At 73.9% G+C, this 227,859-nt stretch carries 207 protein-coding genes (1 of these 207 only partly in view); 127 read left to right on the forward strand and 80 right to left on the reverse strand.

The annotated features are described in order from the left end of the window. Window positions 1–174: 174 nt before the first annotated feature. From AC5RWQ_RS00005 to AC5RWQ_RS00015, 3 genes are read left to right on the forward strand one after another with little or no spacing between them, the layout of a single operon-like run. Window positions 175–993, forward strand: coding sequence for an SAM-dependent methyltransferase (locus tag AC5RWQ_RS00005; RefSeq protein WP_494280684.1), 819 nt, complete (start codon window positions 175–177; stop codon window positions 991–993). Between the two features lie 6 nt (window positions 994–999). Next, window positions 1,000–3,165, forward strand: a complete 2,166-nt coding sequence (locus tag AC5RWQ_RS00010) for a putative bifunctional diguanylate cyclase/phosphodiesterase (protein WP_494280685.1) — start codon at window positions 1,000–1,002, stop codon at window positions 3,163–3,165. A 49-nt stretch (window positions 3,166–3,214) separates the two neighbouring features. Further along, on the forward strand, window positions 3,215–3,715 hold the full coding sequence (locus AC5RWQ_RS00015) for a DUF456 domain-containing protein (protein WP_494280686.1): 501 nt from the start codon (window positions 3,215–3,217) through the stop codon (window positions 3,713–3,715). On the opposite strand, the gene AC5RWQ_RS00020 is transcribed toward AC5RWQ_RS00015, so the two are convergent. Next, window positions 3,708–4,613, reverse strand: coding sequence for a sulfotransferase domain-containing protein (locus AC5RWQ_RS00020; RefSeq protein ID WP_494280687.1), 906 nt, complete (start codon window positions 4,611–4,613; stop codon window positions 3,708–3,710). The genes AC5RWQ_RS00015 and AC5RWQ_RS00020 overlap by 8 nt on opposite strands. 290 nt (window positions 4,614–4,903) lie before the next feature. Here AC5RWQ_RS00020 and AC5RWQ_RS00025 point away from each other — a divergent pair, with 290 nt between their 5' ends. From AC5RWQ_RS00025 to AC5RWQ_RS00055, 7 genes are all read left to right on the forward strand, one after another. After that, entirely contained in the window at window positions 4,904–6,493 is a 1,590-nt protein-coding gene (locus AC5RWQ_RS00025) for an amino acid permease (RefSeq protein ID WP_494280688.1), read from the forward strand. A gap of 95 nt (window positions 6,494–6,588) precedes the next feature. Beyond that, window positions 6,589–7,953: a glutamine synthetase family protein gene (locus AC5RWQ_RS00030; protein ID WP_494280689.1), complete on the forward strand. Its 1,365-nt coding sequence runs from the start codon at window positions 6,589–6,591 to the stop codon at window positions 7,951–7,953. 140 nt (window positions 7,954–8,093) lie between these two features. After that, a complete protein-coding gene (locus AC5RWQ_RS00035) occupies window positions 8,094–9,449 on the forward strand; it encodes an aldehyde dehydrogenase family protein (RefSeq protein WP_494280690.1) in 1,356 nt (451 codons plus the stop codon). Window positions 9,450–9,454: 5 nt separating this feature from the next. After that, a complete protein-coding gene (locus AC5RWQ_RS00040; RefSeq protein WP_494280691.1) occupies window positions 9,455–10,222 on the forward strand; it encodes a 3-oxoacyl-ACP reductase in 768 nt (255 codons plus the stop codon). A 55-nt stretch (window positions 10,223–10,277) separates the two neighbouring features. Beyond that, complete coding sequence (locus AC5RWQ_RS00045; protein WP_494280692.1) at window positions 10,278–10,985, forward strand: gamma-glutamyl-gamma-aminobutyrate hydrolase family protein; 708 nt, start codon at window positions 10,278–10,280, stop codon at window positions 10,983–10,985. A gap of 48 nt (window positions 10,986–11,033) precedes the next feature. After that, window positions 11,034–11,585, forward strand: a complete 552-nt coding sequence (locus tag AC5RWQ_RS00050; RefSeq protein WP_494280693.1) for a pyridoxamine 5'-phosphate oxidase family protein — start codon at window positions 11,034–11,036, stop codon at window positions 11,583–11,585. 188 nt (window positions 11,586–11,773) lie between these two features. Continuing rightward, the gene (locus AC5RWQ_RS00055; protein ID WP_494280694.1) at window positions 11,774–15,433 is read left to right on the forward strand and encodes a SpoIIE family protein phosphatase; all 3,660 of its coding nucleotides are present in this window, start codon (window positions 11,774–11,776) and stop codon (window positions 15,431–15,433) included. 36 nt (window positions 15,434–15,469) lie between these two features. Here AC5RWQ_RS00055 and AC5RWQ_RS00060 read toward each other — a convergent pair whose 3' ends face one another. Next, window positions 15,470–15,715 (reverse strand): STAS domain-containing protein, encoded by a 246-nt coding sequence (locus tag AC5RWQ_RS00060; RefSeq protein WP_494280695.1) that lies wholly within the window; start codon window positions 15,713–15,715, stop codon window positions 15,470–15,472. A 163-nt stretch (window positions 15,716–15,878) separates the two neighbouring features. On the opposite strand from AC5RWQ_RS00060, the gene map reads away from it, so the two are divergent. Both map and AC5RWQ_RS00070 read left to right on the forward strand, forming a co-directional pair. Continuing rightward, a complete protein-coding gene (map, locus tag AC5RWQ_RS00065) occupies window positions 15,879–16,736 on the forward strand; it encodes a type I methionyl aminopeptidase (RefSeq protein ID WP_494280696.1) in 858 nt (285 codons plus the stop codon). Beyond that, the gene (locus AC5RWQ_RS00070; RefSeq protein WP_334482656.1) at window positions 16,733–17,449 is read left to right on the forward strand and encodes a VIT1/CCC1 transporter family protein; all 717 of its coding nucleotides are present in this window, start codon (window positions 16,733–16,735) and stop codon (window positions 17,447–17,449) included. The genes map and AC5RWQ_RS00070 overlap by 4 nt, the downstream gene beginning before the upstream one ends. A gap of 98 nt (window positions 17,450–17,547) precedes the next feature. On the opposite strand, the gene AC5RWQ_RS00075 is transcribed toward AC5RWQ_RS00070, so the two are convergent. From AC5RWQ_RS00075 to AC5RWQ_RS00105, 7 genes are all read right to left on the reverse strand, one after another. Beyond that, a complete protein-coding gene (locus AC5RWQ_RS00075; protein WP_494280697.1) occupies window positions 17,548–18,285 on the reverse strand; it encodes a nucleotidyltransferase domain-containing protein in 738 nt (245 codons plus the stop codon). A gap of 146 nt (window positions 18,286–18,431) precedes the next feature. Continuing rightward, on the reverse strand, window positions 18,432–18,911 hold the full coding sequence (locus tag AC5RWQ_RS00080) for a nitroreductase family deazaflavin-dependent oxidoreductase (protein WP_494280698.1): 480 nt from the start codon (window positions 18,909–18,911) through the stop codon (window positions 18,432–18,434). A gap of 72 nt (window positions 18,912–18,983) precedes the next feature. Next, complete coding sequence (locus AC5RWQ_RS00085; RefSeq protein WP_494280699.1) at window positions 18,984–21,701, reverse strand: FtsX-like permease family protein; 2,718 nt, start codon at window positions 21,699–21,701, stop codon at window positions 18,984–18,986. Next, complete coding sequence (locus tag AC5RWQ_RS00090; RefSeq protein WP_494280700.1) at window positions 21,698–22,432, reverse strand: ABC transporter ATP-binding protein; 735 nt, start codon at window positions 22,430–22,432, stop codon at window positions 21,698–21,700. The genes AC5RWQ_RS00085 and AC5RWQ_RS00090 overlap by 4 nt, the downstream gene beginning before the upstream one ends. Then, window positions 22,429–23,031, reverse strand: a complete 603-nt coding sequence (locus AC5RWQ_RS00095) for a PadR family transcriptional regulator (RefSeq protein ID WP_494280701.1) — start codon at window positions 23,029–23,031, stop codon at window positions 22,429–22,431. The genes AC5RWQ_RS00090 and AC5RWQ_RS00095 overlap by 4 nt, the downstream gene beginning before the upstream one ends. A 58-nt stretch (window positions 23,032–23,089) precedes the next feature. Then, entirely contained in the window at window positions 23,090–23,530 is a 441-nt protein-coding gene (locus AC5RWQ_RS00100; RefSeq protein WP_494280702.1) for a ferritin-like domain-containing protein, read from the reverse strand. Then, entirely contained in the window at window positions 23,527–23,976 is a 450-nt protein-coding gene (locus tag AC5RWQ_RS00105) for a hypothetical protein (protein WP_494280703.1), read from the reverse strand. The genes AC5RWQ_RS00100 and AC5RWQ_RS00105 overlap by 4 nt, the downstream gene beginning before the upstream one ends. 229 nt (window positions 23,977–24,205) lie before the next feature. Here AC5RWQ_RS00105 and rimP point away from each other — a divergent pair, with 229 nt between their 5' ends. The 10 genes from rimP to AC5RWQ_RS00155 all read left to right on the forward strand — a co-directional run bounded on the left by rimP (window position 24,206) and on the right by AC5RWQ_RS00155 (window position 33,382). Further along, window positions 24,206–24,922, forward strand: a complete 717-nt coding sequence (gene rimP, locus AC5RWQ_RS00110) for a ribosome maturation factor RimP (RefSeq protein WP_494280704.1) — start codon at window positions 24,206–24,208, stop codon at window positions 24,920–24,922. Further along, a complete protein-coding gene (gene nusA / locus AC5RWQ_RS00115; RefSeq protein ID WP_494280705.1) occupies window positions 24,919–25,962 on the forward strand; it encodes a transcription termination factor NusA in 1,044 nt (347 codons plus the stop codon). The genes rimP and nusA overlap by 4 nt, the downstream gene beginning before the upstream one ends. 16 nt (window positions 25,963–25,978) lie before the next feature. Further along, a complete protein-coding gene (locus AC5RWQ_RS00120; RefSeq protein WP_494280706.1) occupies window positions 25,979–26,311 on the forward strand; it encodes a YlxR family protein in 333 nt (110 codons plus the stop codon). 93 nt (window positions 26,312–26,404) lie between these two features. Further along, window positions 26,405–29,419 carry a translation initiation factor IF-2 gene (infB, locus tag AC5RWQ_RS00125; protein ID WP_494280707.1) on the forward strand — a complete coding sequence of 1,005 codons (3,015 nt, stop codon included), beginning with the start codon at window positions 26,405–26,407 and terminating at the stop codon, window positions 29,417–29,419. Between the two features lie 88 nt (window positions 29,420–29,507). Further along, window positions 29,508–29,801 (forward strand): DUF503 domain-containing protein, encoded by a 294-nt coding sequence (locus AC5RWQ_RS00130; RefSeq protein WP_334482627.1) that lies wholly within the window; start codon window positions 29,508–29,510, stop codon window positions 29,799–29,801. 166 nt (window positions 29,802–29,967) lie between these two features. Continuing rightward, the gene (gene rbfA, locus AC5RWQ_RS00135) at window positions 29,968–30,459 is read left to right on the forward strand and encodes a 30S ribosome-binding factor RbfA (RefSeq protein ID WP_494280708.1); all 492 of its coding nucleotides are present in this window, start codon (window positions 29,968–29,970) and stop codon (window positions 30,457–30,459) included. A 26-nt stretch (window positions 30,460–30,485) separates the two neighbouring features. Beyond that, window positions 30,486–31,517 (forward strand): DHH family phosphoesterase, encoded by a 1,032-nt coding sequence (locus AC5RWQ_RS00140; protein ID WP_494281125.1) that lies wholly within the window; start codon window positions 30,486–30,488, stop codon window positions 31,515–31,517. 58 nt (window positions 31,518–31,575) lie between these two features. Beyond that, window positions 31,576–31,983, forward strand: a complete 408-nt coding sequence (locus tag AC5RWQ_RS00145) for a hypothetical protein (protein WP_494280709.1) — start codon at window positions 31,576–31,578, stop codon at window positions 31,981–31,983. Continuing rightward, the gene (locus tag AC5RWQ_RS00150; RefSeq protein ID WP_494281126.1) at window positions 31,983–32,192 is read left to right on the forward strand and encodes a DUF6186 family protein; all 210 of its coding nucleotides are present in this window, start codon (window positions 31,983–31,985) and stop codon (window positions 32,190–32,192) included. The genes AC5RWQ_RS00145 and AC5RWQ_RS00150 overlap by 1 nt, the downstream gene beginning before the upstream one ends. A gap of 677 nt (window positions 32,193–32,869) precedes the next feature. Then, window positions 32,870–33,382: an AAA family ATPase gene (locus AC5RWQ_RS00155; RefSeq protein WP_494280710.1), complete on the forward strand. Its 513-nt coding sequence runs from the start codon at window positions 32,870–32,872 to the stop codon at window positions 33,380–33,382. A 233-nt stretch (window positions 33,383–33,615) separates the two neighbouring features. On the opposite strand, the gene AC5RWQ_RS00160 is transcribed toward AC5RWQ_RS00155, so the two are convergent. Further along, window positions 33,616–34,230 (reverse strand): HAD family hydrolase, encoded by a 615-nt coding sequence (locus tag AC5RWQ_RS00160; RefSeq protein WP_494280711.1) that lies wholly within the window; start codon window positions 34,228–34,230, stop codon window positions 33,616–33,618. Between the two features lie 99 nt (window positions 34,231–34,329). On the opposite strand from AC5RWQ_RS00160, the gene AC5RWQ_RS00165 reads away from it, so the two are divergent. Next, window positions 34,330–35,658, forward strand: a complete 1,329-nt coding sequence (locus tag AC5RWQ_RS00165) for an MATE family efflux transporter (protein WP_494280712.1) — start codon at window positions 34,330–34,332, stop codon at window positions 35,656–35,658. Window position 35,659: 1 nt separating this feature from the next. Here the strand turns inward: AC5RWQ_RS00165 and AC5RWQ_RS00170 are convergent, their stop codons facing one another. Further along, on the reverse strand, window positions 35,660–36,589 hold the full coding sequence (locus AC5RWQ_RS00170) for a hypothetical protein (protein WP_494280713.1): 930 nt from the start codon (window positions 36,587–36,589) through the stop codon (window positions 35,660–35,662). An 83-nt stretch (window positions 36,590–36,672) separates the two neighbouring features. Beyond that, window positions 36,673–36,969, reverse strand: a complete 297-nt coding sequence (locus AC5RWQ_RS00175) for a hypothetical protein (RefSeq protein ID WP_494280714.1) — start codon at window positions 36,967–36,969, stop codon at window positions 36,673–36,675. Between the two features lie 87 nt (window positions 36,970–37,056). Between AC5RWQ_RS00175 and truB the strand changes: the two genes are divergently transcribed. The 8 genes from truB (at window position 37,057) to AC5RWQ_RS00215 (ending at window position 45,967) form a co-directional block, all read left to right on the forward strand. Beyond that, a complete protein-coding gene (truB, locus tag AC5RWQ_RS00180) occupies window positions 37,057–37,941 on the forward strand; it encodes a tRNA pseudouridine(55) synthase TruB (protein ID WP_494280715.1) in 885 nt (294 codons plus the stop codon). A 79-nt stretch (window positions 37,942–38,020) separates the two neighbouring features. Continuing rightward, a complete protein-coding gene (locus tag AC5RWQ_RS00185) occupies window positions 38,021–38,950 on the forward strand; it encodes a bifunctional riboflavin kinase/FAD synthetase (protein WP_494280716.1) in 930 nt (309 codons plus the stop codon). A 192-nt stretch (window positions 38,951–39,142) separates the two neighbouring features. Further along, window positions 39,143–39,412, forward strand: a complete 270-nt coding sequence (rpsO, locus tag AC5RWQ_RS00190; RefSeq protein ID WP_109804764.1) for a 30S ribosomal protein S15 — start codon at window positions 39,143–39,145, stop codon at window positions 39,410–39,412. A 221-nt stretch (window positions 39,413–39,633) separates the two neighbouring features. Continuing rightward, the gene (locus AC5RWQ_RS00195) at window positions 39,634–42,012 is read left to right on the forward strand and encodes a polyribonucleotide nucleotidyltransferase (RefSeq protein WP_494280717.1); all 2,379 of its coding nucleotides are present in this window, start codon (window positions 39,634–39,636) and stop codon (window positions 42,010–42,012) included. A gap of 129 nt (window positions 42,013–42,141) precedes the next feature. Beyond that, entirely contained in the window at window positions 42,142–43,509 is a 1,368-nt protein-coding gene (locus AC5RWQ_RS00200; protein WP_494280718.1) for a M16 family metallopeptidase, read from the forward strand. 74 nt (window positions 43,510–43,583) lie between these two features. Continuing rightward, a complete protein-coding gene (gene dapB, locus AC5RWQ_RS00205; RefSeq protein ID WP_494280719.1) occupies window positions 43,584–44,357 on the forward strand; it encodes a 4-hydroxy-tetrahydrodipicolinate reductase in 774 nt (257 codons plus the stop codon). Between the two features lie 91 nt (window positions 44,358–44,448). Then, window positions 44,449–45,372 carry a helix-turn-helix domain-containing protein gene (locus tag AC5RWQ_RS00210; RefSeq protein ID WP_494280720.1) on the forward strand — a complete coding sequence of 308 codons (924 nt, stop codon included), beginning with the start codon at window positions 44,449–44,451 and terminating at the stop codon, window positions 45,370–45,372. 124 nt (window positions 45,373–45,496) lie between these two features. Beyond that, entirely contained in the window at window positions 45,497–45,967 is a 471-nt protein-coding gene (locus AC5RWQ_RS00215) for a GNAT family N-acetyltransferase (protein ID WP_494280721.1), read from the forward strand. A 60-nt stretch (window positions 45,968–46,027) separates the two neighbouring features. Here the strand turns inward: AC5RWQ_RS00215 and AC5RWQ_RS00220 are convergent, their stop codons facing one another. Continuing rightward, window positions 46,028–48,145: an amylo-alpha-1,6-glucosidase gene (locus AC5RWQ_RS00220; protein WP_494280722.1), complete on the reverse strand. Its 2,118-nt coding sequence runs from the start codon at window positions 48,143–48,145 to the stop codon at window positions 46,028–46,030. 145 nt (window positions 48,146–48,290) lie between these two features. Here AC5RWQ_RS00220 and AC5RWQ_RS00225 point away from each other — a divergent pair, with 145 nt between their 5' ends. From AC5RWQ_RS00225 to AC5RWQ_RS00240, 4 genes are all read left to right on the forward strand, one after another. Next, complete coding sequence (locus AC5RWQ_RS00225) at window positions 48,291–49,283, forward strand: LacI family DNA-binding transcriptional regulator (protein ID WP_494280723.1); 993 nt, start codon at window positions 48,291–48,293, stop codon at window positions 49,281–49,283. Window positions 49,284–49,321: 38 nt separating this feature from the next. After that, window positions 49,322–50,569, forward strand: coding sequence for a sugar ABC transporter substrate-binding protein (locus AC5RWQ_RS00230; protein ID WP_334482580.1), 1,248 nt, complete (start codon window positions 49,322–49,324; stop codon window positions 50,567–50,569). A 69-nt stretch (window positions 50,570–50,638) separates the two neighbouring features. Next, a complete protein-coding gene (locus AC5RWQ_RS00235) occupies window positions 50,639–51,772 on the forward strand; it encodes a carbohydrate ABC transporter permease (protein ID WP_494280724.1) in 1,134 nt (377 codons plus the stop codon). Next, on the forward strand, window positions 51,769–52,662 hold the full coding sequence (locus tag AC5RWQ_RS00240; RefSeq protein ID WP_494280725.1) for a carbohydrate ABC transporter permease: 894 nt from the start codon (window positions 51,769–51,771) through the stop codon (window positions 52,660–52,662). Before AC5RWQ_RS00235 ends, AC5RWQ_RS00240 begins: the two co-directional genes overlap by 4 nt. 45 nt (window positions 52,663–52,707) lie before the next feature. Here the strand turns inward: AC5RWQ_RS00240 and AC5RWQ_RS00245 are convergent, their stop codons facing one another. The 3 genes from AC5RWQ_RS00245 to AC5RWQ_RS00255 are packed head-to-tail and all read right to left on the reverse strand — an operon-like array spanning window position 52,708 to window position 54,765. Further along, on the reverse strand, window positions 52,708–53,088 hold the full coding sequence (locus tag AC5RWQ_RS00245) for a VOC family protein (protein ID WP_494280726.1): 381 nt from the start codon (window positions 53,086–53,088) through the stop codon (window positions 52,708–52,710). A 28-nt stretch (window positions 53,089–53,116) separates the two neighbouring features. Then, entirely contained in the window at window positions 53,117–54,133 is a 1,017-nt protein-coding gene (locus AC5RWQ_RS00250; protein WP_494280727.1) for a sigma-70 family RNA polymerase sigma factor, read from the reverse strand. Window positions 54,134–54,183: 50 nt separating this feature from the next. Next, window positions 54,184–54,765, reverse strand: a complete 582-nt coding sequence (locus tag AC5RWQ_RS00255; protein WP_494280728.1) for a GNAT family N-acetyltransferase — start codon at window positions 54,763–54,765, stop codon at window positions 54,184–54,186. Between the two features lie 35 nt (window positions 54,766–54,800). Here AC5RWQ_RS00255 and AC5RWQ_RS00260 point away from each other — a divergent pair, with 35 nt between their 5' ends. Beyond that, on the forward strand, window positions 54,801–56,111 hold the full coding sequence (locus AC5RWQ_RS00260) for a glycosyltransferase family 87 protein (protein ID WP_494281127.1): 1,311 nt from the start codon (window positions 54,801–54,803) through the stop codon (window positions 56,109–56,111). Here the strand turns inward: AC5RWQ_RS00260 and AC5RWQ_RS00265 are convergent. Continuing rightward, window positions 56,010–56,561, reverse strand: a complete 552-nt coding sequence (locus AC5RWQ_RS00265) for a GNAT family N-acetyltransferase (protein ID WP_494280729.1) — start codon at window positions 56,559–56,561, stop codon at window positions 56,010–56,012. The two genes, AC5RWQ_RS00260 and AC5RWQ_RS00265, sit on opposite strands and share 102 nt — an antisense overlap. A 77-nt stretch (window positions 56,562–56,638) precedes the next feature. Between AC5RWQ_RS00265 and AC5RWQ_RS00270 the strand changes: the two genes are divergently transcribed. Both AC5RWQ_RS00270 and AC5RWQ_RS00275 read left to right on the forward strand, forming a co-directional pair. Beyond that, the gene (locus tag AC5RWQ_RS00270) at window positions 56,639–57,868 is read left to right on the forward strand and encodes a winged helix-turn-helix domain-containing protein (protein ID WP_494280730.1); all 1,230 of its coding nucleotides are present in this window, start codon (window positions 56,639–56,641) and stop codon (window positions 57,866–57,868) included. Window positions 57,869–57,914: 46 nt separating this feature from the next. Next, complete coding sequence (locus tag AC5RWQ_RS00275) at window positions 57,915–58,454, forward strand: DUF2752 domain-containing protein (protein ID WP_494281128.1); 540 nt, start codon at window positions 57,915–57,917, stop codon at window positions 58,452–58,454. Window positions 58,455–58,481: 27 nt separating this feature from the next. On the opposite strand, the gene AC5RWQ_RS00280 is transcribed toward AC5RWQ_RS00275, so the two are convergent. Together AC5RWQ_RS00280 and AC5RWQ_RS00285 are read right to left on the reverse strand one after the other, a co-directional pair. Continuing rightward, entirely contained in the window at window positions 58,482–58,751 is a 270-nt protein-coding gene (locus tag AC5RWQ_RS00280; RefSeq protein ID WP_494281129.1) for a Txe/YoeB family addiction module toxin, read from the reverse strand. Window positions 58,752–58,756: 5 nt separating this feature from the next. After that, on the reverse strand, window positions 58,757–59,008 hold the full coding sequence (locus AC5RWQ_RS00285) for a type II toxin-antitoxin system Phd/YefM family antitoxin (protein WP_494280731.1): 252 nt from the start codon (window positions 59,006–59,008) through the stop codon (window positions 58,757–58,759). A gap of 172 nt (window positions 59,009–59,180) precedes the next feature. Here AC5RWQ_RS00285 and thyX point away from each other — a divergent pair, with 172 nt between their 5' ends. The 4 genes from thyX to AC5RWQ_RS00305 all read left to right on the forward strand — a co-directional run bounded on the left by thyX (window position 59,181) and on the right by AC5RWQ_RS00305 (window position 64,407). Beyond that, on the forward strand, window positions 59,181–59,918 hold the full coding sequence (thyX, locus tag AC5RWQ_RS00290; RefSeq protein ID WP_494281130.1) for an FAD-dependent thymidylate synthase: 738 nt from the start codon (window positions 59,181–59,183) through the stop codon (window positions 59,916–59,918). 53 nt (window positions 59,919–59,971) lie between these two features. After that, a complete protein-coding gene (gene dapA, locus AC5RWQ_RS00295) occupies window positions 59,972–60,898 on the forward strand; it encodes a 4-hydroxy-tetrahydrodipicolinate synthase (protein ID WP_334482551.1) in 927 nt (308 codons plus the stop codon). Between the two features lie 52 nt (window positions 60,899–60,950). Continuing rightward, window positions 60,951–62,639 carry a ribonuclease J gene (locus AC5RWQ_RS00300; protein ID WP_334482548.1) on the forward strand — a complete coding sequence of 563 codons (1,689 nt, stop codon included), beginning with the start codon at window positions 60,951–60,953 and terminating at the stop codon, window positions 62,637–62,639. A gap of 190 nt (window positions 62,640–62,829) precedes the next feature. Continuing rightward, on the forward strand, window positions 62,830–64,407 hold the full coding sequence (locus tag AC5RWQ_RS00305) for a S1 family peptidase (RefSeq protein ID WP_494280732.1): 1,578 nt from the start codon (window positions 62,830–62,832) through the stop codon (window positions 64,405–64,407). 88 nt (window positions 64,408–64,495) lie between these two features. On the opposite strand, the gene AC5RWQ_RS00310 is transcribed toward AC5RWQ_RS00305, so the two are convergent. Continuing rightward, on the reverse strand, window positions 64,496–66,169 hold the full coding sequence (locus AC5RWQ_RS00310; RefSeq protein ID WP_494280733.1) for a YbjN domain-containing protein: 1,674 nt from the start codon (window positions 66,167–66,169) through the stop codon (window positions 64,496–64,498). Beyond that, window positions 66,166–66,642, reverse strand: coding sequence for a type III secretion system chaperone family protein (locus AC5RWQ_RS00315; protein WP_494280734.1), 477 nt, complete (start codon window positions 66,640–66,642; stop codon window positions 66,166–66,168). The genes AC5RWQ_RS00310 and AC5RWQ_RS00315 overlap by 4 nt, the downstream gene beginning before the upstream one ends. 114 nt (window positions 66,643–66,756) lie before the next feature. Here AC5RWQ_RS00315 and AC5RWQ_RS00320 point away from each other — a divergent pair, with 114 nt between their 5' ends. Next, entirely contained in the window at window positions 66,757–69,213 is a 2,457-nt protein-coding gene (locus tag AC5RWQ_RS00320) for a DNA translocase FtsK (protein WP_494280735.1), read from the forward strand. Between the two features lie 321 nt (window positions 69,214–69,534). Here the strand turns inward: AC5RWQ_RS00320 and AC5RWQ_RS00325 are convergent, their stop codons facing one another. Beyond that, entirely contained in the window at window positions 69,535–69,849 is a 315-nt protein-coding gene (locus AC5RWQ_RS00325) for a DMT family transporter (RefSeq protein ID WP_494280736.1), read from the reverse strand. A gap of 128 nt (window positions 69,850–69,977) precedes the next feature. On the opposite strand from AC5RWQ_RS00325, the gene AC5RWQ_RS00330 reads away from it, so the two are divergent. From AC5RWQ_RS00330 to pspM, 7 genes are all read left to right on the forward strand, one after another. Continuing rightward, window positions 69,978–70,901 (forward strand): ornithine cyclodeaminase family protein, encoded by a 924-nt coding sequence (locus tag AC5RWQ_RS00330; protein WP_494280737.1) that lies wholly within the window; start codon window positions 69,978–69,980, stop codon window positions 70,899–70,901. A gap of 109 nt (window positions 70,902–71,010) precedes the next feature. Next, window positions 71,011–72,510, forward strand: coding sequence for a 30S ribosomal protein S12 methylthiotransferase RimO (gene rimO / locus AC5RWQ_RS00335; RefSeq protein WP_494280738.1), 1,500 nt, complete (start codon window positions 71,011–71,013; stop codon window positions 72,508–72,510). Window positions 72,511–72,587: 77 nt separating this feature from the next. Beyond that, a complete protein-coding gene (pgsA, locus tag AC5RWQ_RS00340; protein ID WP_334482530.1) occupies window positions 72,588–73,175 on the forward strand; it encodes a CDP-diacylglycerol--glycerol-3-phosphate 3-phosphatidyltransferase in 588 nt (195 codons plus the stop codon). Between the two features lie 146 nt (window positions 73,176–73,321). Further along, a complete protein-coding gene (locus tag AC5RWQ_RS00345; RefSeq protein WP_494280739.1) occupies window positions 73,322–73,873 on the forward strand; it encodes a CinA family protein in 552 nt (183 codons plus the stop codon). Window positions 73,874–74,036: 163 nt separating this feature from the next. Continuing rightward, on the forward strand, window positions 74,037–74,489 hold the full coding sequence (locus AC5RWQ_RS00350; protein ID WP_494280740.1) for a helix-turn-helix domain-containing protein: 453 nt from the start codon (window positions 74,037–74,039) through the stop codon (window positions 74,487–74,489). A gap of 185 nt (window positions 74,490–74,674) precedes the next feature. Next, window positions 74,675–75,553, forward strand: a complete 879-nt coding sequence (locus AC5RWQ_RS00355) for a PspA/IM30 family protein (protein WP_494280741.1) — start codon at window positions 74,675–74,677, stop codon at window positions 75,551–75,553. Window positions 75,554–75,578: 25 nt separating this feature from the next. Next, window positions 75,579–76,364, forward strand: a complete 786-nt coding sequence (gene pspM, locus AC5RWQ_RS00360; protein WP_494280742.1) for a phage shock envelope stress response protein PspM — start codon at window positions 75,579–75,581, stop codon at window positions 76,362–76,364. A gap of 12 nt (window positions 76,365–76,376) precedes the next feature. Here pspM and AC5RWQ_RS00365 read toward each other — a convergent pair whose 3' ends face one another. The 4 genes from AC5RWQ_RS00365 to AC5RWQ_RS00380 all read right to left on the reverse strand — a co-directional run bounded on the left by AC5RWQ_RS00365 (window position 76,377) and on the right by AC5RWQ_RS00380 (window position 82,277). Then, window positions 76,377–79,973 carry a hypothetical protein gene (locus tag AC5RWQ_RS00365; RefSeq protein ID WP_494280743.1) on the reverse strand — a complete coding sequence of 1,199 codons (3,597 nt, stop codon included), beginning with the start codon at window positions 79,971–79,973 and terminating at the stop codon, window positions 76,377–76,379. A 172-nt stretch (window positions 79,974–80,145) separates the two neighbouring features. Next, window positions 80,146–80,970, reverse strand: a complete 825-nt coding sequence (locus tag AC5RWQ_RS00370; protein ID WP_494280744.1) for a DNA-formamidopyrimidine glycosylase family protein — start codon at window positions 80,968–80,970, stop codon at window positions 80,146–80,148. Window positions 80,971–81,204: 234 nt separating this feature from the next. Further along, window positions 81,205–81,447 (reverse strand): CPCC family cysteine-rich protein, encoded by a 243-nt coding sequence (locus AC5RWQ_RS00375; protein WP_494280745.1) that lies wholly within the window; start codon window positions 81,445–81,447, stop codon window positions 81,205–81,207. Window positions 81,448–81,491: 44 nt separating this feature from the next. Continuing rightward, window positions 81,492–82,277: an SAM hydrolase/SAM-dependent halogenase family protein gene (locus AC5RWQ_RS00380; protein ID WP_494280746.1), complete on the reverse strand. Its 786-nt coding sequence runs from the start codon at window positions 82,275–82,277 to the stop codon at window positions 81,492–81,494. A gap of 99 nt (window positions 82,278–82,376) precedes the next feature. Here AC5RWQ_RS00380 and AC5RWQ_RS00385 point away from each other — a divergent pair, with 99 nt between their 5' ends. Further along, on the forward strand, window positions 82,377–82,940 hold the full coding sequence (locus AC5RWQ_RS00385; RefSeq protein WP_494280747.1) for a hypothetical protein: 564 nt from the start codon (window positions 82,377–82,379) through the stop codon (window positions 82,938–82,940). Window positions 82,941–83,035: 95 nt separating this feature from the next. Here the strand turns inward: AC5RWQ_RS00385 and AC5RWQ_RS00390 are convergent, their stop codons facing one another. Then, on the reverse strand, window positions 83,036–87,628 hold the full coding sequence (locus tag AC5RWQ_RS00390; RefSeq protein WP_494281131.1) for an ATP-dependent helicase: 4,593 nt from the start codon (window positions 87,626–87,628) through the stop codon (window positions 83,036–83,038). Between the two features lie 220 nt (window positions 87,629–87,848). Here AC5RWQ_RS00390 and AC5RWQ_RS00395 point away from each other — a divergent pair, with 220 nt between their 5' ends. The 10 genes from AC5RWQ_RS00395 to AC5RWQ_RS00440 all read left to right on the forward strand — a co-directional run bounded on the left by AC5RWQ_RS00395 (window position 87,849) and on the right by AC5RWQ_RS00440 (window position 97,995). Continuing rightward, window positions 87,849–88,235: a hypothetical protein gene (locus tag AC5RWQ_RS00395; RefSeq protein WP_334482505.1), complete on the forward strand. Its 387-nt coding sequence runs from the start codon at window positions 87,849–87,851 to the stop codon at window positions 88,233–88,235. A 144-nt stretch (window positions 88,236–88,379) separates the two neighbouring features. Beyond that, window positions 88,380–91,214: a Na+/H+ antiporter subunit A gene (locus AC5RWQ_RS00400; RefSeq protein ID WP_494280748.1), complete on the forward strand. Its 2,835-nt coding sequence runs from the start codon at window positions 88,380–88,382 to the stop codon at window positions 91,212–91,214. Continuing rightward, window positions 91,211–91,693: a Na(+)/H(+) antiporter subunit C gene (locus AC5RWQ_RS00405; protein ID WP_494280749.1), complete on the forward strand. Its 483-nt coding sequence runs from the start codon at window positions 91,211–91,213 to the stop codon at window positions 91,691–91,693. Before AC5RWQ_RS00400 ends, AC5RWQ_RS00405 begins: the two co-directional genes overlap by 4 nt. Next, window positions 91,690–93,195, forward strand: a complete 1,506-nt coding sequence (locus AC5RWQ_RS00410; RefSeq protein ID WP_494280750.1) for a Na+/H+ antiporter subunit D — start codon at window positions 91,690–91,692, stop codon at window positions 93,193–93,195. The genes AC5RWQ_RS00405 and AC5RWQ_RS00410 overlap by 4 nt, the downstream gene beginning before the upstream one ends. Then, window positions 93,192–93,761, forward strand: a complete 570-nt coding sequence (locus tag AC5RWQ_RS00415) for a Na+/H+ antiporter subunit E (protein ID WP_494280751.1) — start codon at window positions 93,192–93,194, stop codon at window positions 93,759–93,761. Before AC5RWQ_RS00410 ends, AC5RWQ_RS00415 begins: the two co-directional genes overlap by 4 nt. After that, window positions 93,758–94,021, forward strand: a complete 264-nt coding sequence (locus tag AC5RWQ_RS00420) for an MrpF/PhaF family protein (protein ID WP_494280752.1) — start codon at window positions 93,758–93,760, stop codon at window positions 94,019–94,021. Before AC5RWQ_RS00415 ends, AC5RWQ_RS00420 begins: the two co-directional genes overlap by 4 nt. Then, window positions 94,018–94,359 carry a monovalent cation/H(+) antiporter subunit G gene (gene mnhG, locus AC5RWQ_RS00425; RefSeq protein WP_334482492.1) on the forward strand — a complete coding sequence of 114 codons (342 nt, stop codon included), beginning with the start codon at window positions 94,018–94,020 and terminating at the stop codon, window positions 94,357–94,359. The genes AC5RWQ_RS00420 and mnhG overlap by 4 nt, the downstream gene beginning before the upstream one ends. Before the next feature lie 160 nt (window positions 94,360–94,519). Next, window positions 94,520–95,878, forward strand: coding sequence for a hemolysin family protein (locus AC5RWQ_RS00430; RefSeq protein ID WP_494280753.1), 1,359 nt, complete (start codon window positions 94,520–94,522; stop codon window positions 95,876–95,878). Continuing rightward, window positions 95,875–96,939 (forward strand): hemolysin family protein, encoded by a 1,065-nt coding sequence (locus tag AC5RWQ_RS00435; protein ID WP_494280754.1) that lies wholly within the window; start codon window positions 95,875–95,877, stop codon window positions 96,937–96,939. The genes AC5RWQ_RS00430 and AC5RWQ_RS00435 overlap by 4 nt, the downstream gene beginning before the upstream one ends. A 132-nt stretch (window positions 96,940–97,071) precedes the next feature. Beyond that, window positions 97,072–97,995, forward strand: a complete 924-nt coding sequence (locus AC5RWQ_RS00440; protein ID WP_494280755.1) for a sporulation protein — start codon at window positions 97,072–97,074, stop codon at window positions 97,993–97,995. A gap of 8 nt (window positions 97,996–98,003) precedes the next feature. On the opposite strand, the gene leuE is transcribed toward AC5RWQ_RS00440, so the two are convergent. Together leuE and AC5RWQ_RS00450 are read right to left on the reverse strand one after the other, a co-directional pair. After that, complete coding sequence (leuE, locus tag AC5RWQ_RS00445; RefSeq protein ID WP_494280756.1) at window positions 98,004–98,669, reverse strand: leucine efflux protein LeuE; 666 nt, start codon at window positions 98,667–98,669, stop codon at window positions 98,004–98,006. Window positions 98,670–98,671: 2 nt separating this feature from the next. Then, a complete protein-coding gene (locus tag AC5RWQ_RS00450) occupies window positions 98,672–99,916 on the reverse strand; it encodes a bifunctional pyridoxamine 5'-phosphate oxidase family protein/GNAT family N-acetyltransferase (protein ID WP_494280757.1) in 1,245 nt (414 codons plus the stop codon). 39 nt (window positions 99,917–99,955) lie between these two features. Here AC5RWQ_RS00450 and AC5RWQ_RS00455 point away from each other — a divergent pair, with 39 nt between their 5' ends. The 9 genes from AC5RWQ_RS00455 to rny all read left to right on the forward strand — a co-directional run bounded on the left by AC5RWQ_RS00455 (window position 99,956) and on the right by rny (window position 110,468). Next, the gene (locus AC5RWQ_RS00455) at window positions 99,956–101,296 is read left to right on the forward strand and encodes an aminotransferase class I/II-fold pyridoxal phosphate-dependent enzyme (protein WP_494280758.1); all 1,341 of its coding nucleotides are present in this window, start codon (window positions 99,956–99,958) and stop codon (window positions 101,294–101,296) included. A gap of 264 nt (window positions 101,297–101,560) precedes the next feature. Then, complete coding sequence (locus AC5RWQ_RS00460; protein WP_494280759.1) at window positions 101,561–102,262, forward strand: UdgX family uracil-DNA binding protein; 702 nt, start codon at window positions 101,561–101,563, stop codon at window positions 102,260–102,262. A gap of 120 nt (window positions 102,263–102,382) precedes the next feature. Then, complete coding sequence (locus AC5RWQ_RS00465; RefSeq protein ID WP_494280760.1) at window positions 102,383–103,525, forward strand: acyl-CoA dehydrogenase family protein; 1,143 nt, start codon at window positions 102,383–102,385, stop codon at window positions 103,523–103,525. Between the two features lie 67 nt (window positions 103,526–103,592). Next, window positions 103,593–104,933, forward strand: coding sequence for an MFS transporter (locus AC5RWQ_RS00470; RefSeq protein WP_494280761.1), 1,341 nt, complete (start codon window positions 103,593–103,595; stop codon window positions 104,931–104,933). 4 nt (window positions 104,934–104,937) lie between these two features. Continuing rightward, window positions 104,938–105,138 carry a DUF3046 domain-containing protein gene (locus AC5RWQ_RS00475; protein WP_334493228.1) on the forward strand — a complete coding sequence of 67 codons (201 nt, stop codon included), beginning with the start codon at window positions 104,938–104,940 and terminating at the stop codon, window positions 105,136–105,138. 184 nt (window positions 105,139–105,322) lie between these two features. Beyond that, window positions 105,323–106,369, forward strand: coding sequence for a recombinase RecA (recA, locus tag AC5RWQ_RS00480; RefSeq protein WP_494280762.1), 1,047 nt, complete (start codon window positions 105,323–105,325; stop codon window positions 106,367–106,369). Window positions 106,370–106,383: 14 nt separating this feature from the next. After that, window positions 106,384–107,088 carry a regulatory protein RecX gene (locus AC5RWQ_RS00485; protein WP_494280763.1) on the forward strand — a complete coding sequence of 235 codons (705 nt, stop codon included), beginning with the start codon at window positions 106,384–106,386 and terminating at the stop codon, window positions 107,086–107,088. Window positions 107,089–107,097: 9 nt separating this feature from the next. After that, window positions 107,098–107,835 (forward strand): 3-keto-5-aminohexanoate cleavage protein, encoded by a 738-nt coding sequence (locus AC5RWQ_RS00490; RefSeq protein ID WP_494280764.1) that lies wholly within the window; start codon window positions 107,098–107,100, stop codon window positions 107,833–107,835. An 866-nt stretch (window positions 107,836–108,701) separates the two neighbouring features. Beyond that, on the forward strand, window positions 108,702–110,468 hold the full coding sequence (gene rny / locus AC5RWQ_RS00495; RefSeq protein ID WP_494280765.1) for a ribonuclease Y: 1,767 nt from the start codon (window positions 108,702–108,704) through the stop codon (window positions 110,466–110,468). A 60-nt stretch (window positions 110,469–110,528) separates the two neighbouring features. Here the strand turns inward: rny and AC5RWQ_RS00500 are convergent, their stop codons facing one another. From AC5RWQ_RS00500 to AC5RWQ_RS00515, 4 genes are read right to left on the reverse strand one after another with little or no spacing between them, the layout of a single operon-like run. Then, entirely contained in the window at window positions 110,529–111,497 is a 969-nt protein-coding gene (locus tag AC5RWQ_RS00500) for an amino acid ABC transporter permease (protein WP_494280766.1), read from the reverse strand. After that, on the reverse strand, window positions 111,494–112,201 hold the full coding sequence (locus tag AC5RWQ_RS00505; protein ID WP_494280767.1) for an amino acid ABC transporter permease: 708 nt from the start codon (window positions 112,199–112,201) through the stop codon (window positions 111,494–111,496). Before AC5RWQ_RS00505 ends, AC5RWQ_RS00500 begins: the two co-directional genes overlap by 4 nt. 39 nt (window positions 112,202–112,240) lie before the next feature. Next, on the reverse strand, window positions 112,241–113,119 hold the full coding sequence (locus tag AC5RWQ_RS00510; protein ID WP_494280768.1) for a glutamate ABC transporter substrate-binding protein: 879 nt from the start codon (window positions 113,117–113,119) through the stop codon (window positions 112,241–112,243). A 58-nt stretch (window positions 113,120–113,177) separates the two neighbouring features. Beyond that, a complete protein-coding gene (locus AC5RWQ_RS00515) occupies window positions 113,178–113,933 on the reverse strand; it encodes an amino acid ABC transporter ATP-binding protein (RefSeq protein ID WP_494280769.1) in 756 nt (251 codons plus the stop codon). Between the two features lie 197 nt (window positions 113,934–114,130). Between AC5RWQ_RS00515 and selD the strand changes: the two genes are divergently transcribed. Further along, complete coding sequence (gene selD / locus AC5RWQ_RS00520) at window positions 114,131–115,120, forward strand: selenide, water dikinase SelD (RefSeq protein WP_494280770.1); 990 nt, start codon at window positions 114,131–114,133, stop codon at window positions 115,118–115,120. A 210-nt stretch (window positions 115,121–115,330) separates the two neighbouring features. Continuing rightward, window positions 115,331–115,810 carry a hypothetical protein gene (locus AC5RWQ_RS00525; protein WP_334493255.1) on the forward strand — a complete coding sequence of 160 codons (480 nt, stop codon included), beginning with the start codon at window positions 115,331–115,333 and terminating at the stop codon, window positions 115,808–115,810. 107 nt (window positions 115,811–115,917) lie between these two features. Here the strand turns inward: AC5RWQ_RS00525 and AC5RWQ_RS00530 are convergent, their stop codons facing one another. Continuing rightward, window positions 115,918–116,160: a DUF2277 family protein gene (locus AC5RWQ_RS00530; RefSeq protein WP_334493258.1), complete on the reverse strand. Its 243-nt coding sequence runs from the start codon at window positions 116,158–116,160 to the stop codon at window positions 115,918–115,920. Between the two features lie 132 nt (window positions 116,161–116,292). On the opposite strand from AC5RWQ_RS00530, the gene miaB reads away from it, so the two are divergent. Next, window positions 116,293–117,771, forward strand: a complete 1,479-nt coding sequence (gene miaB, locus AC5RWQ_RS00535; RefSeq protein ID WP_494280771.1) for a tRNA (N6-isopentenyl adenosine(37)-C2)-methylthiotransferase MiaB — start codon at window positions 116,293–116,295, stop codon at window positions 117,769–117,771. A 77-nt stretch (window positions 117,772–117,848) separates the two neighbouring features. Here miaB and AC5RWQ_RS00540 read toward each other — a convergent pair whose 3' ends face one another. Next, window positions 117,849–119,489, reverse strand: coding sequence for a cellulase family glycosylhydrolase (locus tag AC5RWQ_RS00540; protein WP_494280772.1), 1,641 nt, complete (start codon window positions 119,487–119,489; stop codon window positions 117,849–117,851). Between the two features lie 325 nt (window positions 119,490–119,814). Further along, window positions 119,815–121,023 carry a DUF349 domain-containing protein gene (locus tag AC5RWQ_RS00545; protein ID WP_494280773.1) on the reverse strand — a complete coding sequence of 403 codons (1,209 nt, stop codon included), beginning with the start codon at window positions 121,021–121,023 and terminating at the stop codon, window positions 119,815–119,817. 152 nt (window positions 121,024–121,175) lie between these two features. On the opposite strand from AC5RWQ_RS00545, the gene AC5RWQ_RS00550 reads away from it, so the two are divergent. Genes AC5RWQ_RS00550 through dapF form a run of 3 tightly spaced genes read left to right on the forward strand, consistent with a single transcriptional unit; the run spans window position 121,176 to window position 123,713 of the window. Then, a complete protein-coding gene (locus AC5RWQ_RS00550) occupies window positions 121,176–121,952 on the forward strand; it encodes a class III extradiol ring-cleavage dioxygenase family protein (RefSeq protein WP_494280774.1) in 777 nt (258 codons plus the stop codon). Continuing rightward, complete coding sequence (gene miaA / locus AC5RWQ_RS00555) at window positions 121,949–122,860, forward strand: tRNA (adenosine(37)-N6)-dimethylallyltransferase MiaA (RefSeq protein WP_494280775.1); 912 nt, start codon at window positions 121,949–121,951, stop codon at window positions 122,858–122,860. Before AC5RWQ_RS00550 ends, miaA begins: the two co-directional genes overlap by 4 nt. 7 nt (window positions 122,861–122,867) lie before the next feature. Next, entirely contained in the window at window positions 122,868–123,713 is an 846-nt protein-coding gene (gene dapF / locus AC5RWQ_RS00560; RefSeq protein WP_494280776.1) for a diaminopimelate epimerase, read from the forward strand. A gap of 217 nt (window positions 123,714–123,930) precedes the next feature. On the opposite strand, the gene AC5RWQ_RS00565 is transcribed toward dapF, so the two are convergent. Then, complete coding sequence (locus tag AC5RWQ_RS00565) at window positions 123,931–125,403, reverse strand: NAD-dependent malic enzyme (protein ID WP_334493274.1); 1,473 nt, start codon at window positions 125,401–125,403, stop codon at window positions 123,931–123,933. A gap of 176 nt (window positions 125,404–125,579) precedes the next feature. Here AC5RWQ_RS00565 and hflX point away from each other — a divergent pair, with 176 nt between their 5' ends. Next, window positions 125,580–127,031, forward strand: coding sequence for a GTPase HflX (gene hflX / locus AC5RWQ_RS00570; RefSeq protein WP_494280777.1), 1,452 nt, complete (start codon window positions 125,580–125,582; stop codon window positions 127,029–127,031). A 50-nt stretch (window positions 127,032–127,081) separates the two neighbouring features. Next, window positions 127,082–128,791, forward strand: a complete 1,710-nt coding sequence (locus tag AC5RWQ_RS00575; RefSeq protein ID WP_494280778.1) for a hypothetical protein — start codon at window positions 127,082–127,084, stop codon at window positions 128,789–128,791. Window positions 128,792–128,848: 57 nt separating this feature from the next. On the opposite strand, the gene lexA is transcribed toward AC5RWQ_RS00575, so the two are convergent. Beyond that, window positions 128,849–129,634: a transcriptional repressor LexA gene (gene lexA, locus AC5RWQ_RS00580; RefSeq protein WP_334493404.1), complete on the reverse strand. Its 786-nt coding sequence runs from the start codon at window positions 129,632–129,634 to the stop codon at window positions 128,849–128,851. A 612-nt stretch (window positions 129,635–130,246) separates the two neighbouring features. Between lexA and nrdR the strand changes: the two genes are divergently transcribed. The 3 genes from nrdR to AC5RWQ_RS00595 all read left to right on the forward strand — a co-directional run bounded on the left by nrdR (window position 130,247) and on the right by AC5RWQ_RS00595 (window position 134,712). After that, window positions 130,247–130,732: a transcriptional regulator NrdR gene (gene nrdR, locus AC5RWQ_RS00585; protein ID WP_494280779.1), complete on the forward strand. Its 486-nt coding sequence runs from the start codon at window positions 130,247–130,249 to the stop codon at window positions 130,730–130,732. A gap of 65 nt (window positions 130,733–130,797) precedes the next feature. Then, window positions 130,798–133,683, forward strand: coding sequence for a vitamin B12-dependent ribonucleotide reductase (locus tag AC5RWQ_RS00590; RefSeq protein WP_494281132.1), 2,886 nt, complete (start codon window positions 130,798–130,800; stop codon window positions 133,681–133,683). Between the two features lie 93 nt (window positions 133,684–133,776). Next, on the forward strand, window positions 133,777–134,712 hold the full coding sequence (locus tag AC5RWQ_RS00595) for a DUF2332 domain-containing protein (RefSeq protein WP_494280780.1): 936 nt from the start codon (window positions 133,777–133,779) through the stop codon (window positions 134,710–134,712). Between the two features lie 223 nt (window positions 134,713–134,935). On the opposite strand, the gene AC5RWQ_RS00600 is transcribed toward AC5RWQ_RS00595, so the two are convergent. After that, window positions 134,936–135,940, reverse strand: coding sequence for a class I SAM-dependent methyltransferase (locus AC5RWQ_RS00600; RefSeq protein ID WP_494280781.1), 1,005 nt, complete (start codon window positions 135,938–135,940; stop codon window positions 134,936–134,938). A gap of 65 nt (window positions 135,941–136,005) precedes the next feature. On the opposite strand from AC5RWQ_RS00600, the gene AC5RWQ_RS00605 reads away from it, so the two are divergent. Beyond that, entirely contained in the window at window positions 136,006–136,248 is a 243-nt protein-coding gene (locus AC5RWQ_RS00605) for a DUF5522 domain-containing protein (RefSeq protein WP_494280782.1), read from the forward strand. 16 nt (window positions 136,249–136,264) lie between these two features. On the opposite strand, the gene AC5RWQ_RS00610 is transcribed toward AC5RWQ_RS00605, so the two are convergent. Further along, window positions 136,265–136,834: a TetR/AcrR family transcriptional regulator gene (locus AC5RWQ_RS00610; RefSeq protein ID WP_494281133.1), complete on the reverse strand. Its 570-nt coding sequence runs from the start codon at window positions 136,832–136,834 to the stop codon at window positions 136,265–136,267. A gap of 172 nt (window positions 136,835–137,006) precedes the next feature. Here AC5RWQ_RS00610 and AC5RWQ_RS00615 point away from each other — a divergent pair, with 172 nt between their 5' ends. From AC5RWQ_RS00615 to AC5RWQ_RS00625, 3 genes are all read left to right on the forward strand, one after another. Beyond that, the gene (locus tag AC5RWQ_RS00615) at window positions 137,007–138,026 is read left to right on the forward strand and encodes an aldo/keto reductase (protein WP_494280783.1); all 1,020 of its coding nucleotides are present in this window, start codon (window positions 137,007–137,009) and stop codon (window positions 138,024–138,026) included. Window positions 138,027–138,093: 67 nt separating this feature from the next. Next, entirely contained in the window at window positions 138,094–139,356 is a 1,263-nt protein-coding gene (locus tag AC5RWQ_RS00620) for an MFS transporter (RefSeq protein ID WP_494280784.1), read from the forward strand. 93 nt (window positions 139,357–139,449) lie between these two features. Further along, complete coding sequence (locus AC5RWQ_RS00625; RefSeq protein WP_494280785.1) at window positions 139,450–140,001, forward strand: hypothetical protein; 552 nt, start codon at window positions 139,450–139,452, stop codon at window positions 139,999–140,001. Window positions 140,002–140,040: 39 nt separating this feature from the next. On the opposite strand, the gene AC5RWQ_RS00630 is transcribed toward AC5RWQ_RS00625, so the two are convergent. Continuing rightward, on the reverse strand, window positions 140,041–140,727 hold the full coding sequence (locus tag AC5RWQ_RS00630; RefSeq protein WP_334493427.1) for an iron-dependent transcriptional repressor DtxR: 687 nt from the start codon (window positions 140,725–140,727) through the stop codon (window positions 140,041–140,043). A gap of 98 nt (window positions 140,728–140,825) precedes the next feature. Between AC5RWQ_RS00630 and AC5RWQ_RS00635 the strand changes: the two genes are divergently transcribed. The 3 genes from AC5RWQ_RS00635 to AC5RWQ_RS00645 are packed head-to-tail and all read left to right on the forward strand — an operon-like array spanning window position 140,826 to window position 145,497. After that, window positions 140,826–141,683, forward strand: coding sequence for a sulfurtransferase (locus tag AC5RWQ_RS00635; RefSeq protein ID WP_494280786.1), 858 nt, complete (start codon window positions 140,826–140,828; stop codon window positions 141,681–141,683). 48 nt (window positions 141,684–141,731) lie between these two features. Beyond that, on the forward strand, window positions 141,732–142,913 hold the full coding sequence (locus AC5RWQ_RS00640) for an acetoin utilization protein AcuC (protein WP_494280787.1): 1,182 nt from the start codon (window positions 141,732–141,734) through the stop codon (window positions 142,911–142,913). A gap of 28 nt (window positions 142,914–142,941) precedes the next feature. After that, on the forward strand, window positions 142,942–145,497 hold the full coding sequence (locus AC5RWQ_RS00645) for a bifunctional acetate--CoA ligase family protein/GNAT family N-acetyltransferase (protein ID WP_494280788.1): 2,556 nt from the start codon (window positions 142,942–142,944) through the stop codon (window positions 145,495–145,497). Between the two features lie 7 nt (window positions 145,498–145,504). Here AC5RWQ_RS00645 and AC5RWQ_RS00650 read toward each other — a convergent pair whose 3' ends face one another. Both AC5RWQ_RS00650 and sigB read right to left on the reverse strand, forming a co-directional pair. Then, the gene (locus tag AC5RWQ_RS00650) at window positions 145,505–145,912 is read right to left on the reverse strand and encodes a VOC family protein (protein WP_494280789.1); all 408 of its coding nucleotides are present in this window, start codon (window positions 145,910–145,912) and stop codon (window positions 145,505–145,507) included. An 89-nt stretch (window positions 145,913–146,001) separates the two neighbouring features. Then, window positions 146,002–147,018: an RNA polymerase sigma factor SigB gene (gene sigB / locus AC5RWQ_RS00655; protein ID WP_494280790.1), complete on the reverse strand. Its 1,017-nt coding sequence runs from the start codon at window positions 147,016–147,018 to the stop codon at window positions 146,002–146,004. A gap of 213 nt (window positions 147,019–147,231) precedes the next feature. On the opposite strand from sigB, the gene AC5RWQ_RS00660 reads away from it, so the two are divergent. Further along, window positions 147,232–148,020, forward strand: coding sequence for a sporulation protein (locus AC5RWQ_RS00660; RefSeq protein WP_494281134.1), 789 nt, complete (start codon window positions 147,232–147,234; stop codon window positions 148,018–148,020). A gap of 87 nt (window positions 148,021–148,107) precedes the next feature. Here the strand turns inward: AC5RWQ_RS00660 and dtd are convergent, their stop codons facing one another. Together dtd and AC5RWQ_RS00670 are read right to left on the reverse strand one after the other, a co-directional pair. Then, on the reverse strand, window positions 148,108–148,530 hold the full coding sequence (gene dtd, locus AC5RWQ_RS00665; protein WP_334493440.1) for a D-aminoacyl-tRNA deacylase: 423 nt from the start codon (window positions 148,528–148,530) through the stop codon (window positions 148,108–148,110). Window positions 148,531–148,633: 103 nt separating this feature from the next. Continuing rightward, complete coding sequence (locus AC5RWQ_RS00670; protein WP_494281135.1) at window positions 148,634–150,103, reverse strand: DUF7782 domain-containing protein; 1,470 nt, start codon at window positions 150,101–150,103, stop codon at window positions 148,634–148,636. A 198-nt stretch (window positions 150,104–150,301) separates the two neighbouring features. On the opposite strand from AC5RWQ_RS00670, the gene AC5RWQ_RS00675 reads away from it, so the two are divergent. Beyond that, a complete protein-coding gene (locus AC5RWQ_RS00675) occupies window positions 150,302–151,522 on the forward strand; it encodes a S8 family peptidase (RefSeq protein ID WP_494280791.1) in 1,221 nt (406 codons plus the stop codon). Window positions 151,523–151,596: 74 nt separating this feature from the next. Here the strand turns inward: AC5RWQ_RS00675 and AC5RWQ_RS00680 are convergent, their stop codons facing one another. From AC5RWQ_RS00680 to AC5RWQ_RS00690, 3 genes are all read right to left on the reverse strand, one after another. Beyond that, entirely contained in the window at window positions 151,597–152,685 is a 1,089-nt protein-coding gene (locus AC5RWQ_RS00680) for an ABC transporter ATP-binding protein (protein ID WP_494280792.1), read from the reverse strand. Beyond that, window positions 152,682–154,214, reverse strand: a complete 1,533-nt coding sequence (locus AC5RWQ_RS00685) for an ABC transporter permease (RefSeq protein ID WP_494281136.1) — start codon at window positions 154,212–154,214, stop codon at window positions 152,682–152,684. Before AC5RWQ_RS00685 ends, AC5RWQ_RS00680 begins: the two co-directional genes overlap by 4 nt. Before the next feature lie 71 nt (window positions 154,215–154,285). Further along, entirely contained in the window at window positions 154,286–155,344 is a 1,059-nt protein-coding gene (locus tag AC5RWQ_RS00690; protein ID WP_494280793.1) for an iron ABC transporter substrate-binding protein, read from the reverse strand. Window positions 155,345–155,482: 138 nt separating this feature from the next. Between AC5RWQ_RS00690 and AC5RWQ_RS00695 the strand changes: the two genes are divergently transcribed. Both AC5RWQ_RS00695 and AC5RWQ_RS00700 read left to right on the forward strand, forming a co-directional pair. Next, window positions 155,483–156,058: an HhH-GPD-type base excision DNA repair protein gene (locus AC5RWQ_RS00695; RefSeq protein WP_494280794.1), complete on the forward strand. Its 576-nt coding sequence runs from the start codon at window positions 155,483–155,485 to the stop codon at window positions 156,056–156,058. Between the two features lie 55 nt (window positions 156,059–156,113). Next, on the forward strand, window positions 156,114–157,316 hold the full coding sequence (locus AC5RWQ_RS00700; RefSeq protein WP_494280795.1) for a low temperature requirement protein A: 1,203 nt from the start codon (window positions 156,114–156,116) through the stop codon (window positions 157,314–157,316). A 7-nt stretch (window positions 157,317–157,323) separates the two neighbouring features. Here the strand turns inward: AC5RWQ_RS00700 and AC5RWQ_RS00705 are convergent, their stop codons facing one another. Then, entirely contained in the window at window positions 157,324–157,632 is a 309-nt protein-coding gene (locus AC5RWQ_RS00705; RefSeq protein WP_494280796.1) for a hypothetical protein, read from the reverse strand. A gap of 14 nt (window positions 157,633–157,646) precedes the next feature. Beyond that, the gene (locus AC5RWQ_RS00710; protein WP_494280797.1) at window positions 157,647–157,934 is read right to left on the reverse strand and encodes a hypothetical protein; all 288 of its coding nucleotides are present in this window, start codon (window positions 157,932–157,934) and stop codon (window positions 157,647–157,649) included. A 106-nt stretch (window positions 157,935–158,040) separates the two neighbouring features. On the opposite strand from AC5RWQ_RS00710, the gene AC5RWQ_RS00715 reads away from it, so the two are divergent. Further along, entirely contained in the window at window positions 158,041–158,397 is a 357-nt protein-coding gene (locus AC5RWQ_RS00715) for a DUF3099 domain-containing protein (RefSeq protein WP_494280798.1), read from the forward strand. Window positions 158,398–158,442: 45 nt separating this feature from the next. Here AC5RWQ_RS00715 and AC5RWQ_RS00720 read toward each other — a convergent pair whose 3' ends face one another. Both AC5RWQ_RS00720 and AC5RWQ_RS00725 read right to left on the reverse strand, forming a co-directional pair. Further along, window positions 158,443–159,342: a carbohydrate kinase family protein gene (locus AC5RWQ_RS00720; protein ID WP_494280799.1), complete on the reverse strand. Its 900-nt coding sequence runs from the start codon at window positions 159,340–159,342 to the stop codon at window positions 158,443–158,445. Continuing rightward, window positions 159,339–160,274, reverse strand: coding sequence for a pseudouridine-5'-phosphate glycosidase (locus AC5RWQ_RS00725; protein WP_494280800.1), 936 nt, complete (start codon window positions 160,272–160,274; stop codon window positions 159,339–159,341). Before AC5RWQ_RS00725 ends, AC5RWQ_RS00720 begins: the two co-directional genes overlap by 4 nt. A gap of 88 nt (window positions 160,275–160,362) precedes the next feature. On the opposite strand from AC5RWQ_RS00725, the gene AC5RWQ_RS00730 reads away from it, so the two are divergent. The 3 genes from AC5RWQ_RS00730 (at window position 160,363) to AC5RWQ_RS00740 (ending at window position 163,216) form a co-directional block, all read left to right on the forward strand. Next, the gene (locus AC5RWQ_RS00730) at window positions 160,363–160,581 is read left to right on the forward strand and encodes a DUF3039 domain-containing protein (RefSeq protein ID WP_322439187.1); all 219 of its coding nucleotides are present in this window, start codon (window positions 160,363–160,365) and stop codon (window positions 160,579–160,581) included. A 42-nt stretch (window positions 160,582–160,623) separates the two neighbouring features. Further along, window positions 160,624–161,274: a trimeric intracellular cation channel family protein gene (locus AC5RWQ_RS00735; protein ID WP_334485525.1), complete on the forward strand. Its 651-nt coding sequence runs from the start codon at window positions 160,624–160,626 to the stop codon at window positions 161,272–161,274. Between the two features lie 208 nt (window positions 161,275–161,482). Beyond that, complete coding sequence (locus AC5RWQ_RS00740; protein ID WP_494280801.1) at window positions 161,483–163,216, forward strand: DEAD/DEAH box helicase; 1,734 nt, start codon at window positions 161,483–161,485, stop codon at window positions 163,214–163,216. 131 nt (window positions 163,217–163,347) lie between these two features. Here the strand turns inward: AC5RWQ_RS00740 and AC5RWQ_RS00745 are convergent, their stop codons facing one another. The 3 genes from AC5RWQ_RS00745 to AC5RWQ_RS00755 form a co-directional block, all read right to left on the reverse strand. Then, window positions 163,348–163,581 carry a DUF7455 domain-containing protein gene (locus AC5RWQ_RS00745; RefSeq protein ID WP_036374862.1) on the reverse strand — a complete coding sequence of 78 codons (234 nt, stop codon included), beginning with the start codon at window positions 163,579–163,581 and terminating at the stop codon, window positions 163,348–163,350. Window positions 163,582–163,827: 246 nt separating this feature from the next. Continuing rightward, window positions 163,828–165,441, reverse strand: coding sequence for an RNA polymerase sigma factor (locus AC5RWQ_RS00750; RefSeq protein WP_494280802.1), 1,614 nt, complete (start codon window positions 165,439–165,441; stop codon window positions 163,828–163,830). 619 nt (window positions 165,442–166,060) lie between these two features. Continuing rightward, window positions 166,061–166,489, reverse strand: coding sequence for a hypothetical protein (locus tag AC5RWQ_RS00755; RefSeq protein ID WP_494280803.1), 429 nt, complete (start codon window positions 166,487–166,489; stop codon window positions 166,061–166,063). Window positions 166,490–166,953: 464 nt separating this feature from the next. Between AC5RWQ_RS00755 and AC5RWQ_RS00760 the strand changes: the two genes are divergently transcribed. Next, window positions 166,954–167,772: an inositol monophosphatase family protein gene (locus AC5RWQ_RS00760; protein ID WP_494280804.1), complete on the forward strand. Its 819-nt coding sequence runs from the start codon at window positions 166,954–166,956 to the stop codon at window positions 167,770–167,772. Window positions 167,773–167,862: 90 nt separating this feature from the next. Here the strand turns inward: AC5RWQ_RS00760 and AC5RWQ_RS00765 are convergent, their stop codons facing one another. Further along, window positions 167,863–168,372: a LytR C-terminal domain-containing protein gene (locus AC5RWQ_RS00765; protein WP_494281137.1), complete on the reverse strand. Its 510-nt coding sequence runs from the start codon at window positions 168,370–168,372 to the stop codon at window positions 167,863–167,865. A gap of 436 nt (window positions 168,373–168,808) precedes the next feature. On the opposite strand from AC5RWQ_RS00765, the gene AC5RWQ_RS00770 reads away from it, so the two are divergent. Then, window positions 168,809–169,105, forward strand: a complete 297-nt coding sequence (locus tag AC5RWQ_RS00770; RefSeq protein ID WP_067315205.1) for a DUF4193 domain-containing protein — start codon at window positions 168,809–168,811, stop codon at window positions 169,103–169,105. 130 nt (window positions 169,106–169,235) lie between these two features. Continuing rightward, window positions 169,236–170,201, forward strand: coding sequence for a hypothetical protein (locus tag AC5RWQ_RS00775; protein WP_494280805.1), 966 nt, complete (start codon window positions 169,236–169,238; stop codon window positions 170,199–170,201). 33 nt (window positions 170,202–170,234) lie between these two features. Here the strand turns inward: AC5RWQ_RS00775 and AC5RWQ_RS00780 are convergent, their stop codons facing one another. Continuing rightward, window positions 170,235–170,750, reverse strand: coding sequence for a DUF3093 domain-containing protein (locus AC5RWQ_RS00780; protein WP_494281138.1), 516 nt, complete (start codon window positions 170,748–170,750; stop codon window positions 170,235–170,237). Window positions 170,751–170,799: 49 nt separating this feature from the next. On the opposite strand from AC5RWQ_RS00780, the gene dut reads away from it, so the two are divergent. The 4 genes from dut to AC5RWQ_RS00800 all read left to right on the forward strand — a co-directional run bounded on the left by dut (window position 170,800) and on the right by AC5RWQ_RS00800 (window position 173,372). Further along, window positions 170,800–171,372 carry a dUTP diphosphatase gene (gene dut / locus AC5RWQ_RS00785; RefSeq protein ID WP_494280806.1) on the forward strand — a complete coding sequence of 191 codons (573 nt, stop codon included), beginning with the start codon at window positions 170,800–170,802 and terminating at the stop codon, window positions 171,370–171,372. A gap of 25 nt (window positions 171,373–171,397) precedes the next feature. Next, on the forward strand, window positions 171,398–172,075 hold the full coding sequence (locus tag AC5RWQ_RS00790; protein ID WP_494280807.1) for a DUF3710 domain-containing protein: 678 nt from the start codon (window positions 171,398–171,400) through the stop codon (window positions 172,073–172,075). 236 nt (window positions 172,076–172,311) lie between these two features. After that, window positions 172,312–172,692 carry an OB-fold nucleic acid binding domain-containing protein gene (locus AC5RWQ_RS00795; RefSeq protein WP_334485504.1) on the forward strand — a complete coding sequence of 127 codons (381 nt, stop codon included), beginning with the start codon at window positions 172,312–172,314 and terminating at the stop codon, window positions 172,690–172,692. Further along, window positions 172,689–173,372 carry a DUF3159 domain-containing protein gene (locus AC5RWQ_RS00800; RefSeq protein WP_494280808.1) on the forward strand — a complete coding sequence of 228 codons (684 nt, stop codon included), beginning with the start codon at window positions 172,689–172,691 and terminating at the stop codon, window positions 173,370–173,372. The genes AC5RWQ_RS00795 and AC5RWQ_RS00800 overlap by 4 nt, the downstream gene beginning before the upstream one ends. 52 nt (window positions 173,373–173,424) lie before the next feature. On the opposite strand, the gene AC5RWQ_RS00805 is transcribed toward AC5RWQ_RS00800, so the two are convergent. Then, on the reverse strand, window positions 173,425–174,114 hold the full coding sequence (locus tag AC5RWQ_RS00805) for a potassium channel family protein (protein ID WP_494280809.1): 690 nt from the start codon (window positions 174,112–174,114) through the stop codon (window positions 173,425–173,427). 3 nt (window positions 174,115–174,117) lie between these two features. Continuing rightward, window positions 174,118–174,783: a potassium channel family protein gene (locus AC5RWQ_RS00810; RefSeq protein WP_494280810.1), complete on the reverse strand. Its 666-nt coding sequence runs from the start codon at window positions 174,781–174,783 to the stop codon at window positions 174,118–174,120. Window positions 174,784–174,944: 161 nt separating this feature from the next. On the opposite strand from AC5RWQ_RS00810, the gene AC5RWQ_RS00815 reads away from it, so the two are divergent. From AC5RWQ_RS00815 to dxs, 4 genes are all read left to right on the forward strand, one after another. After that, on the forward strand, window positions 174,945–177,011 hold the full coding sequence (locus AC5RWQ_RS00815; RefSeq protein ID WP_494280811.1) for an APC family permease: 2,067 nt from the start codon (window positions 174,945–174,947) through the stop codon (window positions 177,009–177,011). Beyond that, on the forward strand, window positions 177,008–178,270 hold the full coding sequence (locus AC5RWQ_RS00820) for a class I SAM-dependent RNA methyltransferase (RefSeq protein WP_494280812.1): 1,263 nt from the start codon (window positions 177,008–177,010) through the stop codon (window positions 178,268–178,270). The genes AC5RWQ_RS00815 and AC5RWQ_RS00820 overlap by 4 nt, the downstream gene beginning before the upstream one ends. Window positions 178,271–178,501: 231 nt before the next feature. Then, a complete protein-coding gene (locus tag AC5RWQ_RS00825) occupies window positions 178,502–179,662 on the forward strand; it encodes an anhydro-N-acetylmuramic acid kinase (RefSeq protein ID WP_494280813.1) in 1,161 nt (386 codons plus the stop codon). A 48-nt stretch (window positions 179,663–179,710) separates the two neighbouring features. Continuing rightward, window positions 179,711–181,660, forward strand: a complete 1,950-nt coding sequence (gene dxs, locus AC5RWQ_RS00830; RefSeq protein ID WP_494280814.1) for a 1-deoxy-D-xylulose-5-phosphate synthase — start codon at window positions 179,711–179,713, stop codon at window positions 181,658–181,660. A 70-nt stretch (window positions 181,661–181,730) separates the two neighbouring features. On the opposite strand, the gene AC5RWQ_RS00835 is transcribed toward dxs, so the two are convergent. Then, window positions 181,731–182,969, reverse strand: a complete 1,239-nt coding sequence (locus AC5RWQ_RS00835; protein ID WP_494280815.1) for a hypothetical protein — start codon at window positions 182,967–182,969, stop codon at window positions 181,731–181,733. 106 nt (window positions 182,970–183,075) lie between these two features. Between AC5RWQ_RS00835 and AC5RWQ_RS00840 the strand changes: the two genes are divergently transcribed. Further along, window positions 183,076–185,019 carry a DUF6311 domain-containing protein gene (locus tag AC5RWQ_RS00840; protein ID WP_494280816.1) on the forward strand — a complete coding sequence of 648 codons (1,944 nt, stop codon included), beginning with the start codon at window positions 183,076–183,078 and terminating at the stop codon, window positions 185,017–185,019. 46 nt (window positions 185,020–185,065) lie between these two features. Here AC5RWQ_RS00840 and AC5RWQ_RS00845 read toward each other — a convergent pair whose 3' ends face one another. Beyond that, window positions 185,066–186,946, reverse strand: a complete 1,881-nt coding sequence (locus AC5RWQ_RS00845; RefSeq protein ID WP_494281139.1) for a DUF6311 domain-containing protein — start codon at window positions 186,944–186,946, stop codon at window positions 185,066–185,068. Window positions 186,947–187,056: 110 nt separating this feature from the next. On the opposite strand from AC5RWQ_RS00845, the gene AC5RWQ_RS00850 reads away from it, so the two are divergent. From AC5RWQ_RS00850 to AC5RWQ_RS00875, 6 genes are all read left to right on the forward strand, one after another. Then, complete coding sequence (locus AC5RWQ_RS00850; RefSeq protein ID WP_494280817.1) at window positions 187,057–188,346, forward strand: outer membrane protein assembly factor BamB family protein; 1,290 nt, start codon at window positions 187,057–187,059, stop codon at window positions 188,344–188,346. Further along, the gene (locus AC5RWQ_RS00855; RefSeq protein WP_494280818.1) at window positions 188,343–189,614 is read left to right on the forward strand and encodes an outer membrane protein assembly factor BamB family protein; all 1,272 of its coding nucleotides are present in this window, start codon (window positions 188,343–188,345) and stop codon (window positions 189,612–189,614) included. Before AC5RWQ_RS00850 ends, AC5RWQ_RS00855 begins: the two co-directional genes overlap by 4 nt. A gap of 137 nt (window positions 189,615–189,751) precedes the next feature. Then, on the forward strand, window positions 189,752–190,414 hold the full coding sequence (locus AC5RWQ_RS00860) for a response regulator transcription factor (protein ID WP_334485481.1): 663 nt from the start codon (window positions 189,752–189,754) through the stop codon (window positions 190,412–190,414). Further along, window positions 190,411–191,607: a sensor histidine kinase gene (locus AC5RWQ_RS00865; protein WP_494280819.1), complete on the forward strand. Its 1,197-nt coding sequence runs from the start codon at window positions 190,411–190,413 to the stop codon at window positions 191,605–191,607. The genes AC5RWQ_RS00860 and AC5RWQ_RS00865 overlap by 4 nt, the downstream gene beginning before the upstream one ends. A gap of 30 nt (window positions 191,608–191,637) precedes the next feature. Further along, a complete protein-coding gene (locus tag AC5RWQ_RS00870; protein WP_494280820.1) occupies window positions 191,638–192,537 on the forward strand; it encodes an AEC family transporter in 900 nt (299 codons plus the stop codon). A gap of 159 nt (window positions 192,538–192,696) precedes the next feature. Further along, entirely contained in the window at window positions 192,697–193,086 is a 390-nt protein-coding gene (locus AC5RWQ_RS00875) for a VOC family protein (protein ID WP_494280821.1), read from the forward strand. 53 nt (window positions 193,087–193,139) lie between these two features. On the opposite strand, the gene AC5RWQ_RS00880 is transcribed toward AC5RWQ_RS00875, so the two are convergent. The 6 genes from AC5RWQ_RS00880 to AC5RWQ_RS00905 form a co-directional block, all read right to left on the reverse strand. After that, on the reverse strand, window positions 193,140–193,865 hold the full coding sequence (locus AC5RWQ_RS00880) for a hypothetical protein (protein WP_494280822.1): 726 nt from the start codon (window positions 193,863–193,865) through the stop codon (window positions 193,140–193,142). A 152-nt stretch (window positions 193,866–194,017) separates the two neighbouring features. After that, complete coding sequence (locus AC5RWQ_RS00885; protein ID WP_494280823.1) at window positions 194,018–195,079, reverse strand: hypothetical protein; 1,062 nt, start codon at window positions 195,077–195,079, stop codon at window positions 194,018–194,020. 165 nt (window positions 195,080–195,244) lie between these two features. Beyond that, the gene (locus tag AC5RWQ_RS00890; protein WP_494280824.1) at window positions 195,245–197,314 is read right to left on the reverse strand and encodes a 3-hydroxyacyl-CoA dehydrogenase NAD-binding domain-containing protein; all 2,070 of its coding nucleotides are present in this window, start codon (window positions 197,312–197,314) and stop codon (window positions 195,245–195,247) included. Beyond that, window positions 197,311–198,507: a thiolase family protein gene (locus AC5RWQ_RS00895; protein ID WP_494280825.1), complete on the reverse strand. Its 1,197-nt coding sequence runs from the start codon at window positions 198,505–198,507 to the stop codon at window positions 197,311–197,313. The genes AC5RWQ_RS00890 and AC5RWQ_RS00895 overlap by 4 nt, the downstream gene beginning before the upstream one ends. A 135-nt stretch (window positions 198,508–198,642) precedes the next feature. After that, window positions 198,643–199,956 (reverse strand): ribonuclease D, encoded by a 1,314-nt coding sequence (locus AC5RWQ_RS00900; RefSeq protein ID WP_494280826.1) that lies wholly within the window; start codon window positions 199,954–199,956, stop codon window positions 198,643–198,645. A gap of 136 nt (window positions 199,957–200,092) precedes the next feature. Next, window positions 200,093–200,665, reverse strand: coding sequence for a DUF3000 domain-containing protein (locus AC5RWQ_RS00905; RefSeq protein ID WP_334485463.1), 573 nt, complete (start codon window positions 200,663–200,665; stop codon window positions 200,093–200,095). Window positions 200,666–200,819: 154 nt separating this feature from the next. Between AC5RWQ_RS00905 and hemE the strand changes: the two genes are divergently transcribed. From hemE to hemQ, 3 genes are read left to right on the forward strand one after another with little or no spacing between them, the layout of a single operon-like run. Continuing rightward, a complete protein-coding gene (hemE, locus tag AC5RWQ_RS00910; RefSeq protein WP_494280827.1) occupies window positions 200,820–201,911 on the forward strand; it encodes a uroporphyrinogen decarboxylase in 1,092 nt (363 codons plus the stop codon). An 11-nt stretch (window positions 201,912–201,922) separates the two neighbouring features. Further along, a complete protein-coding gene (hemG, locus tag AC5RWQ_RS00915; protein WP_494280828.1) occupies window positions 201,923–203,362 on the forward strand; it encodes a protoporphyrinogen oxidase in 1,440 nt (479 codons plus the stop codon). Next, window positions 203,359–204,060, forward strand: coding sequence for a hydrogen peroxide-dependent heme synthase (hemQ, locus tag AC5RWQ_RS00920; protein WP_334485457.1), 702 nt, complete (start codon window positions 203,359–203,361; stop codon window positions 204,058–204,060). The genes hemG and hemQ overlap by 4 nt, the downstream gene beginning before the upstream one ends. An 18-nt stretch (window positions 204,061–204,078) precedes the next feature. Here the strand turns inward: hemQ and AC5RWQ_RS00925 are convergent, their stop codons facing one another. Continuing rightward, entirely contained in the window at window positions 204,079–204,519 is a 441-nt protein-coding gene (locus AC5RWQ_RS00925; protein ID WP_494280829.1) for a GNAT family N-acetyltransferase, read from the reverse strand. Between the two features lie 32 nt (window positions 204,520–204,551). After that, a complete protein-coding gene (locus AC5RWQ_RS00930; protein WP_494280830.1) occupies window positions 204,552–204,809 on the reverse strand; it encodes a metallothionein in 258 nt (85 codons plus the stop codon). Window positions 204,810–204,965: 156 nt separating this feature from the next. Here AC5RWQ_RS00930 and AC5RWQ_RS00935 point away from each other — a divergent pair, with 156 nt between their 5' ends. Further along, the gene (locus tag AC5RWQ_RS00935; protein WP_494280831.1) at window positions 204,966–205,241 is read left to right on the forward strand and encodes an early set domain-containing protein; all 276 of its coding nucleotides are present in this window, start codon (window positions 204,966–204,968) and stop codon (window positions 205,239–205,241) included. Window positions 205,242–205,268: 27 nt separating this feature from the next. Here AC5RWQ_RS00935 and msrB read toward each other — a convergent pair whose 3' ends face one another. Then, on the reverse strand, window positions 205,269–205,673 hold the full coding sequence (msrB, locus tag AC5RWQ_RS00940; RefSeq protein WP_494280832.1) for a peptide-methionine (R)-S-oxide reductase MsrB: 405 nt from the start codon (window positions 205,671–205,673) through the stop codon (window positions 205,269–205,271). A gap of 47 nt (window positions 205,674–205,720) precedes the next feature. Between msrB and ligD the strand changes: the two genes are divergently transcribed. The 5 genes from ligD (at window position 205,721) to AC5RWQ_RS00965 (ending at window position 214,528) form a co-directional block, all read left to right on the forward strand. After that, window positions 205,721–206,749, forward strand: a complete 1,029-nt coding sequence (gene ligD / locus AC5RWQ_RS00945; protein ID WP_494280833.1) for a non-homologous end-joining DNA ligase — start codon at window positions 205,721–205,723, stop codon at window positions 206,747–206,749. Window positions 206,750–206,870: 121 nt separating this feature from the next. Beyond that, on the forward strand, window positions 206,871–210,071 hold the full coding sequence (locus tag AC5RWQ_RS00950; protein ID WP_494280834.1) for an ABC transporter permease: 3,201 nt from the start codon (window positions 206,871–206,873) through the stop codon (window positions 210,069–210,071). Then, on the forward strand, window positions 210,068–212,812 hold the full coding sequence (locus tag AC5RWQ_RS00955) for an FtsX-like permease family protein (RefSeq protein WP_494280835.1): 2,745 nt from the start codon (window positions 210,068–210,070) through the stop codon (window positions 212,810–212,812). Before AC5RWQ_RS00950 ends, AC5RWQ_RS00955 begins: the two co-directional genes overlap by 4 nt. A 1-nt stretch (window position 212,813) precedes the next feature. Next, on the forward strand, window positions 212,814–213,812 hold the full coding sequence (locus AC5RWQ_RS00960) for an ABC transporter ATP-binding protein (protein ID WP_494280836.1): 999 nt from the start codon (window positions 212,814–212,816) through the stop codon (window positions 213,810–213,812). Continuing rightward, entirely contained in the window at window positions 213,809–214,528 is a 720-nt protein-coding gene (locus AC5RWQ_RS00965) for an ABC transporter ATP-binding protein (protein WP_494280837.1), read from the forward strand. The genes AC5RWQ_RS00960 and AC5RWQ_RS00965 overlap by 4 nt, the downstream gene beginning before the upstream one ends. Window positions 214,529–214,705: 177 nt before the next feature. Here AC5RWQ_RS00965 and AC5RWQ_RS00970 read toward each other — a convergent pair whose 3' ends face one another. Then, complete coding sequence (locus AC5RWQ_RS00970; protein ID WP_494280838.1) at window positions 214,706–215,158, reverse strand: GNAT family N-acetyltransferase; 453 nt, start codon at window positions 215,156–215,158, stop codon at window positions 214,706–214,708. A gap of 74 nt (window positions 215,159–215,232) precedes the next feature. On the opposite strand from AC5RWQ_RS00970, the gene AC5RWQ_RS00975 reads away from it, so the two are divergent. Then, a complete protein-coding gene (locus AC5RWQ_RS00975; protein WP_494280839.1) occupies window positions 215,233–215,745 on the forward strand; it encodes a potassium channel family protein in 513 nt (170 codons plus the stop codon). Here AC5RWQ_RS00975 and AC5RWQ_RS00980 read toward each other — a convergent pair. Further along, window positions 215,672–217,240 (reverse strand): alpha/beta hydrolase, encoded by a 1,569-nt coding sequence (locus AC5RWQ_RS00980; RefSeq protein ID WP_494281140.1) that lies wholly within the window; start codon window positions 217,238–217,240, stop codon window positions 215,672–215,674. The genes AC5RWQ_RS00975 and AC5RWQ_RS00980 overlap by 74 nt on opposite strands. Before the next feature lie 54 nt (window positions 217,241–217,294). Continuing rightward, the gene (locus AC5RWQ_RS00985) at window positions 217,295–218,410 is read right to left on the reverse strand and encodes an ATP-dependent DNA ligase (protein ID WP_494280840.1); all 1,116 of its coding nucleotides are present in this window, start codon (window positions 218,408–218,410) and stop codon (window positions 217,295–217,297) included. Window positions 218,411–218,545: 135 nt separating this feature from the next. On the opposite strand from AC5RWQ_RS00985, the gene AC5RWQ_RS00990 reads away from it, so the two are divergent. The 3 genes from AC5RWQ_RS00990 to AC5RWQ_RS01000 all read left to right on the forward strand — a co-directional run bounded on the left by AC5RWQ_RS00990 (window position 218,546) and on the right by AC5RWQ_RS01000 (window position 219,910). Next, window positions 218,546–218,755: a hypothetical protein gene (locus AC5RWQ_RS00990; protein ID WP_334485431.1), complete on the forward strand. Its 210-nt coding sequence runs from the start codon at window positions 218,546–218,548 to the stop codon at window positions 218,753–218,755. Window positions 218,756–218,906: 151 nt separating this feature from the next. Beyond that, a complete protein-coding gene (locus AC5RWQ_RS00995) occupies window positions 218,907–219,329 on the forward strand; it encodes an SRPBCC family protein (protein WP_494280841.1) in 423 nt (140 codons plus the stop codon). Between the two features lie 80 nt (window positions 219,330–219,409). Further along, complete coding sequence (locus AC5RWQ_RS01000) at window positions 219,410–219,910, forward strand: DUF1990 domain-containing protein (RefSeq protein WP_494280842.1); 501 nt, start codon at window positions 219,410–219,412, stop codon at window positions 219,908–219,910. 49 nt (window positions 219,911–219,959) lie between these two features. On the opposite strand, the gene AC5RWQ_RS01005 is transcribed toward AC5RWQ_RS01000, so the two are convergent. From AC5RWQ_RS01005 to AC5RWQ_RS01035, 7 genes are all read right to left on the reverse strand, one after another. Further along, complete coding sequence (locus tag AC5RWQ_RS01005; protein ID WP_494280843.1) at window positions 219,960–220,877, reverse strand: DNA-3-methyladenine glycosylase family protein; 918 nt, start codon at window positions 220,875–220,877, stop codon at window positions 219,960–219,962. A gap of 350 nt (window positions 220,878–221,227) precedes the next feature. Then, window positions 221,228–221,878 (reverse strand): COG4315 family predicted lipoprotein, encoded by a 651-nt coding sequence (locus AC5RWQ_RS01010; protein WP_334485423.1) that lies wholly within the window; start codon window positions 221,876–221,878, stop codon window positions 221,228–221,230. A gap of 208 nt (window positions 221,879–222,086) precedes the next feature. After that, window positions 222,087–222,866: an anti-sigma factor family protein gene (locus tag AC5RWQ_RS01015; protein ID WP_494280844.1), complete on the reverse strand. Its 780-nt coding sequence runs from the start codon at window positions 222,864–222,866 to the stop codon at window positions 222,087–222,089. Then, window positions 222,863–223,561 (reverse strand): sigma-70 family RNA polymerase sigma factor, encoded by a 699-nt coding sequence (locus tag AC5RWQ_RS01020; RefSeq protein WP_494280845.1) that lies wholly within the window; start codon window positions 223,559–223,561, stop codon window positions 222,863–222,865. The genes AC5RWQ_RS01015 and AC5RWQ_RS01020 overlap by 4 nt, the downstream gene beginning before the upstream one ends. Window positions 223,562–223,642: 81 nt before the next feature. Then, window positions 223,643–224,500 (reverse strand): spermidine synthase, encoded by an 858-nt coding sequence (locus tag AC5RWQ_RS01025; protein WP_494280846.1) that lies wholly within the window; start codon window positions 224,498–224,500, stop codon window positions 223,643–223,645. Beyond that, window positions 224,500–225,468 (reverse strand): hypothetical protein, encoded by a 969-nt coding sequence (locus AC5RWQ_RS01030; protein WP_494280847.1) that lies wholly within the window; start codon window positions 225,466–225,468, stop codon window positions 224,500–224,502. Before AC5RWQ_RS01030 ends, AC5RWQ_RS01025 begins: the two co-directional genes overlap by 1 nt. A gap of 149 nt (window positions 225,469–225,617) precedes the next feature. Next, window positions 225,618–227,859, reverse strand: partial view of an AAA family ATPase gene (locus tag AC5RWQ_RS01035; RefSeq protein WP_494280848.1) — the 3' portion only. It continues 236 nt past the right edge of the window; 2,242 of the gene's 2,478 nt are visible here — the last part of the coding sequence; its start codon lies beyond the right edge, outside the window; its stop codon occupies window positions 225,618–225,620.

A 227,859-nucleotide genomic window follows, 5' to 3' on the forward strand; every position in this document is an offset into this window, starting at 1 on the left:
CCGCACCGGTTCGCCGGCCCGCGCTCGAAAAGCGGATCTCCCGTGCCCGGGCGGACGGGCCTAGAGTGGTCACCACCACACGATCCGCGGGTCGGCCGGTGCGGCTTCCGCGTGCCCGCGCGCGCCCGCCCGCCCACCGGTTCCCTCCCGGGGCGACGAACTGGGGCGAAGCAGATGCAGATGCCGGACGGAACTCCCGCCGAGATCGACCTGAGCCGGCCGAGCGCGGCCCGGGTCTACGACTACTTCCTCGGCGGTGCGCACAACTTCGAGATCGACCGGCAGCTCGCCGAGCAGATCGCCAGCATGACGCCGAACCTGGCGGCCACCATGCGCTCCGGGCGGGAGTTCCTGCGCCGGGCGGTCCGCGTGCTGCTCGACGCCGGCATCGACCAGTTCCTCGACATCGGCTCCGGCATCCCCACCGTCGGCAACGTGCACGAGGTGGCCCAGGGCGCCAACCCGCAGGCCCGGATCGTCTACGTCGACATCGACCCGGTGGCCGTGGCGCACAGCCGGGAACTGCTGGCCGGCAACGACCGGGCCATCGCCATCCGGGCGGACCTGCGCGAGCCGAAGCTGATCCTCGACGAGGCCCGGTCCAGCGGCCTGATCGACTTCGACCGCCCGGTGGGCATCCTGCTCGCCGGGGTGGTGCACTTCATTCCGGACGTCGACCGGCCGGGCGACATCCTGGCCGCCCTGCGGGCCGCCGCCGTGCCGGGCAGCTTCCTGGTCATCTCGCACTCCACCTTCGAGGACCAGCCGCAGGAGATGCTCGACGCGCAGCGGCTGTCGGCGCGTACCGCCACCGAGATCACGCTGCGCTCGCGCGCGGAGATCACCGGCTTCTTCGGCGACTGGACGGTCCTGGAGCCCGGGGTGGTGCACATGCCGCTGTGGCGGCCCGACTCGCCGTCCGACGTGGACGAGCACCCCGAGCGGTTCGGGGCGTTCGGCGGCGTCGCCCGGTACGACCAGCCCGCCGGCTGAGTCGACATGTCCGCCGTCCCGGATCCCGGTGGAGACGACTTCAGCCGTCCGGGCGCCCAGGGGTACGCCGCGGAGTGGGCCCGCGCGGTGCGCCAGCTCGGTTTCGTCCCGCTCAGCGCGGACGAGACCGAGCGGCTGCTGCTCGTGCACACCGTCCGGCTGGCCCAGGCCCTGCTGGCCGAGGAGTTCTCCGCCGAGCCGGGGGACGACGTGGGTCGGGCGCTGGTGCAGGCTCACCTGACCGAGCCCGGGGTGCTGGACTGGTCGGTCCGCGCCCTCGGTGAGCGGTTCCTGGCCCGGGTGCTGCCCGCCCGGGCCGACCTGCCCGAGGCCGTCGACCGGGTCGCCGCGTTGCAGGGCACCCTCGCGTCCGGATTCTCCCGCGCCCTGCGGGACCGGACGTTCACTCAGCAGGAGCGGATCGCCCGGTCCGCCTGGCAGGCCCGGGACGCCGTCGAGCAGGCGCTGCGGGACAGCGAGGCCCGGTTCCGGGCCGTCTTCACCGGCGCGGCCATCGGCATCGGCATCGCCGGCATCGACGGGCAGATCATCGACGTCAACCAGGCCTTCGCCGACATGCTCGGGTACACGATCGAGGAGCTGCGGCAGACCAACGTTCCGGCGCTGTTCCACGCCGACGACGCCGCCGGCATGTGGGAGCTCTACCAGGAGCTGATCGAGGGCAAGCACGACGCCGCCCGGGTGGAGAAGCGCTACCACCGCAAGGACGGCAGCATCGTCTGGACCGACCTGGCGGTGTCGCTGATCCGGCACGACGACGGCCGACCCCGGTTCACCGTCGCGATGATCGAGGACATCACCGAGCGGTACGAGCTCCAGCAACGGCTGCGGTTCCAGGCGCTGCACGACCCGCTCACCGGCCTGCCCAACCGCACCCTGTTCTTCGAGACGCTGGGGCAGCTCTTCGAGAGCGCCGGCCCCGAGCAACGGATCGGCGTCTGCTTCCTGGATCTGGACGGTTTCAAGGCGGTCAACGACAGCTTCGGCCACGACCTCGGTGACCGGCTGCTGGTCACCATCGCGCGCCGGCTCGCCGACTGCGTGGCCGGGCAGGGTCACCTGGTGGCGCGGATGGGCGGCGACGAGTTCGTCATCCTGGTCCGGGGCGGGGAGAGCATCGACGACGCGGTGGGGGTCGCCGAGCTGGCCCTCGCCGCGGTCTCCGCCCCGGTGCTCGTCGGCGACCAGCAGCTCGCCGTGTCCGCCAGCGTCGGGGTGGTCGAGTGCCCCGCGGTGGAGACCAACGTCTCCGAGCTCATGAAGGCCGCCGACACCACCCTCTACTGGGCGAAGGCGGAGGGCCGTGGCCGGTGGGCGGTGTACGACCCGGAGCGCAGCGCCGCCGACATCGCCCGCTCGGCGCTCGCCGCCGGCCTGCCGGCCGCCCTGGACCGGGGCGAGTTCGTGGTGCACTACCAGCCGATCGTGTCGCTGCTGGACGGCTCGATGCTGGCCGTGGAGGCGCTGGTCCGCTGGTGCCATCCGGAGCTGGGCCTGATCGGGCCGGACCAGTTCATCGGGCTGGCCGAGGAGACCGGCCTGATCGTCCGGCTCGGCGAGTGGGTGCTCGGGCAGGCCTGCCGGGACGCCCGGGCCTGGCACCGCGAGTTCCCCGAGGCGCGGCTGGTGGTGAGCGTCAACCTGGCCGCCCGGCAGGCCGACGACCCGGCCATCGTGGACACCGTCGCGTCGGTGCTGAGCCGTACCGGCCTGCCGGCCGAGCTGGTGCAGCTGGAGCTGACCGAGAGCGCGGTGATGGGCAGCGCCGGGGAACCGTTGCGGTCGCTGCGGCGCCTCGCCGGGCTGGGCGTACGGCTGGCCATCGACGACTTCGGCACCGGGTACTCGAACCTGGCGTATCTGCGCCGGTTGCCGATCCACTGCCTGAAGCTGGCCGGCCCGTTCGTGGAGGGAATCCGCGCCGACGACTCCGACGCCCCGGCCGACCACCGGGACGAGCGGATCGTGGACGCGCTGGTGCGGCTGGCGCACGCGCTGGAGCTCTGGGTGACCGCCGAGGCGGTGGAGACGCAGGCGCAGGCCGAGCGGCTGCGGGCGCTGCGCTGCGACACCGGTCAGGGCCGCTGGTTCGGCGCGCCCGTCCCGGCGGAGGAGATCACCGGTCGGCTGCGCGGGGAGGTGGCGGTGTGAACGGCTCCCGGCCCGCCCGGCTGCGCCGGCGGCGACGAAGGGTGGCGGTGTGAGCCTGACGGACTCTCAGGCGGCGGTCTCGGTGGTCGCCGCGCTGGCCATCCTGGCCGGGCTGGCCGGGGTGGTGGTGCCGGGCCTGCCGGCGCTGCCGCTGTGCTGGGGCGGGGTGCTGGTCTGGGCGCTCTTCGGCGGCGCCGGCCCGGGCCGCTGGGCGGTGCTCGCGCTGGCCACCGTGGTCGCGGCCGGCGGCACGGTGGTCAAGTATCTCTGGCCGGGGCGGCACCTGAAGCGGACCGGGGTGCCCACGTCGTCCCTGCTCGCCGGCGGGGTGCTGGGCCTGGTCGGGTTCTTCGTGATCCCGGTGGTGGGACTGGTGCTGGGCTTCATCGGCGGGGTGTGGGGCGCGGAACGGCTGCGGCTGGGCAGCAACCAGCTCGCCTGGCCGGCGACCGTGCAGGCGCTCAAGGCGGCCGGCCTGTCGATGCTGGTGGAGTTCCTCGCCGGCCTGACCGTGGCCGCCCTCTGGGTGGCCGGCCTGCTGCTCACCTGACCGCCGGCTCCGCCGCCCCGAGGCTGCCGTGGTGCAGCCAGTGCCGCAGGTCCGCCGGGGCCAGGGCGGCCAGCCGCCGCTGGTAGTGGGCCTCGTCGGCCGGGGTCAGGAGCCGGCGCCACTGCCCAGAGGAGCCGCTGCGGAAGAACCGCTCGCGGTCGGCGAAGAGGCCGAGCCGTTCGTCCGGGACGAGCTGGGCGGCCCGGTCGCGCATCCCGCCGAAGGTGGCCGCCCGGACCAGACCGGGCCAGCGCGCCTCCGGTACCTCGATGCCGAGCCGGGCGGCGACCAGCCGCATCCGGCCGGCCAGGTCGCGGGAGAGGTCGGCGTAGTGCAGCAGCAGGACCTGCTCCTCGTGGCGCCGCGCCCAGGCGTCGGCCAGGTGCCAGACCGTGCCGGGCAGGTCCTCGTCGATCCACTCCAGCAGCCGCAGCCTCGGGTCGGTCGGGCGCGGCTGCCGGGGCCCGTCCGGCTCCGGTCCGGCCGCGGCGAAGAGCCGGGCGAGCACCACGCCGTCCAGGTTGGCCCGGTGGTGGCTCATCGACACGGCGACGTCGCGCGGGTCGCGCCCCACCACGAGGTACGTCACGCCGGGCGCGGCGGGCAGGCCGTCGAGCGGGGTGTGGGTCTTGATGATCCGGCGGTGGGTCTGCCGATCAAGGGCCCCCCGCACCTCCCGGGCCGGGCGCAGCCGCATGTCCAGCCAGGGGGAGAGGGCGCTGAGCGGGGCGGGCAGCTCGGCGGTGCCGTGCACCAGCAGCGCGCAGATCATCTGGGCCCAGGTGGTGCCGCACTTGGACGGGGTGCTCACCACGATGTCGTCGGGCCGGAACGCGAAGCCGTCCCACCAGCTGCTGTCGGTGAGTCCCGTGCGGTACCGGCGCAGGGGAGCGGTCATCGCCGCACATTAGCGGAGAGGCGGCGGCGTGGGGCGTCCGTCGGGTACGGCGGAGCACGCCGTACGTGAGAGAGAGGTGGACGCCCCGCGCCGCCGCGGACCGGGCGTTGCCGAGCGCCCGGTGGAGACCCGTCGCGATCGGGCCTGGTCACGGGCCAAAGCATGCGCCCACGGCGGATTGTCCGGCAACGCAATTTGCGAGTTCGGCCGCCACGGTGGATTGACCGGCGTGATCGACGGGACGAGACTCGGGCGCACTCGTACCGGGGACCACCTCCAGGAGGTGTGCAGTGGCCACGACGCCCGCGCCGACCGCCGAGCAACCGATGGACGACGACGCCCGACGGCTCGCCGAACTCGGTTACCAGCAGGAGTTGCACCGCAAGTGGAGCGGCTTCTCCAACTTCGCCATCTCGTTCTCCATCATCTCGATCCTGGCCGGCTGCTTCACCACCTTCGGCCAGGCCTGGAACAACGGCGGCCCGGTCGCCATCAGCTGGGGCTGGCCGCTGATCTCGCTGTTCATCCTGATCATCGGCTTCTGCCTGGCGGAGCTGGTCTCGGCATACCCGACCGCGGGCGGCATCTACTGGTGGGCGGCGAAGATGGGCCGCCCGGTGCACGGCTGGTTCACCGGCTGGCTCAACCTGATCGGGCTGGTCGCGGTGACCGCGTCGGTCGACTACGGCTGCGCGACCTTCCTCAACCTCACCCTGTCGGCGCTCTTCGACGGCTGGGCCGGGACGCTGCGCCAGGCCTTCGGACTCTTCGTGATCATCCTGGCGCTGCACGGGCTGATCAACATCTTCGGGCACCGGATCATCGACGTACTCCAGAACGTCTCGGTCTGGTGGCACGTGGCCGGCGCGGCCGCCGTGGTGGCCATCCTGCTCCTCGTCCCCGACGACCACCAGAGCTTCCGGTTCGTCTTCACCGAGCGGTTCAACAACTCCGGGTTCGGCGACGGCGACACCGGCGGGCTCACCTTCTGGTTCTACGTACTGCCGCTGGGCTTCCTGCTCACCCAGTACACGATCACCGGCTTCGACGCCTGTGCCCACGTCTCCGAGGAGACCCGGGGCGCCTCGAAGGCCGCCGCCCAGGGGCTCTGGCGGTCGATCTTCTACTCGGCGGTCGGCGGCTGGATCCTGCTGCTGGCCTTCCTCTTCGCCGCCACCGACGTGGAGGCGATCAACTCCGCCAGCGGGTTCTCCGGGGCGATCTTCGAGCCGGCGCTCACCCCGTTCTTCTTCAAGACCGTCATCATCATCTCCACCATCGGCCAGTTCTTCTGCGGGATGAGCTGCGTGACGTCGATGTCGCGGATGACGTACGCGTTCAGCCGGGACCGGGCCGTGCCGGGCTGGCGACTCTGGTCGAAGGTCGACCGCAACGGCACCCCGGCCAACGCCATCATCGGCGCCACCGTGGCGGGTCTGGTGCTCACCCTCCCGGCCCTCTACGAGAGCCCCTCCGGCATCCCGGTCGCCTTCTACGCGGTGGTCTCGGTGGCGGTGATCGGGCTCTACCTGTCCTTCGTCATCCCGATCGCGCTGCGGCTGCGGATGGGGAACCGGTTCCAGCCCGGGCCGTGGACGCTCGGCCCGAAGTACAAGGTGCTCGGCTGGATCGCGGTCGTCGAGATCGCCGTGATCTCGGTCTACTTCGTGCTGCCGATCGTCCCCGCGGGGGTGCCCGGGCACGCCGACTTCAGCTGGTCGGCGGTGAACTACGCGCCGCTCGCCGTCGGCGGGCTGCTGCTCGGTGTCGCCGTCTGGTGGTACGCCTCGGCCCGGAAGTGGTTCACCGGTCCCCGCCGTACCGTCGACCTGCCGGCGCAGCGCACCACGGACGCCGCACCGGCCGACGAGCCGGCCTGACCACGGCCCGCTGGCCCCGGGTTTGCCGGGGCCCGTCCGGCGGGCATTGACGGTGATCGGATCGACGAGTAGACCTTGGTGATGGAGGCGAGCCGATGAGGAAAGCTCCGCTCACGCTGGAACAACTCCGGGTCGCCGTCGCCGAGGGCGAGATCGACACGGTGGTGCTGGCTCTGGTCGACATGCAGGGCCGGTTGCAGGGCAAACGGTTCCACGCCCCCTTCTTCCTCGACCAGGTGGTCGCCGGCGGCAGCGAGGGGTGCAACTACCTGCTCGCCGTGGACGTCGACATGAACACCGTCGACGGGTACGCCATGTCGAGCTGGGAACGCGGCTACGGGGACTTCGCCATGGTCCCCGACCTCGACACCCTGCGCCGGGTGCCCTGGCAGCCGGGCAGCGCCCTGCTCATCGCCGACCTGGCCTGGCTGGACGACTCCGGCCCGGTGGTCGCCTCGCCCCGGCAGATCCTCCGTCGCCAGCTCGACCGGCTGGCCGCCCACGGGCTCACCGCGTACGCCGGCACCGAGCTGGAGTTCGTGCTCTTCCGCGACTCGTACGAGGAGGCCTGGCGGCGCGGCTACCGCGACCTCACCCCGGCCAACCAGTACAACGTGGACTACTCGCTGCTCGGCACGGCCCGGGTGGAGCCGCTGCTGCGCCGGATCCGCACCGAGATGGCCGGCGCGGGGCTGACCCCGGAGAGCGCCAAGGGGGAGTGCAACCTCGGCCAGCACGAGATCGCCTTCCGCTACGACGAGGCGGTGGCCTGCGCCGACCACCACGTCATCTACAAGAACGGGGCGAAGGAGATCGCCGCCCAGGAGGGCATGTCGATCACCTTCATGGCCAAGCCGAACGCCCGGGAAGGCAACTCCTGCCACATCCACTTCTCGCTGCGCGGCGCCGACGGCCGCTCGGCCATGCTCGGTGACGGGCCGGCGCACCTGAGCGCGATCGGGCAGCAGGTGCTGGCCGGGCTGCTCGACACCATGCGGGAGCTGAGCCTCTTCTTCGCCCCGAACGTCAACTCCTACAAGCGCTACCAGCCCGGCTCGTTCGCCCCGACCGCGCTGCGCTGGGGCACCGACAACCGCACCTGCGCGCTGCGGCTGGTCGGGCACGGGCAGGGCATGCGGGTGGAGAATCGGGTGCCCGGCGCCGACGTGAATCCCTACCTGGCGATCGCCGCCCTGGTGGCGGGGGCGGTGCACGGCATCGAACGCAAGCTGGAGCTGGGCGAGGAGTGCACCGGCAACGCGTACGACGACCGGCGTGCCGCCCGGGTGCCGGCCACCCTGCGTGACGCCCTCACCCTCTGGGAGTCCTCGGAGGTCGCCCGCGAGGCCTTCGGCGACGAGGTGCGGGCCCACTACGCCAACCAGGCCCGGGTCGAACTCACCGCCTTCGACGCCGCGGTGACCGACTGGGAGCTCGTGCGTGGCTTCGAACGCCTCTGACCCTCCGCGCCCCCTCGTCGCCGATCTTGCACTTTGCGCCCCTGGTCCATGCCGATGAGCCGCTCTTGTCGGGGCAGCAACTGCAAGATCGACGGGGGCTGCGGGTGGGGCGAGGGCGGGATGGGAGGGAGGGTGTTGTCTTGGGTGAGGTGATCAATCCGGCCACCGGGGCGGTGGTGGCGGAGGTGGCGGCCACGTCGGCGGGGGAGGCCGACGCGGCGATCTCCCGGGCGGCTGCTGCCTTCGAGACGTGGCGCGACGTGGCGCCGGGGGACCGGGCGCGGCTGCTGCGGCGGTTCGCCGGCGTGGTGGACGCGCACCTGGAGGAGTTGGCGCGGCTGGAGGTGCGCAACTCCGGACACACGATCGGCAACGCGCGCTGGGAGGCGGGCAACGTCCGGGACGTGCTCGACTACTACGCGGGCGCGCCGGAACGGCTGACCGGACGGCAGATCCCGGTGCCCGGCGGGCTGGACGTGACCTTCCACGAGCCGCTGGGCGTGGTCGGGGTGATCGTGCCGTGGAACTTCCCGATGCCCATTGCCGGCTGGGGCTTCGCCCCCGCCCTCGCCGCCGGCAACACCGTGGTGCTCAAGCCCGCCGAGCTGACCCCGCTCACCGCGCTGCGCCTGGCCGAGCTGGCCCTGGTGGCCGGGCTGCCGGAGGGCGTGTTCACCGTCCTGCCCGGCGCCGGCAGCGTGGTCGGCGAGCGGTTCGTCGCCCACCCGGCCGTCCGGAAGGTCTGCTTCACCGGCTCCACCGAGGTCGGCACCCGGATCATGGCCGGCTGCGCCGCCCAGGTGAAGCGGGTCACCCTGGAACTCGGCGGCAAGTCCGCCAACCTGGTCTTCGCCGACGCCGACCTGGAGAAGGCGGCCGCCACCGCGCCGTACGCGGTGTTCGACAACGCCGGCCAGGACTGCTGCGCCCGGTCCCGGATCCTGGTCCAGCGCCCGGTGTACGACCGCTTCCTGGAGCTGCTCGAACCGGCCGTGCGCGCCTTCCGGGTCGAGGACCCGGTCCGGGACACCGCCGAGATGGGCCCGCTCATCTCCGCCGCCCACCGCGACCGGGTCGGCGGCTACGTCGACGGCGCGAAGGTGGCCTTCACCGGCTCCCGCCCCGACGGCCCCGGCTTCTGGTACGCCCCGACCGTGCTGCTCGCCGACTCGCCGGCCGACCGGCACTGGCGGGAGGAGATCTTCGGCCCGGTCGTCTCGGTGCTCCCGTTCGACGACGAGGCCGACGCGGTCCGGCTCGCCAACGACACCGAGTACGGCCTCTCCGGCTCGATCTGGACCCGGGACGTCGGCCGGGCGTTGCGGATGGCGCGGGCCGTGGAGTCGGGCAACCTCAGCGTCAACTCGCACTCCTCCGTGCGCTACTGGACCCCGTTCGGCGGCATGAAGCGCTCCGGGCTGGGTCGGGAGCTGGGCCCGGACGCCCTGCACGCCTTCACCGATGTCAAGAACGTCTTCATCAGCACCGAGGAGTGAGCACCGTGCAGGGACGACTGACGGACCGGGTCGCCGTGGTGACCGGGGCGGGCAGCGGGATCGGGCTGGCCACCGTGCGGCGGTTCGCCGCCGAGGGGGCCCGGGTGGTCTGCGTCGACATCGACACCGAGGCCGGCCGGCGGGCCGCCGAGGAGGTGGGCGGGGAGTTCGTCCTCGCCGACGTGGCCGACGAGGCGGCCGTCCGGGAACTCTTCGACGGGGTGGTCGCCCGGCACGGACGGGTCGACGTGGCGTTCAACAACGCCGGCATCTCACCGCCGGACGACGACTCGATCCTGGAGACCGGGCTGGACGCCTGGGAGCGGGTGCTGCGGGTCAACACCACCAGCGTCTATCTCTGCTGCAAGCACGTCATCCCGCACATGCGGCGACAGGGCAAGGGGTCGATCATCAACACCGCCTCGTTCGTGGCGTTGATGGGGGCGGCCACCTCGCAGATCGCGTACACCGCGAGCAAGGGCGGGGTGCTGGCGATGACCCGGGAGCTGGGCGTGCAGTTCGCCCGCGAGGGCATCCGGGTCAACGCGCTCTGCCCCGGCCCGGTCGCCACCCCGCTGCTGCTGGAGCTGTTCGCGAAGGATCCGGAGCGGGCCGCCCGCCGGCTGGTGCACGTGCCGATGGGCCGGTTCGGCGCACCCGAGGAGATCGCCGCCGCGGTGGCCTTCCTGGCCAGCGACGACTCGTCGTTCATGACCGCCGCGCAGTTCGTGGTGGACGGCGGCATCACCGGCGCGTACGTCACTCCACTGTGAGCGCGAGGAGTGAGCCGGGTCTGCAAGCCCCGCAGTCGCGAACGGTGCCGGCCCGGTGAGCGTCGGCCCGGTGGGTCGTCCGCTGATCGGGATCACCTCGTACGTCGAACCGGCCGGCTGGGCCGTGTGGCGGGACGTGCCGGCCGCGCTGGTGCCGCAGGCGTACGTCCGGGCGGTCGCCGCGGCCGGCGGGCGGGCGGTGGTGCTGCCCCCGGACGACGTGGACGCCGACGTGGTCCGGGTGCTCGACGGGCTGGTCCTGGCCGGCGGTGCCGACGTCGGCCCGGAGCGGTACGACCGGCCGCCCGACCCGCGGACCGAGCCCCGGCCGGACCGGGACGCGGGTGAGCTGGCCCTGCTCACCGGCGCGCTCGCCGCCGACCTGCCGGTGCTGGGGATCTGTCGGGGCATGCAGCTGATGGTGGTCGCCCACGGCGGGGTGCTGCACCAGCACCTGCCGGACGTGGTCGGTCACGACCGGCACCGCCCGGCGCCGGGAAGGTACGGCGCGCACCCGGTCCGGTTCGCGTCGGGCAGCCTGGCGGGCGCGGTGATGGCCGGGGTGGACCGGGTCAACTCCTACCACCACCAGGGAGTGGCCGACGCGGGGCGGCTCACGGTCACCGGTTGGGCGGACGACGGGGTGGTCGAGGCGGTCGAGGATCCGCGGCGGCGTTTCCTGCTCGGCGTGCAGTGGCATCCGGAGAACGAGGCCGACCCCCGCCCGGTGACCGCCCTGGTCCGCGCGGCCCGCTCCAGATGATGGGAAGGGGTGTCCCACTTTACGGCTACCGGTGCGAGGATGTCCGCCATGGGGAAGGTCCATCCGGCCATCGACGGGCGGCTGCGCGACTTCATTGAGGCGCAACCGGTCTTCTTCGTGGCCTCCGCTCCCTCCGGGCCGGACGGGCACGTCAACGTCTCGCCGAAGGGGATGCGCGGCACCTTCCTCGTCCGCGGCCCGCTGACGGTGGCCTGGCTGGATTACCACGGTAGCGGCGCGGAGACGATCGCCCACCTGCGGGAGAACGGGCGGATCACCATCATGTTCTGTGCCTTCGCCGGCCCGCCCAAGATCGTCCGGCTGCATGGCCGGGGCGTCGCCACCCCGCTCACCGACCCGGGCTTCCCGGCGCTGCTCGCCGACTTCCCCGACCCGCCGGACTCACACGCCGTCCGGGCGGTGGTCACGGTCGAGGTCGACCGGGTCAGCGACTCCTGCGGCTACGCGGTGCCGCTGATGGACTACCGCGGCGAACGCGACCTGCTGATCGAGTGGGGCTCCCGACGCACCCCGGCGGACCTGGCGGCCTACCGGAGCAGGAAGAACGCCGCCAGCATCGACGGCCTGCCGGTCTTCTGAGCACGGCGCCGGACCGGCGCTGCCCCCTCCCCGACGAGCGATGTCCGGCCGATGACGGCAGGATGAGACCCGGGTTACCAGCGCCCGATCCGCAACATGCGTTACGTTGCTGATCCGTCGGGGTAGAAGGCGGGTCGCGGCCGGCGATCGCCGAGGCGTCGTGGCAACGGCCGGAGCGGGGAGGATTCATGAGCTCGGCCCAGGTGGGCGAGGACGGACGGGGTCGGTCCTCGCGTGCTGCGGACCGCGCCCTTCCGCCGCTGCTCGCCGCCGCCTTCGCCGCCGGCCGTGAGATGGGCCGGCGGCTGCGCGAATTCGACTGGACCGCCTCCCCGATCGGCACTCCCGACACCTGGCCGCCGGCGCTCTGCCACGCGGTCAGCATGGTGCTCGCCTCGCGCTCCCAGATGGTGCTGTTCTGGGGCGAGGACCAGCTGGCCATCTACAACGACGCCTACCGACCCACGATCGGCGACAAGCACCCCGACGTGATCGGCCAGCCCGCCCGGGAGCACTGGGTAGAGACCTGGGACGTGCTCCGCCCGCTGCTCGACGCCGTCCGGCTGACCGGCGAGCCGTACCGGGGCGAGAACCACCCGTTCCTGATCGAGCGGCAGGGCTTCCTGGAACAGGTCTACTTCGACGTCTCCTACGACCCGGTCCGGGGCGCCGACGGCACGGTCCACGGCGTGCTCTGCCTCGTCAACGAGACCACCGGCCGGGTGGTCGGCGAGCGCCGCCTGCGGGCCCTGGCCGAGCTGGGCAGCCGGCTGGTCGACGCGGGCAGCACGGCGGAGCTGGGCCGTACCGCGGCCGCGGTGCTGGACGGGCACCACGCCGACGTGCCGTTCGCCCTGATCCACCTCTACGACGACGACGGCCGGCTCCACCTTGCCGGGGCAAGCGGCGTCGACCCGGCGACCGTGCGCGCCGAGGCGCCGGCCATCCTCGACCGGGTCGCCGCCGGCGGGGGCGCCGACGACGTCGAGGTGACCGAACTCCTCGGCACGGTGCCGCCGGAGGCCGGCGGGCGGGCCCTGCTGCTGCCCCTCACCGCGACCAACGAGCCCGCCGGGGTGCTGGTGGTCGGCGTCTCCCGGCTGCTGCCGCTCGGCGCCGACTACCGCGACTTCCTCCACCTCGTCGCCGCGCAGATCTCCCGCGCGGTCGGCCAGCAGCAGGTGTACGAGCAGGAACGGGCCCGCGCCGCCGAGCTGGCCGCGCTGGACCGGGCCAAGACCAACTTCTTCGCCAACGTCAGCCACGAGTTCCGCACCCCGCTGACGCTGGTCCTCGGCCCGCTGGAGGACATGCTCGCCGACCCCCAGTTGCCGCCGGCGTACATCGACCGGTTGACCGTGATGCACCGCAACGCGCTGCGCCTGCTGAAGCTGGTCAACACCGTGCTGGATTTCTCCCGGCTGGAGTCGGGCCGGCTCGCCGCCCACTACGAGCCCACCGACCTGGCCGACTACACCGCCCGGCTGACCAGCACCTTCCGCTCGGCCATGGCACGGGCCGGGCTGCGCCTGGTGGTGGACTGCCCGCCGCTGCCCGCGCCGGTCTTCGTCGACCGGGACATGTGGGAGAAGATCGTCCTCAACCTGGTGTCCAACGCGCTGAAGTTCACCTTCGACGGTGAGATCCGGGTCCGGATCCGCGCGGTGGACGGGATGGCCCGGCTGGAGGTCACCGACACCGGCGTCGGCATCGTCCCCGAGGAGCTGCCGCACGTCTTCGAGCGGTTCCACCGGGTGCCGGGGGTGCGCTCCCGCACCCACGAGGGCACTGGCATCGGATTGGCGCTGGTCCGCGAGCTGGCCGAGATGCACGGCGGACGGGTGGAGGCGCACAGCCGGGTCGACGAGGGCAGCCTCTTCGCGGTGACCGTCCCGTTCGGCTCCGCGCACCTGCCGTCCGACCGGGTGGCGTCCGCCGGTCCGGTGCCGCCCCGGCCGCGACAGGCGTCGCTCTACATGGCCGAGACCGCGCTCTGGACCTCCGGCGGCGACCCGGACACCGCGCCGCAGGTGGAGGGCGCGGTCGAGGGGGCGGGTCGGATCCTGCTCGCCGACGACAACGCCGACCTGCGCGAACACGTCACCCGGCTGCTCGGCCCGTCGTACGAGGTGGTGGCGGTGCCGGACGGCGTCGCCGCCCTGGAACAGGCCGTCGACGCCCCGTTCGACCTGGTGCTGACCGACGTGATGATGCCCCGGCTGGACGGCTTCGGCCTGGTCACCGCGCTGCGGGCGAACCCGCGCACCCGGCACGTGCCGATCGTGCTGCTCTCCGCGCGGGCCGGCTCCGCCGAGGCGGTCGCCGGGCTCTCGGTCGGCGCGGACGACTACCTCACCAAGCCCTTCTCCGGTCAGGAGCTGATCGCCCGGGTCCGGGCCAACGTCGAGCTGGGCCAGCTGCGCGGGCAGATCATCCGCCGGCTGCGGGCGCTGGCCGACGCGGCGGTGGCGGTCAACACCGCCCGGTCCACCGCCGACGTGGTGCAGGTCGCCGCCCAGCACGCGCTCAGCCTCGCCGAGGCGGCCCGGGTGGTGGTCAGCACCACTGGCGCCTGCTACGAGGCGGACGGCGGTGGGACGACCGGGCCCGAGCCGACGCACGTCCTGCCCCTGACCGGCACCACCGGCACGCAGCTCGGCGAGCTGCGGGTCTGGCGTCACGACGGCGACGGCACCGAGCAGGCCGCGCTCACCCAACTCGCCCGCCTGATCGGGGTACGGCTGGAGAACGCCCAGCTCTACGAGGCCGAACACCGGATCGCCACCACCCTCCAGCACAGCCTGCTGCCGCGCTCGCTGCCCCAGCTGCCCGGCGCGGTGGTGGCCAGCCGCTACCTGCCCGGCAGCACCGACGTCGAGGTCGGCGGCGACTGGTACGACGTGATCGGCGTGGCCGACGACGAGGTGGTGCTCGTCATCGGCGACGTGGTCGGCAAGGGCGTCGGGGCGGCGGCGGCCATGGGCCAGCTGCGCAACGCGCTGCGGGCGTACCTGCTGGAGGGCTTCGACCCCGGCCAGTCGCTGACCCGGCTGAACCGGCTGGTCGGCTCGACCGAGCGCCAGTCGTACGCCACGGTGGTGTGCCTGGCGTACTCCCCGCGCACCGGCCGGCTGCGATACGCCAGCGCCGGGCACCCGTCCCCCCTGCTGATCCGAGGAGACGACGTGGCGTTCCTGCACGAGCGGGCGCTCGGGCCGCCCATCGGTGCGCTCAGCGGCACCAACTACCGCATCGTCGAGGGCGAGATCGCCCTCGGCTCCCGGCTGCTGCTCTACACCGACGGGCTGATCGAGGACCGGCACTCCGGCATCGACGCGGCACTGGCGCAGCTGCGGGCCGACGCGGGCACCGGGGGCGAGCACGTGGCCGACCTGATCGACGCGGTGGTCGAGCGGGTCGCCGAGCGGACCCGGCACGACGACGTGGCGGTGCTGGCGCTGGAGGCCGCCGAGCTGAACCGGTTCGCGCTGCGGCTGCCCGCCGACCCGACCCGGCTCAGCGTGCTGCGCAAGCGGCTGGAGGACTTCCTCGGCGCGCACGGCGTCGACGAGAACGACCTGTTCGACCTCACCGTGGCGGTCTCCGAGGCCGCCGCGAACGCCATCGAGCACCCGGTGTCACCGACCGAGCCGACCATCGGCGTGGAGGTGGTCATCGAGGACGGCACGGTGGTGGTGACGGTGCGCGACAGCGGGCAGTGGCGCGAGTCCACCGGGGCCGGCTTCCGGGGCCGGGGACTGTCGCTGATCCGGGCGCTGGGCGAGCTGACGGTGACGCGTACCTCGTCGGGGACGGACGTGACGCTGCGCCGGCGGCTGCGCGACTGAGCCCGCGGGCCCGACGCCCGGGCGGGCGGGGCGTGGTCAGTCGCGGTGCAGCCAGTCCTGCTCGGCCAGGCCGGAGATCTCCAGCACCCGGCTCACCTGGCGGGAGGGGAGCACGGTCAGCGTGGTCGGGAAACGCTGGGCGAGCTGGACCACGGCGTGGATCGCGGCCGAGTCGAAGAAGCTGACCGCGCGCAGGTCGAGGGTGACCTGGTCGGCCGGTTCGCGCAGCGCGGTGCGGAGCATCGTGTCGGCGGTGGCCATGTCGACCTCACCGGTGACCACGACGCGGAGGTGGCCTCCGTCGAGCTCGGAGCTCGCGGAGAAGACGGGAGGTGCGCCCCCTTGATCCACCAGGTCACAATGGCACAGCCCACTTGCCACGGCAACAACCGGGACGGCCGGGCCGTGGCGGGGGTCACCAGGGCGTCGGCGATAGGCTGTCCGCATGAACGTCCGTGCGCCGCTGACCCCTGGCACGCTCTCCCCGTGGCGGGCGGTCCCCGCCCACATCGCCCGACCGGAGTACGTGGGCAAGAAGCGCCCACAGGAGTGGCGCGGCTCGCACGTGCAGACTCCCGAGACCATCGAGAAGATGCGGGTCGCCGGCCGGCTGGCCGCCCAGGCGACCCAGCTGGCGGGTGAGCACTGCAAGCCCGGCGTGACGACCGACGAGATCGACCGGGTGGTGCACGAGTTCCTGGTCGACCACGGCGCCTACCCGTCGACGCTGGGCTACAAGGGCTTCCCCAAGTCCTGCTGCACCAGCCTCAACGAGGTGATCTGCCACGGCATCCCGGACACGACCGTGCTCCAGGACGGCGACATCATCAACGTCGACGTCACGGCGTACCTCGACGGGGTGCACGGCGACACCGACGCCACCTTCTGCGTCGGCGAGGTGGACGAGGAGGCGCGGCTGCTGGTCGAGCGCACCCACGAGGCGATGATGCGGGGCATCAAGGCGGTCAAGCCCGGCCGGCAGATCAACGTGATCGGGCGGGTCATCGAGTCGTACGCCAAGCGCTTCGGCTACGGGGTGGTCCGCGACTTCACCGGCCACGGCATCGGCGAGGCGTTCCACAGCGGTCTCTACGTGCCGCACTACGACAACCCGCGGCCGACGGAGGTGATGGAACCGGGGATGACCTTCACCATCGAGCCGATGATCACCCTCGGCACCTACCAGTACGACATGTGGGACGACGGCTGGACCGTGGTCACCAAGGACCGGAAGTGGACGGCCCAGTTCGAGCACACCATCGTCGTGACCGACGACGGCTACGAGATCCTCACCCTGCCGTGACCGAGACCCCGGCAGCGCTTCGCGAGGCGCACCACGCGGACGTGTCCGGCGGCTGGCTGCGGCCCGCCGTCTTCGGCGCGATGGACGGCCTGGTCACCAACATCGCCCTGATCGCCGGGGTCGGCGGCGGCGGGGTGTCGCCGCGCAGCATCGTCCTCACCGGCACCGCCGGCCTGGTCGCCGGTGCCATCTCGATGGGGCTGGGGGAGTACACCAGCGTCCGCTCGGCCAACGAGCAGGTTGCCGCCGAGGTGGCCAAGGAGCGGCGGGAGCTGGAACGCCACCCTGAGGCGGAGGCCCGCGAGCTGGCCGACGCCTGGGTGGCCCGGGGCCTGCCCCGCGACCTCGCCACCCAGGTCGCCGAGGCGGTCCGTCGCAACCCGGAGGAGGCGCTGCGGGTGCACGTGCGGGAGGAGCTGGGCGTCGACCCCGACGAGCAGCCGAGCCCGTGGGCAGCGGCGATCTCTTCGTTCCTCTGCTTCTCCATCGGGGCCCTGGTGCCCCTGGTGACCTACCTGCTCGGCTTCACCAGCCTCTGGCTGGCGCTCGGCCTGGGCGGGGTGGGGCTCTTCGTGGCCGGCGCGGTGGTCGCCCGGTTCACCTACCGCCCCTGGTGGACCAGCGGCCTGCGGCAGCTCCTGCTCGGCGCGGCCGCCGCCGCCGCCACCTACCTGGTAGGCGCCCTGATCGGCATCCAAGGCGGCATCGGCTGACCCGCCCCCTGTCGCAGTTTCACGCAAAAGAGTGGCCATTCCGCCTCGGATGGCCACTCTTTCCGTGCACGAGGGCGGTCAGCGGGGGATGAGGGCGGTCAGTGGGTGAGGAGGTCGTCGACGGTGCCGTCGACGGGGCGGCCGCGGGCGGTCAGCTCGTCGGCCTGCCGGGCCAGCACGGCGCCCACCTCGGTCATGTCCGCCCCGGCCAGCCCGGTACGCCGGACCGCGTCGCCCGGGTCCCGGAAGTAGGTGCGGGTGAGCAACCCGGTGACCGTGGCCGCCGCCAGCCGGGCCTCGCCGAGCATCAGCAGCGCCTGGTCCGTCTCGTACCACTCGGCCAGCCGGGCGGCCCGGGCGTGCGCCGCGCAGCCCCGGTACCAGGCCTGCCGGGCCGCGGTGCTGAACTCCGCCGGCCGGGCCCGGGCCAGCCGGCCGAGGTGCGCGTCGCGCAGGGTGCGCAGCCAGCCGGTCGGGTCGTACAGGGCGGTGGTGGTGACGTACCGGTCGGCGGTCAACGGCCACAGCGCGGTGAGCGCGCGGGCCTGCCGCAGGTAGTCCTCGGCGCCGGCCACGGTGAGGTCGACCAGCACCCCGTCCACCCGCCGGGTCGACGGCGCCGGCCCGCCGCCAAGACGGTAGGTGACCAGCAGCAGCCCGACCTCACCGTCGCCGCCGCCGTCGTCGTCGCCGTGCGCCAGCGGGCCGTGCACCGCGACCGCCAGGATGTCCGCCGGGAAGCGTTGCCGGGCCGCCTCGGCGACCCGCTCCGCGACCCGCCACCGGGGATCGCCGAGGTGCGGGTCGGTGCTCAGGTCCGTGCCGCTCCCGTCCACCGGGTACCACCCCTGTCCCGCGATCGCGTCGCCCGCCGGGCCGGGCCGCCCGTGGACGTCACCGCCCGCCACGCGTCGGCCGGGTCGCCGCCTCCCACCCTAGCCACGCCGGCCCGTTGGCCCGTCCCGCCGCGCCCGGCCGCCGGTCAGGAGCGGTCGGCGCCGGTGGGGACCAACCGGAAGATGCGGATCTCCCGGCCGCCGGCCCGCTCGACGTACGTCCGGTACGCCGGCCACTCGGTGACCAGCAGCTGCCACAGCCGCTCCCGTTCGGCGTCGGAGGCGACCTCGGCGCGGACCGGGATCCGCCGCCCCTTGACGGCCACCTCCGCCTCCGGCTTGGCCAGTAGGTTCATCGCCCAGCCCGGCTGGTGCTGCTGGCCCCAGTTCGACCCGATCACCACGTAACCGTCACCGTCGGGGACGTAGAGCAGCGGGTTGCTGCGCGGCTGGCCGGACCGGCGGCCGGTGGTGGTGATGACCAGCGACGGCACCAGACCGAACGCCACCACCCGGCCGCGGGTGAGCCGGCCGACCGCCCGGTCGGCCGGGACCAGCAGGCGCATGGTGGCGCCGAACCAGCCGTGGTGGCCGAGTCGGCGGGTGAGGGATCCCAGAACGGACACGCCGACAGTCTGCCAATTCGTCGCCCCGAGGGGGACCCCCGATCGGCTCTGGTCGATCGGGGCGCGGTGTGCTCAGTCGAGCCGGCGTTCCACCGCCAGCCGGGAACGGGTGAGCAGGCCGGCGCCGAGCATCGCCACCAGCGGCACCACCACCAGCACGCCGAGCGTCGTCCAGGGCACCACCACCGGGTACGGCGGCTCGACCGGCCAGCTGTCGGCGTACTGGCGGTTGACCGAGGTCAGGATGATCAGCGCGGAGGCCAGGCCGGCCACGATGCCCAGCACGGAGCCGAGCACCGCGATCACCCCGGACTGGCAGAGCGACAGCATCCGACGCAACCGGGGGCTGGCGCCGACGGCGGCCAACGTGGAGAGGTCCCGCCGGCCCTCGGCCGCGGCGAGGCCGGTGGCCACCCCGGCCGCCCCGAGGGTGATCAGGCCGGAGCCGATGGCGAGCAGGAGCAGCAGCGGGCGCCGGTCGCCGTCCGGTCCGTCCGGTCCGACCTCGACCATGAGCGGGGCGAGCGGGCGCAGCGCGGCCGCCAGCCGGGTCCGCTGGACGGGTCCGGGCGCGGCGGCGGTGTCGACGACGTACCCGGCCGGGTCGGCGACCAGGCCGAGCCGCGCGGCGGCGGCGGGGGAGAGCACCAGCCGGTCGACGGTGAGTCCGCCATGCAGCACGTGACCGGGGACGGTGATCGTGGTCGGTACCGGCGCGGACGATTCGCCGGCCCGCTCGGCGGTCAGGGTGATCCGGCCGTCGACGACGTAGCGCGGGTCGGTCACCACCGCCCCGCCGCCGCGCAGCACCGCCGCGGCCGACGCCGTCTCCGCCGGGGGAGCGCCGGTGAGCCCGGACAGGGCGGACCCGTCGTCGACCGTCGTCGCCAGGTACAGCCCGTCGGGGCTCGGGGTGGGACGCCGGCAGCGCGGATCGGCCAGCGCCCGACGCCGGACGGCGGCCGAACCGAACCTGTCCGGCGGGTACGGGCAGGCCCGCTCGGGCGGCAGCACCGGGGTGACCGAGCAGACGTCCTCCTCCCGGCGGGGCGGTGCGCAGGCCGGTACGTCGTACCGGGCGACGGCGTCCGTGGACAGCTCGGCGCGCACCCGCTCGGCGACCGCCGCCAGCGGAGGCAGCGGGCCGTGCCCGGGATCCCCGCGCAGCAGCAGGACGTGACCGGGGGGCAGTGCGGGCTGCCACTGCGCCTGGTTCCGGGCCTCGTCGCTGGCCACGTAGACCCCGACGGCCACGCTGCCGGCCACCGCCGCCATCACCGCCGAGATGGCCGGGGCGGCGGAGGACCGGTTGCGGCTGGCGTCGCGGACGGCGATCCTCGGCGCGAGCGGCAGCATCCGCCCGGCCCGGGCCAGCAGCCCCACCAGCGTGGGGGTGGTGAACACCAGGCCCAGCTCGCCGAGGACCAGCCCGGCCAGGATCACCACCGATCCGGTCCGCTGCGCCCCCACCGCGGCGGTCGCCGTGCCCAGCAGGGTGAGGGCGACCCCGGCGACCAGCCACCGGCGGCGGTGCGGCGGGGTCGTGCGCCGGCCGGCGAGCCCGGCCACCACGTCCTGCCGGGCGGCCGTCCAGGCCGGGGCGAGCGCGGCGAGCAGCCCGGCCAGCACGGCGACCGCCACGATCGCCGCCAGCGCCGCCGGGAAGAACCGGTACCCGCCCATCCGCGCGCCGATCACGTACTGCTCGACCAGCGGGCGGCCGGCGACGGCGGTGCCCACGCCGAGCAGCACGCCGAGCGCCGCGCCGGCGCCGCCCAGCACCAGCCCGTCGGCGAGCACGATCCGGCGCAGGTGCCCGGCGTCGCCACCGGCCACCGCGACCAGCGCCAGGTCCCGGCGCCGCCGGCGTACGCCGACGGCGAAGGCGGGCCCGACCAGCAGCACCACCTCCAGCAGCCCCAGCCCGCCCACCAGCACCGCCGTGCCGGTCTGCTCCGCGTCGGGGAGGGCGGAGGTCGGGCCGAGGTCGGCCCCGAGGCGGCTCGCGCCGGGCACCGGGGCGCGGGCGCTCACCGTGACGCCGTGCGCGTTGAGCCGCCCGACCAGCGCCTCGTCGGGCGGGCCCGGCAGGTCCACCAGCCAGCTCCGGTCCGACTCGACGACGGTGCGGGGTGCGGCGTCCGGGTGCAGCGCGACGGCGCCGCGCAGGTCGTCCGGGAACTCGAGCTCCCCGGACACGTTGTAGGTGCGGGAGCCGTCGGCGGTGCTCACCGTGCCGCCGATCCGGGCACCCGTCAGGTCCAGGGCGTGCCGGCTGAGCCCGATCTCGGTCGGGCCGGCCGGCACCCGGCCGGCCCGCAGTCGTACCAGCGAGCGGGGCAGCGACGCGGTCAGGTCCAACACCCGGCCGCTGAAGGATTCCACCCGGTCACCGACCCGCAGCTCGACGGGGACCCACCAGAGCACCGGCTCGATCCGGCTGCCCGGCGGCAGCAGCGCGGTGAGCTCCGCCGCGGTCGCCGGCCGGACCCGCCCGGCGAGCGCACCCCGGCGGGGGACCGCGTTCTCCCCCCAGGCGTCCTGGACGACCGCGTCCTCGGCCACCCAGCGCAGCTCGGCGTCGGCGTCGCCGAGCCGCTGGCCGACGCGTTCCGCCCGGGTCAGGTCGGACATGTCGTAACTGACCGCGACGAAGGACAGCGCCAGCACCGGCAGGGCGATCATCGCCAGCACCAACGCGGTACGCCCGCGCGCCCGGCGCGCCTCCCGGCGGGCGATCCGCAGCGCGGCCCGCCACGAGCCGAGTGTGGCGGCGAGCCGTCGGTTCACCGGCCGCTGCCGGAGAGCAACTGTTCGACGCCGGCCAGCGGCGCCGTCGAGTCCACCATGACCCCGTCGCGGAGGAAGACCACCCGGTCGGCCCAGCCGGCGTGCCGCGCCTCGTGGGTGACCAGCACCCCGGCGGCGCCGGCGTCGACCCGGCGGCGCAGCAGGTGCAGCACCGCCTCGCCGGTCTGCGAGTCCAGCGCCCCGGTCGGCTCGTCGGCCAGCACCAGCCGCCGCTCGCCGACCAGCGCCCGGGCGATCGCCACCCGCTGCTGCTGGCCGCCGGACATCTGGTCGGGGAAGCGCCCGCCCAGCCCGGTCAGCCCCACCTCGTCCAGCGCGGCGAGTGCCGCCCGCCGGGCCGGTCGTACCCGGACGCCGTCGAGTTCCAGCGGCAGTGCGACGTTCTCCGCCGCGGTGAGGCTGCCCAGCAGGTTGAGGTCCTGGAAGACGTAGCCGATCCGGCGGCGGCGCAGCCGGGCCAGCCCACGCCGGTCGAGCGAGCCGAGGGGCTCCCCCTCGACCAGCACCTCGCCGGCGGTCGGCCGGTCCAGCCCGCCGGCGAGCGTGAGCAGGGTGGACTTCCCCGAGCCGGAGGGGCCCATCACGGCCACCAGCTCGCCGGGGTGGACGGTGAGGCTCACCCCGCGCAGGGCGTGCACGGCGGCCGGTCCGCTGCCGTGGGTGCGGTGGACGTCGCGCAGGTCGAGCACCGCGTCCCCCGCTCCGGTCACCGGCGCGCTTCCTGGTCGGTCCGGGCCGCCGGGTCCGGCACGGCCGTCGGGTCCGGTCCCGCCCCGGGCGCCGGCGGGTCGGCCGGCCGGTGCCGGACCAGGGTGGTCTCGCAGTGGTCCAGCCACCGGATCTCCGCCTCGGTCTGGAAGAGCATCGCGTCCAGCACCAGCCGCCAGGGGAGGTCCTCCGGCCGGTCGCTGGCGTACTTCAATCGAGTCAACTCCTGCAGCGTGCGCATGGTCGCGCTGCGCTGGGTCTGCACCACGGCCCGGACGTCGACGCCCGGGGTGGTCAGCGCCAGGGCCAGCTTGATCGACAGCTCGTCCCGGGGCCGGTCGTTGCGGCTGATCGGGGTGGCGAACCAGAGCGTCAACTCCGCCCGCCCGGCGTCGGTGATCTCGTACGGCCGCTGGCCGCCCTCGTGCTCCGGCAGCGGACGGACCAGTCCGTCGCGTTCCAGCCGGTTGAGGGTGGTGTACACCTGCCCGATGTTCAGCGGCCAGGTCGAGCCGGTCGACTCCTCGAACGCGGCCCGCAACTGGTAGCCGTACATCTGGCCACGCTCGAGCAGGGCGAGCAGGCCGTGACGGATGGACATGGCATCGGAGTATGCATACCTGGTATGCGTACCGCAACCGGAGCGGGCCGGCGGGCGCTCAGCCCGGTCGGCCCGGGAAGGCCACCGTGATCGGAGTGACCCCGGCCGTCCGCCGCCACCGGGTCGCCCGAACGGCGCAGTCGGTCAGCGCGTTGAGCGCCCTGGTCCGGTCGGCGCCGGTGGTGGCCGGCAGCGCCGCCCGCCAGTACGCCGCCGTCCGCTCCTCGACCTGTACGGCCAGCCGCAGCGCGCTGGCCCGGTCGGTGACCGGGAAGGGCAGCGCGTAGCCGGCCCGGTCGGCGGGCACCTGGCCGCCGCCGGCGCTGAGCTGGAGCACCAGCGCGTCCCGCCGGGCCCGGTGCGCGGCCTCGGCGGCCCGGGCGGCCCGCCGGTCGTCGTCGGTCAGGCGTACCCCGATCGGGCCGTAGGCGTAGATCGCCGCGTACTCGGCGGAGAGCGCGGCGGCGAGGGCGTCGCCGGGCGCGGAGCGGGCCGTCACTTCAACGCCTCCAGATGGGTCGCCCGGGCGGCCGCGATCGAGCCGAGCAGGGCGGCGCGCTCCCCGGGAGCGGTGGCGCAGGCCCGCACGGCGCTGTCCCGGCCGCGCTGCTCCGCCGCGCGGAGATCGGCGAGCAGGGTGTCTGGGTCGGCGGCGGTCGTGCTGGGGGCCGGCGCGGCGGAACCCGACGGCGCCGGCCGGCCGATCAGCCGCCGCAGCTCGTCGGCGTGCGCGGCGTGCGCGTCGGCGATCGGGGTGAGCCGGTCGGCGAGGCCCGGGTCGGCGGCGACCGCCGCGCGGTGCCGGGCGGCCAGCTCGCCGGACTCGCCGGCCAGCGGCTCCAGCGGGTCGGGTGGCGGGGCCGGCTCGTCGCCGTCGAAAAGATCACAGCCGGTCAGCGGTACGGCGGCGCCGCCCACCGCCAGCAGCGCCCCCGCGCGCAGCACCGAACGCCTGGATCGTCCCGATCCGTCGGGGTGCCTCGTCGTTCTGCCCGTCGCCACCGGACAAGTCAACACCATCCACCCCGGTACGTGGGTCACCGCGTCGGTGCGCCGCCCGGGCCGCTGCCCCTGCGGCGCGTTACGCTCTGCGCAGCCACCGGCGGGTCCGCCCCGGTGGCGTGCCGGCGTGCAGGCTTCCAAGCCGTCGCCGATCCAGGAGAAGGGTGCGCAGATGACGCAGCGTGGCCGTGCCACCAGGCCGACGGGGCCGGCGGGTCGACCCCGTCGTACCGACGGCCCGCGGGGCGGGGACCGTGCGGGCGCACCCCGGGGCGACCTCGCCGCGCGGCGGAACCGGCTGCGCGAGGTCATCGAACCGGTGATCACCCAGGCGGGCTACGACCTGGAGGACCTCTCCGTCTCCCGTGCCGGCCGGCGGCACGTCGTACGCGTGATCGTCGACGCCGACGGTGGGATCAACCTGGACGCCGTCGCGGACGTCTCCCGGGCGGTCTCCGCGGCGCTGGACGCGGCGGAGGAGGCCGGCGGCGACCTCGTGGCCGGCGAGTATCAGCTCGAGGTCAGCTCGCCGGGTGTGGACCGGCCGCTGACCCTGCCCCGGCACTGGCGGCGCAACGTCGGCCGGCTGGTCAAGGTGACCGTCCGGGGCGGCGCCGGCCTGCCGGCGCAGCGCGACGCGCAGCCGACGGGCGACCGCCAGGTCACCGGCCGGATCATCGAGGCCGACGACGAACGCGTGGTGCTGGAGACCGATTCCGGCCGCGCAGAGCTTTCCCACGCCGAACTGGGCCCCGGTCGGGTTCAGGTCGAGTTCAGCCGCCTCGACGAGATCGACGAGGCGGACGAGTTCGACGGCGCGGACGAGGCCGGCGAAGCCGGCGATGACACCGACGACGACGAAGATGATGTGGAGGACGAGGAGAGGTGAACATCGACCTCGCGGCGCTGCGCGCACTCGAGCGCGAGCGGGAGATCCCGTTCGACACGATCCTCGCGGCGATCGAGACCGCGTTGCTGACCGCCTACCGGCACACCGACGGTGCCGAGCCGCACGCCCGGGTGGAGATCGACCGCAAGACCGGGGCCGCCCTGGTCTACGCGCAGGAACTGGACGACGACGGCACCGTGGTGCGGGAGTGGGACGACACCCCGCACGACTTCGGCCGGATCGCGGCGATGACCGCCAAGCAGGTGATCCTCCAGCGGCTGCGGGAGGCCACCGACGAGGTGCACTTCGGCGAGTACGTCGGCCGCGAGGGTGACCTGGTCACCGGCGTGGTGCAGGCGCACGAGGCGCGGGTCGAGAAGGGCATCGTCAGCGTCGACCTCGGCAAGCTGGAGGGCGTCCTGCCGCAGTCCGAGCAGGTGCCCGGCGAGCGGTACGCGCACGGCGAGCGGATCCGCTGCGTCGTGGTGCACGTGGCCAAGGGCATGCGCGGCCCGCAGATCACCCTGTCCCGGTCCCACCCGGCGCTGGTCAAGAAGCTCTTCGCGCTGGAGGTGCCGGAGATCGCCGACGGCACGGTCGAGATCGGCGCGATCGCGCGTGAGGCAGGTCACCGTACGAAGATCGCGGTGCGCTCCACCACCCAGGGCGTGAACGCCAAGGGCGCCTGCATCGGCCCGATGGGCCAGCGGGTCCGCGCGGTGATGAGCGAGCTGCACGGCGAGAAGATCGACATCATCGACTGGTCGGACGACCCGGCGACCTTCGTCGGCAACGCCCTCTCCCCGGCCAAGGCGCTGCGGGTCGAGGTGGTCGACCTGGCCAGCCGGACGGCCCGGGTGACCGTTCCGGACTTCCAGCTCTCGCTCGCCATCGGTCGGGAGGGGCAGAACGCCCGACTTGCTGCCCGCTTGACCGGTTGGCGAATCGACATCCGGTCGGACGCGGAGCAGGCGAGCACGGCCGGCCGGGGCGGAGCTGATCACGTCCCGGAGCCGGGCGGCGCGATCTCGGGCAGCTAGGGGTAGACTTTCTCCAGTGGTACGACGCGCGCAGCCGGAGCGCACCTGTGTGGGTTGCCGGCGACGTGCGCCGGCCAGCGAATTGTTGCGGGTCGTCGCGGTCGGTGAAGAGGCTGGTCACAGCCTCCGCCCCGATCCGACCCGCAGCCTGCCGGGTCGGGGAGCGAACATGCACCCGGATCCGGCCTGCTTCGCGCTGGCGGTTCGGCGTCGCGCCTTCGGGCGTGCGCTGCGCATCACCGGGGTCCCCGACCACGGCGCCGTCGCGGAGTACGTCGACGCGCCAACCACTACGTCCGGTCAACCCGACCGGGCGAGGGTCGCTAGCAGGGTAGGACGACCGACATGAGCACACGATGAAGTCCCTGAAATGACCAGGCTTCAAGTGCAGGAGTGAGGTCGCTGCGGGTACTGCCCGCACGACCTCGGAGTGAGGAGTGCAGTGGCAGGTAAGGCCCGCGTACACGAGCTTGCGAAAGAGCTCGGGGTCGAGAGCAAGACAGTGCTCGCCAAGCTGAAGGAAATGGGCGAGTTCGTGAAGTCCGCGTCCAGCACCGTCGAGGCGCCCGTCGCCCGACGTCTGCGTGGCGCTTTCGTCGCGTCCGCCGGTGGTTCCTCGGCACCGACCGCCCCTCCGGCGGCCGCCCCGAGCCCGGCACCGATCCCGACGCCGTCCCCGACCCCGGGTGCCCCCCGGGTCTCGGCGAAGCCGATGCCGCCCCGGCGGCCGACCGCGCCGACCCCTGGACCGAAGCCCAAGGGCCCGGTCCCCGGCCCGCCGCAGCCGGCGACTCCGGTCGCCAAGCCGGCGAGCGCGCACGACATCGAGGTGGCGGCGGCCGAGGCCCGCGCCGCCGCGCTGAAGGCTGAGCAGGAGGCCGCGGTCAAGGCCGCGCAGGCCGCCCGCCAGCAGCAGCGCGAGAACGTCCGCCGGGAGCCCCCGACCGAGGGCGGTCCCCGCCCCGGTCCGGCTCCGCGTCCCGGCCCGAACGCCGCCCCGGCCCGTCCGGGCCCGGCCGCCGGTCGTCCCGGTGGCCCGACCCCGGGTCCGGGTGCCCGGCCGGGCGGTCGTCCGCCGGCGCGCGGCGCCGGCAACAACCCGTTCGGTATCCAGGGCGGCCAGCAGCAGCGGCCCCCGGCCGCCGGTGCGGGCGGTCCGCGGCCCAGCCCGGCGGGTATGCCGCCGCGGCCGAGCCCGGCCTCCATGCCGCCGCGTCCCAGCCCGGCGTCCATGCCGAGCCAGCGGCCGACCACGGGTCGCCCCGGCGGCCCCGGTGGCGGTCGTGGTGGTCCCGGTGGCGGCGCCGGTCGTCCCGGTGGCGGCGGCGGTGGTTTCCGCGGCGGTGCCGGTGGCGGTGCCGGCGGTGGCGGTGGCTACCGCGGCGGTCCCGGTGGCGGTGCCGGCGGTGGCGGTGGCTACCGCGGTGGCCCCGGTGGCGGCGGTGGTGCTCCGGGTGCCGGGTTCCGTCCGGGTGCCCCGGCCGGTGGCGGTGGTCGTCCCGGTGGCGGCGGTCGTGGCCGTGGCGGTGGCGCGGCGGGTGCCTTCGGGCGTCCGGGTGGCCGGCCGACGCGCGGTCGCAAGTCCAAGAAGCAGCGCAGACAGGAGTTCGACAACCTGTCGGCTCCGACCATGAGCTCGGGTGCTCCCCGGGGTCAGGGTCAGGTCGTCCGGCTCTCCCGTGGCGCCTCGCTGTCGGACTTCGCCGACAAGATCAACGCCAACCCGGGTTCGCTGGTCCAGGAGATGTTCAACCTGGGCGAGATGGTCACCGCGACCCAGTCCTGCTCTGACGAGACCCTGCAGCTGCTGGGTGAGCACCTCGGTTTCGACGTGCAGATCGTCAGCCCGGAGGACGAGGACCGCGAGCTGCTCGCGCAGTTCAACATCGACCTCGACGCGGAGGTGGCCGAGGAGCGTCTGGTCAGCCGTGCGCCGGTGGTGACCGTCATGGGTCACGTCGACCACGGTAAGACCAAGCTGCTCGACGCCATCCGTAAGGCGAACGTGGTGGCCGGCGAGGCGGGTGGCATCACCCAGCACATCGGCGCCTACCAGGTCCACGTCCCGCACGAGGGCGAGGACCGGGCGGTCACCTTCATCGACACTCCGGGTCACGAGGCGTTCACCGCCATGCGTGCCCGTGGTGCCCAGGTCACGGACATCGTGATCCTGGTCGTCGCGGCCGACGACGGTGTCATGCCGCAGACGATCGAGGCGTTGAACCACGCCAAGGCGGCCGACGTGCCGATCGTGGTCGCGGTCAACAAGGTCGACAAGCCGGAGGCGAACCCGGACAAGGTCCGCCAGCAGCTGACCGAGTACGGCCTGGTCGCCGAGGAGTACGGCGGCGAGACCATGTTCGTCAACGTGGCAGCCAAGCCGGGTATCGGTATCGAGGAGCTCCTCGAGGCCGTCCTGCTGACCGCCGACGCGTCGCTGGAGCTGACCGCTCCGATCGACGGGCCGGCGCAGGGTGTGGCCATCGAGGCGCACCTGGACAAGGGTCGCGGTGCGGTGGCGACGGTGCTGGTCCAGAAGGGCACCCTGCGGGCGGGCGACTCGATCGTCGCCGGTGGGGCGCACGGACGGGTCCGGGCCATGCTCGACGAGAACGGCAACCAGCTCAGCGAGGCCGGTCCGGCGCGTCCGGTCATGGTGCTGGGTCTGACCGCGCCGCCCGGCGCGGGTGACACGTTCCTCGCCGCGGCGGACGACCGTACGGTGCGGCAGATCGCCGAGCAGCGCCAGGCACGGCGGCGGGCGGCGTCCTTCGCCAACTCCCGCGGTCGGGCCACCCTCGAGACGCTCATGGAGCAGCTCAAGGAGGGCGAGAAGACGTCGCTCAACCTCATCCTCAAGGGCGATGTCTCCGGTTCGGTGGAGGCACTCGAGGACGCGCTGTTCAACCTTGACATCCCCGAGGAGGTCCAGCTCAAGGTCCTCGACCGGGGCGTCGGCGCGATCACCGAGAGCAACGTCATGCTCGCGAGCGCGTCGTCCGAGCCGGTCACGATCATCGGCTTCAACGTGCGGGCCTCCAACAAGGTCCGCGAGATGGCCGACCGCGAGGGCGTGGAGATCCGGTACTACACCGTCATCTACCAGGCCATCGAGGAGATCGAGGCGGCGCTCAAGGGCCTGCTCAAGCCGGAGTACGAGGAGGTCGAGCTCGGCACCGCGGAGATCCGCGACGTGTTCCGCTCGTCCAAGATCGGCAACATCTCCGGTTGTATCGTCCGCTCGGGCATCATCCGCCGCAACGCCAAGGCGCGGCTGCTGCGGGACGGGACGGTCGTGGCGGACAACCTCACGATCAGCTCGCTCAAGCGGTTCAAGGACGATGCCACGGAGGTCCGCGAGGGCTTCGAGTGTGGTCTGACCCTGGCTGGTTACAACAACGTCCAGGCCGGCGACATCATCGAGACCTTCGAGATGCGGGAGAAGACGCGCGCCTGATCCTGTGGTGACACGCTGATCAAGGGGTTTACGCCGTTCGGCGTAAACCCCTTGATCATGTCCGGGGTTGTCCGTAACGTCCGGGGTGATGTTCACCGGAACCGCGGTCTTCGACCTGCTGCTGCCGGGCGACTCCCGGTCGCTCAAGGCCAAGAGATCATATGTACGGCCGATCGTGGCGGCGCTGCGCCGCTTCGAGGTGTCGGCCGCCGAGGTGGGAGCTCTCGACCTGCATGGTCGGGCCGAGATCGGGGTGGCCGTGGTGGCCGCCGAGGCGGCCCACGTCCGCGAGGTGCTCGATGCCTGCGAGCGCCTGGTGGCCGCCCGCCCCGAGGCCGAGCTGTTGTCGGTCCGCCGCCGGCTCCATGGCGAGGACGACTGAGGGACGTCGGCGGACACCGGCGACGGGTGGTGTCGGCCGCCACCCGGCGGCGACGCGCGACCCGCCAGGGCGCCCGGGTAATGTTCGAGTTGTTGGGCGGTCGGACCCGGCGGCGCCCCGCGCCCGCCGTTCCGGCCGGGAGCAGGATGCCCTGGAGGTGGGGGAGATGGATCCGGCCAAGGTACGCCGGCACGCGGAACGCATCCGTGAACTGGTTGCGTCGGTGGTGCGGAGCCAGATCAAGGACCCCCGGCTCGGGATGATCACCATCACCGACGCCCGGATCACGGCCGATCTGCGCGACGCCACGGTGTTCTACACGGTGCTCGGTGACGCGACCGCGCAGGCCAGCACCGCCGCCGCGCTGGAGAGCGCCAAGGGCATGCTGCGCAGCACGGTCGGCAAGGCCCTCGGGCTGCGCCACTCGCCCTCGCTGACCTTCGTCCTCGACGACGTCCAGGACCAGGTCAAGCAGATCGACGACCTGCTCGCTCAGGCCCGGCACGCCGACGCGGAGGTGCAGCGGCTGGCCGCCCAGGCCAAGTACGCGGGCGAGGCCCAGCCGTACAAGCTGGACGAGGACACCGAGGACACCGAGGACACCGAGGACGACACCGACACCGGCGAGGACGTCCCGCCCGCGACGGACCGGCGGTGACCGGCGCCCCGGGCGTTACCGGCGGGCTGCTCGACGGGTCGGCCCCGGCCGGCCCCACCGAGGCCGACTGGGCCGCTGCGGTCGCGGCGGTACGCGGGCTGCCCGCCGACGCCCGGGTGCTGCTGATCTGCCATGTCAACCCGGACGGCGACGCCCTGGGCAGCATGCTCGGCTTCGGCCTCGGCCTGCGCCGGCTCGGGATGCGACAGCTGCACGCCACCTTCCCGGGGCCGCCGGAGCTCCCGGAGAGCCTGAGCTGGCTGCCGGGGCTCGACCTGCTGGTGCCGGCGACCGTGGCGCACCCGGATCCGGACCTGGTGGTCTGCTTCGACGCGGCCAGCGAGTCCCGGCTGGGTGAGCTGGTCGACCGGCTGGACGCCGGCGTGCCGGTGCTGGTGCTCGACCACCACGCCTCGAACACCGGCTTCGGCGGCGTCCACCTGGTCGACCCGGCGGCCGCCGCGACCTCGGTGGTCGCCGAGGAGCTCCTCTCCCGGCTCGACGTGCCGCTGGACGCGGAGATCGCCACCTGCCTCTACGTCGCGTTGACCACCGACACCGGCTCGTTCCGGTTCGAGGCCACCACCCCGGCGGTGCACCAGCTCGCGGCGCGGCTGCTGGCCACCGGCATCCGGCCGGGCGACATCTCCCGCCGGGTCTTCGACACCCGGCCGTTCGGCGCGGTCCGGCTCTTCGGCGAGGTGCTGGGCCGGGCCACCCTGGAACCGGCGGCCGCCGCCGGGCACGGCCTGGTCTGGACGTACGCGACGCTGGACGACCTGGCCCGGCACGACCAGCGGCCGTACGTGCTGGAGGCGCTGATCGACTCGGTCCGGTGCACCGCCGAGGCGGACGTCGCCTGCGTGCTGAAGCAGGTCGCCGCCGACGAGTGGGCGGTCTCCATGCGCAGCAAGGGCGCGGTCGACGTCAGCCGGGTGGCGATGGCGCTGGGCGGCGGCGGGCACCGCTTCGCCGCCGGCTTCACCGGTCGGGGCGGCCGGGACGAGGTGGCCGGGCAGATCCGGGACGAGCTCGACGGCGCGCTGATCCGGGGCTGAGCCGGGCCCGGCGGGTGTGGGTCTTCCCGCGCCGGGTGGGCGCGGGCAGAATCGGAGGATGGAGCAGCCGCACGAGCTCGTCGTCGAGGCCCCACGGGCGTGGGACCGGCCGATCGTCACCGTGCCGGTGCTGGCCTGCCTCTCCCTGGTCGGCGGGCAGTTGCCGTCGTTCTCGGCGCAGGCGAACCTCTGGACGCTGGGCACCGGCGGGGCGCTGATCTGGCTCGGCTCCGGCAATTGGGTGCCCCGGCGGCCGCCGCCACGCCGGTTGAGCACGGGCGCGATCTGGTGGGTGCTCCCGGTGGCGGTCTTCGGCGTCCTCGAGGGCGCCACGTTCGTGCTCTCGGCGGGTGACGAGTTCCCGACCTTCTCCCGGCTGGTCGATCCGATGCTGGAGGACGAGCTGGTCCGCTCGGCGGCCTGGTTGGGCTGGCTGACCGCGTTCTGGGGGCTGGTACGCCGATGATGCGGGTCCTCGCCGTCGGCGGCTTCCTCACCGCACTGGCGCTCTTCGCGGCGGTCGAGTCGGCGTCCCGCCGTCCCGGCTCCCGGGTCCCGTCGCTCGGTGACGTCTGCGCCTACGTCATGCGCTACGAGGTCGGCCCGGTGCCGGTGGGGCGGATCGGGCTGTTCGGCTTCTGGTGGTGGCTGGGCTGGCACTTCCTGGCCCGCTGAACGCTCGTTCGCCCATATTTCGGGAACAGTGGGCAGCATGTGGAAAGTGAACGTTAACTTGGGAATCGGCCCGCGACGCGACGCGACGCAGGTCGTGGGCGGTGGTGCCACACCCGGTGCCGCCTCCCTCCAGGGTCAGACCGACCCGGGCTCACGCTGCCAGGCGAGCCGCTCCGGTAATCCCGGACCGCACGCCGGGCGCACAGCAGGACCGCCCGTAGGGCCACCGCTGACGGTGGCTCGCACCCTGGAAGGGACCGAAGATGGCGACCAAGCCCAAGACCGAGAGCACCGACGAGGCGCGCGAGCAGATGCGGCGCGCCCTGCAGACCTCGATGGACACCCGCCAGTGACGCTGGCCGACCGGCGGTGACGCCGCCGTCGTCCGCGTCGACGACGTCACCGCCCCTCGGATCGCACGACGCCGTCACCGCCCGACGACATCACCGCCCGCCGTCACCGCACGACGACGTCACCGCCTGACGGATCGCACCGCCGACCGGCCGGCCTCCCGCCGGGCGATTGGTGCCGCCGCCGACCGCTGACGTGTCGGGCCCGGGCTGCGGAAGGCCGGAGGAGCCGTATGACGCAGCGTCATGTCGCTCTCGGGGACTTCGCCCTCCGGCCGCGACCGTCCGAGCACCCAGGCAGGCGGGCGTTCCCGGTACCGTCGCCCGGTGCGCAGGGTCCTGATCGTCGGTAGCTCCGGCGCCGGCAAGAGCACGCTGGCCCGCGCCGTCGCCCGCCGGCTCGACCTCCCGCTGATCCACCTCGACCGGCACTACTGGCGGCCGGGCTGGGTGGCCCCCGACGAGGCGGACTTCCGGGCCGAGGTGGCCGCGCTCGCCGCCCGCCCGAGCTGGGTGATGGACGGCAACTACGGCGCCACCCTCGACCTGCGGCTGCCCCGGGCCGACCTGCTGGTGCTGGTGGACCTGCCCTGGCCGCTCTGTTTCGCCCGGGTGCTGCGGCGCCGGTGGGATCCACGCGCCGCCGGCCGCGACGACCTCCCCGACGGCTGCCCCGAGCGCCTCGACCTGGACTTCCTCCGGTACGTGCGGCGCTATCCCCGGGACTCCCGCCCCCGGGTCCTCGCGGCCCGCGCCGCGCACGCGCCACACCTGCCGCTGGTCCGGCTGCGCAGCCGCGCCGACGTCCACCGGTGGCCGCGCACGCTGTCGGCGCATTGAGCGCCGCCCCAGCCGCGCACCGCGCAGCCGCGGCGGGCGCGCACCGCGCAGCCGCTCCAGCCGCGCACCGCGCAGCCGCTCCAGCCGCGCACCGCGCAGCCGCTCCAGCCGCGCACCGCGCAGCCGCTCCAGCCGCGCACCGCGCAGCCGCAGCGGGCGCACGCCAGGGAGAGTGCGCCCCGGCGCGGCCCCCATCTCGGGCCGGTGCGCCTGCCGGCCTGGCATGCCGTCCTCTATGCCGACCGGTTGCCGGTGGTCTGCCGTTGCCGCGGGGACGGGACGCGTACCGAGGCCATGCCGGCGGCGGTGGCGGCCTGGATGCCGAGGTCGGCGTCCTCGAAGACCAGGCAGGACCGCGCCGGCACGTCGAGGAGCCGGGCCGCGAGCAGAAACGCCTCCGGATGTGGCTTGGCGCGCGCGTAGTCCTCCGCACAGACCAGCACGTCGAACCGGTCGAGCAGGCCGAGGGCGGTCAGGCAGGCGGTGACCGACGCCCGGGCGCCGCCGGAGACCACCGCGAAGGGCAGCCGGCCGTGGGCGTCCTCGATGTGCGCCAGTACCTCCGGCACGGCGGTGACCTGCGGCAGGAACTCCTGGAACAGCTCCTCCCGGCGGCGGTCGACCGTCGCGACCGGCATGGTCAGCCCGTGCCGCTCGTTGAGGGTGGCGATGATCTCGGCGGGGGGCCGGCCGCCCCAGGCGTAGAAGAGCTCCTCGGGCAGCTCGCAGCCCCACTCGCCGAGGGCCTGCTGCCAGGCGACGTGGTGCAGGGGCATCGAGTCGGCGATGGTGCCGTCGCAGTCGAAGAGGTAGGCCTGGAACTCGCCGTCGGGCAGGGGGAGGGTCACCGGCCCAGGGTACGACCGGGCGGTGCCGCCTCGCTGCCCCGAAGGTAAGCGCCCAAGGGTATTGCGATCCTTACCGGCACCGTGCCAGGATCGGCGGCGATGAGCCAGCCCGCCACCGCCGAAGCCACCGCGATCGCGCCACCGCGTCGGATCGCCGCCCTAGCCCTGCCCGCCCTCGTGGTGCTGGCCGCCGAACCGCTCTACGTGCTGGTCGACACCGCCGTGGTCGGGCACCTCGGCCGGGTGCCGCTCGCCGCGCTGGCCGTCGGCGGCACCGTGATGACCCTGACCGCCTGGCTGGGCACCGTCCTCGCGTACGGCATCACCGGGCGGGCCGCCCGGCGCTTCGGCTCCGGCGACCGGGCCGCGGCGGTGGCCGAGGGCGTCCAGGCGTCCTGGCTCGCCCTCGGCGCCGGGGTGCTGGTGGCGGTCGGCATGCAGCTCGGCGGCGGGGTGTTGGCGCGTACCCTCGCCGGTGGTGGCGACGACGTGGCCGGCGCCGCCGCGCAGTGGCTGCGGATCGCGGCCCTCGGCGCTCCCGGTCTGCTACTGGCCGCGGCCGGCAACGGCTGGCTGCGCGGCATCCAGGACACCCGCCGGCCGCTGGTCTTTGTGCTCGCGCCCAACCTGCTCTCCGCGCTGCTCTGCCCGCTGCTGGTCTATCCCGCCGGGCTCGGCCTGGTCGGCTCGGCGGTCGCCAACGCGGTCGCGCAGACCCTCTCCGGCGGGCTCTTCGCCGCCGCGCTGGTCCGCGAACGGGTCTCCCTGCGGCCCCGGCCGCGGCTGATCCGCCAGCAGCTCGTGCTCAGCCGGGACCTGCTCGTGCGCGGCGTCGCCTTCCAGGCCAGCTTCCTCTCCGCCACCGCGGTCGCCGCCCGCTTCGGCGCCGCCGCCGTCGGCGCCCACCAGATCGCCCTGCAACTGTGGTTCTTCACCGCCCTGGTGCTCGACGCCCTGGCCATCGCCGCGCAGGCGCTCATCGGCGCGGCGCTCGGCGCGGGCGACGACGCCAGCGCCCGCGCCCTGGCCCGCCGGTTCGCGCTGCTCGGCGGCGTCTGCGGGGTGGGCTTCGCGGTGCTGATCGCCGCCGGTGCGGGCGTGGTGCCGTCCTGGTTCAGCTCCGACCCGCAGGTCCGCGACCAGGCGATGATCGCCTGGCCCTGGTTCGTGGCGATGCAGCCGCTGGCCGGGGTGGTGTTCGCCCTCGACGGGGTGCTGATCGGCGCCGGCGACGTGCGCTACCTGCGCAACCTCACCATCGTCGCGGCGCTCGGCGGCTTCCTGCCGGCGGTCTGGCTGGCGTACGGGCTGGGCCTCGGGCTCGGCGGGATCTGGGCCGGGCTCACCCTGTTCATCGTGATCCGGCTGGTCGCCCTGCTGCTGCGGCTGCGCTCCGGCGGGTGGGCGGTGGTCGGCGCGGTCCGCTGACTCAGCAGGGCTTGAACGACCCCGAGCCGCCCATCCATGGCGCGACGGTGAGGAAGCCCTCCTTCAGCCGCGAGCAGTCCACGTTGCTCGTCGACGCCTGTGCAGACACCAGCCAGAGCCCTCGCTCGGTGGGGCGTACGGCGCCCGCCTGCGGTACGTGCCACACCACCCGGTCCCGGATCGCCGCCAGACCGGCCCGGTCCGGCGTCGTGCTCGGGACGTCGAACGGATAGATCCAGACGTACTCGGTGGTGATCTCCAGGATCGGGACACCGTTGTCGTTCGTCGTCGCCCGGTAGATGATCGTGCCCTTCGCCCTTGGCTCACCAGCGCGGAAACCTCGGGAGTCGATCCGGGTGGCGTAGTTGAGGAAGACGTAGCCGTCGAAGTCCGTGGTCAGGTCCCTACGGGCGTCCGGAGCGAGCAGGGCGAGGAACGGCTCCTGGTCACCCGACCGCATCGGGCCGGCGATGCGGGCCGCCACCAGGGCCTTTCGAACGCTGGTGAGTGAGTCGCGTACCTCGGTTGGGCTGAACGGCCCCTGCGCGGTGACCGTGGGCAGCACGAGCGCCGCCTCGCCGACCGAGAAGTCGGCGGCCACGCTTCCGGCGAAGAGGTCCCGAGGTTCCCCGATGTTGCTGGTGGGCACGGGCATGGCAGTGGGGTCGGTGCCGGCGCGGACGCCGTCCACGACGTACCGGCCGACCACCGCCGTCGCGCCGAGGAGGGCCAGCAGGACCAGGGCAACGAAACCGACGAGGAGCCGCCCCCGGTGCCGGGCCCAGCTGAGCCGGGCACGCTCGCCGCGGGTCAGGGGCTCAACCGCGTCGTCGCCGGTCATCCACCCCGGAAGCCGGACCGGTTCACCCCGTGAGGCGACGGTGTGCGGAACCGGGGCGTCCGGCCGGGTGTCGGGCTGCTTGTCGGTCATCTGGCGTCCCGGGAGGTATGGCGGAGGGCGGGCGCACGATCTTTGCATCCGGCGCGCCGTGGTGCCGTCCCTTTCCGGCCGGCTCAGATTTCGCGGTGCGAGATCCGGTAGAACAGGTAGAGGGTGCCGACGACAAGAACGGTGGCCGTCACCGCGACGAACACGAAGGACAAGATCGAGGAGAGCGCGGGGTGCCGCTCGCTGAACCGGGTGTGCGCCCGCCACCGCCACACCGCGCGCCGTGCCTCGCGCAGCACCGGCGTGTGGTCGACCAGCTCGGAGAGCAGCCGGCCCGGAGTGCGGCGGGGCGGCTCCGGGTTGCGCATCCACTCCGGCAGGTCGACCCGGGCGCGGTGCTCGTGAGACGGCGGATTGCTCATCGGGACTCCAGAGTCAGTGGGGGACGCGAGGGGCATTGTGCCGTGCGGTGAAGGCGCGGGCGACCCCGTCTGGCAGGCTTGGCGCACGTGAGCACTGACGGTCTGATCGTGGTGGACAAGCCCGGCGGCATGACGTCGCACGACGTGGTGGCGCGGATCCGCCGGCTGGCGAAGACCCGCCGGGTCGGCCACGGCGGCACCCTCGACCCGATGGCGACCGGCGTGCTGGTCATCGGCGTCGGCCGGGCCACCCGGCTGTTGACGTACGTGATCGGCGCCGGCAAGAGCTACACCGCCACCGTCCGGCTCGGGCAGGCCACCGTCACCGACGACGCCGAGGGCGACGTGATCGCCACCACTGCGGCCGGCACGGTCACCGACGAGTCGATCCACCGGGCGTTCGCCGCGCTGACCGGCGAGATCGACCAGGTGCCGAGCGCGGTCAGTGCCATCAAGGTCAACGGTGAGCGGGCGTACAAGCGGGTCCGCGAGGGGGAGAGCGTCGAGCTGCCCGCCCGGCGGGTCACCGTCTCCCGCCTCGACGTGCTGGCGATCCGGCGGGACCAGCCCGACGTGGTCGACGTCGACGTCGACGTGACCTGCTCGTCCGGGACGTACATCCGGGCGCTCGCGCGGGACGCGGGCCTGGCGCTCGGGGTGGGCGGGCACCTGACCGCGCTGCGGCGGACCGCGGTGGGCAACTTCACCCTCGGTGAGGCGGCCACCCTCGACGAGCTGGAACAGCGCGCGCCCGAGGTGGTCAACCTGCCGCTCGACGCGGCCGCCGACCGGTACTTCCCGCGCCGGGACGCCACCGCCGACGAGGCGAAGGTGCTCTCCCACGGCGGCCCGCTCGACCCGGCCGGCATCGCCGGGCCGTACGCCGTCTTCGGTCCGACCGGCGGTGTGATCGCTATCGTCAGCGAGCGGGACGGCCGGGCCCGCGCCGAGATCGTGCTCGCCCCGGCCTGACGGCGGGGCGGGATTCCGCCGGCCGCGCGGCCGGGTGGAGGAGCCCGCGGGCGACGCGGGAGAGCAGGGGAGGAGCGGCATGCAGCGGTGGCGGGGCTACGACGCGGCGCCCGGTGGCTGGGGGCGGTCGGTCGTCACCATCGGCGTCTTCGACGGCGTGCACAAGGGGCATCAGGCGACCATCGGGCACGCCGTGTCCCGGGCCCGGGAGCTGGGCGTGAAGTCGGTGGTGGTCACCTTCGACCCGCACCCGGCCGAGGTGGTCCGCCCCGGTTCGCACCCGGCCGTGCTCACCGAGCCGGCCCGCAAGGCCGAGCTGATCGAGGCGCTCGGCGTGGACGTGCTCTGCGTGGTGCCGTTCACCCCGGAGTTCTCCCGGCTGCCCGCCGAGGCGTTCGTGCACGACATCCTGGTCGAGCACCTGCACGCCACCCTGGTCGTGGTGGGGGACAACTTCCGCTTCGGGCACCGGGCGGCCGGGGACGTGGCCCTGCTGGAGCGGCTCGGCCGCACCTTCGGCTTCGGGGTGGAGGGCGCGCCGCTGGTCGCCGAGTCCGGCACGGTCTTCTCCTCCACGTACATCCGGTCCTGCGTCGACGCCGGGGACGTGGGCGCCGCGGCCGGCGCGCTGGGCCGCCCGCACCGGGTCGAAGGTGTCGTGGTCCGGGGCGACCAGCGCGGCCGTGAGCTGGGCTATCCCACCGCCAACCTGCTCTGCCACCGGTACGCGGCGGTCCCGGCCGACGGGGTGTACGCGGCCCGGCTGATCCGGCGTGGCCACCCGGCGCCGCTGGCCGCCGCGGTGTCGATCGGCACCAACCCCACCTTCTCCGGGCGGGAGCGCCGGGTGGAGGCGTACGCGCTGGACTTCACCGGCGACCTGTACGGCGAGCGGCTGGCCCTGGACTTCGTCGCGCACCTGCGGGAGCAGCGTCGCTACGACGCGATCGAGCCGTTGGTGGCGCAGATCGCCGAGGACGTGGAGCGGACCCGGCGCGCGGTCGGCTGAGCGCGGCACGGGCCGTATCGCCGCCCTTGACCGGGCGTACCGGTGTGGGCTGGTAGTCTGGCGGGGACGTCGGCTGACCGACGTGGGGCCTCGCGTGCCTGCACGACGCCGCGGGTGCGAGGTGCCGGTCCGTTCCGGTCTCCTGACCGGTCCGACGGACACCAGTGATCAACCCACCGAAACAGGGAGAACATGGCGCTCGATCAGGAAGCCAAGGCCAAGATCCGCACGGAGTACGCGACCGCCGAGGGCGACACCGGTTCGCCGGAGGTCCAGGTCGCGGTCCTCACCAAGCGGATCGCGGAGCTCACCGAGCACCTGAAGGTGCACAAGCACGACCACCACAGCCGCCGTGGGCTGCTGCTGCTGGTCGGCCGTCGCCGCCGGCTGCTCAACTACGTCCAGAAGAAGGACATCAACCGCTACCGGTCGCTCATCGAGCGGCTCGGCCTGCGCCGATGACGTGACGGGGGAGTGGCCGACCGGCCGCTCCCCCGCTTCGGTACCACAGAAGAACAGGGCCGCGCGACCACCCGAGAGGGAGCCGGTCAGCGTACCGGTCTCCGGTAGTGGCCCCCGGGAATCCCGGCCTCGTGCCGGTCACCCGGGCGCTTCGATCGAAGACCGGCCGTCTGAGCAGCTCCGGTGTCGTGGGCCCACGACGCGAAGGAGCACCACCGCACATGACCGAGACCAACCTCGGCACCGAATCCCGTACCGCTGTGATCGACAACGGGTCCTTCGGTACCCGTGAGATCACCTTCTCGACCGGTCGGCTGGCCCGCCAGGCCGCCGGTTCCGTCATCGCCCAGCTGGGCGAGACGGTGGTCCTATCCGCCACCACCGCCGGCAAGCAGCCGAAGGAGCAGTTCGACTTCTTCCCGCTGACCGTCGACGTCGAGGAGCGGATGTACGCCGCGGGCCGGATCCCCGGCTCGTTCTTCCGCCGCGAGGGTCGTCCCAGCGAGGACGCCATCCTCACCTGCCGGCTGATCGACCGGCCGCTGCGCCCGTCGTTCGTCAAGGGCCTGCGCAACGAGGTCCAGGTCGTCGAGACCGTCCTCGCGCTCGACCCGCAGCACCCGTACGACGTCGTGGCGATCAACGCCGCCTCGATGTCGACCAAGCTCTCCGGCCTGCCGTTCTCCGGCCCGATCGGGGCGACCCGGGTCGCGCACGTCGACGGCCAGTGGGTCGCCTTCCCGACCCTGGAGGAGCTGGCCCGGGCCACCTTCGACATGGTCGTGGCCGGCCGCACCCTGCCGGACGGCGACGTCGCGATCATGATGGTCGAGGCCGAGGCCACGCCGAACGCGGTCGCCCTGATCGCGGGCGGCGCCACCGCGCCGACCGAGGAGATCGTGGCCAGCGGCCTGGAGGCCGCGAAGCCGGCGATCCGTGAGCTGTGCCGCGCGCAGAGCGAGCTGGCCGAGGTGGCCGCGAAGCCGGTCACCGAGTTCCCGGTCTTCCTCGACTACCAGGACGACGTCTACCAGGCGGTGGCCGACCTGGTCCGCGCCGAGGTGGCCGAGGCCCTGCAGATCGCCGGCAAGGCGGACCGCGAGGAGGCCCTGGACCGGATCAAGGCCAAGGTCGCCGAGGAGCTCGGCGGCCGGTTCGAGGGCCGCGAGAAGGAGCTCAGCGCCGCCTTCCGGTCGCTGACCAAGTCCGAGGTCCGCAACCGGGTGCTGCGCGAGCAGGTCCGGATCGACGGCCGCGGCCCGCGGGACATCCGTCCGCTGACCGCCGAGGTCGGCGTGCTGCCGCGGGTGCACGGCTCGGCGCTGTTCGAGCGGGGCGAGACCCAGATCCTCGGCGTCACCACGCTGAACATGCTGCGCATGGAGCAGATGGTGGACACCCTCTCCCCGGAGAACCGCAAGCGCTACATGCACAACTACAACTTCCCGCCGTACTCGACCGGTGAGACCGGCCGGGTGGGCTCGCCGAAGCGGCGCGAGATCGGCCACGGCGCGCTCGCCGAGCGGGCCCTGATCCCGGTGCTGCCGTCGCGCGAGGAGTTCCCGTACGCGATCCGTCAGGTCTCCGAGGCGCTCGGCTCGAACGGCTCGACCTCGATGGGTTCGGTCTGCGCCTCGACCCTGGCCCTGCTCTCCGCCGGTGTGCCGCTCAAGGCGCCGGTGGCCGGCATCGCGATGGGGCTCATCTCCGACGAGGTGGACGGCAAGACCCAGTACGTGACGCTGACCGACATCCTCGGTGCCGAGGACGCGTTCGGTGACATGGACTTCAAGGTCGCCGGCACGCCGGAGTTCGTCACCGCGCTGCAGCTCGACACCAAGCTGAACGGCATCCCGTCGGACGTGCTCGCCGCCGCGCTCCAGCAGGCGAACGAGGCCCGGCAGACCATCCTCGGCGTCATGAAGCAGGCGATCGAGTCGCCGGCGGAGATGTCGGAGTACGCGCCGCGGGTCACCACCGTCAAGATCCCGGTGGACAAGATCGGCATGGTGATCGGCCCGAAGGGCCAGACCATCAACGCCATCCAGGACGAGACCGGCGCCGAGATCTCCATCGAGGACGACGGCACGATCTACGTCGGCGCCACCAACGGCCCCTCCGCCCAGGCGGCGGTGGACCGGATCAACGGCATCGCCAACCCGACCCTGCCGAAGCAGGGGGAGCGGTTCCTCGGCACGGTGGTCAAGACCGCCGCGTTCGGCGCGTTCATCTCGCTGCTGCCGGGCCGCGACGGCCTGCTGCACATCTCCAAGGTGGGCGACGGCAAGCGGGTCGAGAAGGTCGAGGACTTCCTCAACGTCGGCGACCGGGTCGAGGTGGAGATCGCGGACATCGACGCCCGCGGCAAGATCTACCTGGACAAGGTCCGGCCGGAGGGCGCCGAGGCGCCGGCCGCCGGTGAGGCCGCCGCCGAGGGCGGCGAGCGCCGGGGCGGCGACCGCGGTCCGCGTGACCGTGGTGACCGCGACCGCGGCGGCGACCGGGGCGGTCGTGGCCCGGGCGGCGGCGACCGCGCCCCGGGCGGCGGCGAGGGTGGCGAGGGCGGCGAGCGTCCGCGCCGCCGGACCCGACACAGCTGAGCAGCACCCGGCCGGGTGACGACGACGTCGTCACCCGGCCGGTTCGTCCCACCCCACCCCTCGTAGATGTGAGAGCAGGTTTCCGTGAGTCGGGCCCAGCGTTCGTCTTTCCCTGCGCGCCGACGGGGGGTGGCGTCGTCCGACGCCGTCCGGCACGCCACCGGGTCCACCCGGTCCGCCGGGGGCGCGGCCCGGGCGGTCACCCGCACGCTGAGTGACGACCCACTGGGCGGCACCGTCCGGCGTACCGTGCTGCCCAGCGGCCTGCGGGTGCTCACCGAGGCGATTCCGGCGATGCGCAGCGTCTCCTTCGGCATCTGGGTGGCGGTCGGCTCGCGGGACGAGACCGGCCCGCAGGCCGGCGCCGCGCACTTCCTGGAGCACCTGCTCTTCAAGGGCACCCACAAGCGTGGCGCGCTGGAGATCTCTTCCGAGATCGAGGCGGTGGGTGGCGAGACCAACGCCTTCACCACCAAGGAATACACCTGCTACTACGCCCGCGTGCTGGACGAGGACCTGCCGCTGGCCATCGACGTCATGTGCGACGCGGTCGCCGACTCGGTGCTCGAACCGGCCGACGTGGAGACCGAGCGCGGCGTCATCCTCGAAGAGATCGCGATGCACGACGACGAGCCCGGTGACGAGGTGCACGACCTCTTCGCCCGCGCCGTCTACGGCGACCACCCCCTGGGCCGGCTGATCTCCGGAACCGAGGAGACGGTCACCCCGATGACCCGGCGGCAGATCCAGAGCTTCTACCGCGGCCGCTACACCCCGCCGCAGATCGTCATCGCCGCCGCCGGCAACCTCGACCACGCCGCCGTGGTCAAGCTGGTCCGCCAGGCGCTGCGCGGCACCCCGCTGGACACCGACCCGGCCGCGCCGGGCACCCACCGGTCGGCCACCCCGGAGGTACGCACCAAGCCGGCGGCCGTCCTGGTCGAGCCGAAGGAGACCGAGCAGGCGCACGTCATCCTCGGCGGCCGCGGCATCGACCGCACCGACGAGCGGCGCTTCGCCCTCGGGGTGCTCAACAACGTCCTCGGCGGCGGCATGTCCAGCCGGCTGTTCCAGGAGATCCGCGAGCGGCGCGGCCTGGCCTACTCGGTCTACTCCTACGCCAGCCAGTACGCCGACAGCGGCCTCTTCGCCGTCTACGCCGGCTGTGCGCCGGGCAAGGTGGACGAGGTGCTGGCGCTGACCCGCGCCGAGCTGGCCCGGGTGGCCGCCGAGGGGCTCACCGAGGCCGAGGTGGCCCGGGGCAAGGGGATGAGCAAGGGCTCGTTCGTGCTGGGCCTGGAGGACACCGGCTCCCGGATGAGCCGGCTGGCCAAGGGGGAGCTGCTCTACGGCGACCTGATGCCCGTCGACGAGCTGCTGGCCCGGGTGGACGCGGTCACCGTGGCGGACGTCAACACCCTCGCCGCCGAGCTGCTCAGCCGTCCGATGTCCCTGGCCGTGGTCGGCCCGTTCGGCGAGAGCGACTTCTCCGTCTGACCGCTGCCCCGCAACGGGGACGGTGGGTGGTCCGCCCGGGTGACGGCGTCGGAGATTGGGATAGGTTGTGCTCCGTGACTGACGAGCAGGAGAAGGGCCCGGACGAGCCGATCCGGGTCGGCGTGCTGGGTGCCCGGGGCCGGATGGGCGCCGAGGTGTGCAAGGCGGTCGACACCGCCCCCGACATGGATCTGGTGGCCATGGTCGACCAGGGCGACTGGCTGTTCAACGCCTCCGACGCGGGCGCCGAGGTGGTCGTCGACTTCACCACGCCGGACGTCGTCATGGACAACCTGCACTGGTGCATCGACCAGGGCATCAACGCGGTGGTCGGCACCACCGGCTTCACCGAGCAGCGGCTCGACCGGGTGCGCGGCTGGCTGGAGCGCAAGCCGGGCGTCGGCGTGGTGATCGCCCCGAACTTCGGCATCGGCGCGGTGCTGATGATGCAGTTCGCCGCCCGGGCCGCCCGGCACTTCGAGTCCGTGGAGATCATCGAGCAGCACCACCCGCGCAAGCTGGACGCCCCCAGCGGCACCGCCACGCACACCGCGCGGCTGATCGCCCGGGCGCGCGCCGAGGCCGGTCTCGGCCCGGTGCCGGACGCCACCAAGGACGAGGTCGCCGGCGCCCGTGGCGCCGACATCGACGGGGTACGCGTGCACGCCGTCCGGGCCACCGGCCTGGTCGCCCACCAGGAGGTGCTCTTCGGCACCGTCGGGGAGACGCTGACCATCCGGCACGACTCGTACGACCGGGCCTCGTTCATGCCCGGCGTGCTGCTGGCGGTGCGCGCGGTGCGCACCCGGCCCGGCCTGACCATCGGCCTGGACGCCCTGCTCGACTGAGCTCCGCGCCGGCCCAGGACCCGGGCCGGTCACCGGAAGGTCCGCAACGGCGGTCAAGCGCCACCGACGTCCCCGGGTGCAGGCTGTTCCCATGACGACGACGGACGGCCTGACCAGCATCCTGCACTGGGTGCAGGCCGGGCTGGACGATCCCACCGCCAGCCCGGTCGACCTGGCGGCGCGGGCGCACCTGTCCCGGTTCCACTTCGACCGGTTGGTCGCCGCGGCCACCGGCGAGCCACCGGGCGCCCTGCGCCGTCGGCTGCTGCTGGAGCGCGCCGCGTACCGGCTCACCAGCACCGACCTCACGGTCCTCGACGTCGCCGTCGAGGCCGGCTACGGCTCGCACGAGGCGTTCACCCGCGCCTTCCTGCGCGCCTACGGCGTGCCGCCGACGGACGTCCGGCGTCGCAGGCCGCTCACCTTCCATGAGCTGGAGCTGCCCTGCCCCAGCGGCGTCCACTTCCAGCCGCCCGGTGGCCTGCGGCTGCCGGCATCCCGCGAGGAGACCGCGATGAACGTGCTGCAACATCTCGTCGACCACCACGTCGACACCCTGACCGCCATCATCGACCGCGCCGCCACCCTCGACGACGAGGCGCTCGACCGCCCCGTGACCGTCTCGGTGGAGACCATCGACGAGGGGCCGACCCTCCGCTCGCTGATCAACGCGATGGTCACCCAGGAGGAGCACTGGCTGTCCGCGCTGCGCGGCGGCGACTGGCCCGACGAGAGCGACCGGTCGGTCGCCGGTCTGGCCGCCCGCCACGCGGTGGCCGGCCGGGACTGGCGGGCCTTCGTGGCGCGGACCCTGGCCGCCGGCACGCTGGCCGACACCTTCGTCGACACCACCTGTTCGCCCCCGGCCACCCACACCCTGGGCGGGACGATCGGCCACGTGATCACCTTTGCCGCGGTGCGCCGGACGATGGCCATTGGCGCCCTGCGCACCGCCGGGATCACCGATCTCGGCGCCGGTGATCCACGGCCCTTCCTCGACGCCCGGGCGAGCTGAACCGGTCGAGTCCCGGCGGCGGTCGGTGGCGTTCGGCGCCCGGCAGCGTCCGGCGGGCGGTGGTGTCGGGCGGTGGGGCGGAATGTGGTCGCCGACGTTCGGGCCGCCGCCTAGGCTCGGCTCCATGATCGATTCTGGGTTGCGCGACCGGGCCGGCCGTCACGTCACCGTGCGCCCGGTCGACGACGACAACTGGCGCGCGGTTGCCGACGTCGCCCCCCGTGACGACCAGCGTGGCTGGGTTCCGGCCCTGGCGGCCCGGTACCTGGTGCTGACCATGCGCTCCGACGTCTGGACCTCGCTGGCGGTGTACGCCGACGAGACCGTGGTCGGGCACGTGATGTGGGGCGTGGACGACGACGGCTCCCGGTGGATCGGCGGCCTGGTGGTCGACGCCGACGAGCAGGACCGGGGGGTCGCCCGGGCCGCCGTCCGCACCCTCGCCGACTGGCTTGGGAGCCAGGACGGCGGCCACCCGGTCCGCCTCTCGTACCACCCGGACAACACCCCGGCCGCCCGCCTCTACACCTCCCTCGGCTTCACCCCCACCGGCGCGACGGAGGACGACGAACTCGTCGCCGAACTCCGCCCCTGACCGCGTTGATCATGAGGTTGACGGCACAAACCGCGATCAACTTCGCCGCCAACCTCATGATCAACGGGGTTCTGGTGCGGGGGTTTGGGCCGGGCGGCGGGGGGTGGGGATCGGTGGGGTGAGGTGGAGGGTGTCGGGGAGGCCGGTGATCGTGGGGGTGCCTTCGTGGTCGACGTGGACGTCGACGGGGGCGCCGGCGACGCGGAAGCCCCGGACAGTCAGCGCGCCGAACTCCGGGCCGGCCAGCGGGCGCAGCTCCACCCGGCCGTTCGGCACGTCGGGGTGCAGGCCCGCCCCGGCCTGGAGCAGTAGCACCGCGGCCGCCGCCGACCAGGCCTGCGGACGGCAGGCCGCTGGGTACGGGGTCGGCCGACCGAGCAGGCCCCGGTCGTCGCCGCTGTACAGCTCGGGGAGCCGGTAGTCGAACGCCTCGGCGGCGCCGAGCAGCCCCTCGGCCAGGCCGAGCGCCGCCTCGCGGAAGCCGGCCCGGGCCAGTCCGGCCAGCACGATCGCGGTGTCGTGCGCCCAGATCGACCCGCAGTGGTACGACAGCGGGCTGAACCCGGCGTCGTCGGTGGACATGGTGCGCAGCCCGAAGCCACCGGCGAGCGCGTCGGCGGTGAGCAGCGCGGCGACCCGGGCCTCCTCCTCGGCGGAAAGCAGGCCGGTTCCGAGCAGGTGGCCGATGTTGCTGGTCAGCGAGTCGACCGGCCGCTTGTCCCGGTCCAACGCGAGCGCCGGCCGGGGGCCGTCGGGGCCGCCGTCGACCCAGAACGAGGCCCGGAACCGCTCGGCCAGCCGGGCCGCGTACCCGCGCCAGCGGTCGGCGCCGGGCCGGCCGAACGCGTCCAGCAGGTCGGCGCCGTTCACCGCCGCCTGGTACGCGTACCCCTGCACCTCGGCCAGCACGATCGGTGCGGCGGCGAGCCGGCCGTCACGGAACCGGACGGCGTCACCGGAGTCCTTCCAACCCTGGTTGGCCAGGCCGTGCCCGGTGGTGTCGACGTACTCGACCAGGCCGTCGGAGTCGGCGTCGGCGTGGTCGCCGAGCCAGCCCAGCGCGGCCTCCAGGTGCGGCAGCAGCGGCTCGACCTGGTCGGCGGGCAGCCCCCAGCGCCAGGCGTCGTGCAGCAGCGCCACCCAGAGCATGGTGGCGTCGACCGTGCCGTAGTACGCCGGCGGTAGCCGCAGCCCGTCGTCGAGGGTGAACTCGTGCCGGCGCAGCTCGTGCAGGATCTTGCCGGGGGCCTCGCCGGTGGTCGGGTCGACCCGGGTGCCCTGCCGGCGGGCGAGCACCCGCAGCGTGCTGGCGGCCAGCCCGGTGCCGAGCGGCAGCATCATCCGGGCGGCCCAGAGGCTGTCCCGGCCGAAGAGGGTGAGGAACCAGGGCACCCCGGCGCCGAGGAAGACGTCCCCGGGGGTGGTGGCGTCGGTGAGCCGGAGCCCGCGCAGGTCGTCCAGGGAGCGGTCGAGCAGCCGGACCAGCCGGCGGTCGTCGGCGCGTACCTCGGGCCGGGACCAGTCCGGCTCGCCGGTCGGGGCGGCCACCGCGGCGCGGGGATCGTCCACCCGCAGCCGCCAGCGCAGCGTCACCGACTCGCGGGGTCCGAGCGCGACCGGCCAGGCGAGCCGGGGCGCGGTGGTGCGGTCGTCCTCGGCGTGCATCGCCGCGCCGTCGCCGGTGACGGTCACCGTGACGCCGTCGCCGGCCCAGCTGAGCTGGCCGGGCTGGCCGCACTTCGCCTCGACCGGCACGGTGGCGCCGCCGGACTTGACCACCTCGATCGGGGCCAGGTCGCAGCCCAGGTCGAAGGTGACGGTGGCCTGGACCGGCACGTCTGCGGTGGAGACGACGCGTACCTCCTCGTCGAGGCCGTGCGGGCCGATCCGGCGGGTGCGCTCGACCCGGACGGTGGGGTCGGGGCCGGGGTCGCCGAGCCAGCGGGCGAGGCCGAGGAAGCGGACGCCGTGCGGGCCGTCCGGGCCGTGGCTGAGCGCCTCGGGTTCCCGCTCGTCGATCCGCAGCTCGGCCCGGGAGAGCACCCGGGCGTCGGCGTGGAAGACGCCCTGGACGCCGGCCGGGCGGATCTGCCCGGCCCGGTCACCCAGCGCGCTGGTGGGGGCGAGGACCACCCCGACCAGATCGTGCAGCAGGGGTTGCAGGTGGCGTTCGATCACAGCTTCGGCTCCAGATCCTGTGGGGTGCGGACGACGTCTTGACAAGCCGTCCGGGGCGGTGCAAAGTGCGAAACATTCCAGAAACTTGAACGATCCAATCCTGCCCCATCCGAATTGGATCGTTCAAGATGTCGAGAGGGGTCAAGTGGCCGAAAAGGTGACCATCGCGACGGTGGCCCGGCACGCCCAGGTCAGCCGGCAGACGGTGTCCAATGTGATCAACGCGCCGCACATCGTGCGCGAGGACACCCGCCAGCGGGTGCAGGACGCCATCGTCGCCCTCGGCTACCGGGCCAACCAGGCCGCCCGCCAGATGCGCACCGGCCGCTCCCGGCTGATCGCCGTCCGGATCGAGCCCACCCGCGACGGGATCAACGGCTCGGTGCTCGACCGCTTCCTGCACGGCCTGACCGTCACCGCCGAGACGGCCGGCTACCGCACCCTGCTCTACACCGCCACCGACGCCGAGCGGGAGATCACCAGCTACGACGACCTGCTCGGCTCGTACGACCTCGACGGGTTCGTGCTCACCGGCACCGACCACGGCGACCCGCGCACCGCCTGGCTGGCCGAGCGGGGCGTGCCGTTCGTGACCTTCGGCCGGCCGTGGGACGACCTCGACGCGCACTGCTGGGTCGACGTGGACGGCGCCGCCGGCACCGCCCAGGCCACCCGGCACCTGCTGGCCGCCGGCCACCGCCGAATCGGCTGGATCGGCTGGCCGGCCGGCTCCGGCGTCGGCGACGACCGGCGCGCCGGCTGGCGGGAGACGCTGCACGAGGCCGCCGTGGACCCGACCGGGCTGGACCGGGAGACCGTGGACGGCATCGCGGAGGGGGAGCGGTGCGCCCACGAGCTGCTCGCCCTGCCGACGCCGCCGACCGCCCTGGTCTGCGCCAGCGACTCCCTCGCGCTGGGCGCCCTCCAGGCCGCCCGCGCCGCCGATCCGGCCGTGCCGGTGATCGGCTTCGACGACACCCCGGTTGCCGCCGCGATCGGCCTGACCAGCGTCAGTCAACCCCTCGGCGACGCCGCCGCCCGCTGCGTCGACCTGCTCACCGCGGTGCTCGACGGTCCGCGGCACACCCCCGTACCCGTGCTGCTCCAGCCCTCACTGGTGCGGCGCCACACCGCGTGACACCCGTTTCGCACCACTTCCCCCACCCAGGAGAAAAGATGGCACCTCGATCTCTCACCCGCGCGGCGGTGGCCGGCCTCGCCGCCGTCGCGCTCTTCGGCTCCGCCGCCTGCGGCAGCGGCTTCGACGACGACAAGTCGGACACCACGCAGTCCAGCGGCCCGGCCAACCTGCAGATCCTGATCGGCTCCTCCGGCGACGCCGAGACCAAGGCGGTGCAGGACGCGGCCGCGAAGTGGGCGAGCGGCTCGGGCAACCAGGCCACCGTCACCCCGGCCCAGGACCTCACCCAGCAACTCGGCCAGGCCCTCGCCGGCGGCACCCCGCCGGACGTCTTCTACGTCGACGCGGCCCGGTTCGCCGACTACGCCAGCGTCGGCGCCCTGGAGCCGTACGGCGACAAGATCAGCAACCCGGACGACTTCTACGAGAGCCTGCGCACCACGTTCACCTACGACGGCAAGTTCTACTGCGCGCCGAAGGACTTCTCCACCCTCGCCCTGCAGATCAACACCGACCTGTGGACCAAGGCCGGCCTGACCGACGCGGACGTGCCGACCAGCTGGGAGCAGCTCACCGCCACCGCCCGCAAGATCAAGGCCAAGGGCCAGGTGCCGCTGGCGCTCGGCGACACCCGGGACCGGATCGGCGCGTTCCTGGTGCAGAACGGCGGCTGGCTGATCAGCAAGGACGGCAAGCAGCCCACCGCCGACACCCCGGAGAACGAGGCCGCCCTCACGTACGTCAGGTCGCTGCTCACCGAGGGGCTGGCCCGCTACCCGAAGCAGCTCGACGCCGGCTGGTCCGGTGAGGCGTTCGGCAAGGGCAAGGCCGTGATGACCATCGAGGGCAACTGGATCAAGGGCGCCCTGCAGAACGACTTCCCCAACGTGAAGTACAAGGTCGTCGAGCTGCCCGCCGGGCCGAAGGGCAAGGGGACGCTCTCCTTCACCAACTGCTGGGGGATCGCGGCCAAGAGCAAGTTCAAGGACCAGGCGATCAAGTTCGTCGAGGCGATGACCGCCGGCGACCAGCAGATGACCTTCGCCAAGGCGTTCGGCGTGATGCCGTCCCGGCAGTCGGTGCGCGACCAGTACAGCAGCGAGTTCCCGGCGGACAAGCCGTTCATCGACGGCGCCGAGTACGCCCAGGGCCCGGTGAACGCCCCGAAGATGGACAGCGTCCTCGGTGACCTGGACACCGGCCTGCAGGGCCTGTCCAACGGCAACCCGAAGACCATCCTCGGCAACTTCGACAAGAACGCCAAGGCGGCGCTCGGCGGCTGACGTGACCGAAAGGGGGGCGTCGCCGACCGGCGGCGCCCCACCGGCCACGCGCGAGTCGAAGGAGGGGAGATGGCAACCGAAGCACTGGCGGCGCCGGCCACCGCGAGCGGCCGCCCGCCGCGCCGCACCGGACGCGGCATCCGGAGCAACGAGAACGTCGCCGGCTGGCTCTTCGTCGCCCCGGTGATCGTGATCCTCGGACTGTTCCTGCTGCTGCCGATCCTGATGGCGCTCTGGGTGAGCCTCACCGACTGGAACGGCCAGGGCAGCCCGTTCACCGCGGAGGTGCCGTTCGTCGGCGCCGACAACTACACGAAGCTGTTCAGCGAGGACGGGCTCGCCCGCCGCGACTTCATGACCAGCATCCGCAACAACATCTACTACGTGGCACTGGTCGTGCCGACGCAGACCGTGCTCGCCCTCGGCCTCGCGCTGATCGTCAACAACCGGATGCTCAAAGGGAAGGCGTTCTTCCGTAGCGCCTTCTACTTCCCCTCGGTGACCAGCTCGGTGGCGATCAGCGTGGTCTTCCTCTTCCTCTTCGCCAACTCCGGGGCGGTCAACCAGCTGCTCGGTGTCTTCGGCATCGACGGGCCGCAGTGGTTCGCCGACTCCCGTGGGGTGCTGCACCTGCTGCTCGGCGCGGTCGGGGTGGACACCGCGCCGGCCGGGCTCACCGACGGCGGGCCGTTCGGGCTGAGCTGGTGGGACTGGCTCTCCGGACCGAGCGTCGCGATGATCTCGATCATCGCGCTGGTCGTCTGGACCACCTCCGGCACCTTCATGCTGATGTTCCTGGCCGCGCTCCAGAGCGTCCCGGTGGCGCTGGACGAGGCGAGCACCCTCGACGGCGCGAGCCGCTGGCAGCGGCTCCGGTACGTCACCCTGCCGATGATCAAGCCGACCATGTTCCTGGTGGTCACCCTCGGCCTGATCGGCTCCTGGCAGGTCTTCGACCAGGTGTACGTGATGAGCCAGGGCGAGCCGGCCAAGACCACGCTCACCCCGGCGTACCTGTCGTACCGGACCGCGTTCCGGGACTTCGACTACGGCTCCGGGGCGGCCATCTCGTTCGTGCTGTTCCTCATCATCATCGTGTTCACCCTGGTGCAGCGCCGGGTGATGGCCGACCGGGACACCGACGCGCCCGCCACCGGTAACCGGTGGTGGCGTCGCCGGGTACGAGGGGGGTCGCCGTCATGACCGCACTCACCGACCGCCCGCCGGTGGCGGCGGCGCCCGCCCGCCGCGACCGCCGCGGCGCCCGCACCCTGGTCAGCCGGATCCTCGGGTACGCCGTGCTGATCTTCTTCGGGCTGGTCTTCCTCTACCCGTTCGTCATCCAGCTCGGCAACTCGCTGAAGACCGAGCCGGACGCGGCGGCGAACCCGCTGTCGCCGTTCCCGAACCCCGTCACCACCGCCGGCTTCGAGCGGATCTTCGAGGGCACCAACTTCCCGCTCTGGCTCGGCAACTCGCTGCTGGTCACCGTGCTGGTCACCCTCGGCCGGGTCTTCTTCGACTCGCTCGCCGGGTACGCCCTGGCCCGGCTGCGGTTCAAGGGCCGTTCCGGGCTCTTCGCCGCGGTCATCGCGGTGATGGCGGTGCCCGGCGTGGTGCTGCTGATCCCGAAGTTCCTGGTGCTCAACCAGCTCGGCATCTACAACAGCTACGCCGGGCTGGTCGTGCCGCTGCTCGCCGACGCGGCCGGGGTCTTCATCATGAAGCAGTTCTTCGAGTCCATCCCGGTGAGCATGGAGGAGGCGGCCCGGATCGACGGTGCCGGCGTCTTCCGCACCTACTGGTCGGTGGTGCTGCCGATGGCGAGGCCGGCGCTGATCACCCTGACCATCCTGTCGTTCCAGGGCTCCTGGAACGAGTTCCCGCACAGCCTCGTCTCGGTCCAGGACCCGGACCTGTTCACCCTGCCGCGCGGGCTGGCCGACCTGGTCAGCGGCTCGCTCGGCAAGGGCACCCAGTATCCGCTCAAGCTCGGTGCGGCGCTGCTGGCGACCATCCCGGTCGCGGTGCTCTTCGTGATCTTCCAGCGCTACTTCGTCCGCGGCGGCAACGAGGGCGCGGAGAAGGGCTGACCCGGCACGTGGCGGTTCCCGGGAGTCGTCGGGAACCGCCACGTGTCACTGCCGCGCGATGACCGACATGATGTTGCCGGCCGGGTCGGTGAACCAGGCGATCGTCGGCCCGTTGTCGCGCATGATCCCCTTCTCGTCCTGCGGCATCCCGTCGTAGCGCTCGAACCGCACCCCGCGCGCGGTCAGCTCGTCGACAGCCCGGTCGACGTCGTCCACCGGGAAGTTGAGCACCGTGAAGGACGCCGGGATGTGGTCCGCCTTGGGATAGACCACGACGTCCCGGTCGCCGGCGAGGTGCAGCGTGAGCAGCCCGCCCGGGCCGCCCTGCTGCGACACCCGCAGGCCGAGCGTCTCGGCGTAGAACCGCTGCGCGCGGTCGGTGTCGTCCACCGAGAACCCGCTGAACGCCGGAGTGTCCCTGAACATGGTGATCTCCTCACTCTCCTCGCCGTTGTCAGGGCGACGCGGGCGTCCGGAGCTCGTCGTGGCCGCACGGACCGAGCCGGGCCGGCAGGCCGAACAGGGGGAAGAGCCGGGGCTCGAGGAAGTGGGTGAGCCCGGTGATCCGGCCGCTGGCGATCGCCAGCAGCTGGATCGAGAACGGCCGGTGGCCGCCGGCCGGGTCCGGCCGGTACTGCGCCAGCGCCGGGCCGCCGTTGGCCGCCACCTCGACCAGCCGGGAACCCCGGCAGCCCGCGCCGGGCCCGGCCAGCCAGCGGCCGATGTCCGCCGCCCCGCGCAGCCACATCGGGTACGGCGGCATGCTGTGCACCGCGTCCTCCCGCAGCAGACCCACCAGGGCGTCGATGTCGTAGCGCTCGAAGACCCGCACGTAACGGTCGAGCAGGTCGCGGTGCTCCCGGTCCAGCGCCGGGCCGGGGGCGGTGGGGTCCCGGTCGCCCATCGTGGCCCGGGCCCGTTGCAGCGCGCTGTTGACCGCCGGCACGCTGCTGCCGAGCAGGATGGCGACCTCGTCGGCCCGCCAGCGCAGCACGTCCCGCAGGATCAGCACCGCCCGCTGCCGCGGCGGCAGGTGCTGCAACGCCGCCACGAAGGCCAGCCGGACCGACTCCCGGGTCACCGTCGCCTCGGCCGGGTCGCCCCCGCCGGGAAGCACCGCCGCGTCCGGCGCCGGCTCCAGCCACCCGTCGGCCGGCGACCCGAGTGCGGCCGGCTCCGGTGCGGATGGGGCGCCGAGATCCATCGGCAGGGCCCGCCGCCCACGCCCCCGGAGCTGGTCCAGGCAGACGTTGGTGGCGATCCGGTAGAGCCAGGTGCGCAGGCTGGACCGCCCGTCGAAGCCGTCGAGGCCGCGCCAGGCGCGCAGCAGGGTCTCCTGCACCGCGTCCTCGGCGTCGAAGATCGAGCCGAGCATCCGGTAGGCGTAGCCGGTCAGCTCGACCCGGAAACCCTCCAACCGGGCCGGGTCGCTCGTCACCACCGCCGCGTCGCGCGCAGTTGCCGCCGTCATGGAGCCACCGTAGGCCGGCCCCCCGACAACGCGCCCGGCGACGCGCGTACTCAGGGCTGCTCGACCGGCTCCGTGGGCACGGCGACGTGCAGGCGGACCTGGGGGACCAGCATGTCGTCGACGTCCAGGGCGCGGGCCGCCCCGTCCGGCTCCCAGCCGGTGCTGGTCAGGAATTTGCGGGTCGCCTCGTCGCCCTCGAACGCCCAGGCCACCGCTCGCCCGAAGCCGTCTTCCCGCCACAGGTCCACGGCGGCGGCGAGCAGCCGGCTGCCGTGCCCGCGCCGGCCCCAGCGCGGCTCCACCAGCAGGTCGGTCACCGCGGCCACGCCCTCGCCGAGCGCCTCGGCCGGCTCCTCGGGGGCGAGCGCCTCCGCGTCCGCCGGTCCGGAAGCCGCGAACCCCACCAGATAGGATTGCTCGGCCTGTTCGACGGCGACCAGCACGCGGTGGGCGCCGGAGGGCGGCTCCTGCACCGCCGCGCTCCACCGCCGGGCCAGCCATGCCTCGTCCAGGTTGTCGAGCACGTGCCGGGGCAGGATCCGGCGATAGGCGACCCGCCAGGTCGCGAGCTGGATGCGTGCGATCTCACCGGCGTCCTCGGGACGCGCCGGGCGGACGTACCCCATGGCCATGGCACGGAAGCCTACGCAGGGCGGGAGAGACGATGGTGGCGCAGGGTGCCAGGCGGACGGCGTGGCAGGTCACCGGGGTCGTCGCGCTCGCCGTCGCGGTGGCCGCCTTCCTCACGGTGGCGGCGGTGCGACACGGCTTCTTCGACCTGAAGGTCTACTACGGCGCGTTGAACTTCTGGGTCCACGACGGCGGCGAGATCTACGACTACCTCAAGCTCGGCACCCAGTACGGCTTCACCTACCCGCCCTTCGCCGCCCTGGTGATGCTGCCGATGGCGTACCTGCCGTGGCCGGCGGCGATCACCGTCAGCGTGGTCGCCAGCGTGGTGGTGAGCAGCGTGGCGATCTGGTGGTTGCTCGACCCGGTCGCCCGCCGCGCCGGCTGGACCCGCTGGTTCACCCTCGCGGTCGCGCTCTGCCTGGCCGCCGCCTTCGAGCCGATGCGCGAGACGATCAACTTCGGCCAGGTCAACATGCTGCTGCTCTTCCTGGTGGCACTGGACCTGCTCCGGCTGCTGCCGGCCGGCAACCGGTGGGCCGGGGTGGGCATCGGCCTGGCCACCGCGATCAAGCTGACCCCCGGCGTCTTCATCATCTACCTGCTGATCACCGGCCGCTGGCGGGCCGCGGTCACCGCCATGGCCGCCGCGGCCGCCGCCACGCTGGCCGCCGCCGCGCTCTTCCCGGACGCCTCCCGGGAGTTCTGGACCTCGGCGCTGTGGAACACCAACCGGGTCGGTGAGCTGGCGTTCGTCTCCAACCAGTCGCTGCGCGGGGTGGTGGCCCGGCTGCACCCGGAACACCCGAGCACCCTCGCCTGGCTGGTGCTGGTCCTGGCCACCCTGGCCGTCTGGGGCTGGCGGGCCCGGGCCGCCGTGGCGAACGGCGACGAGGCGACCGGGCTGGCGCTGACCGGCGCGATGATGTGCCTGGTCAGCCCGGTCACCTGGGTGCACCACCTGGTCTGGCTGATCCCGGCGCTGATCCTGCTGGTCGACAACGCGGTCGCCGCGCCCGCCCGCAGCCGACGCCGCCGCGCGCTGGTGGCCTTCGTGGTGATCGCGTACGGGCTGCTGATCAGCCGGATCGTCTGGGCCTGGGAGAAGGACTTCAGCGGCGTGGACGGCTTCCTGGGCAGCAACACCTACGTCTGGATCAGCCTCGCGCTGCTGCTCCTGCTGCCGATCCGGCACGGGGCCGCCCCGCTGCGCGGCGACGGCCCGGCCCGTGGCGGGCCCGGCGGGTCAGCCGTCGAGCCGGCCGGCGTACCGCAACTCGTCGAGGTGGACCGGGGGACGCCCACCGGCGAGCGGCACCGGGTAGGTGCACCGCTCACCGTCGGGTGACAGGCCGGCCCGCTCCCAGAAACGGCGGGCCCGGGCGTTCTCCGCGAGCACCCAGAGCCGGTACTCCCGCCAGCCCCGCGCCGCCAGGCCGTCCCGGGCGGCGGACAGCAGGGTTCGCGCGGTGCCGTCGCCCCAGTGCGCCGGCTCGACGTACACCGCCACCACCTCGCCGCGGGTCTCGTCCAGGTCGTCCCGGTCCTGGTTGTTGCGGTACGGCCCGAACGTGGTGAAGCCGGCCGGCACCCCGTCGACCTCGGCGAGCAGCGTGGTGAACGGGTGCTCCGGGTCGGCGGTGCCGAGGTCCCGGCGGCGCTGCGCCCAGGCCGCGGGGTTGAGCCGGCGCAGCACCTCGTCGGGCATGATCCCGGCATAGCCGGCCTGCCAGCCGTGGATGTGCACCCGGGCGATCGCCTCGGCGTCCTCGGGGTCCTCGCGACGGATGGTCAGCATGTGTCCGTTCTATGCCTCTACCGGCGGCCGGTCCAGCGTCCGCTCCGGTGTCGCAGGCGTGGATTAGGGTGCCGACGATGGCCGTACCGGAATCGCTCTCCCTCGCCCAGGCCCGGCGGGTGGCGCTGGCCGCCCAGGGCTTCGCCGACCCGGCGCCCACCGGCGTGCCCACCCGCCGCCATCTGCGGCGGGTGCTCGACCGGGTCGGCCTGATCCAGATGGACTCGGTCAACGTGCTGCAGCGGGCGCACTATCTGCCGCTCTACAGCCGGCTCGGGCCCTACCCGACCACCCTGCTGGACACCGCCGCCTACTGCCGCCCCCGGGAGCTCTTCGAGTACTGGGGCCACGAGGCGTCACTGGTGCCGGTGGCGCTGCACGCCGCGCTGCGCTGGCGGATGGCCAAGGCCCGGGACGACGCCTGGGGCGGGATGCGCCGCATTGCGCAGGAGCAGCCCGAACTGGTCGCCTGGGTCCGCGACGAGGTGGCCGCCCGGGGCCCGCTGACCGCCGCCGAGATCGAGCACGACGCGCCCCGGGAGACCGGCAACTGGGGGTGGAACTGGTCGGCGGTGAAGCGGGCGCTGGAGTTCCTCTTCTGGGCCGGCGAGGTCACCGCCGCCGAGCGCACCACCTCCTTCGCCCGCCGCTACGACCTCCCCGAGCGGGTGCTGCCGGCCGCCGCCCTGGACGCGCCCACGCCGACCGACGCCGAGGCGTACCGGACGCTGGTGGCGGTGGCCGCGCGGTCACTCGGGGTGGCCGCCGAGCCGGAGCTGCGCGACTACTTCCGGCTGCCGCTGGCCGGTGCCCGGCAGGCGATCGCCGAGCTGGTCGAGGCCGGCGAGCTGCTCCCGGTCGCCGTGCAGGGCTGGCGGCAGCCGGCCTGGCTGCACGCCGACGCCCGGCTGCCCCGCTGGGTCCGGGGCAACACCCTGGTCAGTCCGTTCGACCCGGTGGTCTGGGAGCGGGCCCGCACCGAGCGGCTCTTCGGCTTCAGCTACCGGATCGAGATCTACGTGCCGGCGCCGCAGCGGGTGCACGGCTACTACGTGCTGCCGTTCCTGCAGGGGGAGCGGTTCACCGCCCGGGTCGACCTGAAGGCCGACCGCAGGGCCGGGGTGCTGCTGGTGCCGGCGGCCTGGCGGGAGCCGGCCGCCGACCCGGGGGAGACCGCCGTGGCGCTCGCCGCCGAGCTGCACCGGCTCGCCGGCTGGCTCGGCCTGTCGGCCGTCGCCCCGCCCGCCGCCGGTGACCTGGCAGCGCCGCTGGCCGCCGCGCTGGCGGGCGTGGCCGGTGTACCGTGAGCGCGTGACGAGCGTGGACGGGCCGGCCGGTTCGGGCGTGCAGGGAATGGACGGCGCGGCGTACGGGCCCGGCGACGGGCCGTACCCGGGCGGCGACCCGGCGGCCCCGTGGCCGCCGGTGGCCTACCAACCGGTCGAGCCGGACCGCCTCACCCGACTCGTGCTCCGCGTGTACGACCGGTCCCCGCGCTGGGCCGTCCCGTTGGCCGCCGTCGGCTGCGTCGGCCTCGGCATGGCGTACGCGCTGGTCAGCGATCCCACCCGGAGCGACCCGGACGCCGCCCCGAGCTGCCTGCTCAAGCTCACCACCGGGCTGGACTGCCCGGGCTGCGGCGGCACCCGCGCCCTCTGGTACGTGCTGCACGGCGACATCCCCGCCGCCGCCCGGCACCACTTCCTCTTCGTCTTCGCGCTGCCCTTCCTGGCGTACCTCTTCGTGGCCTGGGCCGGTGAGCGGGCCTTCGGTTGGCGGCTGCCGCAGCTGCGGATCAGCTCGCCGGTGATCGCCGGGTTCCTCGTCGCCTGGCTGGCCTTCTCGGTGGTCCGCAACCTGCCCTGGGCCCCGTTCACCGCGCTCTACGTCTGACCGCCGCTCGGTGACCGGTAGCCCGAACTACTTCTCGTAGTGGTATCGGCAGCTGATCACCGTCAGCACGTCCTTGTCGTCCTTGCCGACGGTGGTCACGTAGACCAGCCGGTGTTCGTCCGTGATCCGGCGTGACCATGCCCCTGCCAGGTGGTACTTCAGTGGTTCCGGCTTGCCGATGCCCTGGTGGGGATCGCCCCGGCTGATGTTCTCGATCAGGCGGTTGATCTTTTTGACCACTGCGCGGTCGGTGTTCTGCCAGAACATGTAGTCGCGCCAGCCCGTGCTGACAAACATGATCTTCACGACAGGTCGAGCTCCCGCTCGACGGCTTCCCCGTCGCGGAGTTCGGCCATGCCCTGCGCCAGCCAGGCCGCATTGGCGGGTGACCGAAGCAGGTAGGCCGTTTCGGTCATGGAGTCCCAGTCTTCCTTGGACACCAGCATGGCGTTGCCGTGCTTGGAGACGATCTCGATCGGCGCGTGATCCTGGTTGACCTGTTCGATCAGCGGAAAGAGACGCTTGCGCGCTTCGGACGCGGAGATGGCGGTCATCGGCAGGCTCCCGGTCAGATCACGAGTGGTACAAGAAATGGTACCATTTTCGGTGGTGTCACCGTCGATCCCGATCGAGCGGCGGGCCTGGCCGGCGTGACCGGTGTGGCACCGGGCGAGCCGGGTTTGAGCGTGAGCAGCGCCGGCCACTACAGTCCCAGGAATGCCGGAGATGGTGCAGCCCCAGGTCAAGCTGATCGCGTGGACCCAGTTCCAGGCCCCGGACGACGTGCCGTGGTCGACCGACGCCGAGGGCGGCCAGGCACTGGCCGAGTTCGCCGGGCGGGCCTGCTACCAGAGCTGGAAGAAGCCGAACCCGGCGACCGCGACCAACGCCGGCTACCTGGCGCACATCCTCGAGGTCGGGCACCTGTCGGTGCTGGAGCACGGCTCGGTGAGCTTCTACTTCACCGGCGTCTCCCGCTCGTTCACCCACGAGCTGATCCGGCACCGGCACTTCTCGTACTCCCAGCTCTCCCAGCGGTACGTCCCCGAGCGGGACGCGGCCATGGTCGAGCCCTCGGTGATCGCCGAGGACCCTGAGCTGCACAAGAAGTTCGTCGAGGCCGCCGAGGCGAGCGTCCGGGCGTACACCGGGCTGCTGGAGGGGCTGGAGCAGCGCTTCTCCGACGAGCCCAACCCGACGCTGCGCCGCAAGCAGGCCCGGCAGGCGGCCCGCGCGGTGCTGCCCAACGCCACCGAGACCCGGATCGTGGTCACCGGCAACTACCGGGCCTGGCGGCACTTCATCGCGATGCGCGCCACCGAGCACGCCGACGTGGAGATCCGCGAGCTGGCCGTGGAGTGCCTCCGCCAGCTCCAGGGGGTCGCGCCGAACGTCTTCGCGGACTTCGTCATCGCCACGCTGCCGGACGGCACCGAGGTGGCGACCAGCCCGCACGGCGAGTGAGTCCTGGGCCCTTCCCCACCAGTCGTCCGGTGGCCGTCCGCTAGGTTGGGAGCATGACGCACGACCACCCTGCCGCCCCCGACCGGGGCGTGTCCCGCCCGTTCGGGCGACTACTCACGGCCATGGTGACCCCGTTCACCGCCGACGGCTCCCTCGACCTCGACGGCGCCGTACGGCTGGCGAACCACCTCGTCGACGAGCAGGGCAACGACGCGCTCGTGCTCAACGGCACCACCGGCGAGTCGCCCACCACCACGGACGCGGAGAAGGAGCGCCTGATCCGCGCGGTGGTCGAGGCGGTCGGCGACCGGGCCCGGATCGTCGCCGGAGTGGGCACCAACGACACCCGGCACACCATCGAACTGGCCGCGTCGGCCGAGAAGGCCGGCGCGCACGGTCTGCTGGTGGTGACCCCGTACTACAGCAAGCCGCCGCAGAGCGGCCTGCTGCGGCACTTCACCGCGGTCGCCGACGCCACCGGGCTGCCGGTGATGCTCTACGACATCCCGCACCGCGCCGGGGTGGCCATCGCCACCGACACGCTGGTGCGCCTCGCCGAGCACGGCCGGATCGTCGCGGTGAAGGACGCCAAGGGTGACCTGGCCGCCACCAGCTGGGTGACCAGCCGGAGCAACCTGGCGGTGTACAGCGGGGAGGACGCGCTCACCCTGCCCGGGCTCGCCGTCGGGGGGGTCGGCGTGGTGGGCACCTCGACGCACTTCACCGGCGCCCTGACCAAGCAGATGATCGAGGCATACGACGCCGGCGACAACCACACCGCGCTGGCCCTGCACCGGCGGCTCATGCCACTGTTCACCGGGATCTTCCGCACCCAGGGCGTGATCCTGGTGAAGGCGGGGCTGGCGGCCAAGGGCCTGCCGGCCGGCCCGGTGCGGCCCCCGCTGGTGGACGCGACCGACGACGAGATCGCCCAGCTGCGCGCGGACTGCGCCGCAGCGGGCCTGGAGCTGCCCGAATGATCGAACGACACGATGGACGCCGGGTTACGGCGTCGCAGAATGAGGTGGACGCGTGACCGAGGCGCACATGGAGGGCGAACTGCCCCCGCCGCTGCCGGAGGGCGGCCTTCGGATCATCCCGCTCGGCGGGCTCGGCGCCATCGGCCGGAACATGACCGTCTTCGAGTTCGACGGCAAGTTGCTGATCGTGGACTGCGGGGTGCTCTTCCCCGACGTCGAGCAGCCGGGCGTGGACCTGATCCTGCCCGACTTCGGCCCGATCCTGGACCGGCTCGCCGATGTCCAGGCGATCGTGCTGACCCACGGCCACGAGGACCACATCGGGGCGGTGCCGTACCTGCTCGCCCACAAGCCCGACATCCCGCTGGTCGGCTCCCAGTTCACCCTGGCGCTGGTCGAGGCGAAGCTGGCCGAGCGGCGGATCCAGCCGTACACGCTGACCGTGCGGGAGGGCGGCCGGGAGCGGCTCGGGCCGTTCGAGTGCGAGTTCTTCGCGGTCAACCACTCGATCCCGGACGCGCTCGCGGTGGCCATCCGCACCCCGGCCGGCCTGGTGCTGCACACCGGCGACTTCAAGATGGACCAGCTCCCGCTGGACGGCCGGATCACCGACCTGGCCGGCTTCGCCCGGCTCGGCGCCGAGGGTGTGGACCTGCTGCTGTCGGACTCCACCAACGCGGAGATCCCCGGCTTCGTCACCCCGGAGCGGGAGATCGGGCCGGTGCTCGACTCGATCTTCGTCAAGGCGAAGGGGCGGATCATCGTCGCCTCGTTCGCCTCGCACGTGCACCGGGTGCAGCAGGTCTTCGACTCGGCGGCCGAGCATGGCCGCAAGGTGGCGCTGATCGGCCGGTCGATGGTCCGCAACATGGGCATCGCCCGCGACCTGGGCCTGCTCAACATCCCGGCCGGCCTGGTGATCGGGATCGAGGAGGCCACCACCCTGCCGCCCGAGCAGATCGTGCTGATGTCCACCGGGTCGCAGGGCGAGCCGATGAGCGCACTGGGCCGGATGGCCAGCGGCGACCACCGGCACATCACCATCGCCCCCGGCGACACGGTGGTACTGGCCAGCTCGCTGGTGCCCGGCAACGAGACCTCGGTCTACCGGGTGATCAACCGGCTGGCCCGGGCCGGCGCGGTGGTCGTGCACAAGGACGTGGCGAAGGTGCACGTCTCCGGCCACGCCCCCGCCGGCGAGCTGCTCTACCTGCTCAACGTGACCCGTCCCAGCAACCTGATGCCGGTGCACGGCGAGTGGCGGCACCTGCGCGCGCACGCCCGGCTCGGCATCGAGTCCGGGGTCGCCCCGGACCGGGTGGTGCTCTGCGAGGACGGCGACGTGGTCGACCTGGTCGAGGGGCGGGCCAAGCTGGTCGGGCACGTGAAGAGCCGCTACGTCTACGTCGACGGCCTGGCCGTCGGTGACGTCAGCGAGTCGCTGCTCACCGAGCGGCGGATCCTCGGCGACGGCGGCTTCATCGCCACCACCGTGGTGGTCGACTCGGTCACCGGCAAGGTGGTCGCCGGCCCGACCCTGTCGGCGAAGGGCTTCTCCGAGGACCCGGAGGCGTTCAACCCGGTCGTCCCGCTGGTCACCGAGGCGCTCAACCGGGCCGCCGCGGACGGCATCACCGACCCGCACCAGCTCCAGCAGATCGTCCGGCGCACCGTCGGGCGCTGGGTCAACGACAAGTACCGCCGGCGTCCGATGATCGTCCCGACGGTCGTCGAGGTCTGACCCCACCGGCTCCGCACGCCGGTCCACCGTCCGCGGTGGACCGGCGTCGCCGTTCGGGGGTACGTCGACGGTAGGCGACCGTACGGACACGCTGCGGTGAAAGATCCGGATCGACCTCAACCGATCGGCGGTTCTCTCCGTACTCCGGTCCGGCAGGCGTACCCCGCGCCGGCCGGGAGGAGCATGGCGGATGGACCGCAGACGGATGACAGCCATCGGCGTGGTGCTGGCGGCGGCCGGCCTGACGGCGGCGGTGACCCTGCCGTCGTTCGCCGGGGAGAACGCCGCCCCACGGGCCGGTGGGCCGGCCGGCGCGACCGGGACGGGCGGCGCCGCCCCCGAGGTGCTGGACGCGATGAGCCGGGATCTCTCGCTCACCCGCGAGCAGGCGGCGAAGCGGCTGGCCAGCGAGCGGCGGGCCGCCGGCACGCTGGGCGGGCTGCGGACCCAGCTCGGCGACGCCTATGCCGGTAGCTGGCTCAGTGCCGACGGCGGCACGCTGACCGTCGCGGTGGCCGACCCGGCGCAGGCGGCCCGGGTACGCGCCGCCGGAGCGGTGCCGAAGCAGGTCGACCGGGGCGTCGACGAGCTGGACGCGGTGAAGACCCGGCTCGACTCGGCCGGTCGGCAGGCCACCCCGGACATCGCCGGCTGGTACGTCGACGTCAGCAGCAACACGGTGGTGGTGCTGGCGCGGCCGGGCGCCGAGGACTCCGGCCGCCGGTTCGCCGCGGCGACCGGGGTGCCGGCCGGCGCCGTCCGGGTGGAGGCCTCCGCCGAGACGCCGCGCCCGCTGTTCGACGTACGCGGCGGTGACGCGTACTTCATCAACAACGCGGGCCGCTGCTCGGTCGGCTTCGCCGTGGTGGGCGGGTTCGTCACCGCCGGGCACTGCGGCCAGGCGGGCGACCGCACCACCGGCGCGAACCGGGTCGCCCAGGGCACCTTCAAGGCCTCGTCGTTCCCCGGCGACGACTGGGCGTTCGTCGAGGTGAACGCCCAGTGGACGCCGCAGGGCGTGGTGAACGACTTCAACGGTGGCACGGTGCCGGTGAACGGCTCCGCCGAGGCCCCGGTCGGCGCCTCCATCTGCCGTTCCGGTTCCACCACCGGCACCCGCTGCGGGGTGATCCAGGCCAAGAACGCCACGGTGAACTACCCGGAGGGAACGGTCACCGGGCTGACCCGGACGAACGTCTGCGCCGAGCCGGGCGACTCCGGCGGTGCGTGGCTCTCCGGCGACCAGGCGCAGGGCGTCACCTCCGGCGGCTCCGGCGACTGCACCCAGGGCGGGGTGACCTTCTTCCAGCCGGTCACCGAGATCCTCCAGCGCAACAACCTGACCCTGGTGACCGCGAACGGCCAGTCGGCCCCGGCCGAGCCGCCGGCCGGCGGTGACGCCACCGCCCCGCCGGCCACGGTCGCCCCGACCGCCCCGCCCGCCGGTGGCGGGGAGGCGTCGGTGTGCACCGGTGCGGTCAGCCGTACCGGCGAGATCGCCGCAGGCCGGTCGCAGGCCCAGCCCGACGGCCGCTGGTTCGTCACCCAGGCGGGCGGGCAGAGCGCCTGCCTGGAGGCTTCCGACGGCGCGCAGCTGGTGCTGGAACTCCAGCGTTGGACGGGTACCGGCTTCCGCACGGTGGCCCAAGCCGGCACGCAGGACGGCATCGCGAAGCTCGAGGCCGACGGCGCCGCCGGCGCCTACCGCTACCGGGTCACCGCGCTGAGCGGGTCCGGCGAGTACACCCTGGCGTTCTCCGCCAGCTGATCCGGCGGCACACCGCGGGCCCCGCCCGCCGCTGTCGCGGACCGCGGCCCCTGACCACCACCGCCCGGTGGTCGGGGGCCGCGCCGCGTCAGGGCAGCGCGGCGACCGCCTCGGCGTACGCGACGCCGGTGGCCACCGCCGCGTCGACCAGGACGCCGAGCTGGGCGGGGGCGACCCCGTGCTCCAGGTCGGTGGTGACGTCCCCGGCCAGCACGAGCTCGTCGGAGTCCAGCTCGTGCACGTACGCCTTGGGCAGCAGCCGGTCGTGGTTCCAGGAGTTGCAGAACTCGTACGCCTCGGCGAGCCGGTGCGCCGGCAGCCGCCGGGCGGCCACCACCCGGGCGTGCAGGATCTCCCCGTGCCGGCCGATCTGACGGAACTGGATGACCGCCTCGTCCCAGCGGCCGACGACGACCCCGCCCGCGTCGACGGCGTACACGTCGCCCCGGCGGTCGAGCACCGAGGTGATCATCGACAGGGCGAGCGGCGCCGGCTCGTCGGCCGACGGCAGGAACGGCTCGTCCGCCGGGTCGTCGCCGGGCCGGTCGTCGGGGAGCGGCACGGGTGGGCCGAGGGGTCGTTCGGCCAGCCAGGAGGCGATCCGGCCGGACTGGTGGCCGGTGCCGTTGCGGGCGTCGAAGCTGCCGGCCAGCCGGGTGGCCAGGGCGAGCAGGTCGGCGCCGAGGGTCGCCACGTCCGGGTCGGCGGCGGGGCGGTCGCCGTACGCCGGTCTGCGCACCCGCCGCCCGCCCAGCCCCGCCTCGACGGCGAGGGCGCAGACCAGCGCCCCGGCGGCGGCGAACTCCATCGCGGACAAGTCGTCGTACGGGTGGTCCAGCCGGGGCAGCTGCTCGGTGAGCACGTCCAGCCCCCGGTCGAGGTGCCCGGCCAACGCGCAGAACCGCAGGTGGGTCGCGAGGTACGGGAAGGCGCCCCGCTCCCGCCGGTGCCGCCGGTACGCCCGTATGTGCGCCTGCCCGGCCCGCTCGGCCCGCCCGGTACGCAGCCACGGCAGCAGCGCCCCGGCCAGCGCGCGTTCCGGCTGGTCGGTGCAGTCCAGCACGCCGTCGAGCAGGGGGCGCAGCGCGTCCAGCGCCGCCGTGTCGTCGCCCCACCCGGCGAGCAGCTCGGCCTGGCGGGCCGGCAGGCAGCCCGGGCAGCCGGCCGTCGGGTCGGGGTCGGCGGCCGCCCAGTCGTCGTACCAGCGCCGGGCGGCCGGCTCGTCGCCGAGGTGGTCGGCGAGCCGGCAGCGCAGCTGGGCGACCAGCCCGCTCCGCTCGCCGGCCCGACGGGCCAGGTCGTCGAGGAGCGCCCGGGCCTGGTCCAGCCCGATCCGGGGCGTGCCGATCGCGGCCTCGACCGCGTACCGCTGGTGGCGGCGGAGCCGCTCGGCGTCGCCGGGTCGCTCGTCGAGCAGCCCGGGGAACCGGTCCACAGTGGTCAGGGCACGCCGCACCGGCTCGGCCACCCGCCAGCGCTCCCCGTCCGACAGGTACGCCTCGACCAGCGCGATCCGGGCGTCCAGTGCGGACCGCCCGTCACCGACCGCGTCGGCCCGGGCGGCGATGCGGTCCAGCTCGGCGAAGCGCGGCTCGCCGTCGGGCAGGTCGCCGGCGTCGGCGAGCGCGGCGACCAGCTCCGGGTCGGCTCCGCCCGGACCGGTCGACGGGTCGGGCCCGCCCCGGTCGGTCGACCGGTCCGGTCGTCCACCCTGGCCGGTCCAGCGGCGGCCCGGATGGGGGAGGGAGTCGCCGCCGGTCACGGGGTCGCCCCGCCGGGTAGCCGGCCGACGGCCTCGGCGAGCTGGCAGCCGGTCGAGATGGCGCAGTCGAGGAGCTGGTCGAGCTGGTGCGGAGTGACCCCGCGTTCCAGGTCGGTGATCACCTCGCCGCAGACCCGGGCCCGCCCGTCGTCGTCGACGTGGACGAACGCCTTCGGCCAGAGCCGGTCGTGGTTCCAGGAGTTGCAGAACGCGTAGAGCGCCGGCACGTACTCGATGCCGAAGGTCGGCGCGGCCAGGGTGCGGACCTGGAGCAGCTCCCCGGCGACGCCCGGGCGCAGGAACCAGATCAGGCTGTCGGCCCAACGGCCGACCAGATCACCGTCGTTGTCGGTGGAGTACGCGTAGCCCCGGTTCGTCAGCACCGCGGCGATCAGCGACCCGGTCAGCGGTCGTAGGGCCTGCGGGTGCCCGGTCAGGGGGTCCGGACCGTCCTCGAAAGCAGGCGACGCCATCGGGCATCCCTTCCTGAGGCAAATAACACGTCTGGAGGCGTGGTCCGCGTTGCGACGCGCGGACACGACCCGGAAAAGCGGCGATCTCCCGGGTCACGCCGTTACGGTGACTGTATGGCGGGCCGTACCTCTCAGGCGAGCCGGCGGCGCGGCGCGTCGCCGCGCGGCACCACGAACAGTCGTGCCCGCCAGCCGGCGAAGAAGACCACCCGGGCCCCGGCCCGGCGGCGAACCGCGGCCCGTCCCGGGCCCGCGGTCCTCGTCGGCCGGGCCGTCGGTGCACTGTGGTTGGGGCTGGCGCACGGCGTCGGCTGGGCGGTGCGCGGCGCCGGCCGGCAGGTCGCCTCCGCCCGCGACCTCGATCCCGAGCACCGCCGCGACGGCGGCGGCCTGCTGCTGTTCGGCCTCGCCATCCTCAGCGGGGTGGCCATCTGGTTCTCCGGCGCGGGTCCGCTGGGCGCCCGGCTGGCCGACACCGTGCGGCTCTTCCTCGGCGCGATCGCGATCGTCGTGCCGGTGCTGCTGATGATCGGCGCCTGGCGGCTGATGCGTACCCCGGCCGACCCGGCGCATCGCGGCCGTGGCCTGGTGGGCTGGGGTTCGATGCTGATCGCCACCGCGGCGATGCTGCACATCGGACAGGACCCGGTCGACCCGGTGCAGCGTGACTACGCCGGCGGCCTGGTCGGTGCCGGGGTGGGCGACCTGCTGAAGGCGGCGGTGACCGCCTGGGTGGCGGTGCCGCTGCTGATCCTGCTGCTGGTCTTCGGCCTGCTGGTGGTCACCGCCACCCCGATCAACAAGATCCCCGAGCGGCTGGGGCTGCTGGCCGGCACGCTGGTCGCCCCGCCCGGGGCGCGGGAGGAGGGGGAGGAGACGGCCGCGAAGCCGGCCCGCCGCCGCCCGGCGAAGAAGACCGCGCCGCCGCCGCTGGACCCGGACGACCTCGACGACTACGAGGGTGTCGACCTCCAGGACACCATCGTGCTGCCGCGCAAGCCTCCGGCCAAGGTACCGGCCAGCCGCAAGCCGGTCGAGCCGCCGGAGCACTCGCCGCCGCCGACTCGCGCCGAGCAGCTCGCGCTCAGCGCGATGGACGGCGACTACACCCTGCCCCCGGCCAACATGCTCAGCAGCGGCAGCGCGCCGAAGACCCGGAGCAAGGCCAACGATGAGGTGATCGCCGCGCTGACCGGCGTGTTCGACCAGTTCGACGTGGACGCCGCGGTCACCGGGTTCACCCGCGGCCCGACCGTCACCCGGTACGAGGTGGAACTCGGCCACGGCGTGAAGGTCGAGCGGATCACCCAGCTCTCCCGCAACATCGCGTACGCGGTGAAGTCACCCGACGTGCGGATCCTCAGCCCGATCCCGGGCAAGAGCGCGGTCGGCGTGGAGATCCCGAACACCGACCCGGAGAACGTCGCACTCGGCGACGTGCTGCGCTCGCGGGCGGCCACCAGCGACCACCACCCGATGGTGGTGGCGCTCGGCAAGGACATCGAGGGCGGCTTCGTGGTGGCCAACCTGGCCAAGATGCCGCACATCCTGATCGCCGGGGCGACCGGCGCCGGCAAGTCGTCCTGCCTGAACTCGCTGCTGGTGTCGGTCCTGACCCGGGCCACCCCGGACGAGGTCCGGCTGCTGCTGATCGACCCGAAGCGGGTCGAGATGACCGGCTACGAGGGGATCCCGCACCTGGTCACGCCGATCGTGACGAACGCGAAGAAGGCGGCCGACTCGCTGGAGTGGGTCGTCCGCGAGATGGACATGCGCTACGACGACCTCGCCGCCAACGGGGTCCGGCACATCGACGACTTCAACCGCAAGGTGCGCAACGGCGAGATCAAGGCCCCGCCGGGCAGCGAGCGGGAGATGCGGCCCTACCCGTACCTCCTGGTGATCGTGGACGAGTTGGCCGACCTGATGATGGTCGCCCCACGCGACGTGGAGGACTCGGTCGTCCGGATCACCCAGCTGGCCCGGGCCGCCGGCATCCACCTGGTGCTGGCCACCCAGCGCCCCTCGGTCGACGTGGTCACCGGCCTGATCAAGGCGAACGTGCCGTCCCGGCTGGCGTTCGCCACCTCCTCGCTGGCCGACTCCCGGGTCATCCTGGACCAGCCCGGCGCGGAGAAGCTGCTCGGCCGGGGTGACGGGCTCTTCCTGCCGATGGGCGCGTCCAAGCCGGTCCGGATCCAGGGCGCCTGGGTGACCGAGCGCGAGATCGCCGACGTGGTGAAGTTCTGCAAGGACCAGCGGGAGCCGGAGTTCCGCCCGGACGTGCTCGCCCCGGCGCAGGAGAGCAAGAAGAAGACCGACGAGGACATCGGCGACGACCTGGACCTGTTGGTGCAGGCGGTGGAGCTGGTGGTCACCTCGCAGTTCGGTTCGACCTCGATGCTCCAGCGCAAGCTGCGGGTCGGCTTCGCCAAGGCGGGGCGGCTGATGGACCTGATGGAGACCCGCGGCGTGGTCGGCCCCTCCGAGGGTTCCAAGGCCCGCGACGTGCTGGTCAAGCCGGACGAGCTGGAGGAGGTCCTGGTCGGCCTCCGCGGCGGCGGGGACTGACCGGCCGTTCCGCCGGCCGCGATCGACCGGCAGTCACTTCTCGTGTTCCTGCGACGGCAGTCGGCCACCTCCCTCGCACGCTTTGCTCTGCTGCACCCCACGCAACAGTCACTCAGCGTCCCGGTCTCGCGGCGAGAAGCGCGCCGTCCTTCCGGACGTCCCGCAGTTCAGCGCAGTGTTGCGGATAGGGCAGCAGAGCAAAGCCTCAAGAGGTGATGGTCGGTTTCGGGCCCGCGATGACGCTCAGTGGCGAAGCCGATGAGCAACGCAGCGTGATCCGACCCGATGATCCGGTCGCGCGTGGCGCAGCATGCCTGTGGCTCAGTGGAAGAGCTTGAGACCGATCACGCCGGCGACCACCAGGAGCAGGGACAACAGGCGCGGGAGACTGGCGGACTCGCCGAGGGCGAGCATGCCGACCAGCGCGGTGCCGACCGCGCCGATGCCCACCCAGACCGCGTAGCCGGTGCCGACCGGGATCTCCCGCAGCGCGTACGCCAGGCCGACCATGCTGAGCACCAGGGTCACCACGAAGACGACGGTGGGAAGTGGGCGGCTGAAGCCGGCACTGCGGTCGAGGGAGACCGCCCACGCGGTCTCCAGCAGTCCGGAGATCACCAGCGCGATCCAGGCCATCGGGCATCACCTCGTCCGGGACGGCTGGAGCCGCCACGGCCGACGCTAGCAGCGGGGGTGCGCGGGGGAGGGTGATCTCTCCCACCCTGGGTGGAACTGAAGTCAGCTTGAGGTTGCAGCATGGGCTCATGACCCTGCTTGTCACCGACCGGGAGGTCGCCGCCGCACTCGACGCCGCCACGACCGTCGAGGCGATGCGGGACGCGCTGCTGGCCGCGCACGCCGGGCGGCTCGTCGCCCCGCCCCGGGTGGCCGCCCCGCTCGGCGGCGGCCGGATGGTGCTCACCGCCGGCCACCACACCGGCGACTGGTACGGCTACCGCTCCTACGACACCTTCGGGCACCCGCAGGGCGAGCAGGTGGTGGTGCTGCACGACGGGCGTACCGGGGCGGTGCGGGCGGTGGCCGTCGGTGAGGAGCTGGGCTCCCGGCGTACCGGAGGGCTGGGCGGGGTGGCGGTCGACGCCCTCGCCCGGCCGGAGGCGGCCACCCTCGGGGTGATCGGCTCCGGCGGGCAGGCGTGGACCCAGGTCTGGGCCGCCGCCGCCGTCCGCCCGCTGCGCGAGGTGACCGTGCACAGCCGCTCCGCCGCCCGGCGGGAGGTGTTCGCCGCCCGGGTCCGCGCCGAGCTCGGCGTGCCGGCCCGCGCCGTGGGCAGCGCCCGGGAGGCGGTCCGCGACCGCGACGTGGTGGTGGTCGCCACCACCGCCACCAGCCCGGTGCTCGACGCCGCCGACCTCGCCCCGGGCACCCACGTCAACACCGTCGGCTTCAAGCAGGTCGACCGGCACGAGTTCGGCCTCGACCTGCTCGACGCCGCCGAGCTGCTGGTCACCGACTCACCTGCCCAGGCGGCCGGGTACGTCCCGCCGATGCTGGCGGCGCTCCCGCCGTACGCCGAACGGCTGCGCGACCTGGGCGCGGTGCTGGCCGGCGCGGTCCCGGGCCGGACCGGCGCGGACCAGATCTCGGTCTTCTGCTCCACCGGCCTGGCCGGCACCGAGGTCGCCCTGCTCGACCGGCTGGTCCGGGTCGGCGTGGCGGCCGTCTGAGGCTGCCCGTGGCGGCCGGCGCGGCCGGGCGGGGCGGCCCGGGGATGTGAGCCGGCCTATGCCGCGGCCCGCCGTTGCCGGCCCGGGCCGGCCGGCCCGGTACCCTCGGATGGTGTCTGCCACCTCCGCTTCCGCCGCCGCCGGCCGCCGTGTCGCCCTGCTGACCCTGGGCTGTGCCCGCAACGAGGTCGACTCGGAGGAGCTGGCCGCCCGGCTGCACGCCGACGGCTGGCAGGTCACCACCGACGGTGAGGGCGCCGACGTGGTGGTCGTCAACACCTGCGGCTTCGTCGAGAAGGCCAAGCAGGACTCCATCCAGACTCTGCTCGCGGCGGCCGACACCGGGGCGAAGGTGGTCGCCGCCGGCTGCATGGCCGAGCGGTACGGGCGTCAACTCGCCGACAGCCTCCCCGAGGCGCAGGCGGTGCTCAGCTTCGACGACTACCCGGACATCTCCGCCCGGCTCGACGCGGTCGTCGCCGGCGAGGCGGTCGTCGCGCACACCCCGCGGGACCGGCGCGAGCTGCTGCCGCTGACCCCGGTCTCGCGCCGCGACCAGGCGGTCTCGTTGCCCGGGCACGGCACCCCGACCCGGGGCACGGTGGAGACCGACGAGCACACCCCGGCCCACCTGCGCCAGGTGCTGCGCCGCCGGCTCGACACCGGTCCGGTCGCCTCGCTCAAGCTGGCCAGCGGCTGCGACCGCCGCTGCGCGTTCTGCGCCATCCCCGCCTTCCGCGGCGCCTTCGTCTCCCGTACGCCCGACGAGCTGCTCGCCGAGGCGGAGTGGCTGGCCAAGACCGGCGTCCGGGAGCTGGTGCTGGTCAGCGAGAACTCGACCTCCTACGGCAAGGACCTGGGCGACCCGCGGGCGCTGGAGAAGCTGCTGCCGCAGCTCGCCGCGATCGACGGCATCGTCCGGGTCCGGGCCAGCTACCTGCAGCCTGCCGAGACCCGGCCCGGCCTGGTCGAGGCGATCGCCACCACGCCGGGCGTGGCTCCCTACTTCGACCTGTCCTTCCAGCACTCCAGCGAGCCGGTCCTGCGCCGGATGCGCCGTTTCGGCTCGACCGACCGGTTCCTGGAGCTGCTGGCCGGTGCCCGCACCCTGGCCCCGCAGGCGGGCGCGCGGAGCAACTTCATCGTCGGTTTCCCCGGTGAGACCCGGGCGGACGTGGACGAGCTGGTCCGGTTCCTGACCGAGGCGCGGCTCGATGCGATCGGCATGTTCGACTACAGCGACGAGGACGGCACCGAGGCGGCCGGATTGCCCGGCAAGGTCTCCGCCGCCACCATCAAGCGCCGCTACGACAAGCTCAGCGCGCTCGCCGACGAGCTCTGCTCGCAGCGGGCCGAGGAGCGGCTGGGCTCGACGGTCGAGGTGCTGGTCGACACGGTCGACGGCGGCGTCGTCGAGGGGCGGGCGGCCCACCAGGCGCCCGAGGTCGACGGTTCGACCACCCTGGTCGCGCCGGTCGGCGGCGGGGTCGACCTGGCCGCGCTGCGCCCGGGCGACCTGGTGCGGGCCACGGTCACCGCGACCGAGGGTGTCGACCTGATCGCCGTGCCGGATGAGATGATCTCGGCGGCGCCCGGCGCGGAGCGGTGACGGCGGGTCCGGAGGGAACGAGGGAGCCACGTGGTGCGGTGTCAGGTACGCCACGACGGCCGGAACGGGGTGCGGCCGTGACCGGGGCGACGGAGTCGGCGCCGGTGGTCCCCCGGGTGCCGGTGCGCAACGCGGCCAACGCGCTGACCCTGCTGCGGCTGGTGCTGGTGCCGGTCTTCGCGGCGTCGGTGATCGTCTCCGGGATGATCCACGCCGGCTGGCAGCTCGCCGCCTGTCTGATCTTCGTGGTCGCCTCGGTGACCGACCTGGTGGACGGCTGGATCGCCCGCCGGTTCGGGCTGGTCACCTCGGTCGGCAAGGTCGCCGACCCGATCGCCGACAAGGCGCTCACCGGCGCCGCCCTGGTGCTGCTCTCCTGGTACGACCGGCTGCCCTGGTGGGTCACCGCGGTGATCGTCGCCCGTGAGCTGGGCATCACCGCGCTGCGGTTCTGGGTGATCCGGCACGGGGTGATCGCTGCCAGCCGCGGCGGCAAGATCAAGACTGCGCTCCAGATCCTGGCGATCACCTGGTACCTCTGGCCGATGCCGGCCGCCCTGGCCGTCGTCGGTCCCTGGATCATGGCCGCCGCCGTCATCGTCACGGTGGTCACCGGCTTCGACTACATCGCCCAGGCCCTCCGCCTCCGTCGCCCCCGCCCCTGACCCTCGGCCGCGTCCACCGTGTCGTCGGCTCGTTGATCACGAAGTTGCCGCCACCCGCTGCGCCGGGTCGGGAGGATCACCCCCATGATCGACCGATCCGGGCGCAGGATGACTAGGGCGGGGCGGGCGGGGAAGGGAAGCGGGGCATGGGAACGGACGCGAAGCACGAGCGGCCCGCCGGGAGCCCGGCCGCGGCGGTGGTGCACAGCCTGCACGAGCGGCACGAGACGCTGGCCACGGTCGAGTCGTTGACCGGCGGCCTCCTCTCGGCCTCGATCGTTGAGATCGCCGGGGTCAGCGGGGTCTACCGGGGTGGCCTGGTCACCTACGCCACCGAGCTGAAGTCGCAGCTGGCCGGCGTGCCGGCGGAGCTGCTGGCCGAGCGCGGGCCGGTCGACCCGGACGTGGCGGTGGCGCTCGCCGAGGGCGGCCGGCGGCGCTGCGGGGCCGACTGGGGGCTGGCCACCACGGGTGTGGCCGGGCCGGAACCGCAGGACGGCAAGCCGGTCGGCCTGGTCTACGTCGCCACGGCCGGCCCGACCGGCGCGGTGGTCCGCCGGCTCGACCTCGACGGTGGCCGGGACCACATCCGCGCCGCCGCGGTGATCGAGGCGCTGCGCCTGCTCGCCGAGCGGATCCACGCCGCCGACGAGGAGGCGCCGGCCGGTCCCGCCGCCGCTGCGGCGGTCAGCCGGTGACCGGGCCGACCGGATCCGACGGCCGGGGTGGGATGTCGCGGGGCCGGGCAACGGGTACGGTTGCGGGAAGGCTCCGGCGTTCGACGTCGGCGCCGGAGCGGATCCCCGCGTCCGGCGCGGGCGACCGGCCGCCGGCAGAGGTTTCCCGTCAGGGGGAGGTGCGATGGTCCTGCTACGCCGGGTGATCGGTGACGCACTACGGGCGCGCCGCCAGGGTCAGCACCGCACCCTGCGCGAGGTCTCCACCGCCGCCAACGTCAGCCTCGGCTACCTGTCCGAGATCGAGCGCGGCCAGAAGGAGCCCTCCAGCGAGCTGCTGGCCGCCATCTGCGACGCCCTGGGCGCCCGCCTCTCCGAGCTGCTGCGCGAGGTGAGCGACACCGTCGCCCTCGCCGAGCAGATGCCGGGCGTGCTGATGCCGATGCAGGACGAGCCAGCCGAGGCCACGCCGGTGCCGGCCGGGGCCGCGGTGCGCAAGGCCACCAACCGGGGCGTACGCCAGGTGACCTCCGACGGCAAGGTGGCCGTCTCGGTCCGCCAGGACTCGCCGCTGAAGGCCACCCTGCGCAGCACCCGGGTCCGCGCGGGCGAGCGGGACGTGGTCTGCGCCGCCTGACCGCGCAGGGGTTGCGGCCCATGGCCGGGGTGGCCCCCGCCGCGTAGGGTTGATCGCAGGCTGTGCGGAGGCACTCCCGTGGTACGGCTCGCCGCCCTGGCGTCCGGCTGCGACGATGGGAGCACGCTCCGCGCGGCCGACGGTTGGTCGAGGCGCAGCGACGCTACTGAGGGGATACTTCGGAGATGGCGAACCCGTTCGTCAAGGGCTGGCACTACCTGATGGCGCTCTTCGGTGCCAAGATCGACGAGCACGCCGATCCGAAGGTGCAGATTCAGCAGGCCATCGAGGAGGCGCAGCGCCAGCACCAGGCGCTGGTCCAGCAGGCGGCCGCCGTGATCGGCAACCAGCGCCAGCTGGAGATGAAGCTCTCTCGACAGATGTCGGAGGTCGAGCGGCTCCAGGGCAACGCCCGGCAGGCGCTGGTCCTCGCCGACCAGTCCCGGGCCCGCGGCGACGAGACCGAGGCCGGCCGCTACGAGCAGTCCGCCCAGGTGCTCGCCACCCAGCTGGTCTCCGCCGAGCAGGCCACCGAGGATCTCAAGACCCTGCACGACCAAGCGCTCGGCGCCGCCGCCCAGGCCCGCCGGGCGGTCGAGAACAACTCGATGATCCTCCAGCAGAAGCTCGCCGAGCGCACCAAGCTGCTCAGCCAGCTGGAGCAGGCCAAGATGCAGGAGAGCGTGGCCCGCTCGCTGGAGTCGATGTCCAGCCTCACCGCGTCCGGCAACACCCCGTCGCTGGACGAGGTCCGCGACCGGATCGAGCGCCGTTACGCCAACGCCATGGGCCGGGCCGAGCTGGCCGGCAACTCCGTCGAGGGGCGGATGCTGGAGATCCAGAAGTCGACCCTCGACAGCGCCGGGTCGTCCCGGCTGGAGCAGATCCGCGCGAGCATGGCCGGCGAGCAGCTCGCGGGCCCGCAGGAGCGACCGGCGGTGCAGCAGCAGCCGGCCAAGCAGGCGGCGCCGGCCGCCGACCCGGCCGCCACCGCGCGGTTGGACGAGATCCGGGCCAGCCTGACCCGGGACCGCGGCACGGGGGACACCACCGCCGCCGGTTGAGCGGACGGTTCGAGGAGGTACGCGGGTGGCGGACGAGCGAACACGACACTTCCGTCGGTTGCGACGGCTGCGGCGTTCCGCCCGACGGTGGAGCGTCCTGGCCGGTGGCCTGGGCGGGGCGGCCGCCGTGCTGACCCCGTACGCGGGGCTCGGTCTGCCCGACGCGGCCTGGGCGGGCGCCGCGGGCAGCGCGGTGGCCCTGGCCGCCTGGCGCTGGATCGACCTGCGGGCCCTCGCCGCCCGGCCGGCCCCACCGGCCCTCGACCCCGCGGAGGCCGCCGCCCGTTCCCGGGCCCGGCTGGTGGCCGCCGTCGAACGTCTCCCGGTCGGCCCGGGGGTGCTGGCCGAGGCGCGTCGGCTCCGGTCCCGGCTGGCCCTGCGCGGCACCACCGCCGCAGAGGCGTGGGCCCGGCTGGATCGGGCGGCGCTCACCCTGGCCGGGATGGCCGGGCGGCTCACCGGGCTGGCCGAGCCGGCGGTGCTGGAGGCCGCCGCCGCGGACCGTTCCCTGCGTGACCTGGCCGGCCGGGTGGCCAGCGTGGAACGCGCCGTCCGGCTCGCCCCGGCCGAGTCCCGGGCCCGGCTCGCCGAGGCGCACCGCGCCCTGCTCGACCAGCTGGAGACCGGGGTGACCGCCTACGAGGGGCTGGTCGTCGCGGCGGCCGGCTACGTCGCCGAGGACGCCCACCCGGGCAGCGCCGACCCGGCCGCCTCGCGGCTGACCGAGGCGACCGACCTGCTGCACGGGGTGGCCTCGGCGCTGGCCGAGCTGCGCGCCGTCGGCGACCCGCTGCGCACCCCGGCCCGCTGAACGTCCGCCCCCTCACGGGGTGGCGACCGGGACCTGCCCGCTCCACGGCGAGCTGCCCACCACGTTGAACGCGCGGACCCGGTAGTGGTAGGTCACGCCCCGGGCCAGCCCGGTGTTGGTGAAGCCCCGGCCGGTCACCGTGAAGGTGGCCGGCTCCCGGTGGAACGCCGGGTCCAGGGCCCGCTGGACGACGAATCCGGAACCCGGCCCGGTCGGCACGACCGCCGCCCAGCTCAGCACCACCGTCGCGGTGTCCGGACCGGCCGCGCTGGGGGCGGCGGAGATCGAGGTGGGGATGGCCGGCACCCGGGGCGTGGTCACCGTGGCCACCGTCGACCAGGGTGACGCCGCCCCCAGGTAGGTGGTGCGCACCCGGTAGTAGTACGTGGTGTCCGGGGCGACAGCCGGGTCCAGGTGGTTGTCCGCGACCCCGACCGCGGTGGTGCCCGGCCCGCTGGTGAAGGTCGGGTTGGTGGCCCGCTGCACGTCGATCCCGGTGGCGAAGGAACGGTTCACCCAGCGCAGCGCGACCCGCAGCGGGGCGGCCGGCGGGACCACCGCGGCGAGCCCGCTCGGCGCGGTCAGCCGGACCGACGCCGGGACGCTGTTCGACCAGGCCGAGCAGCTCACCGCGTTCTCCGCCCGGATCCGGTAGTGGTATGTCACGCCCGGGGTCACCGACGCGTCGGTGTACCGGGTCGCGGCGGCCGCCACGGTGATCGCGGTGACCCCCTGGGTGAACCCCGCGTCGGTGGCGCGCTGGAGCAGGTGACTGGTGGCCGGCGGGCGGGCGCCGTTGCCGGTCCAGGCCAGCGCGATCCCCGGCAGCGCGGTCGCCGAACCCGGCACCGGCGTAGCGGTCAGCCCGGTCGGCGCCTTCGGGGCGACCCGGACCACCAGCGGCCGGCTCATCCCCAGGTCGCGCAGGCCGGCCGCGCCGCTGGACCAGCGGTACTCCCAGCCGAGGTTGACCAGGTGGTTCACCACCGCCGCCGGGCGCCCGTCCAGCGGGCTGATCGGGGTGGAGCCCACCCGGACGCCGGCCGGCCGGGTCGGGTCGAGCAGCCGCACGCTGTCACCGATCTTGAAGGGCAGCGGCGGTACCACCGGCCGCAGCGCCACCACCACGTCCTCCGCCGGGTCGACCCGGACGGTCTCCTTCCACCCCAGCTCGCCGCCGTCCGGCCGCCGGACCGTCCCGTCCCAGCCCACCCGGTTGACCAGCTGCACGTCGCAGCCTTCGATCCGGACCGGGTGGCTCTGCCGGCCGGTCCCGCTGATCCGCCACAGCCGGGTGCCGTCCGCCGGCGCGCCCACCGGCACCGCCGGGTCGGTCGCCACCAGGATCTCCGTCGCCGGATCCGCCGGACCCAGCGGCAGCGAGGACGGGCCGAGCGGGCCCGCGTACGGATGGGCGACGCCGAGCCGCCCGGCCAGCCGCCCGTGCTCCGCTTCGAAGACCTGCCCGACCGTCTTCACCTCGATCGGCAGGGTCACCGAGGCGGCCGCCCCGATCGGGGTGAAGCTGACCGAGGTGGTGTGCGCCGAAACCACCGTCCGGCGCGCGGTGCGGGTGCCGAACGCCTCGTCGTACTCGGGCTGCGGCACGATCGGCGGGCGCTGGCTGGCCGCGTACGCGCCGGGCAGGCGCTCGGCCAGCCGGGCCAGGTCGTACGGCGGGGCGGGTGTGCCGGCCACCCGGATCTGGAGCAGAGTCCGGGTGTTCGGGCCGTACCCGGGGCGGCTGGCGGCCAGCCCGCCCTCGGCGGTGCGGTCCGGCGCGTCGCTGTGGTGGTCGTACCGGGGGTCGAAGCAGGGCAGCGGCGCCGGGCAGTCGTTGTAGAGGATCAGCACCGAGCCCGGCGGCACGGTGGAGAAGTCGACGACCACGTCGGCCCGTTCGCCGGGGGCGAGCAGCAGGGCGTGCCCGTCCACGTTGAGCACGGTGGGGTCGCGGCGGTCGTACCGGAAACCCACCGGCCGGTTGCGCACCACCACCGGCGCGGGAAGCAGCCCGCCGTCGTTGCCGATCCGGATCATGCGCGGCCCGGCGGCCCGCGGGTCCGGCACCCCGCCGTCGCGGCCGTCGACGGGCCAGTCGGCCGGCCGTCCCGGGGCGCGGACCGCCTCGACCATCGGCACCTCCCCGGCGCCGGCGTCGGCCAGGGCGCCGTCGGGGCGCCACATCGGACCGTCCGAGCGGGCCCGGTAGAGCTGGAGGTTGAGGCTGCGGTCCGCGCACGCGTTCAGGATCCGGAACCGGTACGCCTTCGGCGCCACCGTCAGGTACGGGTACGCGGTGCCGTTGACCAGCGGGGTGTCCCCGTACGCGTCGGGCACCGCGGCCGGGTGCGGCACGCCCGGGGTGTACGGCGGCTCCTCCGGCGTGGCCACCGGGTCGTGGTGCGGGTTCTCCACCGGGCCGGATCCGTCGGCGTCCCGCCCGGGCAGCCACGGACCGTAGTCCCAGCGGCCGGTGGGGTTGCGCCCCGACTCCCGGTACGGGTTCTGCCGGGGCTGGTAGACGTGCGGATGCCAGAGGTTGCCCCGGGCGCCCCACCGGACCCGGTCCCAGGTCGGGTCCTGGGCGGCGAGCTGGGCGTCGTCCGGGACGAACGTGCGGTCCTGGATCACCAGCGGGACCTGCTCGCTGGGAATCACCCCGTCGGCGGCGAGCCGTTCCTCGGCCGGGTCGGTGAGCAGGTAGGGGGCGAGCTGACCGGAGTAGACGGTCAGCCGGGACAGGCCGAGGGTGTTGTCGTGCAGCCACATCAGCCGGCCGCTCTGCTCGTTCGGGTAGTAGAGCGTGGTGGCCCCGGCGCCCGGGTGGGGCATGTCCGGCACGTGCTGCACCCCCACGCCCGTCGGGTACGGGGTGATCTCGCCGGCCGGTGTGATCCACTGCCACGGATTGCCGGCGCTGATCCAGCCGGTCTGCGCCCCGGCCAGGTGCAGCACGGCCCGGTTCTGCGGGTACGGCGCCGGCCCGTCCAGCGGGCCGATGCCCGCCCCGGCGACGGTGGGGTCGACCGGCAGGAAGAGCTCGCCGGCCCGGCCGGTGGGGAGCTGGTTGATGAACTTGATCCGGACCGGGCGGCCCCGACGCGCGACGATCATCGGCCCGAGGTGGTACGGCCGCTCCGGCGGGGCGACGGTGTTGTGCCCGTCCGGGTCGGTGCCGAGGTTGAGTTGCCGGTAGCCGCGCAGCCGGGTGGTCGGCAGGTCCCGGTGCAGCCGCTGGTGGTACTCGCGTACCCCGATCTCGTAGTAGTCGCAGCCCGGGTAGCTGATCGTGTCCGGGACGGCGATCGGCAGGTGGCCACCGAGCTGGTTGCGGCCCAGCGGGCCGGGCAGCGGTAGCGCGTCGACGAACTTGCGCAGCCCGCTGCCGGGGACGACCCGTCCGTGCACGTCGCGCACCGGCAGTGGGCTGCTGGCGAAGTTCGGCACCGGGCCGAAGCAGCGCGGCACGGCGGCCGGGTCCAGGCTCGCCGGGGTGGGGACGGTCACCTCGGCGGCCCGCGCCGCCGGGATGGTCGGTCCCTCGACGCGATCGGCGCGGACCGCGCGGTCCGCCCAGCTGGGGCGCAGTCTGCGGAACAGGGCCATGGCTCTCCCCGGGATCGGGGCACGACGACCACCACCCCGGCGTGGCGGGTGGTCGCGCCCGTCGGTGACGAACGGTGAGCACTCAACCGCAGCATGCGACCTGGAGCGATGGATGGGAATTACCCAATCGTCCGTATCTCCGGTGCCGTCCCGGCAGTCCGACGGCGGCGGGTCAGACCGGCGTCGTGGCTGGTGAGGACCGTTCGGGTTGGCACACCGGGCACCAGTAGGTGACCCGCTCGCCCAACTCCTCCTTGCGGATCGCCGTGCCGCAGCGGCGGCAGGGCTGGGCGCGCCGGCCGTACACGTAGCTGGTCTGCCCGCGGTGCAGCGAGCCGGTGGTGCTCTGCGTCCAGCGGCCCCGGTTGGCGGCGAGCAGCCGCTGTGCCAGGGCCACCGTGCCGGCGAGGTCGGGCACCGCGCCGACCGGTGTCCACGGCGAGACGCCGCGCAGGAAGAGCACCTCGCACTTGTAGAGGTTGCCCACCCCGGCCAGGTTGCGCTGGTCCAGCAGCGCCTCGCCGATGGTGGCCTCGGGGTGCGCGGCGAGCCGGCGGACCGCCTCGGCCAGGTCCCAGTCCGTACCGAGCAGGTCCGGGCCGATGTGGCCGACCAGGGACTCCTCCTCAGCGGTCGGCACCAGGGCCAGTTCGTGCAGGTGGTAGCCGACGGCGACCGCGCCGGCGCTGCGCAGCACCACCCGGATCAGGTGCGCCGGCCGGGCCGCCCAGCGTTCCCCCGGGGCGTACGCCCGCCAGGCGCCGTCCATCCGCAGGTGCGAGTGCAGCGTCCAGTGCCCGGTCACCGGTCCTTCGGGCGGCGCGGTCAGCCGGAGCAGCAGGTGTTTGCCGCGGCTGGCCGACTCGCGCACGGTCCAGCCGGTCAGGTCGGTCGTGGCGAGCTGTGGGACCCGGAAGTCGCTGCCGGTGAGCACGGCGCCGGCGAGCGCGCGGTGCAGGACGCGGGCGGTGTTCCAGACGGTGTCGCCTTCGGGCACCCCTCCATCCTCCCTCGTTCGGGCCGGATTCGCAGGTGTCGCTATTTGTGCCGAAGTTTCCCTGGATCTGCCGACAAACGCCGCATCGGTGGTCTCTGAGGAGAACGAGGTGACGGGTCCCGATCCAGTGTCACGTGCTCGGGCAGACGGTCACCGAGCCGTACCGCACCACGAACCGGCTGGACCGCAGCCAGTACGTCAGCCACCCCGCTCACCGCCGCGACGGCGGGTGCCTCAGGGTCGCTCGTGGGGGTGCGCCGGGCGCACCATCTCCTGGTAGCGGGGATGGCTGGCCCCGTAGACGGCGAAGTTCAGCCGCGCGTCGGAAAGACTCATGTCGCCGTTCGGGCCGCCCCGCACCACGTCGGCGTCGGCGTCGCCCTGCCCGTCGTCGGTCCAGAAGCAGACCGGACAGGTGCCCCCACCGGTCCGGGACGCGCAGCAGGGACAGACGACGGGAACCCAGACCTCACCCACCGCAGCAGCATTCCACACCCGACGGGTTCCGGCAGCTGCCGCTTTCACCGACCCCGGACGGTCACCGGGTCGCCGGGCGCCACGCCGAGCAGGTCCACCGCCCGGCCCCCGTTCACCGCGACCGCCAACAGGCCCGCGGAGTCGACGATGAGCACCAGCGCCCCGGCCGGGGCGTCGCCGAAGGTCAGCCCGCGGACGGCCGGACGCCCGGCCACCGTCAGCTCCCCGTCCAGCAGGTCCAGCAGCTCCGGACCGGCGGCGAGCTGGACGTTGCCGAAGTGGTCCACCGTGGACACCTGGGCGGTGAAGCCGCCTGCCTCCCGCAGCAGCACCGGGGGTGGCAGCGCGACCAGGTCGGCGGGGTCGACCGGCGGTCCCGCCTCGGCGGGCGGGGCGCCGAGGGCGAGCCGGGCCGCGACGGGGGCGAAGACGTCCCGGCCATGGAAGGTGCGGGACACGTCCGGCGCCCACCACTGCGGATTGTCCAGCGTGACCGCCGCGGTCACCCCGCCCAACGCGGCCGCGGCGGGCAGCAGCAGGCCGTTGTCCGGCCCCACCAGCAGCCCGCCCGGGCTGACTATCGCGATCCCGCGCCGTTCGGTGCCGACGCCCGGGTCGACCACGGCGACGTGCACCCCGTACGGCAGGTGCGGCACCGTCTGGGCGAGCACCGCGGCGCCCCGCCGCACGTCGGCCGGGGGCACCAGGTGGGTCACGTCGATGACCCGGACCGCCGGGGCGAACCGGGCGATCACCCCGTGGCAGGCGGCCACGAAACCGTCGGCGGGGCCGTAGTCGGTGGTCAGCGAGATCCAGGCGGTCGGGGCCATGCCGGAAGGCTAGCCGGCGTACCGCTACCGCTGACCGGGGATCGCGATCGACCGACCGGCCGGTGCCGCCACCGGAGCGGGTTCCGGCAGACTGCCGGGGTGACGACGAAACGCCTTCGTATCCGCGCGACCGCAGCCGCCGTTCTCATCGCTGCCGGGCTCTCCGGCTGCGGCAGCGATCCCGCCGACGAGAAGGACGGCGGAGCGTGGGCCGACGGCGGCCGGTCGAATGCCCCGGCCACCAGCGCGGCCGCCCCGCCCGAGGAGCCCGCCGCCGCCACCACCAGCGGCAGCGGCAAGCGGCCCACTCCGTCGGAGAGCCCGTCCACCCCGCCGTTCGTGATGCCCACCAAGGCCACCGGAACGCCCGCCGCGCAGAAGGTGGTCGACGCGTTCAAGGCCGCCGGTCTGAAGGTGCCGAACCTGCGCGACCGGTCCCGGGACTGCGGGCCGAACGGCCTCGGCGTCGGCTGCGCCCAGCTGCTGGTCACCGACGCCGTCTCGGTGTACGTCTTCCCGGACGAGGCCACCGCGACCAACCAGACCGACATCTGGGGCGCCGACGCGTACCGCAAGGGCGCCGTGGTGCTCAACTACCTGGGCACCCGGACGGCGGTCGCGGAGCAGAAGCGCTACAACGACGTCCTCGCCAAGCTGACCTGACCCGTCGGCCTGCGGGCCACGGAGGCGCTGGCCGGGGAAGCGGCTGCCCACCACCGGATCCGGCAGGTCCGGCGACCCGCCCGTCCCGGCGGTGGTCAGCCGCGCAGGCGCAGCCCGCGCGGGGTGGCCCGGAACCCGGCGGCGGTCAACGCGTCGCGCAGCGGTGAGGAGTGCACCGCCTCGCCGTCGGCCCGCTCCACCGAGATGGCACCCAGCGCACCGGAGTGGACCGCGTCGGCCAGCGCCTTGCCCGCCGCGGTGAGCGCGTCGCCGTCGTCGGTGAACGAGAGGATGGTCCGACCGCCCCGCTCGACGTAGAGCACCAGGTCGCCGCCGACCAGTACGACCAGCGCGCCGGCCTTGCGCCCGGCCCGGTGCCCGGTCGCCGGGGCGGCGCCGTCACCCGAGTCGACGACCCGTTCCGGCCAGGGCAGCGCCGCGCCGTACGGGTTCGCCGGATCGGTCGCCGCGAGCACCACCGTGGGGCCGCCCCGCCCGCGGGCACCGTCGGCGGGGTCGGCGAGAGCCCGGATCCGGTCCACGGCACCGGGCACGGCGAACTGGGCGGCCCCCAGCCCCTCCACGAAGTAGCCGCGCCGGGCGACACCGCGTTCCTCCAGCGCGGAGAGCACCGGGTAGACCGCGGCGAAACCACCGGTCACCTGCTCGCCGACGACCGCCCCCCGGGTCACCACCCCGTGCCGTTCCAGCAGCACGTCGGCGAGGGCGGCGGCCCTCCGGGTCGGGTCGGTGTCCCGCTCGGGGAGGCGGGACCAGCGCCCGGCCACGGTGGGCGGACCGCCCCGGGTCGGCAGCGCGACCCGGCCGGGCCGGCGGTAGCGGGTCCGGGGCGCGGTGGGCCGGGACCGGTGCGCCCCGCCACCGCCCAGCGCCGCGCGCAGCGGAGCGAGCGTGTCGTTGGTGAGCTGGCCGGCCCAGACCAGATCCCAGACCACCGCGCTCAGCGCGGCGTCGTCGGTCGAGCCGACCCGGTCGGCCAGGGAGCGGAAGAAGAGCGCCTGCCCCTCGCCGAGCGCGTCGAGGACCGCCTCGTGCAACGGGGTGAGGGCCAGCGCATCGTCCGGCGGGGGCAGCAGCAGCGGCGCGGCGTCCGCGTACGCCAGGGTGACCCAGCCGTCCCCGCCGGAGATCGCTCCCGAGCCGGCCCAGACCACCTCCCCGCTGGCGCAGAGCTCGTCGAGCTGGGCGGGGGAGTAGTCGGCCACCCGGGCGGGCAGGACCAGGCGTTCCAGCGCTGAAGCGGGCACCGCAGCGCCCTGGAGCTGCTCGATCGTCGCGGCGAGCGCCTCCACGCCCCGGGCCGACGAGCCGACCTGCTGCCAGCGGGGCAGGAACGCGGCGAGGGCCTTCGGCGGCACCGGCTCGATCTCCCGGCGCAGCGCGGCGAGCGAGCGGCGGCGCAGCAGCCGCAGCACCTCCGCGTCACACCACTGGCTGCCCACACTGTCCGGTGCGAACTCACCGGAGACGACCCGGCCGGTGGCGGCGAGCCGGCGCAACGCCTGCTCCACCACGAAGACGCCGAGCCCGAAGCGGGCCGCGCAGGTCGTCGCGGCGAACGGGCCGTGGGTGCGGGCGTACCGGGCGACCAGGTCGCCGAGCGGGTCGGCCACCGGCGTCAGGTACGCATCGGCCACCCCGACCGGCAGGGCCACGCCCAGCGCGTCGCGCAGCCGGCCGGCGTCCTCGACACCCACCCAGCGGTCCTCGCCGGCGATCCGGACCCGCAGCGCCCGGCGGGCGGCCGCCAGGTCGGTCAGCCAGTCCACCGGCGCGCCCCGCTCGGCCAGCTCCACCTCGGTGAGGTCGCCCACCACCCGGAGCAGCTCGACCACGTCCTCCGCGTCCCGCGGGCGGCGCTGCTCGGTGCGCCAGCGCAGTTGCCGCTCGGTCTCGGCGAGCACCGCCGGGTCGAGCAGCTCGCGCAGGTCAACCCGGCCGAGCAGCTCACCGAGCAGGGTGGAGTCCAGCGCCAGCGCGGCGGCCCGGCGCTCGGCCAGCGGGGCGTCCCCCTCGTAGAGGAACGCGCCGACGTACCCGAAGAGCAGCGAGCGGGCGAACGGCGAGGGGCGGTCGGTCTCCACCTCGACCAGGCGGACCTTGCGGCTGCCCAGGTCGCGCATCAGCTCGGCCAGCGCGGGCTGGTCGAAGACGTCCTGGAGGCACTCCCGGGCCGCCTCCAGGGTGACCGGGAAGTCGGCGTACTCCCGGGCGACGTCGAGCAGTTGGGCGGCGCGCTGCCGCTGCTGCCAGAGCGGCTGGCGGCGACGCGGGTCGCGGCGGGGCAGCAGCAGCGAGCGGGCGGCGCACTCGCGGAACCGGGAGGCGAAGAGCGCGGAGGTGCCCACCGACTCCTCGACCAGTTGGGCGATCTCGTCGGGTTCGAAGACCACCACGTCGGCGCCGGGCGGATCCTCCGCGATGTCCGGCAGCCGCACCACGATGCCGTCGTCGGAGGGCATGACCTGCGCGTCCACGCCGTACCGCTCGGCGAGCCGACGGCCGATCGCCAGCGCCCACGGCCCGTTGACGCGGGCGCCGAGCACGCTGTGCACGGCCATCCGCCAGTCGCCCAGCTCGTCGCGGAACCGCTCGACGAGCACGGTGCGGTCGTCCGGCAGGGAGCGGGTGGCGGTCTTCTGCTCGCGCAGGTAGGCCATCAGGTTGCCGGCGGCCCAGTCGTCCAGCCCGCCGGCGCGCAGCGCGGCGACGGCCGCCTCGTCGCTCTGCCGGATCAGGGTCCGGACCCGGGCGCCGATGGCCCGGCCCAGCTCGACCGGGCGGCCCAGCTGGTCGCCCTTCCAGAACGGCATCCGGGCGGCCTGACCGGGGGCGGGGGAGACCAGGACCCGGTCGGGGGTGATCTCCTCGATCCGCCAGGAGGAGGAGCCGAGCAGGAACACGTCGCCCACCCGGGACTCGTAGACCATCTCCTCGTCCAGCTCGCCGACCCGCGCGGCGCGTTCCGCGCCGGCCAGGAAGACGCCGAAGAGGCCCCGGTCCGGGATGGTGCCGCCGCTGGTCACCGCGAGACGCTGCGCGCCGGGCCGGCCGGTGAGCACGTCGGTGGCGCGGTCCCAGACCAGCCGGGGGCGCAGCTCGGCGAAGGCGGTGGACGGGTAGCGGCCGGAGAGCATGTCGAGCACCGCGTGCAGGGCGGACTCGGGCAGCTCGGCGAAGGGCGCGGCCCGGCGGACCAGCACGGCCAGGTCGCCGACCCGCCACGGCTCCAGGGCCACCATCGCGACGACCTGCTGGGCGAGCACGTCCAGCGGGTTGCGCGGGTAGTGCAGCTCCTCGATCGCGCCCTCGGCCATCCGTTCGGCGACCACCGTGCAGGAGAGCAGGTCGCCGCGGTGCTTGGGGAACACCACACCCCGGGAGACCGCGCCGACCTGGTGCCCGGCCCGGCCGACCCGCTGCAGGCCGGCCGCCACGCTGGGCGGCGCCTCGATCTGCACCACCAGGTCGACCGCGCCCATGTCGATGCCGAGCTCCAGGCTGGAGGTGGCCACCACGGCGGGGAGCTGTCCGGACTTGAGCGCCTCCTCGATGTGCTTGCGCTCCTCCCGGGAGACGCTGCCATGGTGGGCCCGGGCGATCACCGGCGCGGCGCCCGCCGCCGCGCCCGACTGAGCCATCACCTCGGCCGGCGGCCGGGGGGCCCGGACCGGACCGACCGGTCCACCCCAGGCGTCCGCGCCACGCCCGCCGTCGGGGCCGCCCGGTGGCGCGGTCGCGGCGGCCAGCTCCTCGGCGGCCAGCTCGTTGAGCCGGGCGCAGAGCCGTTCGGCGCTGCGCCGGGAGTTGGTGAAGACGATGGTCGAGCGGTGCGCCCTGATCAGCGAGAAGACCCGCTCCTCGACGGCCGGCCAGATCGACGCCCGGCGCGGGCCGGGGCCGCCGAGGTCGTCCTCCCGGGGCTGCTCCTGCTCGTCCAGGCGGGTCATGTCCTCCACCGGGACCTGGACGCTCACCTCGATCGTCTTGGGGGTGGCCGGCTGGACCACGTCCACCGGGCGGGCGCCGCCGAGGAAGCGTGCGCAGGCGTCGATCGGCCGGACTGTCGCGGAGAGGCCGATCCGCTGGGCGGGGGTGGTGAGCAGCTCGTCGAGCCGTTCCAGGGAGAGCGCCAGGTGGGCCCCGCGCTTCGTGCCGGCCACCGCGTGCACCTCGTCGAGGATCACCGTCTCGACGCCGCGCAGCGAATCCCGGGCGGCGGAGGTGAGCAGCAGGAACAGCGACTCCGGCGTGGTGATGAGGATGTCCGGCGGGGTGCGGGCGAACGCCCGGCGTTCGTCGGCGGGGGTGTCGCCGGTGCGCATCCCGACGGTGATGTCCGGCGGCGCGACGCCGAGCCGGGTGGCCGCCTGCCGGATGCCGGCGAGCGGGGCGCGCAGGTTGCGTTCGACGTCGACCGCCAGCGCCTTGAGCGGGCTGACGTAGAGCACCCGGCAGCGCTGGCGGGCCTCGGCCGGCGGCGGCTCCTTGGCCAGCCGGTCCAGCGACCAGAGGAACGCGGCGAGGGTCTTGCCGGAGCCGGTCGGGGCCACCACCAGCGCGTTGCGCCCGGCGGCGACGGACCGCCAGGCACCGGTCTGGGCGGCGGTGGGGGCGGCGAAGGCGGCACGGAACCACTCCCGGGTCGCCGCGCCGAAGCCGGCCATCACCTCGGCCGCCGCCGACCCGCTCGCCCGATCCGTCACCCCCCCATCCTGCCCCGTCGGTGTGACATCCGGTCGGGGGCGGAACGGGGTTCTGTCCGGATGCGGGTCTTACGCGGCTGGAAGTGGCACTTGACGTGTTAAGTCTTACTTAACTGCTTGCTTGTGCAGCGCAACATAAAGTAACTTCACTCGGAACGCAGCGTCGGGTGAAGGGGATCGGATGACCGTGGAGGAGCCCGGCTTCGCGCCCGCCACCGACGTGCTCATCCGCAAGGTCGACAGTCATCTCGCCGCGCTCCGGGCCAGTCTGCGCGGCCCCGAGCTGGAGCTGGCCGAGCAGCTCGCCGGCTGCCTGCGGGAGCTGGTCGTCTCCACCGCCCAGGCCAGCGCCGCCGACCGGGGGCAGGTGCGGGCCGCGGTGCACTACTTCGTGCTCCGCCGGGAGAGCCGGGGCAACCTGCTCTCGGTGCGCTCGCTCGCCGCCGCCCAACGGGTGGTCAACAAGGTCGCCCTCCAGCTCGGCCGCCCCGACCTGCAGGTCGAGACCCGCCGCGACCGCCCGGCCCGGGGGGCGGCGGTTCCCGCCGGCGACATCGCGCTGCGCTGACCCCGCTCGGCGGCCGTGCCCCACCCCGGCCTGACGAGGTGATTTCCGGAAAAGCACCCCTCGCGCGGCGATCTGGCGTGTGATCGGTGCTGACCGGGACATTCCACCCGGTCGCGCGCCGCCAGGTCGACCGGGGGAGGACGCGTGCTCGCCCTGCTGCTCCTCCACCTGTCGGCGGCGCTCGTCGCGCCCCTGCTGGTCCGGTGGTGGGGCCCGCGCGCCTGCTACCCGCTCGCCCTCGTGCCGGCCGCCGCGGTCGGCTGGGCGTTGGCGCGTACCCCGGCGGTCCGCGACGGCGGCGCGGTCGTCGAGACGTACGACTGGATCGGCCAACTGGACCTCGACGTGGCGCTGCGGATGACCACCCTGTCCTGGCTGATGACCCTGCTGGTCGGCGGCGTCGGGGCGTTGGTGCTCGTCTACTGCGGCCGGTACTTCCACCGCGGCGCCAGCGGGCTGGCCCGGTTCGTGGCGGTGCTGGTGGCCTTCGCCGGGGCCATGCTCGGCCTGGTCCTCGCCGACGACCTGCTGCTGCTCTACGTCTTCTGGGAACTCACCACGGTCTTCTCCTACCTGCTGATCGGGCACAGCACGGAGCGGCGCGCCAGCCGGTGGGCCGCCGCCCAGGCGCTCACCGTCACCACCCTGGGCGGGCTGGCGATGCTGCTCGGTTTCCTGATCCTCGGCGGGCACGCCGGGACGTACCGCTGGTCCGAGATCGCCGGTGCCCCGCTGCCCGGGGGCGGGGCGCTGGTCGCCGCGGTGCTGCTGATCCTGACCGGCGCGCTGGCCAAGTCGGCGATCGTGCCGTTCAACGCCTGGCTGCCGGTGGCGATGGCCGCGCCCACCCCGGTCAGCGCCTACCTGCACGCCGCCGCGATGGTGAAGGCGGGCGTCTACCTGATCGGGCTGCTCGCCCCGGTGCTCGCCGACACCACCGGCTGGCGGCCGGTGCTGCTCACCCTGGGCCTGATCACCATGCTCGCCGGCGGCTGGGCGGCGCTGCGCCAGTGCGACCTGAAGCTGCTGCTCGCGTACGGCACGGTGAGCCAGCTCGGCCTGCTCGCCGTGGTGCTCGGGGCCGGCACCGCCGACGCCGCGCTGGCCGGGGTGCTGATGCTCGCCGCACACGCCCTGTTCAAGGCGGCACTGTTCCTGGTCGTCGGCATCATCGACCACGACGTCGGCACCCGTGACCTGCGGGAACTCTCCGGGGTCGGGCGGCGTGCGCCGGTGCTGGCCGCGGTGGCCACCCTCGCCGCGGCGTCCATGGCGGGAGTGCCGCCCCTGCTCGGCTTCGTGGCCAAGGAGGCAGTCTTCGCCGCGTTGGCGTACCGGCCGCTGGTCCTGGCCGGGCTCGTCGCCGGCACCGCGCTCACCGTCGCGTACAGCATCCGGTTCCTCTGGGGCGCCTTCGGCACCCGGGCCGGGATGGCGCCCACCGAGGTGGAACCGGCGCCGCTGCCGATGCTCCTGCCGCCGACCCTGCTCGCCCTCGGCGGGCTGGCCGCCGGTCCCGCGGCGGCCGGGGTGGACGGACTGCTGCGCCCGTACGCCGAGCTCTTCGGCGCCCCGCACGAGAAGCTGGCGCTCTGGCACGGCGTCACCCCCGCGCTCGGCCTGTCGGCGCTGGCGCTCGCCGCCGGCTTCGTGCTGCACGCGGTGCGCGGCCCGCTCTCCCCGGCCCTGGCCCGGCTCCGCTCGCCGGTCGGCGGCAACCAGGGGTACGAGTGGGCGACCCACCAGTTCGACCGGATGGCGATCGAGGTCACCGGCGCCACCCAGCGCGGCTCGCTGCCGCAGTACCTCGGCACCGTACTGCTGGTCCTCGTGCTGGTGCCCGGCGCCGCGCTGCTCAGCACCCGGCCATGGCAGGCCCGGATCGCCCTCTGGGACACCCCGGTGCAGCTGGTGGTGGGCCTGGTGATCGCCGTGGCGGCGCTGCTCGCGCTCGGCGCCCGGCGGCGGCTGACGGCGATGCTGCTGGTCGGGGTGACCGGCTACGGCAGCGCGATGCTCTTCGTGCTGCACGGCGCGCCGGACCTGGCGCTGACCCAGTTCCTGGTGGAGACGGCCACCATCGCGGTCTTCGTGCTGGTGCTGCGACGGCTCCCGGAACGCTTCTCGGCCCGCCCGCTGCGCCGCAGCCGGTGGGTACGGCGGCTGATCGGCGCCGGCGTGGGCGTCGTCCTCGCCGGACTCGCCCTGGTCGCGGCTGACTCCCGCACCGCCGTGCCGATCTCCACCGCCTTCGCAGACCTCGCGGTCCTTCAGGGGTACGGCCGCAACGTGGTCAACGTGACCCTGGTGGACATCCGGGCCTGGGACACGATGGGCGAGATCTCGGTGCTGGTGGTGGCCGCCACCGGGGTGGCCAGCCTGATCTTCGAGCGGTCCCGGACCGGGCCCCGGCCGCGGCGGGCGGAGCCGCAGGCGGACCGGCCCGACGCCCGGCCGACCTGGCTGCGCGGCGGGGCGACCCTGAGCGAGCGGCGCCGTTCCATCGTCTTCGAGGTGGTCACCCGGCTGATCTTCCACACCGTCGTACTCTTCTCGCTCTTCCTCCTCTTCTCCGGCCACAACGCCCCCGGCGGCGGGTTCTCCGGCGGCCTGGTGGCCGGCCTCGCACTGGCCGTCCGCTACCTGGCCGGCGGCCGGTACGAGCTGGCCGAGTCCGCGCCCGTCGGCGCCGGCACGGTGCTCGGCGCCGGGCTGGCCGTCTCGGTCGGTTCCGCCGCGGTGGCCCTGCTGACCACCGGGACGGTGCTGGAGAGCACCCGGGTGAACCTGCCGCTGCCCGGCCTCGGCGAGCCGTACCTGGTGACGTCGCTCTTCTTCGACATCGGCGTGTACCTGATCGTGGTCGGGCTGGTGCTGGACATCCTGCGCAGTCTCGGCGCGGAGGTGGACCGGCACATCGAGGCGGCCGGCAGGTCCGAGCGGGGGCTGGTCGTCGACCGCGAGGAGGACCGGCGGTGAGGGCGGCCGGGGCGGGACCGACGCTGGTCCTGGTGGTCGTCATCGGCGTGCTCGCCGCGACCGGGGTCATCCTGCTGCTGGAGCGGAGCCTGACCCGGATCCTGCTCGGCGTGATCCTGCTCGGCAACGGGGTGAACCTGCTCATCCTGCTCGGCGGCCGGTCGGGCGGCGCGCCGGTGGTGGGGACCGGGCCGGTCGAGGACTTCAGCGACCCGTTGCCGCAGGCGATGGTGCTCACCGCCATCGTGATCACCTTCGGGATCACCGCGTTCCTGGCCGCCGTGGCGTACCGCAGCTGGCACCTGACCGGCGACGACGAGGTGCAGGACGACCTGGAGGACCGGCAGATCATCCGGCTGGCCGAGGAGAACGAGGTCGCCAGTCGGGACCTCGGCGGGGAGGGTCCGGACGGCGACCCGGAACAGGTCGATCCGGAGCCGGCGCGACGCCGGCTGCGCCGGCCCGGCGGTGAGCAGTGACCGAGCTCGTCGCGCTGCCGGTGGTGGTGCCGCTGCTCGGCGCCGCGCTGACCCTGCTCCTGGCCACCTGGCCCCGGGCGCAGCGGACGGTCAGCGTGGTCTGCCTCGCCGCGAACCTCCTCGTGGCGGTGCTGCTGCTGGTCGAGGCGTACCGGCACGGACCGGTGGTGGTGCAGGTGGGCGGCTGGCGGGCGCCGGTGGGGATCGTGCTCGTCGCCGACCAGCTCGCCGCGCTGATGCTGGTGGTCTCCTCGGCGGTGACCCTCTGCGTGCTGTTCTACTCCATCGGCCAGGGGCGCGGGGAGACCAGCGAGTCGGCCCCGGTGAGCATCTTCCACCCGACCTATCTGGTGCTGGTCGCCGGCATCACCAACGCCTTTCTGGCCGGGGACCTGTTCAACCTCTTCGTCGGCTTCGAGATCCTGCTCGCGGCGAGCTTCGTGCTGATCACCCTCGGCAGCACCGAGACGCGGATCCGCACCGGCTCGACGTACGTGGTGGTCAGCCTCCTCTCCTCGATGATCTTCCTGGCCGCGGTGGGGTTGGTGTACGCGGCCACCGGCACCCTCAACATGGCCCAGCTCGCCACCCGGCTCGACGCGCTCCCCGACGGGCTCCGCCTGGGCCTGCAGCTGATGCTGCTGCTCGCCTTCGGCGTGAAGGCGGCGGTCTTCCCGGTCTCCGCCTGGCTGCCGGACAGCTACCCGACCGCCCCCGCCCCGGTGACCGCCGTCTTCGCCGGCCTGCTCACCAAGGTCGGCGTGTACGCGATCATCCGGACCGAGACGCTGCTCTTCCCCGGCGGCCAGGTCTCCGGGCCGCTGATGGTGGTGGCCGGACTGACCATGCTGGTCGGGGTCCTCGGCGCGGTGGCCCAGTCCGACATGAAGCGGCTCTTCTCGTTCACCCTGGTCAGCCACATCGGCTACATGATCTTCGGGGTGGCGTTGAGCACCGCCGCCGGGCTCTCCGGCGCGATCTTCTACGTGGTGCACCACATCACCATCCAGACCACCCTCTTCCTCGTCGCCGGGCTGGTCGAGGAGCGGGCCGGCAGCACCGACCTGCGCCGGCTCGGCGGCCTGGCCCGGGTGGCCCCGCTGCTGGCGGTGCTCTTCTTCGTGCCCGCGATGAACCTGGCCGGAATCCCGCCCTTCTCCGGCTTCCTCGGCAAGCTCGGCCTGCTCCAGGCCGGGGTGGCCAGCGGCGGCGGGCTGCCCTGGGCGCTGGTGGTCGCCGGCACGGTGACCAGCCTGCTCACCCTCTACGCCGCCTCCCGGGTGTGGAACATCGCGTTCTGGCGGGCCCCGCGACTGGCCACCGCCGAACCGCTGGTCAGGCTGCCCGCGCTGATGGTGGGCGCCACCGCCGCCCTGGTGGTGCTCGGCCTGGCGCTCACCCTCGCCGCCGGGCCGCTGTTCCGGGTCACCGCCGACGCCGCGGCCGACCTGCGCCAGCGCACCCCGTACGTGCGGGCGGTCTTCCCGGACGGTGTGCCGTGACCGGGCCGGCACCCGGCCGCTTCGGGCGCTGGCGGGACCAGCTGATCGCGCTCGGCTGGCTGGTCGTCGTCTGGAACCTGCTCTGGGGGCGGTTCTCCTGGGGCAACCTGGTCGGCGGCGTGCTGGTCGGCTCGGCGGTGCTGCTGTTCTTCCCGCTGCCGCCGGTTTCCTTCGGCGGCCGGGTGCGCCCCCGCGCGCTGCTGGCGCTGGCCGGCAGCTTCGTCGTTGAGCTGGTCAGCGCCAGCATCCACGTCGCCGCGATCGCGGTACGCCCCGGCTGCCGGCCGCGCGGCGCGATCATCGCGGTGCCGATGCGGATCCGCACCGACCTCAACCTGGCGCTCACCGCCGAACTGCTCTCGCTGGTCCCGGGCACCCTGATCATCGAGGTGGACCGGGACGACGGCGTGCTCTACGTGCACGTGCTCGACGTCCGCCGGCCGGAGGACCTGACCGACAGCCGGGACCGGGTCCTCGCCGTGGAGGAACGGATCGTCCGCGCGGTCGGCTCCGCCGCCGAGCTGCGCCAGCTCACCGACCCACCCGCCGACCGGAGGTACCCGTGACCACCGCCCTCGCCGTCGTGCTGACCGTGCTCCTCTCGGTCACCGCGCTGCTCGCCCTGGCCCGGATCTACCGTGGCCCGTCGCTGCTCGACCGGGTGATCGCCGCCGACCTGCTGCTCGCCACCATGCTCGGCGCGGTCGGCGCGGAGGCCGCGGTGACCAGGTACGCCACCACGCTGCCCGTGCTGGTGGTGCTTTCCCTGCTCGGCTTCGTCGGCTCGGTGGCCCTGGTCCGCTTCGCCGTCCGGGAGGAGTCGTGAGCGCGGGCACGGTCGCCGACTGGCTGGGCGGGCTGGCACTGGTCGCCGGCGCGCTGCTCAGCCTCGCCGCCGGGATCGGGGTGCTGCGTTTCCCGGACGTGCTGGACCGGATGCACGCGGCCACCAAGCCGCAGGTGCTCGGGGTGCTGCTCCTGCTGCTCGGGCTGGCGCTGCGGCTGCGTACCCCGGCGGATCTCGGCATGATCGCGCTGGTCGGGATCTTTCAGCTCGCGACCGCCCCGGTCGCCGCGCAGATGATCGGCCGGGCCGCCTACCGCTCCGGCCGGGTCAACCGTGAGCTGCTCGATGTCGACCAGCTCGCCGATCCGCGCCGATAGGGGACGAGCAGGCCCTTTATCCCCACCTTCAGCGGGCGCTCAGTCAGCCCCGATACAATTGCCGCATGATCGACTCCTCTGCCCAGGAGGGCAGCAGTAGCCAGCCGGGTCGTGCCCGGCATCCCTTGGCCACGACGTCCCCGGGAGCCCTGAGCGACCCGTGTTGATCGTCGTCGGTCTCGTACTCATCATCGTTCTCACCGCCGCCACCGGCTACTTCGTGGCCCAGGAGTTCGGCTACGTCGCCGTGGACCGCGGCAAGCTCAAACAGCAGGCCGAGGCCGGTGACCAGGCGGCCGTCCGGGCCCTCGAGGTCACCGGCCGGCTGTCGTTCATGCTCTCCGGCGCGCAGCTCGGCATCACCGTGACCGCCCTGCTGGTCGGTTACGTCGCCGAGCCCTACCTGGGCGCCGGGCTCTCCGAACTGCTCGGCGGCGTGGGCGTCTCCACCGCCGTCAGCCTGCCGGTGTCGGTCGTTCTCGCCCTGGTCATCGCCACCGTGGTGCAGATGGTCCTCGGCGAACTGGCGCCCAAGAACCTGGCCATCGCCCGCGCCGAACCCCTGGCCCGGGCGCTGAGCCGGTCCACGCTGATCTACCTCCGGCTGGCCGGGCCGCTGATCACCCTCTTCGACCGGGCCGCCGTCCGGCTGCTGCGCCGGGTCGGCATCGAGCCGATCGAGGAGCTGCCCAGCGGCGCCACCCCGGAGGACCTCGAGCAGATCATCGCCGAGTCCCGCGAGGAGGGGCGCCTCGACGCCGAGATGTCCGACCTGCTCGACCGGGGGCTCGACTTCCGTGAGCTCACCGCCGGGGAGGCCATGGTGCCCCGGGTCGACGTGCACACCGTGCGGGCCCACGAGCCGGTCAGCCGGGTGGTCGAGCTGCTCGACACCGGCCACTCCCGCTTCCCGGTACGCGGCGCCGAGGGCGTCGACGACCTGATCGGCGTGGTCGGCATCTCCGACGTACTCGGCGTACCCCCGGCGGAGCGCGCGACCACCCCGGTCACCGCGGTGGCCGTACCCCCGTTGCTGGTGCCCGAGACGCTGCCGCTGCCGACGGTGCTGGACCGGCTCCGGTCCGGGCACCGGCAGCTGGCCTGCGTGGTCGACGAGTACGGCGGCTTCGCCGGCGTCATCACGCTGGAGGACATCGCCGAGGAACTGGTCGGCCCGATCCGCGACGAGGACGACCCGCCGGAGCGCGCCGCCGCCCGGCAGGAGGACGGCTCCTGGGTGGTGCCGGCCCGCTGGCGGATCGACGAGGTCGCCGACAGCACCGGCATCGAACTGCCCGAGGCCCCCGAGTACGACACCCTCTCCGGGCTGGTCATGCGGGAGCTGGGCCGGGTGCCGGAGATCGGTGACCGGTTGGAGATCAGCCTGACCGCCGACGGCGAGGAGCCCGACGACCGGCCGAAAGCCCTGGTCGAGGTGCTCGCGGTGGATCGGCACGTGGCCGACTCGGTGCGGCTCAGCATGGCCGGTGCCGCGCGGGACGGGAAGGACGCCGCATGAGCCCCCTGCTCGCCCTGCTGATCTCGGTGCTGCTCCTAGCCCTCAACGGCTTCTTCGTGGCCGCCGAGTTCGCCCTGGTGGCTTCCAAGCGCTACCGACTGGAGCACGCGGCGACCGGTGGCGGCCGGGCGGCCCGGGCCGCGCTGGACGGCGTCCGGGAACTTTCCCTGATGCTCGCCGGCGCGCAGCTCGGCATCACGCTGTGCACCCTGGGGCTCGGTGCGCTCGCCGAACCCGCGATCGAGCACCTGCTCAGCCCCCTGCTGAACGTGGTCGGGCTGCCGGACGCGGCCAGCCACCTCATCGCGCTGGTCTTCGCGCTGGCGCTGGTGACGTTCCTGCACCTGGTGGTCGGCGAGATGGCCCCGAAGTCGTGGGCGATCACCGACGCCGAGCGCTCGGCGACGCTGCTGGCCCTGCCGTTCCGGGCCTTCGCCCGGGTCGCCCGGCCCGTGCTGTCGGCGCTCAACGCGCTCGCCAACGGCATCCTGCGACTGGTCGGGGTGCAGCAGCAGGACCAGCTCGCCCAGGTGCACGGCCCCGACGAGCTGCGCATCCTGCTGGAGCAGTCCCGCGAGCACGGGCTGCTCGGGGCGGAGCAGCACGAGCTGCTGACCAGCATGCTGGAGTTGCAGGGCACCACGGTGGCCGACGTGATGGAACCGTTCGACCGGATCGTCACGGTCCATCGCGGCGACTCCGCCGAGCGGATCGAGCAGGTCAGCCGCGACAGCGGCCGGTCCCGGCTGGCGGTGGTCGACACCGGCGGTGAGGTCTGCGGGCTGGTGCACGTCCGCGAGGCGGTCCGCGCGGTCACCACCGGCCGGGCGGCGACCGCCGGTGACCTGATGACCCGGTCGTTCACCCTGCCCGGGACCTCGTCGGTCACCGAGGCGGTGGCCGCGATGCGGGCCGACCAGGCCCAGCTGGCGCTGGTACGCAACGGCGGCGGCCCCACCCGGCCGATCGGTTTCGTGGCGCTGGAGGACCTCCTCGAGGAGGTCATCGGCGAGTTCGACGACGAGACCGACCCGGTGCCCCGGGGGCGGCGCCTGCGCTGACGTAACCGTCCGTCCGACGGGTCCCCCACGACCCGGCGGCCGGTCCGTGTTCCCGGGGCTCGCCGGGGGAGGAGTGCCGGGGCGGTCGCCGGGAAAGCCGATCCCGACAGCCGACGGGACGGGGGCGGACGGATGCGGTTGACCGGGGTGTCGCGGGAGTCCGGCTGGACCGGGCTCTCGGTGAGCACCACGCTGACCAACCCGAGCACCCGTCCGGGTCTGCGCCTGCCGGGTCGGGTGACGCTCGCCGCCGGCCCGGACGACGTGCCGGTCCGGCACATCCGGCTCGGGCTGGTCGCCACCGCCGAACCGGAGGATCCGGGCAGTCCGCGTCGTCTGGTCCAGTACCACCAGGTGCCGATCGCGGGTCGGTTCGTCGTACCGGCCGGGCGGCGGCGGGCGGTCGACTTCGCCCTGCCGCTGCCCTGGGAGACCCCGGTGACGATCTTCGGCGGGGTGCCGTTGATGAGCCTGCGTACCGGGCTGCGGACCGAGGTGTCCGTGGATCCGGAGCTGGACCAGGGGGCGATGGTGCCGCTCTTCGTCCACCCGCTCCCCACCCAGCAGCACATCCTGGCCGCGTTGGACACCCTCGGCTTCGTGATGCGCCAGGCGGGCCTGGTCCAGGGTCGGCTGCCCGGGGTGGAGCAGACCCTGCCCGTGCACCAGCGGCTCGGTTACTGGGTGGGGCCGCTCTACGCCGGCCCGATCGTCGAGCTGGAGCTGATCTTCGTGGCCAACGCGGCCGGCCTGGAGCTGCTCCTCTGGCTGGACCGCCGGCTCTCGCTGACCGGGATCAGCCACCAGAGCATCAGCCGGTTCCGGATCTGGCACGCCGGCGCCGACCAGCGGGACTGGGTCGCGGTGGTGGACGGCTGGCTGCGAGAGGCGATCAACCGGCACGCGGCGGCTGCCTCGGACGCCCACTGGTCGGCCCGGATCACCGAGTCCGCCCACGTCAGCCGCCCGCCCGACGAGCCGGTCGCCCCCGGGTACGGCCTCGGCGGCACGGCCGGGGGCGGCGGCATCGGCGGTGGCGGCGGCGACGGCACCTGACCCCGCGCTCAGACGGAGGCGGTGGCGAGTTTCAGGCTGAAGCCGAGGAAGAGCACCGCGACCCCGGTGGTCGCCCCGGCGGCCAGCCGGCGCCGACGCCGGAACTGGGCGGCCAGGAAGGTGCCGGCGAAGATCAGCGCGGTGAGGTAGAGCGCGCTGGTGACCTGCGCGATCAACCCGAGGAGCAGGAACGACAACGCGGGCCAGGCGTACCCCGGGTCGACGAACTGGATGAAGAACGAGATGAAGAAGAGGATCGCCTTCGGGTTGAGCAGGCTGATCACCAGCGCCCGGCGGAACGGGCTGCGCATCGCCGCCGGCTCCGCCGCGTCGATCAGCCGCGGCGCGTCCGGGTCGTTGCGGTCGCGCCAGCGTCGCCAGGCGCCGCGCAGCATCATCACCCCGACGTACCCGAGGTACGCCGCGCCCGCGTACTTGATCACCAGGAAGAGCGGCGGGAACGCCTTGAGCAGCGACGCCACCCCGGCGGCGGAGAGGATCATCAGCGCGGCGTCGCCGACGAACACCCCGCCGGCGGCCCGGTAGCCGGCCCCCACGCCGCGCTTGGCGGCGGTGGAGAGCACGAAGAGCGAGTTGGGCCCGGGCAGCAGGATGATCGCCACGGTCCCCAGTACGTACGTCCAGATGTCGGTGATGCCCAGCACGCCCGCCATCCTCACCCCACCGGTGCCGTACGACGAAGCCTTTTCCGGAGCCTGACCTGTGCGTTTGGCCACTCCGAGGCGGTCATCGAGTAGACGGCCGAGTCCCGCCAGGAGCCGTCGGCGCGGCGCCGGTTGGACCGCAGCGTCCCGTCCCGGGTGGCGCCGAGCCGCTCGATAGCCCGCTGCGACCGCTCGTTGAGTACGTCGGTCTGCCACGTCACCCGCACCGCGCCCAGTTCCTCGAAGGCCCGGGTGAGCAGCAGCAGCTTCGCCTCGGTGTTGATCCCGGTCCGCCACCAGGGCCGGCCGAGCATTGTCCCGCCGATCTCCACCGACGGCGCGGGTTCCTCGGGCAGGTAGGAGCTGGTGCCGACGACGGCTCCGGTGACGGCGCACCGCAGCACCCACGGCGTCCGCTCGCCCCGGTGGTTCGCCTCCAGCACCGTCCCGATGAACGCCGCCGTCTCCGCGGGGTCGCCCGGCCGGCGCGGGTTGCCGATGTACCTCCACACCTCCGGGTCATCGAGGGCGGCGTACAGCTCCTCGGCGTGGGCGAGGTCGAGCGGTTCCAGCACCACGTGCTCGCCGCGCAGCACCACCGGCTCGAGCCAGGGCGAGCGGGCCGGTCGCAGGTACGCCGGCACCGGCGCGGTGACCCCGGCGTCCGGCTGCGGCACCCCGGCGGTGAGCCGCAGCGGCACCAGCCCCGCCCAGTACGGCAGGTCGAGGTCGGCCGGGTCGTCGCGGACGCCGCCGGTGCGGGAACGCACCGACACCTCGCGCAGGGGCAGCGCCAGCACGGCCGTCTCGGCCAGTTCGCGGCGGCTCGGGGGCCGACTGTCCGCGCTGCGCCCCGCGGCCACCTTCTCCACCAGCGCGGTGAGCACCCGGGCCTTTTCGGCGTCGTTGGCGACCAGGTGCGCGGTCCCGTGCGCGACCACCGACCGGTAGTTGGCGCTGTGGTGGAACTGGGATCGGCCGTAGACCAGCCCGTCGAGCAGCGTCACCGTGACGCAGATCGGCAGGCCGGCGTCGCCCCGGGCGGCGAGCAGGGGCCGGCTGCCGGTGGAGCCGTGCAAATAGAGGGTGTCGCCGACCCGCACGTGCAGGGTGGGCAGCAGGCGGGGCTCGCCGTCGACGGTGAAGCCGAGCACGCAGTGGTATGCCTCGTCGAGGACCGTGTGCGCGGCGGCCCGGTCGTAGCTCATCCGCTCCCGCGAGCGGCTGGCGGTGGTCCGTGCGGTCGGGGGGTACATGCGACATCCCGCCTTTTGTTCTAGTACAATATCGAAACTGTGGCAGCACATTATCAGATCGGCGGGACGACGTCGGCCGCGATTTCGGCGAGTGTGGAAACCGGCATCCGCACCGGCGCGCTCGCGGCGGGCGCCCCGCTGCCCGCGGTCCGGGCCCTCGCCGCCGAGCTGGCGGTCAGCCCCGCCACCGTCGCCCGGGCCTACCAGGAGCTGCGCCAGCGCGGCCTGGTCGCCACCGCGGGCCGGCACGGCACCCGGGTGCGACCCCGACCGCCGGTCGCCGGCCGCCGCTCCGCGTGGCACCCGGCGCCGGCGGCCGGCACCCGCGACCTCTCCCAGGGCCAACCCGACCCCCGGCTGCTGCCACCACTCGGTCCGCACCTGGCCGCTCTCGCCGCCGAGATCGGCCCGCCCACGGGGTACGCCACGACGGCCGTGCTCCCGGCGCTCGCCGCGGCGGCCCGGGAGCGCCTGACCGCCGACGGGGTGCCCGACGGTGAGATCACCGTGACCGGGGGCGCGCTCGACGGGATCGAACGACTGCTCACCGCCCACCTGCGCCCCGGCGACGCGGTCGCGGTGGAGGACCCGGGCTGGGCCAACCTGCTCGACCTGGTCGCCGCGCTGGGCCTGCGCCCGATCGGGGTGCCGGTCGACGACGAGGGCCCCACCGAGGCCGGGGTGCGCGACGCCCTGGCCCTGGGGGCGCGGGCGCTGGTGGTGACCAGTCGCGCGCAGAACCCGACCGGCGCCGCGATCTCCGCCGACCGGGCCGGCGCGCTGCGCGAGCTGCTCGCCGGCCGTTCCGACCTGCTGCTGATCGAGGACGACCACGCCGCCGAGCTGGCCCGGGTGCCGCTGCACCCGCTCGCCGCGGCCACCGGGGCCTGGGCCTTCGTCCGGTCGGCGAGCAAGCCCTACGGGCCGGATCTGCGACTGGCGGTGCTCGCCGGCGACGAGGCCACGGTGGCCAGGGTGGCCGGCCGGGCCCGGCTCGGCGCCGGCTGGGTCTCCACCGTGCTGCAACGTCTCGTCCTGGCGCTCTGGCGCGACCCGGCCACCGCCGCCCTGGTGCAGCGGGCGGGGGAGAGCTACGAGCGGCGCCGGGACGGGCTCCTCGACGCGCTCGCCGCCCGGGGCCTCACCGGGCACGGCCACACCGGCATCAACGTCTGGCTCCCGGTGCCGGACGAGACGGCGGTGGTGACCGCCCTGCGCGACGCCGGCTGGTCGGTCGCTCCCGGGGCGCTCTACCGGCTCGGCGCCGCTCCCGGGGTCCGGGTCACCGTGAGCCCGCTCGACGACGCCGACGTGGCGCCGCTCGCCGACGCGGTGGCCCGGGCGGTGCATCCCGCTGCGCCGGGTGGTTTCACCGCATGACCGGGATCTTGACCGGTCCCGGCCCGGCATGGCCCTGGCGTTTCGGGGTAAGCCCGGCCGGGAGGTGGGTGACCATGGCTGCGCCCAGGTCGAAGACGGGTCTGTGGATCGCGATCGCCGTTGCGGTGATCGTGGTGATCGTGTTGATCGCGCTCGCGCGCGGTGGTGGTGGCGGCGGCGGAGGATACTGACGCCGCCGCCGGGCGGCGGTTACGGCGGGGCCGGATCCGACGGCACCGATGAAACCGGTATATAACAATCGACATGGCCGAAACCGAAAGCGCACCCGGTGCTCAGCAGTTCATTCCGCCCCAGGCCGACACCCTGGACGAGCTGCGCGCCGCGGCTGCCGGCTGCCGGGGCTGCGAGCTCTACCGGGACGCCACCCAGACCGTCTTCGGGCGGGGCGACGAGAGCGCCCGGGTGGTTTTCGTCGGCGAGCAGCCCGGCGACCTGGAGGACCAGAAGGGCCTGCCCTTCGTCGGCCCGGCCGGCCGGCTGCTGCGCAAGGCGGTCGACGACGCCGGGCTCGACCCGGGGCAGCTGTACATCACGAACGCCGTGAAGCACTTCCGGCACGAGCTGCGAGGCAAGCGACGCATCCACCAGAGCCCCGACCGGTTGCACATCACCGCCTGCCGGCCGTGGCTGGTCGCCGAGTTCGCCCGGCTCCGACCCGACGTGGTGGTGGTGCTCGGCGCGACCGCCGCCAAGGCGCTGCTCGGCCCCGCGTTCCGGGTCACCCGCCAGCGCGGCGAGCTGCTGCCGTGGCCGGCGTCCGCCCAGCATCCGGAGGACTTCGCCGGGGTGCCGGTGGACAGCGCCGGGAAGGTCGCCGACGCCCCCGCGGCCCGGCTGCTGGCCACCATCCACCCGTCCGCGGTGCTGCGCGCCGACGACCAGGACAAGGCGTACGACGGGCTGGTCGCCGACCTGACCGTGGCCGCCGGCGCCCTGGCCGCCTGACGGCGTTCCCGCCCGCGCCCGGCCGTTGCGTCCCCTCGGGCCACCGCTCGGTGCCGGTCGGGAAGGTTGGCGACCCGGGCCCCCTGGGCAGCACGGGTGAGCGGTGCCACACTGGCCGCCATGGAGCAGCATCTCTACGAACCCGTCCACGAGGAGTTCCGCGACCTGTGCCGGGAGTTCCTGGCCCGCGAGGCGGTGCCGTACCACGAGCGGTGGGAGGCCGACGGCATCGTCGACCGGGGGGTGTGGCGCAAGGCCGGGGCGGCCGGGCTGCTCGGGATGGACGTCGACACCGATCTCGGCGGCGGCGGGCAGCGCGACTTCCGGTTCAACGCGGTGCTGGACGAGGAGATCGTCGCCTCGGGCTGCTCGGGCCTCGGCTTCGGCCTGCACAACGACGTGGTGGCGCCGTATCTGACCGAGCTGGCCAGCGACGAGCAGCGTAAGCGCTGGTTGCCGGGCTTCTGCTCCGGCGACCTGGTCACCGCGATCGCGATGAGCGAACCGGGCGCCGGCAGCGACCTGGCGGGGATCCGCACCAGCGCGGTCCGCGACGGCGACGAGTGGGTGCTCAACGGGCAGAAGACGTTCATCACCAACGGGGAGATGGCCGACCTGGTGATCGTGGTGGTGCGGACCGCGCCGGACCAGGGCGCGCACGGGGTCAGCCTGGTCGCGGTGGAGACCGGTACCCCCGGGTTCAGCCGGGGCCGGCGCCTGGCCAAGGTGGGCCTGAAGGCGAACGACACGGCCGAGCTCTTCTTCGACGACTGCCGGGTGCCGGCGGAGAACCTGATCGGCACCGAGAACCACGGCTTCTACCATCTGATGGCGAACTTGCCCCGGGAGCGGCTCAGCATCGCCGTCGCGGCGGTGGCCGCGGCGGAGAAGCTGCTCGCGGTGACCCTCGACTACGCCCGCTCGCGCGAGGCGTTCGGCCGGCCGATCGGGAAGTTCCAGCACAACCGGTTCCTCCTGGCCGAGCTGGACACGGAGGTCACCATCGCGCGGACCTTCGTCAACCACTGCGTCGCCGAGTTCAACGCCGGCCGGCTGTCGGTGACCGACGCGGCGAAGGCCAAGTGGTGGACCACCGAACTGCAGAACAAGGTCGCCGACCGCTGCGTGCAGCTGCACGGCGGCTACGGCTTCATGCTGGAGTACCCGGTGGCGAAGGCCTGGCTGGACGGGCGGGTGCAGACCATCTACGGCGGTACCACCGAGATCATGAAGGAGATCATCGGCCGGGGGCTCGGCCTGTAGCGAAACCGGGTGCCGGCATGTCGGTCGGGTGCGCAAGGATGGGTCACCCCTTACCGAGGAGTCGCCGATGGCCACCGACCTGACCGTCCCGGTCGCCGCGCCCGACGTCGCGTCGATCCAGCGGCGGACCCTGCGACTGCTCTTCACCACCCAGATCATCGGCGGGATCGGCGTCACCATCGGGGTCTCCGTGGGGGCGCTGCTGGCCGCCCGGGTCGCCGGCACCGCGGTGGCCGGGCTCGCGCAGAGCTGCGCCGTGGTCGGGGCCGCGCTGCTCGCCGTCCCGGTCACCCGGATCATGACCGGGCACGGCCGCCGGCCCGGCCTCGCCGTGGCGTACGCCGTCGGGGCCGTCGGCGGGGTGCTCGTGGTGCTCTCGGCGGTCACCCGGTTCGTGCCGCTGCTCTTCCTCGGCATGCTGCTCTTCGGCGGCGGCACCGCGGCGAACCTCCAGGCCCGCTACACCGCGGTGGACCTCGCCGAGCCGGCCCGTCGGGGGCGGCAGCTGTCGCTGATCGTCTGGGCCACCACCATCGGGGCGGTCACCGCGCCGAACTTCGCCGCGCTCGCCGACGGGGTCACCCGGAGCTGGGGGCTGCCCGCGCTGGCCGGCCCGTTCGCGTTCAGCGCGGCCGCGTTCGTGCTCGCCGCCGGCGTACTCCTGGTCCTGCTGCGGCCCGACCCGCTGCTCACCGCGCGCCGGGTGGCGGCGGCCGCGGCCCCACCGGCCGCCGCCGGGCCGGACCTCACCCCGCCGGCGGAGGCGGTGGCCGCAGCGGCGGAGCCGGCCCGGCGCGGCGCGGGGATGCGGGCGGCCCGGCGGGTGGTACGCGAGCGGCCCGGCGCCCGGCTCGGCATCGCCGCGGTCGCGGTGGGCCACCTGGTGATGGTCGCGGTGATGTCGATGACCCCGGTACGCCTCGGCGAGTCGCACTCCGACGCCGACGTGCTGCGGGTGGTGGGGGTGGTGCTGAGCCTGCACATCGCCGGCATGTATGCGCTCTCCCCGCTGGTGGGCTGGCTCACCGACCGGTGGGGGCGTCGCGCCGTCATCCTGGGCGGGGTCGGGACGCTGCTGGCCGCGTGCGCGGTCGCCGGGACCGCCGGGCACCACACCGCCCGGCTCTCGGTCGGCCTGGTCCTGCTCGGGCTGGGCTGGTCCGGCACCATGGTGGCCGGCTCCACGCTGCTGTCGGAGTCGGTCCCGGCGGCCGTGCGGCCCAGCGTGCAGGGGCTCTCCGACCTGGTGATGGGGCTGGCCGGGGCCGGGGCGGCCGCGCTGAGCGGGTTTGTCATGCGGGCGGCGGGTTATCCGACCCTCACCCTGCTCGCGGCGATCGCGGTGGTGCCCCTGGTGGCGCTAGCGTTGCGGCCGGTGCCGCGCAGGGCACCCGACGAGGAGGACTGATCACGTGCGGCTGACCGACTTCTGGGCCCGGTTGGAGGAGGCGTTCGGCCCCGGCTACGCGGCCAGCATCGCCCGCGACCAGGTGCTCTCCCAGCTCGGCGGTCGGACCATCGAGCAGGCGTTGAGATCGGGTGAGCAGACCCACGTGGTCTGGCGCGCGGTCTGTGCCGCCTACCCCGACCGGGTGCCCGCGCGGCTGCGCTGAGCAGCCGGCTCCCCGGTTCCGCGTGTCGCTTACCGAGTCGTACACCTGTTCGGCTATTGTCCACAGCGGGGTGCTCGTCCACAGCTCACGGCCCGTCGGCTGGTTTTCTGTCGGACCCAGCGCCTAGCGTGTCCGCGTGACGCGAAGCTCAGGAAAGACGCCGGCGAAGGCAGGGGTGGCAAACATGGCCGCAGGGCCCGATCGGGAGAAGGCACTCGACCTTGCTCTCGCTCAGATCGACAAGCAGTTCGGCAAGGGTTCGGTGATGCGGCTTGGGGAGCGGCCGGTCATCCAGACCTCGGTGATCCCCACCGGCTCGATCGCCCTCGACGTGGCGCTCGGCGTGGGCGGTCTGCCCCGCGGCAGGGTCGTCGAGATCTACGGTCCCGAGTCCAGCGGTAAGACCACGGTCGCCCTGCACGCGGTGGCCAACGCCCAGCGGGCCGGCGGCATCGCCGCCTTCATCGACGCCGAGCACGCGCTCGACCCGGATTACGCGAAGGCCCTCGGCGTCGACACCGACGCCCTGCTGGTCTCCCAGCCGGACACCGGCGAGCAGGCGCTGGAGATCACGGACATGCTGGTCCGCTCCGGCGCGATCGACATCGTCGTGATCGACTCGGTGGCGGCCCTGGTGCCGCGCGCCGAGATCGAGGGCGAGATGGGCGACAGCCACGTGGGTCTGCAGGCCCGGCTGATGAGCCAGGCGCTGCGGAAGATCACCGGTGTGCTCAACAACACCGGCACCACGGCGATCTTCATCAACCAGCTCCGCGAGAAGATCGGCGTGATGTTCGGCAGCCCGGAGACCACCACCGGTGGTCGGGCGCTGAAGTTCTACGCCTCGGTCCGGCTCGACGTGCGCCGCATCGAGAGCCTCAAGGACGGCACCGACGTGGTCGGTAACCGCACCCGGGTCAAGGTCGTGAAGAACAAGGTCGCCGCGCCGTTCAAGCAGGCCGAGTTCGACATCATGTACGGCAAGGGCATCTCCCGCGAGGGCTCGCTGATCGACGTCGGCGTGGAGCAGGCGATCATCCGCAAGTCCGGCGCCTGGTACACCTACGACGGTGACCAGCTGGGCCAGGGCAAGGAGAAGGCCCGGGAGTTCCTCAAGGAGAACCCGGACGTGGCCGCCGAGATCGAGAAGAAGATCCTGGAGAAGCTCGGCGTCGGGGTCGGCGCGAGCGACGCCGCCGGTGGCCCCGAGCTGCCGCCGGTCGACTTCTGATCGGCCGCCGGTAAGTGGCAGGACGACGCGCCCGTACGGGGCGAGGCTGGGACGCCAGCCCACCCCGTACGGGTGACGGCACCGACGCGCCCCGGCCCCGTCGCGGTGGACGCCGGGGCCGTGCCGACGAGACCGATCTCGAGGCGACGACCCCGGCGCCCCCGCGCGACGAGGCCGAGGTGGCCCGGGAGATCTGCCTGCGGCAGTTGGCGGTCCGCCCGCGCACCCGGGCCGAGCTGGCCGGCGCGCTGACCAAGCGGGGCATCTCCGACGAGGTGTCGGCCGAGGTGCTCGACCGGTACGACGAGGTCGGCATCATCGACGACGCCGCCTTCGCGCGCGCCTGGATCTCCAGCCGGCACACCGGCCGGGGGCTGGCCCGCCGGGCGCTCGCCAACGAGCTGCGCCAGCGCGGGGTGGACGGCGAGATCGCCAGCGAGGCCCTCGGCGAGCTGGACGAGGAGACCGAGGCGGAGACGGCACGCGCCCTGGTGGAGCGGAAGCTGCGTTCCGCCCGCGGTGAGCCAGACGCGGTGTTCCGCCGGCTGGTGGGGATGCTCGCCCGCAAGGGCTACCCGCCGGGCGTGGCGATCCGGGCGGTCAAGGACGCGCTCGCCGCGCAGAGCGCCGAGGCCGCCGAGTTCGCCGATCAGATCGACGCCGACGCCCTCGCCGACGCCGAGGGCGAGCTCGACCGGGACGGTCGTGGAGTCGGGTGAGCCACGGTCGTGGCGGTCGACCGGCACGGGGGTGACGAGCCGGTGCTGAAGGCGTGCCTCAACGGCGGCCGGAGCCGGCGCGAGCATCCCGCCGTGCCGGTCACCCCGGATCAGCTCGCCGCCGACGCGGCCCGCTGCGCCGATCTCGGCGTGGCGGCGGTGCACCTGCATCCCCGCGACGACGCCGGCGACGAGTCGCTGGCCCCGGCAGTGGTCGCCGGGGTACTGACCGCGCTGCGGGCCCTCCGGCCGGGGCTTCCGGTCGGGGTGACCACCGGTGCCTGGGTCGAGCCGGACCCGGCCGCCCGGGTGGCGGCCGTCCGCGCCTGGCCGGTGCTGCCCGATTTCGCCTCGGTCAACGTGCACGAGGAGGGATCCGAGGCGGTCGCCGCCGCGCTGCACGAGCGGAGGGTCCTGGTCGAGGCCGGCGTCTGGACGGTCGACGCCGCCCGGGCGTGGCGCGGCTGGCGGGTGCCGGCCGGGCGGGTCCTGGTCGAGTGCACCCCCGACGACCCGACGGCGGCGCTGGCGGACGCCGCGGCCATCCTCGCCGTCCTCGACCCCGACGGCCCGCCGGTGCTGCTGCACGGCGAGGGGCGGGCCGCCTGGCCGGTGCTCGCCGAGGCGGTACGCCGGGGCCTGGACACCCGGATCGGCCTGGAGGACACCCTGCACCTGCCGGGCGGCAGCCCCGCACCCGACAACGCCGCCCTGGTCGAGGCCGCCGTCGCCCTCGGCGCCACCTGATCCCCACCCGCCCGCGTGCCGCCCGGCCGCCTGCGTGCCGTCGGGCGGCTGCGTGCCGCGGGCGGCCGTGTGCCGCCGGGCCCCGCGTGCACCCGCGTGCCGCCGGCACCCCGTCGGAAGGCGCCGGCAAGATCGTGCTCGTTCCTGGATGTAGTGGCCTACGACACGCGACGATGCCGCTACATCCAGGAACGAGGGTGATCTTGCGAGGCCGACCTCGCGGCCCGTCTGCCGGCGGGCGCGGCGGCGGGCGCGGCGGCGGTGCTGCTGAGCAGGTCCGGAAGCCGACTCATCGATCTTCGGCGCGGACCGTTTGTCCGCTCCTGTCCGGCATGCCTTCACCAACGGGTGACGGCACAACTTCTCTCCGTTCGGGGGGTTTGATCATGAGTTCTTGACCGAACGGCCCCCGGCGACCTAGCCTCGCCATACAGGCTCACGTTGCCCGACCAGCGCAGGCTAAGCGCACAACATAGATCTCGTAACAGAACAGCATCACTTTGGCCAGCTCCACCGGCCTTTGACGGCAGCTCCGGACAGCCGGTCCGGGGCCGTTCCGACAACTGCACCCGGATGTCGGCGATGCCCCGTGAGGGCACCGCCGGCGGAGAGCCATACCCCACGGCCAGCCGCTCGGTCGGGCATCCAGAGCCGCAGAGGTTCGTGCCCTGCGGCACGGTCCCCTGCGGCGTCGACGTTCAGGGGGAGGCGGCCATGGCGGGGCGGCACAGGGACCAGTGGTCCCGAGGGGGTGTCGACGGGCGCGGTTCCGTCATCGGCATCCGACGGTGCGCGACGGCCGTGCGGCAATGCTCGACCCTCACCCGGCAGCCGGCCACCGCCGGCCGGGGCGCCGGAGTTCCGGCATGAGCCCCTTCGACGTGGTGCTGCTGGTGGCGGTGCTGCTGCTCGCCGCGGTGGTGGTGGGTGCCGTGCTCTTCGGCGTCCGCGCGCTGCGCCGCTTCGGCGCGGCCCCGGCCCCGGAGGACCCGGCCTTCATCGCCGAGAAGGACCGCCAGGAGCAGTCCCTGGCCGCGCTGCGGACCGCCGCCGACGAGGTGAACAGCACCATCGACGTGGCGAAGTCGGCCGCGTCCGCCGCCCGTGCCGAGGCGGCCGCCGCCAAAGCCGAGGCGAAGGCGGCCCGGGCCGAGGCGGGTCGGGTGCTCGACGACGCCCGCGCCGAGGCCGACACCGTCCTGGAACGGGCCCACAAGCAGGCCGAGGCCGACGCCGAGCAGTTGCGGGCCAGCGCCCGGCGCAGCGGCGAGCGGGAGGTCGCCGTGCTCGCCGCGACGACCCGGGAGCAGGCCGCCGAGGTGGAACGCCGGGCCGCCCGGATGGACGAGCGGGAGCGGCTGCACACCGAGGAGGTCGAGCGGCTCGCCGAGCGGGAGCGGCAGCTCACCGCGGCCAGCGCGGCGCTGGCCGAGCGGGAGGCGGCGGTGACCGAGCGGGAGGTCGAGCTGACCCTGGCCGAGGAGCGACGCCGGCGCGAACTGGAACGGGTCGCCGGGCTCACCGCCGACGCCGCCCGGGCCGAGCTGATCGAGGCGATCGAGACCCAGGCGAAGCGGGAGGCGGCGCTGCTGGTGCGGGACATCGAGTCGGACGCCCGCAACACCGCCGAACAGCGCGCCCGGCACATCGTGGTGGACGCCATCCAGCGGGTGGCCAGCGAGCAGACCGCGGAGAGCGTGGTCAGCGTCCTGCACCTGCCCGGTGACGAGATGAAGGGCCGGATCATCGGCCGGGAGGGGCGCAACATCCGCGCCTTCGAGTCGGTGACCGGGGTGAACCTGATCATCGACGACACCCCCGAGGCGGTGCTGCTCTCCTGCTTCGACCCGGTCCGCCGCGAGGTCGGCCGGCTCACCCTGGAGAAGCTGGTCCTCGACGGCCGGATCCACCCGCACCGGATCGAGGAGGTCTACGAGCTGGCCCGCGAGGAGGTGGAGGAGCTCTGCCACCGGGCCGCCGAGGACGCCCTGGTCGAGGTCGGCATCACCGAGATCCATCCGGAGCTGGTCACCCTGCTCGGCCGGCTGCGGTACCGGACGTCGTACGGGCAGAACGTGCTCAAGCACCTGGTGGAGACCGCGCACATCGCCGGGATCATGGCCGCCGAACTGCGGCTGGACGTGCCCACCATCAAGCGGTCGGCGTTCCTGCACGACATCGGCAAGGCGCTCACCCACGAGGTGGAGGGCAGCCACGCCATCATCGGCGCCGACCTGGCCCGCAAGTACGGCGAGAGCGAGGACGTCGTGCACGCCATCGAGGCGCACCACAACGAGGTGCCGCCGCAGACCATCGAGGCGGTGCTCACCCAGGCGTCGGACGCCTGCTCCGGCGGCCGGCCGGGCGCCCGGCGGGAGAGCCTGGAGGCGTACGTCAAGCGGCTGGAGCGGATCGAGGAGATCGCGGCCGGCAAGCTCGGCGTGGAGAAGGTCTTCGCCATGCAGGCCGGCCGGGAGATCCGGGTGATGGTCAAGCCGGACGACGTGGACGACATCGGCGCGGCGGTGCTGGCCCGGGACGTGGCCAAGCAGATCGAGGAGGAGCTGACCTACCCCGGTCAGATCCGGGTGACCGTGGTCCGCGAGTCCCGGGTCACCGAGATCGCCCGCTGAGAGCAGAGAGAGGACCGGCCCGGAGAGATCCCGACCGGCCCTTTCGTCGTGTGTCGGGGTTCAGTTGCCGCCGGTGCCCTCGGCCTGGGACATGAGCGCCGCGGGCGGCGGATTCTGGGCCGGGGTGCCGGCCGTCTTGCGGCCCCGCGACAGCCGGCGCTGGACGTACTGGGCCAGCTTCGACAGCGAGTAGTTCACCACGATGAAGAGCGCCGCGATCACCACGTACACCTGGATCGGGTTGCCCAGCACGCCGATGATCTGCTTGCCGATGTTCAGGGTCTCCTCGTAGCTGATGATGAAGCCCAGCGAGGTGTCCTTGAGCACCACCACCAGCTGGCTGATCAGCGCCGGCAGCATGATCCGGAAGGCCTGCGGCAGCAGGATCATCCGGGTGGTCTGCGCCGGGGAGAGTCCGATCGCGGCGGCGGCCTCCGCCTGCCCGCCGGGCAGCCCCTCCATGCCGGAGCGGAGGATCTCGGCGATGACCACCGAGTTGTAGACGGTCAGGCCGATGACCAGGTACCAGAGGTTGTCGAAGGAGATGCCGAACTCGGGAAAGCCGCGGGCGACGAAGAAGATGGTGAGCACCACCGGCAGGCCGCGGAACACCTCGACGCAGACCCGGGTGACCGCGGAGAGCAGCACGCTCAGCCCGCGCAGCAGGTACGCCAGCGGCGTGGCCAGCCCGGTGAACCGGCGCCGGGTCAGGCTCTTGAGCTGGATCCGCAGCACCGCGAGCACGGTGCCGACCACCAGCGAGGAGACGATGGCCAGCGCCGCGGCGATCAGGGTGTTCTTGAAGCCGAGGCCGATCCGGTCCCAGACCAGGGGGAAGTTCTCGTTCGAGGGGTCGACCAGCGGCCCCCAGAGCTCCATCGAGAACTGGCCCTTGGCGTCCAGCGGCCGGTAGATCAGGAAGTACGCCGCGACGAGCAGCACCACCGTGGCGACCAGGCTGGTGATCAGCGTGATCCGGCGCTGGCGGGGACCGGGGACGTCGTAGAGGACGCTGGTCTGCTGACTCATCGGGCCACCGCCTGTCGCTTCTCGATCCGGTCGAGCAGGGCACCGAGCGGCACGGTCATGATCAGGTAGCCGATCGAGATGCCGATGGCGACCGGGATGAAGGCGTACCCCTCGGCGGAGGTGAGCTGGTCGGCGGTCTGGGAGAGGTCGCCGACCACGCCGAAGAAGCCGACCAGCGCGGAGTTCTTGATCATCGCGATGATGACCGAGCCGAGCGGTACCACCGAGGCCTTCCAGGACTGTGGCAGGACCACGTGGCGCAGGTTCTGCCCGAAGGTCAGGCCGAGCGAGCGGGCCGCCTCGGCCTGGCCGGCCGGCACCGCGTTCACCCCGGACCGCAGCGCCTCGCAGACGAACGCGGCGGTGTAGAGGACCAGGGAGATCAGTGCGAAGCGGAAGTACGGCAGGTCGGTGCCGAGCCGGCTGAAGAGCGCGTCCAGTCCGGGGATGCGCAGGAAGTCGGCGTTGGAGCCGAGCGCCGGCAGGCCGAAGGCGGCGAAGAACATCACCACGGTCAGCGGCATGTTGCGGAAGACGTTGACGTACCCGGTGCCGAGCGCGCGCAGCGGCGGCACCGGCGAGATGCGGAGTACCGCCACGACGGCGCCCAGGATCAGGGCGCCGATCGCGGCGAGCACGCAGATCTGGAGGGTGAGCCAGAAACCGCCCGCAAAGACGTCGAACTTGTCGATGAGCACATTCACGGGTCGGTGTTCCTCCCCACCCTCCAGATCGAGGTCAGATCAGTAGCGGTTGATGGTCGGTGCGGTGCCCAGCTCCGCGCCGAACTTGCCCGCGGTGTCGTCCCAGGCCTTCTTCCAGCGACCGTCCGAGATCGCCTTCTCCAGGGTGTCGTTGATGAAGGTCCGGAACGCGGTGTCGTCCTTCTTCACGCCGATGCCGTACGGCTCCTTGGTGAAGTTGTCGCCGGCCAGCTTGAACGACGCCTCGTCCTTGGCGATGTAGCCGAGCAGGATGACGTTGTCCGTGGTGACGGCGTTGACCTGACCGCCCTTGAGGGCATCGCGGCACTTGTCGTAGGTGTCGAAGAGCACCAGCTGGGTGCCGACGTCCTTGACGTACTTCTTGATGTTCTCGGCCGGGGTCGAGCCGGTGACGGAGCAGACCTTCTTGGTGCCGTCCTTGAAGGAGTCCGGCCCGGTGATGGTGGTGTCGTCCTTCTTGACCAGGATGTTCTGGCCGGCCTCGTAGTACGGGCCCGCGAAGGCGATCCGCTCCTTGCGCTTGTCGTTGATCGTGTAGGTCGCCGCGACCAGGTCGACGTTGCCGTTGATGATCGCGTCCTCACGGACCTTCGACGGCGTCTCGACGTACTCGATCTTGTCCTCGGGGATGCCGAGCTCCTTGACGATGATCTTCGCGATCTCGACGTCGAAGCCCTCCGGCTTGCCCGACAGGCCCTTCTGACCGAAGCCCGGCTGGTCGAACTTGGTGCCGATCTTGATCTTCTGGGCCTTGTTGAGCTTCTCCATGGTGCTGCCGGCGGCGAAGGACTTGCTGCCGGCGCCGGTGCCCTCGTCGGCGTCATCGCCGCCGCAGGCGGCCATGCCGAGCGCCAGGGTCGCGGCCGCGGCGAGCGCGGCTACGCGCTTCATACGCATACTCATCTCCTTCTTCGACGGAGCCGCCGGACAGCGGCGCGCTCCACACAACGGACGCTCAGTGCGTGAGGATCTTGGAGAGGAAGTCCCGGGCCCGCTCGCTGCGGGGGCTGGCGAAGAACTCGGCGGGCGGGGCGTCCTCGACGAGTTGCCCGTCGGCCATGAAGATGACCCGGTTCGCGGCGTGCCGGGCGAAGCCCATCTCGTGGGTCACCACGACCATCGTCATGCCGTCGGCGGCCAGTGAGGTCATCACGTCCAGCACCTCGCCGACCATCTCCGGGTCGAGCGCGCTGGTCGGCTCGTCGAAGAGCATCGCCTTGGGCTGCATGGCCAGCGCGCGGGCGATCGCCGCCCGCTGCTGCTGGCCGCCGGAGAGCTGGGCCGGGTACTTGTCGGCCTGGTTGGCGATGCCGACCCGGTCGAGCAGCGACAGGCCGCGCTCGCGGGCGACGGCCGGCTTCTCCTTGCGGACCTTCACCGGCCCGAGGGTGACGTTCTCGAGGATTGTCTTGTGCGCGAACAGGTTGAACGACTGGAAGACCATGCCGACCTCGCTGCGCAGCTTCGCCAGCGCCTTGCCCTCGGCGGGCAGCGGCTGCCCGTCGAAGGTGATGGTGCCCGAGTTGATCGGTTCGAGGCGGTTGATCGCCCGGCAGAGCGTCGACTTGCCGGAACCCGAGGGGCCGATCACGACGACGACCTCGCCCTTGCCGACGGAGAGTGACACGTCGTCGAGCACGTGCAGCGGGCCGAACCACTTGTTGACCCCGTCCAGCACGATGAGCGGTTCGCCCGTCGTCACGTCGTCCACCGTCCCTGTGGTCGTTGCGGAAACGGGGTCGTGGACCCCCGGTTGTGGGCCACTGTAGGCGGGGTGACATGGCAGAACGCAACTCAGATGGTCACGGAGCGGTAACACCGGTGCCGAAGATCGCCGAGAGTCCGAATTCCGTCCCGCCCCGGCCCCCACGAGTGGCGGTGGCGACATTCCGCGGAGATCATGTGGGGATGACCGACCGGTTCCGGTTGACCGATCACGCCCGCGGCGGGGGCTGCGCCTGCAAGATCCCGCCCGGCGAGCTGGAGGCGATGGTGGCCGGGCTCGGCCCGGCCACCGGCACCGCCGAACTGCTGGTCGGGCTGGAGAACGGTGACGACGCCGCGGTGGTCCGACTGGACGAGCGGACCGGCCTGGTCACCACCGCCGACTTCTTCACCCCGGTGGTGGACGACGCGTACGACTGGGGTCGCATCGCCGCCGCGAACGCGCTCTCCGACGTGTACGCGATGGGCGGCACCCCGCTGGTCGCCCTCAACCTGCTCTGCTGGCCGCGGGTGACGCTGCCGTTGGAGCTGGCCCGCGAGGTGCTGCGCGGCGGTCAGGACGTCGCCCGCGCGGCCGGCTGCCACCTCGCCGGCGGGCACAGCGTCGACGACGACGGCCCGAAGTACGGGCTCGCGGTCACCGGGCTGGTCCGCCCGGACGAGCTGATCACGCTGGACGCCGGGCGCTCCGGGCTGCCGCTGTCGCTGACCAAGCCGCTCGGCGTCGGGGTGCTGAACACCCGGCACAAGGCCACCGGCGAGGTCTTCGCCGAGGCGGTCGCCGCGATGACCACGCTCAACCGGGACGCCGCCCGGGCCGCGGTCGCCGCCGGCATCCGCTGCGGCACCGACGTCACCGGTTTCGGGCTGCTCGGGCACGCCAGCAAGCTGGCCCGGGCCAGCCGGCTCACCGTCGCGATCGACGCCGCCCGGGTGCCGTACCTGGCCGGCGCGCGGGAGGCCGTCCGGGACGGGTACGTCAGCGGCGGCACCCGGCGAAACCTGGACTGGGTCTCCCCGTGGACCGACTTCGGGTCGGTCCCGGAGGCGGACCGGCTGCTGCTGGCCGACGCGCAGACCTCCGGCGGCCTGCTGGTCGCCGGCGAGGTCCCCGGCGGCACGGTGATCGGCGAGCTGCTGCCGCGCGGGGAGTCGATGGTCGTGGTGCGCTGACCCGGGCGGGCCGGGCGTGGGGCCGCCGAGCGGGCACCATACCCGATAAGCTGTCACCTTCCCGCCACTCCGAGCAACGGCGCTCGGGGAAATTTTGCCCGTAATGGTCACAGACCGGTAACTTGCCCCCGGCTGAGGTCATATGCCCTCCACCATCGTCAGTAAGGCCCGATCCGGAGGCCGGTGGGACGAACGCAGCGAGGAGGCGGCGTGACCGAGCTGTGGAACTGGAGAATCGACCGGGTGGCCCCCGTGGAGGTCTACCCGGCGCTGGCCGAGGCCCTCGGCCGGGTGGTGATGCCCCTCGCCGTGGCGGATCCGGCGCGGCTGCCCACGTACGCGGTGATCTGCGACGTCTGGGAGGCGCCGGGGGAGTTCGGCACGATGGTCGACTGCTACGGGGTCCCCGAGCGGCTCAACGAGCGCAGCAGCATCGCCGCGCTGGCCCGGCTGCTCGACCGCAACTGCCTGCTCACCGACGACACCCTCGACGCCGGGCGGCACCTGCTGGTCGCCCCGGACGGCACCATCCGTCCGGTGCACTTCGACGTCACCGAGACCGACGACGGCGAGGTGCTCAGCAACCAGCGGCTCTGCACCGAGGCGCACCCCGGCTGCCGGGGCTGGTCCCGGTGCCACCGGTCCCGCTGGGCCCCCGACTCGGTGAACCCGGCCCTGGCCGCGGCCTGACCGTTGCGCGGCCACGCCGGCCGGCCGCGCTCGACCGCATTCCGTGTGGCGCGGGCCGGCTGCGGCCCGTGCCACCGGTCCCGGCCGTCGGCCGGCCCGGTCGACGGTCAGGCCGGTGCGGAGCCCCGACCGCCTGCCGGCTGGCCGCCCCGGACCACCAACTGGTCGAGCAGGGTCGCGGTGGCGGCGGCGACCGCCCGCACCGCCTCGTCGAAGGCCGCGGCGTTGTGCGCGGCGGGCGCCCGGAACCCCGAGATCTTCCGGACGTACTGCAACGCGGCGGCGTCGATGTCCGCCGGGGTCACCTCGGGCACGTACGGCTCACGCAGCGTCTTGATGCTCCGGCACATCTCTCCTCCAGTGGTCGGCGACTCCGACCAACGATGCCATCCCTGCCCCGCTCCGCGCCGCCCTCGGCGCGGCGCTCGGCCCGACCGGCGGGGCCGCTACCCTGGTAGCCCGAGGAAAGGGGCGCCGAGCAGGTGGCTAGGACCTACAACGTCGTCACGTACGGCTGCCAGATGAACGTGCACGACTCCGAGCGCATCTCCGGTCTGCTGGAGCAGGCCGGCTACGTCCGCGCCGCCGGGATGGACGACGACCCCGACGTGGTGGTGTTCAACACCTGCGCGGTCCGGGAGAACGCCGACAACCGGCTCTACGGCAACCTCGGCCGCCTGCGTCCCGCGAAGAACCAGCGCCCCGGCATGCAGATCGCCGTCGGCGGCTGCCTGGCCCAGAAGGACCGCGGCGACATCGTCCGCAAGGCGCCGTGGGTGGACGTGGTCTTCGGCACCCACAACATCGGCTCGCTGCCGGTGCTGCTGGAGCGGGCCCGGCACAATGCCGCCGCCGAGGTGGAGATCCTGGAGTCCCTCGACGTCTTCCCCTCCACCCTGCCGACCCGGCGGGAGTCGACGTACGCCGGCTGGGTGTCGATCTCGGTGGGCTGCAACAACACCTGCACCTTCTGCATCGTGCCCAGCCTGCGCGGCAAGGAGAAGGACCGGCGCCCCGGCGACATCCTCTCCGAGGTGCGCGCCCTGGTCGACGAGGGCGTGCTGGAGGTGACTCTGCTCGGCCAGAACGTCAACTCCTACGGGGTGGAGTTCGGTGACCGGTACGCCTTCGGCAAGCTGCTGCGGGCCTGCGGCGACATCGACGGACTGGAGCGGGTCCGGTTCACCAGCCCGCACCCGAAGGACTTCACCGACGACGTGATCGCCGCGATGGCCGAGACGCCGAACGTCTGCCACTCGCTGCACATGCCGTTGCAGTCCGGCTCGGACGACGTGCTGAAGGCGATGCGCCGGTCGTACCGGTCGGAGAAGTACCTGGGGATCATCGAGAAGGTCCGGGCGGCGATGCCGGACGCGGCGATCACCACCGACATCATCGTCGGCTTCCCCGGCGAGACCGAGGCCGACTTCCAGCGCACCCTGGACGTCGTCCGCGAGGCCCGGTTCTCCTCGGCGTTCACCTTCCAGTACTCCAAGCGTCCCGGCACCCCGGCCGCCACCATGGACGGCCAACTGCCCAAGCAGGTGGTGCAGGAGCGCTACGACCGGCTGATCGCCACGGTGGAGGAGATCACCTGGGCGGAGAACAAGCGCCTGGTGGGGGAGACCGTCGAGGTGCTGGTCGCCGTCGGTGAGGGGCGCAAGGACGAGCGTACCGGGCGGATGTCCGGCCGTGCCCGCGACGGCCGCCTGGCCCACTTCGACGCGGGGTCGCTGGTTGGGCAGATCCGCCCCGGCGACATCGTGCACACCACCGTCACGTACGCCGCCCCGCACCATCTCAACGCCGACGGCGAGCCGCTGTCGCACCGGCGTACCCGGGCCGGTGACGCCGCCGAGGCGGGCCGCTCCCCGCGTACCCCCGGGGTGCTGCTCGGGCTGCCCACGATCGGCGCGCCGCCGGCGGCGCCCGCGGCGACGGGTGGCTGCGCGGCGCACTGACCGCACCGCCGACGGCCGGGACCTCCGCGTGGAGGCCCCGGCGTCGCCCGGGCCCATCGCCGACCGGGCCCGGAGTCTCAGCAGGCGGTGCCGTTGAGCTTCACCGTGCCCGGCGTGGTGACCGCGCCGTTCGCGGTGAAGCCGATCGTCACCGACGCGCCCGGAGCGAGGGTCCTCGCCCAGTCGGGGGCGGCCGCGGTGACCGTCGTGCCGGACTGCGTCACGGTGGCGTTCCAGCCGCTGGCCAGGGTCACCCCGGCGGGCCAGCTCCAGGTGACCGACCACGGGTTCGGCGTGCCGGTGCCGGTGTTCTTCACGGTCAGCTCGCCCTGGAAGCCGCCCTGCCAGGCGTTGACCTGCTTGTAGCTGGCCGTGCAGGCGCCGGTCGGCACCGGGTCGCCGGTGGGTGAGCCGGTCGGGGTCGGGGTTGGCGAGCCGGTCGGCGTCGGCGACGGGTTGCCGCCGCCCCCGCCCACGGGGGCGATCAGGTACGGCTGGAGGATCGCCTGCTTGGCGGTGTTGATGCTGGTCCAGTCGTCCAGGGCGATGCCGCCGGTGTCACCGGAGTTCGGGTTCCACGACCAGTAGGTGAAGGACATCCCGTTCACCCCGCTGCCGGTGTAGGCCATCAGGTTCTCCAGCCAGACCTTGTCCTTCGGGTCCTGGAGCGTGGTGCCGAACTCGCCCATCATGATCGGCGCGATGTTCTGCTTGTAGAGGTAGCCCCAGTACTTGTCCCAGATGGCCGGCATGTTCGCCGGATAGGACGGGTCGTCGAACCAGGCCTGGTGGTAGACCGAGGTGGCGTACTCGTGCGGCGAGTAGACCAGTCGGTTCGCCACGTTCAGCCGGACCGGGAACTGCCCGGCCTTCGACAGGTTGCCGCCCCACCAGCCGCAGTCCTCGTCGTTGCTGGTGTCGCCGTCCCAGACGTTCGACAGGCCGCCGCTGGGGCAGCTCACCCCCTCCACGAAGATCAGCCAGTTGGGCTGCACGCCCAGGATCGCGTTGCCGGCCCGCTCGGCGGCCAGCCGCCAGTCCCGGACGGTGTCCCCGCAACCCCAGCAGGCGCCGGTGGCGGCCGGGTTGGTGCCCTCGGCGTGCGGCTCGTTGTGCAGGTCGGCGCCGATCACGGTCGGGTTGCCCGCGTACCGCTGGGCGAGCATCTTCCAGTCGTTGATCCACGTCGCCTCGGAGACGGTCGAGGTGTACCAGAGCGGCGACTGCCCGGCCGCGGTGGGCCGGTGCCGGTCCAGGATGACCCGCATCCCCTTGCCGCCGGCGTAGTCGATCACCTTGTCCAGGATCTGCAGCGGGGAGAGCCCGACCAGGTCCGGGTTGACGTAGTCGTTGATCCCGCTCGCGGTGGCGCCCGGCTTCAGCGCGTCGTTCGAGTAGGGGATGCGCAGGGTGTTGTAGCCCAGGCTGGCCATCTTGTCGAGCTGCCCCCGCCACGGGTTGCTGGACCACAGGCCGTGGAAGGTCTTGTTGTCGGTCTCCATGCCGAACCAGTTGATGCCGGTCAGCCGGACCGTGGCGCCGGTGCTGTCCACGATCTTGCTGCCGCTGCCGCTGCCGCTGGTGTGCAGGTAGCCGGTGCCGGTGCCGCCGGTGGCGACGGCGGCCGGGGTGGTGCTGACGGCGGCGGCGACGAGGACGCCGGCCGCGGCGGTGGCGAGCGCGGTCAACGCGCCGCCGAGGGCGGTGGGTCGGTGCATGCGAGCTCCACTTCGGATGCCCCGGCGCCGCGACGGCGGCGCGGGGAAGGACCGGGGGTGGCCCGCCCGCACGTCACGCTTCTATTCGAGTACGCGGACAGTGCGCGACGGGACACGTCACGGGGACGCGTCCACTCGCGTGCAGCACCGCCGACTGCCGACGGCGGTGTGCTCCGTCGGTGCCCTCGCCCCGGTGTCCGACCTGGCTCTGCCGCTCATTCTGATCAGCACGCCTCGATGCGTCAACCAGTCCACGGGAAGTTGCGCGGGGCGCGAAAGCCCCCGGTCCCGGGGCGGGAGCGGGGGCTTTCGGAACGCGTGAGCGTCAGCCGGCCTGCTCGGCGAGCTGGAGGAACTGCCGCTTCGAGGCGAGCGCCTGCTCGGCCTCCTTGATCCGGCGGGCGTCCCCGGCGGCCTGCGCCCGGGCCAGCCGCTCCTCGGCCTCGGCCACCTGCGACCGCATCTGCGCGAGCAGCGGGTTGTCCTCCTTGGTGGTGCGCCGCCAGGCCGAGTCCATGACCTCGCGGACCTTGTCGTCGACGGCCCGCAGCCGGCGCTCCAGCCCGGCCGCGGCCTCCCGCGGCACCCGGCCGGCCTCGTGCCACTGCGCCTGGATCTCCCGCAGCTTGGCCTGCGCACCCTTCGGGTCGCCGTCGACGTCCAGCGCCTCGGCCTCGACGATCAGGGCCTGCTTGCGCTCCAGGTTGACCTTCTGCTCGTTGTCCCGCGCCGAGAAGACCTCACTGCGCCGGCTGAAGAAGGCGTCCTGGGCGGCCCGGAACCGTTCCCAGAGCTTCTGCTCCGCCTCCTTGGAGGCGCGCGGCGCGGCCTTCCACTGGTTCATCAGGTCCTTGAGCTGGTTGGCGGTGGCCGCCCAGTCGGTGGACTCGCGCAGCTTCTCGGCCTCGGCGACCAGCTCCTCCTTGACCGTCTGCGCCTGCTTGCGCTGCTGGTCGAGGGAGGCGAAGTGGGCGCCCCGGCGCCGGGTGAAACCGTCCCGGGCCGCCGCGAACCGCTTCCACAGCTCGCCGTCGGCCTTCTTGTCGACGCCGCGAATGGTCTTCCACTCGTCGAGGATCTCCTTGAGCCGGTCCCCGGCGGTCTTCCAGCCGGTCGACTCGGCGGCGAGCTTCTCGGCCTCCTCGACCAGGGCGGTCTTGCGGGCCAGCGCCTCGACCCGGGCCGCGTCCTTGGCGGCGCGCGCCTCACCGGCCTTCTCCTCGGCGACCACGGCGAGCTTGTCCAGCCGCGCGGCCAGCGCGTCGATGTCGCCGACCACGTGCGCCTCGTTCAGCGAGGCGCGGATCCGGCGGATCGTCGTCAGTGAGTGGCCGGCGTCCGCCGCGCCCGAGTTGAGCCGGGCCTCGGTCAGGTCCACCTCGGTCACCAGGTCGGCGAAGCGCCGGGCGAAGTGGGCCAGCCCCTCCTCCGGGGCTCCCGCCTGCCAGGATCCGACCACCCGCTCGCCCTCGGTGGTCTTGACGTACACGGTGCCGTCCGCGTCCACCCGTCCGAAGGCAGTCCAGTCGCTCATGTGCCCATCCTCGTTCTCCCGGCGTCGACGGGAGGGTCCCCGCGATCGCCGCCACGGCGCAGCAAAGTTACTCCCGGCATTGTCACAGGTCCGCCCCCGTCCGCGTCGAGCGCCTGTCGCCGACCGTGACCATACGGTGTCCTACCGCCCGAATGGCCGGATCGGCGGGGAGACGCACCGGCGCGTCCGGCTACGGTGAACCCGTGCCTCTGGTCGCCGCCGCCGTCTGCCCCCATCCGCCGCTCATCGTTCCCGAGCTGGCCGGCGCTGCCGCGCCGGAGCTGGCCGACCTCCGCGCCGCCGCGGACGCCGCCGTCGCCGGGCTCCTCGAGACGGGGCCGGAGAGCCTGGTGGTGGTCGCCGGGAACGCCCGGGGCGCCGAGTACTTCTCGCCCTTCCGGGGCTCCTTCACGCCCTGGGGGCTGCCGCTGGAGGTGCGTCTGGCCGACCGGCCCGACGGCCCCGACGAGGGCGATCCGCTTCCGCTCGGCCTCCTGGTGGGTGCCTGGCTGCTGGGGCGCGCACCCGATCCCACCGGCCGGACGTACCGGATGGTGACGGTCGCCGACGACGAGCCGGTGACCGGGTGCCGGGCGGTGGGGGAGCGGATCGAGTCGGACCGGCCCTGGGCGCTGCTGGTGATGGGGGACGGGTCGGCCTGCCGCGGCCAGAAGTCGCCGGGCTACGACGACCCGCGCGCCGGGGCGTACGACGAGGGGGTGGCCCGGGCCCTGGCCGACGCGGACGCCGAGGCGCTGCTCGGCCTGGACCCGGGGCTGTCGGCGGAGCTGCGGGTGGCCGGGCGGGCCCCCTGGCAGGTGCTGGCCGGCGCGGTCCGGGCGGCCGGCGGGGACTGGCGCGGCGAGCTGAGCTACGTCGACGCCCCCTACGGCGTTTCCTACTTCGTGGCGAACTGGAGACCGGCGTGACCGGCGTGGTCGTGGCGGTGGTCGGGCCGACCGCCGCCGGCAAGTCGGCGCTGAGCATCGCGCTGGCGCACGCGCTCGGCGCCGAGGTGGTCAACGCCGACTCGATGCAGCTCTACCGGGGCCTGGACATCGGCACCGCCAAGCTCACCCCGGCCGAGCGGGACGGCGTGCCGCACCACCTGCTGGACATCTGGGAGGTGACCGAGCCGGCCAGCGTCGCCGAGTACCAGCGGCTGGCCCGGGCGGCGGTCGACGACATCCTGGCCCGGGGGAGGGTGCCGCTGCTGGTCGGCGGCTCCGGGCTGTACGTGCGGGCGGTGCTGGAGCAGTTCGAGTTCCCCGGCACCGATCCGCTGGTGCGGGAGCGGCTGGAGGCGGAGCTGGCCGCGGCCGGCCCGGCCCCGCTGCACGCCCGGCTGCGCGCGGCCGACCCGGTGGCGGCGGAGGGGATCCTGCCCGGCAACGGCCGGCGGATCGTCCGGGCGCTGGAGGTGATCGAGCTGACCGGCCAGCCGTTCACCGCGTCGCTGCCCGAGCCGACGCCGTACTACCCGTCGGTGCAGCTCGGTGTCGACCTGGACACGGCGCTGCTGGACGAGCGGATCGCGCTGCGGGTGGACCGGATGTGGGCCGACGGCCTGGTCGCCGAGACCCGCGAGCTGGTCGGCCGGGGCCTGCCCGAGGGGCGGACGGCCAGCCGGGCGCTCGGCTACCAGCAGGTGCTGCGTTTCCTGGCCGGGGAGCTGACGGAGGCCGAGGCGCACGACGAGACGATCCGGGCGACCCGGCGGTTCGTCCGCCGGCAGCGCTCCTGGTTCCGCCGGGACCCGCGGATCCACTGGCTCGACTCGGCCTCGCCGGCGTTTGTCGACACTGCGCTGCGACTGGTCGCCGACCATCGGCGATGATGGGGGCGTGGAGTTCACCAAGGGTCACGGCACCGGCAACGACTTCGTCATCCTGCCCGACCCGGACGGGGCGCTCGACCTGACGCCCGGCCTGGTCGCCGCGATCTGTGACCGGCGGCGTGGCGTCGGCGGGGACGGCGTGCTGCGGGTGGTCCGTGCGGCCAAGCATCCGGACGGGGCCGCCCTCGCGGGCGAGGCCGAGTGGTTCATGGACTACTGGAACTCCGACGGCTCGTTCGCCGAGATGTGCGGTAACGGCGCCCGGGTCTTCGTCCGCTACCTGCTGGAGACCGGGCTGGCCACGCCGGCCGGCGCGGCGCTGCCGGTGGCCACCCGGGCCGGCGTCGTGCGCGCGCGGGTCGAGGGCGAGGCCATCGCCGTCGAGATGCAACGCCCCCGGGTGTACGGCGCGTCGACCGCGACCCTGGGCGGGCTGACCCTGCCCGGCTCGGCCGTGGACGTCGGCAACCCGCACCTGGTCTGCGCCCTGCCCGCCGGCCTCGACCTGACCGCCCTGGACCTGACCCGCGCCCCCGACTTCGACGCCGCGCTCTTCCCGGCCGGGGTGAACGTCGAGTTCACCGCCCCCGGCGAGCCGGTCGCCGGTGCCGACGGGCACGTGCTGATGCGGGTCTACGAGCGCGGCTCGGCCGAGACGCTCTCCTGCGGCACCGGCGCCTGCGCGGTCGGCGCGGTGGCCCTGCGCGACGCGGCCCGAGACACCGGCACGGTCGCCGTCGACGTCCCCGGCGGTCGCCTCACCGTCACCGTGACGGACGACTCCTGCTGGCTCTCCGGCCCCGCGGTCCTGGTCGCCACCGGCGAGCTCACTCCCGCCGCGTTCCTGCCCTGACCCGTCCGGTCCCGTCCTGACGGGACCGGAAGCCAACCCTGTCCGGCACGCTTTGCTCTGCTGCAGCGGGCGCAACACCCGATGTCCGGATACCGGACGTCCGCCGTTGCCGTCGCGGCAGCAGAGCAAAGGCGTCAACCCTTGGGTCCGACCTCAGCGGTCATCGCGAGGTCGGCCGGTTCGGGTGCGTTCGGGAACGCACCCGACGGCGGGTGGATCAGGGGGTGGCGGAGGCGTTGGCGGCGATCTCGGGGAGGTCGGCCGGGCCGGGGTCGGCGGCCGGGCGGGGGGTGGCCGCCGGGTTCTGCGCCGCGGCGCGGACCGCCGCCGCCACGGCCGGAGCGACGCGGGAGTCGAAGACGCTCGGCACGATCACCGTCGGGTTGATCTTGTCTTCGCCGACCACGTCGGCGATGGCCCGGGCGGCGGCGATCGCCATCTCCTCGGTGAACTCCTCGGCGTGCGCGTCGAGCATGCCGCGGAAGACGCCCGGGAAGGCGAGCACGTTGTTGATCTGGTTCGGCTGGTCGGAGCGGCCGGTGGCGACGACCGCGGCGTGCTTGCGGGCCTCCCGGGGGTCGACCTCCGGGTCCGGGTTGGCCAGCGCGAAGACGATCGAGTCCTTCGCCATGGTGGCGATGTCGTCCCCGGTGAGCAGGTTCGGCGCGCTCACCCCGATGAAGACGTCCGCGCCGCGCACCGCGCCCGGCAGGTCACCGGAATAATTCTCCTTGTTGGTGTTCTCGGCCAGCCACCGCCAGGCCGGGTTCAGGTCGGCCAGCCCGCGGTGCAGGGCGCCCCGGCGGTCGTACGCGATGATGTCGCCCACACCCTGGCGCAGCAGCAGCTTCATGATCGCGGTGCCGGCCGCGCCGGCGCCGGAGACGACCACCCGGACGTCCGAGAGCTGCTTGCCCACGACGCGCAGCGCGTTGGTGAGCGCGGCCAGCACGCAGATGGCCGTCCCGTGCTGGTCGTCGTGGAAGACCGGGATGTCCAGCGCCTCGCGCAGTCGGGCCTCGATCTCGAAGCAGCGCGGCGCGGCGATGTCCTCCAGGTTGATCCCGCCGTACGCGGGCGCGATCGCCTTGACGATCGCCACGATCTCGTCGGTGTCCTGGGTGTCGAGCACCACCGGCCAGGCGTCCACCCCGCCGAAGCGCTTGAACAGCGCCGCCTTGCCCTCCATCACCGGCAGCGAGGCCGCCGGCCCGAGGTTGCCCAGGCCCAGCACGGCCGAGCCGTCGCTGACCACTGCGACGGTGTTGCGCTTGATGGTCAGCCGCCGGGCATCGGCCGGGTTCTCCGCGATGGCCATGCAGACCCGGGCCACCCCCGGGGTGTACGCCCGGGACAGCTCGTCGCGGGTGCGCAGGCCGACCTTGGAGGTGACCTCGATCTTGCCACCGAGGTGCAGCAGGAACGTCCGGTCGGAGACCTTGCGGACGTCCACCCCGTCGAGCGCGGTCAGCGCGTCGACCACCTGGTCGGCGTGGCCGGTGTCGGCGGTGTCGCAGGTCAGGTCGACGATCACGCTGGTCGGGTCGGAGTCGACCACGTCCAGCGCGGTGACGATCGCGCCGGCCTCGCCGACGGCGGTGGTGAGCCGCCCGATGGAGGAGGCGTCCGCAGTCACCGCGATCCGGATGGTGATCGAGAATCCTGCACTCGGCAGGCGGGTGATGGCCACGGGAAGTTCCTCCGTCATCGCTGAGCGGCTCGCTCCGCATTTCTACTCGCTCGCCGAGGTCGGCCGGCATCCACCCCCGCTTTTCCGCCGGGCGAGGGTGGGCATATAGCAGGTGCGCGGCGCGTTGCTACATGTCAGGATTGCTTCCTTAGCGTCAAAACGGACAGGAGACCAGTTTGCGAGACCAGGAGAGCTTCGTGCCCTTCGAGGACGAGGAGCTCGATGCCACCACCGGCGAGATGGAACTGTCGGAGCGGCAGTCGCTGCGGCGGGTCCCCGGCCTCAGCACCGAACTCACCGATGTCACCGAGGTCGAGTACCGGCAGCTGCGCCTGGAGCGGGTGGTCCTGGTGGGCGTCTGGACCGAGGGCACGCAGACCGACGCCGACAACTCCCTGACCGAGCTCGCGGCGCTGGCCGAGACGGCCGGCTCGCAGGTGCTCGAGGGGCTGATCCAGCGGCGCAACCGCCCCGACCCGGCCACCTACATCGGCCGGGGCAAGGTCGACGACCTGGGCGCGATGGTTCTGGCCACCGGCGCCGACACGGTGATCTGCGACGGTGAACTCTCCCCGTCCCAGCTCCGCAACCTGGAGCAGCGCACCAAGGTCAAGGTGGTCGACCGCACCGCGCTGATCCTCGACATCTTCGCCCAGCACGCCAAGAGCAAGGAAGGTAAGGCGCAGGTCGAGCTGGCCCAGCTCGAATACCTGCTGCCGCGCCTGCGCGGTTGGGGTGAGACGTTGTCCCGGCAGACCGGTGGTTCCGGTCGCGGCGGCGGCGCCGGCGGCGGCGTGGGTCTGCGTGGTCCCGGTGAGACCAAGCTGGAGACCGACCGGCGCCGGATTCGCACCCGCATCTCCCGGCTGCGCCGGGAGATCAAGGGCATGAAGACGGTACGCCAGACCAAGCGCGCCCGCCGTTCGCGTAACGCGGTCCCGGCGGTGGCGATCGCCGGCTACACCAACGCCGGCAAGTCGAGCCTGCTCAACCGGCTCACCGGCGCCGGCGTGCTGGTGGAGAACGCGCTCTTCGCCACCCTGGATCCGACCACCCGCAAGGCCACCACCTCCGACGGGCGGCTCTACACCCTCTCCGACACCGTCGGGTTCGTCCGGCACCTGCCGCACCAGATCGTCGAGGCGTTCCGCTCGACGCTGGAGGAGGTCGCCGAGTCCGACCTGGTGGTGCACGTGGTCGACGGCACCCACCCCGACCCGGAGGAGCAGGTTCGCGCGGTCCGCGAGGTGCTCTCCGAGGTGGGCGCCGACCGGCTGCCCGAGCTGCTGGTGATCAACAAGACCGACGCGGCCGACGAGGAGACCCTGCTGCGGCTCAAGCGGATCTGGCCGGACGCCGTCTTCGTCTCCGCCTACAACGGTCGGGGGCTCGACGGGCTGCGCCAGGCCATCGAGGAGCGGCTGCCCCGCCCCGCGGTGGAGGTGCGCGCCGTGCTGCCGTACGACCGTGGTGACCTGGTCGCCCGGCTGCACCGGCAGGGTGAGGTGCTGAGCACCGCCCACCTGCCGGAGGGGACTCTGCTGCACGTACGGGTCTCCGAGGCGATCGCCGCCGAGCTGGCGCCGTTCGCCGCGTCCGAGCAGCAGGCGGTCGGCGCCGCCCGCTGAAGCGCTCCTGGGGCACCGTCCCCGCGTACCCGGCATGCGACACTGGGGGAATGCGCCGCGCTGTCTCCTCGGTCACGGTAGCCCTCGGCCTGCTGGGGGCTACCGTGGCATCCGCCGGTGTCGCCCTCGCGGCACCCACGTCGTCCGCTCCCGTGACCCCGGGCAAGAAGCGGTGCACGGTCGAGGATCCGCGGCTGCGCGAGCTCTCCGGGCTGGTGGCCACCAAGACCGGCTACATCGTGATCAACGACGGCACCCTGCAGGAGAGCGGTAAGAAGGTCTTCTTCCTCGACACCAAGTGTCAGATCGCCAAGGATCCGGTCCGCTACTCCGGCTCCGGCCCGTTCGACACCGAGGATCTCGCGCTCTCCCCGGACGGCAACACGCTCTGGATCGCCGACATCGGCGACAACGTGACCAGCAAGGAGCGGCGCCCCCGGATCGCGGTGTGGAGCATGCCGGTCACCGGGGCCAAGCAGCCGGTGCTGCACCGGATGTCGTACCCGGAGGGCAAGCCGCACGACGCCGAGGCGCTGCTGATCGGGGCCAACGGCCTGCCGCTGGTGATCACCAAGGTGCCCAGCGGCAAGGCGGAGATCTTCACCCCGCAGGGGAAGCTGCCCAGCGGCGACACCGACCCGGTGCCGATGAAGAAGGTCGGCGAGATCACCCTGCCGAAGACCACCACCGAGAACCCGCTGAACATCATCGGCCGGGTCGCCATCACCGGCGCCGCCCGATCCCCGGACGGCAGCAAGGTGGTGCTGCGCACCTACGCGGACGCCTTCGAGTACGACGTGACGGGTGGCGACGTGCTCGCGGCGCTGAGCACCGGCACGCCCCGGGTCACCCCGCTGGCCGACCCGTTCGGCGAGGCCATCTCCTACACCCCGGACGGCCGCTCCTTCGTCACCGTCTCCGACGGCGGCGAGCTCTCCGAGGACGAGCCGATCGACATCCTCGCCTACACCCCGTCGACCAAGGGCGCGGACGGCCCCGAGGGCGCCGCCAAGGCGGCCAAGCCGGTGGCCGAGAAGTCCTGGACCGACGGGCTCAGCCTGGACCAGATCACCTACCTGATCGGGGCGATCGGCGTGCTGGGCGCGCTGCTGGTCGGCGCCGGTGTCTTCGGGATCCTCCGCTCCCGGCGCAACCCGCCACCGGGCGACGACGACCGCGACGCGCTCGACCGTCCGGGCCGGGACGACCCGTTCTCCTCCGGCGCCCTCGGTCGTCCGGAGGACGGCTTCGGCGACGGTCCCGGTGCGGACCGGCCGCGGGGCGGCGTCTACGGCGGCGCGCCGGCGGGTAGCGGCGTCTACGGCGCTCCGGGTGGCGCGAACGGCGTACCGGGGCGAGCAGCGCCCGGTAGCGGGGTCTACGGCGGTGGCCGCCCGCCCGGCGGTGTGCCGGCGCCCGGCGGTGGACGCCCGGCCGGTGGTGGCGTCTACGGCGGCGGCGGCGGCGGCGGCCGGCCGGCGGGCGGCGGGGTCTACGGCGGCGGTGGTGCGCCGGACGGTGGCGGGCCGGGTGGTGGTCGCCCCGGCGGCCCGCCGAACGGCGCCGTGCCGAACAACGGCGGTGGCCCCCGCGGCGGCGGTGTCTACGGCGGTGGCGGGCGGTCCGAGCCGCCCCGCCGCGAGCCCGGGCCGCGGGAGCAGGGGCACGGCCCGCGCCGCGACGGCGGCCCCGACGATCGGCGCGGCGGCCAGTACGGCCACGGCCAGCGGCCCGGTCCCGGTCGGGGCGAGCGGTACTGATCGGACGAGAACGAGGGGTGACCGCCGCCCGGCGGTCACCCCTCGTGCGTCAGGTGCTCAGATCCGGCGCAGCACGGCGACGACCCGGCCCATGATGGTGGCGTCGTCACCGGGGATCGGGTCGAAGGCCGGGTTCTGCGGCATCAGCCACACGTGCCCGTCCCGCCGGCGGTAGGTCTTGACGGTCGCCTCGCCGTCGAGCATGGCCGCCACGATGTCGCCCGCCTCGGCGGTCGGCTGCTGGCGGACCACCACCCAGTCGCCGTCGCAGATCGCCGCGTCGAGCATCGAGTCGCCCTTGACCTGAAGCATGAAGACCTCGCCCTCACCCACCAGCTCGCGGGGGAGCGGGAAGATGTCCTCCACCGCCTGCTCGGCGAGGATCGGGCCACCGGCGGCGATCCGGCCCAGCATCGGCACGTACGCCGGGGTGGGCCGCTGGGCGCGGCTCAGCTCGTCGTCGGCGGCGTCGCTGGGGGCCCGGACGTCGACCGCGCGGGGCCGGTTGGGGTCCCGGCGCAGAAAGCCCTTCTTCTCCAGCTCCTTGAGCTGGTAGGCGACGCTCGACGGGGAGACCAGCCCGACCGCCTCGCCGATCTCCCGGACGCTCGGCGGGTAGCCGTGCCGCTCGACCCAGCTGCGGATGAACTCCAGGATGCGACGCTGCCGCGCGGTGAGGTCGACGGTGGCCGGGTCGGGGAAGCTGCTGACCACCGGGGTGACCGACCGCACGGCCGGCTGGCCGGTGCGGCTGCGGGCAACGCGGGGGCGCCGAGTGGCCGGCGGACCCGCCTCGGCGATCGGCTGCGGGTTCTTCTGCCGGCTGGCCCGGTCCTCGGTCACGTCCGTCCTCCCTGGTCGGCGCTGGGTGCCTTGGCGGCTCGTGGTGCGTGCGGGGTGTCGCGGTGCCCGGTCCGGCGTTTCGCGCCGCGCCCGGTCGTTCATGACCGTATAGGTGAGATCGGTCATTTTCAAACATCTGTACGACGTGCCGTCGGCGTGTCGGACGGAAATCCTGGTATCTCGAACGCGCGTTCTGATAAATGGTACGTCCTCGTCGAACTCGTGTTCGACCGGCAGGCGCTTTCGGGGTGGCCGTCCGTTTCCCGGCTGCCGGCCGGACGGCCGGTAACCTCCCGGCGCCCCGGTCGGTTGGGAGGTCGGCGGCGGGCGCTCCGGTGGCCGTCGAGTTCTCCGGGAGGGGGTGTGCCGAAGATCGTCTGAGGTGACGCGCCGGACACGCCGGCCAACTTGACCACGACCGGTCGGCGGCCTACGGTCGACCCCTAGATGTAGTAGTCACATGGGCGTAAGTTGCCTACAGGTTGGGTTCGACTACCGACCGCACTCCCGTACCGTCGAGGACGGCGAGGGCCGCAGAAGCCGGCCTCGCCGGGTCGAAGCGTGCCCGGGTGCGGGCGGCGCGCACCCAGGGTCGATCAAGGAGGTCAGGCGATGCGCTGTCCATACTGCCGACACGCCGACTCCCGGGTGGTCGACTCGCGGGAGGCCGACGACGGGCAGCTGATCCGTCGCCGCCGTTCCTGCCCGGAGTGCGGCAAGCGGTTCACCACGGTGGAGGAGGCCGTCCTCGCGGTGGTCAAGCGCAGCGGGGTGACCGAGCCGTTCAGCCGGACGAAGATCATCGGCGGGGTGCGCAAGGCGTGCCAGGGCCGGCCGGTCGACGAGGACTCGATTGCGCTGCTCGCGCAGAAGGTCGAGGAGACCGTACGGGCCAAGGGGGCCGCCGAGATCCCGAGCCACGAGGTGGGGCTGGCGATCCTGGGCCCGCTGCGGGACCTGGACGAGGTGGCGTACCTCCGCTTCGCCAGCGTCTACCGGTCCTTCGACTCGCTCGCCGACTTCGAGCGGGAGATCGAGACGTTGCGGGCACGGGCCCGCGAGACCGGCGCGGTCGGGGCCGCAGGCCGTACCAGTTGAGTTTTTTAGATTTCTGACAGTGACGACGCGCGGTGGGTGACCGCGCAGACGAGGGGGCGGATGAGATGGCGGGGGACGGCGTGACAACCAGTCGGTCGCGGACCAAGGCCGGCGCGGGTTCGGCACTGAAGGTCCAGCGGGTCTGGACGACCGAGGGCGTGCACCCCTACGACGAGGTGGCGTGGGAGCGCCGCGACGTCGTGATGACGAACTGGCGGGACGGCTCGATCAACTTCGAGCAGCGCGGGGTGGAGTTCCCCGAGTCCTGGAGCGTCAACGCGGCCAACATCGTGACCACCAAGTACTTCCGGGGCGCGGTGGGGACCCCGGAGCGGGAGTGGTCGCTCAAGCAGCTGATCGACCGGGTGGTCACCACCTACCGCAAGGCCGGCGAGGAGAACGGTTACTTCGCCAATCCGGCGGACGCCGAGATCTTCGCGCACGAGCTGACCTGGATGCTGCTGCACCAGGTGTTCAGCTTCAACTCGCCGGTCTGGTTCAACGTCGGCACGCCGTCGCCGCAGCAGGTCAGCGCCTGCTTCATCCTCGCGGTCGACGACTCGATGGACTCCATCCTGGACTGGTACAAGGAGGAGGGGCTGATCTTCAAGGGCGGCTCCGGCTCCGGCGTCAACCTGTCCCGGATCCGCTCCTCCCGCGAGCTGCTCTCCTCCGGCGGCAACGCCTCCGGCCCGGTCAGCTTCATGCGCGGCGCGGACGCCTCCGCCGGCACCATCAAGTCCGGCGGCGCCACCCGGCGCGCGGCCAAGATGGTCATCCTCGACGTGGACCACCCGGACATCCAGGAGTTCGTGGTCACCAAGGCGCGCGAGGAGGACAAGATCCGCGCGCTGCGGGACGCCGGCTTCGACATGGACCTGGGCGGCGCCGACATCGTCAGTGTGCAGTACCAGAACGCCAACAACTCGGTCCGGGTCTCCGACGAGTTCATGACGGCGGTGGAGAACGACGGCGGTTTCGACCTGCGCGGCCGGCTCGACGGGGCGACCATTGAGACGATCAACGCGAAGAAGCTGTTCCGCAGCATCTCCCAGGCCGCCTGGGAGTGCGCCGACCCCGGCCTGCAGTACGACGACACCATCAACGACTGGCACACCTGCCCGGAGACCGGGCGGATCACCGCATCGAACCCGTGCTCGGAGTACCTGCACCTGGACAACTCCTCGTGCAACCTGGCCTCGCTGAACCTGATGAAGTTCCTCCGCGCCGACGGTGGCTTCGAGGTGGAGAAGTTCGTCCGGTCGGTCGAGCTGGTCATCACCGCGATGGACATCTCGATCTGCTTCGCCGACTTCCCGACCGAGAAGATCGGCGAGACCACCCGCGCCTACCGGCAGCTCGGCATCGGCTACGCCAACCTCGGTGCGCTGCTGATGGCGTCGGGCCTGCCGTACGACTCGGAGCAGGGCCGCTCGGTGGCCGCGGCGATCACCTCGCTGATGACCGGCACCGCGTACCGCCGCTCGGCCGAGCTGGCCGGCGTCGTCGGCCCGTACGAGGGCTACGCCCGCAACGCGGAGCCGCACAAGCGGGTCATGCGCAAGCACGCAGCCGCCAACGACGCCATCAAGCCGGCCGGCACCGTCGCCACCGCCATCCAGCGGGAGGCCACCAAGCAGTGGACCGAGGGCAACAAGGTCGGTGACAAGTTCGGCTGGCGCAACTCGCAGGCCAGCGTGCTCGCGCCGACCGGCACCATCGGCTTCATGATGGACTGCGACACCACCGGCGTGGAGCCGGACCTGGCGCTGGTCAAGTTCAAGAAGCTGGTCGGTGGCGGCTCGATGCAGATCGTCAACCAGACCGTTCCGCGCGCCCTGCGCAGCCTCGGCTACCCCGAGGAGCAGGTCGAGGCGATCGTCGAGCACATCGCCGACCACGGCCACGTGGTGGACGCCCCCGGCCTGAAGCCGGAGCACTACCCGGTCTTCGACTGCGCGATGGGCGAGCGGTCCATCGCCCCGATGGGGCACGTGCGGATGATGGCGGCCGTCCAGCCGTTCGTCTCCGGCGCCATCTCCAAGACGGTCAACATGCCGGAGCAGGCGACCGTCGAGGACGTCGAGAAGATCTACTTCGAGGGCTGGAAGCTCGGCCTCAAGGCGCTGGCGATCTACCGGGACAACTGCAAGGTCGGCCAGCCGCTCTCGGTGGCCAAGTCCAACAAGGCCACCGAGCCGGCGGTCGTCGAGGCCGCCCCGGTGGTGGAGAAGGTCGTCGAGTACCGGCCGGTGCGCAAGCGCCTGCCGAAGAAGCGCCCGTCGGAGACGGTCAGCTTCTCGGTCGGCGGCGCCGAGGGCTACCTCACCGCGTCGTCCTACCCGGACGACGGTCTCGGCGAGGTCTTCCTCAAGATGTCCAAGCAGGGCTCGACCCTGGCCGGCGTGATGGACGCCTTCTCGGTGGCCATCTCCATCGGCCTGCAGTACGGCGTCCCGCTGGAGACGTTCGTCAGCAAGTTCACCAACATGCGCTTCGAGCCGGCCGGCATGACCGACGACCCGGACGTGCGGATGGCGGCCTCGGTGATGGACTACATCTTCCGTCGCCTGGCGCTGGACTTCCTGCCCTACGAGCGCCGCGCCGAGCTGGGCATCTTCACCGCCAAGGAGCGGGCCGCCCAGCTGCGGGCCGAGGCCGAGGCGGAGAGCGCGTCGGTCAGCGGCGCGGAGCTGACCGCGATGGCCTCCTCCGCTCCGCTGGAGTCGCCGGAGACGAAGACCGGCCCGGTCGCCCAGCCGGCCCAGGAGATGGTCGACGTGGCCGCCGCCAAGCCGGCGCCTTTGGTGGGTTCCTCCACCGAGCTGCTGGAGGCCGTGATCGGCAAGGCCGCCGACGCGCCGCTCTGCTTCACCTGCGGCACCAAGATGCGGCCGGCCGGTAGCTGCTACGTCTGCGAGGGCTGCGGCTCCACCAGCGGCTGCAGCTGACGTACGACCGCTGATCGGGCCCCGGGCGTGTGCGCACGCCCGGGGCCCGGTCGCGGGCACCCTTCGTGCTTCCCGGACTGCGATCATCGGGGCGTGACGACCGCCGGAAGATACGCCCAGTTCGCCGCCCGGGAGGCGCGTGGCGTGTCGCCCACGTACGAGCGGCTCGCCCTCGCGGTCGCCCGCGACGAGGAACTCCTCGCGCTGCTCGGCACGCTCCCGCCGGCCAAGCGGCAGCCGCAACTGCTGTTCGCCGTCGTCCGGTGGCTCGGCGGCCCGGTCGGCGACCCGGCGGCGTTCCACGACTTCGCGGTGGCGCGCTGGCCGGTGATCCGGGCGGGGCTGCGGACCCGGGCCACCCAGACGAACGAGGCGGGGCGGTGTGCCGTACTCCTGCCGGTGCTCGCGGCGCTGCCGCAGCCGCTCGCGCTGCTGGAGGTCGGCGCCTCCGCCGGGCTCTGCCTCTACCCCGACCGGTACGCCTACCGGTACGGCGACCACCGGGTCGGGGCGGGCGAACCGGTCCTGGAGTGCGCGGTCACCGGGATCGCGCCGCCCGCCGGTCTACCCGAGGTGGTGTGGCGGGCCGGCCTGGACCTGAACCCCCTGGACGTGACCGACCCCGCCGACGTCGCCTGGCTCGAGGCGCTGATCTGGCCGGAGCACACGCACCGCCGCGTCCGTCTCCGGGCGGCGGCGCGGGTCGCGGCGGCCGACCCGCCGCTCCTCGTCCGCGGGGACCTGGTGGACGACCTGCCGGCGCTGGCCGCGCGGGCGCCGGCCGGGGCGACGCTGGTGGTGTTCCACAGCTCGGTGCTGTACCAGGTGCCGGCGGCGCGGCGGCAGGCGTTCGCCGCGGTGGTGCGCGAGCTGCCCGGGCACTGGATCGCCACCGAGGCGGCGGAGGTGCTGCCCCACGACGCGTTGCCGGAGCCACCGGGCGAGGCGTTGCACAACGTCCTCGCGCTGGACGGACGGCCGCTCGCCTGGACCCGGTCGCACGGCCAGGCGATGATCTGGTTCGGCTGACCAGCACGGCGACGCGGGCGTCGGCGCGCCGGGCTCGTGGGCGGCACGTCTTCGGTTCCGGCGTGCGGCCCGGACCCGGTTGCTGTCGCGAGCGATATGCCTCTGCGTCAAATTTATGACGCAGAGGCATATCGCTCTCCGCGAAGAGCGGCAGGGCGGAGGTTACGGAGGGTCAACTGACCTGACCCGGGTCCGCTCCGAGACCGATTGCCCGGTTGCCGACTCAGCCGTTCAACCAGGCCGTGCTGCCACGGCGTGGGTCGGCCGCCGCGCTCGACCCGTCCACCCGGAAGCCCAGCCGGCGCAGGTGCTCCGCCGCGGACAGGTCGGTGCCGCCGGCCGCCTGGTAGTGGCTGACCAGCACCCGCCCGCCCGGTGCGACCAGCTCGGCGAGCGCGTGCCGGACCAGGTCGCCGCGCCGGGTCGGCGGCACCAGGTCGAGCAGGGCGTGCACGTAGGTGAAGCGATGCCCGTCCGCCGGCCGCCAGTCGATGGCGTTGCCGACCTCGATCCGGTCGGCCCAGCGCGGCAGCCGGCTCCGCGCCAGCGCGACCAGGCCAGGCGCCAGGTCCACTCCGTACGGCTCAAGCCGGTGGCCACGCTCCGCCGCCCAGGCCACCACCGACTCCATCAGCAGCCCGTTGGCGCAGCCCAGGTCGAGGAAGGTGCCGTCGCCGCGTACCCCGTCCACGATCATCCCGCGCAGCGCCCGCCACTCGGCGGCGTCCCCGCCGAAGCCCGACCCGGCCTGCGGGGTCTTTCCGCGCAGATAGGCGGGCTCCAGCAGGCGGACCGCGTCGGCGTACCAGCCGGTGTCGTCCTGGCCGTGCAATGACCGGGCGCCGTCGCGCACCGCGCGGGCCTGATCGGGGCGACCGGCGACGTCCAGCCGGTCGGCGAGGACGTCGGCGGGGCAGGTGAGCAGGTCCACCCGCGCGTGCGGCCGGCGTCCCGTGTACCGGTCGCCGGCCAGCCAGACGTACAGGTGGTCGTCGTCGACCGCGAAGGGGTGGACCCGCTGGGCCTTGAACCCGGCCGTCTCGAGGGGGATCCGCAGCGCAGCGTCGAGCAGCCAGTGTTCGCCGGGCCGCACCGGCCCGCCGGGCAGTCGGGGGTCACCCCGCTCGTCGGGTACGGCCGCGCAGGGGCCGTCGGGCAGGAACGGGACGAGGGTGAGTCGGCGTACGGCGTCGGCGGGCGGGTCGGTCTCGCGCAGTCGGTAGGCCATCCCGCCAGCCTCACCGCAGCCACCGGCACCCGCCAGCGAGTTTCCACCTCCGTAGACTCGCCGCGATGAGTGGGGAGCGACTTCCGCTGGCGGACCGGCCGTTGACCGAGCCGCATCCCGCCCGATTGCCCCTCGACCACCCCGAGCGGGCGCGGATCCTCGCCGCGCACACCGCCGCGCTGGCCGCCGGGGAGGCCGGCTACCTCGACCCGGTCAGCGGGCTCTTCGTGCTCAGCGCCGGCTTCCTGGCCCGCCGGGGCACCTGCTGCGGTCGCGGCTGCCGGCACTGCCCCTACGTCGACGACTGATACGAGGTAGCCGGGGTCAGCGCGGTGGGCGTAGTCCGGCGATGAGGAGCTCGACCAGTCGACGCGCGTCGTAGCGGGGGTCGCTGTCCGCGCCTATGCACAGGTTCCCGACCCCGCGCATGAGCTCGTAGGCCTCCACGTCGGCGCGGATCTCGCCCGAAGCGGCCGCGGCGTCGAGCAGTTGGGTGCACACGGGCACGAGCCGATCGAGGAAGTAGGCGTGCAGGGTCTCGAACTGGGCATCGTCTGACCGCAGCGCGGCGGCCAGTCCGTGTTTGGTCACGAGGAAATCGACGAACCGGTCGATCCATCGAGAGAGTGCGGCGTACGGGGTGGTCGCGCTGTCGAGGCAGGTCGCGCCGGCCTCGGCGCACGCCTCGACCTGGTGTCGGTAGACGGCGACCACCAGATCCGCTCGGGTCGGGAAGTGGCGGTAGACCGTGCCCACCCCGACGCCCGCCCGGGCGGCGATGTCGCGCACCGGCGCCTCGATGCCCGAGGTGACGAAGACTGCTGCGGCGGCGTCGAGCAGAGCGCTCTCGTTGCGTCGGGCGTCGGCCCGCCTACGGGGGGCCTGCCCTGCCATGTCCGTCACTCCGCCGCCTCCTTTGCTGCTTCCTCATCATCCGCCTTGTTAAACGGAACGCCGTTCCGTATGGTTAACGGAACACGGTTCCGTCTGCCCATGATGGCACGGGAACGAGGGATCACCCAGCCAGGGCCGCAGTCACGTGCGGCCACCAGAAAGGAACGCGCTCATGCAGTACCGCACCTTGGGCCGCACCGGTGTGCAGGTCAGCACTCTCGCGCTCGGCACGATGAACTTCGGCAAGATCGGGAACACCACCCAGGACGAGGCCACCGCCATCGTCGACGCCGCTCTCGAAGCGGGGATCAACCTGATCGACACCGCCGACGCGTACGGCAACGGCCAGTCCGAAGAGATGGTCGGCAAGGCCATCGCCGGACGACGCGACGACATCGTGCTGGCGACCAAGGCGTACCTGCCGATGGGCGACGACCGCAACCAGCGGGGCAGCTCGCGCCGCTGGCTGGTCAGCGCGCTGGACGACAGCCTGCGCCGGCTCGACGTCAACCACGTCGATCTCTACCAGGTCCATCGGTGGGACCCGACCACCAGCGACGAGGAGACCCTGTCGGCGCTGACCGACCTGCAGCGGGCCGGAAAGATCCGTTACTTCGGCACCTCGACCTTCCCGGCCTACCGCCTCGTCCAGGCCCAGTGGGCCGCCCGCGACAATCACCTGAGCCGGTACGTCACCGAGCAGCCCAGCTACTCCATCCTGCAGCGCGGGATCGAGGCTCACGTCCTCCCCGTGGCCGAGCAGTACGGGCTCGGGGTCCTGGTCTGGAGCCCCCTGGCCTCGGGCTGGCTGTCGGGCGCGGTCCGCGCGGGCCGGGAGGTCACGACGAACCGGTCCACGTTCATGCCGCAGCGCTTCGACACCGCCATCGCGTCCAACCGGGCGCGGCTGGACGCCGTCGAGCAGCTGGCCAAGGTCGCCGACCAGGCCGGTTTGACCATGATCCAGCTCTCGCTCGGGTTCGTCACCGCGCATCCCGCCGTGACCAGCGCGATCATCGGCCCACGAACGCTGGACCACCTGAGCTCCCAGGTCGCCGCCGCTGACACCGTGCTCTCCGCCGACGTGCTCGACGCGATCGACGCCATCGTCGCTCCCGGTGTCGACCTGGCCGCGCACGAGAAGAACGACACCCCGCCCGCCCTGCTCGACCCTGCCCTGCGGCGCCGCTGATGCCGCCCACGTCGACGACGCCCTAATCCGGATGCCGCCGGGAAGGCCGTACCCCTAGCGTGTGGCGGTGACCCGCCAGCTGGAGATGCCCGCCCGTACCGCGCCCGTGCCGCTGTGGCGCAGCCGGAACTTCGCGCTGCTCTGGGGCGGGCAGACGGTCAGCGAGCTGGGTACCCGGATCTCCGGGGTGGCGGTGCCGCTGCTCGCCGCGGACACGCTGCGCGCCGGCGTCTTCCAGGTCTCGATGCTGACCGTCCTGGCCTGGCTGCCGTACCTGCTCTTCTCGCTCCCGGCCGGCCTGCTCGCCGACCGGGTGGACCAGCGGCGGCTGATGGTCGGCTGTGACCTGGGTCGGGCGGCGCTGATGCTGTCGCTGCCGGTGGTCGCCCTGGTCGGCCGCCTCACCCTGCCCCTGCTGTACGTCGTCGTCGGGCTCTCCGGCGTGCTCACCGTGCTCTTCACCGTGGCGTACAAGAGCACCCTGCCGCGGCTCGTCCCGGCCGACCAGTTGGTCGCCGGCAATGCCCGGCTCACCGTCAGCCAGGATGCCGCCTCGCTGGTCGGGCCGAGCATCGGCGGTGCCCTGACCGGGCTGATCGGCGCGGCCCGGACGTTCCTCGGCACCGCGGCGGCCTTCCTGGTCAGCGCGGTGACGCTGCTGCTGATCCGGCCGCCGGCGCGGGACCGGTCGGCCACCGCCGGGCCGGTGCCGCTACGGGCCGCCCTCACCGAGGGGCTCGGCTTCGTCCGCCGCCAACCGATCCTGCTGAGCATCCTGGCCTGCACCAGCACGTCGAACTTCTTCGCGGTCGGCACCAGCTCGCTGGAGGTCAGCTTCCTGGTGCGGGAGCTGCACGCCGCTCCGGCGACCGTCGGGCTGGTGCTCTCCCTGAGCGCGACGGGTGGCCTGCTCACCGGCGTGTTCGCCGACCGGCTGTCCCGCCGGGTCGGCTCGGCCCGACTCATCTGGATGGCGATGGCCGTGCCGGGGCCGCTCTACCTGCTGGTCCCGCTGGCCCGTCCCGGTTGGGGTCTCACTCTCTACGTCGTCGGGCTGGCCGCGTTCTCGGCCAACGTGGTGCTCTACAACGTATCGATCTTGTCGTACCGGCAGCGGATCACCCCGCCGGAGCTGCTGGGCCGGGTCAACGCGGCGTTCCTCTGGGTCTGTTTCGGGGTGGTGCCGCTCGGCGCGCTCTTCGGCGGAACGCTCGGCGACCAGTGGGGGATGCGGCCGGCGCTGGTGGTGTGCGCCCTGGGCACCTGGAGCGCGTCGCTCTTCGTGGTCTGCTCTCCACTGCGGAGGATGCGCGACCTGCCGGCGGGCTGAGGCCCGACCGGGGGGTTCCGTCCGGCGGGGGCAGCCCGTACGGTGTCCGACGGACATCCGGCGGGCCTCCGCCGACGATCGCGGAGGTGCCACGTGTACGCGCGGATCTGGCTCGCCGCCACGGCCGTCCTGCTGACCACCGGTTGCGGGGCGGAGCAGGAAACACCGGTGGCGCTGCCCGAGGCGGCGCCGGTACGGGTGGCGGCGGTGGCGGCCTCGTCCGGCGGCGCCTGCAAGCTGCTGGACTTCACGGTCATCGCGAAGCACACCGGCGGCCGCTTCGACGTGGCGGCGGCCAGCGACCGGGGCGACACCCACACCTGCGTGGTCCGCTCCGCCTCCGCCACCTGGCCGGAGCTGACCCTGGCGGTCACCGACACCTCGATCGACGTGCCGACCTTCACCGCCGATGTCCGCCCCGACGGGGCGGCCACGGTGCCGAAGCTGGGTCAGGTCGCCTACCGCCGGACGCTGCCGAAGGCCGGGACGCACGGGCCGGTGGCCGAGGTGGGCTGGCTGGCCGCCGAGGACCGGCTGGCCACCCTGCGCTGGACGTTGCGCCCGACCGCCGCGAAGGCGGAGGCGGACGCGCAGGCCGGCAAGCTGGTCGTGCTGGCCCGGACGCTCAACACCCGGGCGATGTGAGCCGACGCCGGCGCGGGCCGGCGGAATCCGCCGCCCGGGTCAGTGGGCGGCGACGAATACCCGGGAGGCGACCTCGCGGGGGAGCCGGACCCGCTCGCCCGAGCGGTCGATGAACACCCCGTCGCGTTCCTGGGCCACGGTCACCGTGGCGCCCGGGTCGACCCCGGCGGCGTGCAGCTGGCGCAGCACGTCCGCGTCGGTCTGCACGCTCTCACAGATCCGCCGCACCACGACCTGGCCGGTGAGGCCGGGGAACGCCAGGTTGCGCTCGCCCTCGATGCTGTCGGCGGCCTCGGGCTCCGGCGAGCCCAGCTCCTCCAGCCCCGGGATCGGGTTCCCGTACGGCGAGCGGGTCGGCCGGTTGAGCAGGTCGTAGACCCGCTTCTCGACCGCGTCGCTCATCACGTGCTCCCAGCGGCAGGCCTCCTCGTGGGCCTCCTCGTAGGGCATCCCGATCACGTTGACCAGCAGCAGCTCGGCGAGGCGGTGCTTGCGCATCACCGACACCGCGCTGTTGCGGCCCAGCGCGGTCAGCGCCAGGTGCCGGTCGCCCTCGACGGTGAGCAGGCCGTCGCGCTCCATCCGGGCGACGGTCTGGCTGACGGTGGGCCCGCTCTGCCGCAGCCGCTCGGCGATCCGCGCGCGCAGCGGCGGCACACCCTCCTCCTCGAGCTCGAGGATGGTGCGCAGGTACATCTCGGTCGTGTCGACCAGGTCATGCTTCACGTCAGCGGCCTCCCGGGGGTCGATGCTACCCCTCGCCCCCGACGGTCGACCGACGGCGAACCGCGAGGTCGCTGCCCGGATGGTGTTGACTGGGCACCATGTCCGGTACCGAGACGCCGCTGGTCGAGGCCGACCAGCTCGCCGCCGCGCTGGCCCAGCCCGACCCGCCGACCCTGCTCGACGTGCGCTGGCGGCTGACCGGCCCGCCCGGCCGGGACGACTACGCGGCCGGCCACCTGCCCGGCGCGGTCTTCATCGACCTGGACACCGCGCTCTGTGGCCCGCCGGGCGCCGCCGGCCGGCACCCGCTGCCCGACCCCGCCGCGCTCCGGGCGGCGCTGCGGGCCGCCGGCGTCCGCGCCGGTCACCCGGTGGTGGTGTACGACGGCGGTGACGGCATGGCCGCGGCCCGCGCCTGGTGGACCCTGCGCTGGGCCGGGCACCGGGAGGTGCGCCTGCTGCACGGCGGGTGGCCGGCCTGGGTGGCCGCCGGCCTGCCGACCTCCACCGACGTGCCCACCCCGCCACCCGGGGACGTGACCGTCCGCCCCGGCGGCCTGCCGGTGCTGGACACCGCCACGGCGGCGGGACTCGCCGCCGCCGACGAAGGGGTCCTGCTCGACGTGCGGGCCGCCCCCCGCTACCGGGGCGAGACCGAGCCGATCGACCCGGTCGCCGGGCACGTTCCCGGCGCGGTCAACCTGCCCGCCCCGGCGTACGTCACCGAGGGGCGCTTCCCGGCCGCCGAGGCGCTGCGCGAGCGGTTCGCCCGGGCCGGGGTGACCGGCGGCGCTCCGGTCGGGGCGTACTGCGGCTCGGGGGTGACCGCCGCGCAGGCCGTGCTGGCGCTGCACCTGGCTGGCCGGCCGGACGCCGCGCTCTACGTCGGCTCCTGGAGCGAGTGGGTGGCCGACCCGGACCGCCCGGTGGCCACCGGGGAGGAACCGCCGCGCTGAGTCGCGCGTGCGGTGGGCGGCCGGCGGCGCGCGTGCGACGATGGCCCCATGTCGGACGACACGGTGGTGGTGTGGGACGAGTCCCTGCTCGCCTACGACATGGGGGAGCACCCCCTCGACCCGGTACGCGTCGAGCTGACCGTCGCACTGGCCCGCGAGCTGGGCGTCCTCGACCGCCCGGGGGTGCGCCTGGTCAAGCCGGAGCCGGCCGACGACGCGCTGTTGACCCTGGTGCACGACCCGGGCTACCTGGACGCGGTGCGCGCCGCCCCGGCCGACCCGCTCTTCGCCGGGTTCGGGCTGGGCACGTCGGACAACCCGGTCTTCGACGGGATGCACGAGTCCAGCGCGCTGATCGTCGGGGCCAGCGTGGCCGCCGCCGAGGCGGTCTGGCGGGGCGAGGCCCGGCGCGCGGTCAACGTGGCCGGCGGGCTGCACCACGCCATGCCGGCCCGGGCGGCCGGGTTCTGCGTCTACAACGACCCGGCGGTGGCCATCGCCCGCCTGCTCGACCTGGGCGCCGAGCGGATCGCCTACGTCGACGTGGACGTGCACCACGGCGACGGCGTGCAGGCGGCCTTCTGGACCGACCCGCGGGTGCTGACGATCAGCCTGCACGAGACCCCGCTCGCGCTCTTCCCCGGCACGGGTTTCCCCGACGAGACCGGTGGGCCGGGCGCCGAGGGGAGCGCGGTGAACGTGCCGCTGCCGCCCGGCACCGGCGACGCCGGCTGGCAGCGCGCCTTCCACGCGATCGTGCCCTCGGTGCTGCGGGCGTTCCGGCCGCAGATCCTCGTCACCCAGTGCGGCGCCGACGGGCACCGGGTCGACCCGCTGGCCGACCTGCACCTGTCCGTGGACGGGCAGCGCGCCACGTACCTCGCCCTGCGGGCGCTCGCCGACGAGCTCTGCGAGGGCCGCTGGGTGGCCACCGGCGGCGGCGGGTACGCCCTGGTGGAGGTGGTGCCGCGGGCCTGGGGCCACCTGCTCGCGGTGGCCACCGGCGACCCGCTCGACCCGGCCACCCTCACCCCGCCAGCCTGGCGGGAGCTGGCCCAGCGGCGGCTGCCCGGGCGGGAGGTCCCGCTGCGGATGACCGACGACGTCGACCCGACGTACCAGCCGTGGCAGCCCACCGGCGAGCCGAACTCGGTGGACCGGGCCATCGCCGCCGTCCGCAAGGCGGTCTTCCCGCTGCACGGGCTCGACCCGCACGATCCGCGCGACTGAGCCGGTGGCCGGGGGAGGGGACCGACCGGTGACCACAGTCGACCAACCGGTGGACGTGCTGCTCAGCGACGGCAGCGCCGTCCAGCTGCGACCGATCCGGCCGCAGGACGCGCCGGACATCGTGGCGATGCACTCGCGCTTCTCCGAGCGCACCCGCTACCTGCGCTACTTCTCCCCGTACCCGCGGATCCCGGACCGGGACCTGCAACGCTTCGTCAACGTCGACCACCGCGACCGGGAGGCGTTCGTGGTGCTCGCCGGTGACCGGATCGTCGCCGTCGGCCGGTACGAGCGGCTCGGCCCGGATTCCCCGGAGGCCGAGGTGGCCTTCGTGGTGGAGGACGACTACCAGGGCCGGGGGATCGGCTCGGTGCTGCTGGAACACCTGGCCGACGCGGCCCGGCGCTACGGCCTCGTGCACTTCGTCGCCGAGGTGCTGCCCAGCAACGGCGCGATGCTGCGGGTCTTCTCCGACTTCGGCTACCAGGTTCAGCGCCAGTACGCCGACGGCGTGGTGCACCTGAGCTTCCCGATCGCGCCGACCGAGGCCACGCTCGAGGTGCAGCGCGGCCGGGAGCACCGCACCGAGGCCCGCTCGATCACCCGGCTGCTCGCCCCGCGCGGCATCGCCGTCTACGGGGCCAGCGCCACCGGGCAGGGCGTCGGCGCGGCCGTGCTCGGGCACCTGCGCGACGGTGGCTACGCCGGCGCGATCGTCCCGGTGCATCCGAGCGCGGCGACCGTCGCCGGGCTGCCCGCGTACCCCTCGGCGGCCGATGCCGGCGCGGAGATCGACCTGGCGGTCGTCGCGGTGGCCCCCGACGCGGCGTCCGGGGTGGTCGCCGACGCGGCCGCCGCCGGCGCGCACGGCCTGGTGGTCATCTCCGCCGGCTTCGCCGAGGCCGGCGGCCAGGGCGCGGCCGCGCAGCGCGCGCTGGTCCGCGCGGCGCACGCGGCGGGCATGCGGGTCGTCGGCCCGAACTGCCTGGGGGTGGCGAACACCGACGAGAAGGTACGCCTCAACGCCACCCTCGCCCCGGTGCTGCCCGCCCCCGGCCGGGTCGGCCTGTTCAGCCAGTCCGGCGTGTTCGGGGTGGCGCTGCTGGCCGAGGCGTCCCGGCGCGGCCTGGGCCTGTCCAGCTTCGTCTCGGCCGGCAACCGGGCCGACGTCTCCGGCAACGACCTGCTCCAGTACTGGCAGGACGACCCCGGCACCGACGTCATCCTGCTCTATCTGGAGACCTTCGGTAACCCGCGCAAGTTCGCCCGGCTGGCCCGCCGGATCGGCCGGGACAAGCCGGTGGTGGCGCTCGCCTCGCTGGCCCGGCCGGCCGGCCTCGGCGACGGGCCGGCCCTGGACGAGGCCGCGGTCAGCGCGCTCTTCGCCCAGTCCGGGGTGATCCGGGTGGACACCGTCGCCGAGCTGCTCGACGTGGGTGTGCTCCTGGCCCACCAGCCGCTGCCCGCCGGGCCCCGGGTCGCCGTGGTGGGCAACTCCTCCGCGCTGACCGGCCTCGCCGCCACCGCCTGCGCCGCCCAGGGGCTCACCCCCGCCGAGGGGTACCCGCGCGACGTCGGTCCGCACGCCGGGGCAGCCGAGTTCGCCGCCGCCCTCGCCGAGGCGACGGCCGACGAGCGGGTGGACGCCCTCGTCGCGGTCTTCGCGCCGCCGCTGCCCGGGCAGGTCACCGTCGAGGAGGCGGACTTCACCGCCGCGCTGCCGGCCGCGCTGGCGGCCGGCAAGCCGACCGTGGCCACCTTCCTCGCCGGTCGGGTGCCGGCCGGGGTGCCGGCGTACCCGAGCGTGGAGGAGGCGGTCCGGGCGCTCGCCCGGGTCACCGGGTACGCCGCCTGGCTGCGCCGGGACCCGGGAACCCTGCCGGAGCTGCCCCGGGTGGACCGGCTGGCCGGGCAGGCCGCGCTCCGTGCCGACGCCTCCGACCCGTCCGGGCTGCTCGGCGCGTACGGGATCGACCTGGTGGAGTCCGCCCCGGCGGCCACCGTGGACGAGGCGCTCGCCGCCGCCGAGCGGCTCGGCTGGCCGGTGGCGCTCAAGGCGGCCGCCCCCGGCCTGCGGCACCGCCTCGACCTCGGCGCGGTACGCCTCGACCTCGCCGACCCGGCCGCGCTGCGCCGCGCGTACGCCGAGATGACGCCCGTCTTCGGCGCGGACGTCCTGGTCCAGCCGATGGTCCCGCCCGGGGTGGCCTGTGTGGTGGAGCTGATGGAGGATCCGGCGTTCGGGCCGGTGGTCGGGTTCGGCCTCGGCGGGGTCGCCACCGAGCTGCTCGGCGACCGGGCCTGGCGGGCGGTGCCGCTGACCGACCGGGACGCCGCTGAGCTGGTCGACGAGCCGCGTGCCGCGCCGCTGCTGCGCGGGCACCGGGGCGCCGCGCCGGTCGACCGGGCCGCCCTGGTAGACCTGCTGCTGCGGGTCGGCCGGCTCGCCGACGAGCAGCCCCGGGTCCGGTCGCTCACCCTCAACCCGGTGCTGGCCCGCCCGGACGGCATCTCCGTGCTGCACGCCGCCGTCGGGGTGGGCTCGGCCGGCGCCCGCCCGGACACCGGCCCCCGCCGGCTCTGACCGGCCGTCAGCCGCGGGCGGAGATCTGCTGGACGGCCCAGGCGTTGCCGTCCGGGTCGGCGAAGAAGACGAAGCCGACGTTGTCCAGCGGGTGCGGGACGGGCCGCGGGTTGGCCCCCACCACCTGGATCTCGCTCACCTCGACGCCGCGCTCCAGCAGCTCCGCCCGGGCCTTCTCCAGATCCGCCACGACCAGCTGTAGGCCCTTGAGCGAGCCGGGCGGCATGTCCGGTACGGCGCCCCGGCCGATCACGACCGAACACCCGGAGCCGGGCGGGGTGAGCTGCACGATCCGTACGCCGTCGCCGATGCGGGTGTCGTGGTCGACGTGGAAGCCGAGCCGGTCGGCGTAGAAGGCCTTGGCCCGATCCACGTCGGAGACCGGTACCACCACCACTTCCAGGGTCCAGTTCATACCCCCGACCCTGCTCCCTCCCGGCGCGGTGTCAAGGACGGCACGCGACAGGCCCCGGCGAACCGCCGGGGCCTGTCGGTCGTACCGGGTCAGCAGGCGTACGCCTCCAGGCGCTGGGCGCGCTCCGGGGCGCGCAGCTTCAGCAGCGTCACCTTCTCGATCTGCCGGATCCGCTCCCGGGACAGGCCGAACTCCTTGCCCACCTCGTCCAGGGTGCGCTGCCGGCCGTCGTCCAGGCCGAACCGCAGCCGGATCACCGCCTGCTCCCGCTGGGAGAGGGTGGCCAGCACGATCCGCACCTCGTTGCGCAGCTCGCCGTTGGCGGCCGCGTCGCCCGGCTCCTGGCGCGGGTCGACCGCGGCGACGAAGTCGCCGAGCGCGCTCTCGCCGTCCTCACCGACGGCCTGGTCCAGGCTGACCGGCTCCCGGTCGTACGAGATCAGCTCGATCACCTGGTACTCGGGGATCTCCAGCGCGGTGGCCACCTCGGCCAGCGCGGGCTCCCGGCCCAGGGTGACCGACAGCTCCCGGCGGACCCGGACCATCCGGTTGACCTGCTCGACCATGTGGACCGGGATGCGGATGGTGCGGGCCTGGTCGGCCATCGCCCGGGTGATCGCCTGCCGGATCCACCAGGTGGCGTAGGTGGAGAACTTGTAGCCCTTGGCGTAGTCGAACTTCTCGACCGCGCGGATCAGGCCGAGGTTGCCCTCCTGGATCAGGTCGAGGAAGGCCATCCCGCGCCCGGTGTAGCGCTTGGCGATGCTCACCACCAGCCGGAGGTTCGCCTCCAGCAGGTGGTCCTTGGCGGCGCGGCCCTGCGCCACGATCAACTCCAGGTCGGCTCGCAGGTCGGCGGAGACCGGGGTGCAGGTGGAGAGCTTCTCCTCGGCGAAGAGCCCCGCCTCGATCCGCTTCGCCAGCTCCACCTCCTGAGCGGCGGTCAGCAGCTTCGTCCGGCCGATCCCGTTGAGGTACGCCCGAACCAGGTCGGTGGAGATTCCGCGCTCGTCGGTGGCGTCCAGGTCGACCAGGGTGTCGGCGCCGGCTTCGGCGTCGATGGTGGCGGCCGGGCGCGTCTGGTTCTCGATCATCTGCAGGGCCATCTCTGTCTCTCCCCGTGTCCGCTTCTGTGCCGCGTACCGGCCCCAGTGGCGCCGGTGATGCACAGCTTTCCAACCGGGGCGTGAAACGGGAGTGAGGCGATCGGGGACCCGACAGCAATCCGAACGCGCGAACGTCCCGCGGTTGCTTGCCCGCCCCGGTTACCGTGCCAGCGGTCGGCCACCGGGGCCGGCGTCGAGGTGACGGAGGACGCGGTGGTCTTCAAGCGGCTGATGCAGGCGATGGGGGTCGGTGGACCGTCGGTGGAGACGGTGCTGACCAACCCGAACTGCCGTCCGGGCGGTCAGCTGGAGGGCCGGATCCAGGTGGCCGGCGGGGATCATGCCGTCGACGTGGCGTACGTGGCGCTGGGCCTGGTCACCCGGGTCGAGGTGGAGGGCGGCGACTCCGAGTACCAGAGCGACCAGGAGTTCGGCCGTCGGCAGGTGACCGGCGCGTTCCGGTTGGAGGCGGGGCAGCGCTACGACGTCCCGTTCCGCTTCGATGTGCCCTGGGAGACCCCGCTGACCGACCTGTACGGGCGGCACCTGCACGGCATGACCATGGGGCTGCGGACCGAGCTGGAGGTGGCCCGGGCGGTCGACTCCGGTGACCTGGACCCGGTGGCGGTGCACCCACTGCCGGCGCAGGAGCGGCTGCTGGAGGCGTTGCTGCGGCTGGGCTTCCGGTTCGCCCGCGCCGACGTCGAGCGGGGGCACATCTACGGGGTGCGGCAGAGCCTGCCGTTCTACCAGGAGATCGAGTTCCACCCCGCGCCGCAGTACGCCGGCGCGATGAACCAGCTGGAGGTCACCTTCGTGACCGACCCGCAGCAGGTGCAGGTGGTGCTGGAGGTGGACAAGCGCGGCGGCCTCTTCACCGAGGGGCGGGACGCCTTCGGCCGCTTCACCGTCGACCACGCCACCGCGGACCGCACCGACTGGGCCGCCCAGCTCGACGCCTGGCTCCGCCAGTCCCTGTCCCGCCGCGGCCTCTTCTCCTGACCCCCATCCCTGACCGCCTCGTTGATCATGAGGTTGACGGCGGACTCGATCTCGCGGGGTGCCGTCAGCCTCATGATCAACAAAAGGTCAGAGGTCCAGGAGGAGGGTGCGGGGGCCGACGTTGGTGCTCTCGACCAGCATGTGGGTGCGGAAGCGGCCGGTCTCGACCTTGGCGCCGCGGGCCCGAAGGGCTTCGACGACCTCGGTGACCAGCGGCTCGGCGACCTCGGCGGGGGCGGCGGCGGTCCAGCTGGGCCGGCGGCCCTTTCGCGCGTCCCCGTAGAGGGTGAACTGGCTGACCAGCAGGATCGGGGCGCCGGTCTCCGCGGCGGAGCGGTCGTCGTCCAGGATGCGCAGCTCGTGAACCTTGCGGGCCATGGTCTGCGCCACCTGCGGGGTGTCGGCGTGGGTGACGCCGAGCAGCACCAGCAGGCCGTCGGCGATCTCGCCGACCACCTCGCCGTCGACGGTGACGCTCGCCCGGCTCACCGTCTGCACCAGGGCCCGCATCAGCGCACCGCCCCGATGTCGTGCGGCCCGGCGGCCCGGAGCGCCGTGCGGGCGGGCCGGCCCGCCGGCGAGGTGGTGCCGGCCGGGGTCACGCAGCCGGGCGTCACGCCGTCACCGGCTCGATGATGCCGCGCTCCACCAGGTGCGCCACGATCGGAGCGGCCGCCTCGGCCAGCTCGTCCGGAGTCACGTCGTGCGCGGCGGCGAGCAGGGCGAGCTGGTCGCGCAGCGGCAGTCGGCCGTCGCAGCCGCCCACCAGCGCCAGCACCAGCGGGTCGATCTCCTCGCTCCAGCGCAGCCCGTGCGGGACCGCCAGGACCTGCCGGTCCACCGCCCAGCCTTCCTCGCCCATGGTGGCTTCCTGCCGCAGCTGGAGCCCCTCGGCGGCCCGGTAGCGCTCGGCGAGCAGCGCGTCGCTGTCGCGTACCCGGAGGAAGTCCTGGCGGTCGAACCAGGCGGCGATGTGGTCGCCCATCGGCGGCTCCACCCGCTGCCGCAGGTCCTCCACCCGGACCACCGGCTCGGCGTGGCCGGAGCGGCGCAGCGAGACGATGCCGAAGCCGATCGCCTCCACCTTGTGCGCGTCGAACCAGTCGAGCCAGGCGGCCATCCGGTGCGGGTCGGCCGCCTCACCGACGTCGGTGAGCCACAGGTTGACGTACGCCATCGGGTCGGCGACCTCGCGCTGGATCACCCAGGCGTCCAGCCCGGTGCCGGCGAACCAGCCGGCCACCCGCTCGCCCCAGTCCTCGCCGGCGACGTGCACCCAGTTCGCCAGGTACTGCATGGTGCCGCCCTCGGTGAGCAGGCCCGGCGCGGCGGCGGCCAGCTCCGCGCCGATCGCGTCGCCGACCCGGCCGGAGTCCCGGTAGACGTGCGTGGTGGTGCCCGGGCCGACCACGAACGGCGGGTTGCTCACCACCAGGTCGAAGCGGCGCCCGGCGACCGGCGCGACCATGTCGCCGCGCAGCAGCTCCCAGTCCTGGCCGTTGAGCGCGGCGGTGGTGGCGGCGAAGCGCAGCGCCCGCTCCGAGAGGTCGGTGGCGGTGACCTGGCGGGCGTGGGTGGCCAGGTGGAGGGCCTGGACGCCGGAGCCGGTGCCGAGGTCGAGCGCGGTCTCCACCGGCCGGCGGACGGTCGCCCCGATCAACGTCTGGGTGGCCCCGCCGATGCCGAGCACGTGCTCGCTGTGCAGCGGCCGGCCGGGTCGGGCGCTGGCCGGCACGTCGGCGAGCACCCACCAGTCGTCCCCGTACGGCTCCAGGTCGACCCCGGCCCGCAGCCCGTCGCCGTGCCGCTCGACCAGCCCGCCCGCGAGCGCCTCCTCGACGGTGAGCGGGGCGAGCGCGGCCGCGACGCTCTGCTCGGACTCGGTCTGGTCGCAGATGAACACCCGGATCAGCGTGCCGAGCGGGTCGCGGTCCTCGGTGGCGCGCAGCGCGGCGCGGAAGTCGTTGCGGGCGGCCCCGCCGGTCGCCTGCGGGCCGAGCCGGTCGGCGATGCCGTTCGAGGTGAAATTCGCCCGGGTCAGCGCGGTGCGCAGCGCCTCGACACCGGCGGGGGAGAGCAGCATGTCGTGTTCCACGTCGCCATCCTGCCTCGCGCGCGACCCGAACTGGTCGGCACCCGCCACATCCATAACCCGACCTGCATCAATCGATTGTTATCTCTTCAATGTTCTTCGATACGTCACTACGCTTTCCCCAACATCCGTCGATGGGCGTTCCGGCGGCCCCCCGCCCGCCCGAGCGCACCGGTAGGGAGACAGCCGATGTCAGCCGTGCCCGTTCCCCGGCGCCGCGTGATCCGCGCGGTCGCCGTCTCGGCCGCCGCGGCGGCCCTCGCGGTCGCCGCCGCCACCCCCGCCGTGGCCGCGCCGACCGGACAGATCCGCAACGCGAACACCCCCGGCGCGATCAGCGGCAGCTACCTGGTCGTGCTCTCCGGCGACGCCGTCGGCGCCGCCAACAGCCTGGCCGCCCGCAGCGCCGTGCCCGACCGGGCCGCCAGCCTGACCCGGCGGTACGGAGGCAGCGTCGCCGACGTCTGGAGTGCCGCGCTCACCGGCTTCAGCGCGAAGATGACCGCCGGTCAGGCCCGCCGGCTCGCCGCCGACCCCGCGGTCGCGTACGTCGAGCAGGACCGGGTGCTCACCGTCCAGGGCACCCAGTCGAACCCGCCCTCCTGGGGGCTGGACCGGATCGACCAGCGCAGCCTGCCGCTGAACTCCAGCTACACCTACCCGAACACCGCCTCGAACGTCCGGGCGTACATCATCGACACCGGCATCCGGACCACCCACGCCGACTTCGGCGGCCGGGCCAGCTGGGGCACCAACACGGTGGACACCAACAACACCGACTGCAACGGCCACGGCACCCACGTCGCCGGCACCGTCGGCGGCACCAGCTACGGGGTGGCCAAGCAGGTCCGGCTGATCGCGGTGAAGGTGCTCAACTGCTCCGGCAGCGGCAGCACCACCGGCGTGATCAGCGGCGTCAACTGGGTGACCGCCAACGCGGTCAAGCCGGCCGTGGCGAACATGAGCCTCGGCGGCGGCGCCAGCAGCTCCCTGGACAACGCGGTGGCCAACTCCATCAACTCGGGGGTCACGTACGCGGTGGCGGCCGGCAACTCCAGCGCCAACGCCTGCAACTACTCGCCGGCCCGGGTCGCCGCCGCGCTCACCGTGGGCGCCACCACCAGCAGCGACGCCCGCGCGTCGTACTCGAACTACGGCTCCTGCCTGGACATCTTCGCGCCGGGGTCGAGCATCACCTCGGCGTGGCGGAGCAGCGACACCGCCACGAACACGATCAGCGGCACCTCGATGGCCTCCCCGCACGTGGCCGGCGCGGCGGCGCTGGTCCTCTCCACGAACCCGTCGTACTCGCCGTCGCAGGTGGCGAGCTACCTGACCACCAACGCCACCACCGGCAAGGTGACCAGCCCGGGCAGCGGCTCGCCGAACCGGCTGCTCTTCGTCAGCTGACCTGACCCCGGACGGACGCGGCCCGGTGGACACCACCCCTGTCCACCGGGTCGCGCTCCGTCGTGGGCGGGCGGTCAGCCCACCGGGTGGACGGGACGCGGAGCCGGTCCGGCGACCGGGGCGGGTACCGGCTGCGCCGGCCAGGCCCGGGCCGCCCCCTCGACCCGGATCGCCACCTCGGCGCCGACCGGGACGGGTTCGTGCTCGTCCCAGACCCGGGCGGTGACCCGGGTGCCGTCGGCGAGCCGCAGGGCGACCAGCGCGTCGTGGCCGTGGAAGTCGTGCCGCAGCACCGTCGCGGTGACCGCGTCGACACCCCCGGCGGGTGCCAGGCGGAGCTGCTCGGGTCGGACCAGCACGGTCACCGGCCCGTCCGCGGGTGCGCCGGTGATCGGCAGGGCGCCCAGCGGGGTGCGCGCGACACCGGCGGAGGCCACCGCCGGCAGGAGCACCGCGTCGCCGACGAACCCGGCCACCCACTGGTCGGCCGGTTCCCGGTAGAGCGCCGTGGGGGAGGCGGCCTGCACCACCCGGCCGGAGCGCAGCACCACCACCCGGTCCGCCACCGACAGCGCCTCGCCCTGGTCGTGGGTGACCAGCACGGCGGTCGCCCCGTCGGCGCGCAGCGCCTCCCGGATGTCGTGCCGCAGGCCCGCGCGCAGCCCGGCGTCGAGCGCGCTGAACGGCTCGTCCAGCAGCACCAGCGAGGGGCGCGGGGCGAGCGCCCGGGCCACCGCGACCCGCTGCTGCTGGCCGCCGGAGAGCTGGTGCGGCATCCGCTCGCCGTACCCGGCCAGCCCGACCAGGGCCAGCACCTCGTCCACCCGGTCGCTGCGGCGGGCCGCCCGGTCCAGGCCGTACGAGATGTTCGCGGCGACGCTCAGGTGCGGGAAGAGCGCGCCCTCCTGCGGCACCACGGCGATCCGCCGCCGGTGCGCCGGCAGGTGGCGGCCGGTTCCGGCCACCTCGCGCCCGTCCACCCGGACCGCGCCGGCATCGAGCCGTTCGAAACCGGCGAGGCAGCGCAGCAGGGTGGTCTTGCCGCAGCCCGACGGGCCGAGCACGGCGGTCAGTCCGCCGGCCGGGACGGTCAGGTCCACCCCGTCCAGCGCGGTCACCGGGCCGTACCGCTTGACGACCCCGGTCAGCACGACCTCGCTCATCGGTCCTCCTTGTCGAGCAGGCCGCCGCGGGCGACCAGCCACCAGGTGGGCAGCGCGGAGATGACGACCAGCAGCGCCGCGTACGGGGCGGCGGCCGCGTACGCCCCGACCGACGTCGCCGTCCACAGTTCGGTGGCCAGCGTGTCGGTGCCGGTGGGGCGCAGCAGCAGGGTGGCCGGAAGTTCCTTCATGCCGGTGAGGAAGACCAGCGCCGCGCCGGCACCGATGCCCGGCAGAGTGAGCGGCAGGGTGACGGTGCGCAGCACCTCCAGCGGCCCGCGTCCCAGTGAGCGGGCCACCTCTTCGAGCCCGGGCGGGGCCTGGGCGGCGGCCCCGGCCACCGCTCCCACGGCCAGCGGCAGGAAGAGCGTGGCGTAGGCGAGCGCCAGCAGCCAGGTGCTCTGGTAGAGCGGGTACGCCACGGTGATCCCGAAGAAGATCAGCGAGAGCCCGATCACCACGCCGGGCAGCGCGTGCGCCAGGTAGGCGAGCCGGTCCAGCAGGGTGGCCAGCGGCCCCGGCGCGCGGGCGGTGAGCAGCCCCAGCGGCAGGGCCAGCAGCATGGTCAGGGCGGCGCCGGCCAGCGACAGCCAGAGCGAGTTGCCGGCGGCGGTGGCCACCTCGGCCAGCGCGCCGGGGCGGGACACCCCGTCGACCAGCCGGCGACCCAGGCTGACGGCGGGTACGCCGAGGGCCAGCGCGGCGACGCCGAGCAGGGCGGCCAGCGCCGGCCAGCGGGCCACGCCGAGCCGTACCCGGGCGGCGGGACGGCGGGCGCCGCCGAGCCGGGCGTACCGGGCGCCGCGCCGGCGGGTGGAGGTCTCGCCGGCCAGCAGCAGCACGGTGAGCACCACCAGCACGCTGGAGAGCACCAGGGCCCCGGTGCGGTCGAAGCCCAGGTCGAAGGCGACGAAGATGGCCCGGGTGAAGGTGTCGGCGCGCAGGATGGAGACGGCGCCGAAGTCGGCCAGCACGTAGAGCGCGACCAGCAGCGCCCCGGCGGCGGTGGCCGGGCGGATCTGGCGCAGCGTCACGTCGGTGAAGGTCCGCCAGCCACCCCGCCCCAACGAGCGGGAGACCTCCTCCTGCGCCGGGTCCGCGCCGCGCAGCGCGGCCGCGACCGGCAGGAAGACGTACGGGTACGAGCAGAGGGTGAGCACCAGGGCGGCCGGCCAGAACCCCTCCAGCCGGTCGACGGTGGACACCCAGGCGAACGCGGCGATGTAGGTCGGCACCGCCAGCGGCAGCGCGGCGAGCACCGCGAAGACCCGCCGGCCGGGCAGGTCGGTGCGGGTGACCAGCCACGCGGCGCCCACCCCGAGCAGCACGCAGGAGACGGTGACCACGGCGGCCAGCCCGAGGCTGCGGACGGCGAGCAGACCGACCCGCTCGGTCCACAGTTCCGCGGCGATCCGGTCGGCGCCCGCCTCGGCGGTGCGGACCGCGAGATAGACCAGCGGGATCAGGGCCACGGCGACCGCGACGGTCGAGGCTGCGAGCAGCGCCGGGCGCGGGGCCAGCCGGCGCACCGACCCGGGTACGCCGAAGCGGGCCGGCCCGCGGGGGGCCGACCCGACGTCGGGGGTGGTGGTCTTCATGCTCAGGGGACGAGCCCCGAGTCCTTGATCAGGGTGATCGTGGCGTCCAGGGTGTCCAGGTCGTTGAGGTCGATGTCCGGGGCGTCCAGCTCGGCCAGCGGCGGGACGCCGGCCGGGGCGGCGACCCCGGCCACCACTGGGTACTCGAAGGTCTGCTCGGCGAAGTACCGCTGCGACTCGGGGTTGAGCAGGAAGTCCACGAAGGCCTTCGTGTCCGGGTCCTCGGCGGAGCGCTTGAGCACCCCGACGCCCGCGACGTTGACCAGGGCACCGGTGTCGCCGCCGGGGAAGAAGTGCAGCTTGGCCTTGAGCCCGTCCGGGGTGGTGCCCTTCTCCTTGGCCACCTCGCCGAGGTAGTAGTGGTTCACCAGGCCGACCGGGATGGCGCCCCGGTCCACGTCCTCGACGATCCGGACGTTGTTGTCCCGGATCTGCGGCTCGTTCGCCTTGAGCCCGGCGAGGAAGTCCTTCGCCTTCTGCTCGCCGTGCTGCACCCGGACCGCCGTGACGAACGCCTGGAAGGAGGCGTTGGTCGGGGCGAGGCCGATCTTGCCCTTCCACTTCGGGTCGGTCAGGTCGAAGACCGACTTCGGCAGCTCGGCGGCGGGCACCACGTCGGCGTTGTAGGCGAGCACCCGGGAGCGGGCGCTGACGCCGACCCACTGGCCTTCGCCGGACCGGTACGCCTGCGGCACCTTGGCCAGGTCGGCGGCGGGCAGCGGGGCGAACATGTCGCGCTTGGCGACCGCGCCGAGGGCGCCGGCGTCCTGGGCGAAGAAGGTGTCGGCCGGCGACTTGTCGCCCTCCTCGACCAGCTGAGCGGCGAGCTGGGCGGTGGTGGCGTACCGGGCCTTGACGGTGATCCCGGTCTGCTGGGTGAACTTCTCCAGCAGCGGCTTGACCAGGGTCTCGTTCCGGCCGCTGTAGACGGTGATCGTCTTGTCGCCGGGCTTGCCCGGGTCCGCGGCGTCGTCCTCGCCGGCGCCGCAGGCGACCAGGCCGAGGGAGAGCAGGCCGGCGGCGGTGACGGCCGCGAGGGATCTGCGGGCGGGGACGGGCACGGCGGCGCTCCTTGTCGTCGGTCGACGGCCGTCCGTCGACGCGACAGAAGTTAGCACAGCCTAACCTCAGTGAACCTGTGGGGTTCCGGGCCGGAGAGTCGGCGCGGCCGGACGCGGGGCGCCGGGCAGGATGGGGCCATGACGCTGTCGCTGCCCATCGACCCCGAGGCCAACCGGCTGCTGGAGCGCAACCCCCTGGCGCTGCTCATCGGCATGGTGCTCGACCAGCAGATCCCGATGGAGAAGGCGTTCTCCTCGCCGTACGTGCTGACCCAGCGGCTGGGCCACGAGCCCGACGCCCGCGAGCTGGCCGGCTACGACCCGGAGACGCTGGTCGAGGTCTTCGCCCGCCCGCCGGCCCTGCACCGGTTCCCGAAGGCGATGGCCGGCCGGGTCCAGGAGGTCTGCCGGGCGCTGGTCGACCGGTACGACGGCGACGCCGCCGGCCTCTGGGCCGACGTGGCCGACGGCCGGGAGCTGCTGCGCCGCGTCGGTGACCTGCCCGGCTTCGGCCGACAGAAGGCGCAGATCTTCGTCGCCCTGCTCGGCAAGCGCTACGACGTGCGCCCGGACGGCTGGCGGGAGGCGGCCGGCGACTACGGCGACGCCGACGCGTACCGGTCGGTCGCCGACATCACCGACCCGGAGTCGCTGCGCCGGGTCCGCGAGGTCAAGCAGGCGGCGAAGGCGGCGGCCAAGGCGGCGAAAGCCTGACGCCAGCGCTCCCGGTAAGCGATCGTGAGGTCGTCAACGACGACGGCGGGCGGGGATGACAGACCAACCGGGGGAGCGGTTCCTCCGCGGCGAGGAGTCCTCGCCGCGGGCGACCTTTCTGGAGCTCTTCTTCGACGTCGCCTTCGTCTTCGCGCTGACCCGGGTGTCGAACCGGCTGGTCAACGACTTCACGGTGGAGCGGAGGCTCTTCCTGCCCGAGGCGGGGCAGACGCTGCTGCTCCTGCTCGCCCTCTGGTTCGTGTGGTCGCTGACCACGTGGACGACGAGCCGGTACGACCCCGACCAGCCGGCGCTCCAACTGGTGGTGGCCGGTTCGATGTTCGGCAGCATGGTGATGGCGGTGTCGCTGCCGGAGGCGTTCGACACCCGCGGTCTCTCCTTCGCGCTCGGCTACGTCGCCGTCCAGGTGGGCCGGCCGCTCGTCCTCACCGTGGTGATGCGGGGTCATCGGGAGCGGCACGTCGCGAGCCGGATCCTCGTCTGGGCAGCGGTGGCGGGAGTGCCGTGGATCGCCGGAGGCATCCTGCAGGACGACGCCCGCGGAGCGCTCTGGACCGTCGCGGTGATCATCGACTACGGCGCGGCGCGGCTGGGCTGGCCGCTGCCGGGACGCGGTCGTTCGCCCGCCTCCTCCTGGACCGTCACCGGTGAGCACCTGGCCGAGCGCTACCAGCAGTTCATCATCATCGCGCTGGGCGAGATGATCCTCGTCAGCGGATTTACCCTGAGCGGGAGCGAGTTCACCGGCGCGCGGTGGGTGGCCTTCGCCATCACGTTCGCCACCACGGCGCTGCTCTGGCGCATCTACTTCTACCGGGCCGGGACGGTGCTGGCGGAGGCGGTGGCCGCGTCGGCGTCGCCGAGCCGGCTCGCCTCGTCGGCGACGTACACCCACCTGGTCATGGTGGGCGGCATCGTGGCCTCCGCCGTCGGCTACGAGCTCGTCATCGCCCACCCGGAGGGGCACACCGATCCGGTCTGGCTCACCGTGATCGTCGGCGGCCCCGCGCTCTTCGTGCTCGGTCGCGCGCGTTTCGAGTACGAGGTGTTCGGTCGGGTGTCCCCGTCCCGGCTGGTGGGGCTGGTCGTGCTGGTGGCGATGGTGCCGCTGATGATGCGGCTGCCCCCGCTGGCGGTCGCCGCGGCCACCTCGACGGTGGTGGCCGGAATCGCGCTGGCCGACGCGCTGCGGGCGCGGGGCCGGCCGCCGGAGCGGCCCTCGCCGCCGCCGCTGTGACGGCTGGTCAGGCGGCCGTCGGGCGGGAGAGCGAGGCCAGCGCCCGGCGCACGTCGGCGAGCGAGACGGTGGCGGAGTCGTCCAGGTCGGCCAGGCCGGCCTCGATCCACTGCCGCATCAGCGTGGTGACGCCGATGCCCCGCGCCTCGGCCGCGGCGCGGACCCGCTCGTAGGTCTCCAGGGGCAGCCGCACCGAACGGCTGACCATCGGCACGTCGGTGTCGGGGGTGGGCAGCTCCAGCGGCTGACTCTCGTCGATCAGCTCGGCGAGCGAGTCGTCGCCGTGGAACCGCTTGGTCGCCTCGTGGTGGTTCATCGCCGGTCGCCTCCTCATCGGCGTGTTCTCCGTACGGCTTCGTCGTAGCGCTTGGCCTCGACGTCGCTCAGCTCGCGGGCGGAGAGGATGTCCCAGTCGTGGTCGGTGCCGTCCGCCTCGGCGAGCAGCACGGCCAGCCGTCGGCCGCGACGGTTCGCGGCGTAGACGACCATCACGTCGTCGCCCAGGTGCCGGATCACCCGACGGGTGCTGTGCAGGGCCTCCCAGACTTCCCCGGGCGTGACGTCGTAGACCCGCAGGTTGCCCAACGCCTCGTCGGTGAAGCTGAAGCGGCTGCCCACGCGGGCAGCGTACCACGTATGTAACACGTCACCGGTAGGCGTCGATTTTCGCTGATCACGCCCGAGCAGTGACAGGATGGGGGCAATCCCCTCGAGGAGGCCCGTGGTGAAGCGTCAGGCGTACGAGCCGATTCTGATCACCGACGCCTCGCGCAGCCAGGACGACCAGCTCACCAGCCGGCAGAAGCGTTACGTGCTGATGATGGGCATCCGGGTGGCCTGCGTGATCGTCGGCGCGATCCTGGTCGGCACGAAGGCTCCCCTGCTCTGGCTCTGGCTGCCCATGGTCGGCCTCGGCATGATCCTCATCCCCTGGCTGGCCGTGCTGCTGGCCAACGACCGTCCGCCCAAGGAAGAGCACCGGATCGCCGGCCGGTTCCAGCCGCGCGCCCGGGACGAGTCACCGCCGATGAGCCTCACCGCCGAGGAGCGCCCGCACAAGGTCATCGACGCCGAACCCTGACCGGCCCCGCCGGCCGGGAGCCGTGGGCTCCCGGCCGACGTCCGGTCAGCCCGCCGGTCGGGCGCCCACCGTCGACACCGCCAGCGCCCCCAGGTCACCCGCCCGGGTCAGCGCCGCCCGCGGGTCGGCCCCGGCGACCCAGGCCGTCAGCAGCCCCGCCGCGAACGCGTCACCGGCGCCGGTGACGTCCACCACCGCCACCCGCCGCCGCGGCGCCACCCCGACCGTCGCGCTCCGGTCCACCCAGATCGCGCCGGCCTCGCCGCGCTTGACCACCACCCGCCGCGCCGAGGCCGACAGCGCCCGCGCCTGCGCCGCCGGGTCCAGCCCACCGGCCAGCACGGCCGCCTCATCGGCGTTGACCAGCAGCAGGTCGACGTCGCGTACCCAGGACAGGAAGGCCGCCGCGCCGGCCCGCCGCAGCGGCGCCGCGGAGGCCGCGTCGACGCTGGTGGTGAGCCCGCGCTCGCGCGCCACGGCGAGCGCCCGCAGCCCGGCCGGTCGCGACGCGGCATCCAGCAGGGGGTACGCGGAGAGGTGCAGATGGGTGGCGTCGGGCGCCGCCGCGACGGCCCGCTCGACGTGCCCGGCGGTCAGCCGCAGGTTGGCGCCCCGCTCGGTGACCATCGTCCGTTCCCCGTCGGTGGCGAGCACGATCACGGTGCCGGTGGTGGTCCCCGGATGCCGCTCGACCACGCAGTCCACGCCGGCGCGTTCCAGCTCGGTCACACGGTCGCCGGCCGCGCCGTCGTCGCCGACCGCGCCGACCAGGGTCACGGGCACCTTCTGCGCGGCGATCCAGGCGGCGGTGTTGGCGGCCTGACCGCCGCCGCAGACCTGGATGGTCGCCGGGGTGTCCGAGCCGGTGGCCAGCGGCCCGGCCAGCACCGCCACCACGTCGGTGATCAGATCACCGACGACGATCAGCCGGGACGGCGCGGTCATGCCGGCCGGTCGGTACGCCGGGCGGCCGCCGCGACCGCGATCCGGGCCGCCAGGTCGGCGTTGCGCAGGATGATCCGCACGTTCACCGCCAGGCTCGCCCCCTCGGTGGCCGAGTGGAAGTGGGCCAGCAGGAACGGCGTCACCGCCTTGCCGGTCACCCCGTCGCGGGCCAGCAGGGCCAGCCCGGTCGCGAGGGTCCGGTCGTGCAGCTCCGGGTCGAGCTGCTCGTCGACCGGGAGAGGATTGGCCACGATCAGCCCGCCGCCGTGCACGCCCTGCTGCTCCCGGGCGGCCAGCACGTCCGCCACCTGCTCCGGGGAGTCCACCGACCAGTCCAGGTCGAAGCCGGCGTCGCTGAGATAGAAGCCGGGGAAGCGGCGGGTGCGGTAGCCGACCACGCCGACCCCGAGGGTCTCCAGCCGCTCCAGGGTGGCGCCCACGTCGAGGATCGACTTGACCCCGGCGCAGACCACCGCGATCGGCGTCCGGGCCAGGGTGACCAGGTCGGCCGACTCGTCGAAGGTCTGCGCCGCCTCCCGGTGCACCCCGCCGAGCCCACCGGTGGCGAAGACCCCGATCCCGGCGGCGGCGGCCACCGCGCTGGTCGCGGCGACCGTGGTGGCGCCGTCCGCGCCGGTCGCGGCGGCCACGGCCAGGTCGCGGACGGAGAGCTTGCTCACCCCGTCGACCGTGGCGAGCCGGGTCAGCTCGGCGTCGTCCAGGCCGACGACGAGCTCGCCGCCGACCATGCCGATCGTGGCCGGGACGGCGCCCGCGGCGCGTACCGCCTGCTCGATCTCGCGCGCCACCCGCAGGTTGTCGGGTCGGGGCAGGCCGTGCGAGACGATGGTGCTCTCCAGGGCGACGACGGGACGGCCGTCGCGGAGGGCGTCGGCGACCTCGGCGCCGGGACGGATGTGAAAGTTGGTCACCTCGGTTACCGTACGTCCCGCCGTCGGGAAGGGCTGCGGTGGACCCGGCCCGCCCGACCTGCCAGACTGGAAAGTTGGAGGTGGAGAAGTGAGCACAGAGGTTCTCGAGCGTCCGGAGCTGAAGGACGCCGACACCGGTCCGGAGATGTTCCACTACGTCCGCAAGGAGAAGATCGCCGAGAGTGCCGTCATGGGCACCTACGTCGTGGCGCTCTGCGGCGAGACGTTCCCGGTGACCAAGGCCGCCAAGCCCGGCTCGCCGGTCTGCCCGAAGTGCAAGGAGATCTACGACTCGTACCGCGACTGATGCGGGGCGGTCGCGTCGGCCGCCCACGTAATCTTCGGCGGTGTGAACACCTCCACCGCCCTGCTCTTCGCCGATCTGACCGGAGTGGCCGTCTTCGCCGCCTCCGGGGCCTCCGCGGCGGTGGCCAAACGGCTCGACCTCTTCGGCGTCGTGTTCGTCGGCTTCGTGGCCGCGCTCGGCGGCGGCATCTTCCGGGACGTGGTCATCGACGAGGTCCCACCGCTGGCCTTCGGCGACTGGCGGTACGCCACCACCGCCGCGGTCACCGCCGCCGCCGTCTTCTGGCTGCACCCGCAGCTCGCCCGCCTGCGCACCACCGTGCTGGTGCTCGACGCGGCGGGGCTGGGACTGTTCACCGTCACCGGCACGCTCAAGGCGCTCGACGCCGGCATGCCACCGGTCGGCGCGATCGTGATCGGCATGCTCACCGCGATCGGCGGCGGGCTCGGCCGGGACCTGCTCACCGCCGAGATCCCGGTGGTGCTGCGCCGGGAGATCTACGCGGTGGCCGCGCTGGTCGGATCGATCATGGTGGTGCTGCTGGAGGCCATCGGTCGCGCCGGGGCTGCCGGCCTGACCGCGGCGGCGGCGCTGGTCTTCGTGCTCCGGCTGGTGGCGCTGCGACGGCGCTGGTCGGCCCCCGTCGCCACGCTGCGGCCGCCGAAGACCGGGGTCCGCGGCCCGCAGGGCTGACCCGGCTGAGGTGGTCACGGCGCCCGCGCCGGTGACGCGGCGGGGGTGGCGGATGTGACCAGCGTGGCGTCGAGTGGGGCGACGGGCCCGGGCTGGTTATGCTGAGTCGGCCTTCGCGGCAGCTTCTGCGCGGAGGCGTTTTCATGGGCGGCGGTACCGTGGCCCTCGGCCCCGGTCCGCCGTCGTGCGGTCGGAGAGGAGCCTTTGCGTGGCAGCCCGGACGCCGGCGCTCGAGACGTTCCCACCCCTGCGCGCGTGGCAACGCAAGGCGCTGGTGGAGTACCTGCGTCGTCGTTCCGAGGACTTCACCGCGGTCGCCACCCCGGGCGCGGGCAAGACCACCTTCGCCCTGCGGATCGCCGCCGAGCTGCTCGCCGACGGCACCGTCGAGGCGGTCACCGTGGTGGCCCCGACCGAGCACCTCAAGACCCAGTGGTCCCAGGCGGCGGCCCGGGTCGGCATCCAGCTCGACGCCGCCTTCCGCAACGCCGACGTGCACTCCTCGGCCGACTTCCACGGCGCGGTCGTCACCTACGCCCAGATCGGCATGGCCCCGCAGGTGCACCGGCGGCGCACCATGACCCGGCGCACCCTGGTCATCCTCGACGAGATCCACCACGCCGGTGACTCCCGCACCTGGGGAGACGGGGTCAAGGCGGCCTTCGAGCCCGCCGTACGCCGGCTGATGCTGACCGGCACGCCGTTCCGCTCCGACGACAACCCCATCCCGTTCGTCAGCTACGAGCGGGGCGGGGATGGGCTGCTGCGCTCCCGCGCCGACTCGGTCTACGGATACTCCGACGCGCTGCGCGACGGCGTCGTCCGCCCGGTGCTTTTCCTGGCGTACTCGGGGGAGACCCGGTGGCGCACCAGCGCCGGGGACGAGCTGGCGGCGCGGCTGGGCGAGCCGATGACCCAGGACCTCGTTGCGCAGGCCTGGCGGACCGCCCTGGATCCGGCCGGCGACTGGATGCCGCAGGTGCTGCGCGCCGCCGACGCCCGCCTCACCGTGCTGCGCAACGCCGGGATGGCCGACGCGGGCGGCCTGGTGATCGCCAGCGACCAGCAGAACGCCCGCTCGTACGCCAAGCTGATCGAGCAGGTGACCGGCGAGAAGGCCGCTGTGGTGCTCTCCGACGACCAGGGCGCCTCGGCCCGGATCGCGACGTTCGCGGTGTCCGAGCAGCGGTGGCTGGTCGCGGTCCGGATGGTCTCCGAGGGCGTGGACATCCCCCGGCTGGCGGTCGGCGTGTACGCCACCAGCGCCAGCACCCCGCTCTACTTCGCCCAGGCCATCGGCCGGTTCGTCCGGGCCCGCCGGCCGGGGGAGACCGCCTCGGTCTTCGTGCCGAGCGTGCCGCACCTGCTCGGGCTGGCCAGCGAGATGGAGGCCGAGCGGGATCACGTGCTCGGCAAGCCCAAGGACCGTGAGGGCTTCGACGACGACCTGTTGGAGCGCGCCCAGCGCGACGAGCAGGCCAGCGGCGAGCTGGAGAAGCGTTTCACCGCGCTCTCCGCCACCGCCGAGCTGGATCAGGTGATCTTCGACGGCACCTCCTTCGGCACCGCCGCCCAGTCGGGCACGCCCGAGGAGGAGGAGTACCTCGGCCTGCCGGGTCTGCTCACCGCCGACCAGGTCTCCCTGCTGCTCACCAAGCGGCAGGCCGAGCAACTGGCGGCCCAGCGTCGCCGGACGGCCAACAGGGCCACTGAGCCGGCCGCTGCGGCGACGCAGGCTCCGCCGGCACCGATGAGCGCGGCCCAGCGCCGGGTGGCGCTACGGCGGCAGCTGAACGCCCTGGTGGCCGCCCGGCACCACCGCACCGGCCAGCCCCACGGCAAGATCCACGCCGAGCTGCGCCGGCTCTGCGGCGGGCCGCCCAGCGCCCAGGCGACCATCGAGCAGCTCGAGGAACGCATCGCCACCGTGCAGACCCTCTGACCCGATCGTCCCACCGGCCCCGGCGGACGGTCTGCCCGTCGAGATCGCGGACCCTGGGGCGCAAAAAAGTCGACCGGAGGGACCCGTTGGGTCCCTCCGGTCGACTATGTCGTCGGCTTACGGTTGCGGATTCAGTTCGCCATCAGATCGGCGCCACGCCAGCTGAACTCCGGGTCCGTCGCGTACCGCACGGTGATCTTGACGAGATCCTCCGCGTACTTGTTCGCGTGGTGCCCACAGAACACCAGCTCGCTCCCACCCGCCAGAGTGATCCGGAGCTTGCCGGCAGCATTGCAGCGGTCGCACCGTTCATCGGCGGCTGGGGGAGCCACCGTCTCGGGCGGCGGCGTGAGGGTCGGGGTCATCGCCTTCCTCCTCTGGTCGTCACCGATGAACAATCTCTTCGGTCGTTGCTCACCTATCGTCTAACACCCTTGTCGGGCCCTGCCTTCCCCGTGTGCCCGCGGGGGACCGAGGTCACACCTGACAGGGGGACAGTGTGCCGTGCACCAAGGGTGCCACGTCAACGATCACAAACGAGCAACCGACCGATCACCTTTGAGTGTTCTACGGCTGGTGATCAAACCGACACGCTTGGTTGACGTGACGGGTCAGTCCAGGTAGTCGCGGAGCACCTGGGAGCGCGACGGGTGCCGCAGCTTGGACATGGTCTTCGACTCGATCTGCCGGATCCGCTCCCGGGTCACCCCGTAGACCTGGCCGATCTCGTCGAGAGTACGCGGCTGACCGTCGGTGAGGCCGAAGCGCAGGCGTACCACGCCCGCCTCACGCTCGGAGAGCGTCTGCAGCACCTGCTGGAGCTGGTCCTGCAGCAGCGAGAAGGAGACGGCGTCGACCGCGACGACGGCTTCCGAGTCCTCGATGAAGTCACCGAGCTGGCTGTCGCCCTCGTCACCGATGGTCTGGTCCAGCGAGATGGGCTCCCGGGCGTACTGCTGGATCTCCAGCACCTTCTCGGGTGTGATGTCCATCTCCTTCGCCAGCTCCTCCGGGGTGGGCTCGCGGCCCAGGTCCTGGAGCAGCTCGCGCTGGATGCGGCCGAGCTTGTTGATGACCTCGACCATGTGGACCGGGATGCGGATGGTGCGGGCCTGGTCGGCCATCGCCCGGGTGATCGCCTGCCGGATCCACCAGGTGGCGTAGGTGGAGAACTTGTAGCCCTTGGTGTAGTCGAACTTCTCGACCGCGCGGATCAGGCCGAGGTTGCCCTCCTGGATCAGGTCGAGGAAGGCCATCCCGCGACCGGTGTAGCGCTTGGCCAGCGAGACGACCAGCCGGAGGTTGGCCTCCAGCAGGTGGTTCTTGGCGCGCTCGCCGTCGCGGGAGATCCAGCCCAGGTCGCGCTGCATCTCGCGGGTGAGCTTCTCCTCACCCTCCTCGGCCGCGCGCAGCCGCTCGGCGGCGTAGAGCCCGGCCTCGATCCGCTTGGCGAGCTCCACCTCCTGCTCGGCGTTGAGTAGCGGGACCTTGCCGATCTGCTTGAGGTACGCCCGGACCGAGTCGGCGGAAGCGGTCAGCTCGGCGTCCCGGCGCGCCTGCTTGAGCGCCTCGGACTCCTCGTCGTCCCACTCGAAGTCGTTGTCGGTCGCGGAGGCGGCGGCGTCGGTCGCGGCGGCCTGGGCCAGCTCGGCCGGCTCCTCGACCACCACGTCCTCGATCGTGGCGGCGAGCTCCTCGGGGTCGATCTCGCCCTCGGCGCCCTCGCCCTTGGCCTTGCCGGCCGCGACCTTGGTCGCACCGGCGGCGGCCACGGTCGCCTTGGTGGCCCGGGTCGACTTCGTCGCCTTGGCGGCCGGCGCGGCGGCCTTGGCGGCCACCCCGGCGGTCGTGGTGGCGGCGGCCTTGCGCGGGGCCGCCTTGCGCGGGGCGGGCGCCGGAGCCTCGTCGGCGGCGGGCGCCTGCTTCGGCGCCGGCGCGGCGGCCTTCTTGGTGGTCTTGGCGGTGGTGGCCCGCGAGGCCGGGGTGGCGGACCGGGCGGCGGCGACCCGACGGCGGGTGCTGGCCGAGCCGTCCACGACCACCGTCACTCCGGCTTCGGAGAGCGCCCGGAGGATCTTCTTGGCCTGGGCCGGGGTCACCTCAGCGGACTCGACGGTGCGCGCGAGCTGGGCCGACGTCAACTGGCCGCCGGCGCTCTGCGCGTGCGCGATCAGGGTGTCGGTGAGCGAGCGTACGTCGGCGCCGTTCTGGCGTGGTTCTGTCACGAATGACCTTCCGGAGGCGAAGAGCGAGCACGGGCCGGGTCGTCCGACGCAGCGCGGGGCACCGTGCCGGGCGATGTCGTTGAGGGACCCCCGTGTCCCGGTCCGGCGGTTCGGCGGCGGTCCGTGGCGCGTGGGCAGGGTGAATTGTAACCCCGTCTGCCGCGATCATCCCGCGGCGCACGGCAACCGGCGGCCTGCACCACCGGTTCGGCACGGATGTGGACTTTGCACCCATGGTACCCGCGTGCGACGCGCGGACCGGGCCGGCGGCGAGCGGGCCGCGCCGGAATTGCCGTTCGAGCGGTCAGGTTCGGCGGCGCGGTTGCGTACGAGCAATGCCAAGGGACGCCGATGCCCGATCAGGGCAGGCCGGCGTGGCGGCGTCACGGTCGGGCTCGGGCCGCGGTCGCCGCTTTCCGATGGCCGGGCGGCGGCACGAATCTGATGCAGCTTGGGGGTGTCACCCATGGTGAGCGAAAGCGCTAGAGAGGCGTTGACACCTGAGGGGCTGGTGAGAAATGGCGGCGCGGCCACCCACCTGTTTTCAGGGAGCGGCCGCGCCGATATGGTTCGTGCAATGGTCTTCTTTTCAAGTGCCAGACCGAAAAGGTATCTCGACTCAGTCGATGTAGTCGTTCATCAAAGGGTTGCACCATTCGACGCCACCGCTGACCAACGTGCACACCTTCCAGTGGATGACGGCGCGGGTGACGTTGTTGGGCTCGATGCTGAAGGTCGCTTCGCGCCCCTGCCCGTCGGCCAGCGTGTAGTTGCCGTAGCGCGCGCCGGACCAGTAGACCTTGATCCGGGTGCCGTCCGTGACCCAGTCCTTGACGGTGAAGGCGTTCCGCTGGGTGGTGCAGCAGCTACCGCTGTTGAACCAGGCCTCACCATAGGTCTTGCCGTTGTTGCCGTAGTACGCGTACTGGTGGGTCGTGGCGGCGTACGCCGCACTTCCCGTCCCGACGATCGCGGCCAGGGCCACGCCCGCTCCGATGGCGGTCCTCTTGCCCCACAGGCGAGCATTCCCGAACCGGGTTTCAGTCATCTTGTTCCCCCGTTTCCGAACCTACCGGCAACCAGCTGATTGGTCGCCAACAACTGGAGATCAAGACTGTACGTCCAGTGTGGATGCGTGTCAATGTGCGCCTCGAATGTGACGATGTGTGACGAAGGCCGGCCGCCGGGACCGAATACGGGAGTATCCGTGTGGCCACGTAAGGGCCGCGCTTGTTGCGCCCGGCCGCGCCCGGATCAGTCTTGATCCGGTGATGACAGGGGGCGCGGCTGCTGACGGAGAGTGATCCGTTGTCACGGTGCCGAGTACCCAGGCCTTCGGGCCGTCCTGGTGGGCCGGGCCCTTTTCGCGCTGTCAGGGTGGGATCGGCCATGCTGAGACGGCACGCGCGGTCCGCCGCGGTGTCAGGGGACGTCATGCCGGCGAGCCTCGAGGATCTCGGTCTGGTGCGTGTCATGCGCTTGCGGGACAGCGGTACGCGAAAGGGACAAAGCATGGCTAGGTCGGCGCTGGCGCCGCAGCAGTTGCTCAAAATAGCGATCAAGGTCGCCCGAGACGCGGCCGCCACCGCGGCCCGGCTGCGGGCCGAGGGGGTCTCGGTCGCGGCGACCAAGAGCACGGTCACCGACGTGGTCACCGCCGCCGACCGGGCGGTGGAGCGGCAGGTCCTCGACGCCCTGCATGCCGTCCGTCCGGACGACGCGGTGCTCGGTGAGGAGTACGGCGCCGGGGAGCCCGCCACGGCGGCCAGCGGCGTCCGGTGGGTCGTCGACCCGATCGACGGGACGGTCAACTACCTCTACGGCCTGCCGCACTGTGCGGTGTCGCTGGCCGCCGAGGTGGATGGTGAGGTGGTCGCCGGCGTGGTGCGCAACCTGGTCACCGGCGAGGAGTGGACCGCCACCGCCGGGGGTGGCGCCTGGCGCGACGGGCAGCGGCTGAGCTGCTCGGACGAGACCGACCTGGGGCAGGCGCTGGTGGCCACCGGGTTCGGCTACGACGCGGCGCGCCGCGCCCACCAGGCCCGGGTGGTCGCCGAGTTGATCCCGCACGTGCGGGACATCCGCCGGTTCGGGGCCGCCGCGCTGGACCTCTGCCTGGCCGCCGAGGGACGGGTCGACGCGTACTACGAGAAGGGGCTGGCCGCCTGGGACCAGGCCGCGGGCGGGCTGGTCGCCGCCGAGGCGGGCCTGCGGGTCACCGGGCTGCGCGGCCGACCGGCCGGCCCGGACCTGGTGCTCGCCGCCCCACCGGCGCTGTTCCAGGCGCTGCACGACCGGCTCGCCGACCTGGACGCCTCCGGCGGCCCGTGAGCGAAAAGGGCGGTGCCCCCGGCTCGGGGACACCGCCCTTTCGGCGACGAGAACCGGCGCTTCGTCGCGCCGAGCGGTCCGGACGGGTGACTACTTCACCGGCATCGGGCAGGAGCCTTCCGGTGCGGTCGGCGCGCCCAGGTCACCGAGGGACTGGTTGACCTCGGTGGTGGTCGCCAGCTGCTGGAAGCCGTTGCCGAGCACGACGTCCACCGTGTCGTCCTTGCGCTTCGGGTCGTAGTCCCGGTCGGCGTTGTCCAGGAAGAAGGCCCGCAGCAGGTGCGCGGAGCCGACTCCCTTGGGGCCGAAGCGCAGGATCGCGACGCCGTCGACGTGCGGGGCGTTGCCCTCCTTCTTGACCTGGAACTTGCGGTTGCGGAAGTCGTCCGCCACGCTGCCGGCCAGGCCGGGCTGGTTGGTGCCGTTGAGGATGTTGATCTTGACATCCTTGTAGTTGCGCAGGGTCAGGTCGGCGAGCGGCCAGCCCTCCGGGCAGCCGCCGGCCGTCCCGGCGTTGCCCTGGGTGTCCTTCACCAGCGCGACGACCACGAAGACCAGGGCGATGACCGCCAGCAGACCGACGACAACGAGTGCCCGCACTCGCGCAAAACTCATCTGGGCGCTCCCCGGACGTGATGGAGTGGCGGCGGCCGCTGGCGGTCTGGCCGCCCCGCCGGCCGTCGAGTACGCCGCTGAGGTTAACGGTTGTCCGGCGGTCGCGTGGAAACAGCCCGACATGCCGGCGCGCCATCCGGGAACCGGGTAGTACTACCCCTATCTTCGTGTCGCCTGAGTCACATTGGGAACAACTCAGGGCGCAGGGGCGTACATCTCTGCCGCGAGGGCGGTATACATGCCTCGCCCGGGAGGGGGGTAAGGTACCGCGCTCGCTGGGGGAGTTTCCCTGGCGGTGCCGGCCCGAACGGCCGTCGGGTCGGGTGACCGACAGAAATGGTGGCCGGCCAGTGGGAACCGAAACAGCGTCGTCCGGCGTTACCACCGGAAGCGACAATATCGATATGGGAGAGTGAAACCGATGGCCACCGACTACGACGCCCCGCGTCGCGACGAGGTCGACCTCGGCGAGGACAGCCTGGAAGAGCTCAAGGCCCGGCGGGTCGACTCACAGTCGGGCGCCGTGGACGTCGACGAGGCCGAGGTGGCCGAGAGCTTCGAGCTGCCCGGTGCCGACCTCGCCGACGAGGAGCTGACCGTCAAGGTCCTCCCGATGCAGCAGGACGAGTTCCGGTGCGGCCGGTGCTTCCTGGTCCACCACCGCAGCCAGCTGGCGGTCGAGCGCAACGGCGACCTGATCTGCCGCGAGTGCGTCTGACGCACCAACCCACCGGCGGCGGCCTCCCCCGTGGGGCCGCCGCTGCCCGAGCTGCCGTGCGCGTGCGGCGCGGAGCTGCTTGACTCGTAACACGCAGTCCACGCCGACGCAGGCACGGGAGGTCGGGCGCATGAGCGAGCACGGCGAACGGAGCGACGGGTCCGGGGGGACCGTTCCGCACACCGGTGCCGGGCCGTACTCCGGTGTCCGTCCGGACGCGTCCGCGCGTCCGGACGCCGCCGGCGGGCCGGAGGTCCCGGCGCGCCCCCAGGCGGGGCACCACGACCCGGCCAGCGGCGCCCAGCCGGCCGGGGCGGCGATCGTCGGGGGTGACCCCGCCGACCGGGCCGGCGACGAGCTGGGCGAGACCGTGGCGGCGCTGACCGCCGACGACATCGAACCGGCCCGCCGGCGGCAGCTGCTCACCCGGCTGGCCGGGCAGGCCCGCGCCCGTGGGCTGGGCGGCCTGTTCAAGCCGAGATCCGCGGTGCGCTGGATGACCGAGACGGTCGCCGACGTCGCGCCGCACGTGCCCGTCCGGGACCTGGCCACCCTGCGCCGGCACTTCCCCGGGCTGGACGACGAGGCGCTCGCCGAGCGGCTGGTCCGCAACGCCGCCCGGGCCACCGCCGGGGTCGGCGCGGCCGGCGGGGGTGTGGCCGCCGTCGAGTGGGTGGTCACCCCGACCCTGCTCTCCGCGCCCGTGCTGCTGGCCGCCGAGACGGTCACCGTGGTGGCGATCGAGCTGAAGCTGATCGGCGAGCTGCACGAGGTCTATCGCGCGCCGCTGCCCACCGGCGGCACCCAGCGGGCGGTCGCCCTGGTGCAGTCCTGGGCCAGCCAGCGCGGGATCAGCCCGATGATGCCCGGCGTCGGGGTGAGCGCCGTGCTCGGCACCGCGGCCCGCAAGGAGCTGCGGGAGACCCTGCTCAAGCGGTTCGGCCGCAACCTCACCACGCTCGGCCCGTTCCTCACCGGCGCCGCGGTGGCCAGCTACCTCAACCGCCGGGCCACCAGGACCCTGGCCGACCAGCTCCGGCGCGACCTGCGCCGGCAGCGCGACGCGCTGCCCGGCGGTCGGCGGGCGCTGCCCTGACCCCGTCGCCGCCCTCAGGCGGTATCGCGGGCCTCAGGCGGTGTCGGGGGCCTTCGGGGCGGCGTCGCGGGCCGCCAGGAGCGCGTTCGCCAGCTCGACCGGGTGTCGGCTGCTCACCACCCAGAACGGGGTCGGGTCGGCCGGGTCGGCCAGCACTACCTGCACCGCGCCGCCGATCCACGGCCGCTGCACCACGAAGGCCAGCGGATCCGCGCCCACCCCGAGCACCTCACGCCGCCCGGCGGCGTCCAGCGGGACCGCGTCGGCCACGAACCGCACCGGCAGGTGGGCGTCGTCCACCCACAGCTCGCCGTCGCGGACGGCGACCCGGACCCGGCCGAGCCGCCACAGGCCGACCGCCGTCGCGGGGATCAGCAGCACGAAGGGCAGCCAGGCCCGCACCCCGGACGCGCCCATCCAGATCTCGGCGGCGGCGAATGCGGCCAGCGCCAGCCCGGACAGCCAGAACCACCAGGGCAGGCCGAGCCGCTCGGAGTACGCCGCGACGGCCGCGGGAGGCGGGGCCGACGGCGACGGGGAAGGCGACAAGCTCACTCCTGCCAGGGTACGGCGCACGGCGGCCGGTCGACCCGGCAGGATGGCAGGGTCACCCCGCGAACGCCGATGGAAGAGGGAGACCGTGACCCACGTGGTACCCGTGCCCGTACGGCAGCTCGATCCGGAGCTGCCGCTGCCCGCGTACGCCCATCCCGGCGACGCCGGGGCCGACCTGGTCGCCGCCGCGGACGTCGAACTGCCCCCCGGCGGCCGGGCCCTGGTCCCCACCGGCGTGGCGCTGGCGCTGCCGGAGGGGTACGTGGGCCTGGTCCATCCGCGCTCCGGGCTGGCCGCCAGGCTCGGCGTGACGGTGCTCAACGCGCCCGGTACGGTCGACGCCGGCTACCGGGGTGAGATCCTGGTCAACCTGATCAACCATGATCGGGAGGTGCCGGCGAAGATCTCCCGTGGCGATCGCATCGCGCAGCTCGTTGTGCAGCGGGTGGAGCGGGTCGAGTTCCAGCCGGTGGCCGAGCTGCCCGGGTCGCGGCGCGGGGCCGGTGGGCACGGTTCGACCGGCGGGCACGTCGGGCTGGTGCCGGCGCCCGGTGGGCCGGCCGGAGGGGCCGGCCCGGACCGGGTCGGTGGGCGGACGGAAGAGGTGGCAGGGTGAGTGCGAACAGCGGAGGGTGGACGCAGTGATCTTCAGCCGTAAGCGGGCCGATGGCGGGCGGCACGCCCGTGACGAGCGGGCCGCGGAGGTCCTCGACTCGTACGACGCCGAGGAGGCGACGGGACCGTCGCGCGGCCCGTACGACATCAGCGAGGTGTCGGACGACCTGCAGCGGCTCGATCTGGGCAGCCTGCACATCCCGGCGGTGCCCGAGGTCGAGGTGCGGGTGCAGGCCGATCCGCAGGGCGTGATCCAGCAGGTCGTGCTGGTGCACGGCGAGAGCGCGCTCCAGCTCGGCGTCTTCGCCGCGCCCCGCTCCGAGGGCATCTGGGACGAGGTGCGCGAGGAGATCCGGCAGTCCCTGTTCGCCGATGGCGCCGCCGCCCAGGAGGTCCAGGGCGAGTACGGCACCGAGCTGCACGCCCGGGTCCGTACCCCGGACGGCCTGACCGACCTGCGCTTCGTCGGCGTCGACGGGCCGCGCTGGATGGTCCGGGGCGTCTACCAGGGCGCCGCGGCGACCAACCCGGCCGCGGCCGGCCCGCTGGCGGTGTGCCTGGACGAACTGGTGGTCGACCGGGGGCAGGAGGCGAAGCCGGTCCGTGAGCCGCTGCCGCTGCGCCTGCCCCGCGAGGCCGGCGAGCAGGCCGGCGAGCAGGCCGGCGGCGACGCTGCCCCGGCACCCGCCCCGCGCGAGGCCTGAGCTACCGCACCGGGCCCGGCACCGACACGTACGTCGGTGCCGGGCCCGGTCCGTGTCCGGGGCCGGCAGGGCTTCGGCGTGCCCTCTCGCCCGGTGTCGCGGGCGTCCCCGGTCCGACCGGGTGCCGGACCCGACCAGGCGGCGGTCCGGCGTACGCTGGCGGGGCGGTCCCGGCATTCCGGGGCCGCGGCGGAGCCGGCACGAGCCGGCCGGCGTGGAGAGGTGACGCGGAGGTCATGTCGACCGACCAGGGCCGGGTGTCGCTGCGGCGCATCCTGCAACGGCTCACCGCGAGCGAGGCCGAGATCGAGGCGCAGGAGCTCCAGCGGGAGAGCGCCCAGTGCGGCGGCGTGCCGGCCCGGCAGTGCACGCGCGGCCAGGTGGTTTCGGTCACCGGGCGGCTGCGTACCGTGGTCTACACGCCGCGGACCAACCTGCCCACGCTGGAGGCCGACCTCTACGACGGCAGCGACGTGGTGACCCTGGTCTGGCTGGGCCGGCGGCACATCGCCGGGATCGAGCCGGGCCGCCACCTCACCGCGCGCGGCCGGGTGGCCCTCCGGGACGACCGCAAGGTCATCTACAACCCGTACTACGAGCTGGAGTCGCCGAAGTGACGACGGGACAGCACCCGGCCACCGAGCCGGTCACCGGCCCTCAGGACGACGAGCGGCTGCCCAGCCTCGCCGAGCAGATGGCCGACCAGCTCGGCGGCTGGCGGGGCCTGGTCGAGTCGAGCGTCCCGGTGGTGGTCTTCGTCCTGGCCAACGTGCTCGGCGAGCTGCGCCCGGCGGTGATCGCCTCGGTCGGCGTGGCGCTGCTGATCGCCGTGGTCCGGCTGGCCCAGCGCCGCCCGATCCGGCACGCGGTCAACGGGCTCCTGGGCATCGGCATCGGCGCGGCCATCGCCTGGCGTACCGGCGACGAGCGGGACTTCTACCTCCCCGGCATCCTCTACGGCATCGGCTACGGGGTGGCGCTGCTGGTGTCGGCGGCGATCCGCCAGCCCCTGGTGGGCTGGATCTGGTCGGTGCTGGTCGCCAAGGGGCGCGCCGAGTGGCGGGACGACCCGCGCCTGGTGCGCACCTTCACCCAGCTCACCGTGCTCTGGGGCGTGGTCTGGCTGGCCAAGGTCGGCGTGCAGGCCGCCCTCTACCTGGCCCACCAGGACACCGCGCTGGGCGTGGCCCGGCTCGCCCTGGGCTACCCGCCGTACGCGCTGCTGCTGCTGATCACGGTCTGGACGGTCCGCCGGGTCACCCGGGAGACCGGGCCCCAGCCGCTGCCCGGCGCCTGAGCCCCCCGCCCGCCGGCCGGGTGGGCCGGCGGGACTTCCGGTGGCATCCGGCTCAGCCGGCGCCCCGGGTCCGCTCGACGCTGTCCGGGCCGAGGATCACCGCGCGGACCTCGTCCTCGACCGCGGCGGTGCACACGAAGATCAGCTCGTCGCCCGCCTCGATCGGGTCGTCCGGGCTGGGCACCAGCACCCGCTTGCCCCGCAGGATCGCCACCAGCGCCGCGTCCCGGGGGATCGGCACCGCGTGGATCGGCTGGCCGACGTAGGGCGCGGACGGCGGCAGGGTGATCTCCACCAGGTTCGCCTCGCCCTGCCGGAAGGTCATCAGCCGGACCAGGTCGCCGACGGTCACCGCCTCCTCGACCAGGGCGGCCATCACCCGCGGCTTGCTGACCGAGACGTCGACGCCCCACTGCTCGGTGAAGAGCCACTCGTTCTCGGCCCGGTTGACCCGGGCCACCACCCGGGGCACGGCGAACTCGGTCTTGGCCAGCAGCGACACCACCAGGTTGACCTTGTCGTCCCCGGTCGCCGCGACCACCACGTCGCAGCCGGCGACGTTGGCCTCCTCCAGGCTGGTCAGCTCGCACGCGTCGGCCAGCACCCAGTCGGCGGCGGGGACCCGGTCCGGCCGGAGCATCTTGGGCTGGCGCTCGATCAGCATCACCTGGTGGCCGTTGTCGATCAGTTCCTGGGCGATCGAGCGGCCCACGTTGCCGGCGCCGGCGATGGCGATCCGCATGGCTCAGTGCCCTCCTTCGGGCGGCGTCGCGGCCACCGTGGTGACCGAGGCGGCGATGTCGTCGGTGACCAGCACGTAGAGCTGGTCACCCTCCTGCACCACGGTGGACGCGGTGGGCAGCGTGCCGATGCCGAACCGGGTCAGGTACGCCACCCGGGCGCCCGCGGCCTCCTCCAACTGGTGCAGCGGCCGGCCGACCCACTCCTTGTGCACCGGGATTTCCATGATCGAGACCGTGCTGGTCGGATCCCGGAAGATCTCCACGTTGCCCTCGGGGACCAGGTGCCGCAGCATCCGGTCGGCCGTCCAGCGGACGGTGGCCACGGTGGGGATGCCGAGCCGCTCGTAGACCTGGGCGCGGCGCTGGTCGTAGATCCGCGCGGCGACCCGGGAGACGCCGAACGTCTCGCGGGCCAGCCGGGCCGAGATGATGTTGGAGTTGTCGCCGCTGGAGACGGCCGCGAAGGCGTCCGCCCGCTCGATGCCGGCCTGCCGCAGCACCTCGCCGTCGAAACCGGCGCCGGTCACCGTGATGCCGGCGAAGTCGGGGCCGAGCCGGCGGAAGGCGTCGGCGTCCTGGTCGATCACGGCGACCGAGTGACCCCGGGCCTCCAGGCTGTGGGCCAGGGTCGAGCCGACCCGACCACAGCCCATGATCACGACATGCACGGTGCCCCTCCCAAGGTGCCGCCCGTCACCGGCGGGCCTGTCGTCTGCGAGCCTGCCACGTCCGGCGGGCCGGCGGGGGACCGACGGTACCCCGCGGGTGGGGGAGAGGGTGATCAGGCACCCCCACCGCGCGACGGGGGGTGGTCGTACCCTTAGCGCTTGTGGCCAGTCCCACCTCGCTGCTGAAGCGACTCCTCGTCGGTCGACCGTTCCGGTCCGACCGGCTCCAGCACACCCTCCTGCCCAAGCGGATCGCCCTGCCGGTCTTCGCCTCCGACGCCCTCTCCAGCGTCGCGTACGCGCCCGACGAGATCCTGCTGACGCTCTCCATCGCCGGGGCGTCGGCCTTCTTCTTCTCCCCGTGGATCGCCCTCGCGGTCGTCGTGGTGATGCTGACCGTGGTGGCCAGCTACCGGCAGAACGTGCACGCCTACCCCTCGGGGGGCGGCGACTACGAGGTGGCGACAGTCAACCTGGGGCCCCGGGCGGGGCTCGCGGTGGCCAGCGCGTTGCTGGTCGACTACGTGCTCACCGTCGCGGTGTCGGTCTCCTCCGGGGTGGCGAACCTCGGCTCGGTGGTGCCCTTCGTGGCCACCCACAAGGTGCTGATCGCGGTGACCGCGGTGGTGCTGCTCACCGCGGTGAACCTGCGCGGCCTGCGCGAGTCCGGCACCGCGTTCGCCATCCCGACGTACGGCTTCGTGATCGTGATCGGCGGGATGATCCTCACCGGCCTGGTCCGGTACTTCATCCTCGGTGACGACCTGCGCGCACCGAGTGCCGGGCTGGAGATCCAGGCGGAGCACAGCGTCAGCGGCTTCGCGCTGATCTTCCTGCTGCTGCGCACCTTCTCCTCCGGCTGCGCCGCGCTCACCGGTGTCGAGGCGATCTCCAACGGCGTGCCGGCGTTCAAGGCGCCGAAGAGCCGCAACGCGGCGACCACCCTGCTGCTGCTCGGCACGATCTCGGTGGGCATGCTGGTCGGCATCATCTGGCTGGCCCGGCTGACCGGCCTCCAGTTCGTCGAGGACCCGTCGCAGATCATCTCCGGCCCCGACGGGTACGTGCAGAAGACCGTCACCACCCAGCTCGGCGAGACGGTCTTCGGTTCCGGTTCGGGGCTGCTCTACGTGGTCGCCGGGATGACCGCGCTGATCCTCTTCCTGGCCGCGAACACCGCGTTCAACGGCTTCCCGGTGCTCGGCTCGATCCTGGCCCAGGACCGCTACCTGCCCCGGCAGTTCCACACCCGGGGGGACCGACTGGCCTTCTCCAACGGCATCGTCTTCCTCGCCGTCTTCGCGGTCGTGCTGATCGTCGGCTTCCAGGCCGAGGTGACCCGGCTGATCCAGCTCTACATCGTCGGCGTCTTCGTCTCCTTCACCCTCTCCCAGGCCGGCATGATCCGGCACTGGAACCGGCACCTGCGCACCGAGCGGGATCCGGATGCCCGGCACCGGATGATCCGCTCCCGGGCGATCAACACCTTCGGCATGGTGATGACCGGCACCGTGCTGGTCATCGTGCTGATCACCAAGTTCCTGCTCGGCGCCTGGATCGCCATCGCCGCGATGGCGGTGATCTACCTGCTGATGCTGGCCATCCGTCGGCACTACGACCGGGTCGCCACCGAGCTGGAGCCGACCGAGGTCCGGGGCGTGCTGCCCGCCCGCAACCACGCCATCGTGCTGGTCAGCAAGCTGCACCAGCCGACCCTGCGGGCCATCGCGTACGCCCGGGCCACCCGGCCGGACACGCTCACCGCGGTCACCGTCAACGTCGACGAGAAGGACACCCGCCACCTGCAGGAGGAGTGGGAGCGGCGGGAGCTGCCCGTCCCGCTGACCGTGGTCGACTCGCCGTACCGGGAGATCACCCGGCCGATCCTCAACTTCGTCGCCTCCACCCGCCGGGCGTCGCCCCGGGACGTGGTCACGGTCTTCATCCCCGAGTACGTGGTGGGCCGCTGGTGGGAGAACCTGCTGCACAACCAGAGCGCGCTGCGCCTCAAGGGGCGGCTGCTCTTCGAGCCGGGCGTGATGGTGACCAGCGTGCCGTGGCAGCTCGCCTCCACGGCCAGCAAGAACCTCCAACGATTGGACGAGACATTGAGCCGTACCCCGGCCCGTGGACCCCGGGTGGCGCCGCGCATCACCCTGCCACCGAGCGTCCCGCCGGTGGTCTCCACCCCGCCGGCCGACGGCGGCCCGACCGGCGACCGTTCGTGACCGCCCCGTCTCGCGCCGGCGCCGGCGCGGAGCAGCGGCGCGGGCTGGAGGAGGCCGAGCGGGTCGAACTGACCGTCGACGCGGTCGCCCCCGGCGGGCACTGCGTGGCCCGGGTCGACGGCCAGGTGGTCTTCGTCCGGCACGCGCTGCCCGGCGAGCGGGTGGTCGCCGAGGTGACCGAGCTGTCCAAGGGCTTCGCCCGGGCCGACGCGGTGGAGATCCTCGACCCGTCGCCGGACCGGGTCGAGCCGCCCTGCCCGTGGGCGAAGCCGGACCGGTGCGGCGGCTGCGACCTCCAGCACGTCGCTCCCGAGGCCCAGCTGGCCTGGAAGGTCGCCGTGGTCCGCGAGCAGCTCACCCGGCTCGGCGGGCTCACCGACACCGAGATCGACGCGCTCGGCGTCACCGTCGAGGCGCTGCCGGGCGGGCCGCTCGGCTGGCGCTCCCGGGTCCGCTACGCGGTGGACGCCGCCGGCCGGGCCGGGCTGCTCAAGCACCGCTCGCACGAGGTCGTCCCGATCGACTACTGCCGGATCGCCCACCCGGCGATCCAGGAGCTGCCGGTGCTCACCCCGTCGGGCGCGCGCTGGCCGGACGCCGAGGCGGTCGAGACGGTCGCCTCCACCGGCGGGGACGTCAGCGTCACCACGGTCACCGAGGGGGTGCCCGCCACCGTCAGCGGGCCGGAGACGGTTCGCGAGCGCGCCGCCGGCCGGGACTGGGTCCTGCCCGCCGCCACCTTCTGGCAGGTCCACCCGGCCGCCGCCGACGCCCTCGTCGGCGCGGTCCTCGACCTGCTCGCCCCGCAGCCCGGCGAGAGCGCCTGGGACCTGTACGGCGGGGCCGGCCTCTTCGCCGCCGCGCTCGCCGGCCGGGTCGGCCCGGACGCCCGGGTCACCCTCGTCGAGTCCTCGGCGCAGGGCGTCGCCGCCGCCCGGCAGAACCTGGCCGACCTGCCTCGGGTGGAGGTGGTCGCCGCCCGGGTGGAGACCGCCCTGGCCCGCCGTCGGATCACCGGCCCGGTGAACCTGGTGGTGCTCGACCCGCCGCGCGCCGGCGCCGGCGCCGACGTGGTCCGCGACGTGCTGGCCGCCGGGCCGCGCGCGGTCGCGTACGTGGCCTGTGACCCGGCCGCCTTCGCCCGGGACGTACGCACCTTCACCGGGGCCGGTTGGCGGCTGGCGGGGCTGCGCGGGTACGACCTGTTCCCGATGACCCAGCACGTGGAGCTGGTCGGCCTGTTCCTGCCGCCGGCCTGACCGGCCCCGCAGTGGTCGGGGGGCCGACGCCGCACCGGAGCCGAGCGCCGTCGTCGAGGGCGGCACGGCGCCGGTCCGGGCCCCCGGAGCCGAGGCTGTCTCTCGGCCGCTTTGCTCTGCTGCACTCCGCGCAACACCTGCCGTCCGGTATCCGGACATCCGGTGTTGCCGTCGCCGCAGCAGAGCAAAGCGTGCGGTGAAGGGTGCCGGGGTGGCGGCTAGCCTGACCGGGTGAAGATCGTTGGGCTGATGTCGGGGACGTCGTACGACGGGGTGGACGTGGTGGCCGCCGAGTTCACCCTCGACGGGGAGACGCTGGCGCTGCGCCCGCTCGGGCACCACAGCCTCGATTACGACGACGGGCTGCGGGCGCAGATCGCGGCGCTGTTGCCGCCCGCCGGCACCACCATCGAGGCCGTCTGCCGGCTCGACAACCGGCTCGGGGAGGTCTTCGCCGAGGCGGCGGCGGTCGGCGTCGAGCTGGCCGGCGGTGCGGCCGATGTGGTCGTGTCGCCGGGGCAGACCGTCTTCCACTGGGTCGAGCAGGGCCGGGCGTGCGGCACCCTGCAGCTCGGCGCGCCGGCGCGGGTGGCCGAGCGGGTCGGCGTACCGGTGCTCAGTGACCTGCGGTCCGCGGATGTCGCGGCCGGCGGGCAGGGGGCGCCGCTGGTGCCGGTCTTCGACGCTCTGCTGCTCGACGCGGCCGTCGGCCGACGGGCCGCGCTCAATCTCGGCGGTATCGCCAACCTCACCGTGGTCGCGCCGGGCGCCCCGGTCCTCGGGTACGACGTCGGCCCGGCCAACGCGCTGCTGGACGCGGCGGCCCGGCGGCTGTTGGGCCGCCCCTGCGACCTCGACGGGGCCCGGGCGGCGGCCGGCCGGGTGCACCCGGGCCTGCTGGACCTGCTGCTCGCCGAGCCGTACTACGCCGCGCCGCCGCCCAAGTCCACCGGCAAGGAGCTCTTCCACGCCGGCTACCTCGACGACCGGCTGGCCGCGCTGGCCGAGCCGGTGGCCCCGGACGACGTGCTGGCCACGCTGACCGAGCTGACCGCCCGGACGGTGGCCGCCGAGTGTGACCGGCGCCGCGTGACGGAGGTCATCGCGGCCGGCGGCGGGGTGCGCAATCCCACCCTGCTGGGTCGGCTGGCCGCCCTCGGCGCGGGCCGGTGGCGGCTGCGGGTCACCGACGAGCTGGGCATCCCGGCGCAGGCCAAGGAGGCGTACGCGTTCGCCCTGCTCGGCTGGCTCTCCTGGCACGGCCTGCCGGGGGCCGTCCCGTCGGTGACCGGCGCCCGCCGGGCCGCCGTGCTGGGCTCCTGGACCCCCGCCGGGCCGCCGCACGACCGGACCCCGGCGACGCCCCCGCGCCGGCTGGTCGTGGCGGTGTGATCCACGGCCGAGCTGCGGCCTCGTGGGCGGCCGATAGACTCTCTCGTCATGAGTGTTGAAGAGGACACGGCCCACCACGGTCGGCTGCTGGGCGCCGTCCGCGGCCCGCAGGACGTGAAGCGGATGACCGCCGAGCAGCTGGACATCCTCGCCGCCGAGATCCGTGACTTCCTGATCGCCAAGGTCTCCCGCACGGGTGGGCACGTCGGCCCCAACCTGGGTGTGGTGGAGCTGACCCTGGCCATGCACCGGGTCTTCGACTCCCCGCGCGACCGGCTCCTGTTCGACACCGGCCACCAGTCGTACGTGCACAAGATCCTCACCGGCCGGCAGGACGGCTTCGACAAGCTCCGCCAGCGCGGTGGTCTCTCCGGCTACCCGAGCCAGGCCGAGAGCGAGCACGACCTGATCGAGAACTCGCACGCCTCCACCGCCCTGTCGTACGCCGACGGGCTGGCCAAGGCGTACGCGCTGCGCGGCGAGCAGCGCAGCGTGGTCGCGGTCGTCGGCGACGGCGCGCTGACCGGCGGCATGTGCTGGGAGGCGCTGAACAACATCGCCACCGCCGGCAACCCCCTCGTCATCGTGGTCAACGACAACGGCCGGTCGTACTCGCCGACCATCGGCGGCCTCGCCGACCACCTCTCCTCGCTGCGGCTCAACCCCGGCTACGAGAAGATCCTCGACACGGTCAAGGACGCCCTCGGCAACACCCCGTTCGTCGGTAAGCCGATGTACGAGGTGCTGCACGCGGTCAAGAAGGGCATCAAGGACGCGGTCGCCCCGCAGGCCATGTTCGAGGACCTCGGCATCAAGTACGTCGGCCCGGTCGACGGGCACGACATCGCCGCCGTCGAGTCGGCGCTGCGCGCCGCGAAGAACTTCGGCGGCCCGGTGATCGTGCACGCGGTGACCCGCAAGGGCTACGGCTACCGCCCGGCCGAGGAGGACGAGGCGGACTGTCTGCACGGCCCGGGCGCCTTCGACGCCGAGACCGGCCGGCTGCTCGCCGCCCCGTCGGTGAAGTGGACCCAGGTCTTCGCCGAGGAGCTGGTCGCGGTCGCCGACGAGCGCCCCGACGTGGTGGGCATCACCGCCGCGATGGCCGAACCGACCGGCATCGCCGCGCTGGCCCGCAAGCACCCCGACCGGGTGTACGACGTCGGCATCGCCGAGCAGCACGCCGCGACCTCGGCGGCCGGCCTGGCGATGGGCGGCCTGCACCCGGTGGTGGCGGTCTACGCGACCTTCCTCAACCGCGCCTTCGACCAGGTCCTGCTGGACGTGGCGATGCACAAGCTGCCGGTGACCTTCGTGCTGGACCGGGCCGGCATCACCGGCCCGGACGGGCCGAGCCACTACGGCATCTGGGACATGTCGGTCTTCGGCGTGGTGCCCGGCCTGCGGATCGCCGCGCCCCGTGACGCCGGCACCCTCCGCGAGGAGCTGCGCGAGGCGGTCGCCGTCGACGACGGCCCGACCATCGTCCGCTTCCCGACCGGCACCGTCGCCGCCGACCTGCCGGCGGTGCGCCGGGTCGGCACCGTCGACGTGCTCTCCGAGGCGGCGCGGACCGACGTCCTGCTGGTCGCGGTGGGCTCCTTCGGCCAGCTGGGCATGGAGGTCGCCGCGCGCCTCGCCGAGCAGGGCTACGGGGTGACCGTGGTCGACCCGCGCTGGGTCCGCCCGGTCCCGGCCGAGCTGGTCGAGCTGGCCGCCGGGCACCGGCTCGTGGTGACCGTCGAGGACGGCGTCCGCGTCGGCGGCGTGGGTGACGCCCTCGCCCAGGCGATGCGGGACGCCGACGTCCGGGTTCCGCTGCGTGACCTGGGCGTGCCGGCCGACTGGCACCCGCACGGCACCCGCGCCCAGATCCTCGCCGACCTGCGGCTGACCGCCCAGGACGTGGCCCGGGACGTCACCGGCTGGATCTCCGGCCTCGACTCCGAGCCGGTGGAGCCGGTCCGGCTGCCCGCCCGGGACGTCAGCGCCAACTGATCCCGTACGCCCGACGGGCGGTCCCGGTTCTCCGGGGCCGCCCGTTCGCGTCCGCCCGGCTTCCCGACGGTCAGCGACCGCCGGCGGAGCGGTAGTAGGTCTTCTCGGCGGTGGCCAGGCTGAACGTCTGCTTCGCGGCCGGCATCGGCACCACCACCAGGCCCGGGCGGTCCACCAGCCGGGGCGTGCCCGGGGGCACCGAGAGCGAGGCGTCCCGGCTGGCGCGCCAGCTCAGCACCACCAGGGGCTGCCCGGGCACCGGCAACACGTACGTCTGCAACGGGTTGGACCGGTCGGCCGGCGACACCACCGGGTCGCCGTCGCCGGCCGGCCGGTAGACCACCGAGGTCATCGTGCCCGCCGCGGTCTCCCAGGTGAGCTGTTCCAGGTCCCCGGGGTCGTCCCCGCCGCCCAGCGCCATCTCGCCGATGCCCCGGACCGTCAGCTTCTCCAGCGGCCACGACTCCGGCACCGAGCGGGGTGCGTCCCGGTCACCGATGCGGCGCGGGATGCTGCCGAACGGTCCCTGGTCGCCGGCGAGCACGCAGGTGTCCAGCCCGTCGAGGGCCCGTCGGCCGGAGCCGGTCTCGTCCCGCACCAGGGGGTAGCGGGGGCCGGTGGTGGCGGTGCCCAGGTCGAGCAGCCGGTCCGCCGCGCGACCCCGGGGCAGCGACTCGGTGGCCCGCAGCGTCGCGGTGACCGGCACCGCCGTGCAGGGCGGCACGGCCACCTTCGCGGTGAGCCCGTCGGTCACCAGCAACGCCCGGCCGTCCGGGCCGAGCAGCCGCTCGACCCGGACGGAGGTGAGGTAGCGGCGGCCGTCGTCGAGCTGCACCGGGAGCACGTCGGCGTAGGCCAGGTAACCGGGGTCGGTGTACTCGGTGGCCAGGGTGACCGCGTACCGGCCGTCGGAGCCGGTGAGCTGGAGCAGCCAGGAGGCGGCCTCACCCGGCACGTCGGCGGCGACCAGGGCCAGCGGGGTGCCGTCCACCTCCCCGGACCAGAGGATGCCGGAGGAGGGCAGGTGCGCCCGGTCGTCGATCGGCGAGCGCCAGGCGCGCACCGCCGCGCTCACGGCCTCCGTCGCCGCGGCGTCGCCGACCAGCGCACCGCGCGGCGGCCACACCTTGAGGGTGCCGTCCAGGCTGTCGTAGCCGACCCGCAGCTCCCGGGCCTGGCGCTCGGCGACCGGCCCGCAGGCCGTCGCGGTCAGCGTCACCGCGAGCAGCGCGGCGGTGATCCCGCCCCGGCGCGCTGGTGCCACCCGTCCGCCCCCGATTCGCCTCGCCGTCCTGTCGGAAGCTGACATGGTACGCAACCGTCGGGGCCGCCCGGGGGTCGGCACGCCCGGCGGCCACAAGGGACACCAGCGTGGATTTCGGACCAATCTCCGACTCGGGTAGACTCCGCCGACTGTGACGTCTGCCGAGCCCCGTGGCGAATCCGCACCGGACCCCGACGACTCCCGGAGTTCCGGCCACGCCGCCACGGCGACGGTCACCGCACCTCCGCCCGCCCCGGCCAGGACCGCCCCGCGCGTGACACCATCCGCCGTACCGGAGACGACGTCGCGCGTACCCGGGAAGGAGCCGGCGCCGGCCGCGCGGACCCGGCGGTGGCGGTGGACCGCGCGGCGCAAGGACCTGGTGGTGTACGGGATCTTCCTGCTCGCCGCGCTCTGGGTGACCAGCCAGCTCTGGGTCGACCCGGCCGACCGGGTGGCCGCCCTCTACAGCGGCGACCCCGCCCAGGTGCAGTTCTTCCTGGCCCACTCGGTGCGGGTGGTGCTGCACGGCGAATTCCCGTTCTACACCGACCAGTTCAACTACCCCGACGGCGTCAACCTGATGGCCAACACGGCCGTGCTGGCGCTGGGCATCCCGATGGTGCCGGTCACCCTGCTCTTCGGACCCGCGGTGTCCTTCGTGGCGCTGATCACCCTCGGCCTCGCCGGCACCGCCGCGGCCTGGTACCACGTCTTCTCCCGGCACCTCGTCCGCCGGCGGCTGGCCGCCGCCGTCGGCGCCTGGTTCTGCGGGTTCTCGCCGGCGATGCTCTCGCACGCCAACTGGCACCCCAACATCATCTCCCAGTTCCTGCTGCCGTTCATCGTGTGGCGGGTGCTGGTGCTCACCCGGTCGACCCGCCCGCTGCGCGACGGGGTGCTGCTCGCCCTGCTGGTCACCGCGCAGGCGTTCATCAACGAGGAGATCCTGCTCTTCACCGCGCTGGCCTGCGGCGTCTTCCTGACCGCGATGGTGGTGCAGCAGCCGGCGCTCGGGCGGGGGGCCGCGCGGCCACTCGTGGTGGGGCTCTCCGCGTGCGCGGTGCTGGCCGGGGCGCTGCTGGCCTACCCGCTCTACATCCAGTTCGCCGGGCCGATGGCCTACCACGGCCTGACCGACGCGGTCCGCGACTACGGCAACGACATCGCCGCCTTCTTCGCCCCCGGCTCGCCCACCTTCGGCGGCAACGAGCGGGCCAACGTCAACCTCGCCCCGAACTACTCCGAGGAGAACGCCTTCTTCGGCTGGAGCCTGTCCCTGATCGCCGTCGGCGTGGTGATCTGGCTGCGCCGGGAGGTGATGGCCCGGGCGCTCGCCGCGACCGGGCTCTTCTTCGCCGTGCTCTCCCTCGGCGAGCGGGTGTCCTGGTGGGACCGGGACCTGGTCGCCGGCCCGTGGGAGCTGCTGGTCCGGCTGCCGCTGCTGGACGCGGTGGTGCCGACCCGGTTCGCCCTGATCACCTCCGTGGTGATCGGTGTGCTGCTGGCGCTGGCCGTGCAGCGGGCCTGGACGTTGCGCGGCGCCGAGTGGCGGCACGCCCGGACGGTCACCGTCGCCGCGCTGGTGCTGGCGCTGCTGCCGATCGTGCCGATGCCGCTGAAGGTCACCTCCCGCCCGCCGGTGCCGGACTTCATCACCGCCGACCGCTGGCGCGAGTACGTCGGCCCGGACCAGACCCTGGTGCCGGTTCCGGTGCCCAGCATGGGCAACACGCACGGAATGCGCTGGGCCGCGGCCACCAACCTCGGCTTCAAGATGCCGGGCGGCTACTTCCTCGCCCCGCGCAACGGCAACACCGGCGACCCCGGGCGCTTCGGCGGCCGGCCCAGCGGCATCGGCCGGCTGCTCGACCAGGTCGCCACCACTGGGCGCAGCCCGAAGCTGAACGACCGCCAGCGCCGGCGCTGCCTGGACGAGCTGCGGCACTGGAACGCCGCCGTCCTGGTGCTGCCGGTGGGCCAGTCCCACGCCGAGCCGCTGCGCCGCACCGTCGAGCAGCTGGTCGGCCCGGGCCGGCGCGAGCTGGACGTGTGGGTGTGGGACGTCCGGCCGCTCAGCGCCCGCTCCGCCTGACCCGCCTGACCCGCCCGCCGCGCTCCGCAGCCGGCGGGAGATTCGCTCAGCCGACCAGCGGGCGGACGTCCCAGAGCCACACGTCGTCGACCCGGCGGCCCGGGCCGAGCAGGCCGGTCATCAGCTCGCGCAGCACCGCCTCCCGCGGGTGGGCGCCGAGCACCACCACCGACGCCCGCCAGTAGCGCAGGTCCGCCGCCGCCTCACGGCGGTTCTCCTCGGTCAGCGCCGGCACGGTGCCCGAGTCCATGGTGGAGTAGATCAGCGTGCTGGTGGGCCGGAGCGGCGCCCCGAAGACTCCCTCGCCCTTGGCGTTCGGGCCGATGAAGTAGCCCCCCGGCACCGGGAACTCGTGCCCGGTCAGCGCGCTCCAGCGCAGCGTCGACAGGCCGTGCACGTTGCTCGGGACCGGCACCGGCACCAGGGTGCGGCCGTCCGGGACGTACGGGCGCCAGCCGCCGGCGGTGATGAAGTGCGGCGGCGGGTCGACGTGCTGCGCGGGCAGCGGGCGCGGCACCAGCGGCAGCACGGCGAGGGTGAGGGCCGCGTACCCGACCGGGCGGACCCAGCGCCGCCGGGCCGGTGCGGGGGACCCCGCCCCGGCGGCGCCGATCGCGTCGTCGGCGGCGACGCGCGGGGCCGGCACCAGGGGAGCGCGGCCGTAGCCGGCCACCGCGTCCCAGGCCAGCGCGAGCAGGACGCCCACCGCCGCGGCCACCACCAGGGTGAGCCGGGTCGGCATCATCATCTCCACCAGCGGCAGGTCGTCCGGGACGTACGCCCACGGGCCGTCGATCCCGGTCTCCACACCGTCGAAGCGCACCTTGGGACCGATGGCGGCGACGGTGAAGACCACCACCAGCACGCCCACGATCCGGGCCGCCGGGCTGCGCCGCCAGAGCAGCACCAGGGCGGCCAGCGCGACCAGCGCCAGCGGCCAGCCGAACCAGGTGTTCTGCTCGGTCAGGCCGATGGTCCGCTCCACCGCCTCGTCGCCGGCGACCGTGTCCCGGGCGAAGGTGACGAAGGCGACCAGGTCCTCGCCCCAGTTGTGGAAGACCCCGCCCTGCAATCCGCGGTAGGACTGCGGGCCGTTGAACTGGTACCAGATCGGGTAGCCGGTGAGCAGCAGGGTCAGCCCGCCGCCGACGCCGAGCGACGCCAGGAAGCCGCCGGCCCGCTCGCGCGCCGCCCGGGGCCGCTGCACCGCGTACGCGAGGACCACCACCAGACAGCCCAGCGCGGTGAGCAGCAGCATCTCCTCGTTGATGAAGATCTGGTACGCCACCAGCAGCCCCAGCGCCACCCCGTCGCGCCGCCACCGGCCCGGCCGGCCCAGCCGCAGCACCCGGGCCACGATCAACGGCAGCAGGAAGTTGGAGACGAAGTTGGGCTGCCCGTTGGCGTGGTGCACGATGCCCGGGGCGAAGCCGAGGAAGGCGCCGCCGACGAAGGCCGCCGCCCGCGAGCGCACCAGGTGCCGGGAGAGCATCCAGTACGACGTGCCGGCGGTCGCCGCGAGCGCACCGCCCAGGTAGAGCGCGTACGTCACCTGCGGGCCGAACAGGAGGGTGACCGGGGCCAGCGGCAGGGTCATCCCCAGCAGTGAGGTGTTGGCCATCATGTTCACCCCGTCCGGGGCGTTCTGCCGCGCGCTGAACAACGGGTTCTCCAGGTGCCGCAGCGAGTACGCGCCGTGCGAGAAGAGCCACTCGAACCAGCTGTGGTCCGTCGGCAGGTGCGAGGAGACCCGGTGCTGCACGTCCACCCAGTAGTTGAGGCACACGAAAACACCGAGCAGCACATAGGCTCCGATGGCCAGGACGTCGGCCCGCGCCGGTCGCCGGCGGGCCCGTCCGATCGGGCCGGCCGTCCCGGGCTCGGCCGCGCCGGGCGCGGAGGTCGGGTTCAACGAGGGATCTACCACCGGCACAGCCACGACGCGCCATCGTACAGGCGACGACGGGCCGGACCGGGCGGCCCGGTGGACGTCCCACGGGCGCTCCCGGCGCGGTGGCGGCGGTCGGGGAGGCGCGCGTGACGATCATCGAGCTGGGTGAGGTGCGCGATGACGCCGAGCCGGCGCCGCCCCGCCGGCCACCGGGCACCGTGGGCCGGCCGGGCCGGATCGCGCTCGTACTGCTGCTCGCCCTGGTGGCGGTCGGCGGCGCGGCTCCGCCGCAGCGCCGCGAGCCGTTCACCGTGCCGGCCCGGCCCGGCGCCGCCGCGTACCTCACCGGCGACCGGCTCCTGGTCACCGAGCCGGGGGACGCGGCGACCGGCCGCGCCGGCCAGTTCTCCGCGTACGCCGTCCCGGCCGCCGGCGCCGGGCCGCTTTCGCCGTTGTGGCGGGTACCGGTGCCGGCCGCCGGCGGGTACGGCGGCCTCCGGATCCGGAACGGTCTGGTCTTCCTGGTCAGCGGGGCGCAGCGGGACGGGCCGTTCCGGACCTTCGCCTTCGACCTGGCCACCGGCCCCCTGCGCTGGGAGCAGCCGGGTGCCGGTGTCGAGGCGGGGGACGGCCTGCTGATCATCAACGATCTGGCGGGCGAGTCGCGCGGCGTCCGCCTCCTCGACCCGGCCACCGGCCGGACCCGCTGGACCCTGCCGGTGGTGCCCGGCGCCACCAACTACCGGTTCCGCGCCGACGGTGTCGACCGGATCGTGCTCACCCCGGCGACCGGGCCGGCGGAGGTCTGGGACGCCCGCACCGGCGTGCTGCTGCGCCGCGCCCCGATCAACTCCGGTGACCTGCCCGTGGTCCATCAGGCGCAGGTGGTCGACGACCTGCTGCTGGTGGTCCGTGACTACGCCTCCCGGGTCACCGCGTACGGACTCGACGGGCTGGAGCGGCGCTGGGAGCTCCGGCTCGGGCTGATCTCCGGCTTCGCCGACTGCGGGACGGTTATCTGCGCGTACGGGCAGACCGGCGGCGTCTGGGGGCTCGACCCGGCGACCGGGACGGTGCGCTGGCGGGCCCCCGGCTGGCGGACGGTCACCGGCGAGCGGGCGGGGCGGCTCCTGGCCAGCGTGCCCGCCTTCGGAGCCCAGGAGGCGTACGCCTTCCTGGACGCGGCGACCGGCCGGCAGATCAGGGAGGTCGGCTCCTGGAACCTGGCCGCCTGGTACCCCCCGGACGGGCGGCTGGTGGGCTTGCGTCCCACCTCCGACGGCCGGCTGGTCGTCGCCGAGCTGGACCTCGACGCCGCCCGGGCGCGGGTGCTCGACGTGCTGCCCGGGGTGTCCGGGGAGTGCCAGGCCGGCGGTGACCTGCTGCTCTGCCGTCGGGAGGACGACTCCTACGGGCTGTGGAGGCTGACCGCGTGAGCGTCATCGACCTGGGCGAGCTGGGGCACCAGGACCAGCCGGCCCCCGAGCCCCGCCGACCCCGCGCCGGCGGTCGTCCACTGCGGGTCGTCGCGGCCGGGCTGCTGGCCCTGCTCTCCCTCGTGGCGGCGGCGCCCCCGCCGGACCGGCCGGTCCGGCTGGTCAGCCGGACCCTCCCCGAACCGGCCTTCCTCGTCGCCGGTGAGCTGCTCGTCCTGGTGGAGAGCGGGGGCGGCGGGTCGTTGCCGGCACGCCGGCTGCACGCCCTGGCGCTCGCCGACGGCCGGGAGCGGTGGACCTGGGCGCTGCCGGCCGGCGCGCAGCTCGCCGGGTTCGACACCGTGGCCGACGGCGTCGTGGTCTCGCTCGACACCGGCCAGGGGCAGGGGCAGGGGCAGGAGAGCGTGCTGCTCGACCGCGGCGACGGGCGGGTGCGTTGGCGGCAGCCCGGCGTAGCGGTGCCGACCGGCGACGGCGGGCTGCTGCTGAACATGGCCGACAGCGCCGCGGTGGTCCTGCGTGGTGTCGACCCGGCGTCCGGGGCGGTCCGCTGGACGGCGGCCATGCCGTTCGGGATGGTCATGTACCGGATGGCCGGCCCACGGATCGCGGCGATCGTGGTGGTCGACGACGGCGGCCGGGTCGAGATTCGGGACCCGGCCACCGGCGTCCGGCGGTCCGCCTTCCGGGTGCCGCCCGCCCGGGGCGAGACGTACGAGGTGTCGCAGGTGGTCGGTGACCTCCTGTTGGTCGACGGCGAACCGGGTCAGCTCGACGCGTACGAGCTGGACACCGGGAAGCGGCGCTGGCAGGTGCCGTACGACCGGTCGGTCCCGTTCGCGTACGAATGCGACAGCGCGGTCTGCCTGGGCCGGCCGAACGGGGGGATGCGGGTGCTGGACCCGGCCACCGGGCGGCCCCGCTGGGCCGGCGAGCAGTGGGCCCCGGTGTTCCCGGTCGGTGACCGGCTGCTGGCCGCCCGCGCCGGGGAGACCGACCAGCTCGCCCTGCTCGACCCGGCGACCGGCCGGGTCACCGCCGAGCTGGGCCGGTGGCGACTGCTCGGTGGACCGTGGCTCCCACGGCCGCTGCTCCTGACCCGCCCGCTCGCCGGTGATCGCCACCTCGTCGGTGAGCTGGACGCCGAGGGCTCGATCCGGCTCCGGGACGTCGTGCCGGAGGCCGGGGATCTCTGCTCCGCACAGCGGTGCGCCATGGTCTGCTGGGGGCGCAACGGCGAGCTGCGACTCTGGCGGCTGGCCCGCTGACCCCTCCGCCCGACCGGCCGGTTCGGCCCGACCGCGCGGCGCCGCGCCGGGGCGACCGCGCCGGCCGGCGGGGGTGGCCCACCGGTGAGCTTGGCAACCGGCACTAGGTTGTCGGGCAGGTCGGCGAGGAGGTCCGGATGCGGGTGTTGGTGGTCGAGGACGAGCGGAACCTCGCCGACGCGATCGCGCGCGGGTTGCGCAAGCGGGGGATGGCGGTCGACGTGGCGTACGACGGGGACGCCGGCCACGAGGCCGCCTTCGTCACCCGGTACGACGTGGTGGTGCTCGACCGGGACCTGCCCGGGGTGCACGGCGACCAGATCTGCGCCGACCTGGCCGCCTCCGGCACGCTGACCCGGGTGCTGATGCTCACCGCCAGCGACTCGGTCGCCGACCGGGTGGCCGGGCTGGGGCTGGGCGCCGACGACTATCTGCCCAAGCCGTTCGCCTTCGACGAGCTGGTCGCCCGGGTGCAGGCGCTCGGCCGCCGGGCCACCCCGGCCGCCCCGCCGGTGCTGGCGGTCGCCGACGTGGTCATCGATCCGGCCCGGCGGGTGGTCACCCGGGGCGGCGCCCCGGTCGACCTGACCAACAAGGAGTTCGGCGTGCTCTGCGAGCTGGTCAAGGCGCGCGGGGCGGTGGTCTCCAGCGAGGAGCTGCTGGAACGGGTCTGGGACGCCAACACCGATCCGTTCACCACCATCGTCCGGGTCACCGTCATGACGTTGCGCAAGAAGCTCGGCGACCCGCAGCTGATCGAGACGGTGGTCGGCGCCGGCTACCGAACGGTGAACTCGTGAGCGCGCGGCTGCGTCCCACGCTGCGGCTGCGGCTGACCCTGCTCAACGGGGTGCTGCTGGTCGGCGCGGGGGCGATCCTGGTGGGGCTGGCCTGGCTGCTGGTCCGCGACGCGCTGCGGCCCAGCGATGAGCTGCGGCAAGGCACCACGGTGCTGCTGGCCGACGGTCGCTCGCTCGACGCCGCGGTGTGGCAGCGCCAGCTGGTCGACGCCGCGTCGCAGGAGCTGCTGCTCAAGGGCCTGGTCGCGTTCCTGGCGATCAGCGTGGTCGGGGTCGCCGGGGCGTACCTGGTGGCCGGCCGGGCGCTGCGCCCGCTGCGCCAGGTCACCGCGACCGCGCGGCGGCTCGGCGAGGCCACCCTCGACCAGCGGATCGGCTGGTCCGGCACGGACGACGAGGTGGCCGAGCTGGCCCGTACCTTCGACGCCATGCTGGACCGGATCGCCGCCGCGTTCGAGGCGCAGCGACGGTTCGTCGCCAACGCCTCGCACGAGCTGCGGACCCCGCTGGCGGTGATGCGGACCGAGATCGACGTGACGCTCAGCGACGACGAGGCGGACACCGCCGAGTACCGCCGGATGGCCACCGTGGTCCGGGACGCCTCGGAGCGGGCCAACGGACTGGTGGACGCACTGTTGGTGCTGGCCCGCAGCGAGGCGCAGGCCGGCCGGCGGCTGGCCCGTCGGGCCGAGTGCGACCTGGCCACCGGTACGGCCAACGCGCTCTCCGCGGTGGCCCGCGAGGTGGAGCGGATCGGGCTGCGGGTGCAGACGTCGCTCCGGCCGGCCCCGGTGGTCGGCGACCCCGGACTGCTGGACCGGCTGGCCGGCAACCTGATCGAGAACGCGGTCCGCTACAACCACCTGCACGGGCGGATGTGGGTGCGGACGGGCACCGACGGGCGCAGCTCCTGGCTGGTGGTGGGGAACACCGGCTTCGAGGTCGACCAGGCCGACGTGCCGGGGCTGTTCGAGCCGTTCCGCCGGGGCGGCCGGGAACGGACCGGGGCACGCGGCTCCGGCCTGGGACTCTCCATCGTCCGGGCGGTCTGCGACGCGCACGGCGGCACCGTGCAGGTGGACGCCCGCAAGGGCGGCGGGCTGGAGGTGACGGTGACCCTGCCGTCCGCCGACGCCACGGTCGCCGCGCCCGCCGGCCGGCCGGGCGCCGTCCCGCCGGTCGCCCGGCCGTAGCCCCGGCGGGCCACTGCGTAGGCTGCTCGGGTGCTCGCCGCCTTCGTACCCATCTGGGTGCTCACCGGGCTCGGCTGGTGGATCGGTCGACGGCGGCTGCTGGGGGCGGAGGCCGAGCGGGTGCTCGGCGCTTTCGTCTTCCACCTGGCGATGCCGGCGGCGCTGTTCACCACGCTCTCCCGGACCCGGCTGGCGGTGCACCCGAGGGCCCTGGCCGCCTTCGCCGTCAGCACCTTCGTCACCATGGGAGTGGCCTTCGTCCTCGGCGCGGTGCTGCGCCACCGGTCCGTCGGCGAGGCCACGATCGCGGCGATGGCCGCCGGGTACGTCAACTCGGCGAACCTCGGCATCCCGGTGGCCTTGCAGGTGCTCGGCGACGCCGCCTTCCTCACCGAGGTGCTGCTCTTCCAGGTGCTGGTGGTCACCCCGGTGATCCTGGTGCTGCTCGACCGCGGCGCGGGCCGGCCGCTGCGCCCGGGCCGGCTGCTGACCCTGCCGCTGCGCAACCCGGTGATCGCCGGACCGGCCCTCGGCGCGCTCTGCTCCGGCCTGGGCTGGCATCCGCCGCAGCTGGTGGCCGCGCCGCTGGCGCTGCTCGGCGCGGCGGCCGTACCGACCGCGCTGGTCGCGCTCGGGCTGTCGCTGACCGGCGCCGGCCCCCGTCCCGGCGGGAAGGGCGAGGTGGCCGTGCTGTCCGGGTTGAAGCTGTTGGCGCAGCCGCTGGTCGCCTGGTCGGTGGGGCTGCTGGCCGGGGTCGGCCGGGCCGACCTGCTGGCCCTCGTGGTGTGCGCGGCGCTGCCCACCGCCCAGAACACCTACATCTTCGCCCGGGAGTACGGCGGCGGTCAGGCGGTGGCCCGGGAGACGGTCATCGCGACCACCGCGCTGTCGATGGTCACCCTGGCGGTGGCCGGGGCGCTGCTGAGCTGAACCGGGGCTTGTCGACGTGGCCGACGGCTGGCATGATCATCCGGTCAGCCCGAGCCGATGAGAGGGGGTGCGGCGATGTCCACCATGACCTGTCCCGCGCCCCGTACCGACCACCGCTGACATCCGCGGGGCGCCTCCATCCCAACCGGAGGAAACACCGTGACCGCACGGATCAGATGCGTCACCGTCGAATCGAACGACCCCTACACCCTGGCCACCTGGTGGTCCGGGGTGCTCGACCGCCGGCTGCACGACGACGACTTCCCGGGTGACCCGGAGGCCGTCCTGCTCGCGCCGCCCGGCGAGGGCCCGGACCTGCTCTTCGTCCGGGTCGAGGAACGGCACGGCAAGGGCGCGTTCCACCTCGACGTGGAGCCCACCGAGCGAACCCGGGACGCCGAGGTCGAGCGGCTGCTCGGGCACGGCGCGAGCCTGGTGACCGACCGCCGACGGCCGGACGGCACCGGCTGGGTGGTGCTGGTTGACCCGGAGGGCAACGAGTTCTGCGTGTGCCGCGGCGAGGCGGAACGCGCCGCCACGGCCAGCTGACGGACCGGGCCCCGTCCACCATGGTGGACGGGGCCCGGTTCACGCCGTACGGGTCAGGAGCGCTGCTCGATCTGCCGGCGCATGGTGGCGAACTCGGCCTTGGCCGCGTCGGCGGACTTGAAGAACATCACGACCATGCCGAGGCTGCCCTTGTCGGACCAGACGCACACGCCCAGCGGGACCTGCTCGGTCTTGCCGTCGCCGCAACGGGCCTCGCCGCCGAGCGGACCGGCGTCGACCGCGGTCATGTTGCTGACGGCCAGCTCGGTGGAGAGCCCCTTGACCGCGTCGTCCAGCTCCTTCTTCGGGTCGGCCAGCAGGCCGGACGCGGCGGCGATCATGACCAGGTCCTGCTTGGCCGGGTCGCCGTAGAAGGCGCCGACCGCGCCGCTCTCGTTCTGCACCGAGGACTTCATCTCGGTGACCATCTGGTCGGAGAGCGCCTTCAGCTCCGGGTCGGTGATCTGCTTGCGGCCGGCCAGCGTGGTCGGCGCGACCACCTTGGTGTTGACCGCGTCGACCGCCTCCTTGACGTCGTCCTTGACGGCGAACGCGGCGATCGCGGCGCCGCCGAGGCAGAGCACCAGCAGCACGGCGAGGACGATCAGCACGATCTTGAGGGTGGACTTCTTCTTGGCCGGCGGGGCGGGCGGCTCCCCGTACGGCTGGCCCGGCTGGGCCGCGAACGTCGGGTCCTGCGGCGACGGGTGACCGCCGGGCTGCGGGTACGCGCCGCTCTCCGGCTGAGAGGGGTAGGGATTGGCCGGCGGCTGGGACATCAGGTCAGCTCCAGGTCTACGGGACAAAGACCGTGATCTTAGCCAGACCCGCTCTGGTCTCGCCGCCCCGCCCGAGCCGAAGGTGACGCATCCGTCCAGACAGGAGGGTCCCGACGGCGGGGCCGCACAACGGTCACCGGGACCCTCCGCCGTCAGGACCGCTTCTCGATCTGACCCCGGATCGTGACGAACTCGGCCTTCGCCTTCCGGGCCGACGAGAAGTACATGATGATCATGCCGACGCTGCCGTGGTCGGCCCAGACGCAGACACCCAGCGCGATGCCGGCCGCCTTGCCGTCGCCGCACTTCGCCACGCCGCCCAGCGGGCCCGGGCTGATCGCCGTCATCTTCTTCACGGCCAGGGTGGTCTCGAGCCCGTCGATGGCCTCGTCGAGCTCCTGCTCGGGGAGGATGACCGGGCCGGACGCCCCGGCCACCATGACCAGGTTGCGCTTCTCCGCGCTGCCGTAGAAGCCGCTCATCGCGCCGGTCTCGTTGCGGACGGTGGACCTCATGTCCCGGTTCATCTGGTCGGCCAGCCGACGCAGCTCCGGCTCGGTGCTCTTCGCCCGGCCGGCCAGGGTCTTCGGGGTGACCAGCCGGACCCGGCCGAGGGCCTCCTCCGTCTCGCTGGGCGTCGGTGCGGCGGTGGCCGTCTCCGCCGGGGTGGCGCCGCGGCTGGCCGACGGCCCGCCGCTGGCCAGCGGCGCGGGGTCGTCATCACCGGAGAGGGCGGCGAAGACCAGCCCGCCTCCGCCCAGGCAGAGCACCAGCAGGCCGGCCAGCGCCAGCGACAGGATCAGCGGCAGCCGGGACTTCTTCGGCGCGGGCGCCGGCGGCGGCCCCACCGGCGCGCCGAACGGTGCGCCCTGGAATCCCGGGTACGCCTGGGTGGCGTCCGGACCGGGGCCCGCGTGACCCGGCGAGGGGTAACCGCCGTACGCCTGCGTGGCGTCCGGACCGGGGCCCGGCTGACCCTGCGGGGGGTAGCCGCCGTACGCCTGCGTGGGGTACGGGTCGGCGGGGTGACCGCCCGGTGCCGGGGCGGGCGCCCAGCCACCGCCCTGCGGGGTCGGGGTGGTCGGGTACGACGCGGTCGGCCACTCGCCGGACGGCGGCGGCGCGGGCTGCCCGCCGTACGGCTGGGGGTGGGGTGGGTGGGGCGGGCCGTGTTCCGGCTGCGCGGACCAGGGATCCACCGGCGGTGAGGACATCAGATCAGCTCCAGGCGAAGAAGAGAACGGGTGATGGTAGCCAGCCGACGCCTCGTCCCGCTGCCCCGTTCCCGACCGTAGGCGGCGCCCGCAACGACGATCGCGGTGGCCGGGGCGTCCGATGTGGACGCTCCGACCACCGCGATCGCGGGGGTGCAGGACGGATCAGGCGGGCAGGCTGGCCGCACCGCGCGGCAGGAACCGCTGGCCGGCGACCCGCTCGGAGGTGCCGGTCCGGTCCAGGTACGGCGTGACGCCGCCCAGGTGGAACGGCCAGCCGGCGCCGAGGATCATGCACAGGTCGATGTCCTGCGCCTCGGCGACAACGCCCTCGTCGAGCATCAGCCGGATCTCCTGCGCCAGCGCGTCGAGCGCGTTCTGGCGCACCTGCTCGGCGGTGAGTGGCTGGTCGCCGACCACGAGCAGCTTGGCGACCTCGTCGTTGACCTGGTCGTCGACGACGATCGGCTGGCCGGACTCGGCGATCCGCTTGAGGTTCTCGCTGACGGTGAACCGGTCCGGGAACGCCTCGTGCAGGGTGCCGCCCACGTGGTACGCGACGGCCGGCCCGACCAGCTGGAGCAGGGCGAGCGGGCGCATCGGCAGGCCCAGCGGGTCCAGCGCGCTGTTCGCCACGTCCAGCGGGGTGCCCGCGTCGACGGCGGCGAAGACCGTGCCGAGGAAGCGGGTCAGCAGCCGGTTGACCACGAACGCCGGGGCGTCCTTGACCAGCACCGAGGACTTCTTCAGCTGCTTACCGACCGCGAACGCGGTGGCCAGCGTGACGTCGTCGGTCCGCTCGCCGCGGACGATCTCCAGCAGCGGCAGCACGGCGACCGGGTTGAAGAAGTGGAAGCCGACCACCCGCTCGGGGTGCTCCAGCTCCTCGGCCATCGCGGTGATCGACAGCGACGAGGTGTTCGTCGCCAGCACCGCCTCCGGCTTGACGATCTTCTCCAGCTCGGCCCAGACCTGCTTCTTGACGTTCAGGTCCTCGAAGACGGCCTCGATGACGAAGTCGGCGTCGGCGAAGACCGACTTGTCGACCGAGCCGCTGACCAGGCCGTACAGCTTGGCGGCGGTGCCCTTGTCCATCCGGCCCTTGCTGACGGCCTTCTCGATCTGGGTGTGCACGTAGCCGACGCCCTTGTCGACCCGCGACTGGTCCAGGTCGGTCATGACGACCGGCACCTGGAGGCGGCGGGCGAAGAGCAGGGCGAGCTGGCTGGCCATCAGGCCGGCGCCCACGATGCCCACCTTGGTGACCGGCCGGGCCAGGCCCTTGTCCGGCGCGCCGGCCGGCCGCTTGGCCCGCCGCTGCACCAGGTCGAAGGCGTACAGGCCGCTGCGCAGCTCCTCGGAGAAGACCAGGTCGGCCAGGGCCTCGTCCTCGGCGGCGGTGCCGGTGGCGAAGTCGGCGTCCTTCGCCGTCTCCAGCAGGTCCAGCGCCTTGTACGCGGCCGGGACCGCGCCGTGCAGCCGCTGGTCGAGGGTCTGCCGGGCGAAGTAGAGCACGCCCGCCCACATGTCCTTGTCGACCTCGGGCCGGGTCACGGTGACCTCGCCCCGGACCACGCCGGCGGCCCACTCCAGCGACCGCTCCAGGAAGTCGGCCGGTTCGAGCAGCACGTCCGCGATGCCCATCTCGGCAGCCTGCTTCGGCTTGAGCATCTTGTTCTGCATCAGCGGGTTCTGGATGATCACCTGGGTGGCGGCGGGGATGCCGATCAGGTTCGGCAGCAGCTGGGTGCCGCCCCAGCCGGGGACCAGGCCGAGGGAGACCTCGGGCAGGGCCAGCGCCGCCGCGCCGCCGGAGAGCGTCCGGTAGTGGCAGTGCAGGGCCAGCTCCAGGCCGCCGCCCATCGCCGCGCCGTTGACGAAGGCGAAGGTCGGGATCTGGCTGTCCTTGAGCCGGGCGAAGACCCGGTGGCCGAGCCGGCCGACCTCGAGGGCCTGCTCGCGGTCGGCGAGCGCCGGCAGGCCGACGATGTCGGCGCCGACGCAGAAGATGTACGGCTTGCCGGTGACCGCGATGAACGCCGGGTTCGCGGCCAGCGCGGCGGTGATCGCCTCGTCCAGGCTGGTCAGGCCGGCCGGGCCGAAGGTGTTCGGCTTGGTGTGGTCGAAGCCGTTGTCCAGGGTGATCAGGGCGGCGGGGCGGTCCAGCCCCGGTACGTTCACCTGGCGCAGCAGCGCCCGGGTGACGACCTCGTTCGGTGCGGCGAGCGCGCTCACTTGTCTCCACCCTCCCAGTTCGGGTTCTCCCAGATGACCGTGCCGCCCATGCCGATGCCGATGCACATGGCGGTGACGCCGTAGCGGACCTCGGGGTGCTCGGCGAACTGCCGGGCCAGCTGGGTCATCAGCCGTACGCCCGAGGAGGCGAGCGGGTGACCGATGGCGATCGCGCCGCCCCACGGGTTGACCCGGGGGTCGTCGTCGGCGATGCCGAAGTGGTCGAGGAAGGCGAGCACCTGCACGGCGAACGCCTCGTTCAGCTCGAACAGGCCAATGTCGTCGATGGTCAGGCCGGCGATGCGCAGCGCCTTCTCGGTCGACGGGATCGGGCCGACGCCCATCACCTCGGGCTCGACGCCGACGAAGCCGAACGACACCAGCCGCATGGCGATCGGCAGGCCCAGCTCGCGGGCGGTCGCCTCGTCGGCGAGCAGGCTCGCGGTGGCGCCGTCGTTCAGGCCGGCCGCGTTGCCCGCGGTGACCTTGCCGTGCGGGCGGAACGGGGTCTTCAGGCTGCCGAGCTTCTCCAGCGAGGTGTCCCGCGGGGCCTCGTCGACGGTGGCCAGGCCCCAGCCGTTCTCGTCGTCGCGGATGGCGACCGGCACCAGGTCGTCCTGGAGCTTGCCGTTGGCGTACGCCTTGGCGGTCTTCTGCTGCGAGGCGAGCGCGAACGCGTCGGTGCGCTGCTTGGTGATGTGCGGGACCCGGTCGTGCAGGTTCTCCGCCGTGGCGCCCATGACCAGGGCGGACGGGTCGACCAGCTTCTCTGAGATGATCCGCGGGTTGGGGTCGACGCCCTCACCCATCGGGTGGCGGCCCATGTGCTCGACGCCGCCGGCGATGGCGATGTCGTAGGCGCCCATGGCGATGCCGCCGGCGACGGAGGTCACCGCGGTCATCGCGCCGGCGCACATCCGGTCGATGGCGAAGCCGGGAACGGTCTTGGGCAGGCCGGCCAGCAGGGCGGCGGTACGACCGATGGTGAGGCCCTGGTCGCCGATCTGGGTGGTGGCGGCGATGGCCACCTCCTCGACCCGCTCGGGCGGCAGCTGCGGGTTACGGCGCAGCAGCTCGCGGATGCAGCGGATCACCAGGTCGTCGGCGCGGGTGTTGGCGTACATGCCACCCGCCTTGCCGAAGGGGGTACGGACGCCGTCGACGAAGACGACATCCCTGACTTCACGGGGCACTTGGAGCCTCCTAGCCGGCACTGGCATTTGACTCGGATGCTACTCGTCAGTAACCAACCCCGTCACCACCCCCCGTGTGGCCCATCCCACACGCGCGACCTGGCGTCCCGGCGGGCGGGACGGGCCGGAGGGCGGTCAGGGAGCGGGGGTGGGGAGGGCGGCGGTGAGGTTCGGGACCAGGAGGGTGAGCTGCCACTCGCGGGCGCCGAAGGTGCGCAGGGTCTCCGCGACCGTGTCCTCGGTGATCTCCTCCGGGGGGACCCAGGCCAGCCGGCGGATCGAGTCCGGGGCGATCAGGTTCTCCGGCGGGAGGTTGTGCGCACCGGCGATCCGGACCACCGCCTCCCGGCAGCGGGCCAGCCGGCCGGCGGCCACCGGGTCCCGCTCCGCCCAGCGGTGCGGCGGCGGGGGCCCCTCGACCGTCGGCGTCGCCGGCAGGGCATCCTCCGGCAGCTGCCGGGCGTCGTCCAGGGCCGCCAGCCAGGTACGCGCCAGTCGGCGCACCGAGCGGCCGCCGAACCCGGGCAGGGTCAGCAGGGTCCGCTCGTCCTTCGGGTCCAGCTCGGCGGCGGCCACGATCGCCGAGTCCGGCAGCACCCGCCCCGGGGCAGCGTCCCGGCGGGCGGCGATCTGGTCCCGGGCGTACCAGAGGGAACGCACCCGGGCCTGGGCCCGCGCCCCGCGCACCCGGTGGATGCCCGAGGTGCGCCGCCACGGCTCGGCGCGCACCCGGGGCGGGCGGGCACCGTTGCGCACCAGCGCCGCGAACTCCTCGGCCGCCCACGCCGACTTGCCCTGCCGCTGGAGCTCCGCGTCCAGCGCGTCGCGCAGGTCGACCAGCATCTCCACGTCCAGCGCGGCGTAGGTCAGCCAGGACTCCGGCAGCGGTCGGCTGGACCAGTCCGCCGCCGAGTGGTGCTTCTCCAGGCTGTAGCCGAGCAGCTGCTCGGTGAGCGCGGCCAGGCCGACCCGCTCGAAGCCGGCCAGCCGGGCGGCCAGTTCGGTGTCGAAGAGCCGGCGCGGGCGCAACCCCACCTCGGCCAGGCAGGCCAGATCCTGGCTGGCGGCGTGCAGCACCCACTCGGCCCCGCCGATCGCCTCGTCGAGCACGGTCAGGTCGGCCAGCGGCAACGGGTCGATCAGCGCCGTGCCGGCGCCCTCCCGCCGCAGCTGCACCAGGTAGGCGCGCTGGCTGTAGCGGTAGCCGGAGGCGCGCTCGGCGTCCAGGGCCACCGGGCCGGTGCCCGCGGCGAAGCGGGCCACGACCTCGTCGAGTTCGCGCGGGGTGGCCACCGGCTGGGGCGTACCGTCGCGGGGAGCGATCAGCGGAACGGGGCCGCCGCTGGGCTGGTCGGTCCCCACGTTCTCCGGCTCCGGCGCGGCCGAGGGCGAGGCGTCTCCCGTACGGCTTTCGGCGGCCCGACGGCGCAGGGGTGGTTCGTCGGTCACCTGACAACCCTAGTGCGCCGCGCCATCCGGTGTGCGCAGCCGGTCGGGCGCGTGTCGGTCGGGTGGCCGGCAGTCCACCGGACGGCGCCGGACAATCCGGCCGACTCGTCGCGCCGGGGCAGCTCGGCGGCGCTGCTCAGGCCGCGCCGGCCGGCCTGCGCTCGGGCAGCGCGGTCACCCCGGGCGGGGGCAGCCCCGCCGTCGACGCGAGCAGCGCGCACCAGGCGAGCAGGTGCGCGGCGAGGTCCGCGCCGAGCGGCGTCCAGGACGCCCGGATCTCGATGTCCCCCGCGGCGGGCGGCCCGGCCAGCTCGCCGAACCGGGTCGACATGGTCTGGGTGATGGTGCCGCCGGCCGCTCGGTAGCCGGCGTCGTGCGCCTCCAGGGCGTCGGTCAGCCAGGTCCAGCCGACCCCCGGCAGCAGTGGATCCGCCGCCAGGTCGACCTCCAGCTCGGCGGTCACGTAGGTGACCAGACGGAGGGTGCCCTGCCAGGCCTCGTGCCCCGCCGGGTCGTGCAGCAGGATCAGCCGCCCGGTGGCCACCTCCTCCTCGTCGCGCAGCACGGTGGCGGAGAGCGCGAAGGCGTACGGGGCGAGGCGCTGCGGTGCGCCCACCTCCTCCAGCACGATCTCCGCCCGGGGGGTGACCGACCGCAGCCCGGCGACCGCGCGGGTGAAGGTCTCCGGGAGCGCGATCGGGGGGGCCATGACCGGCAGCCTATGCCGCCCCACGGGCCGCCCGCCGCAACGGCGCGCCGAAGCGCTCCCGCGCCGCCCGCCAGCGCGGCGGTCGGGCGGTCGCGGGTCACAAAAGGTGGCGCTGCCGGCTGGCCGCGCCCGGCCCCGTGGCACGATTGCCGCGATGAGCACCGAGACCGCGGGCACTGCCGCCCGAGACGGAGAATCCCGCCCCGGCGGGCCGGCCGACTCGCCCTTCGTCCGCGCCTGCCGCCGTGAACCCGTCCCGCACACCCCGGTCTGGTTCATGCGCCAGGCCGGCCGGTCGCTGCCGGAGTACCGGGAGATCCGGTCCAACGTCGGGATGCTGGAGTCCTGCCGCCGCCCCGAGCTGGTGGCCGAGATCACCCTCCAGCCGGTCCGCCGGCACGGGGTCGACGCCGCGATCCTGTTCAGCGACATCGTGGTGCCGGTCGCCGCGGCCGGCGTCGACCTGGACATCGTGGCCGGCACCGGCCCGGTGGTGGCCGAGCCGGTGCGCACCGCCGAGGACGTCGAACGGATCCGCCCGATCGGCCGCGACGACGTGTCCTACGTGGACGAGGCGGTCCGGCTGCTCGTCGCCGAGCTGGGCGACACCCCGCTGATCGGCTTCGCCGGCGCCCCCTTCACCCTGGCCAGCTACCTGGTCGAGGGCGGCCCGTCGCGGACCCACGCGAAGACCAAGGCCCTGATGTACGGCCAGCCGGAGCTCTGGCACGCGCTCTGCTCCCGGCTCGCCGAGGTGACCCTGGCCTTCCTGCGGGTGCAGGTCGACGCGGGCGTCTCCGCGGTGCAGCTCTTCGACTCCTGGGCCGGTGCGCTGTCGGAGGCCGACTACCGCCGCTACGTGCTGCCGCACTCGGCGGCCGTGCTGGCCGGGCTGGCCGACGCCGGGGTGCCCCGGATCCACTTCGGGGTGGGCACCGGCGAGCTGCTCGGCACGATGGGGGAGGCCGGCGCCGACGTGGTCGGCGTGGACTGGCGTACCCCGCTGGACGTGGCCACCGGCCGGATCGGCAGGAGCCGGGCGGTGCAGGGCAACCTCGACCCGGCCGTGCTGCTCTCGCCCTGGTCGGTGGTGGAGGCCGAGGTCCGGCGGATCCTGGAGCAGGGTCGGGCCGCGCCCGGCCACGTGTTCAACCTCGGTCACGGCGTGCTGCCGGAGACCGACCCCGACGTGCTGACCCGGGTGGTCGCGCTGGTGCACGAGGTGTCCGCGCGACCGGCCGACTAGGGAGGACGACGATGCGGCAGCCCTGGCGGATCGCGGTGATCGGTGGCGGGATCACCGGGCTGGCCGCCGCCGTCCGGTTGCGCGACCGCGCCCCGGCCGGCACCGAGATCACCGTGTACGAGCAGTCCGGCGCCCTCGGCGGCAAACTGCGCACCGGTGAGCTGCTCGGGCAGCCGGTGGAGTTCGGCGCCGAGTCGTTCCTGATGCGCGACCCGGCCACCGGTGGCGACTCCGCCGCCGTGACCCTGGCCCACCGGCTGGGCCTGGCCGACGAGATCGTCCACCCGACCGTCGGGCAGGCCGCGCTCGCGGTCGACGGCGGGCTGCACCCGATCCCCGGCGGCACGCTGATGGGCGTACCCGGGGACCTGGCGAAGGTGGCGGCGGTCGCGTCGCCGCCGGCGGACGCCGACCGCGACGGTGGCCGCCCGCTGCTCGGCGCGGACTCCGACGTTGCCGTCGGCGCGCTGGTCCGCCCCCGGTTCGGCGACCAGGTGGTGGACCGCCTGGTCGACCCGCTGCTGGGTGGGGTGTACGCCGGCCGCGCGGACGACCTGTCGCTGGTGACGACCATGCCCGCGCTGGCCCGCGCCGCGCGCGTCGAGCACACCCTGACCGCGGCGGTACGGGCGGCGCAGGCCGCCTCGGCCCGGACCGCGCAGGCCGCCGCCGGGTCCGGTGGCCCGGCCCGGCCGATCTTCGGCACCGTGGCCGGTGGGCTCAGCCGGCTGGTCGAGGCGGCGGCCACGGCCAGCGGCGCGACGATCCGGCGCGACGCCGCCGTGCGCGAGCTGAAGCCGACCGCCGACGGCTGGCAGTTGACCGTCGGCCCGACCCGCGAGCCGGAGCTGGTCGAGGCCGACGCGGTCGTGCTCGCCGTGCCGGCCCGGCCGACCGCCCGGCTGCTCGCCGACGTCGCCCCCGAGGTCGCCGCGACCGTCGGCGACCTCGACTACGCCAGTGTCGCCCTGATCACCCTGGCCCTGCCGGAGCCCGCCCTGCCGGCGCTCTCCGGCTTCCTGGTGCCGGCCACCGAGGGGCTGCTGATCAAGGCGTCCACCTTCTTCACCACCAAGTGGGGGCACCTGGCCCGGCCGGACGGGATCGCCCTGGTCCGCGCCTCCGTCGGCCGGTACGGCGAGGGGACCTCGCTCCAGCTCGCCGACGACGACCTGGTCGCCACCGTGCACCGGGAGCTGTCGGCCGTGCTGGGCACCCCGCTGCCCCCGCCGGTCGCCACGCACGTGCAGCGCTGGGGTGGCGCGCTGCCCCAGTACGCCCCCGGTCACCTCGACCGGCTCGCCGCCACCCGGGCGGCGCTGCACGCCAGCCACCCCACGCTGGCCCTGGCCGGGGCCGGTCACGACGGGGTCGGCATCCCGGTCTGCGTCCGCTCCGGCGAGACGGCGGCCGAGCAGATCATCGAAGCACTGGGAGGATCGGGTCAATGACCGAGCAGACCAACGCGGCCCGGCTCAAGGAGCTCAACGCCAGCATCCGCTACACCATGTGGTCGGTGTTCCGGGCCACCAGCCCGCTGCCCGCGCTGCGGGAGAACGTCAGCGGCGAGGTCGAGTCGCTCTTCGAGGAGCTGGCCGGCAAGGACGTCACGGTCCGCGGCGTGTACGACGTGGCCGGCCTGCGCGCCGACGCCGACGTCATGGTGTGGTGGCACTCTCCCTCCAGCGACGCGCTCCAGGACGCCTACCTGCGGTTCCGCCGGACCACGCTGGGTCGGGCGCTCACCCCGGTCTGGTCCCAGATGGCGCTGCACCGGCCGGCCGAGTTCAACAAGAGCCACATCCCGGCGTTCCTCGCCGACGAGGAGCCCCGGCCCTACCTCTGCGTCTACCCGTTCGTCCGGTCGTACGAGTGGTACCTGCTGCCCGACGCCGAGCGGCGGGAGCTGCTCTCCGAGCACGGCAAGATGGCCCGCGGCTACCCCGACGTCCGGGCCAACACCGTGGCCTCGTTCGCGCTGGGCGACTACGAGTGGATGCTCGCCTTCGAGGCCGACGAACTGCACCGGATCGTCGACCTGATGCGGGACCTGCGCGCCTCCGGCGCCCGCCGGCACGTCCGGGAGGAGATCCCGTTCTACACCGGTCGCCGCCGCTCGGTCGCCGACATCGTCAACTGCCTGGTGTGAGCCGGGCGGGCCGCAGCGTCAGGGCTCCCGGCTCATCGGGACGTGCGGGATGCCGTCCTCGACGTACTCCGGCCCGGTGACCGTGAAGCCGTGCCGGGCGTAGAAGCCGACCAGGTAGGACTGGGCCTCCAGCACGCACGGGCCGTCGCCGACCAGCCGCAGCGCCTCGGTCATCAGCCGCCCGGCGTGCCCGCCGCCGCGAGCCGCCGGCGCCACCACCACCCGGCCGATCCGGGCCACGCCGTCCGGATCGGCCAGGATCCTCAGGTACGCCAGGACGGCCCCGTCCTGCTCGAGCCAGAGGTGGCGGGTGCCCGGTTCGACGTCCCGGCCGTCCAGCTCCGGGTACGGGCAGGCCTGCTCGACGACGAACACGTCGATCCGCAGCCGGAGCAGGTCGTGGAAGGTCCGGGCGTCCAGCTCCGCGAAGCGGGCGACGTGCGTGGTGGGCTGCGGCATCCCGCGATGGTAGGGCGGGGCGCGGGCCGGGGTCAGGCCGGGCGGGCGCCGACCGCGTCGCGGATCTCCGCGCCCTGGGCGTCCTCGGCACGGGCGCAGTGGGCGCAGCAGAAGAACCGGCCGGAGACCTCGACCCCGTGGCCGAGAATCTTGACCTGGCAGTGCTCGCAGACCGGCGCCAGCTTCTGCGCCGCGCACTCGAAGCAGTCGAAGGTGTGCGTGTCACCGCTGACCGTGCGCACCTCGAACGCCATCCAGTACTCGTTGCCGCAGACCTCACAGGTAGCCACGATGAAAACCCCCAAATCAGGACAGGTAGCCCTCAGGGTGGGCCATCGCGCGGCCGGCGGGGCGAAAACCGGCGATCCGATCCGGCCGTACGGCGTTTCGCCCCCGGCGTGTCACGCGTTGGGCCTGGTGAACCCGCCTCGATCCCGGAGGACGACGTGATCAAGCGCAACAAGCTCTTCGGCAACCAGACCCGGGTCACCTTCTGCCTGCCCCGGGACGCCCCGCCCGGCACGGTGAGCGTGGTCGGCTGCTTCAACGGCTGGGAGCCCGGCCGGCACGAGCTGGTCGCCCGACGCGACGGCACCCGGACGGTGACCGTCAAGCTCGGCCCGGGCGAGTACCGGTTCCGCTACCTCGCCAGTGGCGGCGTCTGGCTCGACGACGACTCCGCCGACCGGGTCGACGACCGGGGCAGCCTGCTGCTGCTCTGACCGGTCGCCTTCCCGCCGGGCGCGGTCCTACTTCGGCTCGAGCCGGATCGACACCGAGTTGACGCAGTGCCGGGTGTCCTTCGGGGTGAAGCCCTCGCCGTGGAAGACGTGCCCGAGGTGGCTGTCGCACCGGGCGCAGCGGATCTCCGTCCGCGTCATCCCGAGCGTGTTGTCCTGGATCTCCTTGACCCGGCCCGGGATGGCGTCGTCGAAGCTCGGCCAGCCGCAGTGCGAGTCGAACTTGGTGTCGCTGGAGAAGAGCTCCAGGCCGCAGGCGCGGCAGTGGTAGACGCCGCGGGTCTTGGTGTCCACGTACTCGCCGGTCCACGCGGGCTCGGTGCCGGCCTCGCGCAGCACCCGGAACTCCTCCGGGGTCAGCCGGACCCGCCACTCGTCCTCGGTGCGGGGCAGTTCGTTCTCGTCAAGACTCACCCGTCAACGGTACGCCCGACGTCGGAGGCGTCGCATATGGTCGCGGGATGGCAGGCAGCGCGAAAGCGACGGTGACCGAGATCGAGGTGGCCGGGCACACCGTCCGGCTGACCAGCCCGGACCGGGTGATCTTTCCGCAGCGCGGCTTCACCAAGGCCGAGGTCTTCCACTACTACCTCGCCGTCGGCGACGGCATCATGCGGGCGCTGCGCTCCCGGCCGACCACCCTGCAACGCTTCCCGGAGGGCGTCGAGGGGGAGATGTTCTTCCAGAAGCGGATACCCACCCGCGGCGTGCCGCCCTGGGTGCAGACCGCCACGATCACCTTCCCGAGCGGGCGCGGCGCCGACGAGCTCTGCCCGGCGGATCTCGCCCACGTCGCCTGGGCCGCCCAGATGGGCACCGTCGTGTTCCACCCGTGGCCGGTCCGGGCCGCCGACGTCGACCGCCCCGACGAGCTGCGGATCGACCTCGACCCGCAACCCGGCACCGACTTCGCCGACGCGGCGACAGCCGCCGGTGAGCTGCGCGGCCTCCTCGACGAGCTGGGCGCCACCGGCTGGCCGAAGACCTCCGGCGGCCGGGGCCTGCACGTCTACCTGCGGATCCAGCCCCGCTGGACGTTCACCGAGGTGCGCCGGGCCACCATCGCGCTGGCCCGGGAGCTGGCGCGGCGCCGCCCCGAGCTGGTCACCACCGCCTGGTGGAAGGAGGAGCGCGGTCAGCGGGTCTTCGTCGACTACAACCAGATGGCCCGGGACCGCACGATCGCCTGCGCGTACTCGCTGCGGGCCAACGCCCGGGCCACCGTCTCCACCCCGGTCGACTGGGCGGAGCTGCCCGACGTCGACCCGGACGACTTCGACCTGCGCAGCGTCCCGATCCGGCTCGCCGAGCGCGGCGACCCGCACGCCGGCATCGACGACACCGCCTACGACATCACCCCGCTGCTGGAGTGGGCCGACCGGGACGCCGCCGCCGGGCAGGGCGACCTGCCGTACCCGCCGGACCACCCCAAGATGCCCGGCGAGCCGAAGCGGGTGCAGCCCTCCAAGGACCGTGACCGCCCCCGCTGACCCGGTCCGGCGGGGCCTGCGCCGGAACGAATAACGATCATGTAACGGGCGCGAACCTTTCCGTACCCGCCGGCACTTCTTCTCGTCGTCGGCCCGATCGCGGGCCCGGGGAGGACGTCGGATGAAGCTGGTGTGGAGGCGGGCGCGCGCCGCACGGGGGCTGCTGCTCGCCGCCGTGGTCGCGGCACTGGTGGCGGTCGCGTTGGTCACCGGACTCTCCGACTACAACCGCCGGGCGACCGAGGCCGGGCAACGTGCCCTGCTCGCCTCCGCGCCGGTCGAGGAACGCAGCCTGCTGGTCAGCGGCTCCGCCGGACGCGACCTGGCCGAATTCGCCAGCCGCGACCAGGCGGTCCGGGACCGCCTCGCCGGCGGCCTCGGCGGCGCCCCGGTCACCGTGACCACCGCCCGGTACGGCACCGGCCGGGAACTCACCGGCGACCTCGGCCCGGTCGCCCGCTCGAACGACGACCCGGCCTTCGCCGGCCTCACCACCCTCGAGGACCTGCCCCGGTACGCGGAGCTGACCGGCGGCTCCTGGCCGGCCGTCGGCGGCGGCGGGCCGTTGCAGGTGACCCTGCCGGAGCGGGTCGCGGCCGGGTTGGGCCTGACCCCGGGGGAGCGGGTGCCGGTACGCGACCGCAGCTCCGGCCGGGACGGCGAGCTGCTGCTGACCGGCACCTGGCGACCCCGCGACCCCGCCGATCCGTACTGGCGGCTGGCGCCCGGGGTGGGCGCGCCGACGGACGTCGGCTCCGCCTCGTCGTTCGGGCCGTTCGTGCTGGACCCCGCGGCCTTCGCGGCGACCTTCCCCGGCTCGGTCTCCGCCTCCTGGGTGGTGGCCCCGGACCTCACCGCGGTGGAGGCGTCCCGGCTGCCCGAGGTGCGTCGGGCGCTGGCGTCCGCCGCCACCGACGTGCCCGAGGTGGCCGGCCTCGGCTCGTCCGCGCAGACCGTCACGAGCATGGACCGGCTGCTCGACCGGATCGGCCGCGCGGACCTCGCCGGCCGCTCCGCGCTGGCCACCCCGCTGCTGCTCGTCGTCGTCCTCGGCGGATACGCCCTGGTGCTGATCGCCGCGCTGCTGCACCAGGACCGGCGGCCGCAGACGGCCCTGCTGCGCGCCCGCGGCGCCGCCCGCCGGCAGCTGGCGGGGCTCGCCGCCCGGGAAGCGAGCCTGGTGGTCGTGCCCGCCGCCGTGTTCGGGCCGCTGCTCGCCGGCGGGGCGCTGCGCCGGTTGGGCGCCGACGGGCCGGTGGACCTCGGCCCGGCCGCGGGCAGCGGGACCCTGGTGTGGGTGGCCGCCGCCGCCACCGCCGCGGGCTGCCTGGTGGTGATGGTCGCCCCCACGCTGCGCGGCGCGGGGACGTACGTGGCGGACATGGCGGCCCGGTCCCGGCCGACCCGGTCCGCCGCCGTGCAGCGGGCCGGCGTCGACCTGGTGCTGGTCGGGTTCGCCGTGCTGGCCTGGGCGCAGCTGCGGCAGTACTCGTCGCCGGTGACCGGCGCCGGCGGCCGGCTCGGGGTGGACCCGCTGCTGGTCGCCGCGCCCACGCTGGGCGTGCTCGCCGGGGCGGTGGTGGCGCTGCGGCTGCTGCCGCCGGCGACCCGGTTCGCCGAGCGGTTCGTCGACCGGCGGCCGTGGACGGCGACCATGTTCGGCATGTGGCAGGCCGGCCGCCGGCCACACGCCGGGCCGGTGCTGCTGCTCGCGCTGGCCGTCGGCGGCAGCACGCTGGCCTGGTCGCTGATCAGCACCGGCGAGCGGTCCCAGGTGGAACGGGCGGACCACACCGTCGGCGCCGACCTGCGGCTGGTCGAACGCAGCGGCGCCGCCCCCGACGACCGGGCCGGACGTCTCGCGGCACTGCCCGGCCTGGACCGGGCCCTGCCGGCGTGGCGGGACGAGATCCGGGTCGGCCGCAACGACCTGCCGGCGACGGTGGTGAGCCTCGACGCGTCCGCGGCGAGCGGTCTGGTCCGGCTCAACGGCCGGTTGGCCGACGAGCCGGTGCCGGCCCTGTTCGACCGGTTGACCCGGGCACGGGGGGCGCCCGCCGGAGTGGACCTGCCCGCCGGTGCCGCCTCGCTCACCGGCACCGTCCGCACCCCGGTCCGCGGCGCCGTCGTCCCGCACGGGGTCGCGGTGGCGGTCCTGCTCACCCGGGCCGACGGGTTGGCCTTCCGGCTGCCCGTGGCCACCGCCGGCAGCGACGGCACGGCGCTGCCGTTCACCGTCGCCCTGCCCGACGCCGGGCCGGGCGGGCTGCGGCTGGCCGGGTTCGAACTCGACGCCGGGGACGTGCGGGGCCGGGCGTACCGGCTGGAGCTGACCGGCCTGGGAGCCGTCGGCGCGGACGGAACGGTCCAGCCGGTGCGGCTCGGCGACGGCTGGCGCGCGACCGCCGGTGATCCGCAGGAGAAGCTCGAGATGGCGGTCACCGCCACCGGCCTGACCGCGGAGCACACGGTCCCGTACTTCGACGGCGGCCGCTTCGCCAACCAGATCTCGTCCCGCTTCCTGGTGGTGCCGCCCGGTGAGAACCGGCCGGTTCCCGCGCTGATGACGCCGGCGGTCCGCGAGGCGCTGAGCCTGCGCCCCGGGGACGTCGTCCCACTCAGCCTCTCCGGCGTCACCGTGCCGGTGACCTTCGTCGGCGAGGTCGCCGCCGTGCCCACCACCACCGGGGCGGGCATCCTGCTGGATCTGCCCGCCGCCGTCGACTGGCTGGTGCGCGACCACGGCGTCGTCCGTCCCCCGGCCGAGTGGTGGCTCTCCGCCGGCGACGGAGGGCACGCCGAGGCAGCCCGCGCGCTCGGCGAACTGCCCGGCACCACCCTGCTCGACCGGACGGAGGTGGCCGAGCAGGCCGCCGCGGACCCGTACTGGCAGGGCGCCCGCACCGGGCTGCTGGCCGCCGCGCTCGGGTCGGTGCTGCTGGCCCTGGTCGGCCTGATGGTCGACGTCTGGGCCACCGCCCGACACCGGCTCGGTGAGTTCGCGGTGCTGCACACCCTCGGCGCCTCACCGCGGCTGCTGGCCCGGGCGTTGCTGGCCGAGCAGACCTTCCTGGCCGGGATCGGGGTCGGGGTCGGCCTGCTGCTCGGCACGGCGGTCGGCGCGACGATGGCGCCGCTGGTCGTCCTCACCCCGTCGGCCGACCGGCCGGTGCCCGAGGCGGCCTTCGCGCTGCCCTGGGCACCGATCGGGGCGACCGCGGTGGGGCTGCTGCTGGCGGCGCTGGTGTGCAGCGTGTTCATCGCCCTCGGCATCCGGCAGCGGGTGGCGGCGGCGCAGCTGCGGATCGGGGGAGATCGGTGACACCGGACGGTCGGGTACGCGGAGGCGCAGCGGCGGGCGTCGGCGAGGTGGTTCGCCGGATCCGGGCGTACGGCGGGCAGTTCGTGCTGCTCGCGGTGCTGACGATGGTCGCCACGCTGCTGGTCAGCGGGGTGCCGCGGTTGGTGAACTGGCAGGCCGAGCGGGGCCTGCGGGAGTCCTTCGCCGGTCAGCCCGCGCAGGTCCGGGATTTGACGTACTTCTCACCGCGGCTCCTCGCCGCCGGCGGCGGTGGGTCGCTGCTGGCCGACCAGCGGGCGGACCTGGACGCCCTGCAGGCGGCCATGCCGGCCGAGGTGCGCTCGGCGGTCGGGTCGCGTTGGTTCACCGCGGACATCCCGCCGAGCCGGGTGAGAGGCCCGGACCTGGCGGCGAAGAACCTCCTGGTCGATCTCGGCCTGCGCACGGTGCCGGGCATCCGGGAGGCGGGCACGCTGGTCGACGGACGCTGGCCGGACGAGGCGACGGCCGCGGACCAGCCCGTGCAGGTGGCGCTGGCCGCCGACGTGGCCCGCCCGCTCAACCTGCGGGTGGGCAGTCGGCTGACCCTCGGGGCGGTCGAGACTGTGCCGGGCGCGCCGGCCCCGACGCAGCTGCGGGTGGTGGGCCTGTTCCAGCCCATCGATCCCGCCGACGGCAGCTGGGACGACCTCTTCTCCCTGCTCCGGATCGGCGAGCCGCAGGGCGACGGCGAGCCGTTCACCGTCGCCGGGGTGGTCAGTGGCGCGGCCCTGGACCGGCAGGCCGCCGCGGGCTGGCCGGTGCAGTTCAGCTGGCGGTATCGGGTGGACGCCACCCGGTTCGACGTCCGCGAGCTGACCCCGCTCGTCGACGGCGTACGGCGGATGTCCCGAGAGACCGGGGGCCGGACGTTCTACCAGCGGTTGGACATCCCGCTGGGGGAGTTCGTGGACGGGATGGCGGCCGCCCGCACCCTGCTCGCGGTGATCGGGGCGGGGGTGCTGGCGACCCTGGCCGGGCTGGTCGTGCTGGCCAGCGGCTCCGCGGTCCGCCGCCGGCGCAGCGAGTTCACCCTGCTGCGCGCCCGCGGCGGCACGGTCGGCGCGGGCGTCCGGCGCAGCCTCGCGGAGTCGCTGCTGGTGGTGCCGCCGGCCGGCGTGCTGGGTTGGCTGCTCGGGACGCTGGTCCCCGGGCCGCCCGGGGACGTCGTGGCGCTGGCGGGGCTGTTCACCGTCCTGGTCACGCTGGCCCTGCCGGTGGCGACGGCCGCGGCGCCGACCGGGGTCGTCGGGCGGCGGAGCGGGACGCGCTCGCGGCCCTCGGCCCACCGGGTCACCGTCGAACTGGGCGTCCTGCTGCTCGCCGTGCTGGGGGTGGTGCTGCTGCGCCGCCGGGGACTCACCCTCGGCGAGGTCGATCCGCTGCTGGTGGGGGTGCCGGTGCTGCTGGCCGTCGCGGCGGCGGTGGTCGTGGTCCGGGTCTATCCGTGGCCGCTGCGGCTGGCCGGCCGGCTCGCGGCCCGGGCCCGGGGCAGCGTGGCATTCCTGGGCACCGCCCGGGCCGACGTCGCCGTGGTCACCGCGCCGCTGGTGGTGGTCGTGCTGGCGATCGGGACCGCCGGCTTCTGTGCCGTCGTGGCCACCGGGGTCGAGGCCGGCCGGGACGCGGTCGCCGACGGTCGGGTGCCCGCCGACGCGCTGGTCCAGGGTGAGCGGTTCGCCCCGGACACCGGTGCGCGGCTGGCGGAACTGCCCGGGGTCCGGTCGGCGGCGCCGCTGCTCGCCGAGCCGACGCAACGGCTGGCGAAGGACAGCGACGGCGTCGCCGCTGCGATCCGCGACGTCAGCGTTCTGCTGGTCGACGGGCCGGCCCTGGCACGTACGGCCCGGGAGGCCGGGCGGGACGTGCGGGTGCCCGCCGCGCTCCTGGCCCCCGCCGGGACGGCCGGACCGCTGCCCGCGGTGGTGTCCCCGGCGGTCGCCGCCGACCTGGCCGCCGCCGGCCTGGACGGCTCCGCCTTCGTCACCGTGCAGGGCCAGCGGTACGAGTTCCGGGTGGCCGACCGGGCCGACGCCTTCCCCATGCTGGAGACGGCCAACGGCCGGTTCATCGTCCTGCCCTGGCAGGCGCTGCCCCACCGGGATCACTCCGTCGTGCCCACCGGTTTCCTGGTCGCCGGGGACGACCTCGACGCGGCGACGCTGCGTCGGGCCGGCGACGAGGGGCAGGCGCGGTTCCAGCGCAGCGGGGCGGTCGTCGGCAAGGATCGACCACTCGGCGTGCGGGTGGTCACCTGGACGCAGACCCGCCGGGAGTTGGGCGAGGGCGGGGTGAACGGGGTGCTCGCATTCGGCTTCGCCGCGGGAGCCGGTGCCGGTGCGGTCCTGGGGCTGCTGGCCATCGCGTTCACCGTGCTGGCCGGGGCGCGGTCGCGGGGTCAGCTGCTGTCCCGCCTGCGCACCCTGGGCCTGTCCCACCGGCAGTGGCGGGGGATGCTGCTGGTGGAGCTGGCCCCGCTGGTGGGCGCCGCGGTGCTCACCGGCGCGCTGGTCGGTGCGTTGCTGCCGCTGCTGCTCATCCCCGTGCTCGGTCTGTCCGCCTTCACCAGTGGCGCCCCCGTGCGGGTGGCGTTCTCGCCCGGCCTGGTCGCGGCGGTGGTCGCGCTCGGCGCGGTCGCCCTCGGCTTCGCGGTGGCCGTGGAGGCCCTGAACAACCGCCGGCTGCGCCTCGGTGAGGTGCTCCGGCTCGGAGAGGAGAGCTGACATGACCGCTACCGCGGAGAGTTCCGTCGTACCCGATCTGGCCGACCTGCAACGGCGGGCGGCCCGGCGGGCCGCCGAGCGGGCCGGCGGCCAGGACCGGCTGCGCGGGCACATCGTCTGCGACGGCCTGGTCCGGATCTTCAAGACCGAGGGCGTCGAGGTGGTGGCCCTTCAGGGGCTGGACCTGGTCATCGACCGGGGCGAGCTGGTGGCGATCGTCGGGGCCTCGGGTTCGGGCAAGTCGACGCTGCTCAACATCCTCTCCGGGCTGGACACGCCGACCGCCGGGATCGCCCGGGTGGGGGAGTACGACCTGCTCAACCTCACCAACCGCCGTCGGCTGAGCTACCGGCGGCGGATGGTTGGCTTCGTCTGGCAGCAGACCGGCCGCAACCTGCTGCCGTACCTGAGCGCGCGGGAGAACGTGGAGCTGCCGATGCGGCTGGCCGGCCGGGGTGGCGGGGGGCGGGCCCGCCGGCAGCGGGCGGAGGAGCTGCTCGACCTGGTCGGGGTGGGGTACTGCGCCGACCGGCGGCCGGGGCAGCTCAGCGGCGGCGAGCAGCAGCGCTGCGCGGTGGCGGTGGCGGTCGCCAACGACCCGGAGGTGCTCTTCGCCGACGAGCCGACCGGGGAGCTGGACGAGGCGACCGGCGCCGAGGTGTTCACCGCGCTGCGGACCATCAACGCCGAGCTGGGGGTGACCGTCGTGGTGGTCACCCACGACCAGGCCGTGGCCGGGCAGGTCCGCCGGACCGTCGCGATCCGCGACGGCCGGACCGCCTCCGAGGTGCACCGGACCGCGCGGCTCGGCGCCGACGGCAGCACCGAGCTGGTCAGCGAGGAGTACGCGGTCCTCGACCGCGGCGGCCGGATGCAGCTGCCGGCGCCCTTCGTGGACGCTTTGGCGCTGCGCGACCGGGTTCGGCTGAACCTCGAACCGGATCACGTGCAGGTCCACCCCGGCGACCGTACGCCGGAGAAGAACGGGAGTGACGCATGAGTGAGCAGGTCTCGGTCCGCCCCGATGCGGCGGCGGTGCGTGACGAGGTGGTCCGGGTCGAGGCGGTGAGCCGGACCTTCGGGCGAGGCGCGCGGGCGGTGCACGCCGTGCGGGACGTGTCGTTCACCGCCAGGCGGGGCGAGCTGGTGGCGGTGCGCGGCCGCTCCGGCGCCGGCAAGACGACCCTGCTGAACCTGGTGGGTGGGCTGGACAGGCCGGACACCGGCCGGGTCCGGGTGGCCGGGCACGACGTGACGGGCGCGGGGGAGGCGGAGCTGCTGCGGCTGCGCCGGGGCACGGTGGGCTTCGTGTTCCAGACCTTCGGGCTGGTGCCGATTCTGTCGGCGGCCGAGAACGTCGGCGTGCCGCTGCGGCTGGCCCGGGTGCCGGCGAGGGAGCGGGAGGAGCGGGTGGCGGTGCTGCTGGAACTGGTCGGGCTGGGTGGGCACGCCGCGCAGCGGCCGTACGAGCTATCCGGCGGTCAGCAGCAGCGGGTGGCGGTGGCCCGGGCACTGGCCAACGAGCCGGACCTGCTGATCGCCGACGAGCCGACCGGGCAGCTCGACTCGGAGACCGGGCGGTCCATCATGGACCTGCTCCGGGCGGTCGTGCACGCCCGGGGGATGACCGCACTGGTGGCGACGCACGACGCCGGCCTGATCGAGCTGGCAGACCGCAGCCTGACCCTGCGCGACGGCCAGCTCGTCGACGACTGACCGGCGGGGCCGGGGACGAGCCTTCGGGGGGCTCGGTACGGGTGCTCGGACGCTACGAACGTGATGTCGTTGACGGCATCGCCTAGGACGGGCCGGTCGTGCCGGGTGATTCGTTCGCGTCATCAGCTTCGTAGCGTCCGACCGGCAGGTCCGCCGCCCGTCCGGCCGATGCCCGGTTCACAGGTGCAGCTTCATGCCCTCGTGGCTCGCCTCGAACCCGAGGTTCCGATAGAACCGGTGCGCGTCCTTCCGGCTCTTGTCGGTGGTGAGCTGCACCAGAGCGCAGCCCCGCTCCCGCGCCCGGTCGACGGCCCACTCCATCATCCGCCGGCCCAGGCCCTGACCGCGCTGGTCGGCGCGGACCCGCACCGACTCGATCAGGGCGCGCTCCGCGCCGTGCCGGCCGAGCCCCGGGATGTAGGTGATCTGGAGGCAGCCGACCAGCTCACCGCCCCGCTCGGCGACGATCTCCTCGTTGCGCGGGTCGGCGGTGATGTCCGCGAAGGCCCGCTCGTACGCCTCGTCCACCTCGGCGTGCTCCCGGGCCTTGCCCAGCACGTCGTCGGCGAGCAGGGCGAGGACGGCGGGCAGGTCCGCCCGGACCGCCTCTCGGAGGATCACATCGCTCATGGTCGGCAGCCTGCCACAGCGACACCGGGCGATGTCCCCCCACCGGTTGCCTCCACCGGGCAGCATGGTGCGGCATGGAGATCCTGCTGCTGCCCTTCCGATGGGTCTACCGCGGGCTGGTCTGGTTCGCGAACTCACCGCGCACGCTGATCACGTCGTACCTGTTGATGATCGTGGTGGCCGGGGTGATCTACGGCGAGGTGGAGAACCGCAGCCCCGCCGACGCGGTCTGGTGGGCGGTGGTCACCGCCTCCACCGTCGGCTACGGCGACATCTCCCCGACCAGCTGGGCGGGGCGCACCCTCGCCGCGCTGCTGATCTCCACGATGGTGCTGCTGGTCATCCCACTGATCACCGCGCACTTCGCCAGCCGCCTCATCGTCGACGACGACGCCTTCGAGCATGCCGAGCAGGAGGAGCTGAAGCGGGACGTGCGGCGGATGCGGATGCTGCTGGAGGAGTTGACGGCCCGGCAGGGCATCGAGCTGCCCGAACCGGAGCCGCACCGGCCGCTCAACGGGCCGGACAGCGCAGCCCCGCTCTGGGAACGGTCAAGGAGATCAAATAGGCGTCCACGGCGTCGGTGACGCAGGCCGTCTGCGGGTAGGCGGTGTGCCCCTCGCCCTCCCAGGTCAGCACCCGCCCCACGCCCAGCATCGAGGCCAGCCGCGCCGTCTGCTCGTACGGCGTGGCCGGGTCGCCGGTGGTGCCGACCACCACGATCGGCGGGGCGCCCACCGCCCTGCCGGTCGGGTACGGGTCCCGCTGGCCCGGCCACTCCACGCAACCGAGCATCCCGACGGCCAGGGACGGCCCGAACAGCGGGTACTTCTGCCGCCACTGCGACTGCAACTGGCGGATCTGCTCCCGGCTGGGCTTCTCGGTCTCGTCGGCACAGTTGATCGCCAGGTTGGCGTCGAAGAGGTTCGAGTAGTGCCCGTCCTCGCCCCGCCCGGCGTACGCGTCGGCGAGCTTGAACACCTCGGTCGGGTCGCCCCCCTCCAGCCGGTCGATCGCCCGGGCCAGCTCCTCCCAGCCGGACTCGGTGTAGAGCGACGAGATCACCGCGTAGAAGACCCATCCGGAGGTGGCCTCCCGCCCGTCGGCGCCCTTCACCGGCGAGACCCTGGCCTTGTCGATCGCCGAGGTCACCGCGGCCCGGGCGTCCGGGGCGATCGGGCAGCGGCCGGCGTTGGCCGCGCACCACCGGGCGAAGTTGCCGAAGGCGCGCTCGAAGCCCTTGGCCTGGCTCTCCGAGCCGGCGATCAGCTTCTGCTGCGGGTCCACCGCGCCGTCGAGCACCAGCGCGCGGACCCGCTGCGGGTAGAGCTGCGCATAGGTGGCGCCGAGCAGGGTGCCGTAGGAGTAGCCCAGGTAGGTGAGCTTGTCGTCGCCGACCGCCGCGCGGACCGCGTCCATGTCCCGGGCCGCCTGCTCGGTGCCGTAGAGCGGCAGCTGGTCGCCGTACCGGTCGCCGCAGCCGCGCCCGACCTTCCGGTTCAGCGCGACGTAGTCGTCGAAGGACTCCTGTCCGCGCGGGTCGGGGTCGTAACCGAAGCTGGTGTCGAGGTCGGCGTCGGAGATGCACTTGACCGGGCTGGACCGGGACACCCCGCGCGGGTCGAAGCCGACGATGTCGAACCGGTCGGTGATCGAGGCGGGCAGCCCACCGAAGGTCGGGCCGAAGGAGAGGTAGACCGCGGTGTCCACCCCGGACCCGCCCGGCCCGCCCGGGTTGATCACCAGCGAGCCGATCCGACCCCGCTGCTTCGACGAGCGGGCCCGCAGCAACGCGATCTCGAAGGTCTCCCCGCTGCCCGGGCCGGCCGTCGCGCCGTTGGCGACGCCGGAACCCCAGTTCCGGGGTACGGAGATCTTGGCGCACTGGTACCGCATCCCCGGGGCGCCCCGGCCCACCAGGTCCTCCGCCACCTCCGGACAGTCCCGCCAGTCGGGGGCGCTGCCCGGCGCGGCGGCGGTGCCCTCGCCCGCGGTGCGCGGCGCGAACGCCGGCATCGTGCAACCGGCGCCGAGCAGGGCGGCCGCGACGAACCCGGCCAGGGTGAGCCGGACCCGACGGATCCGGTGGGTAGAGCAGGTCACCAGCACGCCTCCGTGATCGTGTGCCCGGCCAGGCTACGCCGGGCCGGCGGCGGCCGGCGCGACGGTCGCCGCGGGATCGCCGCGCAGGACCTGGTCCACATCGAACCGGATCGGCCGGTCGAGCTGGTCGTAGCGGCAGGAGCGGGGATCGCGGTCGGGCCGCCAGCGGACGAACCGCGCGGTGTGCCGGAACCGTTCACCTTCCATCGCGTCGTAGGCCACCTCGACCACCAGCTCGGGCCGGAGCGGCTCCCACTCCAGGTTCTTGGTGCCGGTCCACCGGCTCACCCCGCCCGGGATGCGCTGGCCGCGCTCGTGGTCGCCGTGCACCCACGGGTGCTCGCCGCCGGTGTCCCGGTAGGGCGCCAGCTCCTCCAGCAGCTCCTGTCGGCGGGCCATGGTGAACGACGCGCTCACCCCGACGTGGTGCAGCACGCCCGCGTCGTCGTAGAGACCGAGCAGGAGCGAGCCGACCACCGGGCCGGACTTGTGCCAGCGGAAGCCGGCCACCACCACGTCGGCCGTCCGGGCGTGCTTGACCTTGGACATCAGCCGCTTGCCCGGCTGGTACGACAGGTCCGCCGCCTTGACGATCAGCCCGTCCAGCCCGGCGCCCTCGAACACCTCGAACCAGCGGCGGGCGACCTCCGGGTCGTTGGTCACCTGGGTGACGTGCACCGGCGGGCGGACCCCGGCCAGCGCCTCCTCCAGCCGGGCCCGGCGGACCGGGTAGGGCTCGTCGGTCAACAGCTCGTCGCCGAGGGCGAGCAGGTCGAAGGCGACGAAGTCGGCCGGCGTCGTCTCGGCCAGCAGCTTCACCCGGGAGGCGGCCGGGTGGATCCGCTGGGCGAGCAGCTCGAAGTCGAGCCGGGGCTGACCGCTCGGGCCGTCCCGCCGGATCACGATCAGCTCGCCGTCGACCGCGCAGCGCGCCGGCAGCTGCCGGCGGGCCTGCTCGACCACCTCGGGGAAGTAGCGCGTCATCGATTTGCCGCCCCGGCTGGCCAGCTCGACCTCATCACCGTCGCGGAACACGATGCACCGAAAGCCGTCCCACTTCGGCTCGTACGTCAGACCGGGGTCGGTGGGCAGTCGGGCCACGCTCTTTGCCAGCATCGGTTCGACCGGCGGATTGATCGGCAGGTCCACGGCGACCAGTCAACCAGACGGCACCGACAGCCGTGAGGCAGATCACCGCCGGTGGCGCGACGGCGTGTCCCCGCCCGTCCCCCTCGTCACCCACGCCCGGATCACGTTTCCCCAGGTCAGAGCTACCGTCGCCGGGTGGAGTGGGTGTGCGACTGCTGCGGCCGCTGGCGGGTCACCGTCGAGCTGGTACGCGGCCGGCAGCGCTACCGGTTGGTGCGCCGCTACCCGGCCCGCTTCGGCGGCGGCAAGGACGTCCTCGGCGAGGTCGGCACCGTCGCCGAGCTGGAGGAACTGCTGCGCCGGCGTACCCCGCTCAGCCTGGCCGACCTGCGCGAAGCCGCCTGAGGCCGACGACCGGCCCTGCCCCCTCGCCGCGCCCCGGGTGGTCGACCCACCGCCGACCGCCCGGCGGATGGCCCCGTCACGTTCCGCGCGGCAGCGTCGTCCCCTGGGGCGGCGGTCCGCGCCGCCGGACGGCACCAACGGGGAGGACAGCATGCGGTTCACCACGTCGACCGAGATCGCTGCCGACATCGACCGGGTGTGGGCGGTGCAGACCGACGTCGAGCGCTGGCCGGAGTGGACCGCGTCGGTCCGCGCGGCCCGCCGGGGCGAGCCCGGCCCGTTCACGCTGGGGTCCACCGCCCGCCTCGAACAGCCCTGGCTGCGTCCGGCGGTCTGGCGGGTCACCGAGTTCGACCCGCCCCGCTTCTTCGCCTGGGAGTCGGACAGCCCGGGCGTGCACAGCCGGGGCGAGCACCGGATCGTGCCGCTGCCCGACGGCCGGGTGCGGGTCGAGCTGACCGTGGTGCAGACCGGCCCGCTCGCTGCCCTGACCAGCCTGCTCGGCGGCCGGGCGCTGCGGCGTTACCTGCGGATGGAGGCGGACGGGCTCAGGCGTCGCTGCGAGCGGGGCTGACCGGGCCGTGGCCGTCCCGCCGTCGGCGGGGGCGGGCGCACGCCGGGCGGAGCCGGGGCGCTCGCCCTAGGCTGGACGGCGTGTCCGAGCTGACGTACCCGGAGGTGGGCGCCACTCGGCAGGGCGAACTGCCGGCCGGCTGGCACCACCTGCGGCACCGCTACCGGCTGCCCGACGGGTGCTACCCCGTCGCGGCCGAGGCGGTGCTGAGCTGGCGGCTGCACCGGGCCGCCGGGGTGGTGATGCGCACCGACGCGCCGCGCGCCGAGCCCGGCGTCCGGGTCACCCCGGGCCTGGGGGTCGGTCCGCTGCGGCTCTGGGGGCCGTGCGAGGTGGTCTGGGTCGAGTCCGGCGAGCGGCGGGCCGGCTGGGGCTACGGCACCCTGCCCGGGCATCCGGAGCGCGGCGAGGAGGCGTTCCTGGTCCACCGGGAGGCGGACGGGGTCTTCTTCGAGGTGCTGGCGTTCAGCCTCCCGTTCCGCTGGTACGTGCGGGCGGCCGGACCGGTGACGCGGGCCTTCCAGCACGCGTACGCCTGGTGGCTGGGGCGGACCCTGCGCCGGCTCTGCGCCGGCGGCTGACCGGCGGGCACGCGACCGGCGACCGTCCGGCGTCGACCTGCCGCCCGGTTCAGAACCGGGCGAAGGAGCGGATCGGCGCCCGCGGCCCGAACTTCGGTGCCTGGATGCCGGCGGCCTCGAGCAGCCGGCAGACCCGGCCCCGGTGGCCGCGGAACGGCTCCAGCAGGGCCAGCATCCGGGCGTCGTCGCCGCGGGCCTCGCCGGCCAGCGCCCAGGCCACCGTGTTCGGGATGTGGTAGTCGCCGACGCTCACCGCGTCCGGGTCACCGTAGGCGACCCGGACCACCTCGGCGGCGGTCCACGGGCCGATGCCGGCGATCGCGGTCAACCGGCGGGTGGCCTCGGCGCTGTCCGCGCAGCGTTCCAGCCGCTCGGCGACCGCCGCCGCCCGGCGCAGCGTCTCCGCCCGGCGTTGCTCCACTCCGAACGGGTGGAAGACCCAGTACGGCGCCGCCGCGATCGCGGCCGGGTCGGGCGGTAGCAGCAGCGGCTGCAACGGCCCGGGCGCCGGCTCACCGAAGTGCCGCACGGTCGCCGCGTACGCCCGGTACGCCTCCTTGCCGGTGACCTTCTGCTCGAAGACCGCCCGCAGCACCCGGGGGAAGACCTGGCCGGTCGTCGGCATCCGCAGCCCGTGGTGCCGCCGGGCCAGCTCGGCCACCAGCGGGTGCCGGGCGGCCAGCTCGGCGAATCCGGTCAGGTCGTCGCGTAGCCCGGCGACCGCGTCGGCCCGCTCGACCACCCAGTCGGCGCCCGGGCCGTACCCCTCGGCGACCAGCTCCCCGCCGGCGGGACGCAGCGCCAGGGTGGCCGGACCGGCGGGGGTGCGGGTGGCCCACCAGAAGGTGCCGGCCGCGATCCGGGCGCACGGGTCGTACGGGCTGAAGGTGAGCGCCCGGACGGTCGCGCCCAGCCGGTGCTCGGCCGGGGGGCACAGCACCCGGCTGGCGGCGGGCTCGTGGGTCACCCCGACACTCTGCCACGCCACACCCCCGTGACGGACGACACCGCCGACGCCCTGCACGTCGGCGGTGCCTCCATCCCCGGGTCGGACCGGCCGCCCGAGCGGCCGTGGGGGAGCAGGTCCGGGGGAACCTCGGCGGGTGCGCCTGCTGGCGTCGACGCGCCCACCGCCCGCGTCCGTTCCCGGAGGGCTCAGGGGTCCGGCACCGGAATCGCGGCGCCGGCCGACGGGCCGGCGCCGCGATCGGCGGACGCGCGACGTTGCCGGTACGCCGGCGTCCGGATCCTGCGACGGTGGCCGGCCGCGCCCTCCCCGGCTGCGACCGGCCACCGTGTCTTTCGGTGGCGACTGGCTCAGTACGAGTAGCCGGAGTCGCCGCTGCCCGAGTCGCTCGACGCCGGCGGGGCGACCGCCTTCGGCGTGCCGGTCGGCAGGCAGGTCAGGTTCTTCTTGCCGTTCGGGTCCACCACGAACCAGGTGCCACCGACGCCCTGGCCCTTCCACTGGCCCGGCTTCTTGTCACCGATGTACCGGTACACCGGCCAGCCGCCGATGGTGATCTGCCGGGTGCCGTCCTGGCGGGTGACGGTGCCGACCTTGTCGTCGGAGACGCCCTGCAGCTGCGGGTTGCCGTCGGTCAGCGCCGGCGGCCAGACCTGCGCGCACTTGTCGACGCAGTTCGACGACGGCGGGTCGGCCGAGTCCTTGTCGAAGCGGTAGAGGATCCAGCCGTCCTGGTCCATTACGACGTTGCCCATCCGGGCCACCTTCTTGCCGACCAGCTGGTCGGTGAGCCGGACGTCGGCGGGCGGGGGTGCCTGCTCGGCGGCGGGCGCCTCGGCGGAGGCGCTGGCCTCCGGTTCGACCGCCGCGGTGGGCTCGGCCGCGGCGACGGCGACCGGCTCGGCGGCGCTGGAGTTCGCTCCGTCGTAACCCGCCGGAGCGCAGGCCGTTAGTGCGACCATCGCGCTCGCGACGATGACGGTCCGCTTCATCTGTGCCACGTGCCCTCCTCATTCTTGGCAGTTCACCGAGTAGTACGGAGGGGCCACTGTCAAGGTTGAACGGTTGAGAGTGGGCAATTTCACTCGGTGGCCGTTGAACCGATCCGGCCGGCCGTACGTGTGCAGGCACACCGGGGCCCGTCACCGGGTACGCCGAATCGGCGCCGGCCCCGCGCGAGGGGCCGACGCCGATCCGGTACGGCGCGGGTCAGGGCGTGACGGTGACCAGCGGGCTGGCGATCCCGTTCGAATCCACCGACTGCACCTGGAGCTTGACGATGTCGTTGCGCGGCGCCGAAGTGGACGCCTCCAGCTGGAGATCCTGCGGGTTGGTGTTGGTGCCGTAGCCGGTGCCCGGCACCGCCCAGGTGGAGACCACCTCGGTGGTGTCGTTCTTGCGGACCACCACCAGCCGGCAGGTGCGCGGGCCGGGCAGCTTCGTCAGGTTGAACCCGATCCAGGTGCCGAACTCCTTGTTCGCCAGCCACATGGTGGCCTTCACCCCGGTGCTGCCGTCGGTGGCGTCGTGCTGCTCGCCCTCGATCTCGTTGCCGCCGACCGCCGGCCCGGAGCGGGTCGGCTGCGGGCTCGCCGGCCCGTCCACCGTCGCGGTCACCGTCGGCTCGGCGATCACCTGGTCGCCGCCGCCGTTGCCGTCGAGGACGGCCACCCCCAGGCCGCTCAGCGCGCCGACCGCCACCACCGCGGCGGCGGTGGCGAAGACCCGCCGGAACTGGGCGCGCCGTCGATGGGCGCGCACCGCGCCGAGGGTACGGTCCAACAGGGCCGGATCCGTGGCGGTGTGCTCCATCGCCATCATCGTCTCGCCGTCGATGTCGGAGAGCAGCCCCACCACCGGGACCATCGTCTCCAGTTCGGCGGCGCAGGCCCAGCACGTCGCGAGGTGCTCCTCGAACCGTTCGGTGTCCTGCTCGTCCAGCACGCCGAGCGCGTACGCGGCGACGTCCATGTGGTCTGCCCGGCTCATTCCGTCACCCCCCTCTCCTGCAGAGCCGTGCGCAGGGCGCGCAGCGCGTAGTAGACCCGCGACTTGGCGGTGCCGAGCGGAAGGCCCAGCTCCTCGGCCGCCTCCGGCACCGTGCGCCCCCGGAAGTACGTCGCCACCAGGATCTCCCGGTGCGACTGGCTCAGCGTACGCAGGGCGTCGGCGACCGTCATGGTGCGCAGCACCCGGTCGGTGCTGTCCGCCTCGGCGAACGCCGTCAGATCCCGGTCGTACGTCTCCGCCGGCCGGGCCTGCTCGCTGCGGTGCTCGTCGATGGCGATCCTCCGGGCCACGGTGACCAGCCACGGCCGCAGCGAGCCCTGGCCCTGAACGCCCAGCCGGTGCGCGTTGCGCCAGGCCCGCAGCAGGGTCTCCTGCACGATGTCCTCGGCGCGCTGCCGGTCACCCCCGGTCAGCCGCATCACGAACATCAGCAGCGGACCGGCGTGTTCGGCGTAGAGAAGCCGGACCAGCTGGTCGGAGTGGCTGGCCTCCGGGGAGGTCGCCTGGTGGCGTCCGGGCGCCGGTCGCGGCGTCACCGGGCCATTCTGGCGACCGGGGGGATCGGCGTCGACCCCCCGTCCCGCCCTGGTGGCCCGGGGCTGGGGCTGGGCGCGGGCGAACATCCACCCTGGCCTGGCCATCTCGCCCTGCCAGCCGGCCGCGACCGCGTGCATGAGACCTCCTGGTGTCCAATGACATCAGCCGGCCCATTCGGGGAGGGCCGTCCGATGATACGGACGGTTCCCCTCAGCGGATCAACGGCGGACCGAGAAAATTCCCGGCGGCGGTGGGGTGGAGTCGGTGGCGTCGGCATCGTGGACCACCGGGGCGCCGCCGGCGAACCGGTCCAGCTCGTCGCCGGCGAGCACCCGACCGGGGAACCAGTCCCCGGCCGCGCGTCGGGTCAGCTCCGGCACCGGCGGCTCGGCCCGGCCCGCCACCAGCACCAGATTGCCGTAGCGCCGCCCGCGCAGCACCCCCGCGTCGCCGACCAGGCAGGCCCGGGGCAGTACCGAGCGGACGGTGGCGACCTGGGCGCGGGCGTGCCGCAGCGGTGGGCCGTCGGCGAGGTTGGCCAGGTACCAGCCCGTCGGGGCCAGCACCCGGGCCACCTCGGCGGCGTACTCCACGCTGGTCAGATGGGCGGGGGTGCGGGCGCCCGCGAAGACGTCGGCGACCACCACGTCGTACGCGGCGTCCCGGGTGGACGCCAGGGTGGCCCGGGCGTCGGCGACCCGGACCTTCAGCCGGGGGTCGGCCGGCCAGGGCAGCTCGCGGCGGACCAGCTCGACCAGCGCGCCGTCCACCTCGGACACCCGCTGGGTCGAGCCCGGCCGGGTGGCCTGCACGTAGCGCGGCAGGGTCAGCGCCCCGCCCCCGAGGTGCAGCACCCGCAGCGACGCACCGGCCGGGGCGAGCAGGTCCAGCGCGGCGCCGAGCCGGCGGACGTACTCGAACTCCAGGTGGTTGGGGTCGGCGAGGTCCACGTGCGACTGCGGCGCGCCGTCGAGCAGCAGCGTCCAGGACCGGGGCCGGTCGGCGTCCGGCACCAGCTCGGCCTGGCCGGTGTCGACCGGCGCGACGATCCGGTCGTCGCCACGGCGGCGGCCCATCAGCGGCGCACCCCGCCGGCACGGGTGGCCATGGTCAGCGCCCGGTGCAGCAGCCGGGCGTCGCCGAGCAGCCCGCGCAGCCGCCGTTCCAGCCCGGCGATCGGGACCAGGTTCTGCGGGGCCCGCGGGTCCTTGTACGGCGACGAGGCGAACCGGGGCAGGGTGACCAGCGACAGGTCGGCCAGCCCGATCGCCTCCTCCGGCGGCAGTTCCGCCGAGCACTCCAGCCGGACGATGCCGGCCCACGGCGCTCCCGGCGCCACCGGCAGCCGCAGGTACCACGACCAGCCGCCCCAGGCGGTGCCGAGCCGGAACACCGGGGACCGCTCACCCGGGGCGAGCCCGGTGATCACGGCGGTGAGCCGCGCGTCCAGGTACTGGCTGTGCTGGGTCTTGATGTAGCCGAGGGTGCGCGGCAGCTGCCGCCGGCTGCGCAGCGGGCCGTCGACCACCAGCAGGTCGTCGTCGGCGCGGGCGGCGTCGGAGACAGCCACCTCCAGCGCGGTCAGCGGCCCCTGCACCGCGGCCGGCAGCTTGCTCAGCTCGCCCGTCCCGCCGACCCGGTGCACCGGGTAGCGGATCCGGCCGCAGACCACCTCCTCGGCGGACGGGCTGGCGGTGAAGAGCCCCCGGCCGACCTGCGCCCCGGCCAGCTCCGCCGCGCCGCGCTCCAGGTCGCAGCGGACCACCCCGGCCGCGTACGAGGCGGCGATGCCCGGGAACGAGGCGCCGTCGTCCTCGGCCGTCCAGACGCTGGCGTCGATCCGGCGTACCCCGTCGACGAGCAGCACCACGTCGGGCGCGCGCAGCCCCGGCCGGGGCCCGATCGCCCGCCAGTCCACCGCCGGCAGCTCGACGTCGGCCTCGACCTGGGCGCTGCTCGGCGCGGCCGGCCCACCGACGGAGGCCTCGAACGACGCGCCGTACGCCGGGTCCCAGGCGTCGACGAAGAGCCGCGGCCCGGTCACGCCGCCCCCGCCCGTGCCACAATCCTCGCGCTCACAGGGCGTGCCTTTCGTTCGCGACTGCGGGGCTCCGCTGCGCTGCACTCCTCGCGCTCACAGGGCGTGCCTTTCGTTCGCGACTGCGGGGCTCCGCTGCGCTGCACTCCTCGCGCTCACAGGCCGGTCCGTTCGACGCGGGCGGTGCGGGCGTCCTTGCGGACCTCGTAGCGGACCGGGATCCGCTCGGCCAGCGCCGGCACGTGGGTCACCACGCCGACCATCCGGTCACCCCGGGCGGCCAGGCTCTCCAGGGTGGCGGCGACCGTGTCCAGGGTGGCCGCGTCGAGGGTGCCGAAGCCCTCGTCCAGCACGATCGACTCCAGGCTGGCGGCGGTGGTGGACATCCCGGCGAGCTGCTCGGACAGCGCCAGCGCCAGCGCCAGCGACGCCTGGAAGGTCTCCCCGCCGGAGAGGGTGCGCACCCCCCGGCGCAGCCCCGCGTCGTGGTGGTCGACCACGAAGAACTCGCCCTTGTCGTGGACCAGGTCGTACTGGCCCTGGGAGAGCTCGCGCAGGATCCCTGAGGCGCCGTCGACCAGCAGGTCCAGCGCCTCGGCCAGGAGCCAGCGCTCGAAGTTGTTGGCCCGCAGGTGCCCGGCCAGCGCCCGGGCCACCCGGGACTCCCGCTCGTGGCCGGCCCGCTGACCGCGCAGCTCGGCGGCCTGCTCGCGTCGCTCGACCAGCCGGCGCAGCTCGGCCTCGGCGCGTTCCGCCGCCACCGCGGCGGCCCGGCCCGGGTCGTCGTCGGCGACGTCCAGCCCGGCGGCGGTGAAGTGGGCGGCGATCCGTTCCTCGACCTCGGCCGCCGCCGTCTGGGCCGCGGTGACCGAGCCGACCAGCCCGGTGCGGTCGGCCCGCCGCCGGTCGGCCTCGCCGCCGGCCCATCCGGCCAGAGCGGCCCAGGCGGCGGCCACGTCGTCGCGATCGGCCGCGGGCGGGCCGAACCGGGCGAGCCGGTCCCGGGCCGTGTCGAAGTCCCGCCACGCCCGGCGCAGCCGATCCTCGGCGGCGTCCAGCGCGCCCCGGGCCCGCCGCGCGGCGTCCCGTCCGGCGCGTACCGCGGTCGCCGCCTCGTCCAGCACCCGGCGCAGCCGGGCGTGCTCGTCCAGCGCCGCCCGCAACGCGGCCGGGGCGGCGGCGTCGGCGAGCTGGTCGTCCAGCTCGGCCAGTCGGGCGCGGAGCTGGTCGTGCCGGGCGCGGGCCCGCAGCAGCACCCGCTCCAGGTCGCGGGCGGCGGCGTCGCGTTCCTGCACCGTCCGCTTCGCCGTCTCGCTGGCCGCCCGCGCGGCCTTCCCGGCGGCGAGGGCGGCGGGCACGGCCGACCCGGCCGGCACCGCCGGCACGCCGGTCACCACCTGTTCGCAGACCGGGCAGGGCGCGCCGTCGACCAGGTGCGCCCGCAGCGCCACGGCCTGGTCGGTGGCCTTCGCCTCCTCGTGCGCCCGGAACGCCGCCTCCAGCTCCGCGTCGGCCCGCTCGGCTGCCGCCCGGGCCGCGGCCAGGGCCCCGGCCGCCGCGTCGTGCTCGGCCTGCGCCGCGGTCACCGCCGCCCGGACGGTGTCCGCCTCGCCGGTCAGCCGGTCCCGGTCGGTGTACGCCTTGAGCTGCAGGCGCAGCGCGCTCTCGTCGCCGGCCGCGGCCAGCTCGCCGCGCAGCTTCTCCTCCCGCTCCTCGGCCAGCCCCACCGCGGCGGCCGCCTCGTCGGCCGCCGCCCGGGCGGCGGTGACCGCCCGGGCCAGCTCGGCGATCCCGTCGGGAGCGCGCACCGCGGCCAGCACCTTCAGCTCGGCGTCGAGACCGGCCAGCGCCCCGGTCGCCTCCCGCGCCGTCGCCCGGGCCCGCTCCAGCTCCGGTACGGCCACCGCGACCGCCGCGCCCAGCTCGCGCATCCGGTCGACCTGTGCCTGCGCCCCGGACACCGCCTCGTCGTCGACATCGGCGAGCCCGCCGAGCATCCGGTCGACCGCCTCCAGCTTCGCCTCGGCCTGGCCGGCGCGTTCGGTGGCCCGCTTCTGCACGTCCTCGTAGACCCCGAGGCCGAGCAGGTTGACCAGGATCTGCTGCCGCGTGGCCGGCTTGGCGTGCAGGAAGTCGGCGAACTGCCCCTGCGGCAGCACCACGCAGGAGGTGAACTGCTCGTACGGCAGCCCGACCGCCTCCAGCACCGCGGCCTCCATCTCGGCCGGGGTGCCGGCGACCACCTCGCCGAGATCCTCCGGGCTCAGCCCGGTGTCCAACTTGGTCACGTCGAAGCCGGCCGGCATGAGCTGGAGGCCGGCGTTGGCCGTCTTGACGGCGCCCCGACCGTCGCGCCGGACCACCCGGGTGGCCACGTAGCGGGACCCGGCCGACTCG

It is taken from the genome of Micromonospora sp. BS32 (assembly GCF_059089345.1).

Bases quoted from the DNA above. Each gene is read 5' to 3' on its own strand.
- AC5RWQ_RS00130 (WP_334482627.1), top strand. From the start codon at position 29,508: ATGTTCACCGGAACCGCGGTCTTCGACCTGCTGCTGCCGGGCGACTCC.
- rimP (WP_494280704.1), top strand. From the start codon at position 24,206: ATGACGCAGCGTGGCCGTGCCACCAGGCCGACGGGGCCGGCGGGTCGA.
- rimO (WP_494280738.1), top strand. From the start codon at position 71,011: ATGGTGTCTGCCACCTCCGCTTCCGCCGCCGCCGGCCGCCGTGTCGCC.
- AC5RWQ_RS00020 (WP_494280687.1), bottom strand. From the start codon at position 4,613: ATGACCGCTCCCCTGCGCCGGTACCGCACGGGACTCACCGACAGCAGC.
- AC5RWQ_RS00680 (WP_494280792.1), bottom strand. From the start codon at position 152,685: ATGAGCGAGGTCGTGCTGACCGGGGTCGTCAAGCGGTACGGCCCGGTG.
- AC5RWQ_RS00590 (WP_494281132.1), top strand. From the start codon at position 130,798: ATGGCGGGGGACGGCGTGACAACCAGTCGGTCGCGGACCAAGGCCGGC.
- nrdR (WP_494280779.1), top strand. From the start codon at position 130,247: ATGCGCTGTCCATACTGCCGACACGCCGACTCCCGGGTGGTCGACTCG.
- AC5RWQ_RS01015 (WP_494280844.1), bottom strand. From the start codon at position 222,866: ATGAGCCGGGCAGACCACATGGACGTCGCCGCGTACGCGCTCGGCGTG.
- AC5RWQ_RS00905 (WP_334485463.1), bottom strand. From the start codon at position 200,665: ATGGCCCCCCCGATCGCGCTCCCGGAGACCTTCACCCGCGCGGTCGCC.
- AC5RWQ_RS00670 (WP_494281135.1), bottom strand. From the start codon at position 150,103: ATGCTGCTCTCCCCCGCCGGTGTCGAGGCGCTGCGCACCGCGCTGACC.
- AC5RWQ_RS00055 (WP_494280694.1), top strand. From the start codon at position 11,774: ATGAGCTCGGCCCAGGTGGGCGAGGACGGACGGGGTCGGTCCTCGCGT.
- AC5RWQ_RS00210 (WP_494280720.1), top strand. From the start codon at position 44,449: ATGACGACGACGGACGGCCTGACCAGCATCCTGCACTGGGTGCAGGCC.
- dtd (WP_334493440.1), bottom strand. From the start codon at position 148,530: ATGCGGGCCCTGGTGCAGACGGTGAGCCGGGCGAGCGTCACCGTCGAC.
- AC5RWQ_RS00245 (WP_494280726.1), bottom strand. From the start codon at position 53,088: ATGTTCAGGGACACTCCGGCGTTCAGCGGGTTCTCGGTGGACGACACC.
- hemQ (WP_334485457.1), top strand. From the start codon at position 203,359: ATGACCGAGCAGACCAACGCGGCCCGGCTCAAGGAGCTCAACGCCAGC.
- AC5RWQ_RS00775 (WP_494280805.1), top strand. From the start codon at position 169,236: ATGAGCGAGCACGGCGAACGGAGCGACGGGTCCGGGGGGACCGTTCCG.
- AC5RWQ_RS00010 (WP_494280685.1), top strand. From the start codon at position 1,000: ATGTCCGCCGTCCCGGATCCCGGTGGAGACGACTTCAGCCGTCCGGGC.
- AC5RWQ_RS00275 (WP_494281128.1), top strand. From the start codon at position 57,915: ATGGACGGCGCGGCGTACGGGCCCGGCGACGGGCCGTACCCGGGCGGC.
- AC5RWQ_RS00030 (WP_494280689.1), top strand. From the start codon at position 6,589: ATGAGGAAAGCTCCGCTCACGCTGGAACAACTCCGGGTCGCCGTCGCC.
- AC5RWQ_RS00550 (WP_494280774.1), top strand. From the start codon at position 121,176: ATGGCCGGATCGGCGGGGAGACGCACCGGCGCGTCCGGCTACGGTGAA.
- AC5RWQ_RS00395 (WP_334482505.1), top strand. From the start codon at position 87,849: ATGACCGTGGAGGAGCCCGGCTTCGCGCCCGCCACCGACGTGCTCATC.
- AC5RWQ_RS00380 (WP_494280746.1), bottom strand. From the start codon at position 82,277: ATGGCCCCGACCGCCTGGATCTCGCTGACCACCGACTACGGCCCCGCC.
- AC5RWQ_RS00170 (WP_494280713.1), bottom strand. From the start codon at position 36,589: ATGACCGACAAGCAGCCCGACACCCGGCCGGACGCCCCGGTTCCGCAC.
- AC5RWQ_RS00600 (WP_494280781.1), bottom strand. From the start codon at position 135,940: ATGGCCTACCGACTGCGCGAGACCGACCCGCCCGCCGACGCCGTACGC.
- AC5RWQ_RS00230 (WP_334482580.1), top strand. From the start codon at position 49,322: ATGGCACCTCGATCTCTCACCCGCGCGGCGGTGGCCGGCCTCGCCGCC.
- AC5RWQ_RS00280 (WP_494281129.1), bottom strand. From the start codon at position 58,751: ATGTTTGTCAGCACGGGCTGGCGCGACTACATGTTCTGGCAGAACACC.
- AC5RWQ_RS00440 (WP_494280755.1), top strand. From the start codon at position 97,072: ATGCGGTTGACCGGGGTGTCGCGGGAGTCCGGCTGGACCGGGCTCTCG.
- AC5RWQ_RS00965 (WP_494280837.1), top strand. From the start codon at position 213,809: ATGAGTGAGCAGGTCTCGGTCCGCCCCGATGCGGCGGCGGTGCGTGAC.
- AC5RWQ_RS00675 (WP_494280791.1), top strand. From the start codon at position 150,302: ATGTCAGCCGTGCCCGTTCCCCGGCGCCGCGTGATCCGCGCGGTCGCC.
- AC5RWQ_RS00315 (WP_494280734.1), bottom strand. From the start codon at position 66,642: ATGGCGTCGCCTGCTTTCGAGGACGGTCCGGACCCCCTGACCGGGCAC.
- AC5RWQ_RS00270 (WP_494280730.1), top strand. From the start codon at position 56,639: ATGGCCGTACCGGAATCGCTCTCCCTCGCCCAGGCCCGGCGGGTGGCG.
- AC5RWQ_RS00185 (WP_494280716.1), top strand. From the start codon at position 38,021: ATGCAGCGGTGGCGGGGCTACGACGCGGCGCCCGGTGGCTGGGGGCGG.
- AC5RWQ_RS00950 (WP_494280834.1), top strand. From the start codon at position 206,871: ATGAAGCTGGTGTGGAGGCGGGCGCGCGCCGCACGGGGGCTGCTGCTC.
- AC5RWQ_RS00925 (WP_494280829.1), bottom strand. From the start codon at position 204,519: ATGCCGCAGCCCACCACGCACGTCGCCCGCTTCGCGGAGCTGGACGCC.
- AC5RWQ_RS00695 (WP_494280794.1), top strand. From the start codon at position 155,483: ATGACGCTGTCGCTGCCCATCGACCCCGAGGCCAACCGGCTGCTGGAG.
- AC5RWQ_RS00500 (WP_494280766.1), bottom strand. From the start codon at position 111,497: ATGAGTCAGCAGACCAGCGTCCTCTACGACGTCCCCGGTCCCCGCCAG.
- dut (WP_494280806.1), top strand. From the start codon at position 170,800: ATGGCAGGGTCACCCCGCGAACGCCGATGGAAGAGGGAGACCGTGACC.
- AC5RWQ_RS00530 (WP_334493258.1), bottom strand. From the start codon at position 116,160: ATGTGCCGGAGCATCAAGACGCTGCGTGAGCCGTACGTGCCCGAGGTG.
- AC5RWQ_RS00435 (WP_494280754.1), top strand. From the start codon at position 95,875: ATGAGCCCCCTGCTCGCCCTGCTGATCTCGGTGCTGCTCCTAGCCCTC.
- AC5RWQ_RS00390 (WP_494281131.1), bottom strand. From the start codon at position 87,628: ATGGCCGGCTTCGGCGCGGCGACCCGGGAGTGGTTCCGTGCCGCCTTC.
- AC5RWQ_RS00960 (WP_494280836.1), top strand. From the start codon at position 212,814: ATGACCGCTACCGCGGAGAGTTCCGTCGTACCCGATCTGGCCGACCTG.
- AC5RWQ_RS00835 (WP_494280815.1), bottom strand. From the start codon at position 182,969: ATGTCAGCTTCCGACAGGACGGCGAGGCGAATCGGGGGCGGACGGGTG.
- AC5RWQ_RS00465 (WP_494280760.1), top strand. From the start codon at position 102,383: ATGGAGCAGCATCTCTACGAACCCGTCCACGAGGAGTTCCGCGACCTG.
- AC5RWQ_RS00795 (WP_334485504.1), top strand. From the start codon at position 172,312: ATGTCGACCGACCAGGGCCGGGTGTCGCTGCGGCGCATCCTGCAACGG.
- AC5RWQ_RS00510 (WP_494280768.1), bottom strand. From the start codon at position 113,119: ATGCGTATGAAGCGCGTAGCCGCGCTCGCCGCGGCCGCGACCCTGGCG.
- AC5RWQ_RS00350 (WP_494280740.1), top strand. From the start codon at position 74,037: ATGGTCCTGCTACGCCGGGTGATCGGTGACGCACTACGGGCGCGCCGC.
- AC5RWQ_RS00860 (WP_334485481.1), top strand. From the start codon at position 189,752: ATGCGGGTGTTGGTGGTCGAGGACGAGCGGAACCTCGCCGACGCGATC.
- AC5RWQ_RS00215 (WP_494280721.1), top strand. From the start codon at position 45,497: ATGATCGATTCTGGGTTGCGCGACCGGGCCGGCCGTCACGTCACCGTG.
- AC5RWQ_RS00330 (WP_494280737.1), top strand. From the start codon at position 69,978: ATGACCCTGCTTGTCACCGACCGGGAGGTCGCCGCCGCACTCGACGCC.
- AC5RWQ_RS00650 (WP_494280789.1), bottom strand. From the start codon at position 145,912: ATGAACTGGACCCTGGAAGTGGTGGTGGTACCGGTCTCCGACGTGGAT.
- AC5RWQ_RS00745 (WP_036374862.1), bottom strand. From the start codon at position 163,581: ATGACCCCGACCCTCACGCCGCCGCCCGAGACGGTGGCTCCCCCAGCC.
- AC5RWQ_RS00885 (WP_494280823.1), bottom strand. From the start codon at position 195,079: ATGTCCTCACCGCCGGTGGATCCCTGGTCCGCGCAGCCGGAACACGGC.
- AC5RWQ_RS00760 (WP_494280804.1), top strand. From the start codon at position 166,954: ATGGCTAGGTCGGCGCTGGCGCCGCAGCAGTTGCTCAAAATAGCGATC.
- AC5RWQ_RS00285 (WP_494280731.1), bottom strand. From the start codon at position 59,008: ATGACCGCCATCTCCGCGTCCGAAGCGCGCAAGCGTCTCTTTCCGCTG.
- AC5RWQ_RS00470 (WP_494280761.1), top strand. From the start codon at position 103,593: ATGGCCACCGACCTGACCGTCCCGGTCGCCGCGCCCGACGTCGCGTCG.
- map (WP_494280696.1), top strand. From the start codon at position 15,879: ATGAACGTCCGTGCGCCGCTGACCCCTGGCACGCTCTCCCCGTGGCGG.
- hemG (WP_494280828.1), top strand. From the start codon at position 201,923: ATGCGGCAGCCCTGGCGGATCGCGGTGATCGGTGGCGGGATCACCGGG.
- ligD (WP_494280833.1), top strand. From the start codon at position 205,721: ATGGCAGGCAGCGCGAAAGCGACGGTGACCGAGATCGAGGTGGCCGGG.
- dxs (WP_494280814.1), top strand. From the start codon at position 179,711: ATGAGTGTTGAAGAGGACACGGCCCACCACGGTCGGCTGCTGGGCGCC.
- leuE (WP_494280756.1), bottom strand. From the start codon at position 98,669: ATGGCGGGCGTGCTGGGCATCACCGACATCTGGACGTACGTACTGGGG.
- AC5RWQ_RS00145 (WP_494280709.1), top strand. From the start codon at position 31,576: ATGGAGCAGCCGCACGAGCTCGTCGTCGAGGCCCCACGGGCGTGGGAC.
- AC5RWQ_RS00095 (WP_494280701.1), bottom strand. From the start codon at position 23,031: ATGTCCATCCGTCACGGCCTGCTCGCCCTGCTCGAGCGTGGCCAGATG.
- thyX (WP_494281130.1), top strand. From the start codon at position 59,181: ATGGTGCAGCCCCAGGTCAAGCTGATCGCGTGGACCCAGTTCCAGGCC.
- AC5RWQ_RS00240 (WP_494280725.1), top strand. From the start codon at position 51,769: ATGACCGCACTCACCGACCGCCCGCCGGTGGCGGCGGCGCCCGCCCGC.
- AC5RWQ_RS01020 (WP_494280845.1), bottom strand. From the start codon at position 223,561: ATGCACGCGGTCGCGGCCGGCTGGCAGGGCGAGATGGCCAGGCCAGGG.
- AC5RWQ_RS00265 (WP_494280729.1), bottom strand. From the start codon at position 56,561: ATGCTGACCATCCGTCGCGAGGACCCCGAGGACGCCGAGGCGATCGCC.
- AC5RWQ_RS00195 (WP_494280717.1), top strand. From the start codon at position 39,634: ATGACCGAGACCAACCTCGGCACCGAATCCCGTACCGCTGTGATCGAC.
- AC5RWQ_RS00255 (WP_494280728.1), bottom strand. From the start codon at position 54,765: ATGGCCATGGGGTACGTCCGCCCGGCGCGTCCCGAGGACGCCGGTGAG.
- AC5RWQ_RS00355 (WP_494280741.1), top strand. From the start codon at position 74,675: ATGGCGAACCCGTTCGTCAAGGGCTGGCACTACCTGATGGCGCTCTTC.
- AC5RWQ_RS00975 (WP_494280839.1), top strand. From the start codon at position 215,233: ATGGAGATCCTGCTGCTGCCCTTCCGATGGGTCTACCGCGGGCTGGTC.
- AC5RWQ_RS00345 (WP_494280739.1), top strand. From the start codon at position 73,322: ATGGGAACGGACGCGAAGCACGAGCGGCCCGCCGGGAGCCCGGCCGCG.
- AC5RWQ_RS00150 (WP_494281126.1), top strand. From the start codon at position 31,983: ATGCGGGTCCTCGCCGTCGGCGGCTTCCTCACCGCACTGGCGCTCTTC.
- AC5RWQ_RS00700 (WP_494280795.1), top strand. From the start codon at position 156,114: ATGACAGACCAACCGGGGGAGCGGTTCCTCCGCGGCGAGGAGTCCTCG.
- AC5RWQ_RS00705 (WP_494280796.1), bottom strand. From the start codon at position 157,632: ATGAACCACCACGAGGCGACCAAGCGGTTCCACGGCGACGACTCGCTC.
- AC5RWQ_RS01025 (WP_494280846.1), bottom strand. From the start codon at position 224,500: ATGGGCCGCCGCCGTGGCGACGACCGGATCGTCGCGCCGGTCGACACC.
- AC5RWQ_RS00545 (WP_494280773.1), bottom strand. From the start codon at position 121,023: ATGAGCGACTGGACTGCCTTCGGACGGGTGGACGCGGACGGCACCGTG.
- AC5RWQ_RS00450 (WP_494280757.1), bottom strand. From the start codon at position 99,916: ATGTACCCCCCGACCGCACGGACCACCGCCAGCCGCTCGCGGGAGCGG.
- AC5RWQ_RS00805 (WP_494280809.1), bottom strand. From the start codon at position 174,114: ATGCGGATCGCCATCGCCGGCGCCGGCAACGTGGGCCGCTCGATCGCC.
- AC5RWQ_RS00575 (WP_494280778.1), top strand. From the start codon at position 127,082: ATGCGCCGCGCTGTCTCCTCGGTCACGGTAGCCCTCGGCCTGCTGGGG.
- hemE (WP_494280827.1), top strand. From the start codon at position 200,820: ATGAGCACCGAGACCGCGGGCACTGCCGCCCGAGACGGAGAATCCCGC.
- AC5RWQ_RS00610 (WP_494281133.1), bottom strand. From the start codon at position 136,834: ATGGCAGGGCAGGCCCCCCGTAGGCGGGCCGACGCCCGACGCAACGAG.
- AC5RWQ_RS00755 (WP_494280803.1), bottom strand. From the start codon at position 166,489: ATGACTGAAACCCGGTTCGGGAATGCTCGCCTGTGGGGCAAGAGGACC.
- AC5RWQ_RS00770 (WP_067315205.1), top strand. From the start codon at position 168,809: ATGGCCACCGACTACGACGCCCCGCGTCGCGACGAGGTCGACCTCGGC.
- AC5RWQ_RS00460 (WP_494280759.1), top strand. From the start codon at position 101,561: ATGGCCGAAACCGAAAGCGCACCCGGTGCTCAGCAGTTCATTCCGCCC.
- AC5RWQ_RS00365 (WP_494280743.1), bottom strand. From the start codon at position 79,973: ATGGCCCTGTTCCGCAGACTGCGCCCCAGCTGGGCGGACCGCGCGGTC.
- AC5RWQ_RS00995 (WP_494280841.1), top strand. From the start codon at position 218,907: ATGCGGTTCACCACGTCGACCGAGATCGCTGCCGACATCGACCGGGTG.
- rpsO (WP_109804764.1), top strand. From the start codon at position 39,143: ATGGCGCTCGATCAGGAAGCCAAGGCCAAGATCCGCACGGAGTACGCG.
- AC5RWQ_RS00720 (WP_494280799.1), bottom strand. From the start codon at position 159,342: ATGACCGCGCCGTCCCGGCTGATCGTCGTCGGTGATCTGATCACCGAC.
- AC5RWQ_RS00320 (WP_494280735.1), top strand. From the start codon at position 66,757: ATGGCGGGCCGTACCTCTCAGGCGAGCCGGCGGCGCGGCGCGTCGCCG.
- AC5RWQ_RS00605 (WP_494280782.1), top strand. From the start codon at position 136,006: ATGAGTGGGGAGCGACTTCCGCTGGCGGACCGGCCGTTGACCGAGCCG.
- AC5RWQ_RS00235 (WP_494280724.1), top strand. From the start codon at position 50,639: ATGGCAACCGAAGCACTGGCGGCGCCGGCCACCGCGAGCGGCCGCCCG.
- rny (WP_494280765.1), top strand. From the start codon at position 108,702: ATGAGCCCCTTCGACGTGGTGCTGCTGGTGGCGGTGCTGCTGCTCGCC.
- AC5RWQ_RS00880 (WP_494280822.1), bottom strand. From the start codon at position 193,865: ATGTCCCAGCCGCCGGCCAATCCCTACCCCTCTCAGCCGGAGAGCGGC.
- AC5RWQ_RS00540 (WP_494280772.1), bottom strand. From the start codon at position 119,489: ATGCACCGACCCACCGCCCTCGGCGGCGCGTTGACCGCGCTCGCCACC.
- recA (WP_494280762.1), top strand. From the start codon at position 105,323: ATGGCCGCAGGGCCCGATCGGGAGAAGGCACTCGACCTTGCTCTCGCT.
- AC5RWQ_RS00005 (WP_494280684.1), top strand. From the start codon at position 175: ATGCAGATGCCGGACGGAACTCCCGCCGAGATCGACCTGAGCCGGCCG.
- AC5RWQ_RS00305 (WP_494280732.1), top strand. From the start codon at position 62,830: ATGGACCGCAGACGGATGACAGCCATCGGCGTGGTGCTGGCGGCGGCC.
- AC5RWQ_RS00175 (WP_494280714.1), bottom strand. From the start codon at position 36,969: ATGAGCAATCCGCCGTCTCACGAGCACCGCGCCCGGGTCGACCTGCCG.
- AC5RWQ_RS00615 (WP_494280783.1), top strand. From the start codon at position 137,007: ATGCAGTACCGCACCTTGGGCCGCACCGGTGTGCAGGTCAGCACTCTC.
- AC5RWQ_RS00050 (WP_494280693.1), top strand. From the start codon at position 11,034: ATGGGGAAGGTCCATCCGGCCATCGACGGGCGGCTGCGCGACTTCATT.
- selD (WP_494280770.1), top strand. From the start codon at position 114,131: ATGACCGACCGGTTCCGGTTGACCGATCACGCCCGCGGCGGGGGCTGC.
- AC5RWQ_RS00165 (WP_494280712.1), top strand. From the start codon at position 34,330: ATGAGCCAGCCCGCCACCGCCGAAGCCACCGCGATCGCGCCACCGCGT.
- AC5RWQ_RS00635 (WP_494280786.1), top strand. From the start codon at position 140,826: ATGTCCGGTACCGAGACGCCGCTGGTCGAGGCCGACCAGCTCGCCGCC.
- dapA (WP_334482551.1), top strand. From the start codon at position 59,972: ATGACGCACGACCACCCTGCCGCCCCCGACCGGGGCGTGTCCCGCCCG.
- AC5RWQ_RS00250 (WP_494280727.1), bottom strand. From the start codon at position 54,133: ATGACGGCGGCAACTGCGCGCGACGCGGCGGTGGTGACGAGCGACCCG.
- rbfA (WP_494280708.1), top strand. From the start codon at position 29,968: ATGGATCCGGCCAAGGTACGCCGGCACGCGGAACGCATCCGTGAACTG.
- AC5RWQ_RS00970 (WP_494280838.1), bottom strand. From the start codon at position 215,158: ATGAGCGATGTGATCCTCCGAGAGGCGGTCCGGGCGGACCTGCCCGCC.
- AC5RWQ_RS00640 (WP_494280787.1), top strand. From the start codon at position 141,732: ATGTCGGACGACACGGTGGTGGTGTGGGACGAGTCCCTGCTCGCCTAC.
- AC5RWQ_RS00325 (WP_494280736.1), bottom strand. From the start codon at position 69,849: ATGGCCTGGATCGCGCTGGTGATCTCCGGACTGCTGGAGACCGCGTGG.
- sigB (WP_494280790.1), bottom strand. From the start codon at position 147,018: ATGGCCCTGCAGATGATCGAGAACCAGACGCGCCCGGCCGCCACCATC.